Here is a 230,686-nt window from a genome sequence, read left to right as displayed (position 1 = left end):
ACTATATACTTTTTACTAGACATTTTACACTGAATACTGAATACTGTACACTATTTCGCAATATTTACAGCGCGTGTTTCTCTAATTACTGTAACTTTCACCTGACCAGGATAGGTCATATCGGTTTGAATTTTCTGAGAGATCTCGAAAGATAGACTCGCTGCTTTATCGTCCGAAACCTTTTCACTTTCAACGATCACTCGTAATTCTCTACCCGCTTGTATGGCATAGGCCTTTTTCACACCGTTGAATCCGAAGGCAACATCTTCAAGATCTTTTAGACGCTGAATATAAGAATCTAATACCTGACGTCTTGCACCTGGTCTTGCACCAGAAATCGCATCACAAACTTGAATGATCGGTGATAAAAGCGTAGTCATTTCAATCTCATCATGGTGTGCTCCGATGGCATTGCAAACTTCTGGTTTTTCACCATGTTTTTCAGCCCATTGCATACCAAGAATTGCGTGAGGAGTTTCTACATCCGATTCCGAAGATGGTACTTTTCCAATATCGTGTAATAAACCAGCGCGCTTTGCCAATTTCGGATTTAACCCGAGTTCTGCTGCCATAACGCCGCAAAGTTTGGCCACTTCACGAGAGTGCTGTAATAGGTTTTGTCCGTACGATGAGCGGTATTTCATTCTACCAACCATCTTAATTAACTCTGGGTGTAACCCATGAATACCAAGATCTATTACTGTGCGTTTTCCAACTTCAATAATCTCCTGCTCTATTTGTTTGGTTGTTTTTCTAACCACTTCTTCAATACGTGCAGGATGAATTCTACCATCAGTAACCAAACGGTGTAACGATAAGCGTGCTATTTCACGTCTAACAGAATCGAAACAAGATAAGATGATTGCTTCAGGTGTATCATCTACAATAATTTCAACGCCAGTTGCAGATTCGATGGCTCTAATATTTCGACCTTCACGACCAATGATTCTACCTTTAACATCATCAGATTCAATATTAAAAACAGAAACACAATTATCTATAGCCTCCTCTGTTCCTATTCTTTGGATGGTATTTATGATGATCTTTTTAGCTTCTTGCTGCGCTGTTAATTTTGCCTCTTCTAATCGGTCTTGAACAAAAGCCATGGCATCTGTTTTAGCCTCCTCTTTAAGAGATTCTACCAATTGTTCTTTAGCCTCTTCGGCTGATAATTGCGAGATGACCTCTAACTGCTGAATCTGACTTTTATGTGCTTTTTCTACTTCAACTTTTTTCTTCTCAAGGAATTCTAGTCTGAAGTTGTAGTCCTTAATTTTATCGTCGAGTGACTGATTAGATTTCTTCGCTTTCGCTAATTCGTTAGAAACTTGAGATTCTTTATCTCTGATTCGCTTTTCGGCTTCAGCCATTTTCTTATCGCGAGATAAAATGACCTTTTCGTGCTCGGCTTTAAGTTCAATAAATTTTTCCTTCGCTTGAAGTATTTTATCTTTTTTTAGTGATTCTGCGTCTACTTTAGCCTGCTTTAGTATTGATTTAGATTCACTTTCGGCGTTTGCTATGAGTTTCGATGCTTTACCTTTTTCGAGGGCCTTAGCGATAACATAGCCTAGTATTAATCCAAATACCACTGCGCCAACAATATATAAAATTGTGTTAGTGTCCATTTTAGTTATTAGATAGTTAGTATATAAAAAAAGCCTACATCAGTTTTGATTCTGTATAAACTCCTTAAAAACAAGTTTAGGGCTAACAAACTGATCAAGGATCCATTCTGAGATGGCTTGCTTTTACAATTTCAACTCACCCTTTTTAAAGAATTAACGTTGAGTTTATCAAAAAATATAACTAATGTAGGCAGTAACCTTTGTTTATTTTAAAGAACGTACGAGTTAAATATGTTTTCCTAAAAGATCATTCAGCGCTTCTAACTTCTGCTGAACTTCTTCATTAACATATTCTTTATCTATTGACTTTTGCTCTACTTGAGCCGCAAATTGTAAGGCACACATGGCCAAAACATCTTGCTTATCTCTTACAGAGTAATTCTGCTCAAATTGTCCTATCATGGCCTCGATTTTCTTGGTGGCCTTCCGTAAACCTTCTTCTTGCTTGGGATTAATCGTCAATGGATATACCCTATTGGCAATTGAAAGCTTGATTTTTAATTGATCGGACATTTAGTCTAATTTACAACTTTATTCTGAGAGTTGACCAATACAATGGTCTATTTCTCTAATAAGTGCATTTATTTTGAGCTTCGTTTCTCGTTTATTTTCGTCACTACCAAGCATTGAATTCGCAATTTTGAGCGTTTGGTATTTGTCAGCCCAAGAAGCAATCTCTTCTTGCTGCTCTAAAATTTTTTGTTGTTGTTGCTCCAATTGTTCAGAGAGCTTAGCGTTAGTTTGCTTTAAGACCTCCTGCTTATGTAAAACCTTACTGATCTTATTTTCAAGAGCATCAACAATATCTTCAATTTTACTCATTAAAGTAATTCAATACTAATGAAACAAAGTTAACATACCATTCGAAAAAATACAATTCTTTTACAATTATTTTTACTCCATAAAACATTTCAAGAAATAAAACGTTCAGAAAAATATTACAAATTTAGATTTGATAATTTTAATCAAATTAATATTTTAGCTAAATATCAATACTGATGAAAAAGACCCTAATTCTCTTATTATTCACATGTTCTATTTATTCTCAGAATGAATATCCGCAAGACTATTTCCAAAATCCGCTGGATATTACTCTTGTGCTTTCTGGAACTTTTGGCGAATTACGGAGTTCTCATTTTCATGCGGGATTAGATATTAAAACACAACAAAGACAAGGTTTAAAAGTTTATGCTTCTGCTGAAGGCTACGTGAGTAGAATTAAAGTTTCTCATTACGGCTACGGAAAGGCATTATATATTACTCATCCTAATGGTTACACCACCGTTTATGGGCATCTACAAAAATTTTCAGATAAAATCGAAAAGTTTATCAAGGAATGTCAATACGAAAAAGAGAGCTTTGAAGTTGAAGTTTTCCCTAGTACCAAAGAACTCCTGGTAACTGCTCAAGAAGTCGTTGCCTATTCTGGTAATACTGGTGGCTCAGGAGGTCCGCACCTACATTTTGAAATACGCGACAATCAAGAGCGCCCAATAAATCCTATGTTATTCGGAATAGACGTGAAGGACACAAAGCAGCCTTTTGTATCTGCCGCTTATGCCTATCCGAAAGATGAAAATGCGGTTATCAACGGTAAAAATCAACGCGTACCTCTTCGATTAATTCCCCAGAAAAATGGTAGCTATGAAGCTGAAGAAATTACGGCATATGGTAATATTGGCTTCGGAATTACTTCTTACGATAAACAAGATCTTGCACCTAATAATAATGGCGTAAGTAATATTCAAACATTTTTTAACGGTAATAAAAGTCTCGAAATAGATTTTAAACGCTTTAGTTTCGACGAATCGAAGCATATAAAACGCCTTATCGATTATGGTTACTTCAAGGAAAAGAAGTCGAGAATTCAGAAATTGTTCATTGAAAAGAACAATCCGCTAAGCTTATACAAAGATGCCTACGACAACGGATATGTTAGCATCGAAGATAGTACCTCGTCAGTCTATAAGGTCAGAATACGAGATTATAAAAACAACGAAACTTGGGTAAATATCCCTATTACAGGCCGATATAAAAAAATCGATGCCGATTTAGAGGACAAGTCTAACAAAACACTTATCAACAGCAATCAATACACAGAACTCAAATCTGGTCATATCAGTGCGAATTTCAGTGAAAACACGGTTTACGATGACGTATATATCGACTTTAATGTTAAGAGCGATACTATTCAACTACATACAGATAATATTCCTCTTCAGAAGAATTTCTATATAAACTACGATCTAAGTAATTACAAATCAGAGCACCTCGATAAAATCTTTATTGCACGCTTATATGGTTACTACAAAAAACCTAGTTATGTGACTACCAGACGAAAAGGCAATGTTTTAAGTGCTGGAAGTAAAACCTTTGGTACTTATGCTCTTGCCATAGATACTATTGCCCCTACTATTAAACCTACTAACTTTCAGGATAAGAAGTGGTTAAGTAAGTATCGTTATTTGAAAGTAAAAATCGACGATGACCTTTCAGGTATTAGTAAATACCGAGCAACTGTAAATGGAAAGTGGATTTTAATGGAGTACGATTATAAAACAAAAATGCTAGTACACGATTTTAACGATAACGTCGTTAATGACACAAAGAACGATTTAAAGATAATTGTTACCGATAATGTTGGAAATAATTCTACATTTGAAGCAACATTCTTTAGAAAATAAAACTAGACTTTTTGAAACGCTTACATTTTGTTGTTTTACTCGGCTTGCTTTTTTTCGGGCTCTCCTTCTCACAATCTGCAAAGATTAGGGGTGTTATTCTAGACGAACTCAACAATCCAATAGAAAATGTAAATATTAAAGCCAGTACTGGAGAAGGTACTGCCAGTAATGAAAACGGTTTTTTTGAAATCAGAATTCCTTCAGATACTGAAGTCACCATTGAATTTACACACATCGGCCATGCGCGTGTTGTGCTGAAATTCAACTTAAAAAATGGTCAAGAGTTAGAGTTCAACCCTGTAATGAAAATTGATGTTGAACAAATTCCACCGGTAGTTATCAATTCTAATACGAAACAATCGGTTGAAGGCGTCGTATCCATTTCGCCACAAATGATTAGAACAATCAAAGGTGCACAACCTGGTGTTGAAAATATTCTGAAAACGCTTCCTGGCGTCAACATTTCGAATGAATTGTCCACACAGTATTCTGTGCGTGGTGGTAACTTTGATGAAAATCTGGTTTATGTGAATGAGATAGAAGTTTATCGGCCATTTTTAATCCGTTCAGGAAACCAAGAAGGCTTGAGTTTTGTAAACACAGACCTGGTTCAAAATGTTGATTTCTCTGCTGGAGGATTCCAGGCGAAATACGGCGATAAGCTGTCCTCAGTATTAGATATCACCTACAGAAACCCTGTTAACTTCGGAATAAGAACAGACCTTAGTCTCTTAGGCGGAAGTTTAGCCGCTGAAACCGTTTCAAAAAATGGTAAGTTTTCAGGTATCGCTGGTGTGCGTTACCGAGACAATAGTTTAATTCTGAATAATCTCGAGACTGAAGGTAATGTAGAGCCCGTTTTCGCAGATGCCCAAACGTATTTAACGTATCGCTTTTCAGACAAGTTTCACCTGAATTTCCTTGGAAATATTTCACTCAATCAATATAAATTTCAACCAGAAAACCGCCAAACTAACTTTGGTACGCTTCAAGAACCTGTTGCCTTATTGGTGTTTTATGAAGGTCAGGAAGAAGATCAATATTTTACCTCGTTTGGTGCATTTAAAGCCAATTATTTCGTGAATGATGATCTTACGCTTAAACTTATTGGTTCGGCTTATCATACCACAGAGCAAGAGTATTTCGACATCTTTGCTCAATACCGTTTGGGAGAGGTTAATACCAATATTGGAGACGAAGATTTGGGTGAGGTTGAGTTTAGTGAAGGAATTGGTTCACAGTTAACACATGCTCGTAATAAACTCGATGCTTTCATTGTAAATGTTGAACATCGCGGTGATTATAAAATTGATGAAGAATCTACTGTTGAGTGGTCTGTAAAATATACGCACGAAGACATTAGAGACCGTTTAGTAGAATACGAGATCATTGATTCGGCTGGATTTTCTATTCGACCTCCAAATTTTAGTATACCTAATGAACAGCCATACGAGCCATTTTCTGGTCCGTTAACTGCCTTTGAAAATATTAGAAACACCAACGATATTCAGATAGATCGTTTGCAAGCTTTTGCACAATATAGCAAGCGGACAGAATGGGGTGAAAATGAAGTATTTTATAATGCCGGTATTAGAATTCATAACTGGACAGTTAATGTCTCTGAGACAGATATCTTAAATGACGACGGTGTAACCTCATCAACGCAGACCGTGTTTAGTCCAAGGGCACAATTTGCCCTAAAGCCTAATTGGGAGAAGGATATGCTATTTAGAGTAGCTGGTGGATTATATTATCAACCACCTTTCTATCGAGAATTACGTGATTCTTCAGGTGTAGTTCAGCCTAATGTAAAAGCACAAAAATCTTTTCATATTGTCGTTGGAAACGAATACAGTTTTGAAATATGGGATAGACCGTTCAAACTTGTAACCGAAGCCTACTACAAAGGGCTTTCAGACGTCAACCCTTATACGGTTGAAAATGTTAGGATCCGATATCGTGCCCGAAATAATGCAGACGCCTATGCCTATGGTTTAGACATGCGCCTTAATGGAGAATTTGTCCCAGGAACTGAATCATGGTTTAGTTTTGGATATCTCAAAACAGAAGAAAATATCGATAACCGAGGCTATATTTCGAGACCAACGGATCAACGTTTGAAATTTGGTGCTTTATTTCAGGATTATGTACCGAATATGCCCGATCTTAAGATGTATCTAAATCTCGTCTATAATACTGGTGTTCCGGGAGGTTCACCGAGTTACGCTGATCCGTATGATTTTCAAATTAGATTAAGAGATTACAGACGTGCAGATCTTGGTATTTCATTAGAACTTGTAAATCCAAATAAAACCTACAACTCTCAGTGGAAAAAAGCCTTTAAGGAACTATCGATTGGATTTGAGATTTACAACATGTTCAACAATCAAAATACCATAACTAATACATGGGTTAGAGATGTGTACACACAACGTCAATTTGCGATTCCTAATTTCTTAACCCCAAGAGTATTTAACCTTAGGTTATCAGCGAAATTTTAAAGGATTTCAGCAAACACCTTCTATTTTTTAGCGAAACGACCTAAATCCTCGTTGTAATACAATTCTGGATTCAGCAAAATTTATAAATTTGTAATTGTCTAATTCACTTTAGGTTACCCTACTAAGCTATAGTTAAAAATTATAAAGCATGAAAATTTCCCTCATCGCATGCCTAATGCTATGTTTTAGTTCGGCTTCTGCACAACTCAGTGTAAGAAACAATGCCTATGTCTTCGTTAATGATCAGATCTTATTTGTTGAAGATGATGTTAATTTAGAAGAATCTACTGCAAAAATTTATTTGCGAAGCGAAGCACAACTCATACAAGGTACTGGGACAACTGGTAATTCTGGTATTGGTGAACTAAGCGTCTATCAGCAAGGAAATACGAACCAATGGGAATATAATTATTGGTGTTCTCCGGTTGGTGGTATTCTTTCAGACACCAATGTCAATAATGCTTTTAGAATCAATCAACTTGATGATCCTTTGCTTGGTACTGCGGATCTAATTGATAGTAACGATAGTTTTTTTACAACTAATTATAACGGTAATGACAGTCCGTTGACCATTTCAGATCGATGGTTATGGTCATTTGTGTCCTCAAGTCAGTATAGCCAATGGTTATATCTTGGTGATTCTGGCGATATAGCTCCTGGCTTAGGTTTCACAATGAAAGGGTCTGGTACAACGGCAAATTTCGGAGATACCAATTACGATTTTAGAGGTAAGCCAAATTCAGGAAATATTACTAGTCCGGTTGCTGCTGGTCAGTTCACACTTGTTGGTAATCCTTATCCAAGTGCTTTAGATGCACGCGATTTTTTATACGACACTGATAATTTAGCCGCGATAACGGGTACTTTATTTTATTGGGATCATGACACGAGTACACCACAAAGACAAACACATGTATTACAAGAGTATGTAGGTGGATATCATGAATTCACCATAAATTCAGATGGCTCTTTGCCTACTCTGGCTCCTGCTGTGTTTATGACCTACACTGAAGACGATCAGGAGTTTCCACTGCCTGGCCCAGGAGAAAGTGGTACAAGAACTGCTAGACGTTATATTCCAATCGGTCAAGGATTTATGGTTGAAGGTAGAGTTGGTACCACAGGAACTGTTACTGCTAAGAATTCGCATCGCGATTATGTAAAACTTGGAGCGAGTAGTTCGTTTTTCAGAAATAGTGAAGGTCAGAATGATAATTATGATGGATTTGTATATCAGGATAACGGTTTAGTTGTTGTTCCTTCAGACTATAAGCGTTTCAGAATAAATGTAGACTTTACCGTTTCTGAAAATCAGTATACACGACAAATGATACTTAATTTTCATGATACAGCAACCATGGGCTTTGATTATGGTCTTGAATTATCGCGCTCTAGTAATTACGAATCTGACGCCTATTTTACCATTGATGACAAAGCTTATTCAGCGCAAGCTTATCCATTTAGTGACACATTAATTATTCCTTTGGTTTTAGATATTGAAGAGCAGCAGCCATTACGTTTCAGAATTTTCGATATTCAAAATTTTGAAGACAGTCAGAATATATACATACATGATATTCAAGACAATATCTATGTGAATTTGCGAGATCAGGACTACGAATTGAATATTGATGCTGGTCATTACCCAGATCGATTCGAAATTGTATTTACCGCTGATAATGTTTTAGATATTGAGGATATTGAGTTTAGTGACCTCACCATTCGTCAGAACAACAATGATCAACAATTGAATGTCATTAATCCTAATGGTCTTGATATTAAATCTATTGAGGTATATGACGTTGCTGGTAAAAGAATGCTGAACGGTCTTTATGATACAGTGCAAAATCGTTACGAATTGTCAACTTCGAATTTAAGTGAAGGGGTTTACATTGTAAACGTGAAATCAAACTCTAACGCTGTTACTTCTGAAAAGATCATCGTTAAACACTAACGAAATCTTTTAATACTTCAACCACATAATCGATATCTTCTGTAGTATTAAAAATACTGAATGAAAAGCGCACGGACGGTTGTTTTAATCTTTCGTAGTCTAAAATAGCAGATAAGACGTGTGATTGTTGTGAACTTCCACTCTGACAAGCACTACCTTTAGAACAAGCTATACCTTTAAGGTCGAGTTGAAATTGCAATAGTGGTGCTTTCTCAGGAGCGATAGGCAAACCAACATTTACTAGTGTATACGTACTATTTACAGTGTCTTCACAACCACCATTGAAGCATACATCAGAGATATTCTCTTTTAACTTTTCTATGAAATAGCTTTTGATTTCAGAAACATGTTGACGCTCTTCATCTAAATTATCATAAGCCATTTTTAGAGCTTCATCCATTCCAACGATATTGTGAATAGCTTCCGTACCGGCTCTGAAGCCACGCTCCTGCTCTCCTCCAAAAATTAAAGGTTTAAGTCCTGATTCCTTCCGAACATAACAAAAACCAACACCCTTTGGACCATGAAATTTATGCGCACTTGCTGCTAAAAAGTCAATAGGTGTTTCCTGAAGATCAATTTCGAAATGCCCAACAGATTGTACGCAATCTGAATGAAATAAAGCGTTATAATTTTGACAAAGTGTTGCCACTCTTTTGATATCTAGAATATTCCCTATCTCATTATTGATATGCATTAAACTAACGATCGGCTTTTCCGATGCATTTAATAAGACTTCCAAATGGTCGTAATCGATCATACCACATCCGTCGAGATTTACAAAACTCAACTTAATGTTATATTCGGTCTGTAATTGCTCAGCTGTATGTAAAACAGCATGATGCTCAATTTGAGAGGTAATGATCTCTGTACATCCCAAATCTCTAACGGCACTTCTTAATGCTAAATTATCGGCCTCAGTGCCACCTGAAGTAAATACAATTTCGGAAGCAGAAACATTAAAATATCCAGCAATATTCTTTCTACATTGTTCGAGCAAGGCCTTAGATGCACGACCAAAACTGTGGGTCGAAGAGGCATTGCCAAAATTATTGGCCAAGATTTCAGTCATACGTTGAATGACCTCTGGTCGCAGAGCCGTTGTTGCCGCATTATCTAAATATACTTGCTTCATGCTGCAAAAATATTGTAAATAAAATTATTTGGATAATGCAGCGTTATAATTTTACAAATCATTTATTTTTGCTGAAAAAGAAAGTCCATGCTTCAACGATTTTGCGCTTTATTCTTACTGGTGTTATTAACAACTTGTGATGATGGTGATATCATTAATATTACTTTAGAATTTGATCAGGAGTTGCAACGTTGCGACAATTTTGAAAACTTCTACCTGATTTACGACACCCGAGAAGATCCTAACGAGGCTTTGATTCTGACTTTACCAAAACCAGAGTACGATTATTTATTCGACGAGTTGGCAGAGGACGCTGTAACCACACTTTCTATTAGTTCGGCCACTGGAATTCGTTTTAACTACAGAACCTATAATAGTGTAATAACAGAAGGTGCTTTGTGTAATGAGCTATCTGATCCAAATCTTATCTTAGACAATGACTACGAAACCAACACAGGTGAGGTCATCGTAGACGTTATTATTGTAGATGACGATAATGATGGGATTCCTAGCTTTGAAGAAGATATTAATGGTAATGGCAATTTAGATGATGACGATACCGATCTAGATGGAATAGCTAATTATTTAGACCGCGATGACGATAATGATAATGTTTTAACCATTGAGGAATTGGATGAAGAAAATGCTGATGGGGATGACGACCCTTTAACAAACCCATTAGATACAGACAATGACGGAACACCAAACTATTTAGACAATGACGACGATGGTGACGATATACTTACAAGATTAGAAGATATTGATGAAGAAAAAAATCCTCGCGGTATAAATAATTTAGTTCCTGATGAAAACGGTGTAGATGTCTATAGATATCTTTACAACCATCCGACGGCTATGGAAGCCTTTGCTGATGTAGGATTTAATGACAATGAATATACGAGGTCAATTACAACCAACTTCACTTTGATCAATATTGGATTAGAAATTATCGATGCAACAGTCATTGAACTTGGTTCGTTTGCAAGTCCAAATCAAACTTTCACAACGGTCATTGAAGATTAAGGCTGTAGATTCTGAAAAATTCTAACCTCGGTAGCGCCAAGACCGTAGGTTTTATAATCAGCATCATAAAATTGAACATTGTTATACCTGCCTAAAAGGGTTTCAAGTTCTTGTCTAAGAACACCTTCTCCAACACCGTGAATGAATACCATTTTCGGAATCCGTTTTTTTATAGCAAATTCAAGTTGTCGTCTTGCAGTATCGAGCTGTAGATTAAGCATATCAAAATTTGTCATCCCTTTTGTTGAATCGGTAAGATGATGAATATGGAGATCAACTTCAAACTTAGGTGTATGACGTTCCTTAGGTTTGACTGCAGGTGCAGACTTTCGCTTTTTGATTTCTTTTTCTTGTTTCACAGATTCAATATCTGCATCATAAACTGCAATTTCTAAGGTGTTTTTTTTCGAACTTAGCATTAGTTCAGATGCATCAAATTCGAACTCAAAACCATCTTCAGCCTCTATGGTTACCGAACGTCCAGAAATTCGCGTCACGACACCTGTTATGGCATCATCAATAGTTTCAACGCTATCACCGATATTAATCTTCATCTTCTGGTTCGCTTTTAATAAAAGTCTCATCCTCTTGTCTATCGTACTTGCTAGGGATATTTCTAGAAGTACGGTAGACCCCGAACATAAGCAATACGATACCACTTATTAATAAAAAGGTGTTTTGTTCCGCTCCGGCTTGAGCATAAAAAGCAATAATACTACCAACTGCGATACAAACTATATTTATGGCCCTAGAAATGTTCATTGAATACAATATTTATACAAAAATAAGATTTACAAATATTTTGAATGTAATTGTATTCAACTAATCCGTACATTAGCATCATGCAGCTCCTAATAAAAGGAATAGAAGACTACATGATACCTTGTTTAAACAAGAAACTATTCGGTTTTGAATGTTTGGGCTGTGGTTTTCAACGATCTGTGGCGTTGCTTATTAAGGGTGAATTTGTAGAATCCTTTTTAATGTACCCTGCACTTTATAGCCTTATCGCTCTATTTGGATTTATTGTAGTAAATACCTTCAAAAGTTTTAAAAACGGAAATAAAATTATTAGTATATTGGCAATACTGAATATCGCAGTGATCGTGCTCAGTTATTTAATCAAACTTTACTTTAAATAGATATTATGGAACAACAAAAACTTAATCCAGCACTTGTATATGTATTATCATTTATTGGTTTACTCTGTTGTTGTTTTGGTGGTTTGGGTGTTTTCTTGGCAGGACCAGCATACATCGTAGCTAATAACAACTTAAAAAAAGTAAGTGACGATCCGGAAGCCTATGAGCCTACTAGTGTCTCTGCGATGAAAACTGCTAAAACTGTAGCATTGGTGATCACAATTATTTGTGCTTTAACACTGATCTACAATATCTATGATCTCGCCACAGGAGGTTATGAGGAAAGAAAAGCCATTATGGAAGAATTTATGAGAGGATTTCAAGAAGGAGCGAATAATGCGCAATAGTACTTTTGTTCTATTATTTTTGAAATTCAAATAAATTATATAACTAAATCGTTTAACTAACCATTAAAAATTATGGAAGCAAAACCAACTAGACCACCAAATTATTTAGCATTAGCCATTATTTCAACAATTTTATGCTGTTTACCAGCAGGTATTGTGAGTATTGTGTATTCAACACAAGTAAACAGTGCCTATGACATGGGAGATTACGACAAGGCCATGCGTGCATCAAAAAACGCTAAGACTTGGGGTATTGTTTCTGTCGTTGCAGCTGCAGTAGTATGGATAATTTATGTTGCATTTTTTGGTTTAGCTTTTTTAGGAGCGGCATCTAGTGGTGGGTTCTAAAGCTAAATTCTTATTAATAATAACTATAGTGATAGTATTAATTTTAATGCTATCACTATATTTTTTCTACGATCCTACAAAACACGGATCACCATTTCCAAAATGTCCTTTTCACCAATTAACAGGTTTTCATTGCCCTGGATGTGGCAGTCAGCGTGCCTTGAATAAAATTCTTAATGGCGACATTATTGGAGGAATAAGACACAATTACCTTATCCCTTTTGCTGTATTTGTAATACTATATCAGTTGATCTATTACTTAATTACCAAATACACAACCAAGACCATGAAAAACATTTTTCATAACGCGAAGGTTACAAATGTTATATTAATATTGGTTATACTTTTTTGGGTATTGCGAAATGTTCCGTATTTCCCATTCACAGAAATTGCTCCTTAAACTTCAAACTCTGTTAAGGTCTTAGTAATTATAGACACGCACTCTAACAATTGATCTTCCGTCATAACTAACGGTGGTGCAAATCGAATAATATTACCATGTGTTGGCTTGGCCAAAAGACCGTTATCACGAAGTTTCAAACATATATTCCAGGCCGTATCGCTGTCTTCATCATCATTAATCACAATCGCATTCAGCAAACCTTTACCTCTAACCGAACTTACAATCGAACTGTTTTTGATGTATTTGTTCATTTCTGCTCTAAAGACTTTCCCTAAGTAATCAGCATTCTCTGCAAGCTTTTCATCTTTTACAACTTCGAGCGCAGCAATAGCAACAGCCGCTGCTATTGGATTACCACCAAAGGTACTACCGTGATTACCTGGCTGAATTACATTCATAATTTCATTGCTTGCCATAACTGCCGATACAGGATAAAGTCCACCACTTAATGCTTTCCCTAGAACTAAAATGTCAGGTTTTACATCTGGTGTGTCTGAGCAATCTTTGTTTGGACAACTACAGTTACCACATGTTGCTAATAATCTTCCTGTTCTTGCAATCCCCGTTTGAACTTCATCTGCAATGAATAAAACATTATATTTCTCGCAAAGTGCTTTTGCTTCAATGAGGTAATTTTCACTAGGCACGTAAACACCGGCTTCACCTTGAATTGGTTCAACCATAAACCCTGCAATATTAGGATTCGTGCTTAAAACAGCTTCTAACTCTTTTAGATTATCATATTCAACCTTGATAAATCCGTCTGTGTATGGTCCGAAGTTTTTACGTGCTATCGGATCGTTCGAAAACGAAATTATAGTTGTTGTTCTTCCGTGGAAATTATTCTTGCAAACAACGATCTCTGCTTTGTTTAGATCAATTCCTTTTACTTCATAAGCCCACTTTCTACAAAGCTTCAAAGCTGTTTCTACAGCTTCCGCTCCTGAATTCATAGGTAACATCTTATCGAACTTAAAATACTGAGTGGCGTATTTCTCATAGCGCCCTAGCATATCGTTATAAAACGCTCTCGATGTCAATGTTAATCGCTGTGCCTGCTCGGTCATAGCATTAACGATCTTAGGGTGACAATGTCCTTGATTTAAAGAAGAATAAGCCGATAAAAAATCGTAGTATTTTTTACCTTCTACGTCCCATACATAAACACCTTCACCTTTACTTAATACAACTGGTAAGGGATGATAATTTTGTGCTCCATACTTGTTTTCTAGTGCCATCGCCTCTTGCGATGAAATGTGGTCTAAAACAGCCATTTTAATAAAATTTTAATGATAATAAAAACAACCATTCCTGCTCTACCTTTATTCCTTCGAAGGCTTAGCGCATCCATTTTGAAGTCATGGTGAAGCCTTGAAAAAGCAGCGTGGGAGAGAAATCATCCCTAGATGTGGGCAAGTTACTAAATATTCTGTATGAAATAAAATCCTATTCTGAGATTTTTCCAGAGAGCGAAGACACCTGTAACTCTAATCGTTTTATTTCTCTGATAATTGCCTTTTTATCCATTTGCATCCAGGAGAACAGTTTAAGCATACTCGAAGCCATCAAACTGATGGTTCCAAAAACACCCCATTTTATCAATTCGTTAGTCGCTTCTACCTTAAAAAACTGAATGGCGCAATAAATAAAAAATCCGAAGAAAATAACTTGAACAATGCTCATTAGGTATACGATCCAGCTGTTCTTTCCTCTGAATATACCGAAGATCATATGCCATAGATTTTGTTCATCTAACTCATCGTAAAACTTCGCTTCCTCCTCTGTTAAGGTCTCCTTGATCAACTGATCGATATCTTCCATTTTAGTTTTCATAATTCTTATGTTTTAATGTTGTTTTTAATTTTTCTCTCGCGTGAAACAGCCTTGATTTAGTTGTTCCTATCGAAATATTTAGCAAGTCGCTAATTTGCTTTAAACTGTAGGATTTTAGATAAAAGAGCCTCACGACCATCTTTTGGTTTTGCGGTAAATTATTGATAGCATCTAGTAAAAGTTTTTTCAAGTGTTCATCTGCTGAATGATCCTTTTTTGTCGGATTTGCTTGAAGGTTATATCCTTCGGAAAACCGAACGTTCTTCGACTGTAATCGCAGCCAATCCGTAGATTTGTTACATACAATTCTATAAGCCCAATATTTAAATTTCTTCGGTTCATCGAGTGATTCAATCTTCTGAATAATGGTGCTCCAACTATCTTGCGCTATATCCTTTGCAGCACTTTTATCGCGCGTTATCCAATAGGCTTTATTGCAAAATGGCCGATGCCAACGTTTTACCAGAATGGCAAGGGCTTCCTTGTTACCGGCTTTGAATTTTAAGATCAAAGCTTCATCCGTATCTCGATCATCTTTCAATTAGACCTATTATTTATCGCATTATTTATAAGAGGCTCTCAGCAGTTTTACCCAAAAGCCATGCGCTGTTTGTTTTTCATCCGTACTGAAATAGTTTTCAACAGTGTCAAAAGCATCCTCAATTAAAGCATCATGAAGCCAGCGAATTGTAAAAAGCCACAAAAGACTAGCTCTTAAAGATGTTTTCATCTTTATTTCGTGAATGATTTCTGTTGTTGAATCATCTATGGATTTCAATCTTAATTCGTGTGTTCCGTTAAAACCTTTTGGTTCTGAAAACTTAAACTTGATAAGTTCGCCTTCAATATATTCTACAATTGAATATTTAATTGGACCATGTCTTCCTTTATTCCCAACCTGTAAGCCATTTTCAATCTTCATAGCAGGCCATTTATGTTTGGGCCAGAACTTGTCATTTTTTGAACCTAAAGTCTTCAATAATTCAGACAGCTCATCTTTGTGTTGGGTAATTGTTCTTTTATGAATATTTACAACCTTCATAACCTAATGACGGTGAATTAATGAAAAGGTTCAATTTTATTTTAAACTATTTAAAGATACTCTAAAATGCCACTATATTTGCAGTCAAATTTTATCATCAATGCCAAGACGAGAGCGAAATAAATTTGTGAAACGTGGGGAGATCATCGAAATCCTTATAGAAGACTATGCCTTTGGTGGCAAAGGAATTGGGCGGATTAGAAATGAGCATGGAGAATTTGTGGTTTTCGTTCCTAACACACTTCCTGGACAATTGGTAAAAGCTCAAGTAAAAAAATCGAGTAAAAAATACGCTGAATGTAAACTACTCGATATCCTTAAGGCGTCTGATAATGAAATTGAAATGCCTTATCAAGATATTCCTGGAGCACCTTATATAAATCTTCCTGTCGATTTACAGCACAGCTATAAAAAAAGTAGTACGTTCGAATTGTTTAAACGTATTGGAAAAGTAAAAGATATCGAGTCAAAATTTGATGAGTTTGTAGCATCGCCGAATACATTCCACTATCGCAATAAAATGGAATATGGATTTTCTGCCATTGGTTATGATAGGGATTTGAAAACTGATGTGGATGAATTCACACTAGGTTTTAAACGTCGTGGTCTATGGTGGTGTGGTGATAATCTTGAAAAAGACTCTGGAATATTTGATGCCGAATTAGAAAACAACATACGACATATAAGAACCTATTGCGAAAACTCTACATTGGCGCCTTGGCATGCACCAAAAAAAGAGGGGTTTTTTAGGTATTTAGTAGTTCGTAAATCTTATAAAACTAATCAGCTTCTATTCAATTTAGTAACCACGTCTTACGAATTATCAGAATTCGATCTTGATGAATTTTCGAAATACCTGGTATCACTTTTTGGAGATCGCATTGCTGGGGTTTTGCATACCATCAATGACGAAATTGGTGATAGAACTATTGCCACAACCGGTAGTATTCGTCTGGTTTATGGCGAAGACAAAATTGTAGAAGAACTCCTAGGTCTCGACTTTGAAATTAGCATGAAAAGCTTTTTTCAAACCAATCCGAAATGTGCAGAAAAATTGTATTCTAAGGTTGTAGATTACGCCTTAGAAAACAAGGAAGCCGTTGATAACTCAGTTGTATTAGATCTTTTTTGTGGCACAGGTACCATTGGGCAAATTATTGCGAGTAAAGCTAATAATACAAAAATCATTGGTGTCGACATTGTAGCTTCTGCTATAGAAGATGCCAAAGAAAATGCTAAACGCAATGCTATTGAAGGTTTAGAATTTTATGCGGCAGATGTTGGTAAGTTTTTGAATGAACACCCAGAATATATCAATAAAATAAGAACATTGGTGTTAGACCCAGCACGAGCAGGAATTGCGCCAAAAACGCTAAAAAAAATAATAAACCTAAACGCAGACCGTTTGGTTTATGTATCTTGTAATCCTGCTACACAAGCAAGAGATACCGAACAATTAATGCTTGCCGGTTATCAAATAAAAAAGTTTAGCTTAGTTGATCAATTTCCACATACAGCTCATATTGAAACTGTGGTATTGTTTGAAAAAAATAAATGAAAAGAATAAAGTTTTTACTAGTCTTATTTCTAGTGGTCTTAGTAAGCTGCGAGCGCGACGATATCTGCGCGGAGACTACACCAACTACACCCCGTTTACTTATAGAATTTTACGATGCTGGAAGCCCAGAAGACCTAAAAAGTGTTCCGCGTTTAACCTTATATGGTGAAGGATTAGCCACAGATCCGGTAGAACCTTCAAGTTCAACCTTAATCTTTAATTCTAATTCAAATTCAATTGAATTACCACTAATTGTTGGTCCAGAAAATGAAACGACCACAACACGATTCATATTAGAACAGAATAGCAATTTAAGAATTGATGAAACTGGGACTTCTAACATCGACATCATAGAAATTACGTATACATCAGAATTTCAATATGTTTCTAGAGCCTGTGGATTTAAAAGCATTTTTACAAATTTAAACCTGACGGTCGATGACGACACAGACAACTGGATCAGTTCAATAGATATAATAGAACCAACCGTAGAAAATGAAAATACAGTACATGTTCACATCTTTCATTAAAAGTACAGTTATACTGCTATTGTTTTCTACATTGGCCTTTGCTCAAGGTGAAAAGAAAACAGTCCAAGACACTCTGGTATACAAGCAAAAGTACGGTTTGCGTTTAGGTGCTGACATGAGTAAAATAGCACGTACCTTAATTGATGATAATTATACGGGCTTTGAACTCATGGGAGATTACCGTTTAACTAAACGCATTTATTTGGCTGGCGAAATCGGAAACGAAGAACGCACTATTGATAACGAAGTTTTAACCAATACCACAAAGGGTAGTTATTTCAAAGGTGGGATAGATCTCAATTTTTATAAGAACTGGCTAGACATGGAAAATATGATCTATGTAGGATTCAGAGGTGGTGCCAGTACTTTTACACAAACCCTAGATAATTATAATATTTATAACGTAAATAATCAATACTGGAACCAACAGTTTACGATTCAGGAGGGCACAGAATTTGACGGTCTTACAGCAGTTTGGGCAGAGATCATTTTAGGAATTAAAGCTGAATTGTTTAATAATTTCTTTGCCGGGATCAATGCACAACTTAAGGGATTGATCACGGAAACAGTTCCGGATAATTACGAAAACCTATATATTCCTGGATTTAATCGCACTTATGATAGTGGGCGATTTGGTGTAGGCTTCGGTTTTAATTTGTCGTACTTAATTCCTATATTTAAGAAGGATAAAGTGGTGATTCAAGAGAAAGATGCTGAGGAATAATATCCCTTGTATCTATTAAACTATTTTGAAGTTTATGGACAAAGAAGCTATAGCCGAGTTGATCGACGAAAAACACACGCAACTTATCGATTGGTTGCGGCAACAATCAGAGGAGTCCTGGACAGAAGGCCCAGTAGGAAAATGGACCACCGGGCAACATGCACTTCATTTGTTACAAAGTATAAAGCCTTTGAATTTTGCTTTAAGTATGCCTAAATTTTTTCTAAAGTATAAATTCGGAAAAGCGAATCGTCCAGTAAGAGCATACGATGCTATTGTTAAACGCTATGAAGAACGCCTAGAACAGGCTCAGGGCGCTACTTTCAGAGGTTCACAAAACATGAAGATTCCACCCGTCAGTGAAAAAAACTATATTCTGAATAGATTACAAACAGAAAGCAAAAAACTGCAGTTCAAAACAAAAAAGATGAGTGATAAACATTTAGACAACCTCATCTTGCCGCACCCATTAATGGGTAAAATGCCGATTCGTGAGATTATTATGTGGACAGCACATCACGTAGAACATCATAGCGAGACGCTGAAAACCAAATACTAATTAGCGATTCAAATACGTTAAAACATTAGCTTCTATCCTACTCTGGATATCGCTTACATCAGCCTTCACAAAGGTTTCGCCAGTAATATTTTCGTAAAGCTCAATATAACGATCACTGACGGTTTCAATATATTCATCGCTCATAAAAGGCACCGATTGTCCTTCTAAACCTTGAAATCCGTTACTAATTAACCATTGGCGTACAAACTCTTTAGACAATTGCTTCTGTGCTTCACCTTTATCTTGGCGTTCCTGATAACCATCAGCATAGAAATAACGCGATGAATCTGGTGTATGAATTTCATCGATTAAAACAATCTTTCCGTCTTTAGTCTTACCAAATTCGTACTTAGTATCCACCAAGATCAACCCACGTTCAGCGGCAATCTCGGTACCCCTTTGGAAGAGTTTCCTCGTGTAATCCTCTAGTATTAAATAGTCTTCCTCAGATACGATTTCACGTTTTAGGATATCTTCACGAGAAATATCTTCATCATGATTGCCCTGTTCAGCTTTGGTTGCAGGTGTAATAATGGGTTCAGGAAACTTGTCATTTTCTTTCATGCCTTCAGGCATTGAAACCCCACAAAGCATGCGTTTTCCAGCTTTGTACTCTCGTGCAGCATGACCAGACATGTAACCTCTAATAACCATTTCAACCTTAAATGGTTCACAAAGATGACCTACAGCCACATTCGGGTCTGGTGTTGCCACCAACCAATTAGGTACTAAGTCTTCAGTGTCCTTCATCATTTTCGTAGCAATCTGGTTTAATATCTGACCTTTATACGGAATACCTTTTGGCATTACTACATCGAATGCACTAAGTCGATCGGTTGCAATCATTACTAATTGCTCGTCGTTGATGTTATAAACTTCCCTAACCTTTCCTTTATAGACACTTTTCTGCCTTGGAAAGTTAAAATTGGTATCAATAATCGTGTTACTCATGCTTCTTAGTCTCTATTCTCAATGCTCTTATAAGCTGCAATTACTTTCTTCACTAACTTATGTCGTATCACGTCTTTATCATCGAGGTAAACCATGCCAATACCTTCAACATTCTTCAGCACTAATAAGGCTTCTTTTAATCCTGAAATGGTTCTTCTTGGCAAATCTACCTGACCCGGATCTCCTGTTAGAAGGAACTTGGCATTCATACCCATCCGCGTTAAGAACATTTTCATTTGTGCATGCGTCGTATTTTGTCCTTCGTCTAAGATCACGAAGGCATTGTCTAATGTACGTCCACGCATGAAGGCCAAAGGTGCAATTTGAATGACGCCTTTTTCGATATAACTCTCTAGCTTTTCACTCGGAATCATATCTCGCAATGCATCGTATAATGGTTGCATATAAGGATCGAGCTTCTCTTTCAGGTCACCCGGCAAGAAACCAAGATTTTCTCCTGCTTCTACGGCTGGTCTTGTTAATATGATACGCTTAACTTCTTTGTTTTTTAAAGCCTGAACTGCCAAGGCAACGCCCGTATAAGTCTTACCAGTTCCGGCAGGTCCAATTGCAAAGACCATATCATTTTTGCGAATGCTTTCAACAAGTTTGCGCTGATTAACCGTTTGTGCTTTTATAAGCTTGCCTCCTACACCATGAACAATGACCTCACCGCTTTTCGCAGAAGTAGAATAATCCTCACTGCTATTACTGGTTAAAATACGTTCAATTACATTTTCGTCGAGTTTATTGTACTTCCCAAAATGCTTCATTAGCATCATCATTCTGGTATCGAACTCTTCAAGAAGGTCTTCATCACCGTAGGCCTTTATTTTATTACCGCGAGCAACAATCTTAAGTTTAGGATAGTATTTTTTCAGGAGTTCAATATTGGCATTTTGAGCACCGAAGAATTCTTTAGGTGTAATTTCTTCAAGTTCTAGAATAAGTTCATTCAAAAGGCTACTAAATTTAGTGTTAATCTGTTTTCTTTTCTTAGTTTTGCGTAACGTTTGTGTACGAACAAATCTAACAATTTTACAACCTCAATTCGAAAAAAAATATCAACAATTAATTCATGGCAATCATCACTCTGACCACCGATTTTGGAGAAAAAGATCACTTTGCTGGTGCGATTAAAGGTGCGATCTACAGTGAATTAGCTGATATAAATATTGTTGATGTTTCACATTCGGTGTCCCCTTTTAATATTTCTGAAGCGGCCTACATTATCTTAAATGCTTATAGTAGTTTTCCGAAAGGGACCATTCATATCATAGGAATTGATTCTGAGTTAAACCCTGAAAATAAGCACATTGCGGTTAAGTTAGACGACCATTACTTTATATGTGCCAACAACGGAATTATGAGTATGATCTGTGCTGAAATTGCACCAGAGAAAATTGTGGAGATCAATATTCATGATAAAATTGAAACTAATTTTCCGGTTTTAGATGTGTTTGTTAAAGTTGCTTGCCATATTGCCAGAGGTGGAACTTTAGAAGTGATCGGAAAAGTTATTAACACTATTAAGCCAATTAAAAATTTGATTCCGTTCGTCAACGATGAAAAAAATCAGATTATTGGTTCGGTCATCTATATTGACAATTATGGCAATGTTGTAACCAATATTAAAAAGAAGTTTTTTGAAGACATCCAGAAAACACGCAATTATGAGATTTCGGCGCGGAATCATAAATTCAAAAAGATCTATAACCGTTACAGCGATATAGTAAATTTTGAGATCGACGAAGCCAAGCGAAATGACGAAGGCAAAGGTCTCGTAGTATTTAACTCATCGGGCTATTTAGAAATTGCGGTTTACAAAAGCAATTGCAGCACTGTTGGTAGTGCCTCTACCCTAATGGGTTTAAAAACTATGGATACGGTAACTGTTAACTTTATAAAATCTTAGCATTGTTAGTAAGAATTGTAAAAATGAGTTTTGAACCGTCAAAAATAGATGAATTCTTGTCTAATTTTGAAGCCAATAAATTTAAGATTCGCAGTTTTGAAGGTTGTAATTTTCTAGAATTGTATCGCGATCAGAACAATACTAATATCTTTTTTACGTATAGTTATTGGGATTCTGAAACGCATTTAGAAAATTATAGGCATTCAGAATTATTTAAGGCGGTATGGGCAAAGACCAAACCCTTATTTAATGCAAAACCTGAAGCTTGGAGTGTGGATAAAATTGCAAGCTTAAATTGACGATATATGAAAAAGATATTAATGACTTTGTTATTATGTTCTATACTATCGTGCACTAATAATACTGGTAATATTTCTGGGATGGATTATGTTATTTTTCAATCTGTTGAATCAAACAGATTTAGTGATCATACTCCTACCAAACTAAATCATTCAGAAGTAGAACTTATCGAAACCATTATTAAAACTGAATTAAAAGAAATAATTGAATTTCATAAAATTCAAACAGAAAGGATTTACTCTAATTCAAATAAAAGTGATTTAGAAAATCATATTAAATTTGTTCGACAATATCTACCATTCAGAAACAATCGCAATGAGAAGATCGTATTTATTCAATTTATTTGTAATCCAGATGACAAATATGAAAGGTATAAAAATGAGTGGGAAACAAAGCCTGTTGGAAATATAATTGATGGTGGAAGTTGTTACTTTAATTTTATTGTAGACTTGACAAACAATAGTTTAATTGATGTATCTATCAACAGTGTAGGTTAAAAAAACAAGTGAAATATTTATAAAAAATTAAATGCTAGCAATACTTAAAAAAGAAATAAACACCTTCTTCGCCTCACCAATTGGCTACCTCGTTATTGGTGTCTTTTTGTTATTGAACGGTTTGTTTCTTTGGGTTTTCAAAAGTGAATTCAACATTTTTGATAACGGTGTTGCAAGTCTTTCATCCTTTTTTCTTTTAGCACCTTGGATACTGATCTTTCTTGTCCCAGCCGTAACCATGCGCAGTTTTAGTGATGAAAAGAAACAAGGCACTCTTGAACTGCTAGTAACAAAACCAATTTCTCATTTTCAAATTGTATTAGGTAAATATTTTGGTGCTTTTATTCTCATTCTTTTGGCTTTAATACCAACTGTATTATATGTCTATACGGTTTCACAATTAGGGAATACTAGTGGTCAACTCGATGTTGGCAGTACCTTAGGGTCGTACTTTGGCTTGCTCTTTTTAATTGCGTCTTATACTGCCATAGGGGTTTTCGCCTCTACGCTTTCAGATAATCAAATTGTGACATTTATAGTAGCCGTATTTATTTGCTTCTTTATGTATTTTGGATTTGAAGGACTTTCAAATTACAATGTCTTTGGTAATCTTGTATACATGGAAAGCCTAGGAATGTCTTCGCATTATAAAAGTATGAGCAGAGGTGTTATTGATACCCGAGACCTGATCTATTTTATAAGTGTTGCCGTGGCATTTTTAATTTTCACAAAACTTAGAATTCAAAAACGATGATAATTACCCCATTTTTAGTAATCTCTATGATCATAGTCTTTGTGCTACTATTCTTGTTTTTGAATACTGTAGATAAACGCAAATGGTTAACGGCCATAATAAGTTTGGTACTGACACCTTTTGTGTACTTCTATATGTTTTATCCATTCATAAATATCGTAAGCAATTATCATCACCAGAAGTATTTTGATAGTGAGGCTTGGATTGAAAAGCCAGCACTACGCTACGAAATGATAGATGAAACTATTGCCTCAGACACTTTAGTCGGACTCTCAAAACAAAAGGTGAATGAGTTATTGGGCAATTACGAGTGGTTGTCGTGGGACGATGCAAAAAAAGCCCATGATGACAACAAATGGAATTATGGTTTAGGTATTGAACCCGGTGCTTTCAATGACGATAAGGAATGTGTTGAAATAACTTTTGAAAACGACAAGGTGGTATCCTTAAAATCATATCAGGAGAAAATTACATACGAGACGAAAGATGAAGAAGAATAAGACTTTAATTCAAATACTCGTTGTCATAGTAGGGCTGATCGTGATTAATGCCCTCTCTAGTCAGTTTTACGGCAGATATGATCTTACTCAAGATCAACGTTACACGCTTTCGGATGCAACCAAAAGTTTAGTTGAGGATATTGATTCGCCTCTCATTATTGATGTATTTCTTGAAGGCGATTTTCCTTCAGAATTTAGATTACTTCGAACTGAAGTAAGACAGATCATTGAAGAATTTCAATTACAAACTAACAAGATCAAGGTTAATTACATCGATCCAATTGCTGATGAAACCACACGGCAGCGTAATATAGAAGAGTTAACCAAATCTGGATTAGAACCCTATATCAACACGGATAACAGTTCGGGGAAAGTTACTCAAGAATTAATTTTTCCATGGGCCTTTGCCAGTTATAACAACCAGACTGTTAAGATCCCTCTACTAAAACGAAGTATTACGGAAGGACTACAAGAGCAGATTAACAATTCTGTTCAAGGATTAGAATATGCCTTTGCTGATGGCTTTAGCAAACTGATAAAAGGTAAAACCAAAACCATCGCTTTTTTGAAAGGAAATGGCCAACTCGATGATTTAGATTCTGAAGGACGAATAAACACCAAAAATCTCAATGATTTTTTAACTACACTTCAGCCCTATTATAATATAGGTTTTTTCACTTTAGATAGTGTTGCTAAAACACCTGAAAGAGCATTGAATCAACTGCGCCAGTTTGACCTGATTGTTTCTGCAAAACCAACAGAAGCCTTTACTGAAAGCGAAAAACTAGTTTTGGATCAGTATACCATGCATGGTGGAAAAAGTTTATGGTTAACGGAGTCTGTAGTTATGGATACAGACAGTCTTTATAACGAAAGTGGCAGTGCAGTAACTACGATAAGGGATTTAAATCTTACAAATTTCTTTTTTAGGTATGGCGTTAGAATAAATCCTAGTTTGGTTAAAGATCTATTCTCTGCACCAATTATGTTGTCTCTAGGTGAAGGCAACCCGCTTCAGCCATTGCAATGGCAATACTCGCCGTTAGCAAAAGCGAATTCTGATCATCCAATCACAAAGAATCTCGATATCATTAAGTATGATTTTGCAAGTCCGATCGATACTTTAAAAAATGACATTTCAAAAACGATATTGCTTCAGAGTTCGCCAAAATCTAAAATTGAAGGCACACCGGCAATTATTTCCTTATCTGATGTGACAACAGCACCAGATGAAGACAGTTTTACTTCAGGGCCTCAAAATTTAGCTGTGCTTTTGGAAGGAGAATTTACATCGGTTTATGACCAATTGGTTTTGCCTTTCAAAATGAAAGAATTTAAATCTAAAAGCGCTCCAACGAAGATGGTAATTATTTCGGATGGTGATGTGATCAAAAATAAGGTCCGAAGAAATCGTCCGATAAAACTTGGTTTAGACGAGTTTTCTGGTCGTGTTTATAGCAACACCGAATTCTTGCTGAATACCGTAAATTATCTCTTAGATGATACCGGACTTATAAACATCAGAGCTAAAGAAATAAATATCGCATATTTAGATTCAGACAAGCTTAAAGATAGTAAAGGGCAATGGCAATTAATTAACATTGCACTTCCTCTAATTTTTTTGGGTATTTTTGGGTTTGCCTTCAACTACTTTAGAAAGAAAAAATATACCTAGACTTTGTTAATAAGTTTGTTTTATAAAACCCTTCTATTAGGATATATTTGTAGGATAAACTCAGAAGTTAAAAATTACAAATTCAGCACATGAAATTTATTGTTTCAAGCACATATTTATTAAAGCAACTCCAAGTCCTAGGTGGTGTCATTAACAATAGCAATACACTTCCTATTTTAGATAACTTTTTATTCGAGCTTAGCCAATCAAAATTAACCGTTTCAGCAAGTGATCTAGAAACTACGATGTCATCAACCATTGATGTTGAAAGTGATTCTGAAGGAAGCATAGCTTTACCTGCACGTTTGTTGTTAGACACCTTAAAGACGTTTCCTGAGCAACCATTAACATTTGTTGCTGAGGATAATAACACTGTAGAAATTAGCTCAAATCATGGTAAATATGCATTAGCATACGCAGATGGCGCTGAATTTCCAAACGCGGTTGCCGTAGAAGACGCCAGTAAAACTACCATCATGGGAGATATTTTGGCGACAGCTATAAGCAAAACAATATTTGCTGCTGGGAATGACGATCTCAGACCAGTAATGAGTGGTGTGTTCTTTCAGTTTTCGCAAGACAATTTAACCTTTGTTGCTACTGACGCACATAAACTTGTAAAATATACCAGAAACGATGTTAGCGCAACTGAATCTGCAGAATTCATTATGCCTAAAAAGCCATTGAATTTGTTAAAGGGTATTTTGGCTGGAAATGACGATGATGTACTTGTAGAATACAACGAGTCTAATGCGAGGTTTACTTTTGACAATTCTGTTTTAATTTGCCGTTTAATTGATGGTAAGTATCCAAATTATGAAGCGGTTATTCCGAAGGAAAATCCAAATAAATTAGTGATCGGCAGAACACAATTTTTAAATTCGGTGCGTCGTGTGAGCATATTCTCGAATAAAACTACTCACCAAATTCGATTAAAGATCGCAGGTGCTGAACTAAATATTTCAGCAGAAGATATTGATTATAGCAACAAAGCCGAAGAACGCCTTAGTTGCGATTATCAAGGTGATGATATGCAAATTGGATTTAACTCACGTTTCTTAACAGAAATGATCAATAACTTAAACTCTGACGATGTACAGTTGGAAATGAGTTTACCAAATAGAGCTGGAATTTTAACTCCAATTGACGGGTTAGACGAAGGTGAGCACATTACGATGCTTGTTATGCCAGTTATGCTGAACAACTAATTAACTATACATAAATACTATAAAAAAATGCTCATCAGAATTGATGAGCATTTTTATTACCTCTTGTGAACAACTGAAATCATTCAGTACAAATAACTAACTAACAAAATTAAGAGATAATGGATAGCTAGGTAATTCACCATTACTAGCCTTTATTGCATTTACAATTGGCATGACAAACGCCAGGATACCAATTAATATAAACGTCAGGATTCCCAATCCGAAAACAAATATTAACGGAATGCTTAGAATACAATACACAATAACACTTAATTGAAAGTTCAAAATAGCTTTACCGTGTTCATCCAAACCTTCTACACGATCCTTTTGCGATGCCCAGATCACTAGCGGAACTATAAGTCCACCAAAACCAGTGATATAAGTCAACAATTGGGTTAAATGTGTAATCACCAATAATTGATTGTCGGTTCTTTTAAGCGTATGATAATTTGATTCCATGATTATTTTAAGTTAACACTTATGTGACGCATTTTTTCAAATTATGTTACAAAAAAAGAGCACAATTTTTTGTGCTCTTAAAAAACGAATGAATAAATAATGCTAATTATCCTGAATATCTTTATTGTTTTTCTTACCTGTCATTAAACTGACAAGCACACCTATTAAAATAATACAGACTAATGCGAATACAGCGATCATAACCACGCCATTATTCCAGTCATAAATAAGCAAATTATGTTTCATTGATTGACTATTTAAATTTACACTTGCTAAATTATGAACACCTTTTCGCAATTAAAATGACATTTGTCATTGAATGTTTATACTTACGAGATGTAATAAGTTGCCCATACCTGACAATGGTTATCTGTATTTCAAAATTCCACCTTTGAGATCATATATTTCATCAAAGCCAAGTGCTTCTAATCTTTTGGCAGCTTGCCTACTCCGACTTCCACTTCTACAATACACATAAATAGCTTTTTGCTTATTGAAATTATTAAAACTCATTTTGAACTTTCCTGAGAAAAAATCTATGTTTATTGCACCTTTTAGATGACCCGATTTATACTCTGCTGGAGTTCTAACATCTACGAGCTGTACGTTTCTGTGTTCGATTTTTGACTTAAACTCTTCTGGTGTGAGAACTTTAATGACTGTATTCTTTGAAGTTGTTGAACCAAATAATGAAGCAAAAAAAGACATCGTTAAAATATTATTCGTTAAAAATTAATTGAAATTAAATTTCATTAAAATTATGCCATAAAACGAAGCTAAGTTGTAACATTAGTTACATTGAAAGTTCTTTATAAATAATGTACACACCCATTATCAAAACGAACCATCCAAAGCCTTTTTTAAGCTTCTTCCCTTCTATAAAATTTGAAAGATAAATTCCCAGAAAAATACCAACCGTTGAAATTGATGTGAAAATTAACAGAAACGTCCAATCAATTTCTAAATTTTCGACGTCACCAATAAAACCAATCAAGGATTTAATAGCAATAATTAGTAATGAAGTAGCTACTGCTTTTTTCATTGGTAGCTTGGCCAATAATACCAAGGCCGGTATTATTAGAAAACCTCCTCCTGCACCGACAATACCTGTAATGACTCCCACCAGAATTCCTTCAATAATAATGAGTGGATAGTTATATGAAATTTTAGTTTCTTCGCTCGAATCTTCGCGCTTATTTCTAATCATAGATAAGGATGCCACCAGCATAACTATTGCAAAAAACAACATAATGGCAATGTCTTTGGTTAAGATAAAATCGCCAATAGAAAAGACTTCTTCTGGTATTGCAGGGACTAGATACTTTCGGGTTACATAAACAGCAATAAAAGCGGGAATGGCAAAAACAATGGCTGTTCTAAAATCAACCAATCCCTTCTGAATATTTCTAATTGCGCCAACTAACGAAGAAACGCCTACAACAAAAAGCGAATAAGCAGTTGCCGTAACAGGATTAACGAAAAGTAAATACACCAATATAGGAACTGTTAAGATAGATCCGCCGCCGCCTATAAGACCTAACACGACTCCTATAAATAAAGCACCAACATAACCAAAAACTTGATTGATTTCCATGTATTCGTATTAAATGGTTGTCAAAACTAAGGGCGACACCAATATTTTGCAGTAACAATTGTTACAATTCTCATTACTCGGTTCTATCGCATCTGAAAAAATGAATTGAAGATAGCTAATTAATTCGGTTTCTAACTAGTTTATGAATAGAATGCTTTAAAGATTGATTTTTTATTCGATTTCAACTGCTCCTTCCCTATCATATGTACTATTTCTTTTCCAGACAATGTTCGTCGAGTAGATTCAAATTCTTTAAACCCTGTAAACCTTAAGCAAAATGTTTACCAGTAAAAGTAAAAATTTACTAACACTTTGTTATCTTGAAAGCATGCTTTCAAGGATTTATTAATAACCTAAAAAAGTAACCAACTAAAATTTTTAATACTGATAACTTTTACCCAAGAATACTACTCAATTTAAACATTGGGAGATACATTGCGATCAGAATAAAACCTACAAACAATCCAATAAATAAGATAATGACTGGTTCCATTATTGTCGAAAGCATTTTAGATCGTTGTTGTACTCTGGCATTATATTGATCGTTGAGTCGCTCGAACATCAATTGTGTTTGATTTGTTTCTTCCGCAACTTTCACTAGGGCAATCATTTTTTCATCGAAGAGTTTATTTTCACTCAAACCTTGACTAAACGTCTCGCCTTTCAATAGTTGCTGTTCAACTTTTTGAAGCGCTTTAGTCAACGGATAGTAATTAATCATCTTCTTTACGAGACCAATACTATTTACAATTGGTACTTTAGATGCGGTTAACAGCGAAATAGCCTGTGTAAACTGCGACAGGTAAACCATTTTTACAAAATTCCCAACGAATGGGATTCTATCTATTACAGAATCTTTAATCTGCTGATACCAACGCTTTTTGTTCAAAATAAATCTCGACAAAAAGAGTATTATTAGCACGAGCAATAGAAGTAGTCCATAAGATTTAATAAATTCAGAAATAGAAATCACAAAAACAGTAACCCCTGGCATTTCAACGTTTTGTTGTCTAAAAATATCTTCAAACATGGGTACTACAAACTGAAGCATAAAAATCACTACTAAAATTGCCGTTGTGAGTATAATACAGGGATATGTAAGTGCATTGATTAGTTGTTTTTGCTGTTCATTTTTTCGGCTATAAAAATTGCCAAGCTGAGCTGAAATTTTAAATAATGTACCCGTTTCCTCGCCTATTTTGATGGAATGGTATTCATAGTCCGTAAATTCTTTATGGGTTCTTATGGCATCTGAAAAGCTCATACCAGAAATCACATCGTCTAGTACATGCTGCAATATGGCAGCTGTACGCTTTCGCTTTTGGGTATTTTTTATAAGTTCTAAAGCTTCTTTTAAATTGATTCCTGCTTTTAATAATACCCCAAGTTCCGTGTAAAAGTCCTCTTTTATTTTATTAGAAAACGCCTTTTTTAAAACAATAACCTCCTTCTCTAAAAGCGTGGTGATTTTAGAATGCTCTTCAGACTTTACAGATGATTTCGATATATTATCTAATTGAAACGCCATTTAGTCTATTAAGTGTTTTGAATCATTGGGTTTAAACATAAAAATTGCACGGTCTTTATAGGTTTCTGCTAATTCTAATTTGATGGCATCGAGTTTACCTTTGGTAATTTCAAGCCCTTTAAAGTAGAACGTAGATTTTGCAATTGGCAAATAAAAAGTATCTAAATCTTTAAGCACATAATCCTTTTCAAATCGATATACGGTCGAATCTAATACAGTTTTAAATTTAATAGTGTGTTGAAGTGCATTAAAGTCGATAGTATTATATCGATGAATATCTACCCATAAGACTTCGTGAAGTCGATTATACTCTGTATTTAAGTTGAAATTTTTCTGAATAGACCACATGTGCCGTTGCACAAGTGTAAGTACGGTAAAAGCTAAGCCAATCACAATGGATGTAATAATCATTACAATTACCATTTCATTAAGTGTTAATGCGTTAACTTTAGTTTTCATCGACGATAAAAGGTTTTTTCGATAGTCTTTGGAGCTGTTAACCGAGTCGCCTTTAGACTCACTTTGGCCTCGTTTTTAATTGGTATAAATTCAATATCCCAACCATCATATTCATCATAATAGGGCAAACTAAGCATGTCATTAATGTATAGATATTCGATCTCAAAAAGCTTGCTTGAAATGGCTCTAGTATTACCTTTCATACTGCTTGTAAAGAGGTTGTTTAATATTAAACTCGAAACAACAAAGATCAACATAATGAGCACGGTAGCTATTAAGGTCTCCATCAATGTTGCTCCTTTTATTTTTTTTAATATAACCATTTTGCAATTCCTTTAGGTGAATTTTCAAATCCTAGTCCTACAAATTTCTCATGTAATACGGTGACATCAATCAGTGCATTAAAGAGGTGATTTTGATAGGTCGATCCTGCTTCCTTAATTATGAAATTATTGGTATACACCGAACCGTAAACCGTACCTCTCAACTCTAAATTCTGCTGGCAATAGATTGTACCTTCAACTATGGCATTGGCACTTATTTTGAGTTGAGCATCATAATTATCTACTTGGGTCTCTCCTAGTATTAAAATTTGTCCAGAAACGACGGAACCGTCAGCTATAGCAATCCCTGATGACTCTCCGATTTTATTTTTTTCGTAGTCTTTTTGAAGAATTAAGGCGGAAGGATAAGCCAAAGTAACGCCCTTTTTCACATCAATTTGTTCTGTTGCTATTGCTTGAAAAGATCCTGAAACCTCCGTTCCAATTTCAATAATTGGTGCTATCAGCAAAATATCTTGTAGTTCTGCTGTTGAATCAACTGTTATTTTAGTCTCCGATTGAATGATAAGGTGTCCTAATACTGTAATATCTGCTAATAGGATTTCTGAAGTATCATAGATCACTTGTATCGAATCTTCAAAGGAGTTCTTTAGAATTTTTTGTCCTCGAATGTGTTTGTATTCCATCGTTGAACCCGCGTACTTACTGCGAGATATATCTTCTAAATAACCCAAAAATTCAGTACTCAAATGTGGTAAGTTATTACTTAATAATGATTTGCCATTGATATATTTTCCACCAGAAAAAGATTGTCCCGCAATATTACCTGATTTCACGCCACGATAAGGCAGATGGGACTTCCCAGTAATTCTGGTCTGCCCTACGAGTACCAAAGGTTTATTATTATCTTGAAGATAAAGGGCGGGTGTATTAGTATCTTTCAACTGACCGACGAGTGCTACTTTGCTTAGCTTAGTAGTTTTACGTTTTGCTTCGACATAGATCCTTTCAAACCCTCCCCAATAACTGCCATATATGGAAATAGATTTAAAGTCCTTATTGGGTGAATCAATGGCTATGGTATCATTAAGAGTCATTTCTGAATAAAGAAATGAATCAATGCCATAGTTTACCAGGTTCACCATCTCAATAGTATGGTTAGTTTTAATACGAAATTGCTTATGTAAATGCATAAGTAATATAAACGATGAAAGCAGTAGTGCAATAACCACAACTACAAAAGTTACTAATTGTAAAGCACCTGCCCTTAGTTTCATAACTATTGTTTTATAGGGAAAGCCTTTGTTTGCATTTTAAAGCGCAAGGCGAGCGACTTTGCATTGCCATGAATCAGTTTAATATTGTCTTTGACCTGTCCTTTTTTTAGTAAATGCTGTTTGCCATTGATGGATAAGATGTACATGACATTTGATCCACTTTTTATAATCCCCTGATATGTTATTTGAGGCCAAACCACTCTTTTCTTTTTAGATTTAGTTTTAGATCTTTCTTTTTTAACATAGGTGCCTAAAAAAGGATCTCTATTGACTTTAGCGACTGAGAATGTGTCAACATGGTTTTCAATTTTGAAGTTGGTAATTGAAACCTTGTCTTCCTTTTGAAATTCTGGCACTTCTGGATTTAGAGCAACAATAATTTTATAGGCAATAGTACCCCAAACGGCGATTACTAATACTAATAATACATATGTTTTTTTCTTAGTCTTCAATAGTTAGATTTTGGGTTGAATATGGCGTTTCGTAAGCAAAATTGATGGCTTTTATACGCCATTGATAATTGCCGTTTTCTAAAGTTCTAGAAAAGTTGGTTGTTGTAATTGTAGAATCCTCAACAATTAGAATGGCATTCTCAAAACTTGGTTGCGCCACCTGAAGCTGATAAGAGTCTGCATATTCTAAAGGTTGCCAAGAGAAATTAATGGTTGATTCAGATACGACGCTATTATCTACCGGTGCTAAAACATTTACTGACTCATTAGAAATATCCTCTACTTCGATAAGATCTTCACAACTAAATATTACACAACAAAAGAAAAGTATTAAAATCATTCTGCCCATAGCTTAGAATTGAAGAATTAAGTGGTAAATTAGAACAATTCTTGCTCATTTAACTATGGTTTTAGCTTAGAAAAGCTAAGCAAAACTACTATCAATTTAGTTTCACTAATATCTTTTTAAAAGTAAAAACCACAGTCAATGGCTGTGATTTTTAAATATACTTACGACGAATACGATTCAGCGGTGATAACAACGAAATTATTATGAAACCTATATCTCCAGCTTATTCTCTAAAATTACAAAAAGCTCCTACATGTCTGTAAGAGCTTTTATTTTTGTTTTATCTGTACCGTCACTCGTCGCAGACGCGCTAGCGGAAGAATGCCAAATCTAGTGGGTAAAGTTTCTTAAAAAAATATCCAAATTAACCTCAATATTAGTTAGAAAATCCTTGTTAAAAACAAAAAATTCTGAATGTTCTGGAAAACGAAATTCAATATAATCTTTTGATAATTCTAAAAAACTAAAAAACTCATCACCCTTGTTTTTGATTGATAGATAATGATGACTATTTGTTATTGAGTAATTTTCAATTTCAACGGATTCATTAAAATTTTGATAATAATTATATAAACACCTTAGTACACTTAGATAATTCCCACTTTTTTCTGAATTTAAAGAATCTATAATTGAACCTATATCATCTAATAATTTTTTCTTGTTTCTCATAATTATAACTTTATTCTAGGTTTTTTAAATGGATTAAAAAAATAATGAAGTTTCCCTTCTAATCCATAGTTTAAATGGGTAGTAAAAATAGGTTTTCCATAATTCGTATTGAAACTATGTCTTTCTAATGAAAAATGATATTTTGTTTTAGTATTTATTAAGCGAAATCTAAACATTAAGTCATCTGTCACACTTCGTGATGAACTCATAACAAATTTAGATTCTGAAATAAATATTGTTGCCTTAATTGATGCGCTTATCGGTACTACATTCATCATTCCGAAAATACCATGATCTAATTTCTCATTTCCCGTCACACCATATCCATTAAGATGTGTTATTCTCATATCAAAAGGGTTCATAGATTGAAGGAAAATTGAAGTATCATTAGCAAATCCATAACTCATCTGAGCAAAAATATTAGATGACTGAGACCAATCATCAACCCATGTATTCTCTCTCGCGGTTACCTCGCCCGTCCATGGAGTTCGATTTTTTCCAAATTGGGGTTCAGTAAACATGGATGCAAATACCGCACCAATTGGCGTATATTTACCAACTAATCTTCTATTAAAATCTGTTTTAACATCTGCAATCGATTTTCCAACATAAGCAAAACCTTCAGGAGTATTTTCTCTTGATGTTACATTACCGTCCCAAACATATAATTCGGTTTTTACATTAAGTATCCAATCTTTGATTTCATCTAAGGAATCAGAAAAATATTTTTTATATTTCGCACTACTCTTTTTCTTTTTATGGCTTACGACGTCTACAAAATTGTACCTTGTGGCTGCAGCACTATGTAAATCTCTACCATAGCCTCCATCTAAATGTGATCCAGAATCGGCTCCAGAAGGATCCGCCCAAAACACTGGGTTATTATCAAAGGCATGGTATGGTGAATATTCATAATGTAGTACGGGATCTAGAGCCGTCCATCTAGCTAGAGCCGGGTCGTACTGTCTAACATCCATCTCATACCAATCAATACCAAGAGACTCTTCTAGTTCCATACCGTTGTACTTAAACTTACTCGCCATAGCATTACTATTAGAAGAAACATTTCCATTATAACCTTTATGTTTTAACCCAAAAGGATAGTAATTATTTTCTTCAATAATATCTAAACTTACATTACTGGCATTATTTTGATTAATATCCATATAAGTAAGGCGAATATTTCCTAGATGATCAACATACTGATAGGCATAATTAAAGTTTGTGCCATCTGGTTCCACATAGCCTTCAGGGGTTGAAAACATCTGCAATTCTGCTGGATTACTACCAGACTGTTGGTAAATAAAACTCCCCGCATATTCTGTTGTAGTTCCTGTACTCACTATTTTTTTTAGTTTTACACCTGTTGCATCATAAATGTACTGAATATTCCCCGAAGCAAAGGTCACTTGCGTTGGTAAATTGAGGTAGTTGTATGTAATATTCGATGAAATACCTTTATTTAGATCGGTAAGCATATTTCCACTATCATCATAGGTATATTCTGTAGTTACATCAGCACCATCTACGAATCCATAATCAGGGTTAGCACTATCATCAACTTTTATGAGTTTATTACTATCGGTTTGGTAAGTATAGTCCAGATCGTCCATATCACCAAAATCACCAGAAATCGCACGGTCAGGTTGCGGAACAACATGCCCTTTTCGTTTTAAACTAAGAATATTCCCATTTTTATCATAGGTAATATTTTCAACATTATATCTAGACCAATAACCTCCACCAGCAAACTTTGCCACTTTTAAACGGTTTAAGGCATCGTATTGGTAATAATATGAAAAGGGCGTATTATCATTTGCAGTAGTCCATCTGGTATAGAATATATTACCATTATATAAGTGTAGAGCATGTGTCGTATTCGGTGAATTGTTATAATGTATATCAAATCCGAACAGATCATTACCTAAGGAACCAGCATCATTTATATTTGTTAGCCAACCTCTTATATTATAACTGTAATCAATGTCTTGTAATCGGCTACTTCCTTCTTCGCCACCAACACCTTTAGTTTCTAATTGACCACGATCGTCATAAAAATGTTCTGCAATAACTTCATCTAATGTAGCACTATTGATATTCTGTTTATGCAGTACTAAGCGATCCATATGGTCATATTCGAATCTATCAATAATGTTAATTGTCGTGGAATTCTTTGTGTGATCTGTATCCGTTTTAACAATATTACCAACAAAATCTAAAGTGCTTTCAACAGAATCTGTAGCACCTAAATACTGATTTTTGCTTTTGGTAACTATAGCTCGTCCTTTAACATCGTAGCCCATAATAGTAGTTATCCATTTCGCAGGTGTAACATCTAGTACTTTAACCTTCGTACCAGTAGATAGTCCTTTAGTTAATTTTTGGGTCGATGTATTGTTATTATAATTAATAACAGACTGCCCATCCACAGAGGATGGTAAGGTCAACCCATCTAAATCAAATGAATAATCGTCATAGTAATTCACAGTTAATATCTCATCAATATTGAAGGGGTAGGCGTTGTTGGTGTAATAGGTACCTAGATAACCTGTGCCTGTTGACACCTTTTCCTCATATTGCGTTGCTGTGGTATGCGTGTTAACCAAATTTTGAAAATAAGCTCTAGACGCAATAGAATTTTCTAAACCAGTATAAGCCACGCGACCAAATTTATCATATTTAGTAACTAACCATTTCCCTTGTGCCCATAAGGTGCGATTACGAGTCATGACTGGCTGGTCTAATTTATTGTAAACAATGTGTTCCCATCCTGAGGTACCAGGTATTCTTTTTTCCACCAACCGGTTCCGGTCATCATAACGATATTGGTAGCAAAGACCATCAAGCGTAACATTATTGACATCATCCACTTTAGGTGGAATAACATATGTTAGATTTCCGTAAATGTCATATACATAGTAGGTATCGTGTTTAGCATCGGTTTGTGAACTACCGTTAACTACTGAATTACCATAGGTTCGTTTTAAGATCACCCTTCCTTCAGCATCCTTATACTCTTCTATTGTATGCGCCTTAGTACTAGAACTATCATCGTAGTTTTCATCTTGAACAACACTTTTGTAGAGTTCGTTGGCATTATAGGTGCCATTATCTTGAAGACTTGGGATATATGTGATTACACCACCAGTATTATCATAAGTCAATTGAACACTGAAATTTCTAACGTTATCAGACGCACTATTGCTTAAATAGCTCATACCAATCTCGTGATTGTGTCCTATTTTCCAGGCTTCTCCTGTTGCTCCCTGTTGAAGTACCCTATTTAGTGGAGCACTTTCAAACAATTGTTCAGAATATGGATTAATATCTAAGGTGGTCATCCCTGGAAAGTCATCATCAAAAGCTGTATCGTCATAATAACTATTGGTTTCACTGAGTCCTCCTGTGCGATAAGGACCTGCCGCTAAGTCAGAAGTATATGGTAAATATTCTTTGGCAGTTCTTCCATACTGATCAAATTCAATATGGGTGATGATATCTTCAGAATTACCTCCAGCCCGAATTCCAACCGCTTGCATAGGCCTGCCAAGTCCGTCAAAATAGGTTACGGATTCTATTTTCTCATTATTATTTAGACCACTAACACTAGTGGTTGCCGTTTGTGGTATTAAGGTGTGTACGAAGTTTTCATCACTAAGTACTGTATTTTGAGATCCGCCACCACTAGTGATTGTTACATTTAAAGTTTCAACTGGTCCACCAAAGTCATTAATAGTTACTGACCCACTACCCACAGCACCCCAGACTACTGTGGCGTGATAGGTAGTATTTCCTTTAGTACCAGTGGTCCATGTGAAGGCCACAGTTCCACCAACTGAAGACCATGAAGCTGACAATATGAATGGATTACTGTAGGAGTAATTGTGAGAACTACCAGATAAAACGGTTGTTGGTCCTATTATACTCTGTGCTGTAACAAATGCTGATAGGCTCATAAATAGAGCTACCATTACTATAATTCGATTTGAAATATTTATACTTTTCTTCATGGTAGTTTCTAATTAAGAGTTAAGGTTTCAATACTATAATTGATGATTTGCGGATCGGCTTCAGAAGTTGGGTTAGTAATTTGAATTTCAGCTGAAATACCTTCTGAAGTTCCAACGATTTTCAGATTTAATACATAATCATTTAATGATCCTGTCAGTGTAATACTTCCTGTTTGGGTGTTTTGATCCCAATAATCCCCTATAGTACTTAATGATATGCTAACTTCTTTTTCACTCGTATAGTTATTCTGCTTCCATAGAAGTGTATTTCCTTGCTTGGTAAAGGTTGTAAAAACATAATTATTGTCTTCACCAGACTCATCAATTGCAGTAAAATCCGTCAGGGTTTGTTGTGCGTAAAGTGAAGTGCTGCAAATTACCAACACCACCGTAACTACTAGTTTATATAATGTTTTCATCTTTAATTCAAATTTTTAGGTTAGTACTGGTTTTTGTAATTATAGCTGTTCTCACTTAAGATATGACCGCTGGTATCTTTAACCCTCAATAATCGGTTTAGCTCATCATACTCATAGGTCATTTCATATTCCTTGTCGTCCTCGCTACTGATAAGTCCTTTTATAGGGTCATAGCGATAGAAGGACACAAATGTGTTGGTAATACCTCTTAGTGTTGTTTCATCTGATGCGCTCAAATTTCCACTAGGAGGCGTGAAAGTTCCTCCAAATGCTGATTCAATGGACGCATAATCAATATTAGTAAGTTTTGCTACAGGAAGCGTTCCATTAAAACCGTAGATGTAGCAAATTTTTATACCGTCCTCTTGACTCACCTCTTTTGGGTTTTCGTAATCATCGTAATCATGAAAATTGATGCGTGTCGTTGGTGTTAATGTATTTTTACCAACCCTTACTTCTAGAGGAAGTACAATCCCAGTATCAAATTCGTTATAAACGTTGTAGGTAGTACTTAATTTGGTGCCATTTCTAAAGGATTCAACCTCAAGTACTTCCTCAATCTTATTTATGCTAATAAGATCGTTCTTTACGGCTATACTATTACTGCCCAAGTCTGGACCTACTGGATAATAATATTTAGTTTGTAAATGTTCTTGTGTGCCTGATTTAAAATAATAGGCATCTTCCTGACTTATAAGATTGTTATCAGCATTGTATTGAAATTGTTGCTCTGTACTTTTAATATTCGGCGTACCGTTTTCGTAGAAATATTCGTTGGTATTCGTTTCAGTAAGTTGAGCCAACGTACTGTTAATAACGGTCACCTTTTGTAAGGCTGCGACACCACCGCAATTATAATAAGTATCTTTTGGTCCAGAAGAATAGGTGCATCCATTAGTATTGTCTGGTATACCACTAAGTAAGCTAGAATATTTATCATACCAATGAGCCTCAGCACAATCAGGATTTTTATAGGCAAATCTTGCTGAGTACAATGCACTTTCTGTAAAGGTGTAATTAGGCACTTCATCATTCCCCACGACAGTCACATTGCTCACCTCTTTTAAAATATCATTGTTGGCATTATAAATACGCTCCTTTAATAATAGACCACGTTTGAAGTCAATATTAGGTGCAGGTGTTGGATTTGGTAAATTGAAAACTGTAGAAGGTGATGGATAATCGTAAGCAGATGTATAGTTATAAGTCGTGTATCCGTTTCCAGTTTCAAATACTTTTACATGTCGGTATCCAACATAACCGCCCTGTGTAGCCTGAACTCTCGTACCTTTCTCAGTGACCTCATATTCAGATTTAACAGGATTTCCACTAGAACCAAAACTCTCAGGACAACTATCGCTAAAAGATTTGAGTTTATAACTTCTAAATAGTCGATAATATTCAGAATCTAAAACTCCTGATGACATATCACTGTCATTTTCGTCATCATAATTGACTATAATCCGGCGTTCAACTTCGGCTGATAACGGATCATTTTTAAAAATTACTTGTTCTACTCTAAAACCACCAGCAAAAACAAATTTATCAATGGGTGTGTTGAAGTTTTTATATCCAATACACATTGCTACATTATAATTGGTTCCTGTTGTTAACGTACCAAAACGGATTTCATAGGTGCCAGAATCAACGGTGAACTTAACTTCTTCAGCATCCAGAGCGAATCGCTGAAGATAATTATTAGGTCCTGTAATTTCAATGAATGCATTTTGCTGTTCGGCTACTGTTGCTGTTGTAGCACCACGCTGATAAACAACTTCTTGAGTTTGTGAAACCATAAAACTTGTAAAGAATGATGAACCGGCATAAGCATTTTGTGTAGCACTATTAAAGGTTTGTGAAACTGATGTTGCATTGAAATTGTCAGGGTTCTGATCACGATACTCATCATCTGTAAGTTGTGTATTTCCGAAATATGAGGCTGTATGTTTGCCAAATACAAATTCTTTTGCGCCACCTGTTGGATAAATAATTCGTTTGAGCAGTCCTTTTTTAAGAGAGCCACTATTGGGTTCATATATTCCACAGTCGGTCGTACCTGTACCAACATAGTATCCCCAATCATCAGTTAGATTGATATTGTCAAAGCCAGGAAGAGAAGCTTTGTCATCATATTCTAGAATGTAATCTAGATTAATTGATCCAGCCGTTTCGGTAATTTTAGTGAGCCATAATCTTGATTGAGAAGGTATAATGGACGTATCCGTTGTGGTTTCATATGTCATGCTATAGGTCTTATTGGTGGAAGCACCATTCTTTATAGCGATACTCTGTAATTGAGCTCCGTTAGTCTCTGGGTGATTATTTATGGAGTTAAATTCTACACTGGTTCCATCTCTAAAATTAATTGTAGATAATTTTTGAGTCTGCGCACTAATTTGGTAATAGGACAATGATTGTTTTGGTTCAAGCCTAGCTTCATTGTCTTGTACATCCTGATTATTAAAATTTGGATTTCCTTGTAGACTTGTTAATCTGTTGTAAGTGCGTGAGACAGAAACAATATAAGTCTCATTATAAGTGGAGTCATAACCAAAGGTTACCAAATTTTCACCATGAGCATTTTTAACAGACGTTAGATGCCAAGCTGTATTTAAATTGATATATTCTTGACTTCCAGATACTGGAACGACACCTTCAGGATCTCCTTGAGGTATGGTACCACTAAATGTTGTCGGTAAGGACGTTTCTATTTGATCGAAAGTATAAAGGTATCCATTAGTATCTGTGATTCTAATCTCGTCAATTGTATTTGCCCCAAAACCAACCTGACTTCCATTATTATATAATACAATATCTAAGTTACTGCCCTGGTTGAGCTGTTTGGCTTTAAGGTCATTTCCATCTTTAACTACTACAAAACGCCCTGAATAACCCATAAAATCGAATTGATATAAGTCAAGTTCAGTGTCATATTTATCCAGACTTGTTCCATTAGCCTTCCAATTGTATTCCTCTTTTTGAGGGAATGTTAGACTTTCATAATCCCAATATTCGGTTAAATGATGCGCACCAGTTTTAATCCCGATATAACCATTAGTGTTCTTCTTTATTTCATCGGGTACATCTCTCACGGTGCGAGATATTGCACCTCCAGCAGCTAATGTCCAGCCAGTTCCAGTCCAACCGGATCTACTATTTATTTTAACCCCCTGAGTATTATAACTCAAGCCAATATTCATGCTCAATTTATTGGTGATTGGTTTGGAATAAATTGGTATTGAAATATTAGGTTGACCGGTATAATAACTTATTGGCACTTCTTCAAACTGCATAAGGTTGGCCACTGTTGGAGAGGGAGGGATTACTTCGGGAAGTTCTTGTGCCATTAGAAATGGCGACAAAGCCATGATAAAAATCAGGCTAATAGTAAGTTTACGTTTCATCTTCGGAAATATTAAGATTAATAATGAAGGTCATTAAACAATTCAATTGATTGTTAACCTTTAGATAACTTTAGTTTTATGGATTTTGATGTAAATTTATAGTTCCCATTTTCATAAAAATTAGGGTTTTCACACAGTTTTTCTATGTAAAAACCCTAATAGGAATTTCTGTTGACCATATAATTTAGTGTTGAACTTTATCGAACTCTTCCCTTAGGGGTTCGGCATTATTATTCTATGGATAAATTTTTTGAATACGCTTATCGTTGAAGAAGAACCTTTGATGGTAGAACCTATGAAATTAGCGCTAGAGCAAATTGGGGATAATAACGGACTATTAGATTTTAAAATCAAAATTGTTACAAGTTGCGATTCGGCTATTAATGAAATTAAACGAGCAGTGCATTCAGATCCTATTGATCTCGTTTTATTAGATATCCATCTCTTACCTTCTTCTAATGGCTCTTATGTTTCTGGGGAAGATATTGGTGTCGACATACGCAAGTATTTCCCTAATGCGAAGATTATTGTCTTAACATCCTATAATAACAATTTTAGACTCAATAATATCCTTAAGAATCTAAATCCTGAAGGGTTTCTTATTAAAAGAGAACTCAATTTTGAAAAACTTAATAACGCCATAGTTTCGGTAATTGAAGACTGTCCGTATTACAGCAAATTGATCTTGCAACTAATGCGACGTCATATCACAAATGACTTTACCCTCGATAGGATAGATCGGCAGCTCTTGTATCAATTATCTAAGGGTGCGAAGATGAAACATCTTTCTGAGATTATACCACTTTCAAAAAGTGCTATAGAATTACGAAAACGAAATCTAAAGGAGGTATTTGGTGTCGAAGAAGGTGACGACAGACACCTTATCCTTAAAGCTGAAGCCTGCGGATTTATTTAATATCAACAGCCTATGAAATTAAAAATATCAAATAAAAAGCTTAAAGCTTTTAGTCTTCAAGAGGTGCTCATAGTGCTATTAATAATAGGTGTTTTTATGCTTATTGCACTTCCAAATCTTATGCCATTGGTTGTTAAAGCAAAGAGTATTGAAGCTCAAATGCAGCTGAAGTATATATACAATAATCAAACTTCACATCGCTACCTATATTCTAAATACAGTGCTGATCTTTATGAATTAGATTTTGAGGCGCCTAAAACCGTAAAGGAAAATGGTACAAGTAATTATACTTATGAAATTTTAAGTGCCGACAACACCACCTTTGTGGCCAGAGCAACAGCAATAACAGATTTTGACGGCGATGGGATTTTCAACGTTTGGGAAATCAACGAAACAGGCGCACCAAGGCAAATTATAAAGGACTAATGATAGTAATAAAACTCATATTAATAAGCTGTATTGGTCTTATATCTTATCAGGATATTAAAGATCGACAGGTCTATTGGTTTCTCTATCCAATACTTGGCATAAGTAGTGCTATTTTATTTTATAACAGCACCCTACCAGAATTATTTTTTGTTTCTATTGGTATGAATCTATTGTTTGTTTTGACACTTATAATAATTCTAATAGTCTACGCAAAAATGAAACTTAAAATGAAAATAAATGAAGCCATTGGTTTAGGAGATATACTGCTATTCTTTGGTCTTGTATTCTCATTTTCAACATTATCGTTTTTAGTTCTTTTTGTATTCTCACTGCTGTTTTCGTTAATTCTTCATCTCATTGTAAAAAAATATTCTAAATGGCCTTCGGTTCCTTTGGCAGGCTACATTAGTTTATTTTACGGCATTGCATATGCATTGCATTGGTCTGGGTTTACAAATTCATTATATGCTTACTAAATAATGGTGAAGGATGATTTTAAAATACCAGTCCATCTAACTCAACTTATTAGTAGTGAGCAAGCTCATGCCTATCAAATTATTCCTATCGATGACAATGCCAATGGATATACGTTTAAGTCTCATAACACCACTGAAAAATTCAAGCAGGAATTAGAAATTATTTTAGGCAAGGACGTTTCTTTGGTAAATGAATCAAAAGATAATATCCAGCAATATCTGGCTGTAAATTTCAGAAAACGAGAGCAGTCAAGTTCTGAAGCCTTTAGCTATTCCACAGACTTTTTGGAAAAACTTCTTTCAACAGCCAAGCACATAGGTAGTAGCGATGTTCATTTTGAAATTTACGAGGAACGCTGCCGTGTAAGACTGCGTCTCGATGGTAAACTAAAAGAGTATTTTATCATAGAACCTGATCAATATCCTATTATTGTCAACAAACTAAAAATAAAAGCAGGATTAGATATCTCCGAAAAACGCCTACCTCAAGATGGCCGAATATCAATTAATACCGAATACGAAGAATTTGATATTAGAGTATCCTCCTTACCCACTTTACACGGTGAAAAAGTAGTTTTAAGAATATTAAGTAAAGATTCTGATCAATTAGAATTAGAGGATCTTGGATTTACTAAAAAAGAACTAAGATCGTATTTAGAGACCATTAAAAAACCAAACGGTATAGTTTTAATTTCTGGTCCGACAGGATCTGGTAAAACAACAACACTCTATGCGACCTTAAAACTTTTAAATGACGAAAAAACAAATATTCTCACCATCGAAGACCCCATTGAATACACCCTTGAAGGTATAAATCAGGTACAGTTAAAAGAGAGTATTGGATTAGATTTTTCGAGTACCCTTCGTACGTTTTTGAGACAGGATCCTGATGTAATTATGGTTGGTGAAATCAGAGATGCAAAAACAGCCAATATGGCAATTAGAGCCGCATTAACAGGTCACTTGGTCTTATCTACCATCCATACAAATTCGGCTTGGGCCACCATTTCTAGGCTCATTGATATGGATATACCTGCCTTTTTAATTGCAAATACATTAAATATAAGTATAGCCCAACGTCTGGTTAGAAAACTTTGCTCGACTTGTAAAATAGAGAAGCCAGTGAGTGCTTCAGACTTTCCAGAACAATTTGAGATGCCTAAAGACTTAGTAAATCATTACGTCGCTGTGGGATGCCACGACTGCTATTTTACTGGATATTATGGTCGAAAGGCGATTTACGAAATTATCCCTATTTCCAAAGTGTTGGTGGAGCATATTAAATCTAATCAATTAGAGATCGATGATTATTTGATTGAAGAAGGTATTGCAACGCTTAAAACCAACGCTATTGAACTTATAAAGAATGGTGAAACTTCTATCGAAGAAGTATATCCCTTATTAATTGAATAGTAATTAGTAATAACCTAATTACTTCAAGATAAAACAGAATTGATGAAATTATTTCTAAAAATAGTACTAACCCTTTTCATAGTTAGTCTGGGTCATTCACAGAACAGTCCAAGACTGATGCAAATAGATGCACAATTAGAACAGCTTTCTATTGAAAACCCAGGGTTTGCGGACACTCTTGATGCTAACATAGCATTAAATGATGTGACTCTACCAAATTTTCTTTTGGCGGTTTCTAACATTCATAAAATAAATATTAATGTCTCTGCTGATCTTAATAACATCAATATTAAAAACAATTTTTCGAATGTCACCGTTTCAGATATGCTGTTATTTTTATGTAAGGAATATAGTCTAACCATAGAATTCACTAAAAATATTCTATCCATAAAACGATATGAAGAAACTCCGGTAGAACAGGTTTACCCCTTTTCAATTCGGTACGATCCCATTGAAAATAAAATTGATTTAGACGCTAACAATAATCAACTCCATGAAGTTTTTAAGGAGATAATGGATCAAAGTGCTAAAAATTTGCTCTTTGCTCCTGGTATGGAGACCATGAAATTATCCGTCTATATCAAATCAACAGATTTTGATACTGCAATGGACAAACTGGCCTTGAGTAATAATCTAAAGCTTACCAAAACACGGGATAATTTTTATGTGTTTGATAAAGTTCTTAATTCAGGTGAAAATGCCTCGAATAATAGGCTTAGCCAACGAATTAATCCCAACTTAAATTTCAAAATCATAGATACCACTTTACAGTTATTGGAGGTTGATTTTAAAAATGCCCCCTTACAAAATATTATAGAAACCATTGGTGAGGCCCTAGATATAAATATGTTTATGGCTTCTCCCTTAGACGATGCTGGAAATGCGACCGTCAAAGCAAAGTCCATCAGTTTCGACAATCTATTAATCAAGCTTTTTGAACCACAATCCACAAGTTTAGTAGACCCAACAGCTAATAATAACCAAAATCGCAAAACCGCCACTGTAGCCTCCTTAAATCGTTATACCTTTAAAAAGGAAGACAACATTTATTTCTTTGGTACCGAAAAGCAGCTTAGTGTTAGGAAAGTTGAAATCATAAGATTAAAACATAGGTCGGTTAATATGATGGCTGACCCTCAAAATCTGAGAAGTGGAAATACCATTAGAGATAATTATCAGGCAGCCGAACAAGGGTTTAGAAATCAACTTAACTTTGGGTTTAATAACAACAATCTAAATGCCGTTAATAACAGACCACAAAACAGAAACTTTAATACCAACTCAAGTATTTCTCCTGCAAATGAAAATGCTAGTACTATTCTCGATTTAATTCCAGAGGAGGTTAAAGAAGGATTAGAATGTAAAATTGATATTGAGCTTAATAGTATTTATGTTACTGGTACTGGCGCAAAAATTGAATTTTTTAAAAAATTTATTCAAAGTATAGATAAGGCTATTCCTGTTATTCTGATTGAGGTAATGATAGTTGAAGCCCAGGTATCTAGTACTGTTGAGGCTGGTGTAAGTTGGGGAATTGGCAATGAACCAACAACGACACAAGGTTCGTTATTTCCAACCACAGATATCAATGTTGGTGCCGAAACAATAAACAGGATCATAGGCGGATTTAGCAGCACTTCTGTATTTAATTTTGGTAGAGTTGTACCAAACTTTTTTGCCACTGTAAAAGCCATGGAGACTAATGGCGATCTAAAAATTAAATCGACGCCAAAATTAGCCACTCTAAACGGGCATAAAGCATCGTTCTCAAATGGTCAAACCTCCTATTATGCCGTGGTACAAAGAAACATTATTGGAACAGATAACCCTCAGACTTCAGAAATTCGGAACTACTTCCCTATTGATGCTAAACTGGGTTTAGAAATTAAACCTTATGTCACAGGTGATAAAGAAGTGCTACTAAATATTAATGTCATACAGTCGAGTTTTGGACAACGCATTGCTGATGATGCACCACCAGACATAAGCTCTAGAAATTTTTCCTCTGTTGTTAGAATGAAAGATCAAGATATTGCCGTATTAGGTGGTCTTGAAGAAAACTTCTCTAATAATTCGGGTTCTGGTGTACCCTTTTTAGCTCGGATTCCCATAATAAAATGGCTATTTAGCAAACGCGTTAGAGAAGGTAGAAAATCAAAGTTAACCGTATTTATTAAGCCAACTGTTATTCAATAATAATGGATCACATAATCACATATTTGAAATATGGTAATCGCTTTGTAAGTATTGAGCACACGCAACAGCATGGCAAAGATATTATTCATGGATTAGTATTAAAGAAAAAGAAAAATGAACTTTATATTGAAAAGAGTTTTTCTGAAAATACGATTACTGAGTTAAAGCGAATTATTTCAAAAAACAAGTCCGTGAACTTGGTTATCAATACTAATGCAGTATTAACCAAAATGGCGAGAACCAAATCCACTGATTTATTAAAGTTAGCACATTTAAGCTTCCCTAATATAAAAATTAATGATTTCTATGTTGAAATTCTAAATCAGGGTGATATTCATTTTGTTTCAATATGTAGAAAATCTTATATAGAAAATTTAATCAAAGATTACAGTTCAAACGGCATTACAATTGTAGATTTTTCCCTCGGAAATTTAATTGCTTCAGAGCTAACTCCTTTTATTGAATTCGAATCTTTTTTTTCTTCAAACGCAGAGTTACATATTGAATCGAATAAAATAACAGAAATAACAACTCTTGATGCAGACAAGGAATATGAATACAACATTAATGGTCTGTCGATCATAAGCACCCAACTATTAAGTTTTGCGGCTGTACTTCGAAAACTCTCCAAAAACAAGACTACAATTACTAGTTTTAGTAATAGATCGTCTGAGTTGTTGTCATCCTTTAATCAAAAATTATTTGCAACTCAATTTCTTAAAATTGGACTTAGCATTTTATTTATTTTACTCCTTATAAATTTCTTGTTCTTTAACCACTATTACAATGAGCTTAGCGCGCTAAAAGGAACTTCTCAGATATTGGAGACCTCAAAAGAGAAAATGTTGAGCCTCAACCAAAGCGTACAACAAAAAGAAAAAATGGTTAGCGATATTCTTAAACACAGTTCGTCAAAAAGTTCTTACTACATCAATGCCATAATAAATCAACTACCCGAATCCATATTACTAACTGAATGTAATTACCAGCCTGTATTTAAACGTATTAAAGATGGTAAGCCTATTGAATATGAAAAGAATACAATTATTATATCTGGGAGAATAAGTGATAGGAATTATTTTTCGCATTGGATATCGCAATTAGAAAATTATGATTGGGTTAGATCGGTCAATATAACAGTTTTCGAAGATCTGGATAAGTCAACCTCAAAATTTACAATTAGAATAGACATTCATGAAAAACCAAAGGACTAAAAATATTGTTTTAGTAGGTAGTTTTATTCTAGTCGTTTTTATAGCCTACAAATGCGCCTTTTCAAATACTTATATTATTAAACAAGAACTACAAATGTTACAAAAAGAGGCATCTGTGTTTGATAACATTCCATTGGAAATTTCACGTTTAAAACAAAAGGAACACTATTTTGATTCTATTTTATCTGAATATAAACTAACTGATAGTTCAATTCAGAATAATATGCTGGGTACCATCAATGAATTTGCGTCTAGCCATAACCTGAGTGTTATTGAATTTATAAAACTTCATAAAATTGAACAAAATGAACTAGAGATCAACACCTATAAATTTACAATTCAAGGTAGCTATAACGAGATTATAACTTTGGTGCATCAATTAGAACAACGCACAAAATTTGGGGAGATTTTTAATTTAAAATTCGTAAGGAAAAAGAATTACAAAACAGGTAGGTATTACTTGCAAGCCCATATTCTTATTAGTTGTTATGCTTAAAACAAAGTATCTAAAATTGCGAGAACTAAAGTCTAGAAAATGTGAAATTCGCATTTCATCCCAATTGTAAATATTTTAAAGACTATCTATTAAAAGGTCTTTCGAATAAATTGATTTTGATTCGTACAATGCTTTAGCTATTTCCCAATACAAAAATTTGCAAAAATATTGCCTAATAAATCATCATTGGTTATTTCACCTGTGATCTCTCCGAAGTGGTAAAGTGCCTGACGAATATCTATAGCCAAAAGGTCGCCTGATAATCCGGTTTCTAGCCCGTGTTGAACCTTATTGATTTCTTCAAAGGCCTTTAATAAAGCATCGTAGTGCCGGGTGTTGGTAACAATAGTTTCGTTATTTCTTAATGCACCAGTATTTATGAGTTTCAATAATGAATTTGTTAATTGCTCAACGCCAAATCCAGTTTTAGCCGATAATAGCAGCACATCTGGAATTGTAGTATTAATATTAGCCAACTGACCATCTTCCAATTGATCAATTTTATTTGCAATCACCAATAGTGGTTTCTGTGAGTATTTATTGCGAATCTTTTCGATTTCAATTCTAACACTTTCAAGATTATTAATTTGAGTCAAGGCATCAAATAAATATATCGTCACCTGAGACTGCTCGATCTTTTCAAAAGTCTTTTTGATACCTATACTTTCTACGATATCTTGAGTATCTCTAATCCCCGCAGTATCAATAAATCTGAAGCCAATTCCGCCGATTGATATTTCATCTTCAATAGTATCTCTAGTTGTACCCGCAATCTCTGAAACAATGGCTCTATCTTCATTCAAAAGCGCATTTAATAACGTCGATTTACCAACATTTGGCTCGCCAACTATAGCAACAGGGATTCCATTTTTAATCACATTACCCACTGCAAACGAGTCAATCAAGCGCTTCAAAACGAAAATAATTCGACTTATAAGCTCTTTGAATTGTGTTCTATCAGCAAACTCAACATCCTCTTCAGCAAAATCTAACTCGAGTTCAATCAAAGAAGCAAAATTTAATAGTTCTTCTCTCAACTTGGCAATTTCAGATGAAAATCCACCACGCATTTGCTGCATTGCAATCTGATGAGAAGCTGCATTATCACTAGAAATAAGATCGGCAACCGCTTCAGCCTGACTCAAATCTAATTTGCCGTTTAAAAATGCACGCAATGTAAATTCACCAGCAGTGGCCATTCTACAACCCAGTCTTAAAAACAACTGTATTATTTCTTGCTGAATATAAGCCGAACCATGGCACGATACCTCAACCACATCCTCACCAGTATATGAATTTGGATTCTTGAAAACCGACACTAAAACCTCATCAAGTGTTTTTTCACCATCAATAATATGACCCAAGTGGATGGTATGTGTAGCCTGCTCATTTAGATTTTTATTGGAAACCGATCGAAATGCTTTTGAAGCAATTTCAATAGCCAATTTGCCTGATAATCTAATAACGGCAATGGCACCGCTACCCGAAGGTGTTGCTAAGGCTACAATAGTATCGTTGTGCATAATTAATAATTTAATGCAAAAGTATTGCAAAATATGAGATTCAGGCTGTAAGTAATAAGTATTTTAAGATTTAATTCACATCCCCTTTTTAGGTGTTTTAAGCTTTGTTTTTATATTTGTGAAGCTAAATTTTTACTTATGAAATCAATATATGTTTTATTCATCGCAGTTTTGTTTTTTTCGTGCAAAACTGAATCTAATCCAATAGACGGTTATTTAGTTGAAGGTGAAGCGCCTGGTGTTTACAATGGAATACGAACTTACATTACTTTACCAGATGCCAGAGGTATTCAAAAACCTATAGACACCGCAATTGTGATGAATGAAAAGTTTGTTTTTGAAGGGAATATCGAAAATCCGGGGCAATATTATCTAAAGGTTGATAATGTTCAGCAGCCGATCCCTTTTATTCTATCAAATGAAAAGATTACCGTAAAAATCAATAAAGAAGATGCTAATGCTTCTGAAATTATTTCAACCAACAACGATGAGTATAAAAAGTTCAATGACGGGTTACAATCTGTTGTTGCTGAATTACAAGAATTAAGTAAAGAAAGGCGTTTAGCGGTATATAATAAAGATACAGCAAAGGCTGAAGAGCTGTTAGAAAAACTTCAAAATGAGCAAAGTAGAGTTGTAGATTATGGCTTCGACTTCATAAATAATAATCCTAACAGTGTGGTTTCTTTAGTATTACTAGACCAGCAAACACGAGTTCGTGGAATCGATGGTGAAAAAGTGCAAAAAGCTTACGATAATCTAAGTGATGAGCTAAAAGCAACTACCAAAGGGAAAAGCCTGAATTCAATTGTAAAAACTCTTGTTGAACAAAGTAGAAAAGAAGCTGCTTTAGCCATTGGTAAAATTGCACCTAACTTTGAAGCTCCTAACCCAGACGGTGAAATGATCAGTCTTGATGATATTAAAGGAAAAGTAACTATTATCGATTTCTGGGCGGCTTGGTGTGGGCCTTGTCGACAAGAAAATCCGAATGTGGTTAGAATCTACGAAAAATATCATGATCAAGGTTTAGAGATTATTGGTGTTTCTTTAGATGGGCAAGCCAGACAACCTAATGCCAGACAAGCTTGGTTGAGTGCTATTGAGAAAGATGGCTTAACTTGGAATCATGTATCTAACCTCAAATATTTTAACGATCCGGTTGCGAAATTATACAATATACAAGCAATACCAGCCACATTCATTTTAGATAAAGATGGTAAGATTGTAGACAGAAATCTTAGAGGAATACGTCTCGAAAACAGAATCAAAGAACTCATTGAGGCTCAATAATCTGTTAGCCTAACTTTCCGGTTTTATAAAGAATAAATAGAATTAGTATTGGGATAGCCAATAACCCAATATGACCCAGGTCGGTTTCAAATAGACTAGGTAGAAAAATAAGGGTTACCACATAGCCACCTACCGCACCACCAAAATGGGCGTCATGACCAATATTACCTATTCTGTTTTTCATACCATAAATTGAATATAAAAGATACCCAATACCAAATACATAACCCGGTATTGGAATAGGCACAAAGAACATATATAGATTCATTTCAGGCCTTAGTAGTATAGCTGCATACAAAATTCCTGTTACAGCCCCGCTAGCTCCAACAGCACTATACCAGTATTCTTCTTTATGAAAATATAAGGAGAGAAGATTTCCAAAGATCAAACTAGCCAAATAGATAATAACGAATTTAACTTGTCCTAACTCAACCAATACTGCATTTGCAAAGAAATACAGTGTTAGCATATTAAATAATAAATGTGTGGTATCTACATGAAGAAAGCCAGAACTGAACATTCTGATTTGCTCTCCTCGCCTAATGCCGCCAACATTAAATTTATATTTTTCAAAAAAAGAGCGATCATCAAAGCCCTTTAATGACACCATAACGTTTGCTGCAATTATAGCGATGGTAACAGGATCTAATTCGTACATAGGATATCTATTAAGCCAAATATAATATATTTGCGCTTCAGAAAGAACACGCATTTATGCAACTTATTGCCTACATAATAGTTTATCCTATACTTTGGTTAATTTCCCTATTACCCTTCAGGCTATTATATGTGCTATCTGATATTGTTTGTTTTATTGTTTATAGACTACTAGGCTACAGAAAATCTACAGTAAAAGGTAATATAAAACTCGTTTTTCCTGATAAGTCACCACAAGAAATTAATGCCATTACCAAAAAATTCTACACACATCTTTGTGATCTTTTTCTTGAAATGATAAAAACGCTAAGTATCTCTAGGGCGCAATTAAATAAACGCTTCGTTCTTAAGGATCCAGAGCAAATCAAAAGTTTAGAAAATTCACAGAGTAGCTCTATTTTAATGTTCGGACACTATGCAAGTTATGAATGGTCTATTATGTTGCAATCTCACATTGATATCCCAGGACTTGTGATATACAAACCAATCGCCAATACCTATTTTGATAATTTGGTAAGACGCATTAGATCAAAATATAATACCGAACTCATTAGCTCCCGAAAAGCAATTGGTCGCATCAAAGCCTTGGATCGAAAAGGAGAAAAACGCATGATTGCCTTCCTAAGCGATCAGTCACCAAAATTAAAGGTTAACAATGTATGGCTCGAATTTATGGGAATTAACGTACCCTGTTTTATAGGTGCCGAATCTGTTGCTAAGAAATACAACTATCCTATCGGATTTCTGAAAATTGACAAAGTAAAACGCGGACATTATGAAGCCGAAATTGTACCGCTTTCTGAAAATCCAAACGAGGAGTCTGAATTCAAAATAACGCAAAAATTCAATCGTCTTTTAGAAGAACAAATAAGAACGAAGCCTGAATATTATTTGTGGACGCATAAACGCTGGAAGCATAAAGATAATGCGCCTAGTCAAGATTAAACCATTGATCAACATTAGTGGCGTTACAAGGCTTATTGATCAGTGATTTGTGAACAAATTCATTATTACATCGCGAGTATTCATAGTCCTTTTCCCATGACTTGTGATTTTTTGCTAATGCAATAATACTGTCGCACACAAACTCAATTTCTTCATTTGTAGTTGTTGGATGGATAGACATACGTATCCAACCCGGTTTACGAACTAGATCTCCAATAGAAATTTCATCTGTTAGTTCTTTAGACGTCTGCTGGTCTACATGCAATAAGAAATGCCCATAAGTCCCTGCACAACTGCATCCACCGCGTGTTTGAATGCCAAACCTATCATTTAACAACTTAACACCAAGGTTATAATGAAGATCATCTATGTAGAATGAAATTACTCCTAGCCTATCCTTATGTTGACCTGCAAGGATATTTATATTCTTAATCGGATCTAATTTCTTAAAAATGATATCTATGAGCTGGTGTTCGCGTTCAAGGATATTTGAAACACCCATTTGCTCTTTCAATTTAATTGAAAGTGCTGTTTTTATAGTTTGTAAGAATCCTGGAGTACCACCATCTTCACGATCCTCAATATCATCTATATATTTGTGCTCGCCCCAAGGGTTAGTCCAACTTACGGTACCTCCACCAGGACAGTCGGGCACCATATTATTGTATAATTCTTTATTGAAAACTAATACCCCAGATGTACCAGGCCCACCCAAAAACTTATGAGGAGAAAAGAAAATTGCATCGAGTTGTGCGTCTTTTTCTTCAGGATGCATATTGATCTCTACATAGGGTGCTGAGCATGCAAAATCAACAAAGCAAACGCCACCGTGTTTATGCATTAATTTTGCAACCTCATGATAAGGTGTTTGAATTCCTGTAACATTAGAACCTCCAACAATAGAGCATATTTTTAAGGTTCTGTTTTTATGTTTTTGAAGAAGCTTTTCTAAATTATTTAGGCTGAAAAGACCGTCATTATCTGGTGGAACGACTTCAACCTTTGCCATTGTTTCTAACCATGAGGTCTGGTTAGAATGATGCTCCATGTGTGAAACAAATACTACTGGTCGAATTTCATCAGGAATGTCAGCATAAGGTCGTAAATTTTCAGGGACTTTCAATCCAAGAATACGCTGAAATTTATTAACCACACCCGTCATCCCATTTCCGCAAACAATGAGAACATCATCTTCATTAGCATTAACGTGGTCCTTGATAATATGCTTTGCCTTATGGTAAGCTTTTGTCATTGCCGTACCAGAAACGGTCGTCTCTGTATGCGTATTGGCAACAAATGGACCGAAGTCATTTAACAGCTTTTCTTCTATAGGTCTATATAAGCGACCAGAAGCCGTCCAGTCTGTATAGATAATTCTTTGCTCTCCGAAAGGTGACATGAAGGTCTGATCCTGACCGATAATATGCGATCTGAATTGGCTAAAATAAGCCTCCAAATTATTGATATCACTTTTCTTAATGTCAGTAATCAGGGCCATAAATGAGTGTTAGGTTCGTTTCAAAGATACTAATTATTGGCAACAGCCTCAATTTCTGCTATAAAGCGATCGGCTAATGCATCGGCAGCCTCTTGTGAAGGCGCTTCTGTATAAATTCTTATAATTGGTTCTGTGTTACTTTTTCTTAAGTGTACCCAACTGTCAGCAAAATCAATCTTTACGCCATCTATCGTAGTCAACTTTTCGTGACTGTAGTTAGACTCCATAGTACTCAAAATAGCATCTACATCTAATTCGGGCGTTAATTGAATCTTCTTTTTACTCATAAAATAGTTCGGATAACTAGCTCTTAATTCACTAACCGTCATTTTACTTTCAGCCAATAAACTTAAAAATAGAGCCACACCAACAAGTGCATCCCTTCCGTAGTGTAGTTCAGGGTAAATAATACCACCATTACCTTCTCCTCCAATAACTACTTTGTTTTTCTTCATTAGCTCCACAACATTCACCTCACCTACCGCACTAGCTTCGTACATACCTCCATGTTTTTCGGTAACGTCTCTTAAGGCTCGCGTGGAGCTCATATTACTCACCGTATTTCCGGGAGTTTTGCTCAATACATAATCGGCACAAGCAACTAGTGTATATTCTTCACCAAACATATCGCCTTTCTCATCCATAAATGCTAATCGGTCAACATCAGGATCTACAACGATACCAAAATCAGCATGATGCTTTACAACAGCTTCTGCCAAATCTCCCAAATGCTCTTTTAATGGTTCTGGATTATGTGGGAAATGACCAGTAGGATCACAGTATAATTTCACTGGGTGTACACCTAATCGATCTAATAATAATGGAATAGCTATTCCTCCCGTTGAATTAACTCCATCAACGACTACCTTAAACTTAGCGGCTTTAATGGCCTTCGTATTTACAAGAGGTAATTTTAGAACCTCATCAATATGCATATCGATGTAAGCGTCATTTCTGGTAATCTTCCCGAGGTGGTCTACCTCAGCAAAGATCATATTATCAGACTCTGCAATCTCTAAGATCTTCTGTCCTTCAGCACCATTCAAAAACTCGCCTTTGTGATTCAATAGTTTTAAGGCGTTCCACTGCTTTGGATTATGACTCGCCGTGAGAATAATTCCACCATCAGCATGTTCCATTGGAACCGCCATTTCAACGGTCGGCGTTGTTGACAGTCCGACATCTATAACATGAATCCCTAACCCTACTAAAGTATTCATTACCAAACTCTGAATCATTTCTCCCGAAAGCCGCGCATCTCTTCCAACTACTACTCTGTAATTTTCTTTATTGCGTTGTTGTTTGATCCAAGTACCATAGGCAGCAGCAAATTTTACTGCATCAATTGGAGTTAAATTATCCTCAACAGCACCACCGATTGTACCGCGAATTCCTGATATAGATTTTATTAATGTCATAGATTTTCCATTTTCAGCAAATATAATATCTAAAACCTATTTTGTTATTATGAATTTGTAAATTCGACGAATGAATTTTCTTGCCCATATATACCTATCTAATAATGATGAATTGATCACAATTGGTAATTTTATGGCTGATGGTGTAAGAGGGAATAAATTCAAAATATATTCAGACGAAGTGCAAGTTGGTATTCGATTGCACAGAGCTATCGATACCTTTACTGATGCGCATCCAACTTTCAGAAAAAGTACGAAGCGATTGCACAAAAACTACGGCCATTACAGCGGTGTTATTGTAGATATATTTTATGATCATTTTTTAGCTAAAAACTGGAATACCTATTCAGACGTACCCTTAGCAGAATTTGTTAATGATTTTTATCAAAGTTTGAATAAACACTTCGATATTCTACCGTTACGATATAAAAACATGACGCCTTACATGATTGAAGGTAATTGGCTTTTAAGTTATGCCAGTATCGATGGTATTCAGTCCGTTCTCAATGGCATGAATAGAAGAACAAAGGGACAGTCCAAGATGAACGAAGCCACCAAGGAGCTTAGATTATTTTACAAAGAATTTGAAGAAGACTTCACCTCATTTTTTGAAGAACTCATAAAATTCAGCACTAATAAACGTTTAGAACTTATACAACTTTACAACCTATGATGCGTACAGCCCTTTTCTTATTGATCCTTCTCACCTTTTCAAATTGTAAAAACGAACCTACTGCTGTTATATCGCAAACCAAAAATAGAGGTCTAATTACTGAAAGTGCAATGGTCGTAAGTGCCCGAAAGGAAGCCTCTGAAATTGGTGCTGCCATTTTAAAACAGGGTGGTAATGCATTCGATGCCATGATGGCCACAGAGCTCGCGCTTGCGGTATGCTATCCTTATGCAGGAAATTTAGGAGGTGGCGGTTTCCTTGTTTACCGTATGGCAGATGGCACTAAAGGTGCATTAGATTACAGGGAAAAAGCTCCAATTGCTGCCTCTAAACACATGTATTTAGATGAAAATGGTGATGTTATCAAAGATCTCAGTACTGTTGGAAGTATGGCTATTGGTGTGCCAGGAACCATCGCCGGTATTTTCAAAGCACAAGAAAGATTTGGTAACTTAGACGTACAAACGATTATAAAACCTGTTATTGAACTAGCCCGAAATGGTTATAGGGTAACAGATAAGCAAGAAAAAAGAATTGCCAATTACGACAGTATTCTTAAAGCTGTAAATGGGAAAACCATTATTTACAATGATAGTCTTAATGCTGGTGAAATTGTTGTTAATCCTGAATTAGCAAAAACCTTAGAGCGACTTGCTATCAACGGTGCCGATGAATTCTACAAGGGAGAAACGGCACAAAAATTAGTTGATTTCCTAAATTCTAAAGGCAGTATCATAACCATCGAGGATCTGAACAAATACGAAGCAAAATGGCGCGATCCAATTACCTTTGAATATGATGATCTTACAATTACATCAATGTCACCACCTTCCTCAGGTGGTATATGTTTAGGACAAATCATGAAGATGATTGAACCCTACGACCTTGAAGATTATGGACATAATTCCTTTAAAACAATTCAGGTATTAGTAGAAGCTGAAAAACGTGCTTACGCCGACCGAAGCCACTATCTGGGAGATCCTGATTTCGTAGACATACCCGTTCAAGCTTTATTAAGTGATATTTATCTCGAAGACCGCATGCAAAAGTTTTCTTTTGGAAATCCTACGCCGGTAGATTCCATCAGTCATGGTCATATAGTAGGGTATGAAAGTGAGGAAACAACCCACTACTCTATTGTTGATCAGTTTGGAAATGCCATCGCAGTTACCACAACTTTAAATGGTGGCTATGGATCAAAACTATTTGCAGATGAACTTGGGTTTTTCTTGAATAATGAAATGGATGATTTTAGCAGCAAACCTGGTGAACCCAATTATTATGGACTTATCGGCGCTGAGGCCAATAGTATTGCTCCAGAAAAACGAATGCTAAGTTCCATGACTCCAACAATAATTGAGAAAGATGGTGATTTTTATATGACGCTAGGAACGCCTGGCGGATCTACAATAATAACTTCTGTTTTACAAACCATTTTAAACGTTCATGAATTTGGATTAACCATGCAAGAAGCTGTGGATGCACCGCGCTTTCACAACCAATGGTTACCCGATGAAATTAGAATGGAACCAGATTCGTTCAACAATGAACTCAAGAAACAGCTAGAAGAACTCGGCTACTTTATCAACGAAACTAAAACTCCAGTTATTGGCAAAGTAGACGGGATTTTAAAACTAGATACAGGTCAGTTTGAAGGTGGTGCAGACCACAGAGGTGATGATACAGCCGTTGGGTTTTAACATTGTTTTAGAAGATTAGAACGGTCTAAATTGTATATTTATAGACACTAACAATTCTTTTTGTATTACCACTAAAACCAACCAAAATGCGACATCTTTTTGTACTTTCAGCATTCTGCTATTCATTATTTAGTTTTTCCCAAGGCACACAATTATTAAGACAACCTACATTACACGGCGATGACGTTGTTTTCGTTTATGCTAACGATCTATGGAAAGCCTCTACAAACGGTGGAACAGCCATAAGGCTGACTAGCGATGATGGCTATGAATCAAATCCGCACTTTTCAAATGATGGGAAAATGATTGCCTTTACGGCCCAATATGATGGTAATGTCGATGTTTTCGTTATTCCTTCTGAAGGTGGTGAACCAAAGCGATTAACTTATCATCCTAGCGGTGATATTGTTCAAGGCTGGACTCCAGATGGAAAAGTACTATTTCGCTCTGGTCGCGAGGCACAACCAACCATGACTAACAAATTCTTTACTGTTTCGACTAATGGTGGTTTACCTGAGGCATTAGATATTCCGAGAGCAGCTTATGGGGAAATTTCCTCTGATGGCAAACATATTGCCTACACGCCCATCACAGGTTGGGATGCCGAATGGCGAAATTATCGTGGTGGACAAGCCATGCCAATTTGGGTTGTAGATATGAAGACTAAAGATCTCATACGAACGTCACAACCTACCAAGGAACGTCACTTAGATCCTGTATGGTTAGATGGAATAGTTTATTTTATGTCCGAACGTGATTACACAATGAATATTTGGTCCTTTGATCCTTCAACGAAGGAAGAAAAGCAAATTACCTTTCACAAGAAATTTGATGTAAAAAGTTTAGATGCCAGTTCCGATAAGATCATTTATGAACAAGGTGGGTATTTACATATGTATGACCCCAATTCAGGAAATACGAAACAATTAAATATTGATGTTAAGGCAGATCTTAACTTTTACAGAACTAAGTGGGATAATGTATCAGGTTTTCAATTATCAAATCCGAACATTTCCCCAAAAGGAAAACGTGCCATTTTTGAGCATCGTGGTGAAATTTTCACAGTTCCAAAAGATAAAGGAACATGGATGAATCTCACGAATTCTCCAGGTGTCGCAGACCGTACTCCTATTTGGTCACCAAAAGGTGATAAAGTCGCATGGTTCTCAGATAAAAGTGGCGAGTATCAATTGATGTTAGCGGACCAGGATGGGCAAAATGCTGAAGCCATAAAATTGCCGAAACCTACGTTCTATTTTCAGCCAGATTGGTCACCAGATGGCAAATACATTGCTTACACCGATACACATTTTAATATCTGGATCATCGATCTAGAAACGAAAAAAACGAAGCAAATAGACACCGATCGCTATGCACATCCTGTGCGTTCTATGAATCCTAAGTGGTCGCCAGATAGTAAATGGATTGCTTATGCCAAGCAACAAGACAGTCATTTCAAAGCCATTTTTGTATACAATATAGACACCAAAAAAACAATTCAGATCACAGACCCAATTGCAGATGCTATTACACCAGTCTGGGATGCTTCGGGTAAATATATTTACACTTTAGCTAGCACTAATTATGGCCTACTAACGGGTTGGTTAGACATGAGTAACTATGATCCTGGCGCAAATCTTAGACGAAGTCTTTATGCCATTGTATTAAGTGCTGATGACGACGCACCGAATCTTCCTAAAAATGATATGGCGGAAGTTGAAAAGAAAAAAGACGATAAAAATGAGGATGATAAAAGTGAAAAGAATGGTGATAAATCATCAAATGGTGTTACGGTTAAAATTGACGAGAATGGTATTTTCGATCGTGCTGTGGCCTTAGACCTTCCTGCAAGGAATTATGTAGCCCTTCTAAAAGGACCTAAACACACCGTTTTTATTGCTGAGTCAATTCCGAATACAAATGGTTTAAAAGTACATTCTTACGATGTAGAAAAGGAAAAGGCTACTGATTTTGCAGATGGTGTATCTCAAATGGTAGCTTCTGATGATCGCGGATCAATCTTGCTTAATAAGCGTGGAAGCTGGGTTTTAACCAAAACATCTGCACCACCAAAGCCCGGTAAAGACAATTTAAAGATTAATATTAAAATCAAACTAGATCCAAAAGCCGAAGCGCATCAAATATTTAAGGAAGGTTGGCGCTATATGAGAGACTTCTTGTATGTAGATAATGTGCACGGTGCACCTTGGGATGAAGTGTATAAATGGTATGCTCCATGGATTGATCATGTGCGTCACAGAACAGACTTAAATTACGTAGTAGATATTATGAGTGGTGAAGTTGCTGTAGGACATTCTTATGTTTCAGGTGGTGATTTCCCAGAAGTGGATAATGTTTCGGTTGGCTTATTAGGTTGCGATTTTGAAGTTGAAAACGGCAACTATAAAATTTCAAAAATTTATACTGGTGAACGTTGGAATCCTAATTTTGAAGCACCACTTGCTAAGCCAGGTATTAACGTAAATGAAGGTGATTACCTTATTGCAATTAATGGTAAGTCACTCAATGCCAATACTAATCCTTATGAACTCTTAGAGCAAACGGCCGGAAGGGAAATTAATATCACCGTAAATTCTACGCCATCTGCTACAAATGCCAGAACAGTTCTGGTTAAGCCTGTTTGGAATGAAAGGAGTTTAAGAAGCATCGATTGGATTGAAGGTAACCGAAGAAAAGTGGATGAATTATCAAATGGTAAATTGGCCTATGTTTACGTCCCGAACACAGGTGGCGGCGGATTTACTTCGTTTAACCGCTACTACTTCTCACAACAAGACAAAAAAGGTGTTATCATTGATGAACGCAATAACGGTGGTGGTTCCGCTGCTGATTATATGATCGATGTTATGTCTCGCGAACTCTTTGGCTATTTCAATAGCAAGGCTGGAGATAATCGACCTTGGACGACTCCAATGGCAGGTATTTGGGGACCTAAAGTAATGCTCATCAACGAGCGTGCTGGTTCAGGTGGTGACCTCTTACCTTATATGTTTAAGATGAAAAACATCGGGCCATTAATTGGAACAAGAACATGGGGTGGATTAGTAGGAACATGGGATACACCTCGTTTTATCGATGGTGGTCGCATGGTGGCACCGCGTGGTGGTTTTTATGATATCGACGGTAAATGGGCTGTTGAAGGCGAAGGTGTAGCTCCAGATATTGAAGTTATTCAAGAGCCGAAACAAACATCAATCGGAAACGATCCGCAATTAGAGCGCGCTGTTCAGGAAGCAATGAAGTTATTAAAGAACAATGAGTTTGAATTAAAACCAGAACCAGCAGCTCCGATTCGTTGGAAACGCCCTTCAGGTTACAAATCAGACAATTAATGATGTTTCAAAATTAATGGCATTCATTGAACAACTAAAATCGCAGTTCGAAGCACATAAAAATCCTTCACACGCACTGCAAATGCAGGCTTACATGAAACATCTGTTTCCTTTTTATGGGATTAGATCTCCACAACGGAAAGCTATTCTTAGGGAGGTTTTTAAGGCGGAAAAAGAGGATGTCAACGCTAACTGCAGAAGCATTGTCAATTCGTTGTTTCAAATGAATGAACGCGAACTCCAATATTGTGCTATGGAAATCGCGTCTAAAGTTCTTCGAAGAAAATATGTAGTCTCAGATTTTGAGTTTATCACAAATCTGATTACCACAAAATCGCATTGGGATACCGTCGATTATATCGCGAAGCATTTGCTTGGCCAATATATCTTGATGTTTTGGGATGATCGACATCGGCTAATTAGTACGCTCTCAGAAGCAGACCATATGTGGCTTAATCGATCGGCGATTCTATTTCAATTAGGATATAAAGCGCAAACAGATGAAGCCATATTGTTTGATATGTGCAAAGCTCATGCGCATTCAAATGAATTCTTTATCAAAAAAGCAATTGGTTGGGCATTGCGCGAGTATGCTAAGACCAATCCACATTCAGTTAGGGAGTTCACTTCAAAAGTACAATTAAAACCATTAAGTATGCGTGAAGCATTGAAACATATAAAATAAGTGTATGTCATACGATATTGTTGTCTTAACCGATCATAAACACGCCTATCCGGAGAAAATTGACGACTACACAAAAAATGTAATTGCAGAAGATGCTTTGGTTGTCAATGCACTTTCAAGTTTTGGTCTCAAAGTTATACGTCTTGCTTGGAGCGACCCTCATTTCGATTGGTCTTCAACTAAAGCGGTTTTATTCAGAACAACATGGGATTATTTTGATGATTTCGAAAAGTTTTCTGATTGGTTAAATCAAATTTCAAAAGTAACAATGCTGATTAATTCTGAAGCTTTGATCCGCTGGAATATCGACAAGCATTATTTGGCTGATCTTCAAAAAAATGGTGTCCATATCGCTGAGACTTTGTTCATTGAAAAAGGAACGACTAGGAGTTTGAATGATTTGCATGAAGAAACTGGGTGGACTAACACCGTCTTGAAGCCATGCATATCTGGTGCTGCCAGACACACCTATAAATTAACAGCTGAAAATAGAGCTGCTCACGAAGACCTATTCAGAACCTTGATTGCAAAGGAATCGATGATGTTACAGCCTTTTCAGGAACGTATTGTTTCAGAAGGTGAAATTTCAATGATGGTATTTAATGGTCAGTTTACTCATGCTATTTTGAAGACAGCTCAGGCTGGAGATTTTAGAGTTCAAGATGATTTTGGTGGCTCTGTTCATAATTATACACCTTCGAAGGCAGAAATTAAATTCGCTGAAAATACAGTAATGGCATGTGATGAAGCACCCTTATATGCCAGAGTTGATATTTTTAATGACAACAATGGGAAAATTGCCTTGGCAGAATTAGAACTTATTGAACCCGAACTTTGGTTCAGAAATTATCCTAAAGCTGCAATAATCTTGGCTGAAGCCATTAAAGAAAAACTATCTTTGTTTTAAACATTTCAAACATTGAAAAAAACATCTAAGACTAAGCGCATACTAAAAATCATTGCAGGAATAATTATCTTCTTTACATTGCCTTCACTCCTATTTTTTGGATTTCTATATCTAAAATACAATGAGGATTTGCCCACAGGAACTAAAGGTCAGGAAGCCGATATCTTAGCGTCGAAAATGTTGGAGGCTTTAAATGAAGAAGCCTATTTGAATACAGACTATTTGGAATGGACGTTTAAAGGAAGACATTACTACAAATGGTACAAAACTGACAAAACATGTGAGGTTTCATGGAATGAAATTACCGTGATACTCGATTTACAAAATCGCAAAAAATCTAAGGTGTTTGCCGGCCAACAAGAGTATAATGGTGTTGAAAAACAAGATTACATTCTAAAGGCTGAAGGATTTTTTAATAATGACTCTTTCTGGCTTGTAGCACCATACAAAGTTTTCGACCCTGGCACCGAACGACGCCTAGTCATTTCTGAAGAGGGCGAGAATTCCTTACTTGTAACTTATACATCTGGCGGAACAACACCAGGCGATTCTTATCTATGGCATTTTGATGACACTGGTAAACCTAAGAGTTATCAGATGTGGGTAGATATCTTACCTATAGACGGCCTTGAAGCAACTTGGGATCAATGGACCACTACCGAAAGCGGTGCCCTCTTACCAACATCTCACAAACTGCTGGTATTAGACCTAGATATGGGAGAAGTTAAGGGATTGTCCTTCTAACCATTAATTACATCTATTTCGAACGCTGACCAACAAATTGTTGGGTTTTTAGTTTGAAAAGCACGTTAAAACTGGTCAAACTTCCATAAATACGTGTAATATACTGCTGAAGATCTATTTTTTCTTGCTCCTCCAGATTGCTAGCGTTGATTTTTTGTTCCATTACACGAAGACGATCGCGAACCATTGTAATTTTATGAAAGAATTTATCAATAGGTAATTCACTTGCCTTTAAATTTTCATCGCCAGGTTGCATGATCAATTTGCCACCTTTCCATTTATCTCCGATGGAAACAACTTCAGAAACATCAGACCATTTCTTAAGTATATCACGTAAACTTTTTTCAACTTCGTAAAAACTCACTGTATCCACGTCATCTTCGGCAGCTTCGATAATTTCAAATTCATCATCGAGTTCTAAAGTTTCAAGGCCGTTTTCGATAAATGTCACCCAATAGTGTTTTGAAGTTACGTTGGTTACTACACCTTTACCATATTCAGCGTGATTTATCCTTGAGCCAATTCCTAATAATTTCATATCCTTTGTTATTCCTACAAGTGCAGGATTCTCGTTTTTCGTTAAACTTTATTCAAGGTCTAAAATAAATATTATCAATCAATATGAGGTATTATAGTTTTGTTAATTATCAAGTGAAATTTTCAATTTTTATGTAATTTAATGCAACATTAATCAACCGAACTATGACGCCCCAAAATAAAAATTTCACGGCAGTTGTGCGGCACTAAAAACTCAACTCGAATGGGATTAAACTAGAATTAATCACTGTAGCTAATCCGGTCTCTTATTCCACCACTTTCGCGATGAATAATAACATCAGCCTTATACCGCTTTGCTAAAGTTTTCGCCTTTCTAATTGCTGTACTTTGCTTGCGATGTTTAGAGGTGATACGCTTATTTCCTTCTCTACGAACGGCCCAACCTTCTTCATAAGGCACGACATGCTGATGCCCAGTGCGTTTTTTTGGATTGTGATGACCCAATGCATGAAGTATGGCTTCGATTAGATTTTGAATGGCATTCACCAAAGAATTTCGTTGAGACATTGGTCTTAGTAACTGTGTTGATTTCGGTAAAAATAACAATTAAACTCAATCTATGAACGCTTTAAAGAAACACATTATCCAGCTACATTAATTTTCACAAAAAGAATCAAAATTTCAAAAACATTAGCCCCTTGTTTTGAAGGCCTAAACAACACTTTAAAATTTCATAAACAAAAAGCTCTAAAAGGTTGAAAGTCTTGGAAATTCTCAATATTTTTGCAATATTCTTAATTTAGATGCCTTTTATTATGAAAAAACTATTTTTAACCCTGTTATTTTTAGGATTTTATTTTATCACTTTTGCGCAATCTGAACCAAAAGTGGGAGATATCCTTGTTATTGAAAGCCCGTCATCACATGTCTATAATCATGTGAAGTTTCCAAAATTGAATACGTTAATTAAGCGTGGTAAAGTTGGAAATTACAAAAGTGTGAAAGGAAATGTCGTTGTTGTAGAAGAAGTTGTAGAAGGTAAAGATGGATCAACACACGTTGTTTTAAAAAGAAAAGATGGATCAAAGTTTTTTGGTTATTTGTCAACAGTTAAAGCCAATTATGACAAATCAATTGCTTCAGGAGAAATTTCAGTTAAAAGCTAAGAATTGGCTTAACTTATATCAATACAAGTGCTCTGCAATATGCAGAGCACTTTTTGTTTTTAACTACGATCAATATCAGAATGTTGTATTTACCTTCACTTAAATTTAACAACTAAAATCGTACCTTTGCAACTTCGCTATAAATCATAGAAAACACTGTCCATTAAATGAGTCAATTTGAAGAGTCTATCGAAGTTAAAGGTGCACGAGTTCACAATCTGAAGAATATCGATGTTACTATTCCTAGAGAGAAGCTCGTTGTTATTACCGGACTCTCAGGCAGTGGTAAATCTTCACTAGCCTTCGATACTATTTATGCTGAAGGACAACGCCGTTATATTGAAACTTTCTCGGCCTATGCCAGACAGTTTTTGGGAAGTCTTGAACGACCAGACGTCGATAAAATTGACGGACTTTCACCTGTTATCGCCATTGAGCAAAAGACAACCAGTAAATCACCAAGATCTACCGTTGGTACAATTACAGAAATCTACGATTTTCTACGCCTATTATTCGCAAGGGCTGCCGATGCCTACAGTTATGAAACTGGAGAGAAGATGGTTAGCTACAATGATGAACAAATCAAAGATCTCATCCTAGATTCTTTCAACGGTAAACGCATAAACATTTTGTCGCCTATAATACGTTCAAGAAAAGGGCACTATCGCGAATTATTTGAACAAATTGCCAAGCAAGGTTTTGTGAAGGTGAGAACAGACGGTGAAATTGTTGACCTAGAGAAGGGAATGAAACTCGATCGTTACAAAACACACGATATTGAAATTGTGATCGACCGCCTGAAAATTGACAATTCACAAGACAATGAAAAGCGGTTAATGGAATCCATAAATACCGCCATGTATCATGGCGATGACGTGCTCTTAGTTATTGATCAAGATACCAACGAGGCGCGCTATTTTAGTAGAAACTTAATGTGTCCGTCTTCCGGAATCTCATATCCAAACCCAGAGCCCAACAACTTTTCATTTAATTCACCCAAAGGCGCTTGTCCTAATTGTAATGGTATTGGCGAATTGTATGTTGTGAATGAAAGGAAATTGGTTCCAGACGAATCACTTTCAATAAAAAACGGCGCCTTAGCACCACATGGCCCTGAAAAGAAAAGCTGGATTTTCAAACAGTTTCATACTATCGCTCAACGCTTCGACTTTTCATTAAATGACGCCTGGAAAGACATTCCGGAGGAAGCTAAGCAAATGATTTTATACGGTGGAAAAGACAAGTTCACTGTTGAAAGCAAATTATTGGGTGTGGCCAGAGATTACAACATTGATTTTGAAGGTGTGGCTAATTTCATCGAAAGTCAATATAAGTCAAACTCAACATCATTAGTGCGCTGGGCGAAGGAGTACATGGACAAAGTTGAATGTTCGGTTTGTGAAGGTTCAAGGTTGAAAAAGGAATCGCTCTATTTTAAAGTGGATGGCAAAAACATTGCTGATCTCGTAAAAATGGATGTGGTTGAATTAGGCGAATGGCTTGAAGGTTTAGAAGATCGCCTGTCGGAAAAACAACGGAAAATATCGGCTGAAATTATCAAAGAAATTAAAAACCGTGTACGATTTTTATTGGATGTTGGACTTACCTATTTATCCTTAAACCGCAGTTCTAAATCACTTTCTGGTGGTGAAGCACAACGTATAAGATTGGCAACTCAGATTGGGTCTCAATTGGTTGGAGTCCTTTATATTCTCGATGAACCAAGTATTGGTTTACATCAAAGAGATAACGAAAAACTCATCAATTCCTTGTCGTCATTGAGAGATGTAGGAAACTCTGTAATCGTTGTAGAACACGATAAAGATATGATAGAACGTGCCGATCATGTCATTGATATTGGCCCATTCGCTGGTAAACACGGCGGTGAAATTATTAGTGAAGGCACACCAGAAGAACTGCTGTCGCACGAGACTTTAACGGCTGAATATTTAAACGGGAAAAAAGAAATTGAAGTACCGAAGAAACGACGAAAAGGTAGTGGCAAAAAGATAGTACTTAAAGGCTGTACTGGAAATAACCTTAAAAATGTCGATGTCGAATTTCCTTTAGGAAAAATGATAGGTGTTACTGGAGTTTCCGGAAGTGGTAAATCTACTTTGATTAACGAAACCCTCTATCCTATTCTGAATGCCCATTATTTTAATGGGGTTAAAAAACCAATGCCCTATAAAAGTATAAAGGGCTTAGAGCATATTGATAAGGTTATTGATATCAACCAGTCTCCTATCGGAAGAACACCGCGAAGCAACCCTGCAACCTATACTAAAACCTTTGATGAAATTCGGAAATTATTTGCTCAAATCCCCGAAGCTATGATCCGAGGTTATAAACCTGGTAGATTCAGTTTTAATGTTGCTGGTGGTCGCTGTGAAACGTGTCAGGGTGGCGGATTACGCGTCATTGAAATGAATTTTCTACCAGATGTTTATGTGGAGTGTGAAACATGTCAGGGGAAACGATTCAACAGAGAAACGCTAGAAATTCGCTACAAAGGAAAATCTATCAGTGATGTTCTTAATATGACCATTAATGAAGCAGTAAGCTTCTTTGAACATATTCCAAAAATTTACAGGAAGCTTAAAACCATCCAAGATGTTGGTTTAGGTTATATAACACTCGGACAACAAAGTACAACACTTTCTGGTGGCGAGGCCCAGCGTATTAAGTTGGCTAGTGAATTGAGTAAACGCGATACGGGAAATACCTTTTACATTCTTGATGAACCTACAACTGGGCTTCATTTTGAAGACATTAGAGTATTAATGAAAGTTCTAAATAAACTTGTGGACAAAGGCAATACGGTGCTGATTATAGAACATAACCTAGATGTTATTAAAACGGTTGATTACATAATCGATATTGGCTACGAAGGTGGTAAAGGTGGCGGACAGGTCGTTGCTAAAGGAACTCCTGAAGAAATTATTAAGGATAAAAAAAGCTATACAGCTAAATTTTTATCGAAGGAATTGAAATAATAGTATCTTGTCAGAACGCATTTAAGAAAGTAACCATTTTTGGTTGTGATTTAAGAAACATAAATTATGAGAAAAGAGAGTAAACATAAAGGTTGGAATGAAATAAAAACAAACGACTCCTGGGCGATCTTTAAGATCATGGGCGAGTTTGTAAATGGTTATGAAAAACTGAGTAAAATTGGACCTTGCGTTTCTGTTTTTGGTTCAGCAAGAACCAAACCGAATGATAAATTCTACCAACTTGCAGTAGATGTAGCAAAAAAAATTGTTGAACACGGATATGGTGTAATTACTGGTGGTGGCCCAGGAATCATGGAGGCTGGTAATAAAGGTGCGCATATTGCAGGAGGTACTTCTGTTGGCCTTAATATTGAATTGCCTTTCGAGCAACATGATAATCCCTATATCGATAAAGATAAAAGTCTAGACTTTGATTATTTCTTTGTGAGAAAAGTAATGTTCGTTAAATACTCTCAAGGATTTGTTGTGATGCCAGGAGGATTCGGAACCTTAGATGAACTCTTCGAAGCAATGACACTCATTCAAACCCATAAAATTGAAACCTTCCCCATTATATTAGTTGGAAAAGAATTTTGGGGAGGATTATTTGAATGGATAAAAAATACATTGTTGGAGGCCGGAAATATTAGCCCTAAAGATCTAGATCTATTTCATTTGGTCGACACTGCAGATGAAGTCATCGAAATTCTGAATAATTTCTATAAAGAATATAGACTCAGTCCAAATTTCTAGACAAATTAAACGTTGTATTTAAAGCTATGAAAAAGAAAATACTAAGTTTTTTAACGGTCATTGTATTATTTAATTTTAACGTATCAGGACAAGAAACCTTTAAGGTAATGTTCTATAACTTACTAAATTATCCTGATGAGACGACAATACCAAATCGTGAAGATGACCTCGAATTCATTTTATCAGACACCCAGCCAGATTTATTTTTGGTATGTGAGCTTAACAATGAAACTGGGGCTAATTCAGTTTTGAATATCACCAGAAGTGCCATAAGTTCAAATTTTGAAATGGCGACCTATGCGTCTAACACATCTGATGATTTTTCGGGTGACTCAAATAGCCTTCAAAATTTATTATATTACGACAGTACTAAGTTTATTCTTGAAGATCAAATAATTGTGCCTACAGACCTCAGAGATTTTAATATTTATAAACTCCTACTTAACACGGTTGATCAGGTAACTAACCCGGTAGAACTTTATGTAGTGGTTTGCCATTTAAAAGCCTCTAGTGGTCCTCTCAATGAACAACGACGGTTCGACATGGTCGTGGCATTAGACAATTACTTAAGTACATTACCATCAGATACTAACGTGTTATTAGGTGGTGATCTCAATCTTTATGCAGGGACAGAACCTGCTTTCCAATTACTGCTTCAAGACACCAATAATATAACGTTTACAGATCCCATAAATCGCGTAGGAAATTGGAGCAACAATCCAAATTTTGTTGATGTATTTACGCAATCAACACGTACGCAATCAGGATTGGGTGGCTCATCAGGAGGATTTGATGATCGTTTCGATTTTATTTTAACTTCGGAAAATATGATTTCTACATCGAACATTACATATGTTGATGACTCCTACGAAGTTTATGGTAATAACGGTTTATCAGCTTGTTATAATAGTGCTATAAATTCTTCAAACTGTGCCATTCCGGGATCGCCATATTCATTTGCAGTTAGAGATGCGCTTCATGATTTTAGCGACCACTTACCCGTAATCGTTTCTTTAGAGGCTAACGTTACCTTGTCAGTTTCAGACGCACCGAATATTGCAGATGATTTCAAACTTGAAAGCACCGTGATAAATTCAGAAATAGCCATTCAAATTAATGCTTCAGAATACTATAATCAAACTTTGAATGTATATAATACGCTTGGTCAGGTGGTTAAAAACTTTCAAACAAATTCTAATCAAAAGCAAAACTTTAATGCCAGCGATTTAAGCAATGGAATTTACTTTATTGGATTTTCGCAGTCTAATACTAAACCTTTAAAATTTGTAGTTGCTAATTGATTAGACGATTGCTCATATCGTATACCTTACTCCTGTTTTGTGTATTTATCAATGCGCAAAACAAAATTGATATTGTGGCCGATGTTGATGTCGAAACTAAAACAATTGCGATTAGTCAGACCATAGTTTATAAGAATGACACAAATGATACTTTAAAGGACATCTATTTACACGATTGGAATAACAGCTATTCTGATAAATCAACACCTTTAGCAAAGCGTTTCGAAGAAGAATTTAGTACAAAATTTCATTTAGCCAGCGACGACCAGCGAGGATACACAACCATTTCAGAGATAAAAGATAATTCAACGTCTTCTCCACTCACTTACGTATATCCTAAGGGACATCCAGATGTTATTAAAGTGACTCTCAATAATCCCTTGCAACCGGGAGAATCTTACCATTTAGATCTGATCTATGACTTGGTGCTGCCAGATGCCACCTTCACGGATTATGGCTATACAAAAAACAAGGAGTTTGAATTAAAATATTGGTATATCACCCCTGCAGTCTATGATGGTAAATGGCATTATTATAGCAATAAGAACTTAGATGATTTGTTTATTCCAAAGTCTGATATTAGCATTACGGTAAAACATCCTCTTAACTACAGAGCAACTTCAGAATTAGATAATATCTCTATAGATGCTAATAGACAAACAAAGATTCAGACATCGGTTTTTTACGGGCGAAATCGTGTAGACACATATCTCTCTTTAAAGAAGTTTCCACGCTATAGTTTTGTCCAAACAGATGATTTTATTCTCATCTCTAATATCAATGAAAAAGGCTTACCTAGTGGCGAAAAAGCCATATTAACAGATAAGATCACCAGATATCTCACAAAGCATCTGGGTGTATATCCGCACCGTCAATTATTAGTTTCAAATATTGAATACAACAAGAATCCACTTTATGGCCTGAATCAATTGCCTGATTTTTTGAGACCTTTTCCCGATCAGTTTCAATATGAATTAAAATTATTAAAGATCGCTTTAAAGAAGTATCTCGAAAATACACTTCTGCTGAATCCAAGGAAAGAACATTGGCTAAGTGATGGTCTTCAGATTTATTTCATGATAAAGTATGTTGAAGAGTATTATCCGGATATGAAATTACTCGGAACTTTAGCAAATGTTTGGGGCATTAGGGCCTTTCATGCTGCTGATCTAGATTTTAATTTTCAGTACTTTTTATATTCAATGGAGTTGGCCAGAAAAAACAGGGACCAACCATTAAGCATGTCGAAAGATTCGCTGCTTAAGTTTAATGCCAACATCGCAAATAAATACAAGGCAGGTGTTGGTCTTAATTATCTTGACAATTTTACGGATGATATAAGCTTAACGAACACTATTACAGAATTTCTGAAAACATATAAACTGAAAGACGTAAATACTTCAGATTTTGAATCTTTCCTTAATACAAAAACCCAAAAGAATGTAGACTGGTTCTTTACAGATTATGTTGGGACTCGAAAGAAGATAGATTTCAAAATAAAAAAGGTTGTAACAACCGAGGATTCCATTTTAGTTACCATAAAGAATAAGCGCAAGAATTCTATGCCTATTTCTTTGTTTCAATTAAGTAATGACTCCATTATTGGCAAACAATGGGTTGAAAACATACGTGGTACAAAAACTATTAGCTTACCAAAAGACAGCACTGACAAGTTTGTCTTAGATTACTATAACGTGATTCCGGAGTTTAATCAACGTGATAATTATAAGTCAGTCAATGGGTCATTCTTGAACAATAAACCCTTACAATTTAGACTTTTCAAAGACATCGAAGATCCCTATTACAATCAGGTGTTTTTTATGCCATTGGTTGAATTCAAAAACATCTATGATGGCTTAACTCTTGGTGCAAAAATTTATAATAAGACCATACTCAGAAAACGCCTGAACTACAGGTTTTCACCACAGTATGCCACACGTTCGAAAGCATTAACAGGATCTACATCTATATTTTACACCCATAATATTGAAAACCAAAATCTCTTTGATATCACTTATGGTATTTCAGCAGGTTACCAATCCTTCGCAGAAGACGCATTCTTTACACGAATAAGACCATCGATCACCTTTAGCTTTAGAAATGACGATGATTTTAGAGCTGACCGCATAGATAATATTACAGCGCGCTACCTAAGTATTAATCGCGATGTTGGTGAAGATGCAACCGTTGTTATTGACGAGCCTGATTATGGTGTTTTTAATTTAAGATATACCCATTTTAAACCAGGGCGAATAAACTTTTCAAGATTTAGCACGGACTTTCAGGTGTCAAGTAATTTCAGCAAATTGTCATTTAATTATGAATTTAGAAAGCTAACACGCGGTAATCGAAATATTAATCTGAGAATCTTTGCCGGTATGTTCTTAAAGAATAATACTGACCCTAATTCAGATTTCTTCAGTTTTGCCCTAGACCGGCCAACAGATTACCTCTTTGATCTGAATTATTTAGGTCGTTCTGAAGCATCTGGCTTATTTAGTCAGCAAATTATTATTGCTGAAGGTGGATTTAAATCTATGCTCGAAACACCTTTCGCTAACCAATGGATGACTACGGCAAACTTTAGCACTTCAATTTGGAGGTATATTCAAGCCTATGGTGACATCGGACTAGTGAAAAATAGACTAGATAGCGCACGATTTGTTTACGATTCTGGTGTTAGACTTAACCTTGTTGAAGATTTCTTCGAACTTTATTTTCCTGTATATTCTAATCTGGGTTGGGAAATAGCTCAGCCTAATTATGAAGAGCGTATCCGATTCATTATTACTGTTGATCCGCAGGTTTTATTAGGTCTATTCAGACGTAAATGGTATTAACATATTCTCACTTAAATGTTAATTATTTAAATATTTTTAATTATTATTTTAATTATTTAACTTTTAATTGCGAATAATTCAATTTTATAACAGTTTTAGCTATTGCATAAAACCGCATGATTTAGTACCTTTGTGGCTTCACAACTTTGTACCCTAATGAAGACGAATCCAGATACAAAAACAGAAATTACATTTGAAGATTTTAAAGCTGAAGTAATCAATGATTACAAATTAGCCGTCACAAGTCGTGAATGTAGTCTGTTGGGACGTCGGGAAGTTTTGACAGGCAAGGCTAAATTTGGAATTTTTGGTGATGGAAAGGAAGTACCACAAATTGCATGGGCAAAGGCTTTTGAAAACGGAGACTTTAGATCTGGATATTACCGCGACCAAACCTTCATGATGGCTATTGGTGAGTTAACTATTGAGCAGTTTTTTGCTGGTCTTTACGCTAATACAGATCTCGAAGAAGAACCGATGTCAGCTGGTCGTCAGATGGGTGGGCATTTTGCAACGCACAGTTTAGACGCCGACGGTCATTGGAAAGATCTTACGCAACAAAAAAATTCTAGTTCAGATATTTCACCGACTGCCGGACAAATGCCAAGATTACTTGGACTAGCCCAAGCATCGAAAATCTACCGTAATGTATATGGCATAGATACTACCAAATTCTCAAAAAATGGTAATGAAATTGCCTGGGGAACGATCGGAAATGCAAGTACCAGCGAAGGTCTATTCTTTGAAACGATCAATGCGGCCGGAGTATTACAGGTACCAATGGTAATCAGTATATGGGATGATGAATACGGAATTTCAGTTCATGCTAAGCATCAAACTACAAAAGAAAATATATCTGAAATTTTAAAAGGATTCCAGCGTGATGAACATAACGACGGATATGAAATATTTAGAGTTAATGGTTGGAATTATGCCGAATTGATAGATACGTATCAAAGAGCTGCCCAAGTGTCTCGTAAGGAACATGTACCTGTGATGATCCACGTGCAGCAGTTAACACAACCACAGGGACATTCCACTTCAGGATCTCATGAGCGTTATAAAGATCAAGATCGATTGGCTTGGGAAACCGAGTACGATTGTAATGCGCAAATGCGTAAATGGATGATTGCTAATAATATCGCTTCAGACGAGGAATTAACTACTCTCGAAAAAGAGATCAAAAAAGCAGTTAGAGATGGAAAGAAAAATGCATGGGCAAAGTTCATTAAGCCGATTTTAGCAGAAAAGCAAAATGTGATTACCCTCTTGAATAACGCGGCATCGTCAAGTTCAAATGGTGCATTTATCAATAAGTTGAAAAATGACCTCGATCATATCGACGAACCTTTACGAAAAGATATTTTATCTACAGCACGTAAAGCTTTGCGTTATTTGATTTCTGAAAATACTCCTGAAAAACAAGCATTGCAGAATTGGATTAATCATTATATCGAAATAATTCAACCAAAATACAGTTCGCATTTATATAGCCAATCTGATCTGAAGGCTATAAACCAATCTGAAATTTCACCAACATACGATTCAAATCCTGAAGAAGTAGATGGAAGAATCGTACTTAGAGATAATTTCGAAGCCATTTTCAATAAATATCCAGAAGCCTTAGTATTTGGTGAAGACGCAGGGTATATTGGCGATGTAAATCAAGGTCTTGAAGGACTTCAAGAAAAATTTGGTGAATTAAGAGTGTCAGATACCGGAATTAGAGAAGCTACCATCATTGGTCAAGGTATCGGTATGGCCATGCGTGGGTTAAGACCTATTGCTGAAATTCAATATTTAGATTACCTTCTTTATGCACTCCAAATTATGAGTGATGATCTGGCCACAGTTCAGTATAGAACCCTCGGTCGCCAAAAGGCACCATTAATTGTAAGAACCCGTGGGCACCGCCTTGAAGGCATATGGCATTCTGGTTCTCAAATGGGTGGTATTTTAAATCTTATTAGAGGAATAAATATTCTGGTACCTCGGAATATGACTAAGGCTGCAGGTTTTTATAATACCCTTCTGGAAAGCGACGAACCTGCATTGATCGTAGAATGCCTGAATGGTTATCGCCTTAAGGAAAAAATGCCTAGTAATATAGGTGAATTCAAAACACCTATCGGCGTTGTTGAAACGATTAAGGAAGGTGACGATATAACACTGGTGTCTTACGGTTCTACCCTAAGATTAGTAGAACAAGCTGCTCAGGAATTGTTAGAAGTTGGTATTGACGTAGAAATTATTGATGTACAGTCCTTATTGCCGTTCGACCTTAATCACGATATCGTTAAAAGTATAGCCAAAACCAATCGTGTTATGGTTATAGATGAAGATGTTAAGGGTGGCGCATCAGCTTACATTTTAGATCAAATCTTGAATGAGCAAAACGCATTTATACATTTAGATAGCCAGCCTAAAACATTAGCAGCTAAGCCTCATCGCCCTGCCTATGGTTCAGATGGTGATTATTTCTCAAAACCATCAGTGGAGGATATTTTTGAAGCCGTTTACGACGTGATGCACGAATTGAGCCCTATTGATTTTCCAAAATTGAGATAATTCCTATACATTTAGGTTTTAAACCTAGATGTCTTTATGTTTCCAGATTTTAACAGGCACAGTCTTCCGTTGTTAATCCTTGTGTTACAAGGGATGATTTTTGTGATATTACTATTTGTTAGATATTACAAAAAAAGACATCTGTCTGATCTCTTTCTTGGATTAATTCTGCTATTATCATGCTACTCGCAAATATGCTACACCGTAGGATTTATGGGTTGGTATAATGAATTTAGAACCACAAAAATCAACTACTTCCTCATCAATATTGCCGTCGGAATTGCACCGTTGATATATTTATACGTGAAGTCTATAACCACCTCTAACTTTACCTTTAAGAAAAAATATTGGTGGCATTTTTCGTTGGCCTTTCTATATATAATTTACAGATTTAGCATTTATACCTACGATGCCTTGCAACCCGGATTCCATGAAACACAAAATGGGATTCTAAAAATAGAACTGGATGAAGAATATGTTCAGGCGATAATGGGTTATGTGGAAACGCCATTTATGCTGATGTATTTGGCCTTTACCTTTCAGTTGTTTTACAGTTATAGAAAAAAGATCATTCAATATTTTTCGAATACCTACAAGCTAGAATTGAATTGGATTTTGAGCTTTCTTATCCTTTTCAGTTTACTCTTTTTATATGGAACCATTCAAGATATTATAGGATCTCGGTTTATGGATCTAGGTTACGAACAACGCTGGTGGCTTAATCTCACTATGGCCATTGTTACACTTTATGTTGGTGTGAAAGGTTATTTTACGGATACCACAAAGCTTAACAAACTAGATTTTACCTTCTCACCAAAGTCGATTGGTATTCCTGAGGATGCTAATATCATGGAAGAAGACAAATCTATTTCAGATGAAGATATTGCAACCGTTAAGCAATTGATGGAAAACGAAAAGGTTTATCTAAATCCTGAACTCAATCTGTCGGATCTTGCCAAAATGGCAAAAATGTCACGCGGTCAACTTTCAGAGATCATCAATACAGCATTTGAAAAGAATTTTAATGACTTCGTGAATGGATATCGAGTCGAAGCATTCAAACAAATGCTAAAAGAAGACAAGCACAAACAGCTCTCATTACTCGGTATTGCTCAAGAATGTGGGTTTAACAGCAAGGCTACTTTCAACCGTGTATTCAAAAAATTAACCGACCTCTCACCTACCGAATATTTAAAAACTCAAGTAAATTAAGACGTCTCAAATCGTATTTAGGACGCTCTAGGACGTTATAAGTCGCCCACCGAAGATTCTTACTCGAAATTTGTGTCATCAAACATTTAAACCCTTTTGTTATGACACGAATAAAACCAATTTTAAAATTCATTATTACACCAGTGACACAAAAACACTGGTTTATGGATGCTGTTTTTGCCATCCCTAGAATTCTGTGTGGACTTTGGTTAACTACCATGTTCGGAGCCGATAAATTTGGAATGCCTTGGACGGCTGATAGCCAAAACCTAAACTTGTTTGAAGTATCTGCCTGGTTCCCTGAAGATGTAGCTAGTTACGGAGGAATATTCGCCATGGCACCAGTCTTCTTTGCATGGATGGGTGCATTCAGTGAAGCTGTAGGCGGCTTATTTCTTATGTTAGGATTAAAAACCAGAATAGCGTCTTTCCTCATTATGTGTACCATGCTAACGGCCATTTTCATGCAAAAATGGAATCAAGGACTTTGGGGAATGCTTCCTGCTATGGGCTTCCTTTGGGTAGCCATCTATAATCTCTTTTTAGGTTCGGGACGTTTCGGACTTGATTATCTCATCAGTAAAAAATTAAAATAAATATTATGAAAACATTATTTACCATCGTATTACTATGCATTGGATCAATGATCTCTGCGCAAGACACCATTAAAATTTCAGATTTTGAAAGTATCAACAATACCAGCTGGAAAGGCACTTTAACCTACACCGATTATCAAACAGGAAAACTAACCGATGTTGAAGCTACGATGCAATTCAAAATTGAAAATGACAAAATTATCACGCAAGTACAATACACTTATGAGCCTAGTAAAAATTACAAGGGCACTGTTAAGATCAGAAAGAACGGGACTTACTTTGGAAATGAGAAAGTGGTAAGTTTTACGGAAGACAACGGAATGAAAACTTTAGTGACCACTTACACTGGCAAGGACGACAATAGAAAAGCCGATATGATTTTAACACATAAGCTTACAGATAGCACATATTCGGTTACCAAAGAAGTGGTTTATCTCGATACTAAAGAGCGATTAATTAGAAACACCTATAACTATAAAAAAATTAAATAATCATGAAATATTTTAAAGCAGTACTCCTTTGTTTATTCATAATCTCACAAAGCTGTGTCCAGGAGACACATACAAAAACCGTGACGTTCAAAATAGATATGAGAGGCGTTGAAAATCCTGAAAATGTAGGGATACGCGGAAACTTTACCGATAACCCATGGAATGACACAGCGCCGTTAACCGACGACAACAACGATGGTATTTATGAAGGTACTTTTTCTCAGAAGACCGCAGTTAATGGCATTCAGTTCAAGTTTGTGAATAACGGCGAATTTGAATTAGAAGGACAAGATAACAGAAGTATTCAGTTTGAATACCAACCAGAAACCATCATTTATGAAGGGATATTTAATAATCCTGAAGGACAACAAAAAACAATAAACAATTAAAATTATTAATCATGAAACGAATTAGCTTATTAGTAATACTACTCACAAATTTGGCCTTTGGCCAGGTAAAAGGAAACAAAACGATCGTAACTAAATCTTACGATGTTAGTACCATAGAATCCATTAAAATTAATCTATATGCCAAGATCACAATCGACCAATCTGCTGAAGAAAACCTAACAATTACGGCAGACGAAAACCTATTAGACTTAATTGATAGAGAGGTCGTTGATGGACAACTCCATCTTGATCAAAAAGAGTGGATATCGCCTTCAAAATCGATAGTAATTACCATAGGAGCACCAAATCTAAGACGTGTTGAAACTGGTACACACGATATCACCAAGATCGTGAATTTAGATAATGATTATTTACAAATTATGGCGCCTATCGGAAATATCACTGTGGAAGGTAAAACCAAAGAACTTAGAATTGGTGCTGAGCTTGCTAAAGTTAATGCCCTCAACACAGAAGCTGAAAATGTTTATGTAAATCTTTGGAGTTGGGGACAAGTGCAGGTCAACCCAATCAATACATTATGGGCAGAAGTTTCAAATGATGGAAAGTTGATATATCAATCGAAACCCGAATCTTTCAAAGTAACCAAGAAAAAAGGAGGTCAAGTTCTAAGTCTTTCAGAAAAAGATGAAGTTAAAAACCCAGATGCTGTTTTTATTAACTTCAAGATTAAGAATAATTCCTCTAATCGAAATAATTTCTATGTTGTGGGTCCGAAACCAGATGGGTCGAAATTCAGTTATGGCTTCCCAATGATGCCCAATACCAAACGCAAAGAAAACTGGTCGGTTGGTACCAAGGTTTATAAGGTAAATAGTTTGGGCTTCAGGAAATTGCTAATTACCATCAAAAAGGAAGACGAAGGCAAGGTTGTAGATCTCTTCGATTGATCTAAATATGAATTAAGAGACCATCATTTTATGATGGTTTTTTTATATTTAAAATCTAAACTTAAAAGTCGATTCTGTGTCAGACACCTCTAAAAATCAAGATAAGAACCTTATCACGCGCGATTGGCTCGCTATAGAGCGCACAAAGCTCGCCAATGAACGTACCTTTCTGGCCTACTTCAGAACCTTTCTGGTGATTCTTGGCACGGGAGTTACCATTCTTAAGCTAGAATTTTTTTCAGACTTAAAATCATTTGGGATTATTCTCATCATTGTGTCTTCAATAATACTCGCCATTGGCATCTATCGTCTATTCAGAGTTAGAAAGACCATTAGAAGGCATTATTAAGCTACAAATCAATTCAAAATATAAGACCATAAGTGTTCGGCATGAGTTGGTCAGTGTTTGTCGAAATAAATTGTAATACTTTAGGTATATGTAGAGTTTAGCATAAACTTTAAAAGAAAACTCATTATGAAACTTAAGACCTCATTTATTTTAATCGGAATAGCATTACTACTAAGTTCGTGTATTGTAAAGTCAATCCAGCCATTTTATACGGCAGAATCCCAATTTTTTGATGACCGTCTTGAAGGTGAATACATTACCAAGAGTAAAAAAACCTGGAAGTTTGTATCCTTCAAAACAGAGTGGGAAAAAGAAAACCAAGATCAAACAAAACTCATGAAAGAAGACATAGAGGCCTACGAACGCTATAAAGATTCTTATGTTGTTGAGTATGTTACCAAAGACGACGACGCTGTTTTTATAGCAATGCCATTTAAAGTAGATGATCATCTGTTTTTAGACTTCACACCATTCTACTATGAAGATAGTGGCTTAAATAGTATGGTGGCTCAACACCTTCTTAAAACACATTCTGCGGCAAAGGTAGATTTTAATGACGACGGTAGTATTAAACTATCTTGGATCTCTGAGTCTGTTATTAAGCGTTTATTTAATGAACAGAAAATACGTTTAAAGCATGAAAAAGTTGGTATCGATGAAGATCTAGTACTTACATCGAACAGCGAAGAACTTCATAGCTTTCTACGAAAGTTTATGAAAGCTGATTTTGAAAACAAATGGGATAATGACGATATCATGACCTTAAATCCACATGATGCAAAACCTTAATATCAATCTTTTTGAAAGAAAAGCCAATTACCACAGACCACTTGTATTCAATGGTGTTCTGTGGTCTTTGGCCTTTGTGATTTTATTGTTTGTTTTCTCTAAAGGAAATAAGCCAATAACCATAGATTATATATACACCGTTACGTTTTTGATTGCTTTAGCCATACCCGCTTCAATTAATTTTTACGTCTTAATGCCAAAGCTGTTGAAAAAGGAACGCTATATCGCCTATATTTTAGCCTTTATATTCAATTTGGTGGTCTTCGCATATTTGAGCACTTGGTTATTAGAGCCTATTTTAGATCTGCTTTTTACAAGTTTCTTCTTTATCTCTTATTTGACTAAGGAGAACATATTTTTTGTATTCACGATCTTTTTAGTGGTTTCAACCTTAATTAAATTAGCTGAAGATTGGTTCTACTTCAATAAAAGCGAAAACAAAATTCTACGTCTCAAAAATCAACAGATCGAAACGCAACTTTCGGCACTTAGAGCTCAGATCAACCCGCATTTCTTATTCAATTCGCTGAATGTCATTTATGCACTAGCCTTAGAACAGAAAGAAGGCATTACCAATGCCATTGTACAATTATCAGATATTCTGCGCTATGTGATTTACGATTCAGACAACGAGCAAGTTTCATTGAAGGATGAGATCAAGCTACTGAAAAATTATATTGCATTTCAAGATCATCGCGTAAATACACCAAACACGACAAAGTTAGAATTGGAAATAGAAAATGAAGATTTCAAGATCTATCCAATGCTATTACTTCCTTTGTTAGAAAACAGTTACAAGCACGGAATAGACACCAGTAAAACTGAGCAACCTATTACAATTACAATGTCTCAAGCTAATTCTAAATTCGAATTTATTATCACTAATAAGAATTTAGACACCAATAATCAACTTAGGGATAAACATTCGGGTGTTGGACTAGAAAATATCAAGAATAACCTTAATTTGGTATATCCTAACAACCATCAGTTCGAAGTAAGTGAAACCAGCGATCAATTTAAAGTAAGACTAAGCATCAACAATGACAACGCATAAATCGATTTCATGTTTAATTATTGATGATGAACCATCATCGCAGCACGTTTTGCAACACTTCATTGCAAAAACACCTGTGCTCGACTTAAAATTGATATGTTCTAACACAGAAGAGGCTTTTAAGTATTTGCAGCTCAACGGTAAGATCGATCTGCTATTTTTAGACATCAATATGCCTAAGCAATCTGGTTTAGATTTCTATAAATCCTTGCAAAACCCGCCACAGGTTATATTTACGACGGCCTATCCACAATACGCTGTTGATGGTTTCGAGGTCAATGCCGTCGATTATCTATTAAAACCTATTGCTTATGAACGCTTTCTAACAGCCATAAATAAGGTGCTCAATAAGAACGAAAACAGCTTAAATGATACCGATTTTATAGTTCTTAAAGAAAACAAAGCCCTTCATAAGGTACGATTTGAGGATATTCAATATGTTGAAGCCTATGGCGATTATGTGAAGGTTCATACTCAGCAAAAAACCATTACCACGCATAGTACATTTTCAAAATTCATAGAAAGTTTACCCAATTACTTTCTAAGAACGCATAAATCATTCAGTATCAATCTCAACAGACTCAATCATCTCTCAGGAAACCAGATCAGTATAGACGATCATAAAATACCTATCGGTCAGACCTATAAACAGACTGTTCTAAAAGCCTTAAATTTGTAGTGCATGAAAATTGAATCGATCGTTACTATAAAAAAGGAGCTTCAGCATCTACCAAAAGAAGACTTGTTAGAATTATGCCTGAGGCTCGGTAAGTTTAAAAAAGAAAATAAGGCACTCCTCACCTATTTATTATTCGAAGCGCATAATGAAGATGGCTATATCGCGAGCGTGAAAAGCACTTTAGATGACTTATTTGAAGGCATGAATACGGATAGTTATTTCTATATGAAAAAAACGATTCGTAAAATTCTGCGACAGATAAGAGTTTACAGTCGCTATTCGCTTAAAAAATCTACAGAAGTTGAATTACTGATTTATTTCTGTGAACGTTTAAACGAATTGAAACCGTCCATCCACAGAAATCGGACACTTAGCAATTTATACGAACGCCAGATTATCGCCCTGCGAAAAAAAATCAGTCTACTGCATGAAGATCTGCAGTACGACTATAATTTACAATTAGAAGACCTACGCAAGTAATACATTGTCTTATATTTGCGACAAGCTAAAGCCATAGAATTCATTTCAACCATTGAATAAAGCAAAACTATCCCACTTTTTGAGGCAACTCAATTTAATATACCTCACCGACTTGGTAAGGTTTCGCATTCAAAAGTTCAAGAATAAAGACGCAAATAAGGTATTTAAACAAGAGCATCCGAATGTTAATCTTCCTCCAGATTATTTGATGTATGAATCCTTCGGAATCAATTACGACAATTACTATAATGGTGGTTTAAAAATGGCGCAATGGTTGGTAGATCATTTCAAAAAACATATCGATCTAAAAGATAAAACCATTTTAGATTGGGGTTGTGGACCCGGACGAATAATCCGCCACATGCCAGATGTTATTGGCAACAATTGTCAATTCTTTGGCACAGATTATAATGCAGAATCCATTAAGTGGTGTTCGGAACATCTACCGGGAATAGCTTTCAATAAGAACAATCTCAAAGCAGAATTACCTTATTCTGACCATAGCATGGATGTGATCTATGGAATTTCAATTTTTACCCATTTGTCTGAAGAAATGCACTATGCCTGGTTTAAGGAACTGTATCGCGTTTTAAAACCGCAGGGAATTATGTTGCTGAGTCTTCAAGGGGATAATTACAAACCAAAACTTACAGCTTCAGAATTAGCCCGCTACAATGAAGGCCAATTAGTAGTGCGCGGTAAAGTTAAAGAAGGCCATCGCACCTATTCTGCCTTTCATCCTAAATCATTTGTTGAAGACCTATTCAAAGATGCGGATATCCTAGAACACATCGTTCAAACTTCCACAAATAAGCACTGGGTACCTCAGGATATCTGGATCGTTAGGAAACCTGAGTAACATTTCTTTCAAACTTGACAATTGTCATAGTATTTCTTCCTCGTAATTCGGAACTTTAAGAACATTCAAAATTTCTGTGTTATGAGAATTAATTCAATTTTATGCAGTTTATTTCTGGTTTTATTACTTGGATGTGCTGCTTCGAGTGAGGTGGTCTATGATTACAACTTAGATGTTGATTTTAATCAGTACGACACCTATGTTTTGTGTATTGAAGACTTTACTGTTGAGCATACTAATTATCCGAATTTAGATAATGATTATGTAAGGCAAACTATTGGCGACGCTGTTGCCGTTGAGATGGAAAATAAGGCGCATAAGACCAATGTTTTAGAGCCACAGTTACAAGCAGGGTTTAGAATAATGATCACTGAAGAGAAAGCGAATTTCAAAAGCTGTGAACATTCAGGCGACCTTGAATTTTGGGAAAGTTGTAAAATTCATGAAGAAACCTATGAACAAGAAACGCTTATCGTTTATGTTGCCGATTTCGAAACCAATAAAGTGCTTTGGCATGCTTCTATTATTTGTGAATTAAACAAATCGAAAAAGAAGCTAAAACCCTATATCAGTGAATTGGTAAAAGAATTGTTTAATACCTATCCTAAAACCGAAATTGGACAAAACCCAGACGAGTTTAAGGAAGATATTCAATGATGTTGTTTCTTGGCTTTGCGGCTGCCTTCGTACATTTCGTATTTAACCAAACGCGATTCCAGTTTGGCATTAAAGACTTTTATCTTTCTTGAAGGTCGGAGTCCAATAAATTTCAACGCTTCGAGGTTTGAAGTGATAAGCCATGCATCGGTATTTGGATAGCCGTGTTTAAGCGTAGTTCCTATATTTCCGTAGAATTCTTCAACATTCAAATTTTCTAGGCGTTCGCCATAAGGAGGGTTAAATACCATGTGCAGTTTTTCAGTTCCTGCCTTTTGAGTTTTGAAGAAATCTTCATGCTGAATATGCACAAATTCGTCTAAATGTGCATTTTTAATATTCTCCTTTGCTTTTCTCACCGCCGAAGGTGATTTATCATATCCTATGAGCTTATGATGAAAGTCTCTGGTTTTTTTCAGAAGTGATTCTTCAATAGTTTCAAACAGATCAACATCCCAATCTTCCCAACGTTCAAAAGCAAACTCCTTTCGCATTAAATTAGGAGGAATATTACAAGCAATCATTGCCGCTTCGGCCAAAATAGTACCACTACCGCACATCGGATCCATAAAATCTGATTGTCCATCCCAGCCGCTCATCATAATTAATCCGGCTGCCAATACTTCACTAATCGGTGCAATATTGGTGGCGGTTTTGTACCCACGACGGTGCAAAGATTCGCCCGACGAATCTAGAGAAATGGTACAGCGCTGACGGTCTATATGAACATTAATTTTCAGATCAGGAAACCGTAGATCTACATTTGGACGCGTACCACCTTGTTCGCGGTAGCGATCAACAATGGCATCTTTGGTCTTAAGAGCTGTGTACTTTGAATGGGTGAAAACACTGTGATGAACCGTAGCGTCAACGGCTAATGAGCCTTCAGGTTTTAGGTAGTTTTCCCACTTAATAGTCTTAACATTATTGTAGAGATCCTCTTCTCTTGCCACTCTAAAAGACTTGATGGGCTTAAGAATTTTAATCGCAGTTCTGAGTGCCATATTAGCTTTGTACATAAAGCCTTTGTCGCCAACAAAACTAACTTTGCGCACGCCTTTTTCAACTTGCATTGCACCAAGCTGCGTTAATTCTTTTGCCAGAAGATCTTCAAAGCCAAATAAGGTTTTGGCTACCATTTTGAAATTATTGTCCATGCACTACGTCATAAAGAAGACAAATTTAAACTATTTTTGCAGCACGCATTACACTTATGACAAAATCAACTGAACAGTGGTACGCTTCGTGGTTCGACACACCTTACTACCACATTTTATATAAAGACCGAGATTATTCTGAAGCGCAAATCTTTATGGATAATCTTACCAACTACCTCAATATTCCTGAAGGTGGTAAAATTTTGGACTTGGCTTGCGGAAAGGGAAGACATTCTATCTATCTGAATACTTTAGGCTATAACGTCACCGGCATTGATCTTTCTGAGCAGAGTATTAATCATGCCAAGCAGTTTGAAAATAATACTCTAAAGTTCGAAGTGCACGACATGACGAAGCCTTACCCTGAAACTTTTGATGCGGTTTTCAATCTATTTACAAGCTTTGGTTATTTTGATAATGAAATTTGCAATCTTAAAACCATAGAATCTATAAAACAGGAATTGAATGCTACTGGTTTTGGCGTTATCGATTTTATGAATGTGGATTACGTTGTTGAAAATCTGGTGAGCGAAGATGTAAAAACAGTTGATGGCATTAATTTTCATCAAAAAAGAAGCGTGAAGAACGGCTACATTGTGAAGGATATTAGTTTTAAGATCGATGACCAGCAGTTTGAATACCAAGAACGTGTAAAAGCTTTAACGCTCAATGATTTTAAAGACTTGTTTGAGAAAGCCGGTGTTTATTTACTCGATATTTTTGGCGATTACAATTTGCAAAAATATCACTCCAAAACTTCCGAACGCCTCATCATGGTTTTTAAGTAATTTTGCCAGCATGAATAAGTATCTGTTTCCAATTTATGCCATCATTATTGGTGTTGTTATTGCCTTTTTAACCAAAAGACAAAAATCTATTTACACCAAATTATTGTTGTCCTTCAGTGGTGCATTTTTACTGGCTTTAACCTTATTCGATCTGCTCCCCGAAGTTTATGAACACTTGGATGCCAAGCGCACAGGCCTGTTTATTATGTGCGGTATACTGCTACAGATCATTTTAGAATTTTTGTCTAAAGGTGCTGAGCACGGCCATGTTCATATCAGTGAAAATGATAAAAAATTTCCGTGGTTACTCTTTGTAAGTTTATGTATTCATAGTTTTTTAGAAGGCTTTCCTATTCATCAGCACAACGATATGGTTTATGGGGTGTTTATTCATAAGATACCTATTGCAGCGCTCCTCACCTCCTATTTGTTGCAATCCAAATTCATGAAAGAGCAAACCCTAAGTTTTCTATTGATCTTTACCGCGATGACGCCTTTAGGTACTCTGGTTTCTAATACCACATCTATTGCACCGATGTATCTTACCAGTATCAATGCGGTGGTTATAGGTATCTTTTTACATATTTCTACGACTATTTTGTTTGAATCTGGTGAGGGTCATAAATTCAACTTGTCTAAGCTCTTAGCCATTTGTTTAGGTGTATTAATTGCATACGTACTATAGATGTTTAGCAAGGAAGAAAGTCGATTATTGCGCCAAGAATTCTGGACGAGCTTCGGAAAATCATTTCCTCGCAAATGGCTGTTGTACAATACCAAAATAAAGGGATTGTCTTTTAAATTTCACTTCGATACTAAAAAAGCGCTTATTGCACTAGATCTAGAGGACGATCTCGAAAACCGGATCAACTGCTGGGAAAAGCTGGTCGCTTTAAAATCTATTCTGAAAGACGATTATCTCCCAGATGCGATCTACGAAGAAGAATTCTTTTTAGATAATGGTAAAGAGATATCCCGTATTTATTTGCCCTTAGACCGCAAGGTCTCTATCCATAAAAAAAATACCTGGCAAGAGGTCATGGAATTCTTCAATGTGAATATGCTCTTGTTTGAAACTTTTTTTGAGGAGTATAAAGAGATTATAAAGGGTTAAGAAAATAGTTGTCACTATTTTTTAATTGAAAGTATTTTCCTACATTTGAATTATCTATCCGTATTTACCTCCCATTATATATAGATACACTATTTAACTTGGTTTGTGCCGTTCGGGTTTTTTACTTGGCATGTCCATAAAGAGACTAGCTGTAAACCATGCAACTACTCATAGCCGAGACCGTTACCCAATATTTGGAATAACGACAAAACTGAATAAATAAATCTTTATGAAATACTTAATCACACTTTTACTAATTACAAACCTTTCGTTTAGTCAAGAATGGTCAAAGACCGAATTGACTGATTTTGTTTCAATTGAATTTCCAATTTCACCTGAAAAAACAAATCAGAATGGAAGCATTTATTATTCCACTTCAGATGATATTGGAGCATATATGGTAACGATTAAAGATTTAGGAAACCAAAAAATAACTGTATCTGGCTTACCAGAATTTTATCAAGGAGTTATATCTGGAGCATTAAAAGCTGTAAACGGTGAGCTATTAGAAAAGAAAGTATTTCAATTAAATGGAATTAAAGGTATAGAAATAGCTTATTTAGCAAATTCTAATCCACAACTGCCGAATTTAAGATACAAACGAATCCTTGTAGTGAATAATAATTTTGTCAGCTATGAATTTTGGACTTTTAAAGAAAATGAACAATTAGCTACAATCAATAAAGACAAGTTTTTTAATTCAATTTCTATATCAGCCGACAAAGTAATTGAGCCAAAAGAAAAAGAAACTAATTTTGCGTATGAAATCGGATTTATGTTAGGGAAAATAATTTCTTATTTACTGATAATTGGTTTAATTATTGGTGGAATTCTTTTAATCCGGAAGCTGACAGGAAAAAAGAATAAAAACGTTGGGTAACAATTTGTATAATTAATTGCATGTTCTAGCCTAAAGCCAATTTATCATGACTTTAAGTTTGAATAAATTCAAAAATTACTTCGGTTTTAGAGTCAGATATATATTTCGGCAAATTAATTATGATTTTGATAGTATTTTAGTTTATGCGATAATTTGGACTACCATTGCATTAACCAATTTTCAGAGCCCATGGATTCACCTGACCCTATCAATAATACCATCTATTTATTTTCATTTAAATCGAGGTGACCTCTCTTTTTTGCGAAAAGTGTTCTATAAGAATATTTATTTCTTAATTCTCTGTGAGTACTTTATACTTTGCAGCATTTCTCAAATAATAATATTATTCAAATTTGAATTCTGTTCGATTTACCTGATTAATATCACAGTTTGCATTTTATTACCCCTGATTAACATTAAAAAGTTTAAACTCACCAATTCCATAGATTTAAAGTGGATTTCAATGGACGTTTATGAGTGGAAATCATATATGCGTCGCAAACCGTTAAACTTTACTATAACATATTCTTTGTTCATTCTATCTGCTATTCATCCATTTACATTTGGCATAATGACATTTTTGTTTTGTGGTTTGATCAATTCAATTTATTCATATAAAGAGTCTAAGGAGATATATAGTATGTATTTTCAAGAGAATAGTCTTGAAAATAAGATTCAAAACTCGTTATCTTTTTTCTTCAAGATCACGGTTCCGCCTCTTCTGATATCCGTTTTTATCAATCCTCTTTTAATTTCTATTGCTTTATGTATTTACTGCATTTTAATAATGTTTTTCATTAAAATAATATTGTATAAGTATGCACACTATAGCTGCGATTATAATAAGATAAAACCTATTGGGACTACTGGGATTATCGAAATCTTTTGTTCAATATTATTAGTCCTTCCATGGATTCATAATTATTTTAAAATGAAAGAAATAGGTACTTCAAAAATTAATGAATATGTTAAAAATTAATAGTTTAAACATTTCCTATGGTAATAATTTAATTATTGAAGATTTATCATTCAAGGTCAAAAAAGGTGAAGCTATTGGAATCTTTGGTTTAAATGGTTCGGGTAAAACATCATTCTTCAATGCCATCTTTGGCCAGATTCCATTTAATGGAGAAATTACTTTTGAAGACAAAATTCTTAAACCTAATAAAGTTTCTTTTGTAGAAACTGACAACTACTTCTATCCATATATAAAGTCCCAAGAATATTTAGATTTTTTTCATTCAAAAAATGTTTTAGCACTACAATTAGCAAATTTATTTGATATTCCTCTCAATGAGTTTGTACAAAATTTATCGACTGGTATGAAGAAAAAACTTACCATTATAGCAAATGTGATATTGGATAAACCAATACTTCTATTAGACGAACCTTTTAATGGTTTAGATTGGGATAGTTTGGCAAAAATGTATTTACTAATTGAAAAGATTAAAAAAGCCAATAAAATTGTCTTGATTAGTTCTCACATTCATAATACTTTAATTAGTAGTTGTGATAAAATAATACAAATAGATCGAGGAAGCATCAGTAACATATTTGAAAAATCTGAATTTGAATTAATACGGAATTCCTTGAACGATAGATTAGATGAAAATCTTGATATTAACAATATTTCACTAAAGGTTTAAGGATGCAATTAAAGTGAGATTTGAAATTATTTCTATCTTGGACAATAGAAGCGCATTGTATATAGAGTTGCGTGTTTTGGCATATATAGGATGAATATTATTAAACGAAACAAGGAACTAAATTTTACCGAAGAAAATATTAGGTCGCTGACCAAAAGCGTGACTGAATTAAAAGATATTTTGACTAAGATTGGAACAAGTCTTGGACAACAAGAATTGACGAATGTCTTAGCATCTGCAATTAAAAAGGATTCTAAACTTTTTAAAAAACACGTCCTAGTCAATGAGCTTTTTGGTGGTTCTGGAGCATTATGGGAATTAAATTGTGGAAACGATAATCTGCAGTCTGAATTTAAAAATAAATTGGATAATTTTTGCAGAGATATAATCAAAATTGGGATTAAAAACCACAGAATTAGACAAGTAATGTTGTAATGAAAAAAATTATACTGAAAACAGAATCATATTTAATTAGTGGAAAAGAAAATGAACGCTTTTTCCCTTTCTTGGAATTAGAATTCAATGAAAATGTTATTTATGAAAATGATATTCCAAAATACTATTTAAGATTTTCAGACGACTTAAAAAACGCTCATGGATTAGGAAATTGGATATTGACAGATTTGAAGAATAACGGATACAACTTAAGAAGTTTAGTTGTCGAGTTAGGTAATAAAATGAATTTGAAATGGGACATTTTCTCAAAGAATGTTGGAAATCATGTTGAGAATAGTTTTCAAACAGAAGAAGTTGAATTAGAAATACTGACTGACATAATAATTGATAAGATCATAACGAAGTCAAAAAAAAGGCATTAAACAATTACTTGTTCTAACCTAATTCCGAAAAATTATACTTCCAAACATTAGCTGTTTCTTTTTACTATCTTAGTGCAAAAGCAACTAGCCATACATATAACCACTAGCAAACATTTAAAAGGCCTTATGAATAAAAGAAAAGCTATTTCATTATTACTTTTACTTATTGGTACTGCGTTAAGTATTGCCTTTTTATTGAACATAGATTTTCCCCAAGGAATTGAGCCGTACTTTAAAAGAGCATATTATAATCAATTTGGTCCTTTAGCCATAAGTATTGAACTAGTAATTGCAAGTTATTACCTTTTCAAAGGTGATAAAAAGACGAATTTCGCTCTAGCCCTTTTTGGATTTACCGCTTTACTAGACCCATTTTTTGATCAAATCGGCCTTTTTGATAGTCTTGTCCCTTTGTACGGAACCATAATTTTAGTGATTTGTGGTCTTATAGGACTGTGGCTAGCTTTTTCAAACACATTTAAATTAAAACGATTATCTCGTTTGGCAGCTTTTTTTAGTGTTATACTTGGAATCTTTATTGAGCTATTCTTTAATTATCTATAATAAATATTGAAGAAGAACCGCAAATGGAAATTAAAGATTACAGCGAAAAAGAGAGAAAAGAGGAACTTGATTATCTAAAAGCAAATGTGTTTAACGGACTTGAAAATCTGAATGATGGATTCGACGCTGAATCTATTTACTATTTCTCTGAATCTGACTTTAAAATTGTTCTCGACCGAGTAGAAGAAAACAGAATTTCTATTTTCGGCATTGAACCTTGGCTGAATGAAAATTTTTATGATGTTCTGACCTATGAAGATTTTGAAACTCGTGCGAATGACCCAAAATGGTATAGAAAAGCTTTTGCCGAATTTAATAGTCGTGGGAAAGATTTAATGTACTCAGCTAGTTATCAAGTTCCGAAAAAGTTATTTGCGGAATAAAAAAGGTTACACAACAACGATAACTGTTACAGAGTAGCCAATGAAATTGATAGAAATAATTAGTGCAAAAAGTTCGCTTTAATTTTAAATATTCGAATTAATGGATTGGATAGATATACTGCTTGGATTTTGCCTTTTGATCCTTGGATTTGTTTGGCTGAACTATCAAATAAAGGAAACCAAAAAATTTAAAAAAGAGGAATCCTACGGGTTATTATCTACGCAACCAAGTCAATATGTCGGAATTCTACTTTTAATATTAGGCGGAATTTTAATGATATATAGAGCAATTTGAAAAAGCGATTTAAAATACCTGGGGTAGTCAATGCTATAAATTCCTTACCAGAATTTCTTCTGCTTCTGAACCTTGGGTTCACGCCCATTCTACTAACTTAGTGATCAAACCACGAAATGAAATCACACACTTGAGCGTTGTAGCCAATTGAAAATCAAGACTTAAAAAGCATATTCTACATTTGTAGAAATAAATTTAAATCTCTACGTTTGTAGAATTAAATATCATTATAAATGAAAAAAGTCTTACTTCTACTTATTATTCTGCTCGGATTAACGTCTTGTAAAGACAATACAGAAAAACAAACCACATCTGATGAAACGTCAATTACTATTGAAAATTCTGTAGAAATGACAGAAGAGCAAAAGGATTTGAAAAAGAACGCCATACCTATTAAGAGCTTAACAAAGTTGGGCAACAAGATCTATGATGAAATTGCAAATTTTGAAGTATTGATGATTGGGGAAATGCACGGAACAAATGAACCTGCCGAATTTGCTTATGGTTTATGTGAACTAATTACTGAACACGAAGACCAAGTGATCATGGCTATGGAAATTCGTGCTTCACTTATGAATAACTTGTCAGACGATATGTCAATTTCCCAGTTAAAAGAATTGAATTTTTTTCGCGGAAAAAATTTTGATGGTAGAAATGGTGTAGCATGGCTTGATTTAGTGCATAAGAGTACTAAAAATAAAAGAATCATTTTAAAATTTATTGATAATTCTTATGCGTCTTCAACCAGAGATTCGTCTATGTACAGGGAAATACGCAACATCCATATTAAATATCCAAACACCAAAATAGTTACTCTAACAGGAAATGTACATAATTCTTTTACACCTCTTTTTGACAAAGAAAGAATTGGAGGTTACTTATTAAAAGATACTGTGAATTTTGATCCTGAAAAAATCATGTCTATTAATCATGTATTCAGTGAAGGCAGCATGTTAAATAATGACGGTACAGGGTTAAAAATTAACACTGTTGAACGAGAGGATAATATCTATAACACTACCCTATCCCATGAAATGTTTTTATATAAGAAATTGCCTGAAGAACAAAATCGATGTACACATATTCTATATACTGATAAAGTAACGGCGTCAGAAATAATTCAAAAAGATGATAGGTAATTATAGCATATCACTCTTTTACAGAAAAATGGACTTCGTAAAACGAACTCAAGGACATTGAATTACGAACCGCACATCCAATAAATCGTAAAAAATAAACGGCTATAGTTCATTACGGTTGAAATTACTAATCGGAATTCATTGCAATTCGCTATATTTAAGCTACGGTGGAATGATAGTCGAGACCGTTGGCTACAATTTGAATGAAAACCAAAATAATTGACATAAACCAAAAGCATTTCAAGGCATCTTTTAGATATAATAAAAGTAACCCAAAGGATTTTGGACTTAAAGAAGTTAGCGGAAAAGACCATTATGTTGACAAAAACGGAGACTTATGGAAGAATGAAATATTGTGGGATTCAGGCTGGGGAAATGAATACGGATTTGTACGACTTCCTGTACCGAATTTTGAACAATTATGGATATTATTGACTGAATCTAATATTGAGAATAACTTGTTAGGTTCGGCTGAATTACTCACTCATTATCCGAATGAACTTAAAGAAAAGTTGCAAACTCTATTCAATCGGAATGAAAGACTGAATCGAAAATTGACGAAAAGACTTTCTCATTTGGAATTACTTAATAATGTTACTAATCATTCGGCAGTTAGAGGAAAAAGACCTGAGCAAGTTGATGCGGAATATCAAGAATGGAAAAAACTAAAAGACGATTTCGTCAGATTAAAAACCGAAAATCTTTGGAAACGAATAAAAAACTATTGCCAACAACGGCTATAGTTCATTACGGCTGATTTCCAAATAATAATTTCTCCAGAATTAATTAACTTTAGACTGTAACGGAAAAGGGCTCGTAGCTCATCTCGCATCTCATCTCAAAAAAACTTTGCCTCATTATCAAATGAACCAAACAAAAAGCTTTATCACTTTAGTTCTAGCCTTTTTTGCAACATGTCTTCATGCTCAGATAACAGCGGATAATACAGGCAAAGTTACCGACTATTCGTATGCAGAAGATAGTCTGTACATTTCAAACTTAAGCAACGTGAGTTTAGACTTTCTAAGTCCAAAATTAGCTGAGCTCAACGACACGAGTATCCTTAAGATCACCGATTTAAAATCAGTGCAATTACTAGAGCATTATTATTCAAGAAGAAAGGCGTTCTATACCTCATATCCTGCCGATAAATTAGATGATATAGAAAATTATCCTTCATACGCAGAAAAATATGCTTCGGGCGATCAACGTATAATCGATGAGGTGAATAGCATCATCAATTCAGGTGATAAAGACTCTATTAAAAAGCTACTTAAAAAAATTACAGATAGTTACGCTTCAAAGGGTAATCCAATAACCGATACCGAACTCATAAATTTTATACTGTCGACCTTAAAAGATCCGTTTTACGAAGAAGTTGTCATTCCTTTGATAGCATCATTACAAGGAACAGACGGGTTAAAGCTTTTAGAAGATCATTTGACTTCTGTTCAACCAGAAAATGAGTACAAACTGTTGTACCATCTGGTTAAAAACAATAGCCAAATCGGTGTCGAACTGTTTATGGAAAAAATCGTTCAAGAAAAGGATAGTGTGCTTTTTAAAAGTCATTTAAGTCGAATTTTGATTTTAATGAATCCTACGTCATTCGGTAAAAAAATCGATAAGCAAACAAAAGCAGAAATTTCCACCTTGGCTATAAATAATGTATATGCTTCAATTCTTTCGAAAGCCGAAAAAAAGTATGATCCCTACAGTAGCAGAATTAAAATTTTAAATGTAAATAGAAAAGGCCTTCTTAATGGCAGAAATAATTTTACCCACTTAATAGAAAACGCCGACGAACGCATCATCCCATTTCTGCTTAACCTCAGAACAAATCAGGAAAAATTCACTGATCTGAACATCAATTACATAAATTTTCATCTCCTGAAGTTGGGTTATGATTTAGAGCCCGAGGCCCTTCAAAATCTTCAAAATGACAAAAGGATACTACGGTATATGTGTAGAAATAAAATTGTTATCGATACGCTCCGCAAATCTGAGAATTTCTACGAAATGATATTCAAGGATTATATCACCTCAAGAGATATCAATGATCTCAGATTCAATAATGAAATTATTTCGACCGTTCTACCCTATTTTAAATCTGTAGATCACGATCTTTTCAAAGTTCAACTAATCAGTCTTATTGAAGACAATGAATCGTTATGGCAACTAGAAACTCAAAACGAAAGAGCAAAACGACTGATCAGTCTTCATCAAATACTGAATGAAGATGATAAAGAGGTATTAAGTTTTCTTGAAAGTGTCGGTTTTTTGTCGAACGAGGAAGTAAATCGCATACGATCTGTTTTATCCACAACCGATCAAAAATCAGATAAAATAACGTCAAACCTGTTCAGAGTCCTTAACGAAAGTGGCAAAGTATTGAGATTTATCAATGGCACTAAGTCATCTTTACATGCCATTGAAAGCAGTGAAAATATGTATTTGAAAGATTTCAAAATACTTAAATGGTACGATTCAAAAGATAAAGTTGAAACCATCTGTATCCTATACAATCAGAAGGCTTATGCTGTAAACCTCAATAAATACTATCCGTACGATTGTAATTATGATAAATTCATTGAGATCGTCAATTTTATATTAAATGATAACGGTATAAACGACAAAATCGTAATGTATAGCAATTTGTTCTGCGATGTTTATTTTTCTTTTATTGGTGATCAAAGTGCTATAGATGCTGTAAGAGAAAAATATATAGACTACTAAATCAGCATTATTACTTTCAGGAAATTCAAATGACATTGCTGATACAGCAGGCATTCCAACTGTAACAACCTAGAGAAGAAAATTGTTTTGATTTAATTATACAATATCCATTGGTAGGCATAACTTTCCTATCTTTTTCAAATTGAATTCTTTTCTAATTGCTATATTAGGTGATGTCATTAGCCAAATACTAAAACTGCATTGACCATCTCAAATATGAAAGCAAATTCCTGGATAAAAGTTCTCAATTTTCAAAATCAGAATCTCAACAAAGACCATAGCAACTTTTTTGGCTACACCTATATTGATCATGAAGCAGGTTTAACTGTCGACGCCCTAAAATTCTTTAAAATTGAAAATGATTCCATTCAAATAACGGAAGATGCTATTGCAACAAACCAAAGAACTATATTAAGATCAGAAGCTTTAAATAAGGCCTCTGAAGTGTCCTATGCTACCGAAGATGAAATTAAAGAGTTCAACCTCAATGTGCCTGATTATCTGAAGATTTACAGCAAACCAAAACTCGAACTATTTAGAGAAGAAAAGTTATTTGATGAATTTAGAGCTCAGGGCTATCCAGATGATGTTATGGTCTTATTACCACCACACAAAGACATAAGGCCAGAGCAAGTTTGGTTGCGGGTTGAAGAATACAGTCCGGAAAATAAGATTATTGGTGGCACGCTCCTCAATCAACCTCATCAAAATTTTGGGGTTAATAAAAATGATGTACTTATTGCAGTGTACACAGAAATTAAGGGCGATGCTTATCTTATTGCCAGCATCGACTTTGAAAAAATTCCTAAAAAGAAGAAGTGGAAATTTTGGTAAGCGACATTTTAATTTATTGGGGCCATCGACTGCAACATAATGTTGATTTCTTATGGCGATTTCATAAAGTACATCACAGCGCCGAACATCTCGATTGGTTGGCCGCTCATCGTGAACATCCTATTGACTCTTTATACACCATCGGGTTGATCAATTTACCCGCATTTATCATGGGTTTCCCCTTAGAATCTATAGCTGGAGTTATCGCTTTTAGAGGCATTTGGGCCATTTACATTCATTCAAATGTAAGATTACCAATCGGACCTCTTAGAATTTTAATTGGTGCTCCCGAGCTTCATCATTGGCATCATGATCTCGACAGAAGAGCAGGCAACTACGCCAATATCTCTCCGATAATGGATGTCATTTTCGGCACCTATAAATGCCTAGATAAAGAACCTGAAAAGTTCGGCATTAAAGAAGAATCACCTAAAACATATCTTGGTCAATTGGTAGAACCAATGTTACCGAAACAAGTTTGGAATAAATTAAAAACATTAACCCTGAAACCCACTGCGCATGACTGATGATTTCTTTAAATTCATACTAGAAACCAACAAGGAAAATTTTACAAATTCTCAGAAGGAGATCTTTTCAGATAAAGATTATAATCCATATTCGAATGATCTTGAAGTTCTCGAAGAATTTTTATCGACCCAGCAGTTTGATAAAGCAGTAGCCTTCAATAATATCAACCTCTTGCTTTCACCACGAGCACATTTCTATAAAAACTATGCGCTAGAAAAATTAGGTAAGGAAAAAGATGCACAATCCGAATTGGTATTTGCGCACAAAATTATGGAAGGCATTTGTACTACGGGAGACGGAACTGAAGAAAATCCATATTTAGTAACCCGAATTTCAGACGAACGAGACATACTCTCCTACCTTTCGGAGGAAAAGGAAAGTCAAATGCTTGTTCAAAAAGATGGTAAGTACTTTGATTTATTAAACTGTAAATCTGGAAAGGCAATTTACTTCGATATCACCACACCATATACGAAGATGCAAGAGCTTATGGATAGTGGGAAAATAAGTTTATTTGGTTCGGAAGAAGCGGAAGAAGACGCGTCTGCTTCAAATAAAAAATGGTGGCAATTCTGGAAATAAGCCTTATTTGAAATTTAGACCGATGACACCTCAATAAACTGAATGAACATGTTTCGAAAATTTTTCAAAAAAAATAAGTCTACCCAACAAACTGGTAAGTCTCATGCCGAGCACAGAAATCTATTTGAAGAATACTTACCTCTTACTCCTGAGATTGAAAATAAATTTGAGGCTGCTTTTGATTCTATTTTCACACTGATGTATGAAAAGGATCAATACGAGAAATTAAAAAATTACGCCCGAAATTATGGTTCTAAGAACATTCAGCTGGGTAGTCTCACATACGATAATTTGAATTGGAATCTACTCGACTCCACTGATAAGGAGCAACAATACCGCAGTAATGAAGGCGAAGTGATGATTGTTGACAGTATCGATTTTGACAATAAGATCGAAAAAGGACAGATTGAAAATGACATGTTAATGTATAGAAATTGGGTTAGAGATCACGCCGCCAAAAAAAGTGGTGGCTTAATTATGTGTCAAACAATTTCTGATGATATAGGAATTGATGGTTACGAATGCATTATTAAACTTCCAAAGGATGAAACTCCCGGAATGGATTATGTTTATTTCTTGAATCTCAATAACTATCAGGAGCAAAAAATGTATAAATTTCAGGTCATGGTGGCTGAAATGAACCCCACCGGAATGAGAGATAATATTAGCATGCATCCTATTTGTGAAATAGCAGGGATAGAATTATTCGATCTTATGAATTGTTATCGTCAAGACCCTTACGACAAATCATACAATCAGGGTAATTTGATGAATTTTTCAGAGATAGAAGCCTTTGATAAATATTTCCCTTATCATCCGCTTAGTATCATTCGCAGAGAGATAAGGCCCAAAATTTTAGGTAGTATTAAATTCCAGTAATTCATTTAAAATGGGGTTAATAATGAAAAAGGTAAAAGGTGATCTTTTCGATATAATTAAGAATGAAGACTAACAAATCTACGCATGACGACCATTGAAAATATAATAACTCTGTTCAAAAATTGGTATGAACAAGAACTTAAAAATACTCAAGTTCAAATACCAACAGCCGTGTGTTTATCTACCGTTGGGATTGATAATTTCCCAAATGCGCGTTTTGTTTCTCTCAAAGAAATAATTAATAATGAATTCGTAATTACTGGCCCCTTAAATTCGCGAAAAGGTCTTGAGTTTAAGCATAACAACAATGTGGCACTCACCTTCTGGTGGACCGCAACTGAGCGCCAAGTAAGAATTCAGGGTATTGCCTCTCAACTCTCTGAAACACTAGCAGAAAAATATTTTGAAGAGCGCTCTGCGAATTCTAAGGCCGTTTCTCTTATTTGTGAACAAGGTCAAGAAGTTCAGGATCTAGAGCTTCTCGAAAAAAAAGTGCAAGAAGTAGTTTCTGAAAATAAGAAAATCGATAAACCCAAGGACTGGAGCGGCTTATCGATTAAGCCTATAAGGATTGAGTTTATGGAGTTTAAAAAAACAAGATTCCACAACCGAAAACTCTACGAACTTGAAAATGAACAGTGGCATATGAAACAGATTCAACCGTAGAATAAATGTAAATTAGTGATTAATGCGTTCTAATTCGTTTAATAATGCCATAAAAATTAGGAGTTACTAACTCACAATCAACCAAAATTTCAACCCATGGAAAAAATTCAGGATCAAAAACATAACTTAGAAACACTTTTTTATTGCATTTCGAGAATGCTCGAACGCAGTGCTTATTACGGTTTACGCGCCCTATTGGTGATATATATGATAGGTGAAGTGATCAATATGGACAGTGTTGTAGCTATTCAAATTTTTGGGGTGTTTGCAACTGCAATCGTCTTTACACAGGTTTTAGGAGCGCTTCTTGGAGACTTGCTAATTGGAAACAAGCGCGCAATAATTATAGGCTGCATTATTGAAGCCCTAGGTGCATTTGTATTATGCATTGGGACGACCTATTCGGTTTATGCTGGTTTATTTCTTGTCGGCTTAGGAAGTGGTCTTTTTACGCCAAATATCATTTCAAATTATGGTAAATCTTATCTAAATAAAACAAAACTTTTAGACGCTGGCTTTACCCTATTTTATCTTGCTATAAATATTGGCTCATTCCTAGGAATAGCACTTCTGGGATATATCGGTGAAGAATTCGGATACCCTGCTGCCTTTATACTTTGTGGTGTAATATCTCTATGTGCAATGGTGCCTATTTTATTAACTTCTGAAAGCGAACTACCACAAAATGAGAATTATTCCACAGGCAGACGAATAATTACCGTGCTCATCGTCTTTATTATTGTTGGGCTGTTTTGGGGCGTCTATGAAATCGGCAATTACAGAATTTTTGACCTTCAACTCGAACTTAGCAGTATTGCTTCATTCGATATTCCTGAGTATATCTGGCAAGTGTTCGGCTCCGTTTTCTTGTTACCAATAAGCATCATTGCCATTATTATTTGGTCGTTATACTACAATTCGCAGTTCTTCAAATTACTTATCGGATTTAGTTTCGGAATTATTGCATTTGCGATTTTGCTATTCATTCCAGACGTTCCAGAAGAGAAACATATGCTCTTTTACTTTGCTTCGTTGCTATTTTTTGCAATTTCAGAAATACATATTGCACCCATCATACATTCAATTCTAACTAAGTTTGCTAATCCTAAATATTTGGCAATCTTGGTGAGTTTAGCTTATGTACCAACGCGCGTTATAGGATATGTTTTTAGTCTGTTTAGCGATGAACTCTATGATAAACCAAATTTGGGTGTCACCATTGGATTGGTGATTATGATTCTTGTAACTCTTGGTATTGTTGGTTTTATACTGTTAGATAAAATGACTCAAAAAAGTACAACATGAAAAGAGTCAACTAAAATTTGTTGTCGTTCCATTTTGCTATCTTAGTTCAACCTTAGGAAATCCTAATCGAACCTTTAAGACCTAACGCAATCAATGATAAAATTTTTCAGAAAAATTAGACGGAATCTCATACGTGAAGGAAAACTGGTTCTGAATTAGTAGAATTCTGATACCACAAACTTAAAACAATTCAAATGGAAAAAAGACTTACCATAATTACTTTGGGTGTTTCAGATCTCATTTCGGCTACTGATTTTTATGAATCTAAATTTGGGTGGACTAAGTCTGAAGCTATTAATGACAACATTTCATTTTTTTTACTCAACGGAATCTATCTTTCCTTATATCCCAAAGACGAATTGGCTGAGGACGCTACTATTAATGCTGATGGTAATGGATTTAAGGGTTTTACATTAGCTTACAATACAAAATCTAAAGCTGAAGTTGATCATTTCATTAATACCCTAAGAGCCAAGCATGTTAATATCGTTAAAGAACCTCAGGAAACGAATTGGGGTGGCTACAGTAGTTATGTTTCAGACTTGGATGATAATTTATGGGAAATTGCCTTTAATCCCTTTCTCGAACTCGATAAAGAAGGTAATATTGTTAATTAAAACTGAGCCTTCAAAATGGTCTAACTAATTTTACCATTGACAATTCAAAACGTAAACCGAATTGTGATGGGTCACATAAATTTTTAGACAAACCCAACTAAACTACTGCCCTATTTTCCAGTAATTTATTTGTAATTTTAAGTACTAGATCAATCGTTACCTTGGTTATAGAATGAAATCTAATATTCTGAATTTTCTCCTAATTTTATCCTCTTTCTTTGGCTACCTAGAATGGGGAATAGATAATTCATCTTTCTTATTTGAAGTAGAATATCAGGTGATTTCAGGACTTTTTACAGACTTCAATTCTGTAAGTCATCCATTTACATTATTGCCATTGTTAGGTCAAATATTGCTTGTAATTACCTTGTTTCAAAAGCAACCAAGTAAAAAACTTACCTATTTAGGGATTGTTCTATTGGGACTTTTGTTCGGACTTATGCTATTTATTAGTATTATCAATTTGAATTTCAAAATACTACTCTCAGTCATCCCCTTTTTCATAATAACATTTCTTATTATTAGAAACCAACGCAAAAAATAGATACAACCTATATGAATTCCATAGAAACTATTATTAAAAAATTAGATTTAAAACCGCACCCGGAAGGTGGCTATTTTAAGGAAACCTATCGAAGCAAAGGTATTATTCAAGCCGAAAGCCTTGATACTAACTATAAGGGCAATCGGCATTATTCAACATGCATTTATTTCTTGTTGACTTCAGAACGGTTCTCTGCTTTGCATCGCATTAAACAAGATGAAATTTGGCATTTTTACAAAGGATCTCCTATTCGACTTCATATCATTTCTGAAGAGGGAGACCATTCAGAATATATCATAGGTGATAATCTTAGTAAAGGACAAGTTCCACAATTGGTTGTGCCTGGCGGAAATTGGTTTGCTGCTGAGATCATTGAACCAGATGCTATTGCCCTAGTTGGTTGTACCGTTTCCCCTGGATTTGACTTTGAGGACTTCGAACTAAGGTCTGGCGCAGAACTCACCAAGATGTTTCCTCACTTAGAATCTACTATCAAAAAACTGACTTATCATTAACTAAACTATCCGAAAATTTCTTCAAGAATGAAATTCACACAACATATTGCCAACAATTTACAGAAAGTTTATTTCGGTGGAAATTGGACAGCCTCTAATCTAAAAGATCAACTTAAAGATGTTGACTTTCAGATGGCGACATATACTATTGCCGGACTGAATACCATTCTTTCCTTGACCTTTCATATTCATTATTATCTGAAGGGTACCATGGACGTTCTCAAAGGTGGTGACCTAACCATTAGAGATCAATACAGTTTTGATCATCCTCAACTTCAAAATGAAGAAGAATGGCAAGCTTTTCTTAGTAATATCTGGACGGAAGCCAAAGAATTCATTGTACATATAGAAGCACTAGAAGATGAAATCCTTGAAACCTATTTAGCTGAAGAAAAGTATGGTACCTATTTTAGAAATTTAGTCGGAATTATTGAGCACACGCATTATCATCTTGGGCAAATTGCAATAATTAAAAAGATGATTAAATCACGTGATAAAAGATCATGAAAAAATGACAAATGGCACCACCTAAAACAAACATGTGCCAAATCACATGATTAAAAGGAATACGCTGTATGGCGTAGAAAATAATTCCGACGGTATAAGAAAGTCCACCTGCAAATAACCACAATACGCCATTAGGACCTATAGCCTCTGACAGGTTTGAAAAATCAAAAACGATCAACCAACCCATAACCAAGTAAAGTAATGTTGAAAAGAGTTCAAACTTACCAGTAAAAAATAGTTTTAGGATCACGCCAAAAGCGGCAATTCCCCAAACGACCCAAAACAGATGCCATCCTAAACTATCTCTAAGCAGAATCAGTAAAACAGGTGTATAAGTACCAGCAATAAGCAAATAAATACTAATATGATCTACAATTCGGAAATAGTGTTTACGGCGCTCCCCTTTTACTGCATGATAAAAGGTAGAGGCTAAAAACAGTACAATGATTGAAATACCATAGATAATCACACTAAACAGACTCCAAGGCTTTGAATTATCATCAGAAAAAACAATGAGTAAAACTAAAGCGACAATTCCTAGAGCAGCCCCAATACCATGAGACCAAGCGTTTAATTGTTCTTCGAGTTTAGTTTGCTTGCGCATTTAATTTTTAGGGTTATCGCGTTCGGTTTTAGGTTTAGACCATTTATCAACACAAGCATAAAAATCTATATCAAATGCAGGCTTTTGGCGCTCTAGTATTTCACTTCTGAATGCGCGTTGCAAAATATCCTCAATTAAATAGTCTTCTTCAACTTCTATGGGATTAAATTCTCTTTTTAAAGAAATATCGAATAAACTCGCCGTATTATTAAACCAGAAGGCTCGCCAGCCATTCCGAAGTTCTTTAATGAGTTGAAACGCCGTTTTACCAGTTTGTCGATGAATCAGTTTAATTAATATTTGCCCTTCGGTCTTAGTGAGCTTTTTAAGTTCTGCTGAGAATTCATTCTCAATATATTTTTGAATCACCTTAGCGTACTTTTTTCGGTCTCGTTTTCGTTCTAAGGTGGCCAATCGTTTCTGTAATGTTTCAAGACGCTCAGCAGCCAATTTGGCATATTTGTAGACTTTCAGTGTTTTTCTGCGTAAAACGATATAACGGATACGGTCATCTCTGTTTTTAAAATTAAGATCTGGAAGTACAAGGACTTCATCGAGTTCAACCTCAGTAACCATAATAGAATCGCCCTCAATGATCATATAATGCACCTGAGTGGTATCCTTCTTTACAGGGTCTTCTTGTGCATAGGACAAGGACGAAATTAGCAATATGATTAACGCAATATATCTCATATATTTTGTGGCTTCCAAAATTGTTCCAAAGTCGATTTTTGGCAGATTCAAAATTAATAATTATTACAGGCTATAACCATAAATTCCTATTAATATTATTATTTTTAAAGAAAAATTTTTCAAATGGCAAAAAAGCAATTACTTACTAAAAAATCGATGAATTTTTTAGAGAAATATCTCAATAATGCATCACCTACAGGCTACGAATGGGATGGGCAAAAAATTTGGATGGATTACCTGAAACCTTATGTAGATGAATTTATCACAGACACCTATGGTACGGCGGTAGCTGTTATTAATCCAAAGGCTAAATATAAGGTGGTTATTGAAGGTCATGCCGATGAAATTTCATGGTATGTTAATTATATTTCTGAAAAAGGGTTGTTATATGTTATTCGTAATGGTGGTAGCGATCATCAGATTGCACCAAGTAAAGTGGTTAACATTCATACTAAAAAAGGTATTGTAAAGGGTGTTTTTGGCTGGCCAGCGATCCATACCAGAAATAGAGCTAAAGAAGAACCACCAAAGCCTGATAATATTTGTATAGATATAGGAGCTAAAGATAAAGCAGAGGTCGAAAAAATGGGCGTTCATGTAGGATGCGTTATTACTTATCCTGATGAATTTCATATTCTGAATAAAGACAAATTTGTTTGTCGTGCTCTTGATAACCGAATGGGTGGTTTTATGATAGCCGAGGTCGCTAGACTTCTTCATGAAAATAAAAAGTCTTTACCTTTTGGGTTATATATTACAAACTCAGTTCAGGAAGAAATTGGCCTGCGTGGAGCAGAGATGATCACTCAGACTATCAAACCTAATGTCGCAATTGTAACCGACGTAACGCACGATACAACAACACCTATGATCGATCAGAAGAAACAAGGTTATGCAGAGATCGGTAAGGGGCCAGTAGTAGCCTATGCACCTGCAGTTCAGCAGAAACTTCGTGATCTCATTACTGATACTGCAGAAGAAAAGAAAATACCGTTTCAGCGTGCTGCGCTTTCTCGTGCAACCGGAACAGATACTGATGCCTTTGCTTATAGTAATGGAGGTGTTGCATCTGCATTGATTTCTTTGCCTCTACGTTACATGCATACCACTGTTGAAATGGTGCATAAGGATGATGTTGAAAATGTGATTCGTCTCATCTATGAAACACTCCTTAAAATCGAAGACGGCGAAACTTTTAGTTATTTTAAGTAAGTAAACTTGAAGAACTTTGGCATCATTAGCCGGTCTGTTTGCTGCATCAACTTTTAATAATGAGATTTAAACGTATTCATTACATATTATTATTGATCACGGTCATTTCTTATGGTCAAAATCCTATACCATTAGATATTTACGACTATGATTATACCATAAACGATTCCATACAGATTTACGCTTCGAACAATAAGTTGCTCGATGGAACCTATAAAATTGGTTATAAAGATAATAGCACTACCTGGAATAAAGATTATACCATTACAACCTTTAAAAAAGGAATTAAAAATGGTATTGAAACTCAATACTATAATGGTAAAATTGAAAGGCGTACTATGTATGACAACGGTTTGGAGCTATACAGATACGAACTCAGTCGTAATTATGCGGATATGCCAAATAAGAGGTCTGATAGCACATATTTCGACAAGAACAAAGAAGATAGATTTTATTATGATTTCGATGGTAACCTGGCGCTTCGTATGCTTGAGGACAGACTTAATGATCAGTCTATAAGAACAACCTACTACGATACTGGTGAAATTGCAATTATTGATTATTCGACCTTAAGTACTTATAGTCAAGATAGTATCTATCATTTTCACAAAAACAAACAGGTTTTAAAAAAGGCTTATTTCAACCAATCTAAGAAGACAGGTGTTGAAAATTGGTATACCGAAAATGGTGATAACTGGCTGAAACTAGTGCATTCAGAAGATAAACTGAAACATGGACAACTCATTAGAAATGGCAAGGTTTATACCTTTCAAATTGAATCTGACTGGCCTGAAAATATAATGTATAACACAAGTGTTGAAATTAAAGAAGGGTTATATATTAATCCAGTTACAGGATATTTTAGCGATTTGGATGAATTTGATATCGTTAGAAGTGGTTTTGCAGTAGATGAGTTTGAAGTATTTCTGAGGTTTACCAATTACGCTAAAAATCGCTTAGATGGAGAAAAGTTTTTTATGAATGTAAAGGGCGAATTGGTAAGTTCAGCATTTTTTAAAGATGATATCGCAAACGGTCCGTTCGAACTTTACAAAAATGGAAGGTTAATTTTCAAGGCTGCCTATAAGAATGGTTCCCTCGCTGAAGAAGGTTGCTTTACTTCTGATGACAATGATGAGACCTGTAAATACAAATACCTTGAAGAAAATAACATTAAGGTCGATAACCATCAATACACCTTTCAGAATGAAAAACTAGACGGTCGCTACATTGTTAATATAGCCTTTGGCTCGTTTTTCGACGATGAAGATATTCTAAACCTATACAAGCTTATGTATCCTGAATTCGGAATATTAAGCGAGTATACAACTACCGTTAGCGATGTTTACAATCAGAGTATGCACCTCGATGTAAACTTCAAAAATGGTCAAAAAACCGACAAGCAACGAATTTACCGAACCCATGCCCTGCTGGGTTTCTCGCCGCATGAAACAATAAGTGAAAGTTTGTTCAAAAATGGTAAGAAAGAAGGACTTTCTTACGTGCTTTTTGATGATACAAGAATTGAGATTCCTTATGTCGATGGTAAAAAAGAAGGAATTGTAAAGTTTTACGAAGTTGTACGCGGCTTCAATGAAAATGATGAAGATGACTTCTCAGATAGGCTTGAAGTTATTTGCGAATTTCCATTTACTAACAATATGCTCAATGGTGTTGCCAAGTATTATAACAATGACCATTTAGAAAAAACAGAAACTTATAAGAACAATCAATTAGATGGTCTAACAACCATTCATAAAAAGTACTATACGGACTCGTCTCTCGAATTAATAAACTACAAAAATGGTAAAAAGCACGGTCCTTATGAATATTCTGAAAATGACCAATTAGTTAAAAAGTGTAGCTATAGCAACGGCTTACTAGATGGTAAATATCAAGAATTTGAAAATGGAAAAGTGATTTATGAAATAACCTATAAAGAAGGTGTAATTATTGATTGAATTAAATTGGACGAATACATCGACATAGTAACCAAAGATGGCAAGCCAACAGGTAAAAGTGCCTTAAAGTCTGAAGCACATAAAAACGGATGGTATCACAATACCATTCATCTGTGGTTATATACTAAAGAAGGTGAAATTTTATTGCAGCAACGTTCACATAAAAAAGCCATTCACCCACTCCTCTGGGATGTTTCTGCTGCAGGCCATATTGACGCAGGTGAATCCTTTATTGAAGCAGCATTAAGAGAAACGAGAGAAGAAATAGGCTTACAGTTGAAAGCTGATGATCTCACTAAAATTGGCGTTAAACTTTATGAATCTTCCTATGACGATGGGGCCATTCAGGATAATGAATTTCATCAAGTTTATATAGCTGAATTGAAAGTTGATATGAATGAGCTCGTTCTTCAAGAAAACGAAGTCGAAGCACTTAAACTAGTCACTTTTAGCGACTTTTTGTTATTATTAGAAAACAGCAAAACTAACTTGCACTTCATTCCAACGAACAAATCATATTACCTTTTCGTTTTGAATGCCATTAAAAAACAGCTCAAACTATGAACACCTATCTATTGCTTTGTGCTGTGGCACCTGTACTTACTATAATTATTTACATCTATATTCAGGATAAATATGAAAAAGAACCTGTCGGCTTATTAATCGCGAGTTTTTTTCTAGGTGGAATTATAAGCGTTCTAATTGTTACAGGCTTATATATATTCACAGGAAACTTTATACCCATCACCGATGAATATAGCATCTGGCAACAGTTTATCAATGCCTTTATTGTTGTTGCGCTTTCGGAAGAATTCAGTAAGTATGTCATTGTAAAATACTTTGCACAACCTAAAAAAGCCTTTAACGAACCTTATGACGGCATCATTTACGCCGTAATGGTATCTATGGGTTTTGCTTGCACAGAAAACATACTGTATGTGCTACAAGGGGGTTTCGAAACTGCAGTTTTACGCGCATTTACGGCTGTACCAGCTCATGCAACATTCGGAATACTAATGGGTTATTATATGGGAAAGGCTAAATTCTCTAATAATAGATTTAAGCTCAATATGGCGGGTTTATTTTTAGCAGTATTATTCCATGGAGCTTATGATTTCTTTTTATTCATAAGGTTTATTCCAGGCATTTCAACTGGTGCATTTGTTTCTCTTTTTATAGCTATCGTTCTTTCTAGAAAAGCCATAAAACGCCATCAGAACAATTCAAATTTTAAAACTTAGTAAGGGCTTTTCTAAACATGATTTATTTCATATTTTAGAAGCACTTTATAATCTAATTTAGCCAAAGTTTAATAATCACAATATATGTATAAAGCTAAAGTTAATGCGTCCTATGAGTTTGAAATAAACACGGATGCAGTAGAACAACTTGATGCTGTTGAAACCTCAAAAAATCAGTATCATATACTTCACGACAATGCTTCTATTAAAGCGAAAATACTAGACACTGACTTCAATGATAAACGCTATCGTATTAAAGTCAATAATAATATTTATGAAGTAAAAATCAGCGACGCCCTCGATCAGCAGATCACTGCAATGGGTTTTGCCATCGGTACAGCGAAAAAAGTCAACAATATCAAAGCTCCAATGCCTGGCTTGATCTTAGAAATCAACATCTCGGTAGGACAAGACGTTAAGGAAGACGATCCGCTACTGATATTAGAAGCTATGAAAATGGAAAACGTCATCAACTCTCCTAGAGAAGGCGTTATTAAATCCATCGAAGTAAAACAGGGAGATACTGTAGAAAAAAATTCACTTTTAATAGAATTCGAATAACATGAAAAAAATACTAGTTGCTAATCGTGGTGAGATCGCCATCCGTGTGATGCGCACTGCAAAACAAATGGGTATAAAAACGGTCGCTGTCTTTTCTGAAGTAGACAGACATGCGCCTCATGTAAAGTATGCTGGCGAAGCTGTATGCATTGGACCAGCTCCTTCTAGTGAATCTTATCTAAGAGGTGATAAAATAATTGAAGTTGCCAAAGCCATGAACGTAGACGGTATACATCCCGGTTATGGATTCTTAAGTGAAAACGCCGAGTTTGCCGAGTTATGCGAAGCAAATGGTATAACCTTTATTGGCCCTCGTTCTAAAGCCATTAAAATGATGGGCGATAAATTAGCGGCCAAAGAAGCGGTTAAGGATTATAACATTCCAATGGTTCCTGGTGTAGATCATGCAATTACAGATCCGAAAGAAGCAGTTGAAATTGCTAAAAGCATAGGTTTCCCGATTCTTATAAAGGCTGCTGCTGGTGGTGGTGGAAAGGGAATGCGAATCGTAGAAAACGAAAAAGATGTTGAGAGTCAAATGAAACGCGCCATAAGTGAAGCTACATCAGCATTTGGAGATGGTTCAGTTTTCGTTGAAAAATATGTGACTTCACCTCGACATATTGAAATACAAGTGATGGCAGATACGCATGGTAATTACTTGCATTTCTTTGAGCGCGAATGTTCCATCCAAAGGCGTCACCAAAAAGTTGTAGAAGAAGCACCATCTGCAATACTTACACCTCAATTAAGAGATAAAATGGGTCAGGCAGCTATAAATGTTGCTAGATCTTGTGATTATATCGGTGCCGGTACAGTAGAGTTTCTCATGGACGCTGACCACAACTTTTACTTCCTCGAAATGAACACACGACTTCAGGTTGAACATCCAGTTACCGAATGGATTTCAGGGGTAGACTTAGTAGAGCTTCAAATAAAGGTGGCCCGCGGCGAAGAATTAAACATTAAGCAAGAAGACTTAAAAATTAATGGACATGCCCTCGAGCTTCGTGTTTATGCGGAAGATCCAATGAACGATTTCTTACCAAGCGTCGGTAAGCTAGAAGAATATAAATTACCAAAAGGAGAACATGTTCGTGTTGATAATGGCTTTGAAGAAGGCATGGAAATTCCTATTTATTACGATCCAATGCTTTCAAAATTAATTACCTACGGTAAAACCAGAAGCGAGGCCATTGAATGGATGATTTATGCCATCGATAATTACAAGGTAAAAGGCGTTCAGACCACATTACCATTCGGACGATTTGTATGCAAACATGAAGCATTCCGAAGTGGTAATTTCGACACGCATTTTGTAAAGAATTATTATTCACCAAGCATTGTAGAAGAAGCGAGTGAAATTGAAGCCGAACTGGCTGCTACCCTAGCTCTCAAGCAATATTTGAAAGATCAAAAATTATTAAGACTACCTAATTAAGATATTATGGACACTAAAATAAAAACACTTCAGGATAAAATTGCGCTGTCAAAATTAGGTGGTGGACAATCTAGAATTGATAAGCAACACCAAAAGAAAAAATTAACGGCCAGAGAACGAATCCTCTATCTCTTAGACGAAGGGTCTTTTGAAGAAATTGGAGCGCTAGTAACGCACAGAACCAAAGACTTCGGAATGGAAAACCAAAAGTTTTACGGTGATGGTGTAGTTACAGGATACGGTACAGTTGACGGCCGACTGGTGTATGTATTTGCCCAAGATTTTACAGTTTTTGGGGGGTCTCTTTCTGAAACACATGCTGAAAAGATTTGCAAAATAATGGATATGGCAGTCAATGTAGGCGCGCCAATCATTGGCTTGAATGATTCTGGAGGTGCTCGTATACAAGAAGGAGTACGTTCCTTAGGTGGATATGCTGATATTTTCTACCGAAATGTTCAAGCCTCTGGAGTTATTCCTCAGATTTCAGCTATTATGGGACCCTGTGCCGGTGGTGCTGTATATTCACCTGCAATGACCGATTTTACTATTATGGTTCAAGATACAAGTTACATGTTTGTTACTGGACCTAATGTTGTAAAAACGGTGACTAATGAGGAAGTTACTAGCGAAGAATTGGGCGGAGCAAGTGTACATTCTACCAAGTCTGGTGTTGCTCATAAAACGTCGGCAAATGATGTTGAATGCCTTGAGGATGTTAAGAAGTTATTGAGTTATCTACCACAAAGCAATCGCGAAAAACCTGAATCCTTAGAGTTTGAACTTAAGGATGAAGTTAGAGAAAGTTTATCTGATATTGTTCCTGATAACCCAAATAAACCCTACGATATGCATAGTGTCATTGAGGGGATTATAGATGAAGACTCATTTTACGAAATTCATAAGGATTATGCCGAAAATATTATCGTCGGTTTTGCACGTTTAGGTGGACGATCTATAGGTATTGTGGCCAATCAACCTATGTTCTTAGCAGGTGTGCTTGGTGTGAAAAGTTCAAAGAAAGCTGCTCGTTTTGTACGCTTCTGTGATGCTTTTAATATCCCGTTGTTAGTACTCGAAGATGTACCAGGATTTTTACCAGGTACTGATCAGGAGTGGAATGGTATTATTGTTCACGGCGCTAAATTATTGTATGCATTTAGTGAGGCAACTGTACCACGAGTTACCGTAATTACAAGAAAAGCCTATGGAGGTGCGTATGATGTAATGAACTCTAAACATATTGGCGCAGATATGAACTTTGCATGGCCGAATGCAGAAATTGCCGTAATGGGCGCAAAAGGTGCTGCAGAGATTATTTTCAAAAAGGAGATCACAAGTGCTGACGATCCTGAAGCCAAGTGGAAGGAAAAAGAAGCGGAGTATGCCGAATTATTTGCCAATCCATATAGCGCTGCCGAACGTGGTTATATTGATGAAGTGATTCTGCCTAAAAACACCAGACGAAAGTTGATCAAGGCGTTTAGTATGCTAGAAAATAAAGAAGTAAGTGAGCCTAAGCGAAAGCACGGGAATATTCCTTTGTAAATTGAAGCACAATTAGTTTTCTAACCACTGTAGTGCATCTTGAATAATGCTTGCGGTAGAAGATTCTTGGTCAGGTTGAATAGCCTGACCATATATTTCCAAATTTCTATCCGCCATGTTTGATGTCGTTAAAAATAAGGTAGCACTATCGCTTAAGTTAAATCCTTCGTTAGCAGTAGATAACCCGCAAGTAGCCGACCCAAAAGTCTTTGCATTAGGTCGTCCTAAAAAACTTACCGCAATAGCTTCACCAGAACTAGCTACAGCGTTATCTAAGAGTACAGCCACCTTTGGATTAGGCATTTGTAGTTGATAAGAATTTTCAACCTGTAATACCGAGTTATTATTAAGCATTGCAGCGCCATTGTTAAAACTCCATGGCACAAAAGTATTATCGGGATAACTAAAGTTACCGGCAATACCCTCTCCTAAAACAGGTCCGACACCAGCGAGCATCGGCCACATATTGCCACCCAAATTGCCTCTCAAATCAACGATCCAACCCGTAATTTCTGGACTGTCATAGGCTCTAATCTGATCTTGAATTTCTAAGGCAAATGCCTGTCCCTCGTCGGTTTGTGTCGCTCCATAATAATTATTAACCTTTACATATCCAATGGTTGATGGTAAATCTGGTGTTGAAAAACCAGTACCATCGCAACTCATAGAGTTTGGATTAAGGTAGGTTCCTGTGGCAGCCCTATAAAAACTATGATTATCACCAAGCAATTCGAGAGCCTTTAGAATACCAGGATAAGTTTCGCTTATGGTCTGTGCACCATTAGCTTCTGCATAGACCGCTAACCTGAAATCTTCCCAAGCAATGGAATTTCTATGCAATGCATTGTCCTCCATAATACCGATGAGTTCATCAAGATAATTCTGAGCTACAATAGAGATTTCAATTAAGGTGGTATCGGAAGTACTTGAAGAAGCATTTCTGATTTCGTTTCCGCTACAACCAAATAGTAGCACAAAAATGATAAGACGAATTCTAAATTTCATATTACGGGTCACTTTCATACGGACTATAAAATTATCAAAAAAGTAGAAAACAACTTTAGAATTCTGTATTCAACTCACAAAACAGAATTAAGTAAGGCCTAAGACATGCAATCAGCGCACTGCCCTTTAAGAATAACATCTGCCGACTGAATGTTACGGTTGGATATTTCAGGAATTGAAATATTTATTTCAAGGCATTCAACTTTTCCGCATTCTTTGCATTCAAAATGAGGATGAGTGTCATAGTGTTGATGTGAAGAACATTGGTGGCATTTAGCGTACCATTTTAAACCCGTGGTACCTGTAAACGAATGTATGGTGCCTTCATTCTCTAATCGTTCAAGTATACGATAAACCGTCGTCTTATTCATGTCTTCTTTGAGCTCTTCAACGAGATCAACTACCGACAATGCCTCTTGCCTATTTTCGAAAATAGACAAAATTGTATTTACCGATTTGGTTTTTCTTCTAACAGTCATAAAACAAATTTAACGCAACTATGTGGCATTATCAAATTTTATATTATTTTTGCAACTAAGTTGCATTAGTATATTATGATATTACGTTCAATTAAATCAAAAAATTCAGACCTCATTGGTGCTTTTGCTAGTGGCTTATGTTTATTACACTGCATTGCAACACCATTTATATTCATCGCTCAAACAAGGGCAGCAACATACAATAATCCTCCTGTATGGTGGGGATTAATTGATGTTTTATTTATCGGCATATCATTTTTCGCAGTGTATTGGTCTGCTATAAACACTTCAAAGACTTGGATGAAGTATGCCCTCTGGATAAGCTGGGCTATGCTTTGCCTTATTATTTCGAATGAAAAAATAGGGCTTGTTTTTATACCTGAATTTAGTATATACATTCCGTCCATTACTTTAATTGGTTTACACCTTTACAATAAAAGGTACTGTAAATGCAAAGATGACAATTGTTGTGCGTCAGGAATTAAATAGAATAAATGCTGTTCTTTTCGGAACATCATTTCAAAGCAAATTGATTTGTTGAGGAATCAATTTAAAGTGTTTAATTAGTTAATTAGACAATGATTTGTTTGAAAAAAGCTCACTTTGATCGGTGAGCTTTTTATTTGTTTTAATTTGATACTATTCTTCTGATGCGTCATTATGATCTGCCATAATAGAATTATGATCATTTTTCATAGCATCATGATCTTCTTCCATTTGTTTATGGTCTGCAATCATTTCACCATGTTCTTTTTTAATTGCTTCATGTTCAGACTTTACATCCTCAATAGACATTTCGCCCATCTCGTGTTTGGTCTCTAAATTAGCATGTTTTTCAACCAATTCCTCATGCTTTTGAATTAAAGCATCATGCTTCTCAATAAGCAAGTTGTGCTTCTGTTCGATCTCTAAATGAACAGAATCAGTTTCTGGTAAAGATTCGTGTGCTTCAACCCAACTTGCATGCTCGGCCTTTAGTTTAAAATGGGATTTTTCTAGATCAGAATGTTCATTTTCCATTTTTAAATGTTCAGCAGCAATTTCTTTGTGTAATTCTGCATCAAAATTGGATTTACAAGACCACGCAGTCAATAAAATAGCAACAGCTAAGAATTTAATAAGATTGTTTTTCATTAGTATCGGGTTAGTTAATAGTTGATTTTGATTAAAGTTATTAAAATAAAATTAAGTAGGCTATTTGTCTAATAAACGTCTGTGATAATTAATCTGACCTAAATGATAGGCCAAGTGCGTTGTTAAATGCACCAGAAAATATTCAGTGGTCATAAAGTCTTCAAACGGATTTCGGCGATATTCTTTTTGCAAATCAGAAGCCGTTATTTTACTCAGTACCGTTTCTATCATAACAATTGTATCATCAATTTGTTTGATCATTTCAATTTTTGAAACGTCCTTCAGAGAAAACTCTAGGTCGCGTTTTCTCACATATCCTGTTTCACCTAAAGTTGCACCAATAAAGTGGTTTAAATTTCCAACGAGATGTAAACAAAGATTTCCTGCGGAATTTGAAATCCCTTCAGGCACCAACCATAAATGCTTTTCAGTATTGTAGGCATTTATTTCAAGTTTCAATTTATTAAGATCTCTTTTGAATATTTTAATTAAAGTCTCGGTCAACATGCTAATTAGGTATTAAATGACGGTATTGGAATTATGTATCACAACTAATCAAAAATAGCTAATAATTGACTTACTTTTGCGCCATGCAAAAACAAAACCGATCGCAGTTTGAATTTGTAGTCTTAATGGCTGCTTTAATGTCTATTGTGGCACTATCTATTGATGCGGTATTACCCGCGCTACCTATGATTGGTGACTACCTCAGCGTAAGCAATCCATTAGATAATCCTAAACTAATTACCTCTATTTTCCTCGGGCTCGGGATTGGGCAATTAATATTCGGACCCTTATCAGATAGTTTTGGTCGTAAACCAATAGTTTATGCTGGTTTTATTTTGTTTTTTATTGCATCTATAATTTGCGTTACTACAAAAAGTTTCGAAATGATGATTTTAGGGCGCGTACTCCAAGGTGTGGGACTCGCTTGCCCTAGAACAATGTGTATTGCCATGATTAGAGATACCTATGAAGGCGATTATATGGCTAAAATAATTTCGATTGTAGTAATGGTGTTTATTCTTGTCCCTGTAATTGCACCCACCCTAGGGCAATATCTGATGAATCACTATAATTGGCAATTCATCTTCACGTTCAATTTAATTTTTGGACTTATTGTAATGCTTTGGTTTTGGTTAAGACAACCCGAAACCTTGAATGATAAATATCGTATTCCCTATAGATTAAAGATCTTTAAAACGGGAACAGTGCAGTTCTTCAAGATAAGATCTGCCGTAATCTACACACTTTTGTCTGGGTTTATTACAGGGTCATTTATGGTCTACCTCAGCACGTCTCAACAAATTTTTGAAAAGCAATATGATCTTGCAGAAGAATTCCCCCTAATATTTGCAAGCTTGGCTATTTCAGTAGGATTAGCAACATTTTTGAATAGTCAGTTGGTCATTAAATATGGTATGAAACGAATTGTACATACGGCTATGATTAGTTTCATTATTATTTCGCTTTTATTCATCATACTTTACAATTCGGGTACGAATCCAAGTATTGGAATTTTGATTGCTTTTTTTGCCTTACAATTCTTTACAATCGGTTTCCTTTTTGGCAACCTACGTGCATTGGCGATGGAACCTATGGGACATATCGCCGGAATTGGATCTGCGTTAAACGGCTTTATTTCTACTGTTATGGCCGTACCAATAGCAGATTATATCGGAACGTATGTCGTTAACACTGTAACACCGCTATTCATTGGTTTTTTGGTTTGTGGATTAATCTCATTGGCCCTATTTTATCTGAATAGCAACAAGGGCGCTAAAGTTCTGAGTAAAATCTAAAAGATTTCTAAGCTACCTTTTCCTTCTCTTATAATTTCAGGTGGATCTACAGACAGGTCGATAACGGTTGAAGCTTCATTTCCGCCATAACCTCCATCAATGACCACATCTACGAGATTACTCCATTTTTCATAAATAAGTTCAGGGTCAGTGGTATATTCAATAATATCATCTTCATCTCTAATTGACGTAGAGACAATAGGATTTCCTAAACCATTCACTAAGGCCAAAGCAATTGAATGATCTGGTACTCTTATACCAACCGTTTTACGCTTTTTAAAAGGGTTTGGCAGGCTCTTAGAACCAGGTAGAATAAATGTATAAGCACCAGGAAGTGCACGCTTTAAAATCTTAAATGTTGATGTGTTAATCTGCTTCACATAATCGCTAAGATTACTTAAATCCTCACACACAAAAGAGAAACTAGACTTTTCTAATTTCACACCTTTAATTTGTGCTATGCGCTCTAATGCCTTAATATTAGTAATATCACAGCCCAAACCATAAACAGTATCAGTAGGGTAAATAACTAAACCTCCGTCTTTTAGAACATCTACAACCTTTTGAATGGCCTTAGGATTTGGATTTTCTGGATAAATTTTAATGAATTCTGCCATAATTTAAAGATACGACAAATGCTAAAAAAAGCATAATCTTTTATGCCTGCTGTAACACTCTCCATAGACCAGCCGTCTATATAATATGCATCAATCAATTAAAATCATCATCGTACTATTAATTTCGTCTCGCTTATTCGCAAACGAAATTATTCCCATCAAGGACATCCCTCCCATTTATTTTACTAAAGCTGAAATGGTTAACGCCTCCACTACGCGTATTCCATTTAAAGTTATAGATCAACTCATCGTTGTTGAAGTTGAATTATTAAACAAAGAGGGTAACTTCATTATCGACACAGGGTCTGAGTCTCTAATTTTGAATAGCGCTCATTTCAAACCTTCAAGAAAATATGGTGATCAGGGTAAGAAAAAAAGCGGCATTCATAATGATATTGAAGGCGTGAAAGAAAAACACCTCAATTTACTGAGTATAAATAATATTGATTTGAAAAAACTCAGTGCAGACGTTATTGATTTGTCACATATTGAAAAAACTAAAAAACTTAAACTTCTAGGTATTATTGGTTATAGCATTCTAAAAGATTTTGAAATCTTTATCGATATGCACTTAAATCAGCTCACCTTGTCCAAAGTAGATAAGAATGGTGATAAACTTTCCGACAAGGTCTATGCCGAAACCATAAAGGATAGTGTGGATTTTGAATTAAAAAAGCACACCATCATCATCGATGCCTATATCGGTGAGAAAAAGGTAAAGTTTGGTTTAGACACGGCTGCCGAATACAATCAACTAAATAAAAACTTGCGAAAGGAAATTTTAGATTACTTTTATCCTAATCAAGAATTGAAGCTCACTGGAGCCAGTGGAAAGAAAAAAAGGGTTCTGGCAGGGAAATTGTATAGAGTTAAATTGAATGACTCTATTTACTTTGGACCCATGAAAACAGTACTTACGAATCTTAGAAAAATGAATATAGCATTTGGTACTAAGCTCGACGGTATTCTTGGCTACGAATTTTTCGCACAGAAAAGAACGATAATTAATTACCGAAAAAAGAAACTTTACTTTATTGAAAATCCAATCGTTACGCATTGAAAATTAATTTCAAAATATCAGTAGTTCTTAGCATTCTATTTATATCCTTCTACACATTTGCACAAGAGATTAAAGGATATAAAATTGAAGGAGAAGAGGTGATTTTTATATTCGATGTCAACGATTATCCAAATATCAAAAATAACGGTGACACCATAGACTTTGTTTGCGTTTCGGGCGAATTTAACGACTGGGCTAAAGATCAATGGAAAATGACTAAAGTGAGTGACGAGATCTACGAATTAAGAAAAGAGCTCTCCTTTTTCACCTCTGATTTTGATTGGGAATTTAAATTTATCGTTAATGCCGAGCATTGGGCAGAACCTTCGGCAGATTTCGAAAACATCGTCGATGCCATCGATTACAAAGGTCATAATTTAATGGTCTACAACTTAAAATTATACAGTGCTTTTGCTACAGATTACGGCAATGTCACCTTCAAACTGAAGGGCTATAAAGATGCTGAAAGTGTTATTCTAAGCGGAACTTTCAATCGCTGGGATGAATCAGGATTTGTAATGAAACCTACGGATAGTGGCTGGGAAATAACCCTTCAGTTAAAACCAGACATTTATCAATATAAATTTATAATTGATAAGCAGCATTGGATTGAAGATCCACAAAACCCTTCTGTCGTAGAAAACGAATTTGGCGGTTATAACTCTGTTATCGACGTTCAGAAAATAATAGAATTTCAACTGTGTGACTACGCCGATGCTGAGTCCGTAATACTAAGTGGTGATTTTAATGATTGGTCTGAAGAGGACTTTGAAATGACCCGTGTTAATAATTGCTGGACGTACAAAGTGAAACTCTCTGGTGGAAAGTATCAGTACAAATTTATTGTTGATGGCAATTGGATTACCGATCCTGAAAATTCAGTAAAGGAATACGATAATAAAGGAAATATCAACTCTGTATGTATGGTGAAGTGATTAGCTAATGACTTCAAGCTTTGCAAATCGCAGTAGCAACTTCTTGGTATCGCCATTTTCAAATTTAATCTCAGCTTTGAGATCGCCACCTGTACCTTCGATCTTTAGCACTTCTCCTCTACCAAATCGCTGGTGATTCACAATATTTCCAACGGTTAATTTTGTGTCAAATAAGTTTGAATTGCCTTTAGATTGACCAACCGGCTTTAATTTCTTAGGTGTGCTTATCCTAAAAGGCTCAGCTTTTTTAGTTTCCTTTCGTTTGAAATTTGAAGTCTTAGGCTTTGAAAATCTAACTTTATTCGGTTCAATATCACCAAATATTGAAGCGTCGAGCATCGGATTGAAACGCTGTTCTTTCAATGGCGTAGTATTGTTGATATATTCGTCTTCAATTTCTTCGATGAAACGGCTAGGCTCGGCATCGATGAGTTTACCCCAACGGTAGCGAGACAAGGTATAAGTGAGATATGCCTGTTTTTCGGCACGTGTCAAAGCCACATAAAATAATCGACGTTCTTCTTCGAGCTCACTTCTGGTATTCATGCTCATCGCGCTTGGAAACAGATCTTCCTCCATGCCAACAATAAATACATGTGGAAATTCTAATCCCTTCGCTAAGTGAATCGTCATCAATGCCACATGATTAGGATCACCCTTATCACCATCGAGATCCGTAGCCAAAGCCACATCTTCTAAAAATTCTGCTAAAGAACCTGTACTATCTGCAACTTCAATCTGACCTTCCACAAAATCTCTGATACCGTTTAATAATTCTTGAACATTATCTAACCTTGTTACACCTTCTGGTGTACCATCTTTGTTCAATTCGCGAATTAAACCGCTGGTTTTAGTGACGTGCTCTGCCAATTCAAAGGCATTGGCGTTGGTATTCATCACCTTGTAACTTTCAATGAGTGTTACAAAGTCTTTAAGCTTGTTTTTAGTGCCATTATTGATATTGATCGACACATTATCAATATCCTTCATGATCTCATAAATGGTTCTTCCTGAAGCATTCGCCGCAACGACCAAGCGATCCACAGTTGTTTGACCAATTCCTCTCGCCGGATAGTTAATGACACGCTTTAAAGCTTCTTCATCAGAAGAATTCAAAATAAGACGCAAATACGAAGTAACATCTTTTATTTCCTTACGCTGATAGAAGGACAAACCACCATAAATACGATAAGGAATATCGCGTTTTCTCAAGGCATCTTCAATAGCACGCGATTGTGCATTAGTTCTATACAAAACAGCAAAATCACTGTTCGCTAATTGCTTATTCATTTTGGTTTCCCAAATGGTACTGGCCACATAGCGCCCTTCGTCACCGTCAGTAATAGAACGATGTACAATGACCTTTTCTCCAATTTCATTGGCCGTCCAAACGATCTTATCGAGTTTGGTTTTATTATGCTCTATGACCGAGTTTGCCGCACCAACGATCATTTTTGTTGAACGATAATTCTGTTCCAATCTATAGACCTTAACATCATCATAATCTTTTTGAAAATTTAGAATATTGTTGATGTTTGCACCTCTAAAGGCATAAATACTCTGCGCATCGTCACCAACCACACAAATATTTTGAAAGCGATCTGCCAAAGCTCTCACAATAAGGTATTGCGAATGGTTCGTATCCTGATACTCATCAACCAAAATATATCTAAAACGACTCTGATACTGCGCAAGCACACTCGGAAATCTCGTAAGCAACTCATTGGTGCGAAGGAGCAGATCATCAAAATCCATGGCTCCTGCTTTGAAACAACGATCTACATACTCTTTATAAATTTCACCCATTTGTGGTCGACGTGCCATGGCATCGGCCTCCATCAACTCAGGATTATTAAAATAAGCCTTAACTGTGATTAGACTGTTTTTATAAGAAGAAATACGACTGTAAACCTGTTTGGCTTTATAGATATCCTTATCAAGGTTCATTTCCTTAATAATTGAAGCTAACAGTTTTTGCGCATCCTGCGTATCGTAAATTGTGAAATTACTCGGGAAACCCAAATGATGCCCTTCAAACCTTAATATCTTAGCAAACACAGAGTGAAACGTACCCATCCATAAATTCTTAGCTTCACTATCACCAACAATGCTTGCAATTCTCCCCTTCATTTCACGAGCAGCTTTGTTCGTAAATGTCAATGCCAAAATATTAAAGGCATCTACACCCTGACTCATCAAATAGGCTATACGATAAGTCAATACTCGTGTCTTTCCAGATCCGGCGCCAGCAATGACGATCATCGGGCCGTCCTTCTGCAAAGTAGGTGCTAATTGTGCTTCGTTAAGTTGACTGAGATACTGTTCCAAAGTTTAATTTTTTCGAACTGTGAAATTACATATAGTATAAGGTTTTTCAATGCATAAAAACCAATAATTATAAACAATCTATCAAGAGATGAGTTTTAGCAATTTTCAATATCTTAGTGCAAATTTGAAATCCTATGAAAGCACTAATTGCATTATTCCTTTTTACATCAACCTTTAGCTTTGCTCAAAATTCTCTCGAACAAGATATTATTGATATTGAAGATAAACTCATTGAATGGCGACACTACTTCCATCAGAATCCTGAATTATCAAATCAAGAATTTAAGACAGCCGAAAAGATCGCAGATCATTTAAGATCCTTGGGTATGGAAGTTGAAACAGGAGTTGCTATTACTGGTGTTGTAGGGCTATTGAAAGGTGATCTTCCTGGCAAGGTTGTAGCCTTAAGAGCTGATATTGACGCCTTACCTGTTACCGAGCGTAATGACCTTCCGTTTAAATCAAATGTGAAAACAACATTCTTGGGCACGGAAACTGGGGTGATGCATGCTTGCGGACATGATACTCATATTGCTATTTTAATGGCAACAGCAGAAGTGCTTTCAAAGCATAAAGATAAAATTCGAGGAACGATCAAGTTTATATTTCAGCCTGCTGAAGAAGGTCCACCTCCAGGTGAAGAAGGTGGTGCAAAATTAATGATCAAAGAAGGAGTTCTCGATAATCCAAAGGTAGATGCCATCTTTGGGCTTCATATCAATTCTGAAACACCAGTTGGCACCATTAAATATAAAGCTGGAGGAATTATGGCTTCTGTAGAGCGTTTCGTTATTAATGTAAAAGGAAAACAAACCCATGGCTCTCAACCATGGTCTGGTGTTGATCCTGTGATGATTTCAGCTAAGATCATTGATGGACTTCAAACCATTATCAGTAGAGAATCTAAACTCACTAATGAAGCTGCAGTGATTACCGTTGGAAAAATTACAGCAGGAACCCGATTTAATATCATTCCAGAGTCAGCCGAGCTAATTGGAACCGTTCGAACTCTAGATCCAGAAATGCGTGAAATGATTATTAAGCGAATGACTGAGATGTCTGAAACCATAGCCAAAGCTTATGGTGGTGAGGCTACGATATCATTCAGAAATCAAACATCGATTACTTACAACGACCCTGACCTTATGGCTCAGGTACTGCCTTCTTTGCAAAAAGCAGCGGGCGAAGAGAATGTTGTACTTCGGAAAGCCACCACAGGTGGTGAGGATTTTTCCTATTTTCAGGAATTGGTACCAGGTGTTTATTTCTTTTTAGGAGGAATGACTCCAGGAACTACAGAAGCTTTCCCACATCATACTCCTGATTTCAAAATTGATGATAGCGGTATGCTTCTCGGGGTGAAAGCTTTTACGCAGTTAACCTTAGATTACTTAAATCAATAACTATGGATTCTGTTTTAGAATTCCTAGGTAGTATTTCTTGGTGGCTTTGGATCATCATTGCATTGGTCTTGATCGCCATTAGAGATGTATTTCTTCAACGTCGTCATACCATTAGTCACAATTTTCCAATTGTAGGTCATTTGCGTTATTTACTTGAAAGTATTGGTCCAGAAATGCGGCAGTATTTTGTGGCTAACAACAGAGAAGAACTACCATTCAACCGTATTGAGCGCGGTTGGATCTATGCGTCTGCAAAAAAGGAAAATAATTACGAGGGCTTCGGAACAGATAGAGATATTTATGCGCATCAGCATATTTTTATAAATAATGCCATGATGCCTTATAAGGTTGAAGACAACCACCCTTCTGCCGAAGACAAGAGTTTTGTACCCTGTGCCAAGGTGATGGGTGCTTTTAATAAGCGTAAACGACCATATCGACCTGCGTCTATAATTAACGTCTCTGCAATGAGCTTCGGTTCACTGTCAGCAAAAGCTATAGATTCCTTAAACAGAGGTGTTAAAATTGCTGATGCATATCACAACACTGGTGAAGGTGGATTGTCGCCTTATCATAGCAATGGTGGTGATGTTATTTTTCACTTCGGAACGGGCTACTTTGGTGTTAGAGCTGAAGATGGTGGTTTTTCAATGGAGAAAATGATCAAACTTGTTGAAGACAATCCTTTCATTAAGGCCATTGAGGTGAAGCTTTCTCAAGGTGCCAAACCCGGTAAAGGTGGGGTTCTACCTGGAAAAAAGATCACTAAAGAAATTGCAGAAATCAGAGGTGTTGAAGTTGGTAAAACAGTTTTATCACCTCCGAATCACAAGGCTTTTTCAAATGTACCTGAGCTTGTAGATTTTATTGAAAGTATTGCAGAAGCCACCGGATTGCCAGTAGGTATAAAGGCGGCCATTGGAAAACTCGACCAATGGGAAGAGCTTGCAGACATTATGAAAAACGAAAATCGTGGTCCAGATTTTATTGCTGTTGATGGTGGCGAAGGCGGCACTGGGGCTGCACCTCCTAGTTTTGCAGATCATGTGTCCTTACCTTGGATCTACGGATTTAGTGATATTTACAAATTATTTCAAAGTCGAGGCCTTACTGATCGCATTGTGTTTATTGGAAGTGGTAAGCTAGGATTTCCTGCAAAAGCGGCCATGGCCTTTGCTATGGGTGTAGATTGCATCAATGTAGCGAGAGAAGCCATGATGAGTATTGGTTGTATACAGGCTCAGATATGTCATACCAACCGTTGCCCTGCAGGTGTAGCAACTCAAAGTAAGTGGTTGCAAAATGGCATAAATGTGCCATTAAAGTCTGAACGATTAGCGCAATATTTTAAGACCTTCAGAAAGGAACTTATAGAAATAACCCACGCTGCTGGTTATGAACATCCGTGCCAATTTAATATGAATGACATTGAAATGAATGTCGATGATCACAACCTTACCAAAGATTTCGACCAAACCTTTAAATACGAAAAAACACCCGTGCCATTTCAAGGTATGCAACATTTAAAAGAATGTGTTTATCTTGGTGGCTTAAAGAAGAACTAAATTACTTATGGAACAACAACTCATCGATCTATTAATGTATACCATTCCAGCTTTAGTTACTGGAGCCATCGCCTATTTATTTTTCAGAGAACACGTCGATAATGAAAGTAAAAGACGTAATTTTTTAATCGCAAAAGACTTACAAAAAGAAGCCTTCCCTATACGTCTTCAAGCCTACGAACGCATGTCGCTTTTTTTAGAACGAATTGCTCCAGCAAAATTATTAACCAGAATACACCCAACTTCCTCAAATAAAGAAGATTATGAAAATTTACTTGTAGCAACAATTGAACAAGAATTCGAGCATAATTTATCCCAGCAAATTTATGTGAGCGACCAATGTTGGAACATTATAATTGCCGCAAAAAATGCCACAATCCAATTGATTAGAAAGGCTAACATGAATGAAAAAACAGACACTGCAAATAAGCTACGTGAAGTCGTTTTAACGGAACTCATCGACAAGCCCGCACCAAGTAATGCTGCTTTATCTTTTATCAAACAAGAAGTTGGTGAATTGTGGTAATTTGAATGTCACAAATTTTTCATTAAACACAAATTATAAAATACGGCGACTGATAACTAGAAACTATTTATCGTGTTTCTCTTGGGCATAATCATAACCTTGTTGCCACCATTTTTCCATGAGTCGTTTACTAAAGATCAAAGAGTTTTCTGTGAGGCTAACTGGCGTATAGTATAAATTCAATTTTACGTTGTTATTCTTTGCCGCCAACTTACCGATAACTATATCGTTGCGCTCTACCTGATCGAGTAGATGCCCGAATAAATTCATCATTAGCGAAAAAGGATTTTTTCCTAAGACACGCTGTTTTCCCATATTTTCGGCTTCGAGCACTATGGCGTCTACTTCAGTAGCACCACGTAGTATGGCTTCTCTTATAGGAATCACACAGCCTAAGCCGCCATCAGCGTATTCATAACCATCCACCTTAGCTAAAGACATAAAAGGAATGTAGTTACAGGAAATCCAGATCCAATCACAAAATTCCTCATAGGTACAATCCTTTATCGACTTGTACTCTACCCGATTCATCGACAGGTTAGACACGGTAACAACCACATCGTGTTTGGTGGCTTTGATCTTCTGAAATTCTTCTCGCGTAAAGTTCTTTCTAATATTTCGCTTAAGCGCTTTGCTTTCTCCAAAGGTGCGCTTCATTTTAATAAACTGCCAAAGAGAATTCACAAAATCAATCGACACATACTCACGATCACCCTTTTTGCGCTGCACAAAGGGACTTACGCTAAAAATATCCTTCTGCTGTACATTAGTGAAGATATCATAGAGCTTCGGAATATCATTAGCTGCCAGATGAGGCACCAATAGACTACCGGTAGAGGTTCCTAAAAACATGTCGTATTCTCTACCTTCGCGCTCAATCAAATATTGAGCAACACCTCCTGCAAATGAGCCTTTACTTCCACCACCAGATATGACTAATGCACGCATTATCGTTTGTTTTCGAGTTTTTCAGATAGTTGTTTAGCGAACTTCACCAACCTCCAATTATGATGCGATTTGGCATTTTGGAGATTAGCCTTACACGTTTGGTTGCATGATTTCATAAGATCTAAATACTGAAACGCTCTCATTCTGAGTTCGGCGTTATGATATTCGAACGTATAACCAACCAGTTCATTAAATAATTCTTGTTTATTATCCGCCTGATAGAAAGGCGTGCTTAGATTAAGCACAATCCATAATATGCGCACATTTTTATCGTGAAAACCGACGATATTTCTGGTTTTAGACAAGTATTTAGCACGTTCCTCTGGAAAGCTAGACCATAGATTATATAAAGCATTTTCAACTGTGATATAAGACTTATCATCAAGTAAGGTTTCGTAGTCTGCCTTCAAGTTTGAAGGGATTTGCGTGACGTACTGCGAAATAGCTTGCCTCACTTTTAGCCCATGCTTAAAAGTATCAGATGTGACTAATTCAGGCGCATGTGAGATTACTTTTATTTTGGCTTCATCAGAAACATAATACTTTAGGTATTCATTGCATTTAGACGATTTCACCTGGCAATCCACCATTAAATATTCATTAATAAAGGTAGATTGTTCTTTTAGGAGTCCGAAAGCTGCATCTACCGGAAAGTCTTTGTTCTTTATCCATACATCAACAAAAAGTGAAAGTGATTTGTCATGAAGTTTTTCAACTTCACTTATAAAATCGGACGTTTCCACGTTTCCAAATTGGTGCTTCTCAAGGTAGTTTTTAACCGCCTCTTTAAATACGTCATCACCAACCAAAGTGCGCAAAGCATGAAGCACCCACGCGCCACGCTCATAGAATGTGAGACTACTAGATTTCGGATTTAAAAGTGATGTGCCAGCTCCATCAATATCTTGCCTACCTAGATTCACAGCTGACTCATAAAGCTTATAATAGTAGTGGTTTTCACCAAAAATATCACGCTCAGCCAAATACGAATAGTAAGTTGCAAATCCTTCTTGCAACCAATGGTGCTCTCCTGAAGTTGCTGTAACTAAATTTCCAAACCATTGATGTGCTAACTCATGAGCATTAATATTAATATAGTTTTTATCGTTAAATCCAATGTCATCAACCATAAAAGCATCAGAGAAGATCGTACAACTCGTATTCTCCATACCTGCATAGAGAAAATCATGTACCGGAACTTGTTTATAGTTTTGCCATGGGTAAGCGAATCCTATTTCTTCCTCAAGAAAATCGAACATTTGTTTCGAGTAGCGATAGGTAGGTTCAACCTTTAAAGAATCTTCCGGATAGTAATAATATTCAAGAGGAATGCCACTTTTGGACGTCTCAGTTTTTTTATTGTATTTACCAATAGCAAGTGCAACGAGGTAGCTAGGCATGGGCTTATTCATATCGAATTGAACCAATTTCATATCCTGATCATTAACCGGCAATTGAGATGTTTTAATTCCGTTAGAGACAACCTCATATCCATGTTTGGCGCTAATCGTTAAATCAAATTCAATTTTGTCATTTACATCATCGATACTAGGCAACCAATTACTTGTGTACTTTCCTTGACCTTGGGTCCAGATATTCCACTCGTCATTCTTTGTCAAAATATATAATGCTTTTTTTGGTATACAATTATATCTAAAAGAAACTCTGTGATTCTTACCAGCTCTAAAGCGACTTAACAACCATAATTTCTGACCATCATAACTATAACTAATACTATCATGATCAAAAACTTCAAACTTAAAATTCATGTTTTTAGCATCGATAAAAATTGAATCTACATCTTTCAAAATGTTGAATTCAATTTCAACCAAACCTTCTACTTTTGACGAATCTGGTTGAATCTTTATTACGGCCTCAATTCTTTCAAAATCCACATATTCAGTCTGCTGACCATGTGCAATACACAGCTGAATAAAACATAATAAGGTTAAAAGTTTCTTCATGATTCAATTCTGAGCAAGAATAACGCCAAAATAGCATTTTTATGTCATTCCTGCATAGGCATGAATCCAAAAAGAATTGAAATTCTTCGCTGTGACTATATGAAGCTCAGTCTGACAGCTCAAAATGACAAAATGTAGAAGACCTCTTTTTCAAAGGAATTAGTAAATTCGCTTTATGAGTGCAAACTTACAGACTCCTATAGATTATTTGAAAGGCGTTGGTCCCAACCGTGCAGATCTGCTGCGTTCAGAGTTGGGCATCCACACTTATCAAGACCTCATCAATCTATTTCCTAACCGCTATATAGATCGCACAAAATATTACAAGATCAGTCAATTAGAGCGTAATAACGCGGAGGTTCAAGTTATTGGTACCATAACCAATATTCGTGAGGTTGCGCAAAAACGTGGTAAGCGGCTTGTTGCTGATTTTAGAGATGATACTGGCGTTATGGAACTTGTGTGGTTTAGGGGTCAGAAATGGATCAGAGAGAGCTTAAAAATCGACCAGCCTTATGTGATCTTCGGAAAAACCAATTGGTTTAATGGTAAGTTTAGTATGCCACATCCAGAGATGGAATTGCAATCTGAGCACGAAAAACAACTTCGTACAGCGATGCAAGCCATCTATCCTTCAACTGAAAAATTATCAAATAAAGGAATTACCAATCGGGTGATTGCTAAAATCATGCAACAATTGTTTCTAGAAACCAAGGGACAATTTGTTGAAACCCTATCGGAATCAATCCGAGGAGAATTGAAGTTAATTTCAAAGTCCGATGCGCTTTTTAATATTCATTTTCCAAAGAATCAAAGTTTTCTTTCAAGAGCTCAATTTCGACTGAAATTTGAAGAATTATTTTACATACAATTGCAATTAATTCTGAAAAATTTAATTCATAAATCAAAAATTAAAGGGTTTACATTCGACAATGTCGGAGACTATTTCAACACGTTTTACAAAGACCATTTACCCTTTGAATTAACGAATGCTCAGAAACGTGTTTTGAAAGAAATTAGAGCCGATCTTGGCAGCAACGCACAGATGAATCGACTTTTACAAGGCGATGTAGGTTCTGGAAAGACCATAGTAGCCTTCATGTCAATGCTCATAGGACTTGACAACGGTTTTCAATGTTGCTTAATGGCCCCAACTGAAATTTTGTCAGTCCAACACTATAATGGCTTACTTGAATTATGTAATAAATTGAATATCAGTATTTCTATATTAACTGGTTCAAGTAAAACTTCAGAACGAAAAAAAATTCATGAAAATCTCGAAAATGGCAATTTACAGATCCTCATTGGTACTCATGCCCTACTCGAGGACAAGGTGAAATTCAAGAATTTAGGGCTCGCCATAATTGATGAACAACATCGTTTTGGAGTTGCTCAAAGATCGAAACTTTGGAAGAAAGGAAGCCCCCTTCAGTTCCCCCAAAAGGGGAATGTAAAGTCAATACTTCAAAAGTATAAAACAGCTCGCCCTTCGACTTATAAATTAATGAAAGAGCTTCAACAAGAAAACAAAAAGAACAGTACCGAAGCCGAAGGTATTTTATGGGAATCCCTGCGTGCAAAAAAAATTGGGTTTAAGTTTAGGCGACAACACATCATCGATGAGTTTATTGTTGATTTTGTGAATCTAGAAAAGAATTTGGTCATTGAGGTTGATGGAGGCTATCACAATTCAAAGGAGCAAAAAGAAGTTGATGAAATTAGAACTTTAATTCTTTCTGAACTTGGCTTTAATGTTATTCGGTTTACAAATGAAGAAGTAATTGGAAATATTGACGCTGTATTGAATACTATTGAAAATAAATTAAAAAGCCTCCCTTCTGGGGAGGTTGGAGGGGCTTATATCCCCCCTCACATCTTGGTTATGACTGCAACACCTATTCCAAGAACCTTGGCAATGTCTGTTTATGGTGACCTAGATATTTCAGTAATTGATGAATTACCAGCCGGACGTAAACCTATCAAAACGGTTCATCGCTATGACAATAATCGCTTAAAGGTTTTCCGATTTATGAGAGATGAAATTGCAAAAGGTCGACAGATCTATGTCGTATATCCTTTAATTCAGGAAAGCGAAAAAATGGATTATAAAGATCTTATGGATGGTTATGAAAGTATTGCACGAGAATTTCCTGCTCCGGAATATCAAATTTCCATAGTTCATGGTAAAATGAAAGCAGCGGATAAAGATTATGAAATGCAACGTTTCGCAGAGGGCAAAACAAACATCATGGTGGCCACCACTGTAATCGAGGTAGGTGTAAATGTACCTAATGCATCTGTGATGGTAATTGAAAGTGCAGAACGTTTCGGCTTATCTCAATTACACCAATTACGCGGACGTGTTGGTCGTGGTGCTGAACAGAGTTATTGCATTTTAATGACCAGCCATAAACTGAGTAACGATAGCAAAACCAGACTAGAAACCATGGTATGCTCTAGTGACGGCTTTGAAATTGCGGAAGTCGACTTAAGACTTCGTGGTCCTGGAGATGTAATGGGTACTCAACAAAGTGGCGTGCTCAACCTAAGAATTGCCGATATTGTAAAGGACAAAGATATTTTAGAGCAGGCGCGTTATTATGCGAAATCCGTATTAAAACTAGATCCGAGTTTAGGATTACCTGAACACAAAGTCATATTAAATACCTATCGACAGATGAGCAAGTATCGAAATATCTGGAATTATATTAGTTAATTTGCTCTTTGCTATCAAAAAAAAGGTCTGGCACCAACAACAACCAGACCTCCAAAACATAACCAAACGTGTTTTGCTGATGAATACTTTACAAAGCACCCAACTCTTTCAAGTTCTTTTCTGAGGTTGCTTTGTCATTATCCGAAGGATTGGAAGCAAGTGCCTTTTTATAATGCTTAATGGCTTTTTTATCATCACCTTTAGCCTTATAAGCTCCTGCTATGCTGTTATGCCATGTGGCATTATCTGGATCACTTTTTAAATTCATGTTGTAATATTTCAAAGCGCGGTCATAGTCCTTAATGCTTACCATATAATTGCCCATACGATTTAATTGCCCTGGATTTGCCAATGTTGAAGCTTCATCCATGGCGCTTCCAAAGCCTTCCATATCGCCTTTCTTCTGAAGTATCTGAGCTTTAGTTGCTAAACCATTTACTGTTTTCTCACTGAAGAAATTACCTTCTAGCGCAGCATTTATCCATTCTAAAGCTTCATCGAGATCACCGCCATTATTTAAAGCGAAATTCGCGGCCTGTTCCCAATTTTGTCGCGTAAAGCCTTTCTGGCCTTTGAACTGAGCTCTGATGTCTTCCATTACTATGGAAGTGACATCCACTTCAATTTTAAAAGGAATTGCTTTTTTCTCCCACTTTAAGGAAGCGGTTGTTGAATTCTTACCGACTTCTTCAAAATCATAAGTCAATAATTCAATATGGTCAATGTCTTTTAATTTTACATCTGCTTTCAAAGCATCATTTGCTGGATCATAGAAATAACTGCCCCAGGCATCTTTGTCTGTGGAAAGTATGATAGTCGCATTTTCAGCATCTTTCACATTGATATGCAAACCATAAGTTCCTGCTGCAATAGCTTTACCTTCTACCTTTGCATCATGAGTAAATGTAATAGTGGTATTCTCGTTAGCACCAGCACGCCAAGGTGCAGCTTCAGACGTTCCGAAGCCAAGATTATTTAAACCATATGGTACAAGTTTTCCCCAAATTTCGCGACCATTAACACTTGGTCTAGAATAAGTAATGGTAATGTCTGTGGTTCCTACACGTTGCATAACGGAAGCCATCTGGCTACCACGTGGAGTATTGAGCTGGGCGTTTGCGGTAAATGAAACGCATAGTAATAAGCCTATTACTAGAGACGTAATTGTTGCTCTCATTTTCATAAGTTTTGATTAGTAGTACCACCAAATTAGACGGATTTTAAAAGCAATGCTGTTAGGGACTTGTTAAAGAAATAGTACCGACTGTTAATTAACGTATTCTTAAGAGTACGTATTAGCGATTATGAATTGAAGTAAAACATTTATATTCGTGATACCAACCAAGCTTCTATGATTACAAAACTCGGTCAGAAATTTACGGACGGTTTTACTAAATACATGCCCAGTGCATATGTCTTCGCACTACTGTTAACACTGTTCACTGGTATTTTAGCAATAACAATTACTGACAGCCAGCCGATAGTGATACTTGAAGGATGGTACAATGGCTTTTGGAATCTTTTATCTTTCGGAATGCAGATCGTTTTGATCATTATTACAGCGTATTGTATTGCTCAATCCTCGCCTGTAAAGAAAGGTATTGATCATATTGCAAAATGGATAAAAACACCTGTTCAGGTTTATGTGATCATTATTGCTTTGGGTGCATTATTATCTTTGGTAAGTTTCGGAATGGTCGTCATTACTGCTATTTTGGGTCGGGAACTAGCGCTGCGCATCAAAGGAATCCACTACCCTTTTTTAGTTGCTTGTGTTTATTTTTCATTTAATGGATGGGTTTGTGGGCTTTCAAGTTCTATCGCTTTACTTCTGAATACTGAAAACAACTTCTTAATTGAAAATGGGATATTGAATGACACCATTTCTACAAGTTATAGCCTTGGTTCAACCTTAAATTTGGCTATGATCATTTTATTTGTAGTGATCTCACCCATTTTGATCTGGGCATTAATTCCGAAATCATTTGCCGGAAAAGAATTAAAAGACCTACAATCTTCACTCGATGATGAAGAAGGTTCAGTAAAAGATGAAGCCATGTCCTATAAGCTTCCATTTAAAGCATTATCTGACGCTTTGAATAACGCAGGTTGGCTTCAGATAACAGTTGCACTTTTAGGATTGATATACATTATCTATCATTTTACTACCAAAGGATTTGATCTCAATTTTAACATCATGATCTTCATTTTCCAGATCGTTGGAATGCTTTTACACATAACGCCTATGCGCTACAGCATTGCCATGAAACGTGCCAGTAGCAATATATCAGGTATATTGTTTCAATATCCATTTTATGCAGGTATAATGGGTATTATGATGGCCTCTGGTTTGGGCGAAAAGATTAGCGACTTACTCGTATCTATTGCCACACCTGAATCTTATGCTTTTATTTCCTACCTCACTGGCGGTGTGATCAACTTTGCGATTCCATCTGCTGGCGGTGAATTTGCTGTGATTGGCCCAAGCATTATTAATATGGTTCAGGATATAGGTGCTAACCTTCCGTCGAGTGAGGTTACTGCAATGACTGCACGAGCTTCTATGTCTGTGGCATACGGTGAAAGCTTAAGCAATTTATTACAACCCTTTTTCTTATTGATCGTCTTTCCGGTAATGGGTAAAGGCATTAAAATACAAGCGAGAGATGTAGTGGGTTATTTGTTTATTCCATTCATTGTTTTGTTTGTAATACAGGCTTTGATGGTTACTTATATACCCATGTGAAAACTGACTGTTAAAATTCAATTGTAATGATTATAAGTGAAGAAATTTCATTCAAAATCATTAACTTTCAACAACTAAGATTCGAAAGAATTTTCATAAACCTTCAAAATCAAGCTATTAATCAAAAACGCAATTATTACATGAGCTTTTTCAAAAAATTATTTGGGTCAAAAGACCCTAAAAAACCTCAACAGGCAGCACAACAAACACCTCAGAAGCCACAAACAAAAGAAGAGGTTTTAGAACTTTTCAAGAAGGTGCCATGGATGACTGATCTTAGACTCGAAAATGTAAAACTATGTCTCGATGCAGGATTTAGACCAACCAATTCCTTACCCACTGAATTTGATCGTAAGCTAAGACCATCAGTTGAAATCGCCCAACGGTTAAACGCTATTAAGGCAATGGTGCTTTGGTTAATGATGCCTGAGGACAAACTAGAAAGTGAAAAGCTACTAAACTTTGTCGAGAACAACGACCTAAAGCGTTTTATGGAGCCTAGTGAACAAGAGATATTCAATACAGCAAGAGACGACGAAGAGGCCAGAAATGCCATTGGTTGGAAATTTGAAAATGCATGGCCATTGGCTTGGTATTTTGGATACAAAGAACCTGATATGATGGGTCAAATGATGACAGGTGAGCAAATGCAAGAGATTTTGGTAGACTTTACTTGTCCGATGGATGGCAAGATCGAAGATTGGGTAAATGGCAAAGATACCTTATCGGAAGACACGTTGAAACAAAAGGAAGATTTATTCTATTGTTTGCACAATGCCGTTCGAAGTGCACAATTTGGAAGAGAGACCGTTCCCGCAGGATTTGACCCAATGGGAAATGGTGGTGTTATTCACGAACGGAGACATTCTTTAACTTGGATGCTATCGGATGGCACCAAATGGGAAGATACTGACTTAAGTACATAAACTAGAGGTTGATAACCTCAATTGACTAAACTTTATTTTGATGGATTTCAAATGAGACTGAATTCTACGTAGACCCTGAAGATGAGAACAACAACTATTTAGATTTGAGCTTCTTAGAGGGTTAGCATCAATAACTCTTTAGGGTAAATCCAAAAGTCAAAAATTGGTCTTCGCGCTTTTGACCTTCAATAACAATGCTCTCAAAAGTGCGTAAATAATTGATCTTGAAATTAAGAAACTTCCAAATCGGTAATTCAAGTCCGAAATCGGCTTGCCAGCGGTAATTATCGCTTTCTTCTAATGAAGGCTGGATATAGCTTTCATGTGTAATTATTACCTTCTCCTTAAAGAGATAATATTTACCATTGACCCAAATCGTACCGCGAAAGGTATTGATCTCATCGCTACTATCGTAGGCGTCTACATTAAAATCGGTATTGTCAAAATTGGTTTGTTCGTATTCACTGGTTAATGAGAACTTCAGCCAATTCTTATCTTTCTTATACGCTTGCCATGTAAAGCCGGCCCCTATCAAAGATCGCGAACTAATTTCACGTCTAAAATTTGTGCTTAAAAAACCCAAGATTTGTGGATAGATTTTTTTCTCAGGATTGAAATATAAAAAGTTAAGACTCAAAAAATCAGCATCCGCCTTCTCCTTACCAAACTCCTGGTATACATAAGAGTTTTGAGTTTTAACCACCCATTTTTTCCAGGGTTGATAGGTAATTCCAGATTTTGCCCTAAAAATTAAGGTTTCTACATTTCCACCCTGCCAAAAACCAGTTAATGAAAGATCGGCCTTTACTTTTAAGGAGTCACTTTCATTGATCTGCGCGTTCAATAATATTGGAACCAGTATCAATATCCATAATATCTTTTTCATCTTAAAGCGACTAGAAATTAAACTTCCTAATGATATGCGAAGATATTTAAATGCTTAAAATTACTCCACAATCACTATAAAAAGTTACGATAACGTTTTCATGATTTCACTTGGGAAAGCAAAATTATAAGAACGGATGTAACATTTTAAAATTTCTGCATCTAAAGGGAAATCAAAATTTAAAATCATGAAAAAATTAATCGTTTTAATACTAAGTACATTTCTTTCTCTTAGCACAACCGATGAACCCGAAACCTCACCTATTCATGTTACAGTAACGGGACAAGGTGATCCTATTATTTTAATTCCAGGATTTACAGTCCCAGGAGAAATTTGGAATCCACTGGTTGAAGAACTAGAAAAAAATTACGAATGTCATGTTGTTACCTTAGCAGGTTTTGGTGGGAAGTCTCCTATTGAATTTCCTTGGTTACCTAAGGTAAATGAATCTTTACAAAACTATATCGCAAAGCAAAACCTTGAAAATGTTACCATCATAGGTCATAGCTTAGGTGGAACAATTGCTACTTGGTTGGCGAGTAGAGAAAATTCTATGGTTGGCAATATTATTTTAGTGGATGCATTACCAGCGGCAGGTGCCTTGATGATACCAAATTTCGATCCAGACCAATTGGCTTACGACAGTCCATATAATAATCAACAATTAGCTATGGATGACGCCCAATTCGCTCAGATGGCCACAGCCATGTCTCAAGGCATGTGCCTTGATTCTTCAGCGCGTGAAGACATTAAAAACTGGATTCTAGAAGCCGACCGAAAGACCTATGTCTATGGATATACGGATTATCTTAAATTGGACTTGCGCAAAGATCTTAGGAATATATTAACACCAACCACTATTATTGCTGCGACACAACCGTACGGCAAAGATATGGTGACCAAAACTTATGGTGATCAATATGCAAATTTGAATAATTATGACCTTATTTTGGCCGAAGATGCTGCGCATTTTATTATGTTAGACCAGCCTGAATGGTTCAATAACGAGATAAAAACAATTTTGGCTAAACACTGATGAATATAGAATCGGAATTCAGTACTATATACAATATGCATTCACCCAAGGTATACAGGTTATGCCTTGGCTATGCCTCTGGTGATAGTGAATTAGCAAAAGAATGGCTCCAGGAGACCTTTATTAAAGTTTGGAATCACAGACAATCATTCAAAGGTAATTCTGCTGTAGAAACATGGATCTACAGGATTGCAGTAAATATATGTTTAAGCGATCTGCGAAGAGCCAAGCGAAATATTCCGATTAATGAATCTATTCTTGAAGATCATGAGTATAGTGAGCAAAACTCAACGTCAACGGAGCAAAACATCAGAAAGATGTATCACTGTATAGATCAATTAACAGAACAAAACAAAGCCCTGATTCTATTAGAACTCGAAGACATTCCTCAATCTGCAATTGCTGAGACTGTTGGATTAGCACATGGCACACTGAGGACACGTTTAAGTCGAATTAGAAAAGCCCTTTTAAAATGTATTAAAAATGGAAAATGATATCTTAAATACACTTTGGAATAATCAAAACGAATTAGATCCTATGGACCCTAATCGTCTTATTTCAAAAGCAAAAAATCAGAGAAGGCGACAAATAGCAGCCATCATCATAATGAGTGTTACGGTTGTAATATTGGTAGCTTACACACTCTATATATCTCCAAATCGTTGGAATAATTTCACCTTGGGTCTATTGTTAATGATTACTAGTTTAGGCTTTAGAGTCTTCCTCGAGATCCGATCAATTTATCAAAAACAAAACCGTCTAGTCGCATTAGATCACAATAGTTATAAATCGTACCTAAAAAAATACTACAAGTTGCGATTGCTTATCAACTACCTCATAACGCCGGTATGTGTTGTAGCTTATCTCATTGGGTTTTTTCTACTCCTTCCCTATTTTAAGGTTGAGTTTTCAGAAGGATTCTACACCTATATTTTGATTTCAGGGTTCGTTTCTTTAGCCTTTATTATCATCATAATCATTCATAGTATCATTAAAGAGTCTCGCTTTCTTAAACTCTTGAAACAACCATGATGGATCAATCTTACTCTGCTAATAGTTGAGTGACGAAACCTTCAAATTCGGCTTTAAACTCAGTGTATTTTTCACCTGTAGCCGGACCGTTAAATCCGGTGTGAATTTTACGCACTTTACCTGATTTATCAATAAATATCGAAGTCGGATAAGACAATACATGATTAAGCATAGGAAGTTTTTCCTGTGCTTTTGTTTTACTCGAAGTACCGAATTGTGCTAATAGGATCGGATACTCAATCCCAATCTTAGTTTTAAGTCGTTCTATACGACTGAAGGCCGTTTCTTTATCCTTTACATATTCAAAGGCCAATGCTATAAATTCAATGTCTTTATCCTTATTCTTTTGATAAAAATCAGCGTAGTATTTACTTTCATCCAAACAGTTTGGGCACCAGGTTCCCATGACCTGAACGATTACCACCTTATCTTTGAATTGTTCATCTTTCAGACTGATCATTTCATCTGAAGTATTAGGAAACTCGAAGTCAATGCTCTCATAACCCTCTTTCAAGAACGTAAGCTCGTTCGGACTTGGTAATTCGTAATCAGCATTACGTTTGGCTACAAAAGGCTCTTTCCAGTGGTTACCAGAATAAAAGGTGCCTTCCATCGTTGAGTCGCTCACTTTAGCAGTAAATAAAAATGCATGTGCGCCATCGAATGTAGAAAGTTTCATAGTGTTACCATCAACAACGCCTTCAAGATAGCGGTAATCTCCAGTGGTAGTTCTAAACGTCCCTGTTACCGTTTGTCCTTTCTGCTCAAAAATCCCTTTTGCAATATATTCATCGCCTTCAACGCCTTCACTAAATATGGTTTCCCAAACGCCGCTAACACTTAATAATGGTTTTACGGAAGTTGAAAATCTATTAGGATTATTAAACTCAGCTTTAAATGGCACAATGCGATCCAAACTTTCTTTAATAAAACTACCGCTCAGATTATCACCTTCAAAAGTTGCAGCTATATAGCCTTCAAAAACTGGTGTGGTAATAAATATCGAATCGTTGCGGTATTCAATTTCATCCACTTCAATAACTTCTTCTGCATTATAAATTTTGAGCGAGGTTGGCGATACTACCTCAAAAATAAACGGCAATTCCTTATTATCCTGAACTTCGAGTGTCGCCCTGTAAGTGCCTACTTTAAGTTCATTATTTATTCCTTTTTGATCTTTAGTTTCATTTTTACATGAAAGCATGACCAGTGCTAAAAATCCAATTGCAAAATACTTCATCCTGATTTTTTTTATAGATAGTTCGAAATAACAACATTTCCCTTACATAAAAAAGCAAAGCTACATTTCATTTAGCGGCAAGTATTTTTATCTTTGTGGCTTGATTAATTGAACCGCATGAAAATTTCATACAACTGGTTAAAACAGTTTATAAAGATAGATTGGGACGCTGAGAAAACCGGAGAACTACTCACAGACCTTGGCTTAGAAATAGAAGGAATTGAACAGTACGAATCCGTTAAAGGTGGACTAAAAGGCGTTATTGTTGGCGAGGTTTTAACCTGTGAACAACATCCTAATGCTGACCGCTTAAAGGTCACTACTGTTAATATTGGAGAAGATGAACCTGTTCAAATTGTATGCGGTGCACCAAACGTTGCCAAGGGACAAAAAGTACCGGTAGCAACTATCGGAACTACACTTTACACACCTGAAGGAGAAGCTTGGAAAATCAAAAAAGGTAAAATCCGTGGTGAAGAAAGTCATGGTATGATCTGTGCCGAAGACGAACTTGGCCTTGGCGAATCGCACGATGGCATCATGGTATTGGATAAGGATCTCAAAGTCGGTACGCCGGCTGCTGATATTTTTGAAATCGAAAATGATCAGGTGTTTGAGATAGGTCTTACACCAAACCGTGCAGATGCTATGAGCCATTTTGGAGTGGCGCGTGATCTTAAAGCCGGACTCCTACAAAAAGAAGTTGCCTTAGAGCTTATCACACCATCGGTAATGGCCTATCACGTAGACGCAAGGTCACTTAAGATTGACGTTGAAGTAAAGGATAAAGATAAATGTCCTCGCTACTGTGGTGTTACTATTTCTGGTGTAAAAGTAGAATCGTCTCCAAGTTGGTTGCAACACCGACTAAAGGCCATTGGTCTCTCACCTATTAATAATATAGTAGATATTACAAATTATGTTTTACATGAGTTGGGCCAACCATTACACGCTTTCGATGCGAACAAAATTGCTGGAAATAAAGTAGAGGTTAAAACCTGTAAAGCTGGAACGAAATTCACAACCCTCGATGAAACCGTAAGAGAATTACACGAAGATGATCTTATGATTTGTGATGGCGAAAAACCAATGTGTATTGCTGGTGTTTTCGGTGGAATAGATTCAGGTGTAACAGAACAAACGACTAACATATTCTTAGAAAGTGCTTATTTCAATCCGGTGAGCATCCGCAAAACAGCGAAGCGTCATGGCTTAAATACCGATGCCTCTTTTAGGTTTGAACGCGGAATCGATCCAAATATCACAGAATATGCTTTAAAGCGTGCGGCTTTATTAATTGTTGAAATTGCTGGTGGTGAGATTACAAGTGATATTTCTGATGCCTATCCAAATAAAATTGAAGACTTTCAAGTTCGACTAAGCTTTGATAATGCAAAGAAGCTCATAGGTGAAGAAATTCCAAGAGAAACCATTAAAAGCATTTTAACCTCACTTGAAATTAAAGTGAATAACGTTACCGAAACAGGTTTAGGTCTTACCGTTCCTGCTTACAGAAATGACGTTCAGCGCGAAGCCGATATTATTGAAGAAATACTCCGAGTTTACGGGTACAACAATATTGGCACCACTGAGAAATTAAATGCTTCAATTTCAAATTCTAATCGTTTTGAGGATTATAAACTTCAGAATGTTATTGGCAATCAGCTCGCGTCACAGGGCTTTTTTGAGATTATGGCAAACTCCTTAACATCTCCAAAATATATTGAGTTGGCTGACGATCTTAATCCAGAGCACAATGTGGTTATGCTGAATCCTTTAAGTAATGACCTCGAAGTGATGCGCCAATCATTGCTGTTTTCGGGACTGGAGGCGGTTTCGCACAATATCAATAGAAAGCGTAATGATTTAAAATTATTCGAGTTTGGTAAAACTTATCATCAATTCTCTGATCATCGCGAAGAACATAAACATTTATCTCTTTTTGTTTCCGGAAATAAAACAGAAGAGCGTTGGAATTCCGTTTCAAATCCGAGTGATTTCTTCTATATAAAAGGTATTGTTGAAACAATTTTACAGCGTTTAGGCTTAAATAGGTTACGAACAGCACCAACTAAATCGAGCGTTTTGAGTGAAGGTGTTAGCCTTTCGCTTGGTAAGAAAACATTAGTAAACTTCGGGTTGGTTAAAAAATCTGTACTTAAACATTTTGGTATTTCTCAAAATGTCCTTTTTGCAGATTTTAATTGGGATAATGTTTTGGAAATGGCGAAGCACAATAAAATTAAGTTTAGTGAAATCCCGAAATATCCAGAAGTTAGAAGAGATTTTGCCTTATTATTAGATGACCAAGTGACTTTCGAGGATATTCATACCATTGCAAAGCAAACCGAAAAGCAATTACTTAAAAACATCAATTTATTTGATGTGTATGAAGGTAAGAATTTGCCTAAAGGCAAAAAGAGTTATGCGGTGAGCTTTACCTTACAGGATGAAAATAAAACCCTGACCGATAAGCAAATCGATAAAATAATGTCGAAGCTTCAAGGTAATTTTGAATCTAAGCTCGGTGCAGAATTGCGCTAAACATTATCATTTTATTTACACTTTTGACAAACCCTTTTTTTATTTTTAACAAAAATTAAAACATTAGAAAAATGGCAAACGTAACACTTGGAGGTACTCCAGTAGAAACTATAGGAAATTTACCAGAAGTTGGTAGTAAAGCACCAGACTTTAAATTAACAGGAACAGATCTAACAGACAAAACCCTTGCTGATTATTCAGACACAAGATTAGTTTTAAATATTTTTCCAAGTGTGGATACAGGTACATGTGCGCAATCTGTAAGGACTTTTAACGAAAAAGCAAGTCAATTAGACAACACCAAAGTATTGTGCATTTCTAAAGATCTACCATTTGCACTGGCACGTTTTTGTGGTGCTGAAGGCATTGAAAATGTAGAGAATCTTTCAGATTATAAATCCGGAAATTTCGGAAATGATTACGGATTGACCTTTACCACAGGCGCTTTTGAAACCTTATTATCTAGATGCATCGTAGTAATTGATACAGACGGAACAGTTTTACATACTGAGCAAGTCGCTGAAATTGCTGACGAACCTAATTATGAGGCTGCCATCGCGAGTTTAGCATAAATTCTTATGCAACAAAAAGAACCGTTCATTATTAATAGGCTGAAAAGTGTTGGATACGCTTTTAAGGGAATGCTCATTCTCATTAAAACCGAATCGAGTATAAAACTTCAGGTTTTTATAGCCATAATTGTGACGATAGCTGGATTCTATTTTGAAATTTCCACCATCGAATGGATCATTCAAATTGCAATGATCGGATTGGTAATGAGCGTTGAAGGTGTTAATACGGCAATCGAATATATAGCGGATTTTATTCATCCGGATCATCATCCTAAAATTGGTCTTATCAAAGACATTTCGGCCGGAGCAGTTTTTATTGCCGCTGTAGTTGCTAGTATTATTGGGCTTATAATTTACATTCCCAAAATTTTTTAATACCAAAAACTAGTTGTAAGCGTTTACAAAGTGCGGTCTTTAATGATGCTAACCTTAGCATTTTCAAAATGAAACAATTAGTACATTTTCTTTTTTTTGCTAGTATTTTATTTAGCTGTAAATCTGAAACGGAACAAATACCTCTGGGTCAGATGACACCACAAATAAAGGATACCATTGTTTCAAAACCTAAAGACACACTAAATTTAAATAAGGACAAGGTTTTAGGACGAATTAACTACCGAAACGATTCGACCTTTTCAAAAGTTAGACGAGAATATTCAAATAAAACTATATACCTTCAAAAAGAGGTATATGGGGCTTTTCTAAACATGGTAGAAGCAGCTGAAAAGGACAATGTTAACCTCAAAATTATTTCTGGAACGCGAAATTTTTACGAACAGAAAGCGATTTGGGAGCGTAAATGGGAGAAATATAAAGACCTAGATTCTATAACCCGTACTCTAAATATCTTAGAATATAGCTCAATGCCAGGTTCATCACGCCATCATTGGGGAACAGAAATTGATTTGAATAGTTTAAATAATTTGTATTTTAACAGCGGAAAAGGTCTTAAGGAATACAACTGGCTACAAAGCCACGCCAATACCTTCGGATTTTATCAAGTATATACTGATAAATCAAGAGGCAGATCGGGATATCAACTCGAAAAATGGCACTGGTCGTATTTACCTTTGGCAAGCAAATATTTGGCATATTACAATGCAAATATTAGCTATAAGGATTTAACCGGATTTAATGGCTCAGAAATGGCTTCACAACTTCAAATAATTGAAGATTATGTAAATGGGATTTCAAAGAAAGCTATAAACTATAATTAAACTTCCAGATGTTATGGAAGACATATATGGCAAAAAGAACAACTAAAAAGAAAACAACCACAAAAGCTAAGGCGAAACCAAAGACAAAATTTAAAAAGCCTTCGTTTAAATTATCTAGTCAGCAGAAACTTATCTTCGGAAGTTTGCTGATCATTCTTGGTGTTTTATTATTCATTTCATTTTTGTCATTCATCTTCACAGGTAAAGAAGACCAAAGTGCATTAAGCACATTTCCTGAGCGTTCTGATTCATATAAAAACTGGGCAAGCCAACTTGGAGCATGGGTAAGTGAACTATTCATTAGTAAAGGATTTGGCGTGTCATCCTTCATATTTTCTGGACTGATCTTTCTTTCAGGGGTCTATGTTACCTTAAATCTAAAAAAGACAAAACTTAGAAAGCATTGGATTTGGGGAACACTTATCGTCATTTGGCTGTCTATTTTCTTCGGATTTTTTACCCACAAATACGATATACTTGGCGGAACAATAGGATTTGAAATGAATCACTTCTTTCAAGACTATATTGGTAAAATAGGAACCGTTTTACTATTGCTTTTCGGTCTTATCGCCTATCTAGCCATCAGATTCAAAGTATCAGGCGATACTTTCGTTAAATTGTTTAGCAGGGCGAAAAAGGATTTAAAGGAAGATTTAGCCACAGATTCTGAAATTGAAACGCGAACCGTGGCCGTTGATAATAGCTTAACTGAGGAAGCAGAAGCCATCAAATCAGCTTTTGAAATTGAACTCGATCAGCCAGAGCCTACAATTAGTAATCATTCTAAACCTAAAGATAAGACACCAAATATTGATATAAAGGTAGATTCTAAGCCTGCAGAAAAAACTATTGACACACCAGAACTAAAAGTCGAAGTTGAAACTGTTGCCGAAGAGAAATCTGAAAAGGACAACCTTGCGGATAAATTAGTTGAAGATTTCGGGCAATTTGATCCTACCTTAGAATTAAGTAATTATCAGTTTCCGCATCTCGACTTGTTGAAAAAATATGATAACGAAGGAATTTCTATAGATCAGGAAGAACTTGAAGAAAATAAAAATCGAATTGTTGAAACCTTAAGCAATTACAAAATTGGAATAACAAGTATCAAGGCAACGATTGGTCCGACGGTAACACTATATGAGATCGTTCCGGATGCTGGTATACGAATTTCAAAAATTAAAAATCTTGAAGACGATATTGCCTTGTCACTTTCTGCCTTAGGTATTAGGATCATCGCTCCTATTCCTGGCAAAGGTACCATCGGTATCGAAGTTCCTAATAAGAAATCGACTATCGTTTCTATGCGTTCTGTGATTGCCTCTCAAAAATTTCAGCAATCAAAAATGCAATTACCAATTGCTTTTGGTAAAACCATTAGTAATGAGACCTTCGTAGTTGATCTAGCAAAAATGCCTCACCTATTAATGGCAGGTGCTACGGGTCAGGGTAAATCCGTTGGTTTAAATGCAGTATTGACTTCACTACTATACAAGAAGCATCCTGCTGAAGTAAAGTTTGTTTTGGTCGATCCTAAGAAGGTTGAACTGACATTATTTAACAAAATTGAACGTCATTACCTAGCGAAGCTTCCTGATAGTGAAGATGCAATAATTACCGACAATACCAAGGTTATAAACACATTGAATTCATTATGTATTGAAATGGACAATCGCTACGATATGCTTAAAAATGCATTTTGTAGAAATATTGCTGAATATAATGCAAAATTCAAAGCACGAAAACTCAACCCGAATGATGGTCATAAGTTTTTACCCTACATTGTTTTGGTGGTAGACGAATTTGCCGATCTAATAATGACAGCAGGTAAAGAAGTAGAAACTCCAATTGCACGTTTAGCTCAACTCGCGAGGGCTATTGGTATTCATCTTATCATTGCAACACAGCGTCCTTCTGTGAACGTTATCACAGGTATAATAAAGGCGAATTTCCCAGCTCGAATTGCATTTAGAGTTACCAGTAAAATTGACTCTCGAACTATTTTAGATGGATCTGGAGCAGACCAGCTCATTGGTCGTGGTGATATGCTTTACACTCAGGGTAACGATCTTATAAGGCTACAATGTGCCTTTGTTGACACACCTGAAGTTGAAAAAATCACAGAGTTTATCGGTAGTCAAAAAGCCTATCCAGATGCCCATTTACTGCCAGAATATGTCGGCGAAGAAGGTGGCACAAATCTTGATATAGATATTGCAGACAGAGATAAGTTGTTTAGAGAAGCAGCAGAGATCATAGTAACAGCTCAGCAAGGTTCTGCCTCCTTACTACAACGAAAACTGAAATTAGGCTACAACAGAGCCGGTAGGTTGATCGATCAATTAGAAGCTGCCGGTATTGTGGGACCTTTTGAAGGTAGTAAAGCTCGACAAGTTTTAGTGCCAGATTTAGTAGCACTAGATCAATTATTAGAAAATGAAAAATCATAACAATACAACATACATAGACAAAATGAAATCGAAGATTGAAATACTCAATAAGTCCAAAAACCAACTTGTGAGTAAAGGGGTATTCGTTCTGTTGTTCTTAGCTATAGGAATGACAGGATTTGCGCAGAACGACGCTAAAGCTAAATCCTTACTAAATGAAGTAAGTGCTAAGATTAAAGCATATAAAAATATTAGCTTAGACTTTAAGTACGAGCTTAATAATGTAAGTGAGAATATAAATCAGGAGACCAGAGGTGATGTTGTTATTGAAGGTGAAAAATACAAGCTAAATGTATTAGGCGTAACGCGTATTTTTGACGGAGATACCTTGTATACTATTAGTCCGGAGGACGAAGAAGTGACTATATCTTCAGACAACTCTGATGAAGAAGGTACAATAACGCCTAGTAAAATGTTGTCTTTTTATGAAGAAGGCTACACCTTTAAAATGGATATTATTCAAAACGTAAAAGGGAGGAAAATACAATATGTTAAGTTAAATCCGATGGATACCAATTCTGAAATAAAACATGTTTTATTAGGTATCGATGCCACGACTAAACATATCTATAATCTTATTGAAGTTGGAAAAAACGGAACGAAAACAACATTAACTGTTAATTCTTTTCAAACCGATCAGCCTATCTCAAAAACCTTATTTACATTTGACGAAAGTAAATACGAAGATTACTTTATCAACAGAATCGATTAAGGTTTTAAACGCTAACATGTGAAAATACTTGATAGGTACATACTTATCACATTTCTGAGAACGTTTTTCAGCGTCTTTATCATATTCATGTTCATCTTTGTTCTGCAAGGGGTATGGCTCTATATTTCTGAACTTGCCGGCAAGGACTTGGATATTTCAGTAACTGCTAAATTTATCCTTTACTACATTCCGAAGTTAATTCCATTAGTCGTTCCATTGACCATTTTATTATCGTCAATTATGGTCTTCGGAAACTTTGCAGAAAACTATGAGTTTGCGGCAATGAAATCTACCGGTATTTCCTTGCAACGCGCTATGAGAAGTCTTAGTGTTTTTATTGTTGCCCTCGGAATTGCTTGTTTCTTCTTCGCCAATAATGTCATTCCTTGGGGAGAATACAACTTTTATAACCTTCGAAGAAACATTGCAAAGGTAAAACCAGCCCTAGCTATCGCTGAAGGTCAATTCAATGAAATCGGAAATATTAACATCAAGGTTGATAAGAAGTCAGGAGATAGAGGCCAATATCTTGAAGGTGTAGTAATGCATCAAAAGAGCTCTACAAGACCTGGTAATTATAAAGTCATTGTGTCTGAAAAGGGTGAATTGGTTAGCACAACCGATTCAAATATTCTTCAACTTAAGCTCATCAATGGTAATTATTACGAGGAAATTGTAAATAGAGATGCTCGAAAAAATGAAAACAAGCCGCATGCGCGTAGTTATTTTGATACCTATAATATAAATATCGATCTTGAAATTCTGAATTCTGAAGACTTCGATGAACGCAATTATACGAATCGCCATAACATGTTTAACATTAGTCAGTTAAACCAAACCATCGATTCGCTTCAAACGGCTCGTACAAAGGATCAAAAGTCCTTATCCACAACGCTTTATAGCAGAACAACCTACGGTGCATTGAACGTAAATATTGATACCACTAAAACCGATTCTATATACAAGGGTGATATTTTAGATCTGTTCCGAGCAAATAATAAAGTTCAAATCGTCAACCTAGCGATTAATTCAGCAAGTAGTACCATTCAAATATTAGATTCAAACAAGAAAAATTTTGAAGCAAAAGAGATTTGGTTAAATAAGCATATCATCTCTTTACACGATAAATTTGTTCTTGCCTTTGCTTGTGTTATTCTATTTTTTGTTGGCGCGCCTCTTGGTGCACTGATTCGTAAAGGCGGCATTGGATTACCTATGGTAATTGCAATAGTATTGTTTTTAACTTATCATTTCTTCGGGATTTTCGCAAAAAATAGTGCTGAGAAAGGAAGTTTCAGCCCAGTAGTAGGTGCTTGGCTATCAACCGCTGTTATGCTACCCTTAAGTATTTATTTAACAACAAGAGCAACCAATGATAAAGGCGTCTTTCAGTTTGATGCCATACTCGTACCATTAAAACGAGCATTTACACCTAAGAATAAATTAGAACTTTCAGAAAGTGAAACTAAATCCTATAACTATTACAAGAGATATTCAGTTGAAGAATTGGTGAATGTAATTAAGCAACAAGGTGAATTCGACCTCGACAAAAAACCAAAAGAAATTGCCTTACATAACTTACTAAATCGAAATATTTCGCTAGAAAGCCTCGAGGACGAGGGATTAGACGTAGATCCAAGGCTTATTAAAGGTAAACGTCTTTTAAAGGACTATAAGGATTATTCAAAGACGAGTTTAGTGAGCTTTATCGTTGGTGGTGCTTTAATCGGACTTCATTTTATTTTCAAGAATAATAAATTACCAAGTCTTGCTGATGCTTCGATTAATCTAAGTATTATAGCTTTTATATTTTTTGCGATCTATGTCGTTGTCGATGCCTATGTCTATTCAAATTTTTACAAGTCCATTGGTCAAAAGGATAAGCGTATTAATCCTATTTTATTAATTCTTTCACTACCACTCTATCCTTTAAAATACATCATCCTCAGAAATAAGATTGCGCACGACTTCTACCAAAGTTGTATTCAGAATATAAAATAAGCGTATCTTTGCTTAGTATAAATCCGTTGTGATGACTGTTGAATCTATGAATACACAGACCAAACTTAATACTATTGAAGAAGCCATCGAAGACATTCGTCAGGGCAAAGTAATTATTGTTGTTGATGATGAAAATCGAGAAAATGAAGGCGACTTTTTAGCAGCCGCTGAGAAAGTAACTCCAGAGATGATCAATTTTATGGCAACCCATGGTAGAGGATTGATTTGTGCACCACTTACCGAACACCGCTGTGAGGAACTAGATCTAAACATGATGGTGAGGAATAATACGGATCCTATGGAAACGGCCTTCACGGTTTCTGTTGATTTAAGAGGAAACGGCGTCAGTACAGGTATTTCGGCTAGCGATAGAGCTAAAACCGTAAGAGCATTAGTTCATAAAGAAACGAAAGCTTTTGAACTTGCAAGACCAGGTCACATTTTTCCATTAATTGCTAAAGAAGGTGGTGTATTGAGACGAACTGGTCATACAGAAGCTGCAATTGATTTCGCACGTTTAGCAGGATTTGAGCCTGCTGGAGTTATCGTTGAAATAATGAACGAAGACGGCACAATGGCACGCTTACCGCAGCTGATGGAAGTGGCAAAGAAATTCAATCTAAAAATTGTATCTATTGAAGACCTTGTTGCCTATCGAATGGAATATGATTCATTGATTGAAAAGAAGGAAGACTTCGATATTGAAACGCGCTTCGGGAAATTTAGACTCAGAGCCTATTTACAAACTACAAATCAACAGGTACATATTGCCTTGACGAAAGGAAATTGGTCTTCAGATGAACCTATTCTCACACGAGTTAATGCTACTTTGGTGAACAATGATATTCTCGGTACGCTTACCAACAATGCAGATCAGAAACTTGATGACATGTTCAATGCTATCAGTTCTGAAGGAAAAGGTGCTATTATCTTTATAAATCAGCAGGCACAATCCATGAATTTATTGTCGAGATTGTCAATTTTGAAAGAAAATCAGGTTGATGGTAAGCTTGTTAAAGCTCCAAGAATTCCTATGGATAGTAAAGACTTCGGAATTGGTGCTCAGATATTACACGACTTAAAAATTAGTAAGCTAAAACTACTTTCAAATAGTCTTCAGACCAAACGTGTTGGAATGATCGGTTACGGTTTAGAAATTGTTGATTACATTAACTATTAATCGACCAAAATTCTTTCACTCAGAGATCGATCTCCTGAATAGATCTTCAAAATATAAACACCTGAAGTAAAACTACTCACATCTATTGCTTTTGTGTTACCAAAGCTTTGGCTAATGCGTTGTCCGATAGTATTGTAAACCTCCACTCGGTCAATAAGCTCTTCAGTTTTAATATGAATAATATTTGAACTTGGGTTCGGATAAATTCTGAATTTATTTTTGAAAACCTCATCAATACTTAATCCAGTATTTTGATACACCCTAACATAATCGATTACCATTGCACTTTCAGTAAAAGTTGGGTCAATTCCACCTGAAATTCCTCCCATGGCCACATTCAACAATAAATACTGTTCTAAATCGAAAGGCCAAGTATTGGCATCCTTAACCGCTGGGTTATACGTGTAAAATCCTACATCATCAATTAAGAAAGTAATCTGATTCGGTGACCAATTCATAGAATAAACATGAAAATCATTGGCCACATCACTTAACATAAATGCCTGATAATTAACCGTATTCCCAAAACTTGAAGGAGTGTGAATGGCACTACTCACCTGATTAGTGGCACCTAAACCGTGCTCCATGATATCTAATTCACCACAGGCGGGCCAGGTCGTTGTACCAAATCCTTGTGTTTGCCAGTAGGCACCTGTTTCATTAATGTTTTTACCGAGAGTCCAAATTGCAGGCCAAGTACCATCTCCTGCAGGTAATTTTGCTCTTACATCTACTCTACCATAGGTAAAGGCAAATTTTGAATTCAGTCGTGCAGAAGTATAATTCAATGTTACACCATCTTGGGAAAACACTTCACTCTTTGCAACAATATTTAAAAAGCCATTTTCAACGAATGAGTTATCTAATCGATCTGTGTAATGCTGTTCTTCACCATTAAACCATTGTCCGCTATTAGGCCCAAATGTTTGATGATACCATTTCGTATTATCCACAGCTTCTGGTGTGGTACTATCAAACTCATCAGACCAAACCAGATCCGTATAGATAACATCTAACTCATGTGGATCACCCGGAGTAGATCCATCATTTATATCATCAATTCTAAAGGCACCAGGAATTAAACTTCCATCGTCAATTCTAATAGTAAGACGACTATAAGCTCCGCTTCCTCCTACTGTTGAAAAATCAAAAGTAAGGTCAGACCAATTATTTTGATTAGGAGATACAGCAACATTCATCTCAATATCTGGATTGGTGCCATTTTCTAATTTTACAACAACATTATGCGCATTTGGATCGAAAGCATAAAATCGCATTGTAATTTCATCTTCAGTATCTAAATCAATGGGTTGTGCCAAATCTATATAATGTCCTTGCTCTGAAGCTGAACTAGACCGAAAGAATTCTCCGGTAGGATTACTAGCATCAATTGGTGAGGGTACTATGGTAAAAGTACTTCCTCCCCAAACATTAAAATTATGCGAACTCTCTGAAAAATCAATTGGCAATTGTTGCGAATGTAACACACAAAATGAAAAAGAGAAAAACAATAGTAACGCGTAGATTTTCTTCATAGCTCTTATTTTGAACTAAAATTATAAATACTTCAAAACAAAAACTAAAAAGAGACCTATACAATAACTGTACAGCTAGTCTTGGGAAATTACGCTACAAGCCTCGCTAACTATGTTTGCCATTGCATTTGCCCGATCTCTAACCTCATCTTCACTCCATGATAGTTTAATTAGACAAGAAAGATTTCGAGCGATATAGGCATCAGACTGTGAGTAGGTTTTGGTTTTAAGATACTTTAAACCTTCTCTAACTTCTGATGAAATTGGGAATAAGGACTTAAGATCTTTTAAATGATCCCATTTTCTTATGTAATGCCAATTGTTATCGTAATAATGAAAGCAAGCATCTATTCCGTTTGCCTTAAATGCTTCAGAAACTTTTCTTGCTATTCCAAGATTAGGTAAGAAAAAATTCAGAAATGCATAGCTCTCTTCTCCACCTTCCGGAACTCTTCTGAATTCAACTTCAGGAATCTGAGATAATGCTTCTCTAATAATTGTGTAGTTTTTCTTTTGAATTTGAATAAACTCAGGCAGTCGTCGCACTTGTGCCAAACCAACAGCAGCATTTAATTCCGAAATTCTAAAGTTATATCCTAAGAATGGATGTGTTTCTGCACCACGATCGTTACCAACATGGTCGTGCCCATGGTCTGAATAATGATCAGCGTTCAAATAGTAATCCTTATTATTGGTCACCACTGCTCCACCTTCACCACAGGTGATCGTTTTTACAAAATCGAACGAGAAACAACCAATATCTGCAATACTACCTAAAGGTTGACCTTTGTAGGTTCCACCTATCGCCTGACAAGCATCCTCAATAAAAATAAGATCATGACTATCACATACTGCTCTCAATGCGTCCATGTCACCCATACTACCGCACATCTGCACAACCATAATAGCCTTAGTTTTAGACGTAATCGCCGCTTCAACCGCCTTAGGATCTAATGTTAAGGTATCATCAATATCTACTAAAACTGGTATGGCGCCAAGCATCATTATGGCTTCAAAACTAGCAACAAAAGTGAATGTGGGCATAATGACCTCATCTCCTGCACCAACGCCCGCCGATGCCAGTGCAACAGTCACTGCGGCTGTGCCACTCGACACCAACTGAACATATTCAGAATTGAATGTTTTACAGAGTTCTGACTCTAGTTCTTTTGCTTTCCAATGGCCTTTGCGCATGCCATCAAAACCATAGCGCATTAACACGCCATTATCTAAAACATCGTTTACTTCTTTTCGTTCTGAATCACCAAATAATTCAAATCCTGGCATAAATATGAGTCGTTTTAGGTTCTTAACAAATATAACCTTTTGAATACTTTTTAGAAATGTCTTTTTACAATTCTATGATGGTATCGCTAATTGATTTTCTTACCTTTTCCAGCGTAGCAAACATATCGTCTTCTGCTCTAAAACCTACCGGAAACATTAACACCGAACTTAATCCTAAATCATCTAGCTTTAATGCTTTATCGATTTCTGAAGGCACAAAGCCTTCCATTGGACAACCATCAATACCTTCAACAGCACACACTGTCATTAAATTTCCTAAGGCAATGTAGGCTTGCCTTGTAGCCCAATTAGTCTTAGCCTCTTTTGGCATATTATTAATAGTAGACGTCAATCCATTTTTGAAAGGCTCCAAGACACTATCTGGTGTTTGGCGAATCTTTTTCACATTATCGAAATGCTGTTCTACATCCGAATCATTGATATCCTTTTGAATACACAATATCAGCAAATGAGAAGCATCCGCAACCTGTCGTTGCCCGTATGAATGCTGAACCAAATCTTCGCGACGGTTTCTATCTGCTACAATGACCATTTTTAGAGTCTGTAATCCGTAAGACAAGGCGGTGAGATTGAAAGCCTCTTTTAAGGTTTGAATTTGATCGTCTGACAAGACCTTTGAATTGTCAAATTTTTTGGTGGCATAGCGCCATTTTAGATTATCTATGATCGACATGTTTTCTTTTTCTGCAAAAGTAAGGAATAATGCTAAGTTATAGTCCTAATTATTGCTGCTCTTAACTATTGATCACTTTTCATTGATAAATAAAATTGTACTTTTATAAATCTTACGATTCTCATTAATTGAATACGAAATGACGCACGAATTCAAAAACATAATTACCCAGGCTATCGCTGATAAACAAAAAGGTATTAAGAGCGTTTTAGCTACTGTTGTTGATCTTGAAGGTTCATCTTATAGAAAACCTGGAGTGAGGATGCTAATTTCTGAGGATATGACGATGACAGGTGCAGTGAGTGGTGGTTGTGTAGAGGCTGAAGTAAGACGACGCGCGCAGTCTGTATTTCAGGATGGTAAATCTAAAATGATGACTTATGATGGGCGGTTTCGTTTAGGTTGTGAAGGCACCCTTTATATTTTACTTGAATTGATCGATCTAGATAATAGCTTTATTGATGCCTTTTATAAAATGCTAGATTCTAGAAAATCCTTTCAAATTGAATCTTATTATCTAAAGGAAGATGACGTTACTGGCGATTTTGGAAGTCAAGTTACATTTGATAACGACCATATTTTTCAATTTAATACTTCAATTAATACTGAAGCCAATCAGAAGTTTTCTCAAACACTTAATCCAAGTCCAAGACTAGTAATTATTGGTGCTGAACACGATGCGGTTAAACTCTGCAGAATGGCTTCATTATTAGGATGGGAAATTGACGTAATAACCTCAATTAATGACCCAAAACAACTTTCAGATTTTCCAGGTGCAAAGTCCGTTACAGATAGTACCCCAGAATTATTTGATCTGAAAATTGATAAAGAAACTATAGTGGTTTTAATGACACATAACTACGCCTTAGATTTGAAATATCTCATTAAACTGACCGAAGTTGAACCCAAATATATTGGGATTTTAGGCTCAGTAAAGCGTAGAGAACGCTTGCAAAATGACCTCTTTAGTTATAAAGAAGATCTTGATGGATCATTTTTAGATGCTGTTTATAGCCCAGCTGGATTACACATTGGAGCCATCACACCCGAAGAAATTGCCTTGTCTATTCTTTCAGAAATATTATCGGTTCTTCGTAAAACTAAACCAACATCATTAAGAACACTTTCAGGTAAATCCTATGCCTAAAATTAGAATTGCAGCACTAATACTCGCCGCGGGAAGCTCATCTAGAATGGGTACTCTTAAACAATTGCTTCCCTTCAAAAAGACTACAATCCTAGAAGAGACAATTGAAAATGTTAAACAAGCCGATATAGATAAAATATATTGCGTCCTTGGAGCTGAGGCTAGTTCCATTAAGCCTTATCTTCAAAAGCATTCTATAGATTTAGTAATAAACTCAGACTATAAAGAAGGATTAAGTTCAAGCATTAAATGTGGTATTGAAGGTATTCAAAACGAAGGATTTGATGCTGTTCTCATTGCATTAGGCGATCAACCGCTAATTCAAACCAAATTTTTTAATACCCTCATTAAAGAATTCAAAAGTGATCAAAAAAAAATTGTAGCAGCTGATTACAATAACAGTTTTGGTGTTCCAGTCGTCATATCTAATAATTACTTTTCTGACCTATTAAAACTTAAAGGCGATAAAGGCGCTAAAGAATTTCTAAATTCACAAAATCATACTATTATTGGTCTGAAAACAGAAAATTTATTCGATATAGATACACAGAAGGACTATCAGAAATTGATTAAAAGAATCGAAAAAACATAATATGCTCGCATTTAATCCGACGCCAAAATTACTGCACACCAAACTAATTGCCATTTGGGCAATTAGCGAAAGTGGTTTGGGAGGTTTATTACATGCGGCTAAAATCCCATTTAGTGGTATTCTTTTAGGTAGTTTTGCCGTGATCATTATTACCTTCATTGCCAAGTCGAGTGAAGAGCGCTTCAATTCTATTATTAAGGCAACAATGCTTGTTGTATTAATCAAAGCTATGGTAAGTCCACACTCGCCACCAATGGCTTATGTTGCAGTACTTTTTCAAGGCATTCTCGGGGCAAGTCTTTATGGTATTTTTGGAGTCAATAAAATGACTTCAGCCAGTCTTGGAGCTATTGCTCTTCTAGAATCTGCTTTTCAAAAAATACTCACACTTACCATTATTTTTGGTATGAATTTATGGGTATCCATTCAGCAATTTTTTGATGGACTTCAGGAAAAATTGAATGCAGAATGGATCACAGAATTGCCTTGGCTATTTCTAACAATATATGGCTTATTATATTTTATTGTTGGAATTCTGGCGGGCGGTTTTGCATTCAGACTCCCTGAAAAAGTATTTCAAAATGCAATGGAATTACAACATAGAAGTTTTGAATTTACCGCTAATAAAACACCATTAAAGAAACGCAAAAGAAAACGGTTTTGGTTAATTGTTGCTTTGTTGCTGTTTTCAACAATCGTATTTATCTTTTCAGGAATGCCAAAACAAGCGCTATCCATTATTCTGCGTACACTCGCTGCAATCGTGTTCTTTATGTTTCTATTCAATCCAATCTTTAAATATTTTATGCAAAAATGGGCACGTAAAGAGAAAAGAAAAAACCAGAAAACCCTGAATCATATTATGAACTTAATGCCAGACATTAAAAATAATGTAGGTTTAGCCCAACAGCTTTCAAAGCAACAAACAAAGGTTGTAAATCGCCTAAAATGGTTTGTAATTAATTGGTTAAGTCTTTCGTTGTATTATTCTGAAGATGAGCAATAATAAGGTTTACATATTGTCTGAAGCCATTAGAACTGGTAAAACAACAGCTTTACAAGATTGGATAAAAAAGAGGTCAAATGTTACTGGGTTTTTAACTCCTGATATTAACGGAAAACGCATGTTTTTTGATATTGAAACTGGTCAGCTATTAGACATGGAAAAACCTAACGGTGAATTATCCGTTGGTAAATTCAATTTTGATAAAAAAAGTTTTGAATATATAGAAAAAAGCGTCAGAAATTCGTGGGATTTATGCCATGCTGAATTTATGGTGATCGATGAAATTGGCCCTTTAGAAATAAGGAAAGATTCAGGTTTTCATCAGTTAGTACTTCATTTGCTCAGTACAATCAACGAGGCAACTCCTGATCTACTTTTCGTAGTGAGAGATAATTGTCTAGAAGAATTCGTTTCGAAATATAATTTCAAAGAAGTAAAAATTTTAAGGATAGTCGATATAAAAAATAATTCATTTTAATTACTCAGAATACTCTTCTTTATGAAATGTTAATTTGAATCTTTTCCCTTAATACTGCTCATAATTTCTTAAATTTAAGGAATTAACCGATTATTATTATGTCAAGTTTTAACTTAAAAGTCAATGGCAACAAAGTTTCTGTTACTGCTGACGATGATACACCACTATTATGGGTGCTAAGAGATGAACTCAATTTAGTGGGTACTAAATATGGCTGTGGAATTGGACAATGTGGCGCTTGCACAGTTCACGTTGATGGTGTTGCCATGCGAAGCTGTTCTATACCAGCATCGCGATTAACCGATTCAGACATTACAACTATTGAAGGATTAGCAAGCGATAAACTCTCACCTGTTCAAGAGGCCTGGAAAGAACTCGACGTGCCACAATGTGGATATTGCCAAGCTGGTCAGATCATGACAGCAACCTCATTTTTGAAGCAAAATCCGAGTCCGGATAACGAGGAAATAAGAAGTGCGATGCATGGTAATTTATGCCGCTGTGCTAGTTACAATAGAATTGAAAAAGCGGTAGCGCTAGCTGCTAAGAAAATGTCTTAAGCCCAAGAATTATGAAAGATCAAAATAAAGTAACATTTAGCAGACGAAGTTTTATAAGAACTTCGGCACTTGCGAGTGGTGGATTATTAATTGGGTTTAACTTCTTAACGGCATGTGAAGAAACAGCCAAACCGCCAGTAGATATTTCGAAACTAAATTTCAATGAGTTTAATGCATTTATTGAAATTGCTGATAATGGCTATGTCACCATATATTCTCCTAACCCTGAAATTGGTCAAGGTGTGAAAACATCCATGCCAATGATCATTGCTGAAGAATTAGATGTGCCTTGGGAGCATGTATCGGTTAAGCAAGGAGATTTAGACACCAAAAATTTCCAGAGACAAGTTGCTGGAGGTAGTCAATCAATACGATTTGGTTGGGACGCCTTAAGGCAAACTGGGGCAACCGCTAAGCAAATGCTAATTAATGCAGCAGCAGCAAAATGGGCCGTTGATGCCTCAACTTGTAAAGCCGCAGACGGAATAATCACTAACGCCAATGGTGATACTTTAGGATACGGCGATGTGGTAAATGAAGCCGCAGGATTGGAAGTTCCGGAGGACGTTTCCTTAAAATCTCCTCAAGACTATAAGATCATTGGTAAAGACGCCATTAATGTAGATATGGAAAAAATCATTACTGGTCAACCTCTATTTGGATTAGATTATACAAGTGAGGGTATGTTTTATGTGTCAGTAGCCCGCCCACCTGCTTTTGGTCAGAAGATAAGTTCGTTCGATGCGACGGCTACAAAAGCTGTAAATGGTGTTTCTGAAGTGGTTCAATTTGGTGATAAGATTGCTGTATTAGCCTCGAGTACCTGGGCGGCTATGAAAGGAAAAAAAGTACTTCAAATTGAATGGACCAGTGATGGCAATTTAGAAAATACCTCAGATCACAATGACGAGTTGAATAAAATTCTAGATCGCAAAAATTTAGATGTTCGAAGAGAAGACGGCAATGTTGAAAAAGCTTTCGCCGAGGCAGATAAAATTATAGAACGCACTTATGAATCACCTTTCCTTCCACATAATTGCATGGAGCCAATGAATTTCTATGCAAATATTACGGAAGAAAAAGTGCATTTAGTTGGTCCGATTCAAACACCAGCAGGTACTGCCAGAAGAATCGCTAATTTGATTAACAGAAATGAAGAGGATATTCATTTAGAAATGACGCGAATGGGTGGCGGCTTCGGAAGAAGACTATATGGCGATTTCGCCTTAGAAGCGGCCGAAATTTCTAACCTGACGAAAAAACCTGTTAAGGTCGTATTTTCGCGTGAAGATGATATGGCTGCAGGTATATATAGACCGGCAATAAAGTACAGAATTAAGGCGTCACTAAAAGATGGAAAAGTTACAGCGTATCACCTGAAAGAAGCGGCTATTAATTCAAATATGTACGGACTGATTCCACATTTCTTTCCTGCAGGTGCTATTGAAAACTACAAAGTTGAATCAGGAAATTACAGAAGTAATATCACTACAGGTGCGTGGAGAGCACCGTACACTAACTTCTTAGCATTTGCAGAACAAAGCTTTTTTGATGAATTGGCCAACGAATTAAATGTTGATGCCGTTCAGTTACGATTAGATTTATTGAGTAATGTTGAAGACGGAAAAGACCCTAACATACAGTACTCGGCCAAACGTATGATTGACACCATCAAATTGGCAGCAGAAAAAGGCAAATGGGGAAAAACGAATGCTAACACCTATCAGGGCTTCGCGGCCTATTATAGTCACAACACTCATGTTGCCGAAGTTGTAGATATAACTTTAAATAATGGGCAACCTAAAATTGAAAAAGTAACTGTAGCTGTTGATTGTGGAATAGTAGTGAATCCTACGGGAGCAAAAAACCAGATCGAAGGTGGAGTCATTGATGGCATAGGCCATGCGATGTATGGAGACTTTTCTTTTGAAGAAGGGAAGCCAAACGACGTGAATTTCAATACTTACCGTTTAATTAGAATGAGGGAAACACCGATCGTAGAAACTCATTTTGTTGAAAATGAATTATCCCCTACTGGTCTTGGAGAACCTGGCTTACCCCCTGCTGGAGGTGCTTTGGCTAATGCAATTCGAAATGCAACGGGTCAGATTCTCACAAAGCAACCTTTCATTAAGGAGTTAAATACGCGTAAAACGGATTTAACCATATGATCACGTTAAATAATGATTACAGATAAAAAAAGCCCGCATTGAGAATGTGGGCTTTTTATTTATTATACTTTTTCTACCTTATTTTGAAACCGATAGGCGGGAAAAAAGCTTACCTCATTTAAGTTATAATCATCGCCTAACCTATTTAAGGATAATTCTCGATAAACTTGTTCATTAACAATGTACTTCCATGTTTTGAACTCTTCAAAAGTCTTAGAAAAACCACTTTTAAATCTGAACAAGGAGTCTTCGTTACTACCCAAGCCACCGCCTAAATTAAATATCTCGTATCCTTCATTGGTTGATTTTATACGCATTTCATCTAAAATCAATTTGATAGGATTGAGTTCGAAGTGATCTTCACTTAAACCTGATAAATGATATTGAACAATATTACCTTTTTTCATAAACATAGACGCTGCGATAACTTCTTGAGTTTCGTTATGAATACATATCGATAATTCAGATTTGTAATCGCTACTAGTTAACACTTTTCGGTAATATTCATTAGTGAAGAAGTAATTATCTCCCGCACCTACTCGCCTCATATTCTGGTGATACAAGCGAATAAAATCATCGAGATGCTGATCGAGATCACCCTCAATCACCGTGCAGGTTCTTCTGCATTTATTTATATAAGTTTTTAATCGTCTATTGTATTTTGCTCTTTGGATTTCAAGAGGATCTTTCAAATCGATATACACCACCCTTCCTAAGGTAGAAACTTCACCTAATCCGCTTAGGATTATTTCCTGATTTGGAATAAAAGGATGTAATCGAGAGAAAATAGAAACAATTTTGTGATCATGTAGAAACGCATTAAACTCGTTTCTAAAGTCTTCAAAATTGAAGGATTCTCCGATATTTTGTACTAGTGGTCCGGCGTAACCGTAAACAGAAGTGGCATCCTTATAGTCTGTATCTTCAATATTTCTAAATAGCAAAGGAATCAACAAAGATGTAGATCCATCTACATAATGAATAAGCACAGGGTCTTCACCATCATTTTTCGAAAGCTGATGATAATCGTAGGTATGGTAAAAATCCGAATTCGGTACCATATCAACCTGTTCCTTCCAGGTGTTTTTATCTTTTATTATTTCGATCATAGGTTTGCTTAAAATTTGAGAACTAATTCTTTTTGGATACTAAATTCTGAACATTGCACCTGTAGGCTTTAATCCTACATAAGCCATTCCAGCCTGCTTCATCCAAAGCGGTTGTACAATTCCATGCTGATTTACAGCATATACATCTCTGTGCGCACGCTCAATGATGTTTTTTGTGTAAAGTGCTACGGTTCCGGCAGCTGCATAGATTTCAGAAACCATTGATCTCGCTGTTACAGCGGCCTGGTGCGAGGCTGTCCAAACATCAGCTAATTGTATATCTGTATATTCATTTCCTGCTTGGGCTTCTTCCCAGATAACAGACACAGAATTATGAAGCTGACATCTTGAAGCAGCTAACAAAGTTTTACTTTTCGCAATGACATCCTGCACACGATCTCTGTCTCGTAAATCAGGATTTTTACCTGGAGTTATCTTTTCGAAACAAATCTTCACAAAATCATCTAATGCTGCGCTAAAAATACCAAGTGCGATTGCTGCATTTCCAGCCGCATTCATACATCCAATCGGTAAACGACTATAAGGACTATCAATGGCTACCGGACTCTCAAAATCAACAGCATAAGCTTCAGGCACAAAATGATCTTTAACTTCAATATCGTGGCTACCAGTACCTCTTAATCCACCAACATGCCATGTGTCGATAACATTAATGGCCTCCTTAGGTATAAAAAACAACTTAAGTTTTGCGCCAGGGCCAAGTGTGTTAGGTAATCCTTCACCTGTAACAAGGCAACGCAAGGCAAACCAATCTGAAATTTCACATCCAGATACTAAGGTCCAACGTCCGTTTACTTTATATCCACCGGATACAATTTCCGCCACACCTTCTGGGCGAGCAGAATTCGCATAAACATGTGAGCCATCTTTATAAATTTCTCTCATACTCTCTTCATCGAGAAAACGACCAAAAGTACAAGCCAAGTGGTTATTCCAGGCACTCCAACCAGCAGCAGCTTCTCCACTACTGAGAATTTCATAAGCTTTTAATACTTCAATTGGATCATCTGACCAACCTCCCAGAAATTTTGGTAGGCCTAATCTAAATAAACCTGTTTCCTTTAAGTGGTCTACCAGCGCTGGTGCTAATCTTCTTGATTCTTCAGTTTCATGGCGACGTGCTCTAGCTGTTTCAAAAACCGCTTTAGCAGCATCTGACGGTAACATTGTAGAGATTTCTAATGTCGATTTGTGCATAATAATTGTTTATTGTAATGATATTTCTATCACTAAATTCATAATAATTAATTATGTGCTTCATACCATAAGTTGTAATTCTGACACTGAAGCACAGGGCTTTAATTCGAATATATTGCTAATAACCTGAAGGGATGAAATTAATTGATTAAATACCAAAAAATTGGTCGAATAATAGCATTACATTAATCTTGACGGTAATATGTTAAAAATCTATCGGAAAAAAATAAACTTAAATCAAATCTAATTTTAAGGTCATTTATGGCTCTGTCAACGGCATAATGAAATAATGAAACCCAATAAATATAATACTTATTAGAGTTGAGGCTTTCGCTATATGGAGGAAAAAGGAATACTTATTAATCTAAATAACTGCCCTAGCGTAGTATAAAACCCTATTTGAGCTTCGCTCAATATGATTTTGTTCTTTTAAACTTATATACGTGAACGTTCACCATTCAAAAAAATAAAACCCACAACGCGTGTTGTGGGTTTATTTTGCGGAGAAAGAGGGATTCGAACCCCCGGAGGTGTGACCCTCGCTGGTTTTCAAGACCAGTGCATTCGACCACTCTGCCATTTCTCCGATAGCGGATGCAAATATAAAACCCTTTTTGATGTTGCCAAAGGGTTTTTTTAGTTTTTTCAAATTTAAATAGACGAATTGATTACCAAATAAAATTAGCATCATTAAAAATTGGATTGTATTTTCGGCACAATATATGTTAGTGTTAACGTTATAATCTCAAACCAATTTTATGAAAGCTTACTTACTCTTATTCTTTATATCCTTCGCCACATTGTGTATCGGGCAAAATAAAACCGTTGCTGTAGGCGAAAAATTAGTGTATTCGGCATCTTATAATATGTCTGGCTTATTAACTGACATTGCTCAGATAAAAATGGAAACAAGTGAAGTTAAAACTTCAAAAAGTACTTTAATGCGACTCAAATGTACAGCCACAACTTACGAGAAATGGGACAACTTTTTCAAGATTAGAGATTTGTATGAGAGTTATGTCAATCCAAAAACCTTAACGCCATATTTGTACAAAAGGGATATCAGTGAAGGCGGCTATTACAAGTTTATGCAATACAAATACAATCATAAAGCCAATTTGGTTAAGAGCCTCAAACGAAAAAAAAGAAAGGATGGCAAAACTTGGGATGAAAATAAAAACGTAACCATTAAACCATCAACAAAGGATATTGTTGCTACACTTTATTATATAAGGAATCTTGATATTCATAAAGCAAATCCGGGAGATCAACAAGACTTCACCGTACTTTTTGATAATGAAGAAAATGTAATAACCCTAAAGTATATAGGGAAAGAAACCATTTCAACAAAGATTGGAACAAAAGAATGTTACAAACTGGCGATTTCGCTTAAAGGGAGTGATGTTCTGAGAGGGAAAAACGCCAACTTATTGTGGCTAACTGCAGACGCAAATAAGATTCCTGTATATGCAAAATTCAAAATTCCAGTTGGTAATGGAGAATTGAAAATTCAATCTGCAACAGGACTCAAAAATTAATCTTAAAACCAAAATAAGTTATGCTTAAAAAACTTTTAATCGCTTTAGGATTCATTGCTGCTATTTTAGCTGTAGTTTTGGCTGTAACTCCCCTATCAAACTTGTCGGTAATACCAATCATTGTAGCCTTCGTTTGTGGTTTATTAATACTATTAATTTCGAAAAAAGAAAAATCCAAAACCAAAACCATTCAATATATTTTTATAATGGTCATAATAGCTTTGTCTCTAACCATTTATAAAAGCATTTTTAGCACTTCAGAAATAGGTAACACAGATCAATTAGAACAGCGAGATGAAGAGAATCTCGAAGATTCTAAAGAATTACTAGAGGATATTGAAATTGATGAAGATTTTTAATATTTCACAAAGGTGTAAAGCTATTTATGTGCTTTTAACTTATTTTTGCGCAAACCAAACCATTAAATGAAATTTTTAGTCGCCTCCGCCCTCGTTCTTGTAGGTTCATGTTCTACAGTTAGACATAGTGAAAAAATTGAGAATTTAAAGGAAAGTATTTCTTACGAAGATAAAAGCACTGTAGAAAATTATCTCAAAACGATCAACGCAGAAGAACTCAAAACTTTTGTAGAAGAAGTGTCCTCGGATAAATACGAAGGCCGAATGACAGGCGAAGATGGTCATAATATGGTATGTGATTATATCAGGAATTATTATAAAGACTTAGATATTGCTGCACCAGAATCACATCCGGATTATTTTCAAAAAGTTCCCAAAGAAGCCCTGCCAGATGACCTTAATGCATCTCAAAATGTAATAGCGTTTATCGAAGGTTCTGAATTTCCGGATGAGTACATTTATATCGCTGCCCATTCTGATCATGAAGGAATTGTAGATGGACAAATATATTCTGGAGCTGACGATAATGGCTCTGGAACAGCGGCTGTTTTTGAAATGGCCGAAGCGTTCAAAGTGGCTGCTGAAGACGGAAATGGTCCTAAGCGCAGTATTGTCTTTTTGCATGTAACGGCAGAAGAAGTGGGCCTACATGGATCGCGTTATTACACCAATAACCCTATCTTTCCCATGGAAAATACTATTAGCACCCTAAATATAGACATGATAGGACGCGTTGATGAAAGGCATGAGGATAATGAGGATTATATTTATGTAATTGGTGCTGATCGTATTAGTACCGAACTTCATTTTGTAATTCAAGAGGCAAATTCGAACTTTACAAACTTAGATTTAGATTACAAATACAATGAGGATAGCGACCCAAATCGCTATTTCTATAGATCTGATCATTACAACTTCGCGCTAAAAGATATTCCTGTTGTATTTTTCTTTAACGGAGAACATGAAGACTACACACAGCCAACAGATACCGCGGACAAAATTAATTACCAGCTTTTAGAAAAACGCACAAAGCTAATCTTTGCAACAGCGTGGTATTTGGCTAATTCACCTTTCCCTATTAAGGCTGAAATTATCTAGTGTTAAAGTTTGTTAAATGCCGAAGGGCCTAAACTTCAAGACATTTCGAATTTTGTATTTTTAGCAAATTTTGCAATAAATCCGTTCTTAAAACCTCTATTGTTATGAAAAAAAATCTTATGCTTTTGGGTATATCAGTATTATTTGGCTGTGGTACCTCATCAAAAAGCAACCAATCTTCATCACAACTTAACGAAGAAAAAATAGTCGATCCGGTTGAATATGCTAATACCATTACCTCAGATGAACTTAAAGAAATGCTTTATGTATATGCTTCAGATGAATTTGAAGGAAGAAATACTGGTGAAAACGGTCAGAAATTAGCCGTAGAATATCTCAAAAAGCAATATAAAGCTATAGATGTTGCTACGCCATTAGGAAATGACGATTACTTTCAAGAAGTCCCGTTAGAAAAACAAGGAGTTGCAGAAGCGAAGATATCTGTTAACGGAACTCCGTTTTCAAGCTTTGAAGATCATATCGTTCTCAGATCTTCCGGAAAAACCAACCTGTCAGTCGATGATATTGTATATGTCGGCTATGGCATTCATGCCGATAATTATTCAGATTATAATGGAATAGATGTTAAAGGAAAAATTGTTTTAGCCAAAGCTGGTGAACCTAAGGATGAGGCAGGAAATTATGTTACCTCTGGAAGTCAAGAAAACACCAAATGGTCTTATGGACGTCAATCTTTATCGAGTAAGAGAGATGCGGCAAGAGATCAAGGCGCTAAGGGTCTCATTTTTATGGACAACAATTTATTTCAAAGATATGCACCTTATTACCAAAGACAAGCAGCTGCCGGCGTTTCTGGGCGTTTATCATTAAAAAGCAATGAGCCAGAAATGATGATGTTAATGATTAATGCCAATATGGGGAAAGCTATCTACAGTAAGATTGAAGAAGATTCTAAACCCACTGTTTTAAATACAAAAATGGACATATCTGTAGAGAATACAGCTGAACAAGTTATGTCTGAAAATGTAGTTGCTTTTATTGAAGGATCAGAACACCCAAATGAGATTATTGTAATTTCCGCTCATCTGGATCATGAAGGTGTGAAGAACGGCGAAATTTACAACGGAGCGGACGATGATGGTTCAGGCACAGTAGCTATCGTAGAAATTGCTGAAGCGTTCAAAATGGCTGAAAAGGCTGGTAATGGCCCAAAGCGTTCAATTTTGTTCTTACATGTTACTGGTGAAGAGAAAGGTCTTTTAGGTTCTAGACATTATACGGATAATGACCCTGTTTTTCCGTTGGAAAACACTGTTGCTAACTTAAACATCGACATGATTGGTAGAACTGATCCGAAGCGAAAAGAAGGAGAAAGAAATTATGTTTATTTAATAGGTAGTGATAAACTAAGTACTGAGTTACATGAAATTTCTGAAGAGGTAAATAGTAAATATTGTAATGTTGAATTAGATTATACCTATAATGACAAAAATGACCCAAATCGTTTTTATTACAGGTCAGATCATTACAATTTTGCAAAAAACAACGTTCCAGTAATATTCTATTTTAATGGAACGCACGATGATTACCATAGACCTAGTGATACAGCAGACAAAATTGAGTACGACCTGCTTGAAAATCGAGCGCGATTGGTATTTCATACCGCATGGGAATTAGCAAATAGAAGCGACCGTATTACCGTAGACAAAACGTTTGAATAACGGTTATATCAGAGATTAAAGAAATAAATAACTAAAAAAAGGTTTTGCAGAAAAACGTAAATCGTTTACATTTGCAATCCTAATTAAAATGGTGGTTGTAGCTCAGTTGGTTAGAGCGCCTGATTGTGGTTCAGGAGGTCGTCGGTTCGAGACCGATCTTCCACCCAAAAAGACCAAGCCTTTCAGAAATGAAGGGCTTTTTTTGTACCCTATTCTAAATTAAATCAAACAGAGAATCAACTGCAGGGTAACGTTCTACAGTGAATCCTTCGCCAAATTCAGTTCCGATAAGACGGCCCATGTTCCTGGCCCTATACGTTATACTATCTGTGAAGTTCTTGCTTGAAATCGGAGTTTCAGGTTCTTTACTATCTGGATCAAAGAATTGAGTTTTATAAGCCAATACAGCTTCCATTTTTTTGTCCATATATCCTGAAACGTCAACTACAATATCGGGTTGTAAGTCTTTCCACTGTACATAATGATAAACTGCTTTTGGTCGCCATGGTAGTTGCCAATCATCCTCATCCTCATGTTTTGTGTCAATTTTACGTAATCCACTTAAAAAACAAGCATCACTAACCAATTGACTTCCCTTACCGTGATCTATATGTCTATCTTCAATAGCATTGCATAATACTATTTCAGGTTGGTACTTTCGGATTTCTTTAATGAGCTCTAATTGATGGGCTTTATCATTAATGAAAAATCCATCTGCAAATTCCATATTTGTTCGCATAACCACATTTAAAATTTCCGCAGCATTGCTAGACTCTTCATCACGAGTTTCAGCAGTTCCACGAGTACCTAATTCGCCTCTCGTTAGATCAATAATGCCAACTTTTTTACCATTTGCAACCTCTTTTGCGATAGTTGCTCCACAGCCTAATTCAACGTCATCTGGATGTGCTCCAATAGCTAAAATGTCTAATTTCATGTGTTATGTGATTTTCTGTAATGCCAAAAATATTAAAAAGGTTATAGATTCTCGATTTCTTTTTAATTCGCAAACGGTTTCGTTTCAATTCTCGACATATTTTTTCTTAATTACCCCTATAAAATTGAATAATTCACAATTCAGTAAAAGCATGACATTCGTCATAATAATTACACAGCATTGCCTGTAACTTTACGGTAGTATTTCTAACTTTATAGAGTAACATAAAACTCTTCAGAAATGACTTTAATGCTAATAATATTAACCTGTACAATACTACTTTTCATTTGGGGAAAATTCACACCAGATATCATTGCCCTACTATCTATGCTAAGTTTATTTGTCTTTGGGATATTAGATCTAACCGAAACGTTAAGCGGCTTCAGTAATCCAACAGTAATTATGATCGCCGCTTTATTTATTATAGGAGAGGGATTATCACAAACAGGTTGGACAGCATTAGCAGGACAACAATTTATTAAAATGGCTCGTAAAAGCACAACTAAGCTATTACTCATTACCACCTTAGGTTCAGGCCTTCTATCTGGTGTTGTTAGTAATACGGGTACTGTTGCTACATTAATGCCTGTTACTATTTCTTCGGCTTGGAGTATAGGAACCTTACCTTCAAAATTATTAATGCCAGTGGCCTTTGGTTCTAATACTGGTGGCTTGCTAACATTAACAGGTACACCGCCAAATATTATTGTTAATAATACCATGCTAGAAAGCGGCATGGAAGGTTTCTCCTTCTTTGAATTCGCTCTAATAGGATTACCCTTATTAATACTAACATTGATCTATTTCAAATTTATTGGATACCGATTACTACCAAGTAATAAAACGAACAATAAACCAGTTGATATAAGTTCTACACTTCATAAATGGATTGAAGCATACAAAGTAAATGATGATTATTATCGATTGAGAGTACGTTCTGTTTCACCTTTATTAGGAACTGAGATCGGTAAATGGAATTTTGAAGAAGAACATCAAGTATCGATCTTGAGAATTAAACGCCGTCACCCAAATGTTTTAAAAGGAAACGATCCATTTATTGAATTCCCTTCCGATGATACCGAATTCAAATATCACGATATCATTACTGTAAAAGGAGATACCGAAGCCATAAATGCCCTGATGATTAAATTCAGACTTGGTCTTCTACCGCTAGAACCAATCGCAGATGAATTGCGTAACAACCTCATAAATCAGGAGGTCGGAATGACTGAAATTATTGTAACTCCTAAATCAACCCTTGTGGGAAGACGTGTTAGAATTGGAAGATTTTTTAAACGTTTCGGAGTACAACTAATGGCTGCCTCAAGAAACAATAAGCCTCTTACAGATCGTGAAATTGTAGTGAAAGCCGGAGATGCATTTTTAATTCGCGGAATATGGAATGACATTGAGCAATTAAAAGTTCATCATGAGAACCTTGTTATTATTGGTAGCCCAGAAGGAATGTCTAAAACCGTAACAAACATTACTTATAAATCATACATTGCTCTATTTGCATTAGTGCTGATGATTGGTTTATTGGTACTTAAAATCGTGCCAGGTGCCATCGCAGCCCTAATTTCCGCAGGAATAATATTAATAACAGGTTGTGTCCCTATAACTAAAGCCTATAAAGGAATAAGTTGGATAAGCGTAGTAATGATTGCTGCGATGATTCCAATGGGATTAGCATTACAAAAAACAGGCGTAGCACAGCTCATCGCGAATGGTTTAGTTGAAACCCTCGGGAGTTTGCATCCAATTGTATTATTAGGTGGAATATTTCTTTTAACAACAACCTTCAGTCAGGTTATAAACAACTCTGCCACCGCTGTTTTAATGGCGCCTATTGTGATTTTAGCCGCAAGTAGTTTAAACCTTTCTGCTGCACCATTTATGATAGCTGTAGCCATAAGTGCGTCAACGGCATTTTTAACTCCTGTAGGAACTACTACCAATGCTATGGTAATGACTGGTGGTGGATATAAATTCAAAGATTACGTTACCGTAGGAGCCCCTTTACTCCTATTGTTCTTAATAACAACATTAATATTAGTGCCAATTATTTGGCCATTTTAAAATTTTTAACTCATGGAAACACTATTAAAAGATCCGATTATGAAAACTAGAGACCTTACCAAGTACGGTATAATAGATTCTAAAGTTCATTGGAATCTATCACCGGAAGAATTACAAGCCATTACCGTTGAAAAAGGAATGGGGAAAGAAACTGCAAATGGTACATTAGCCATTAATACAGGGAAATTTACTGGACGTTCACCACAAGACCGATTCCTAGTAAAAGATGATTATACCAAAGATAGAGTATGGTGGGGAAAAACAAATAAGGGAATTTCTCCTGAGAATTTTGATTTCTTACAATCTGAAATAGAAAAGTACCTCAGCGGCAAAGAGATCTTTGCAAGAGATGGTTTTGTATGTTCTGATCCAAAATACAGAATGGGCGTAAGAACCATTACTGAATACCCTTGGTCTAATATGTTTATTTACAACATGTTCTTGAGACCCACAGCCGAAGAATTAGTAGATTTTGAAGAAGAATGGTTAGTGCTTTGTGCACCTGGTTACGAATGTCCAGAGCCAGCTAAATACGGCCTAAGACAAGGTAACTTCTCTATACTAAACTTTACCAAAAAGATCGCTCTTGTTGGTGGTTCAGCCTATACGGGTGAAATGAAAAAAGGTATCTTCTCTGCGCTTAACATGATTTTACCAGTAGACAAAAACGTATTACCGATGCACTGTTCAGCTAACGTAGGTGAAGATGGTGAAACTGCCATTTTCTTTGGACTTTCAGGTACGGGTAAAACAACGTTATCTGCCGATCCTAATCGTAAATTAATTGGTGATGACGAGCATGGTTGGACTGCCGAAAACAGAATTTTCAATTTTGAAGGTGGATGTTATGCAAAATGTATCGACCTTACTGAAGAGAAAGAACCAGAAATTTATAGAGCTATTAAACCTGGAGCTATTCTTGAAAATGTCATTTTTAAAGACAACAATGAAGTAGACTATTTTGACAGTAGTATAACTCAAAATACAAGAGTAAGTTACCCGATTTATCATATTGACGATATTCAAATACCATCTTATGCAGACAATCCAAAGAATATTTTCTTCTTAACCTGTGATGCGTTTGGTGTATTACCTCCAGTATCTAAATTAACTCCTGGCCAAGCTGCATACCACTTTATTTCTGGTTATACAGCTAAAGTTGCTGGTACGGAAGCAGGAATTACGGAACCAGTACCTTCATTCTCTGCTTGTTTCGGTGAGCCATTTATGCCATTACACCCTACAAAATATGCAGAAATGCTTAGTTCAAAAATGCAAGAAGCTGGTGTTAATGTGTGGTTAGTGAATACAGGATGGAGCGGTGGCCCATACGGTGTAGGTTCTCGTATCAAACTGAAATATACAAGAGCAATGATTACGGCCATTCTTAATGGTGAATTAGATAACGTTGATTATGAACAACATCCAATATTTGGATTATTTATGCCAAAATATTGTCCGAACGTTCCAACAGAAATGTTAGATCCAATGAATACTTGGTTACAAAAAGGAGCTTATATAAGTAAGGCTATTCAATTAGCACATTCTTTCCACTTGAATTTTGAAAAATTCGCAAGTGAAGCTTCTAATCAGATTATAGAAGGAGGTCCATTAATTGATGAACACCATCATTTAACCGACCACGTTTAATAATTCCATGACAGAGAGGAGCTCATCTGGGCTCCTCTTTTTTAATTAATCTACTATGAGAATTTTACTTTCTCTACTTTTCCTTTTATCTACATTTCAATTAGCTGCTCAAAACCCCTCTGAAGACTACTTAGGGTCTTGGTATACCTATGGAAGTCACCACAGATTAAGCGAAAAATTCAGTCTTAATCCATATGCGGAGTTGCGGTTTTACGAACCATCTTCAAATTATAATTTGGCATTCGTTTCTATGCGAGGTAATTTTCACTTCAACCCCGAGGAAACCGTCGGTGTGGGATATGCTTACTTAGATATTGATACGGTTTTCGAATTTGATAACGAGCCAAACGTCCACGAGCATCGTCTGTTTGAGCAATATACTTTAGTGCATAACAACTCAAAAATAAAAGTTAGTCACCGTGCACGACTAGAACATCGTTTTTTGGATTTTACCGAGCGAAATGAAATTCAAAATCGATTTCGTTATCGCATTAGTTTGAAATACGATATTAATACAACATTTCATTTTTTAATGTTTGAAGAACCCTTTGTGAATTTTCAAGATCAGGTATTTCATGAAAACCGATTTTATACCGGAATTGGCATCAATATCATGAAGCAATTACAATTACAGATTGGCTATTTAAAACAACATATTAGAAAAAATAACCTAAACAGGATTCAAATTGGAATAACCATAAGAACCGATTCGAGACCTGCAAAACCTACCCTAGCGCAGCTATAGCGAGATCTATATCTTTCTTGAGATCTTTGAAATCTTCGATTCCCACCGAAAACCGAATCAATTGATCACTGATGCCTACTGCTTGGCGTTCTTCTGGTGTTAATAAGGCATGAGATGTTAAATGCGGAGAAATGACCGTACTTTCAACACCGGCCAAACTCATTGATGATTTAATCAGTTCTAATGCTTTCTGAAATGCATAAGCATCTAATCCTTCGACTAATTCAAAGGAAAGCATCGCACCAAATCCTTTCATTTGAGATTTTGCAAGTTTATGCTCTGGGTGAGATTTCAAACCCGGATAGTACACCTTTGCGATCTTTGGGTGTTTATGTAACCACTTTGCTAGTTTCAACGCATTTTTAGTTTGTGCTTTAACTCGTAAGCCTAAAGTTTTCATGCTTCTTTCTAACATCCAAACGGTCATATCACTAAGACTTCCTCCTAAATTCTTGCTTACATTCCATATTTTTTCAATATGAACAGCGCTACTTGCCACAGCACCAGCACAGATATCACTATGACCTCCAAAATATTTTGTTGCGGAATGCATTACCATATCAATACCCAAGTCGATTGGGTTTTGATTAACAGGTGAAGCGAATGTGTTATCAATTGAGGTTAATATCTTTTTCGATTTGGCCATTTTGGCCACAGCCCTAATGTCTGTAATGGTGAGTAATGGATTTGAAGGTGTTTCAATATGTATGAGTTTGGTATTTTCCTGAATTGCGGACTCAAAATCTTCGACCTTATATCCATTAGTAAATGTGAACTCAAGTCCATATTTAGGAAATTCTTCCTTGATAAAATTTACCGTTCCGCCATATAAAGTGTTTTGTACTACCAAATGATCACCTTTATTTAAAAACGCTAAAAACATGTGACTGATGGCTGCCATCCCAGAACCAAAGATCATTGCCGCTTCAGTGTGCTCAAGCGCTGCGATCTTTTTAGCCAAATATTCTTGATTGGGTGTATTAAAATATCTTGGATAGCGTTTAATATCAACATCTAAAAACTCATAAGACGAGCTTAAATATATTGGCGAAACAGCTCCTTTAAACTGTTCATCCTTAACTTCACCAACGTGTGTACATATAGTATTAAGTCCTAATTTTTTCATGACATAAAAATAAGAATTAGAACTTTTAAAAAGGACTCAATGACGATTTAAAAAATACATTACAATAACATGCGGAACAGTTATAGCAGCCAAGAATGCGAAGAATACTGTAATAAAATCAATATTGAAGTAAGTGGTCGCGTAATAAAGTACAACCAAGCCAGCAATTGAGATTAGCCAATAAACAAATGAAGATCTAACAAATTGCAACAAATTCACCTTATTAGCCTCACCATAAAGTGCTTTAATTTGATCAATAAGGCTTGGCACTGAGTGCCATACAATAAAGTAAATGGCGAAAGCCCATAATAGAGCAGCCAATTTGAAGAGTAATGCAAATAACAAGATGAGAAACAACTCCTGAAAATGATTGTATCCAGGCTTAAAGTTTTTAAAATTAACAGCATAAAAGCTGAGAGTCGAAACAATTCCAACAATTAAAAACCAAAAAAACAGCTGTTCTGGTAATTTGAAACCAATAAGTTCATTAATAATTATTATGGTTTTTTCAGAATTGAAATAGAACAGCAACCCAAATATTAAGATGCCATAGCTTAAAAAGAGAAGTCTGGCGTAAACATTAATTTCTTCAATATGATTATGAAAGTGTTGTTCGCCAAAATGATAGCAACTTACAAACACAAAAAATACTAATGCAATGGTCGGCGAAATGAGAAATGCTGAAATATTTACAAGGATTAAAACAACATATAATACTAAATACCGAACTGAAACCTGATTTTGCCCCTTAAGAACATTTATTAACGAAATGTCATTTGATCCATGAATAATGCCAACAGTGAGTATAAAAAAATACGAGAGATACTCCTCATATGACGCACCGATCTGAGTGGTAAGCCAAAACAGGAAAACTGTTAAGATTAAGTTAAAAACTGGCAATTTCATAATGTAAAAGTACAAATATTCTGTTTTGTTTAATTTTTTTATGAAAACTTTAAACATTTATTGTTTAACTTTATTTAAATTTGCTTGAACAAAAAAATCATTTTTATGAAACTTCTAACTATACTCATTGACGGCGCTCAAAAAATCGCTACCGATGATTACGTTGGCTTTACATTCTTCGTAGGGTGTATGGCTATGATGGCCGCATCGGCTTTTTTCTTTTTATCAATGAACAGCTTTGATAGAAAGTGGAGAACTTCAATCCTTGTTTCAGGATTAATTACATTTATTGCCGCAGTACACTACTGGTACATGAGAGATTACTGGGCTAATTTCGCAGAATCACCAACATTCTTTAGATATGTTGATTGGGTTCTAACAGTACCACTAATGTGCGTTGAGTTCTATCTTATCTTAAAGGTAGCAGGCGCTAAAAAATCTTTAATGTGGCAGATGATCTTCTTATCTGTAGTGATGCTTGTAACCGGATACTTCGGTGAGGCAGTACACACAGCTGCTCCTGGTCCTGCTATTTGGGGATTCATTTCTGGTGTAGCGTACTTTGCTATTGTTTACATCATTTGGTTTGGTGCCGCGAAGAAATTGGCAGAACAAGCTGGTGGTGCAGTATTAACAGCACACAAAACGCTTTGTTGGTTTGTATTAGTTGGATGGGCAATCTATCCATTAGGATACATGGCCGGTACAGAAGGTTGGTATGACGGTTTAGCTGGATTAGGCTTAAACATGGACGTTATTTACAACATTGGTGATGCCGTGAACAAAATAGGTTTCGGACTTGTAGTATATAGCTTAGCTGTTGCTTCAACAAAAACTTCTGAAGCTTAATCTTAGTTTAATTAGGTCAAAAAGCCTTTCCTTCTCGGAAAGGCTTTTTTATTTTATTAGACTTTAACAGCTTTCCAAAGTCCTTTTTTAAACCAAGTGAGACCAATTATGGTTATTAAAACCTCAGCTAAAGTAATAGCAATAAACACCCCAAGAGGGCCTAAATCTAAAGTCAAGGCTGAAATATACGCAAACGGCAACTGAAATAACCAAAAACAGATAAAGTTAATCCAAGTTGGTGTTTTGGTATCACCGGCGCCATTAAATGCGTTAATAATAACCATACCATAACCGTAAAATACGTAACCGGCAGCAATGATTCTAAGACATAGAGCTCCATTACTTATAACGTCTGGTTCAGAAGTAAACCATGAAATAATTTCAGGTGCAAAAATCAAATAAATAATGGATACAAACCCCATAAAGATGGCGCTGTATTTACCAGTTTTCCAAACTGAAGCTTCCGCCCTATCAGGCTTCTGGGCTCCTAAATTCTGGCCAACTAGCGTCGCAGCAGCATTACTCATTCCCCACGCAGGCATTAATGTAAACATCATTACTCTAATAGCAATTGTATAACCCGCTAACACTTCACTACCAAATTCGCTCATAATTCGCATTAAGAATACCCATGATGACGTACCGATTAAAAATTGCCCTATGCCACCTAGTGAAACTTTAATAAGATTCACCATAACTGCAACTCTAAGTACAATATCTTTAAATGCGATCTTTATCTTACTCCAGCCATAAAACAGCACCATTAATTGAAAGATAACAGCAGTCCCGCGACCGATAGTGGTTGCGATAGCCGCACCCATTACACCATACTCAGGGATTGGACCAAATCCAAAAATGAACATTGGATCTAAAATAATATTAAGCCCGTTAGATAATACCAAAGCCCACATAGCAACAGATGCATCACCCGCACCTCTAAATACCGCATTTATTAAAAATAGAAGCATTATGGTTACATTTCCACCTAATAACACTTGCGTGTAACCAAATCCTTCGGCAATAAGGTCGGGTTCACCACCCATTAATTGAAGAATTTCCTTTGGAAAAAATATTCCGATTACACTGATTATCGCAGCCACAAAAACACCCAGACCAATTACCTGAACTGTTGCTTGAGATGCACCTTCTCTATCTTGTTCACCGATTCTTCTCGCCACTATAGCGGTTGCTGCCATACTTAAACCAATAGCCACAGCATATACTAAGGTGATTACGGATTCAGTGAGACCAATGGTTGCAACGGCGTTAACACTAACTTGAGATACATAGAATATGTCTACAATGGCAAAAATCGATTCCATTAACATCTCTAAGATCATAGGGATAGATAACATAAATACTGCCCTACGAATACTGCCAGACGTAAATTCTTGTTCCTTACCAGAAACTGCGATTCTTAAATACTTGAAAAATTGTTTTATTGAAATTTTATTGGATTGCATAACTTTTTTTAAACTATTGAACATTGCTAAACAACTGTAATTTGTTTAACACAACTGCATCACAAGAAGTGGTGATGACTTTTCCGAAAATGTAAGTTAGGCTATCATAATGGCACAAATATGCACATTATTTTTTAATTCTGAAGAAAATTGACCAAGCTTATTAAAAATAAAAGCGTCCATAAAACTGTTCTCAACCAATTTTTTCTTATCAATTTCTGACAAACATTAGGCACAGGATTGTTATTATCAATACTAAAATGAAGTGGTACAAAAACTCTGAAAGTCAACACCCAAAGTATGAATATTAGTATGAGACTTAAAATTGTATACCAGTTTCTTATCTGAAAGATGTGTAGCACACCCAAAATTAACTGGCTGAACATTAAAGGAAGAACAATGTATGTCACACGTTTAGTATAACTACGATGCCATTTCAGTAAGTTTGCTTCGGAATAATGGGCAAAACTTGGATAAATCACAAGTTGAACACACCAAATTAGTACTACAAAACCAAAGTCGATAAGCAATCTTATTAGTTCAAGTGTCATTTTAATTTGTTTTTCTTACTGCCCAAGACCAATACATGAGGATGGGATGAATTACCAATAATCTTACCCATGCAATCCAAGGTGACACACAAAAGGCACTTTCAACACAAGAGCCTTTTATTATAAAATCGACATGGGATGGAATGAATAAAATCAAAAGAATAATAAGCCCTTTCACAGCAAGTAATCTTGTTTTTGGAAAGGCAACACCTAATCCCAGTACAATTTCAAGAGCACCGCTTAAATAGTTTATAGCCAATGGATATGGCAAATAATCCGGAATTAAGTCAGAATAAAATTCAGGATTAATAAAATGGTAAGCCCCTGCAAACACATAAAAGCCAACTAATATAATTCTTAGAATTTTAATCATGAAAGCTTCCATTTGTGATCCGTATGGACTTTCTTCAGAATTAGAAAAAATGGAATCCACCATACAAAATCGTTGGTTATTAAAGTATAAATAAACTCGAAAGGCACATCCCCATTGAGATAATTAAACATAAATCCTAAGGGTCCAAATATCTTTCCTAAAAAGCCAACAGCCACTATAGGCCAATGCCTCATTGGATTGTAAGATGCCCACCAATAGCCCAAACCATAGACACCAATTACCATACCCATTCCTTGCCAAACCATGGGGTGATTTAGCGGTTCCATACCAACAAGTCTAAAAAAATGATTGGGAAATAATACAACCCAAGCTCCCCAGAGAATATTATAGATGGCTGCAAGACGAAGTGTTAAACGCATTTTATTTTTTACGCAAAGATAAGGAACGTAAAATAGCCTAGTAACAAGGTTTAGTCGTTTCTACTTGCTTTATTATAGGCTCTGATCATTAGAATTGCCCACAAAGCAACAAGCCCGATGACAACAACAGAGAACCAAAATACGATGTCATTTGCTACCATGATCTACAAGCTTAAGGTAGATCATAACACCTAGTAATGTGGGCGCCCAAAGGCCAACAAAAATACCATGCATTTGATCTCCTGTTAAAAATAAATATTCTGCGACAATAATTATAACTGCGCACAAGATCAACATAAGCAAATTTGCAGTTCCTAATTTTTTGAAGTAATCCATCTTTGAGGGTTAGTTTGAATGTTCAAGTTAACAAAAATTACAACGCATTAATAATTTACCACTGTAATTATTGCCTATTTATAATAAATCTTATTCTTTCGGTAAGCTAAAAATGCAATAATGGCGATTATAACAAGTGTTATAGCAATAAACTGGAAGCTTAATATTTGATCACCACTTGCGTAAGCATGAAGACCAGATAAGTAGAAATTCACACCAAAATAAGTCATTAGAATACTTCCGAACGTTACGACAGACATCAGGTTGTACAACCAGCGTCCACGTAACCCAGGTATTAATCGCATATGAATTACAAAGGCATACAGCATAATACTAATTAGTGCCCAGGTCTCCTTTGGATCCCAGCCCCAATAACGTCCCCAACTTTCATTAGCCCACATACCACCTAAGAAGTTTCCGATGGTAAGCATTACAAGACCGACTGTTAATGCAAGTTCGTTTATTATGGTTAGCTCTTTTATATTGATTAGCATTCGTTCTTTATTCTCCTTGTTGGTTAGAATCATTAGTAGTAATGCTACCAAACCAAGAATCATTCCTATGGCGAAAGGTCCATAACTTGCAACAATCACGGATACATGAATCATTAACCAATAACCTTGAAGTACAGGTTGAAGGTTAGCAATTGCTGGATCCATCCAATTCCAATGAGCTACCATTAAGATCATGGAGCACACAAATGCTGATGACGCTATGGTTAGATTACTTTTTCTTCCAAACAGAAGACCAAATAGCATTACCGACCAAGCCACGTAAATCATGGACTCATAAGCATCACTCCATGGTGCATGACCAGATAAATACCATCGCCAGATTAAACTCAATGTGTGTGCTACGAATAATAAAATAACAACACCAATCATAGTGTTAATGGCCAATTTTAATCTCTTGTCCCTGAACTTAAATATTTGAACAATTATTAGGACAAATAAAACGGTGGCAGCATACATATACCAGCTAAACAATCGTTTGAAAATATCGTACTTGTTATACAATATCTCCGATTCGATCTTATCATCCGACAGCATGATCTCACTACCAAATTTAATTTGGGTTTTCTTTATAGCTTCTAAAATAGATTCAGCTTTTTCAAAATCACCGGTCTGTTTGGCACTATTCAGTCTCACCAAATAGGTCGTAAAACCATTATTTATAAAACTGTGATATAAGGTATCCTTGATCTTTTCGCGATACCCTTCTTCTCTGAATTCTAATGCAGATATCCAGGTATTATTTTCATCGTCTGGAACAGGAAATATCTTCACCGATCGTCCTTCAATAGCATTATACAGTAAGTTTACACGAGAGTCTGCTTCTTTTACTTCCTTTTGAAATCCATTAGGCACCTGGGCTTTATAGGCTTCTTCGAGATAAGGTCCTAATTTGTAACTTCCATCTGGATTGAAAAAATCGACAAGACTCGCATACTTCACACCGTAGTCGATTCCGATGATTGTTCGGATAGAATCAGCCTTTCTTTTCTTTAAGTATATTACAGGAACATTATACCACAACAAAGGACTCTCTTGAATAGAAAGAAATACTTGTGTTGCATTAAACTCCTCATAAACATCACTTTTGCTCAGCTTGCGTAGCGTTTCAGAAGCATAAGTGTGCATGGGCATCATTCGACCACTATAATCCTGAATGACCATTTTTGCGAACTTATCCGCGTGCTCTTTCGGAGTTATATTAGCTCTTAATATCGAATCTATTACCTCTTTATCAGGTTTCTGAGAATGTTCATGCCCATCATTTTCTGAATGATCTTGTGCAAACCCCGATAAACTGAAGAGTAAAACGATCATAGTCATGATCTTCGCCTTTTTCGTTTTTAACTTCTTTAGGCGTTGTCTTAGGTCATCAAATCTGGTATGCTTTGCAAAAATGATGGCCATTAATCCTAAATAAAGCAGTAAATACCCAGCATAGGTGATGTAGGTTCCCCATCGGTCGTGGTTAACTGAAAGCACGGTTCCTAATTCATCTGGATCAAAACTTGCTTGAAAAAAGCGATACCCTTTATGATCGAGAATATTATTCATGTAAATGTGATAGTCGAAATCGCCGTCCTTATCCAAAACGGTAACCTTACTTTCATAAGACGAGTAAGCACTTTCAGTACCTGGATACTTTTCAGCAATAAAATCATTAAGCTTAACTTGGAAAGGTAATTGTTCTAGTCGCGAACCAAAGCGCAAGTCTATATCCAATCCACCTACATTAGTTTCCTCAATTCTATTATATGTTCCGGGTCCACCGAGAAGATTAACACTTTTCGTTTCGCCATTTGCTGTAACATCGAGCACAATACCGCTTTCATCTCCTTTTAGAATACTAGGTTTTTGCACAATATCAAAGACACCTTTTACCACAGGTTTTGGGAAAACCATAACCATATTTCCAATGGTATAAGTAGATCTCAATGCTAAGCGCTGTAAGGAATCTATTTCAATCTTACCGCGTTGCCCTGTTGCCATTGTAAAGTACTCACCCTCATATGGTGATTTTATATATAAGCTTCCATCAATTTCTTTGATATTTATGGCGCCTTCCTGTTCTTTATTAAGCGAAATTAATACGTTATGCAGGTTCGCTATTTGACCATCTTCTAGAAAGTGATTGTGTGATCTGCCTTCAGAAGCCTCAACGATTTTCAAATAACGCTTTCCGCTGGCATCAGGTCTAATATCTTTTTCTGCGCCTTTAATGAATTTCTTAAGTTCGAATTTTACCTTGGTACCACCGTAATCATAGACACGTTCAAAATCATTATTGAGTCGATGCGAAAAATCCACTTCCTCCATGACATTTCGTTGTTGACGCTGACCATTAACTTCATAATCACCAACTATTCGACCGCTGATATAGGTTTTTAAGGATCTAAATTGACTTTCAGTTTCGCCTTCTCTAATATTCATCATGCCCTCGTAACCAATGTAACGCGTTACGCCAGCTCCGACAATAATGAATATCCATGCTAAATGCAATATAAGTGTTGCCCATTTTTCCTTTTTATGAAGTCTGTATCTGAAAATATTACCAACAAAATTGATCACAAAAATGACCATAATGGTTTCAAACCACCATGCATTATATATCAGTGTTCTGGTGTAAGGTGTTGGTGAAGTTTCCATGTTTCTATCCATGATTGTTCCGGTGGCCATAGCCACAGCGAAAACAATAAATAGAACAGCAGTAAGTCTTGTAGAAAATAAGAAGTTCAGGATTTTCTTTTGCATAGCTATGAAGGCTTTTTTAAGCTCGTGCAAAGATAGTGTATTTTGATGATTTTTGTTTCGCTTTTCAGTCACCAAAATGCTTTAAAAAATCTTAAAGTTTTTTCAATTAATTTGAAACTTTCGCTTTGAGTAGTTGGTTCTGCTCTTCCATTAGTTGCTTAAGGTCTGACAGCAACTCAATATCTTTTGGTGTTACCACAGTTGTATCCTCAGTATCTTGTGCTTTGCTACGTAAACGGTTCATGGCTTTTACCACCATAAAAATGGTAAATCCGATAATTAGAAAATCGAGAAAAACTTCAAAAAGTGCACCATAAGCAACCGCTACTTCTCCTGTGGTTACTGTTCCAGTAGCATCGGTAACTGCCTCGCGTAATATCATCTTTTTATCTTGAAAATTCACCCCGTCAGACAATAGGGATAACGGAGGTAACAATACTTGTTTGGCCAATACATCAATGACTTTATTAAAGGCTGCTCCAATAATAATACCAATGGCCATATCCATCATGTTACCTTTAACGGCAAATTCTTTAAATTCTTTAAGTAGTTTCATAGTTAATTATTTATTTAGTTCTAGCTTCAAATATTTTCAAATATAAAAATGTGCTCATTTTTCTGGCACGACGTTTTGCATTTTCAGCATAATCACCTTTAAAAAGCTCATCGATAGTTTCGTACCAGAGATTTAGCCATAGCCCGAAATGCAATTCAGAAATCGAATGGTCAAAGGCCTGATCAACCTTAATATGTGCATCTAAAGGATTTCCGTAGTATTTTGTTTTTAGAAATAAACTAGATTCCCAAAATGTGGTTAAATGCTCAAAGTGTGCGTCCCAATCCTCGATAGTTCCGTTAAAAAAAGGGCCTAATACCTCATCCTTTCTTAGTTTGGTATAGAATTGAGAGACTAATTGGTAGATGTCTGCTCTGGTTTTGATATCTGATTTAGTCATAATTCAAAGTTATTCTTTTAATCTAAATCTTACTATTTTTACGGCATGATATCAGTTGTAATTCTTGGCGCTGGTAATGTGGCCACCCATCTGTTTAAAGCATTTAGTGCATCTAACCACACTGAAGTTATTCAATGGTATAACCGCAGCTACAGCGCAATTTCTTCTTTTGCTAACGCGGTCGATACCACGGATAACATTTCAAAATTGAAAATGGCCGATATCTATATTATGGCTGTGAGTGATGATAGTATTGCACAATTATCGAAGACTTTACCTTTTGAAAATCGATTAGTTGCACATACTTCCGGAAGTGTTTCGATTCACGACCTCGACAAGAAAAATCAACGCGCCGTTTTTTATCCATTACAGACATTTTCAAAAGAGGCTAAAGTTAATTTTAGTGAAGTCCCTATTTGCATTGAGGTTACAGAAAAAAAGAATCTTCAATTCATGAAGGAATTAGCGGAGGCCTTAGGCTGCACGCCCTATCGTATTACAACCGAACAGCGTCAGACCTTACACTTGTCGGCAGTGTTTGTGAATAATTTCACAAATCAACTATACCGAATTGCTCATGAAATTAGTGATGCCAAAAGTATAAATTTTGATATCTTGAAACCGCTAATACTAGAGACCGCTAAGAAGGTACAACATATGTCGCCTTATACGGCGCAAACTGGTCCGGCAAAACGCAATGATAAAAAAACCATTAAACGCCATTTAAAACAGCTTGAGAACGAAGAACATAAAATGATTTACGAGCTGCTAACCGCTTCAATTAAGAAAACGCATGGACAACGATAAAAGTTATAAAGAATTACTAATCGACATTAATACATTCATATTTGACGTAGATGGTGTACTGACTGATGGTACCATCACCGTAACTACAGAAGGTGAAATGCTAAGAAGTATGAGTATTAAAGATGGGTTTGCACTTAAAACTGCCGTTGATGCCGGTTTTAATGTTTGCGTCATCTCTGGCGGAACAAACGAAGGCGTTCGTAAACGACTTAGAGGCCTAGGAATAACTGATATTTATCTCGGCGCACATCATAAAACCGAGCAGCTAGATGAATATTTGGACATTTACAATATAAAATCAGAATCCGTGTTGTATATGGGAGACGACATCCCTGATTATCCAGTAATGCAATTGGTTGGGCTCCCTTGCTGTCCGCAGGATGCAGCACCTGAGATCAAAGCAATTTCTAAATATATTTCTCATAAGAATGGTGGTAAAGGTGCCGTAAGAGATGTTATTGAACAGGTGCTAAAAGTACATGGAAAATGGAATGGTAATTTCGATGCAAAATACGACTAACTAAATGGGCAGACGAGGCAGACGACATAGTACAGGTTTTGGTTATATTGGATTTGGAAACAACCAATCTACATTTAACCAAAAAACCAATGTCCCCTTTTCCGTCTACAAAGAAAAACTAGATCTTGAAGCACACCTCCATTACGAAATGGAATTCCTTCACAAGGATCTGAGCAAAGCAGATAAACAAAAAATAAAAGATAAAATTAGAAGGCAAGAACGCATTCTATTTATCAGAACGACTATTATTAGTCTAGTTGTTTTTGCAATTGTTGCCTATATCGCTTACTATTTAATCAATCAAATTATTACGCGCTAATCCCTACTATGATTCACTTTCTTAATCTCATTCGTTGGAAAAACTTATTGATGATTGCACTAGTGCAAGTCCTTATTAAATATGCATTGCTCCTGCCTTTTTATGAAAGTTATGGCGTTATCACAACACTAGGACCGTTACAATTTGCTTTATTAGTATTTGCTACTGTTTGTATTGCCGCAGGAGGCTATGTGATAAATGATATTTACGATATTGAATCTGACGAAGTAAATAAACCAGAACGCGTCATAGTAGGCAAGCACATTTCTGAAAAAATAGCCCTGAGATCTTTTATTATACTCAATGTTATTGGCGTAGGGATCGGATTTTACCTTTCTAATGTTATTGGTAAATCAGGATTTTTTGTGCTCTTTTTTATGGCTTCAGCACTACTCTATTTATATGCATCCTATTTAAAACAAATACTATTAGTTGGCAATATTGTAGTATCACTAGTCGTGGCATTAAGTTTATTACTCGTAGGTTTTTTTGAATTATTACCCGTCATAAATTCTGAAAATAGAGAAGTTCAGATTTTCTTTTTCAAACTTATTCTAGATTATGCCATTTTCGCATTTATGATTAATCTCATTCGCGAACTCGTGAAGGACATCGAAGATATAGATGGCGATTATAAAGCCGGAATACAAACGCTTCCCATCGTCGTGGGAAGAGATCGTGCCAATAAAATTGTATTTATTCTGTCTCTTATCCCATTATTTTTTATCATCTATTATGTGATCACCTATCTTTTTAAGCAACAATTATTCGTGTGGTATTTTCTCATCCTAATCATCGCACCTTTAATATATGTTACCATTAAATTATTTAGTGCTGAGCAAAAATCGCATTATAAACACATTAGTTTAATTCTCAAATTGGTAATGTTAACCGGAATGCTCTCCATGGCAATTTATCCCTACGTCTTATAATAAATGCTCAACGATAAACTTAAAAATTACAATATCATATTAGCATCGGCTTCGCCGAGGCGTCATGCGTTTTTAAAATCGATGGATATTGATTTTGAAGTGCGCTTACACCCTATTGATGAAGTCTATCCTGATCATTTAAAAGGAACTGAGATCACCGATTACTTAGCAAAATTGAAGGCTGAAGCCTTTCATAATGACCTACAGGATAATGATATTTTAATAACTAGTGATACTATTGTTTGGTTAAATAACAGTGCTATAGAAAAACCGAAAGACAAAGAAGATGCCTTCAGAATGATTAAATCCTTGAGTAATACCACTCACGAGGTAATGACTTCGATCTGTTTCACACAAACCACCAATCAAAACATTGTAAATACTGTAACCAAGGTAACTTTTAAAGCACTTTCAGATGAGGAGATTTGGTACTACGTCAATAACTACGATTCGTTAGATAAAGCCGGCGCATATGGTATTCAAGATTGGATTGGCGCAGTTGCAATCACAAATATTGAAGGATCTTATAATAATGTGGTCGGTTTACCCACACATTTACTATACGAAACGTTAATTAACATGGTGAAGCCTTAATATCTTCATATTTTTGTAAAAAATTTGAAAATGAACAAGTCTATTAAAGCGCTCATCGTTTTTTTATGCTTTATATGTGTGCTGATCGTAGTGATGTCATGTAAAGAGAATGCTGCTGAAACAACCGAAACACTCGCCATTTCTGAAATTGAGGAAATCCCTGAAAAACCAAAAACAAAGCTTTCGCAGGAATTCAAAGGCTATTGGTATGCTGGCGAGGCTGAAATTACATCTTATAAACTAGAACAAGCGCGCTATGGCGAAATGCGAGACGGTGAAGCTGTTTTGGTATTTGTTACTGAAGACTTTTTGCCTAATGTTCAGGTGAAAGCAGATAACTATAGTGACACCAATATTCCTGTTTTAAAGTTAAATGCTACCAAGAAATTCAATACGGGTATTTATCCATATTCTATTATGCAAAGTACCTTTTATCCTGTAGCAAATAATGCACATGCTATAAAAGTATCGGCTTCAATTCAAGAATGGTGTGGACAAGTTTATACTCAGATTAACAACCGAGATCAATTTGAAATTATGTCACATTCATACTTTCAAGGTGAAGCGGACCAAAATTTCAAAATTGAAAAAACATGGACCGAAAACGAGTTATGGACAAAACTTCGCATCGACCCTAAAAGTCTTCCCGAAGGCGACCTATCTATTATTCCTTCTTTAGAATTTACCCGACTGAGGCATAAAGACATTAAGGCTTATGACGCCTATGCGAAATTAGATGAAACTCACTACACTATTACATATCCTGAATTAGGCAGAACGTTGAAGATCAATTTTAACGCTCAATTTCCATACGAAATCTCCGGATGGGAAGAAACAACTACTAATGGATATGGTGCATCAGCCAGAACCTTAACTACAAAAGCCACAAAGTTAGAATCTATAAAATCGGCTTACTGGGGTAAAAATAGCAATGCCGACGAAGGTTTGAGAAAAACTTTAAAATTGCAATAAAATAAATCTATATTTGTTACAGACCAACTTTGCTGTAACATGACCAATTTCCTCGAAAACTATCAGACAGAATTGATATATTCGGCTATTCTGCTGGTTATCCTTTTTATAGTTCGAACCATTATTGTAATCAGTGTTAAGCGTATTGGTAAACGCAGTGGTACTACTGAAGCTAGGGCAAATTTAATAGGGCGCTATGTAACGGTGGTTTTTATTTTAATTGCACTTTTAATTGAGGCCTTTATTCTCGGTTTCGAAACCCATGATATTACACTAGTCTTTTCATCTGTATTTGCCGTAATTGGTATTGGTTTATTTGCTATTTGGTCTATCTTAAGTAATGTAACCTCGGGTGTTATCATGTTCTTCTCCTTCCCGTATAAAGTAGGCGATAAAATTAAAATACATGACAAAGATTACCCTGTAGAGGCCATTATTGAAGATATTAGAGCCTTTCAGCTTATATTGCGGGAAGACAATGGTGATCTGGTAACCTACCCAAACAACCTTATACTTCAAAAGGCCGTGACACTAATACAGAAGGACGCCTTAAACGATATAAACACTAACTAAATCAATAATATGACAAGACAAGAACACCTCAAATTCTGTAAAACATGTGTTAACAGAAAAATGGACTTAAAAGCCGGACTCTTATGCCAACTAACAGGCAGGATCGCTGATTTTGAAGACGAATGTCCTTCCTACCAAAAAGATGAAAAAGCAATTGTGGCCATGGATGACGAAGTCGAAATGGTTCGAGATGAAATTACTTCAAGAGTTTCTGACGCTACTTTAGAAAAACTGAAATCAGAACAAAACCTACCAGCCGCCATATTTGCCGGAATTTTTATAGGTGTCCTAGCAGGTTTTGGCTGGGCTGCAATAACCGTAGCTACCGGTTGGCAGATCGGAATTGTTGCAATTGCTATAGGCGCCGCTGTTGGATTTGGAATGCGATTCTTCGGAAAGGGAATCGACCAGATATTTGGAATTAGTGGAGCTATTATTGCATTAGTCAGCTGTATCTTTGGAAATCTATTGAGTATTATCGGCTTTGTTGCGATTGAGTTCGATCAAGGGTTTTTTGAAACCTTTATTAATTTTGACTTTTCATACACGTTTGAAATTTTAAAAGAAACGGCGCGCCCTATGGATCTGTTTTTCTATGCCATAGCTGCTTATGAAGGATATAAGTTCTCATTCAGAAAATTTACTCAGAAAGAACTACACGAATTAGAGCGTCCAAACGGTTCTGAATCATAGAATTTAAACCGTTAAACAAAACCTAAAAGCAAAGTCATGAGCTAGTTACTTTTATATATTTGACAAGCAACTAACTAATAAGCACATGCGCCATTTTAAACTATACCTATGTATTGTTTTAGGTAGCTTGGTTACTCTTCAAGCTCAAGAGCCTAAAAAATTTAGTTCATCAGAAATATACGAAGCGGTTCAAAAACTTAATGTTTTAGGTTCGGTTTTATATGTCGCTGCTCATCCAGATGATGAGAATACCAGACTAATTGCGTACATGTCTAATCAGGTTAAAGCACGTACCGCATATCTGTCTTTAACCCGAGGTGATGGTGGACAAAACCTCATCGGACCTGAAATCCGAGAATTACTCGGTGTAATACGAACTCAAGAACTTCTCGCGGCAAGAGGTGTCGATGGTGGCGAACAAAGATTTACCAGAGCCAATGACTTCGGATATTCAAAACACCCAGATGAGACCTTGGAAATTTGGAATAAAGATGATGTTCTCGCAGACGTTGTATGGGCCATAAGAGAATTCAAACCAGATGTTATAATCAATCGATTCGATCATAGATCTCCAGGAACGACACATGGTCATCATACCGCATCTGCTATGCTGAGCATGGAAGCTTTTGATTTAGCTAATGATCCTTCAAAATACGCATCACAACTCAACCTTACGGAAACATGGCAACCTAAACGCCTGTTTTTTAACACCTCGTGGTGGTTTTATGGGAGTCGTGAAAATTTTGAAAAAGCGGATAAAAGCAATATGATCAATTTTGATATAGGGGTTTATTATCCTTCAAAAGGCATGTCTAATAACGAAGTAGCTTCTCTGGCGAGCAGTCAACATCTTTGTCAAGGTTTTGGTCGTCTTTCTACACGTGGCTCTCAAGAGGAGTATATAGAATTTCTAAAAGGTGAACCCCTTGATGGCAGCAATGACGTCTTTGCAGGAATTGATACCTCTTGGAATAGAATTAAAGGCGGTAGTGCCATTGGCGCTATATTAACTGAAGTTGAAAAGAACTTCAATTTTGTAAGTCCATCATCTCATTTACCGCAGTTACTAGAAGCCTATAAACTTCTTCAGAATGTTGAGAATGAGCACTGGAAAGCATTAAAAACAAAGGAATTAAAAGCAATTATTGAAGCTTGTGCAGGTTTATATCTAGAAGTCTCGGCGAGCACACCTCATACATCGCCAAACTCAACCATTAGTTTGAGAATAGAAGCATTGAACCGAAGCAACACCAATATAAATTTGGTATCCTACAAGCTTTCATCTTTATCGAATGGCATTACAAAAAACATGGATATGCCAGAAAACCAAAGACTAAATTTTGAAGAAGGCATCACCATTCCAAAGGATATTGCATATACCGCTCCTTATTGGCTAAATAAAAAGAGTACCTTGGGCATGTATCATGTTGAAGAACAGGAACTAATAGGCTTACCTGAAACGCCAAGGGCTGTTCATGTAGATTTCAATTTGAATATTAACGGCACGCCGATAACCATCACAAAACCTGTTGTATATCGCTACTCGCAACCTGACAAAGGAGAGTTATACAGACCATTTGAAATAATTCCGGAAGTTTCAGCAAGCATCAGTGATAAGGTTTTTATTTTTGAAACTGATCAGCAAAAAGAAATTGAAATTACGGTAAAGGCTGGTCGCGATGCAATTGAAGGCTATGTGAAAATGGCCTATCCGAATGACTGGAATATATATCCAGCAAAACAAAAAATTGAAATCGCCAATAAAGGCGACATCCAGAAAGTTGTTTTTACGGTTATCCCGCCAAAAGGTCAGAGTGAAGGCTTAATAACACCCATTGTGAATATCAATGATGAGTATTATACCGATGAACTTATCGAAATTGACTATGCGCATATCCCATATCAAACCGTTCTAATGCCAAGTGTGAGTAAAGTCGTTCGATTAGATATTAAAAAGCGGGGCAATAATATTGGTTATATTGAAGGAGCGGGAGATGTTGTACCTGAGAGTTTACGCCAGATCGGTTATAACGTTACTATTATAAAACCTGAACAGATCTCAGCTGAAAACCTAGTGAATTTCGATGCCATAGTTGTAGGAATTAGAGCTTACAATATTTTGGATGAATTAAAATTCAAACAGAAATTCTTACTTGATTATGTAAATGAAGGCGGGAATCTTATCGTTCAATATAATACCAGTAGACGCGTAAAGACTGATAATATTGCTCCTTACCCATTACAATTATCAAGAGATCGTGTAACTGATGAAAATGCTGAAGTACGCATTATAAATAATGATCATCCACTCTTGAACTTCCCCAATAAGATCACGGCAAGTGATTTTGAAGGCTGGGTTCAGGAACGTGGTCTATACTTTCCAAATCAATGGTCGGATGAATTTACACCTTTATTAGCAATGAATGATAAAGGCGAAAGCTCGAAACAAGGAAGCTTATTAGTGGCCAAATACGGCAAAGGAAATTACATTTACACGGGCTTAAGCTTTTTTAGAGAATTTCCAGCAGGTGTTTCAGGTGCTTACCGCCTATTTGCTAATCTTCTTTCCGCTGGAAAGGAAGAGCCAACAACCCTTAAAAACTAACAACTGATTAATATGCACAACCAAGATCAACCTCAACAAAAACAAAAATGGGACAAGATGTACACCGTAGTTCTAATTGCAAACGCACTATATATCGTTCTATTTTACTTTATAACTGCATCATTCGCTTAAGCCTATGCCACAAACTTTAGATTGGATAGACTGGGCGGTCTTAATTGCCACTTTAGCCACTATCGTTGGATATGGCACCTGGAAAACAAGAGGCAGTAAAAACGTTCAGGAGTACGTACGCGGTGGGAATTCCACAAAATGGTGGACCATTGGCTTGTCTGTTATGGCAACGCAAGCCAGTGCCATTACATTTTTATCTACCACCGGACAAGCCTTTTCGGACGGAATGGGATTTGTTCAGTTTTACTTCGGACTTCCAATCGCTATGGTGATTATTTGCATGGTATTTATTCCATTATATCATCGCTTGAAAGTATACACAGCATATGAATTTTTAGAAAATCGATTCGACTTAAAAACAAGAACGCTTACAGCAATTTTATTTTTAATTCAACGCGGATTAGCGGCCGGAATAACAATTTTTGCGCCTGCGATTATTCTGTCTGTCGTACTCGGTTGGAATATTATAACTCTAAATATCATTATTGGAGTATTGGTGATTATATACACGGTTTCAGGCGGTACAAAAGCGGTTACGGTTACTCAAAAACAGCAGATGTTTGTCATTTTTGCTGGAATGATCGCTGCTTTAGTGATTATAATTGGACTCATCCCAGACGAAGTTTCATTTACTGATGCCATTGATATTGCTGGCGCTACCGGTAAAATGGAGGTGCTAGATTTCTCATTCGACCTTGAAAATAGATATACCGTTTGGACAGGGCTCATAGGTGGAACCTTCTTAATGCTATCGTATTTCGGAACGGACCAAAGTCAAGTACAACGTTATCTCTCTGGGAAATCGATGAAAGAAATGCAAATGGGATTGCTATTCAACGGTTTACTTAAAGTCCCGATGCAATTTTTCATACTCCTAGTTGGCGTTATGGTTTTTGTTTTTTATCAATTCAATCCAGCTCCTCTAAACTTCATCGATGCGTCAACTCAGACTGTTTTAGCATCAGAATATGGCAATGAGTATAAAATACTTCAAACTAAACAAGCCGAACTATTTGATATAAAGCAACGTTTAAGTTTGGCTTACGCGAAAAATAAAAGTGATGATTTAAGAGCTGAACTGGCCACTATTGATAGTCTAGAAAAAACTTACCGCTCCGAATCTAAATTTCTAATTAAAAATGCGATCGATCCTGAATATCGAGAGGCTTATAATAAACTGCAAACTGAAGTTGATGAATTAAAATCTAATTCTGAGAGCGCAACCTACAAGGAAAAATCAAACGCTTTAAAAACGCTCTATAATGATGCAGCTAAGGATACTCAAACAAACGACAGAGATTACATGTTTATTCGTTTTATCCTGAATCATCTTCCTAAAGGATTGATTGGTCTGCTCTTGGCCGTAATATTATCTGCTGCTATGTCTTCAACAGCCTCAGAAATTAATGCCTTGGCAACTATCACCTCCATTGATCTTTATGGTAGAAACCTAAAAGAAGATAAAGGTGATATGCACATGGTTAACGTTACCAAATGGTTTACCTTAGGATGGGGAGTTATAGCCATTATTATCGCCTGCTTTGCAAATCTTGCCGAGAACTTAATACAATTGGTAAATATTATTGGTTCTATATTTTATGGTAATGTTTTAGGCATATTCTTGCTTGCTTTTTTCTTTAAGTACATAAGAGGAAATGCCGTTTTTATAGGGGCGTTAATTACTCAGGTATGTATCATAGGGTTATATTTCCTAGATAATGCCGATCTTATTAACCTACCTTATTTATGGCTAAATCTAATTGGCTGTGTTATTGTAATTGTTATTGCACATATAATACAAGCAACTACGCCAAAAACGGCTAAGTCATGAGTTTAAGAACGATCCGATGGGGAATTATCGGAGCTGGAAAAATTGCCAAAAAATTTGCCGAAGACCTAAAAACAGTGAGTAACACTGAACTTTATGGTGTGGCTTCTCGTAGTTTATCTAAGGCAGAAAAATTCGCTTCAGAAAACAATGCAACGGTAGCATATGGTAGTTATAAAGAATTAGCTAACGACTCACGTGTTGATGCTATATACATTGCTACACCACACAGTTATCATCATCCACACACATTACTTTGTTTGAAACAAAATATTCCTGTTCTCTGCGAAAAACCTTTTGCACTAAATCTTCAGGAGGTCAATGAGATGATTCAAACGGCAAAAGATCATAATACTTTGTTGATGGAAGCCATGTGGACAGCTTTTTTACCACATTTCAATTATGTTGAAAAACTTTTGAAATCGAATCATTTTGGAACCATTTTGAAACTTGAAGCTGATTTTGGTTTCAATCCAGTTTATGATGAAACCTCAAGGGTTTTTGACAAGTCAGTTGGCGGCGGAAGCCTTATGGACATTGGCATCTACCCTATTTTTGCTGCGCTTTCTACTTTAGGCTTACCAGATACCATCGAGGCCAAGGCAAAATATTTTCCTAATGGAGCTGATGCTGATTGCGAAATGATCTTTAGTTATAACAATTCAGAAGCATACCTCAAAAGTACTTTACTAGAAGAGACCAAAACCGAGGCCATATTTTATTGTGAAAAGGGAATAATTAAAATTAATGGTCGTTTTCATGAGCCAACAACAGTAGTGCTTATCGATCAATACGGTAATAAGGAGCTAAAAACATTCGATTATAAATCTATCGGCTACAGTTACGAAATTGCCCATTTCAACCAACTAATTCGTCAACAGAAAAAGGAAAGTGAGATCATGTCATTCGAGAGAAGTAGAGCGCTCATCGCGACTTTAGATAGAATAAGAGGCATTATCGGATTAGATTATCACAAAAAAAGCGCAACCGAGTAAGTTGCGCTTCAATTTTATTAGTTGAGAACTTTTACATCGCTCCCCATTCTTTTAGAGAATCTGTATTCATTTTGACATAGTCTTCATTTTTAGCTGCTTTAGCACCTTCGAGAGACTTTTTTGCTGCAGCAATAGCTCCTTTTTTATCACCATTAGCAGCATGAATTAATGATTGCTGTCTTAAATACCAAAAACGAGGTTGATCGCTAGTCATATCAACAGCTTTATCAATCCATTCCATTGCCATTTTAAGATCTTTTCCTTCGGAAAGCTTGTAAACTGCTGCTGCGTAATAGTCGTTTGCAGATGGCCCAGACATCACTTGGTCTATAGACGCAGTTACCTTAGTATCCGTCGGAACTTCAAAGGTTACAGCAGCATAGGTGTTTTCCCAAATAAACCCAATACTCGCTGATTTATTAGTAAGATCATCAATACCGATCGTCCATGTTTCCACATTCATAGGCATTTTATAAGTCTCTGCTGTTACTTTAGCTGCCACTTTGTTATCATCCCATTCTGCTGGTGTACCCCAGTTTTCTGTATCTGTATAGAAATAAACATTCCATGACGATTCATTAGGCACGATAAAAATGGAATAAGAACCAGCTTTTAACTTATTATCACCAATCATAACATCGTCACTAAATGTAACCATGGTATTCTTGTTAGCACCGGCTCTCCACATTTTACCGTAAGGCACGAGATCACCAAATATCTTTCTTCCTTTCATACTAGGGCGTGAGTATTCTAAGGTAACATCAGTTAATCCAACTTTCTGTTCAATTTTTGTAAAAGGACTAGGTTGTGGGGTTTCGATTTGCGCTTCAATTGAGAACATTAATGTTAATGCAAATGCGAAGCATACTAATTTCTTCATTTTTGTTTAGTGTTAAGTTTTGTTAAACTGCCATAAAATTACAACATAAGTAAAGGATGTATGTTAAGGAATACTTAAAAGACAATTGAAAAAATTAACTAAAAAGGAAGAATTAATCATTTATTAATCGTAATATTGCAATATATAAATAAAAGAAGAAATGGGACTTACTAAAACCGAAATTTTCACTGATGCTCAAAATGAGATTGCCAGACTAGCGAAGGCCTTCGCACACCCAGCTAGAGTGGCGATCTTACACCATCTTTTCAAGTCTAATACTTGTATTTGTGGCGACCTTGTTGATGAAATTGGTTTAGCGCAAGCCACCATATCGCAACATCTAAAAGAACTTAAAAATTTAGGCTTAATAAAGGGAAATATAGAAGGAACCAGCGTTTGCTATTGTATTGATCAAACTAAGTGGAAAGAAATGAAATTATTGTTAACTACCTTTTTTGATCAAGATATTAACTCTAACAACTGTTGTTAATTAGAAAACTATTTAAACATGAAATTATCTGAAATAAAAGAAAAACTCAAATCGTTGGAAACCATTGCATTCCAACTACCAAACGGAAATTTAGTACCTCGACATTTTCACGTTACTGAAGTTGGTAAGGTGACGAAAGATTTTATTGACTGTGGCGGAACTGTTAGACATGAAGAAGTAGTAAATTTCCAGCTATGGGAAGCGAATGATTATGACCACAGACTACATCCAGAAAAATTGATTAAGATCATTGCGCTTTCTGAAGAAGTTTTAAATATTGAAGACTTGGAGATTGAAGTCGAATATCAAGGAGATACTATTGGTAAATATAACCTCGATTTTGACGGCTCTAACTTCCTACTCACAAGCAAACAAACCGATTGTCTTGCTAAGGATAATTGCGGTATTCCAAAAGAGAAACCTAGAGTAAAATTATCAGACTTGCAAAAAATATCAGCCTGCTGCGAACCAAATTCAGGATGTTGTTAATATACTTAAATCTTTACTTATGATATATGATTCTATTAATCATGAAATCAATAATTTAAATATTAATTCAATAGATGAAAATCGAAAAATTATTCTTCAAGATCTTATTGATTACATACAACAAAAGATCACTAAAAATGACATAATCAATCTCAATTTTATTTGCACCCATAACTCACGCCGAAGTCATTTGTCGCAAGTTTGGGCACAATGCTTAGCGCATTATTTTGGTATCAAAAATGTCTTCACATATTCGGGAGGAACAGAAGCTACTGCCCTATTCCCTTCTGCAGCGGAAGCCTTAAATTCTTCAGGTTTTGAAATTGAAAAACTTTCAAATGAAGACAATCCTATATATAGTATTAAATATTCGGATGTATTTCATCCTATTATCGGATTCTCCAAAACCTTCGACGCATCATTTAATCCTTCTTCAGAATTTGCAGCGATCATGACCTGCAATTCGGCCAATGAAGCTTGCCCGTATGTTCCTGGAGCTGATGCACGTATTCCAATAACATTCGAAGACCCAAAGGCCTATGACGGAACGCCTCAACAAGCTGAAAAATATAAAGAACGAAGCCTTCAAATCGCCACTGAATTAAAGTACGTCTTTTCAAACTTAAAAACGTCGTGAAAAAACTTATTGCAGAATTAGTCGGAACTTTTTCAATGGTCTTTTGTGGTTGTGGCGCAATGACCGTTAATGAAATTACAGGAGGAGCAGTCACTCATGTTGGAATTGCCATAACCTGGGGCTTAATTGTGATGGCCATGATCTATGCCTTTGGAGAGATTTCAGGAGCGCATTTCAATCCGGCTGTGACCATTGGATTTGCTTTCGCGAAACGCTTTAGTTGGAAAGATGTCCCGATGTACATAATATTTCAAATACTTGGTGCTTTTTTAGCTATAACCATTCTGTGGGTACTTTTTCCTGAAAGTCAGAGTTTTGGGCATACCTATCCGGCAGATGGTTTCGAGCCTTATAAAGCATTCATACTTGAATTATTACTCACATTCTTCTTAATGGTTGTGATTATTAACGTCTCTACAGGAAGCAAGGAAATCGGTACTATGGCGGCCATTGCCGTTGGTGCTGTAATCTTATTAGAAGCCATGTTTGCTGGTCCAATGACTAAGGCCTCAATGAACCCTGCACGATCGCTAGCGCCAGCTGTAATTTCAGGCAATCTTCAGCATTTATGGCTATATCTTTCAGCTCCTGTTATTGGGGCAATACTAGCAGTTATCAGCTGTAAATTGGTGAAAGATGACCAATGCTGTAATGAGGACTGTTAAGTCTTAATCAGCCTGAATTTTTATGTTCTTGTTAAATTTTGTTTAACCTTTATTCTCATTCGTTAAACAATTCGTATCTTAGCACTGTAAAACTAGTAACATGGCTAAGAAAAAATCGATCACACAAGAAGACATCATTGGATATTACATGGAATATGTTTTATCTCATAATGAAAATCCGAAATCTGTATACGCCTTCGCAAAGGATAATAATTTTGAAGAACAACGTTTTTACGAATTCTTTGCTTCGTTTGATTCACTCGAACAGTCAATCTTCAAAATATTTTTTGACAATGCCCATGAGGTCCTAGAGAAGAGTGAAGATTACATCAATTTCGACCCAAAGAATAAGCTTCTGAGCTTTTATTTCACCTTCTTTGAAATTTTAACTGCAAATCGTAGTTACGTGATTTATGCATTAGAAAGTCATAAATCGTCTTTAAAGTCCATGAGAACATTAGTGCATCTAAAGAAGAGGTTTGTTAATTACATAGAGCACCTCAATATAAAAACGATAGATCTTAAGCAGGAACAACTGGTACGAATTCAAAAAAGAAGCCTGAAAGAGACCGCTTGGTTGCAATTACTTACCACAATTAGATTCTGGATAGATGACACCTCACCTTCCTTCGAAAAAACTGATTTGTTTATAGAAAAATCGGTGAAGGCTAGTTTCGATCTTATTGATGTTACACCACTTAAAAGTATAATTGACCTCGGAAAATTCTTGTATAAAGAAAAAATTCAAATGAATTAAATGAAGACCATAGACAGCATACCAATAACCAAAATATCACGTGCCTCAAAACTGGTTACAACTGGAGCTAAAGTTGGTGTTAACTATTTGAAGTACTATGGCGATAAAATGGTCAATTCAAAAGAAGAAGCCAAAGAACGCCTCAATCAAAATAACGCAGAAGATATATACGATAGCCTAAAAAAGCTTAAGGGCAGTGCCCTAAAGGTTGCGCAAATGCTGAGTATGGAAAAAAGCATTTTACCGAAAGCTTATGTTGAAAAATTTTCGTTGTCACAATTTTCAGTACCTCCCTTATCACCACCTTTGGTGATTAAAACATTTAAAAAATATTTTGGGAAACATCCCAATGAACTGTTTGATACTTTCAACGCAACTTCAGTCAATGCTGCGAGCATTGGACAAGTCCATATCGCAGATAAGAATGGGAAAAAATTTGCTGTGAAAATCCAATATCCTGGAGTTGCGGAGAGTATCGCTTCTGATTTAGCGCTGGTAAAGCCAGTAGCTGTAAAAATGTTTAATATCAAGGGAAAAGACTCTGATAAATACTTTAAAGAAGTTGAAGATAAGCTGGTTGAAGAAACCAATTATCTCTTGGAAATAGAACAAAGTAAAGCGGTTGTTGAAGCTTGTGAGCACATTCCGAATTTGAAGTTTCCAAACTATTACGAGGAGTATTCTTCGGAACGTATAATTACAATGGACTACATGAAAGGTGAACATCTTTCAGAATTTGTTGCGCATAATACGGACCAAGAATTATCGAATAAATTAGGTCAAGCTTTATGGGATTTTTACATGTATCAAATTCACAAATTGAAAAAGGTCCATGCAGATCCGCACCCAGGGAATTTCTTGATTTCTGAAGATGGAAATTTGATTGCCTTAGATTTTGGTTGTATGAAATCAATTCCAGACGAATTTTATACGCCCTACTTCGAGCTTGCCAAAAAGGAAAGTATTGAAAATCCTGAAATTTTTGAGGCGAAGATGTATGAATTGGAAATTCTTAGGCAAGATGATTCAAAAGAAGAGATTGAGTTCTTTAGTGCTATGTTTTATGAGCTACTAAGCCTCTTCACGCAGCCGTTCCACAATGAAGTATTTAATTTTTCTGATCCTGAATTTTTCAATCAGGTAGCAGAAATGGGACAAAAGTATTCAAAGAGTACAGAACTCAGAAACATGAATGGTAATCGCGGCTCTAAACATTTTATTTATATAAACCGAACATTTTTTGGATTATACAACCTTATGTTCGATTTGAAAGCAGAAAATATTAAGATCAATAATTTTATAAACCTGTAATGGCACAGTTCACTTTAGATGATATTAAGAAGATGCACCATTTGTATCGCATCAACTTGATTAACAGTTGCTCTGGGTATAAATCGGCAAACCTCATTGGTACTAAAGATGAAGCAGGCGTCAGCAATGTGGCCGTTTTCAGTTCGGTTACGCATTTAGGATCCAATCCAGGGTTATTAGGTTTTTTTTTAAGACCGACTACGGTGATTAGAAATACCTACGACAACATTAAAAAAACAGGTAAGTATACTTTAAATCATATTCACCAAGATATTTTAGAAGACGCTCACCATACCTCAGCGAAGTATGATCCTTCAATCTCAGAATTCGATGTTACGCAACTAGAAGAAGAATATAAAGACGGTTTTGTGGCTCCTTTCGTGAAAGGATGCCCAATTCAAATGGCTATGGAATATGTTGAGGAATATCCAATAAAAGCTAACAACACTATTTTATTGATCGGAAGAATCACTAATTTGTATGTGCCAGATGAATTGTTAGAAAAAGATGGCTTTATTAATTTATCTAAGGGTAAAGTTGCCACTATCAATGGTTTGGATGGTTATGCAGTGCCCGAGTTAAAAATCCGATTAGAATACCAAAGACCAAAAGCTATAGCTGAAAAAACAGATGACTAATGCGTATTCTAATAACAGGCACAACAGGCTACATTGCCAAACGACTGGCGCTTCAGCTTCTAGAAGCTAAGCACGAGCTTATTTGTTGCGTCCGTGATATGAATCGTATTCCCGATGAGATCGAGGAACATCCACTTTGCACATTTATCAAAATTGATTTTTTAAAACCTGAAGAAAATCAAATTCCGAAGGACATTGATGCTGCCTATTATCTCATTCACTCTATGGCTACGCAATCTGAAGATTTTGAGGAACTAGAACTCAAATGTGCTTCAAATTTTAAATCTCTGGTTTCTAAGACGAACTGCAAACAGGTGATCTATTTAAGTGGTATCGTTAATGATGATTCCTTATCTAAACACTTGAAATCGAGACTTCAGGTAGAAAAAACGTTGATATCTGATCATTATGCGCTTACGACATTTAGAGCAGGAATAATTGTAGGTAGTGGCAGTGCATCTTTCGAAATTATAAGGGATATCGTTGAGAAACTTCCAGTTATGATCACGCCAAAATGGTTGAACACCAAATCGCAACCTATCGGCATTAGAGATGTACTCACCTATTTGGCGGGAGCCATTGGCAGGGAAGAACTTTATAATAAATCTTTCGACATCTTTGGTCCAGAGGTTCTGACGTATAAAGATATGCTATTACAATTTGCGGAAGTACGAGGTCTTCGTAGGTACATTTATACTTTACCAGTACTAACCCCAAAGTTGTCTTCATACTGGTTATATTTTGTGACGTCGACTTCCTTTCAGCTCGCACAGGCTTTGGTAGATAGCATGAAAGTTGAAGTTATCGGTAAACCTAGTAATATCAATTCAATCATTGATATTCAACCTATGGCTTACAAAACAGCCGTTGATCTTGCGTTTCAGAAGATACAACAGAATTCCGTGATTTCAAGTTGGAAAGATGCGGTAAGCAGTGGTGTTTTTAAAGATCAATTGTCAAAACATATCGAATTACCACAATTTGGTTGTTTCAAGGACGTGCGATCTAGAAAAGTTCAAGACGAGCAGTTCACCATGGATAAGATTTGGAGTATTGGAGGACGCAATGGTTGGTACAGTTTTAATGGATTATGGAAACTTCGAGGCTATGTAGACAAATTGTTTGGTGGTGTAGGTCTGCGCAGAGGAAGAACACACGATACTTATTTAGAACCTGGCGATCCATTAGACTTTTGGCGCGTATTGTTCGCCGATAAAAAGGAAAAGCGCCTTCTACTTTTTGCGGAGATGAAATTGCCAGGAGAAGCTTGGTTAGAGTTCAAAATTGTAAAAGACAAACTCTACCAACGCGCCGTTTTTAGACCCAAAGGCGTTTGGGGTCGCCTGTATTGGTATATGGTTTTGCCTTTCCATGCCTTTGTTTTTAAAGGGATGATAAATGCCTTAGTAGAACCCAAATGAGAGGTGTTAAAAAACAGCATTTACCAGAAAAAATTTGTCTGGTATGTGGACGTCCATTCACGTGGCGTAAGAAATGGGCAAAAGATTGGGAGAATGTAAAATATTGTAGTGAAAAATGCAGAAGACAGAAAAAATAAATTTAGTTTGGTTTAGAAATGATCTAAGAACCGTCGATAATGCGGTCTTAGCGGCCGCAGTAAACAATAGCGATAAGGTTATTGCTGCGTATTGCTTTGATCCAAGACAGTTTGAGACCAATAAATATGGGTTTAAGAAAACCGAGAAATACAGAGCCAAGTTCTTGATAGAGACCATTCATGATTTAAAAGATCAATTAGAGAAATTGAATATTGATCTATTGGTTTATCATGATTTACCGGAACAGGTTATTCCTCAAATATGTAAGAAGTTCAAAGTATCTGATATATATCTTCAAAAAGAATGGACACAAGAAGAACTTGAAATTGAAAATGCCGTTAGATCTGGTTGCGAGCTTATAGAATGGCATTCAATCTATAGCCAATTTCTATTTCATCCTGAAGACATCAACTTCGAGATAGCGCAAACGCCGCAAGTCTTCACTGTTTTTAGAAAGAAGCTTGAAAAATATGTCGCTATTCGTGAAGAAATTCAGACAGAGACTCAACCCATCGAAAATAGAATTGAGAACAACACGGTGATCCCAACACTTTCTGATTTAGGTTTCGAAGACTTTGAAGTTTTACCGCATACCGCTTTTCCGTTCAAAGGTGGTGAAACAGAAGCCTTAAAGCGTCTTGATGATTATTTTTTCAATACTAAAAAATTAGGTTTTTATAAAAAAACAAGAAATGGTTTAGTCGGAGTAGATTACAGTTCGAAATTCTCACCATGGTTGGCCAATGGTAGTATTTCAGCTCGAACTATATATTGGAAGGTAAAACAGTTTGAACGTGAACATTTCAAAAATCAATCGACCTATTGGCTCATTTTTGAATTGATCTGGCGTGATTACTTCAAGTATATTTCTTTAAAACACGGGAATCAAATTTTTCAACTACCAGGTATACTGAATAAAGATTATGAGTGGTCCACCAATGCTATTCAAATTGAAAAATGGATCAATGGCGAAACACATTCCGATTTTGTGAATGCCAATATGATAGAGCTCAAAGAAACTGGCTGGATGAGCAATCGCGGTCGCCAAAATGTGGCCTCTTATTTTGCAAAAGAATTAGAGCTCGATTGGCGAATAGGCGCTTCCTATTTTGAATCGCTTTTACTCGATTACGATGTACATAGCAACTATGGCAATTGGATGTATGTAGCAGGTGTGGGTAATGATCCGAGGGATCGGAAGTTTAATGTAGAATTGCAGGCGGAACGTTACGATACCCAAGGCAAGTTTAGAAGGTTGTGGTTGCAAACAAGCTTATTTTAAAAGGATGACAGAAGCAGCACTTATATTTCCGCATCAGTTGTTTAAGAATTCCCCAATTCTTGAATTGAATTGTGATATCTATTTAGTTGAAGAATTTCTATTCTTTAAGCATTATAAATTTCATCAACAGAAGATCGCTTTTCATCGTGCGACCATGAAAGCCTATGCGGATTATTTAAAATCGCAAGGCAAAACAGTCGAGTATATTGAAGCAACCTCAGATAAATGCGATGTTAGAACCTTAATTCCTCACCTCATTTCAGAAGGTGTAGGTCACTTACATATTATTGACCCTACGGATAATTGGCTTCAAAAACATATCAACTCGGTTTCAAAACAAATTGAAATTACATGGTATGAGAATGCCTTGTTTATCAATTCAAAAGACGAATTAAAGTCGTTTTTTAAACCGACAAAAAAGAAATTTTTTCAAACGTCATTTTATAAACAGCAGCGTAAAGACCGAAACATATTAATGACTTCTGATGAACCTGAAGGTGGTAAATGGACTTACGACTCTGACAATAGAAAAAAATATCCTAAAGATAAAACACCGCCGAGTATTCAATTCCCAGATAAGACGAACTATCACAATGAAGCTGAAGACTATGTTAATGAAAATTTCAGCAAGCATTACGGGGAGCTTACAGATTTCACACTATACCCAATAGATTTTGAAGCTTCAGAAAACTGGCTTCAACAATTCTTTGAGGTAAGATTTCATGAATTCGGTGCTTACGAAGATGCCATCGTCAAAGAAGAGCATTTTTTAAACCACAGTATACTTTCACCTCTTATTAATGTGGGCTTGCTGCATCCCATGGATGTAATTGATAAAGCTATCGACTATGCCAATAGTAATGATGTGCCCTTGAACTCTACTGAAGGTTTTGTTCGACAGATATTAGGCTGGCGCGAATTTATAAGAGGTGTTTATGAAGCAAAAGGCACAGAAGAACGCACAAAGAACTTCTGGAATTTCAATCGAAAAATCCCATCATCCTTCTATGACGGTACTACGGGAATTCAACCTATAGATGACGTCATCAAAAAGGTAAACAAAACGGCATACGCCCATCATATCGAACGTCTCATGATCTTAGGGAATTTTATGGTGCTCTGCGAATTCGATCCCGATGAGGTATACAAGTGGTTCATGGAACTATTTATTGACGCCTATGATTGGGTTATGGTACCCAACGTTTATGGCATGAGTCTTTACGCAGACGGTGGTTTAATGTCAACCAAACCATATATCAGCAGTAGTAATTACATTATGAAAATGAGTAATTATTCGAAAGGTGAATGGCAAGCGACCTGGGACGGATTATTCTGGACCTTCATGGACAAGCATCGCGAATTCTTTCTGAGTAATCCACGATTAGGTATGCTAATACGCACCTTCGACAAAATGAAACAAGACACCAAAGAAACGCATTTCAAAAATGCCCAAATCTTTTTAGAATCCTTATAATGTCAGATAGAGAACCTATAAATGTTGTTTGGTTAAAGCGCGATTTAAGACTTCAGGATAATGAAGCCATTGCGAATGCCCTAAAATCGAAAAGACGCACACTCCTACTCTATGTTTTTGAGTTTATACTTCTCAATGACAACCACTATAGTGAACGCCATTTTAATTTCATTAAAGAATCCCTTCGAGATATTAATGAGCAATTGAAAGCTTATAACTCGAAGGTACTAACGGTTACGAGTGATATTCAGACGGCATTCAATTTAATTCAGGAGTTTTACAAGGTTGAAACCATCTTTTCTCATGTTGAAACAGGTTTACTTGTAACTTATAATCGCGATAAAGAATTTACCCGCTATTGTAGAAATAATTTAATTCAGTGGTCTGAAAGTAAAAACAATGGTGTTGAACGAGGCTTGGTAAACCGTGAAAATTGGTTCGAAAACTGGGAAGACTACATGAATCAAGACCTTGAAGTCTTTCAACCTAATGATTTACAGTTACTTCAACTTGAAGATATTGAAGACCTGGAAAACGTATTGACCGTAACGGATTTAGAAACACCTTCAGAAAGTAAGTTTCAAAAAGGCGGTAGTACTACGGGATGGAAATACGCCAATTCATTTTTAGAAAGTCGGCACGAAGTTTATATGTTCAACATTTCTAAGCCTGAAGAATCACGTTCAAGCTGTAGCCGAATCTCACCCTATATTGCTTGGGGAAACTTATCTATTCGTCAGGTTTTTCAGAAGGCACAAGAGGTGAAGTCAAACACCAACGATAAACGCCATATTAGTGCTTTTATTTCAAGATTACGTTGGCAAGCACACTTTATTCAAAAGTTTGAAATGGAACATACCATGGAAAATGCTAGTGTGAATAAAGGGTACCATAAGTTAAAAAAGAGCATTTCAGAAGATTATCAAAAGGCTTGGCGCGAAGGCCAGACCGGATTTCCATTGGTCGACGCCAGTATGCGCTGTTTGATCGAAACGGGTTATGTCAACTTTAGAATGCGAGCAATGCTAGCTTCATTTTTCACACATATCCTATGGCAGCCATGGCAAGCTGCAACTGCACATTTGTCACAACAGTTTCTCGATTTTGAACCTGGAATACATTTTCCACAACTTCAAATGCAAGCTGGTGAAACAGGTATTAATAATCTTAGAATCTACAATCCTACCACTAACAGTCTTAAACACGATCCTGGAGCTATATTTATCAAAAAATGGGTACCAGAATTAGCGCATTTAGACACGCCCTTTATACATGAACCTTACCTCATGACCGAAATGGAACAGGCTTTTTATAACTTCAAACTTGGTGTTGACTATCCACATCCTATTGTCGACATTAAAGAGAATCGAAAACGAGCAAGCGATATTCTTTGGAATATGAAAAAAGATCCTGAGGTTATTGAAGAAAGTTTTCGCATTCTTAAACGACATACTTTAAGAGACAGGAACCGTATGTTGAGAAATGAATAAACCCGCGAACAAAGTACTTTTCTTACATTCTTAATTCTGTGTTAAACTTTGTTTAACTATATTTAAAAAAGGTTAAACATTTTGTATCTTTACTTCGTAATGATATTAAACACAACACATAACAATCCTGAGCACAAGCAAATTATTGCTGACCTTATTGGCAGTCCTTTCAGTTTGGTACAGAAATTGAAAATGAATGGAGTGGGTTCAAAGCGCATGATTGTTGATGAAGTTAGCCCTAATATGCAAAGCATGATGAACAAAGTGTCGGATATTAATTATGCCAATATTGAGCTTCGACCAAAAGGTATATTAGTAATGATCAATCAAGGTTTGAAAAACTTTACATGGATTATTCCTTACTACCAACTGGTAATTTATAAAGTAAATGGATCGAGTATCCATGCACAAGGTAAGTTTATTCATTTCAGAAACAGTAAGACTTTCAAAGAGAACAAAAAGTTTTTTGATAAACTACTCGATGAAAAAGTGAAATATGATATGCAATACAGCATGCCCCAGAGTATATGACACTAACTACGGAAGAAATTGACAGAGTAATTGAGATGGCTTGGGAAGACCGCACACCATTCGAAGCCATTACCTTTCAATTTGGATTGAAAGAGCAAGAAGTGATTGAACTTATGCGAAGAGAAATGAAACCGAGCAGTTTCAGAATGTGGAGAAAACGTGTGCAAGGACGCTCAACAAAACACAGTAAAAAAAGAACGTTTGACAAAGGCAGATTTAAATGCTCGCGTCAAAGAACGATAACAAATAACTCTATTTCAAAACGTTAACACGTGCTTTGATTTAAGCCTGGAGTACTTAAAGACAGCACATTAAAAAGATTCTATGAATACAGAAACAATTTCCGCTAAAAACGGTCAGCACATCAACGGATTCAGTGTAGAAGAGATCGGTGATGACCATCTATTTACTTCGCTAGACACGCCAATGAAGGCAAATGCATTCGATATGTCTAATGAAGAAAAAAAAGAGCGTATATCTATTTTATTTTCAGAAATAATGGATGTACTAGGTTTAGATTTAACAGACGACTCACTTAAAGGAACACCCGATCGTGTTGCTAAGATGTACGTTGAAGAGATATTTTCAGGATTAGATCCAGAGAACAAGCCAAAGGTTGCTTTATTCGACAATAAGTATCAATACAATCAGATGTTAGTAGAGAAGAATATTACTTTCTATTCTAATTGCGAGCATCACTTTGTACCTATTATTGGAAAAGCGCATATTGCTTACAAATCGTCTGGGAAAGTCATTGGCTTATCAAAACTGAACCGCATTGTACAGTATTATGCGAAACGCCCTCAAGTACAAGAGCGTTTAACAAATCAAATTGCAAACGAACTAAAAACAGTACTCGAAACTGAAGACGTTGCTGTTATTATTGACGCGAAACATTTATGTGTATCATCGAGAGGTGTTAAAGACGACACTTCAGCGACTGTGACAACATACTATGGTGGAGAATTTAATACCCCTGAGAAAATTGCAGAATTACAAAACTATTTAAATAATTAAGCTATGGATATTTTAGAAAGAGCAGTTGAGTTTGAAAACAGAAAGCACACGTTCAAGACCACAAGCGATAGAATTTTAGCAGCTAGAGAAGCTAAAGAAATAATTCTTGGTGTAAACGAAGTCTATAAGCAAAAGAAAGATGCCAAATTAATGGATTTAATGAAGCGTCTTACAGTAATTAAACAGAAAATTGAAAAACGCCTAAAAGGCAGACCGTTAACAGCGGCATAAGAACATAATGAAAACTATACTAGTAGTTGGAGGAAGCAAAGGCATAGGCAATGCAATCGTCTCTTCTTTGCTTTCTTCACATAAAATAATCAACATCAGCAGAACCGCTCCTGAGCAGGCGCATGAAAATCTTACCCATTTTGATTGCGATGTTCTCACTGATGAACTTCCAGTTGTTGAAGAATTAGACGGACTTGTTTATTGTCCGGGAAGCATTAATTTAAAACCAATTAATCGCTTAAGTATTGATGATTTTAAGTCCGATTTCAATATCAATGTCATTGGAGCCGTGAAAACTATTCAGAAGTATTTACCGCTTTTAAAAAACGGAAATGCACCATCAATTGTATTATTTAGCACCGTTGCGGCAAAACTAGGAATGCCGTTTCACGCAAGTGTAGCTGCAGCCAAATCGGCTGTTGAAGGCCTAACAAAATCGCTTGGTGCAGAATTAGCACCGACTGTTAGAGTAAATGCCATTGCACCAACAGTAACTGATACTGATTTGGCGTCTAAATTATTACGCAATGAACGCATGATCGAAAATATGAACGAGCGTCATCCATTAAAAAAATACCTTCAACCTCAAGAGGTTGCTGATATGGCTACATTTTTATTGTCTGAAAAGGCAGCTTCATTATCAGGGCAAATATTTGAAATGGACTGCGGTATAGTAAGCTTCAAAATTTAAAACCTATGAACCCAATTAAAACCTTTATAAGCACACTTTCAGCTACTGATAATGATGTAATCAATAAACCTTCAAAATCTATATACGATATAGAAATTAATAGTTTACAAGGGCGAGCTATTGATCTGGCTGAATTTAAAGGAAAGAAAATATTGTTTGTAAATGTCGCCTCAAAATGCGGCTTTACTCCACAATACAAAGAACTTCAGAAGTTACACGAAACATTTAAGAATGATCTCGTTGTTATAGGCGTTCCCTGTAATCAATTTGGAAAACAAGAACCCGGAAACTCTGAAGAAATCCAGGAGTTTTGTGAGATCAATTACGGTGTTTCATTTTTAATCACTGAGAAGATCGATGTAAAAGGACCAAATCAACATCCTTTGTACGAATGGTTAACAACTAAGGCCATTAATGGTAGACAAAATTCTTCAGTAAAGTGGAATTTTCAGAAATATTTGGTAGATGAAAATGGGGAATTTTTAGACTTCTATTATTCTATCACAAAGCCTTTCAATTCAAGAATTACAAAACATTTAGACTAAAATTATGTTTGGGTTATTTAAAAAAACATCGGAGTTAGAAAAACTTCAGAAACAATACGAAAAACTAATGGCCGATTGGCACAAATTATCAACTACCAATAGAGCCGAAAGCGATAAAAAGTATTCTGAAGCTCAAAAGGTATTAGATAAAATCGAGGCCTTAAAAAACTAGTCCCGTGAGCAAAGCGGCTTACTTTGTAGTATTTCTAATTATCAATTTCGGGGGATTAGGCCTTGGAATGTTATTAATGAATAACGGTCCAGAGTCTGACTGGTATTCCAACTTAAACAAAGCGCCATGGACACCACCAGGCCCTGTTTTTGGAATCGCATGGACCACCATAATGCTCTTTTTTTCTTGGTATTTAGCAGAGTTATTTTATGATCGCTCATCTAAATATCTATGGCTGGTTTATGGTTTTCAAGTACTGTTGAATGTAGGATGGAATTGGGTGTTTTTTAATCAGCACCAAATCACATTAGGACTAGTAGTAATTAGTTTACTACTTCTGGTGGTTTTCTATTTCTTTATTACCTTTAGAAACGACCGCCTGAAATATGCCAAATATTTGCTCCTTCCCTATTTAATATGGTTATGCATTGCCACATCCTTAAATGGCTACATTGTATTTAACAATTAGACATTAGATTTTAATTGAAAATGAAAATATACACGCTACATAAAAAGCAACATTTACCAATTTCTGTTGACGAAGCCTGGGAGTTTTTGTCTAACCCAAGAAACCTGAAAGTCATCACGCCAGACTATATGAGTTTTGATATACTTTCTGGTGCAGACAGACCGCTCTACGCCGGACAAGTGATTCAGTATAAAGTAACGCCTTTATTGGGAATTAAAACGAAATGGGTAAGTGAGATTACCCATGTTGAGCCCAAAAAGTATTTTGTTGATGTTCAGCTCTACGGACCCTATGCTTTATGGCACCACAAGCACTTTATTAATGAAATTGAAGGTGGTGTAGAAATGGAAGATATCATTGACTATAAGGTCCCTCTAGGTATATTAGGTCAAATGGTTCACCCATTTTTGGTAAAACCTAAACTTGAGGAAATCTTTAATTACAGAACTAAAAAATTGGAAGAATTGTTTGGCACCCTTAAAAATGAGTAAGAAAGTAAATTTATTTTGGTTTAGAAGAGATCTAAGATTAAATGACAACGTAGGATTATTTCATGCGCTTAATGATGAACATCCTGTATTGCCTATTTTTATTTTTGATTCTGAAATTCTAGACAAACTGCCTAAAGATGATGCACGCCTCAACTTTATTTTTGAAACACTGCAGGACATGCGTGGCGAACTTCAAAAAAACCATGATAGTAGTATTGCAATGTTTCACGGTAAGCCCATCGATGTTTATAAATCCTTGATTAAAGACTACGACATTGATACCGTATTTACCAATCACGATTACGAACCATATGCTACAGAAAGGGACACTGAAATTAGGTCATTATTAGAATCTGAAGGCATCGGCTTTCAAACATATAAAGACCAAGTCATTTTTGAAAAAGACGAGGTTGTGAAAAACGATGGCGACCCTTACGTCGTTTATACGCCATATATGAGAAAGTGGAAGGAAGCTTTTAAATCTAGTGATCTCAATTTTTTTCCTTCTGAAAAGCATTTAAGCAACTTAATAGCCGACAGTGACTTACCAAATCTTAGTTTAGCCGACATAGGATTTGAACCTTCGTCGCAAAAAGTCACGCCATATACAGTGAACCCAGAGTTGATACAAGAGTACGAAGCCACACGTAATTTCCCTGCAAAAGATGCTACGTCACGCTTAGGACCACATCTCAGATTCGGGACTGTAAGTATTCGTAGAATGGTTGAAAAAGCCATTGCTGAAGAAAATGAAATTTTCTGGCAGGAGTTGATCTGGCGCGAATTCTTTATGCAGATTTTATGGCATTTCCCACACACAAAGGATAAAGCCTTTAAATCAAAATACGACCGTATTGAATGGCGCAATAACGAGGATGAATTTAAGTTATGGTGTGAAGGAAAAACAGGTTATCCTCTCGTTGATGCAGGAATGCGTCAATTAAATGAAACAGGATTTATGCATAATCGTGTGCGCATGTTAGTAGGAAGTTTTCTGTGTAAGCATCTATTAATTGATTGGCGCTGGGGCGAGGCCTATTTTGCAGAGAAATTACACGACTATGAAATGGCAAGTAATGTTGGCAATTGGCAATGGGTTGCTGGTTCTGGGGTTGATGCTGCACCTTACTTTAGAATATTTAATCCTACCTCTCAAATTCAGAAATTCGACAAAGACTTAAAGTATATTAAAAAATGGGTTCCAGATTTTCAGGAATTGACCTATCCAGAAAAAATGGTTGATCATAAAATGGCCAGAGAACGTTGTCTTGAAACTTATAAATCTGCATTAAATTAACATTTTTATTCAATTTATTTAAATTTTTTAACGACTATACAATAAAGTATAAAAAGCAACGTTACTTAAATATAAGACATGAAATGTCTTATCCTGAATAACCATTTCACGAAACAATTTAAAAGACTCTGACCATCGTCGGAGTTTTTTTTAGTACAATTATTAATTATAATTGTAATCTTATTCTTACTTTATTGTATTAATAGAAATGTGTAAGCTATTTTCTTATTAAGCTGAATATATGTAAGTTATCATAATTTATAATTTTAATTTATGAGAATATTCTTTATTTTTGTATTGTTATTCTTACAAATCATGTAATAGTTGTTTAGAATAATAAATTCATAAACAATTGAAAAGCCCTGATATTTTCGGGGCTTTTCTGAATTAACATTTCAAACTGTTTTAGTAATTTTTTAAGTTTTAAAATTGATTAATGACTTTACTAATTACAGGAAAGCCCAAATTTAGTTTTGGGCTTTTTTTGATTTATGGATGACCTAATGGGGAAATTTTATCTATTCACACCTCTATTATCTTTTCAAAGTGAAATGACCCGTATGCGATTTACCATTCTGTCGTTCTACGAGAAACCAATAATCGCTAGTAGGCATTCTTCTGCCATTATAGGTGCCGTCCCAACCTTTTTGATCACCATTAAAAACGTTAAGTAACTTTCCGTACCTATCAAAAACATATACCAGTAAATTGGGTTCTAATTTAGAACCACATATTTGCCAATAATCATTTTCACCATCACCATTAGGTGTAAAAAATCTTTTATAGTCGAGTAAGGACAGTGTTTGTGTAACAACACCACACCCATTCTTATCTCTTATAAACACGGTATAATCGCCAGAATCTAAATTTGTAAAAAGGCTTTCTTGTTGATAAACGAGTCCATCTAAAGAATACTCATAGTCTCCTAATCCCGACACATCAATATTTATCGCGTTATTATTGGCTGTAAAATCTTCAGTTGTAATTGCATTAATTATTGCAGCCCCAGAAACGTCAACATTGTATGTTTTGGTGGCACTACATAAAAAGTCATCATAATCATTCGAAACAGTAACAGTATAGACACCGGCTGAATCAACTATAATATCTCTTGTCGTTTCTCCTGTAGACCACAGATAACTTGAATAACCTGAATCTGCAGAAAGTAAAAACGAGTCGTCCTCACAAATGATTAAAAACTCATCTGAACCTAAATCTGGTGTAAGTCCGACAACGAGCTGAAATGAAGCCGTTTCATAACAAACGTCCAAAGAATTATTTACAATTCTGGTAAAAATAGTCTGGGGATTGATTATGTTTTCATAGGATTCTGGTATTGGATTATTGCCAGAATCAGCGTCTAATTGACTGAGATGATATGTAATGGTAAATCGTTCAGGGTCTTGATTTCCGAGTAATTGTTCATTTTGTTGAGACAAATCAAATAGCACTTGATTTGTCCCTTCATCGCTACAGATTACTAAATCTGACGGCGTTCCGATATCCACTACAGGTGGTAAATCTTGTAAATTAATCGTAATGGCCTCGATACTTCCGCAGACATCTTCAACCCTTATTTCGTAAACACCTGGATCTAATCCTGTAAAAATATTATCCTCGCCATTATCAATAACTACTGGTGATATTATAGAGAAATTATACGGTGGAACACCTAAAACGTCTACAATAATATCTGAAGGACCAGAACCGCCTTCGCAATTAAGACTAAAAACATCATTGATTATTAAATCTGAACCAACATCGAATTCGGCAAAGAAATCAAAACAATAGTCATCGGAACCTGGATTATTTAATGATTGAAAAGTTTTTATCAATCTAAAGGTTCCAGTAAAAAAATTGTTGAGAATGGTCTCTCCATTTTGAATAGGAATGGAGTTTGAATTCGTAGGTAGCTGTCCTTCTGAGTACAAAACACCAGTTTCTGGGTGTCCCCAACTATCACTTTCTGAATAATACTTTTGAAACCAATACGATATATTCGTCACCGAATTATCCGTATCAAAAATACTAAGATCGAATGAGCCACAGTTCCTTTGCAAATTATAAATTGAAGGGTTGCTCGTATAGCCCAGAATATCTTGATTAACTGCAAACAGATTACCACAACTATCTGTAAATTCAACAGAATAATTTCCTATTGGCAAATTTTCCACATAAAAAAATCCACTATCAGTTATAGCATCACTATAATCAAAAGGAAGCGTTGATGCGAATGTTGCAGGTGCATCAATAATAACAACTGATTCAATAATACCGTAAGAACCAGCAATTCTTAGACTACCAGTTTCTGAGGTACAATTCGGTGATGTGGTAACATTGAGTGGTAAATCTTCCAAATCTGGGATAACAATTTCTTCGATATAGACATCCCCACAATTATCAACAACTTCCACGATATAGGTCCCTATTACGAGGTCGCTGACCACGAGAACATTACCTGATAAAATAAAATTACTAATGTCGTCTGGTAATTCATTTTCATATTCTTCTGGTGCATCAGTAAATACTGCCGATACAAGATCTCGATCTGGTACGCTGAAAGTCAATTCGCCCGTCAGTGGGTCGCAACCACCATTACTTGTTGTTATCATGGGTTCAATGGGCTCTTCCACCAATTCAATGGTAGCTGTATCGCTTTTATCGCAAGCATCTACTAAAAGAACAGTGTATACGCCGTAGGGCAAACCAATGTCTTGTTCAAAAAAAATGGTAGATTCTGTGTAAACACCATTATTGTCGTTGTAATCTGAAGGATCAAAATCAGCAGGAGCTTCAACAAATTCTATGGTGTATGGCGGTAAAAAATTAGCTACATCAATGATTAAGTTCTTTCCACATTCACTTGGAACGTCAATCAAGGTTACTTCAGGATTTGTAGTAATAAAATCAGTAACAATTACCGTATTACCACAATTATCTTCAACCACAATTTCCAAGGCAAATGTCGAATCATTCAAATTTGGTAGGGACTCGATGATTTCAATTTCATTTTGAGATCCGTTGTCGAAAACCGCTGTAAAACTAACTGTTTCTTCGCCATCTAATGAACTAGAATTGTAGGTTATGGTTATGGGATAAGACAGTATTGTTCCGTTATCTGCAATTATTGAAAAACTAATTTCGGTATTGTCGCAGGTCTCTACAATTTCTGCTTGCTGAATGCCAGAAATTGAAAATGGCTGTTGGTTAGATATTAAGGTGTAAGTCTTAGTTAAAGCATTCCCACATTCGTCAAAAACACGAATAACATAGGTACCGTCTGGAAGGTTATTAAAAATATTGTCTTCTTGCAATGGTACAATCACAGGTCCTGATATAATCTCGAAAAACTGTGAGTTACCAGACAATGTACTTACTATAAGATTAGAGCCATTACATTCATCAGATAAACCCTGGCTAATTTCAAAATCTAAAACTGAGAATACATTGTTAATTGTAGCATCAGCACTTTCAGAATTTTGCTGATCACCTAAGGTTTGAATAGCTTCTACCCTATATTCTCCACTTTCCAAATTATTAAAGCTACTCGTCGTAGTCTGAGCTATAGGTGTCGCCGTCTCTGGAAGAAGAAAAAGATTGTAAGTGATTGTAGCCCCATTGGTAGTCCCTGAGACGGACATGGAGATTGAGCCATTGCCTGCACAAGATTCATCAATTACTGATAACGACAAATTGAAATCATCTAATTGAGCAAACGCAAGTTGACTCAACAGTACAAAACAAAATACAATACGATACTTTTGAGGGAAAACAGAATCCATCGTACTCATAAACAATTTTGTTTAAGGTACGATAATTTAACATTTGAACCCGAAACTCTTAGATATAATTAACACAAAACTCTGTTAATTACACATTTAGAATATGAAGAAATGCTGCCACATAATTAATTCAAAGGGGTTGAATCCAACATTAGGTGCTCATTCCGAAGTATTTCAAAAGATGTTTTAGTTACCTGGAAGACGTTCTATCTTGGCACCTATAGCTCTAAGGCGCTCGTCGATATATTCATAACCACGATCAATTTGTTCTATATTATGAATAATAGACGTGCCTTTTGCAGAAAGCGCTGCAATTAGCAACGAAATACCAGCTCTAATATCTGGCGAAGTCATTGTTGTGGCCTTTAATTGAGACTTGAAGTCGTGCCCAATCACTGTTGCACGATGCGGGTCACATAGTATGATCTTTGCGCCCATATCTATGAGTTTATCAACGAAGAACAAACGACTTTCAAACATTTTCTGGTGGATGAGGACTTCTCCCCTAGCTTGAGTGGCAATCACCAAAACAATACTTAAAAGATCTGGTGTAAACCCTGGCCATGGCGCATCTGCAATAGTAAGAATAGAGCCATCAATATAATTCTGAATTTGATAACCATTTTTATGTGCAGGAATGTGAATATCATCGCCTTGCTGCTCTACTGTTATACCGAGTTTGCGAAAAACACTAGGTATTTGTCCGAGATCGTTCCAGCTAACATCCTTAATTGTCAATTCGCTCTTAGTCATTGCTGCTAAACCAATCCAACTACCAATTTCAATCATATCTGGTAGCATCTTGTGGTCTGTTCCACCCAAACGTTCAACACCTTCAATGATCAACATGTTAGAACCAATACCAGAAATCTTGGCACCCATTCTATTGAGCATTTTACATAACTGTTGAAGATAGGGCTCACATGCCGCGTTATAAATCGTAGTGGTTCCTTCAGCTAAAACTGCCGCCATCACAATATTGGCCGTACCGGTAACAGAGGCTTCATCTAAGAGCATGTAAGTTCCGGTTAACTTATCAGCTTCAACACCGTAGAAATAATCTTCCCGGTTATATCTAAATCTCGCTCCTAGCTTTATGAATCCTTCAAAATGGGTATCTAAACGTCTTCGACCTATTTTATCTCCACCTGGCTTCGGAATATATCCTTTGCCAAATCGAGCTAATAGCGGACCTACAATCATTATGGAACCACGTAGTCCGCGTCCTTCAACCTTGAATTGATCCGACTCTAAATATTTTAGATTAATATTTTCAGCTTTAAACGAATAACTTCCAGGAGCTGATTTTTCTACCTCAACACCAAGGTTAGCTAATAGCTTAATCAGCTTATTAACATCTACAATATCAGGTATGTTATTAATTATTACTTTCTCTGGAGTAAGCAAAACAGCGCATAAAATCTGTAAAGCTTCATTCTTTGCACCCTGAGGTTTTATTGAACCTTTTAATTGGTGACCACCTTCAATTTTAAATGTACTCATACGTTGTTAGTAACGTTTTCTGTTGCCTGAATATTTCTTTTTGGATTTCTTTGAACCACCTTTATTGCCGTATTTAGCTTTGGTTCTCATTAAGCTAGAAGAGTCTGTGAGGTCTTCTTCACTATTTTTAAGATTGATTTTACCATCTGAAAGTTCGTATAGATGATCGAAAATCACAACGTCCTCAACGGTGTCTTTATTCCAATTAAGGTAGCATTTTTTCATGTGGTTCGCTATGGTATAAACCAGCGCTTCCTTCATTTCTCCATCTTCCCAAGTGCACGCCACATCAATCATCGTTTTAATATTGTTTCCGTAAAAACGATACTTAGGATGATTTTGAGGATATTTTAAAGGCTCTGGTCCTGCCGTTAATTCTTCTTTTGATGGCATTGGAAAAGGCGAATCGGCATCTAATTCAAAATCAGACATAATAAAGAGCTGATCCCATAGTTTGTGCTGAAAATCAGGCACATCTCTTAAATGAGGTTGAAGATTTCCCATCACCGAGATAATGGCCTTAGCCAACTTATTTCTTTCTTCTTTGGTTTCACGAGATTTCGCATAATTGATCATTTTTTGCAAATGACGACCGTATTCAGGTATAATTAAATGCTCGCGTTCTGTGTTGTATTCTAAATTATCTATCAAAATGTAATATGTGTAGTAAATATTCTGAAAAACCGAAGTCTAGGTTTTGCTGCAAAGTACAAAAAATAAAGGAGCCAAAAAGAAATTTAAAGAGAAATTACACCTTCAACATTTTCTGCCACTTCTTTGTATTTAGCGATGACAGCTTCAGGGTTTTTCATTCTTACATTTATGGATACACTTGTATACTTCCCGTTTTTAGATGCATTGGTATTAATTACCGCTCCCAAATCATTAAATAAATTCTCAATATCCTTAATCCCAGTACCTTTAGATAAAACGATAAACTTGTACAAATACTCCGAAGGCCATAAGGCTGTATCGTATAATTGGGATTTTAATTTTTCGTAAAACTCGTCACTTTTGTTAGAACTATCCATATCCGAAATTTTCAGTTGCAAAGATACACTTAACTTTGCATTATTATCAGTATTTTTAACCACTTATTTCATAGCAAAAACATTGCCAATTTGAATCCGAAAAAAGTTGTCATAGCTGGTGGACCAGGAACAGGAAAAACGTCCGTCATCAATCATTTGAAAGACCGTGGTTTTATCTGTTACGATGAAATTTCAAGGCAGGTTACCTTGCAAGCAAGGAAAGACGGCATTGAACAGCTATTTCTAACAAAACCTTTACTTTTTAGCGAAAAACTGCTTGAAGGGAGAATTCAACAATATAAGAGTGCTTCTAAAGAAGAACAATCTGTGGTATTTTTAGATAGAGGAATTCCTGATGTTTTAGCCTATATGGACTATATTGGTGATCAATACCCTGATCATTTTATCGAAGCCTCTAAAACCAACACCTACGACTACGTATTTATCTTATCGCCTTGGGAAGCTATTTTCACAAGCGACAATGAACGCTATGAGAACTTTGAACAGGCTATAGAAATTCATCACCACCTTATGCGTACCTACATGCGTTTTGGCTACCAACTTATTGATGTACCATTCGCAACGGTTGAACAACGATCAGATTTTATATTAGAGGAACTAAACATCTTATAATGCATCCTATTGAAGTTTTAGAACGGTATTGGAATTATACGTCTTTTAGACCTCTTCAGGAAGAAATCATCAATGTCGTATTAGAAAATGAAGATACGTTTGCTTTATTACCCACTGGCGGAGGTAAATCAATCTGCTTTCAAATTCCTGCTCTAATAAAAGACGGGATTTGTATTGTGGTGTCGCCCTTAATTGCATTAATGAAGGACCAGGTCAATACTTTAAAACAAAAAGGAATCAAAGCCATTGCGCTGACTTCGGGTATGTCTTATGCGGAATTAGACACGCAATTAGATAACTGCATTTACGGTAATTATAAATTCCTCTATTTATCGCCAGAACGCCTTCAGCAGCCTTTGGTTCAAGAACGTATTCAACAAATGAAGGTTAATCTCATTGCTGTAGATGAGGCGCATTGTATTAGCCAATGGGGAAATGACTTCAGACCGGCTTACCATAATATTTCGATTTTAAGAACTATTCATCCGCATGTAAATTGTATTGCCCTCACAGCAACAGCCAAGCACGATATCGTTGAAGACATTATCAATAATCTCGATTTTGTAGCACCAAAGATATTTAAGGCTTCATTTGCAAGACCTAACATTTCATATCACGTTGTTCATACGGACGACAAATTTTATCAGATTGAACATCTACTTAATAGGCATTTAGGTTCATTCATTATATACGTAAGAAATCGAAAGGCATCACAAGACATTCATAACTATTTAGAATCGAAAGGATTCGCATCGGCGTTTTATCATGGCGGCATAACTAATAAAGAAAAACAAGAACGACTGCAACAATGGAGCAATGGTCAAAAACAAGTTATGGTGGCGACCACGGCTTTTGGCATGGGAATTGACAAAGCCAATGTAAAAACAGTTATTCATTACAACTTACCCGAAAGTTTAGAAAGTTATTATCAGGAGGCTGGTAGAGCCGGAAGAGATGGTGACTATGCACATGCAGTGATCCTAAAACAGCATATTGATGAAGATCACCTTCGCCAACAATTCCTAAATAGTTTGCCTTCTATAGAATATATAAAGCGAGTTTATAAGAAACTTAGCAACTACTTTCAAATTGCCTATGGTGAAGGGCAAAACACAACCTATCAATTCGATTTCAAATCCTTTTGTTCAACGTACGAATTACATCCTAGCATAACTTACAATACCCTAAATCTGTTAGATCGAAATTCAGTAATAGCATTAACGCAACATTTCAATTTTAGAACCAAAGTTCAGTTTTTAGTTTCAAATAACGCCTTGTTTGAATATTTAGAACGCCATCTCAACCTTAATACTTTGGTCAAGGTACTTTTAAGAACCTACGGTGGCATTTTTGATTATGAAACCAAGATCAATTTGAATCTTGTTATCAAGAAATCAGAGCTCCCTGAAAAGCAAGTGATTGCTCAACTGAAGCACCTCGAGAAAGATGGAATCATAAGTCTTGAAATGGCTAATACCGATTCAGAAATCACCTTTTTGAAACCTCGCGAAGATGATGCTACGATTAATCCGATTGCTAAAACTATAAAGCTGCAACACGAGCTAAAGCACCGTCAGGTTGAAGCTGTACTTCGTTATATTAATAATGATTCGATTTGTAAAAGTCAGCAATTATTGAGCTACTTCGGGGAAAAGTCTTCAAAACCTTGCGGCATTTGTTCTGTATGTGCTTCAAAAAAAGTGGTCGAGAACCAAAATGAAATAAATATTTCTGAATCTATTCTGAAGGCATTAGAAACTGAAGAATTATCTTCGCGTCAATTATTATCTGTGGTCGCTTGTAGTGAAAAACTATTAATTCAAAATCTAAAAAATCTGATTGAATTAAATAAAGTAAAGATCACAGATGCAAATACTTATAAATTAATATGACAGAGAAACGCGATTTACGAATTGTTTTTATGGGAACACCAGATTTTGCGGTGGCCAGTTTGAAGGCATTAATCGATAATAATTACAATGTAGTGGGTGTTATTACAGCACCAGATCGAAAAGCTGGTCGTGGACAAAAACTAAGAGCCTCTGCAGTGAAGGAATTCGCACTCGAACATAATTTAAATGTACTTCAGCCCACCAACCTGAAAGCAGAAGCATTTATTGAAGAATTAAAGGCTTTAAATGCAAATTTACAGATCATAGTGGCGTTTAGAATGCTGCCGAAGGTAGTTTGGCAAATGCCAGAATATGGAACCTTTAATCTGCATGCGTCTTTATTACCACAATATAGAGGAGCCGCTCCAATTCATTGGGCCATTGTTAATGGCGAAACCAAAACTGGTGTGACTACATTTTTTATTGATGAAAAAATAGACACTGGCGCCATCATTCTAAGTGATGAAACGCCTATTGGTAGAGAAACCACAGTTGGCGAACTTCATGATGAATTAATGGAAATAGGTAGCGCTCTAGTTATTAAAACTGTAGAATTGATAGAACATGACACAGTTGAAACAACTATTCAACCGCAATCTGAAGATCTTAAAACAGCCCACAAGCTCAATCGTGATAATTGTAAAATTGACTGGACGAGAGATTTAGATACCATATATAATAAGATTCGTGGTCTGAATCCATTTCCAACGGCATGGTGCTATTTAGATAATGGTGAAGAAGACCATTTGACTATAAAGATTTATGGAATAGATAAGCAATTTGAGGAACACGATATCGAATCTGGTGTTATTAGCGTGTCTAAGGATACCATAAAAGTAGCATGCGCGGGAGGTTACATCATAATTAAAGAAATTCAGCTTCCTGGAAAGCGAAAAATGGATCCAAAATCACTTTTAAATGGATTTCAATTCTCAAAATCAGCCAAACTGCTGTAAACCCTTATTGGCATTGGGATGATAAAAAATCCGACAAAATACATTCCTTTATTAACAAATGCCATGACTTATTAACAAAAACGCTCATTTCCCTTGCTATTACTTGCATAGCTTAATATTACTAATAAATTTGTGTACGGATTTTTAAAGACTATAATTAAAAACCGAATTTTTAACAATTTAAATTTAACATTTATGAACAAAACAGATTTAATCAATGGTATGGCAGAGAATGCTGGAATCACTAAAGCAGCTGCTAAAAAAGCATTAGATTCTATGTTAATTGACATCGAAGGCGCTTTACAAAAAGGAAATAGAGTTTCTTTAGTAGGTTTTGGTTCTTGGTCAGTTTCTAGAAGAGCTGCAAGAGACGGAAGAAACCCACAGACTGGTAAAACTATCAAGATTAAAGCTAAAAATGTCGTAAAATTTAAGGCAGGTTCTGACTTAAGTAATGCTGTAAACTAAGATATTTTTTCTTAACAATACTGAGCCTGCTATTTTAGCAGGCTTTTTTTTGCTCTAACTTTTAGGAAGTTAAAGTTGTTTAAGTGCCAAAAATACCCTAGATTTAGTTGACGTAAATTTTTCAGTTAGATGATTAAGCCCGAAAAAGGCAATTTACTTATTGCTGAACCATCCATAATTGGAGATATCTCCTTTAATCGTGCAGTGATCCTCTTGGCAGATCATAATGCACTGGGATCGGTTGGGTTTATTCTTAACAAACCACTCGACTATAATCTTAAAGATCTAATTGACGGCACTGAATCTGAATTTACAGTTTACAATGGTGGGCCGGTAGAACAAGACAACCTTTATTTTATCCATAAATCACCGGAGTTAATACCTAATAGTATTGAAATTTCAAATGGTATTTTTTGGGGAGGTGATTTTAATGTGGTTTTAGAACTTATAAATACAGATCGAATTTCTAAAGATGATATTAGGTTCTTCCTAGGCTACTCGGGCTGGGCAGAACAACAACTCGATAATGAATTAGAATCTAATGCTTGGCTAGTTTCAGAAAACATTTATAATAATGGAATAATTGCTAAATCTTGCAATTCCTTTTGGCGTGAAAAAATGCTAGAACTAGGTGGTGAATACAGCATCTGGTCTAATGCTCCTGAAAATCCGAGTTATAACTAAACGCCTAACCTCAATTTCGTATTTAACTTTGTAATTAATCCTTCGGAAAAACTAGTTCCGTAGGTCTTTTTACGATATTTTCTTATAGGTATAATCCCTTTAATGACATTCGTTATGAACAATTCATCTGCTTTTTGAAGTTCAAACGGACTAATTGAAGATTCTTCCACATAAAGATTGACATCTTTGGAAATGATTTCGAGAATTTGTTTGCGCATTACACCTCTTAAACAACCATCTTCTAAAGGTGGTGTTTTGATCTTATCGCCTTTCACAAGAAATAAATTTCCGTTCAATGCTTCAATAACTGACTTATTGGTATTAAGCACCAAACAATTATCATAATCATTTTCCTTGGCGTAAATACTTCCAAGAACCTGAATGGCTTTATTATTAGATTTTAATCCTGAGAGTATTCCTGGTGCCATCATGAAATCTTTGTAAAGATCAACGGTGTAATTGGTTTCAGAATTAATTGCGTAAAAAGGATTTTCGAGTGGTTCAGCAATAATATTGAAGGCTACTTTAGCATTGTCATTTGGTAGATACTTACCGCCTTCACCTCTATCAACATTTAGCCTTACCCTTGCCGCAGCATTTGTTAGACCATTAGCTTCAACAGTTTTAAGGACCTCTGCCTCAAGGAATTCCATAGTAAAATGCATCGGAATATCCATACGCATTATGCGCATAGAAGCCATTAGTCTGAAATAATGATCTTCCCAAAAGAAGATTTTACCATTAACTACTTTTAGCGTTTCAAAAAGCGCGTCTCCGTACTTATAACCTCTGTTTTCTGAGGTGATTTCAGAGTTAATATCTTGGGTGAGATTTCCGTCAAAATTCAACATAAAAAAAGTCTCGATTTAATTTTAAAATAAACCGAGACAAAGATATAATAGTTGAGTTAGTTAAAAGTTAACGAGAGCCTAAAACTTGCTTTAGACTAGAGATTTGATTATCCCATAGCATCTTGCCTTCTTCAATTTCATCGTCTTCTGCAAAATCGGTAATCATTAATGAGACATCTTTGGTAATTTCATCGACTTGAATACGAATTTCAAAATAATAACTAGCACCATCCTCCTCATCGCTCAACCAGCGAAATTTAACGCGTTCACCGCTTTTCTTAGTTAATAATTTGGCTTGTTCTTCTGAACCGTCCCAGATAAAAGTAAAAAGTTCGCCTCTAGAATTTACATTGTCGGCAAACCATTCTGATAAGCCTGAAGGTGTAGATATGTATTGGTAAATAAGTGATGGAGATGCTTGAATCACAAACTCCATTTCATATTTTTCTTTGTCGTCCATATAAGCATTGTTTATTTGCTCAATATATACAATTATGATACAATTCAAAACTTTAGACTAAAATTATTTTTTTGGAATGTTATGTTTGTTGTAGCAGAATTTGTTTTTATATTTGCAGCCGCATTAATGGCGAGGTAGCTCAGTTGGTTAGAGCGTCGGATTCATAACCCGGAGGTCTCGAGTTCAAATCTCGATCTCGCTACAAATTATAAAAATCTGTGCGCAAGCGGTTTAGGTTTTCCTAAACCGTTTTTTTATGCTTACATTTAATCAAATTCTGACTTTTGCATACGAAAGTGCATACGATTTGAAACTAAAACAAAATTTTTCACTTCCTAAAATTTATACTGCTAATGGCAATATAAACAAACGTTGGTATGTCTATTTCTCATTTCGAAATCCTGAAACAGGAAAAATGAAACGTATGACGCCATTCTATGGGATCGCAAATAAATTCAAGACTAAGGAAGAGCGTATGGAAGTTCTAACTGTGTATAGAAAATCACTAATCAAACTTCTTAAATTAGGGTTTAACCCTTTTGAGGATAATACTAAACTTTTTGAAAAGCTCAATAACCCCAAAAAGAATTTTAACGATCAATCCAAAAAAAAATCAGAAAAAAATCTTGAAGTGTCTAAACCAGAACCTTTTGATGTGGCTGATAAAGTACTAATAAAGGATGTGCTCTTCATGGGATTAAAACTAAAAGAAAAAGTTGTTAAAGAACGTACCTACAGGGACTATAAAATTAATATTAATGCATTCTCAAAATGGTTAAGTGTAAATCATCCAAATGTTCAAACCATTGATCATTTAAAAAAGGCACACTTTACAGGTTTCTTGAACTCTATTTTAGAAAAATCATCAGCAAGAAATAGAAATAATTATCGGACAAATATTAGCAGTATTTTACAAGTTTTAGTAGATAATGACATCATTGAACGAAACTTCTTAAAAAGTATTCCCAAATTAAAGACTAAACCAGAGAGGCATAAAAGATTCTCATCAGAAACTGAATTAAAAATCTTTGAACATTTAAAGAAGGTAGATCCAATACTATTGTTATTCATCAAATTTTATTCTTATGCATTTATGAGACCTCAAGAAGTTTGCAGAATAAGAATTAATGATATTAATATAAAAGAAAAAACCGTAAGTTTTATTGCAAAAAACGGCAAGCTAAAAACTAAAATTATCCCATCAATATTATATGACGAACTACCAGATCTATCGGATTATCACCCTGAAAATTTACTATTTACGCCGAATAAAATTGGTGGAAATTGGAATGCAAAGGAATTGAGTAGAAGAGATCATTTCTCAAAACGATTTAGAAAAACTGTGAAAGAGCATTTCAATTTAGGTATTGATTATGGCTTATACAGTTTTAGACATACATATATTACCAAATTATATAGAGCCTTAAATAGTCAATATTCCTCTTTTGAAGCTAAAAGTAGACTTATGTCGATAACAGGACATGAATCTATGGCTGCCTTGGAGAAATATTTGCGAGATATTGATGCTGACTTACCTGATGATTATTCAGATATGCTAAAAAATAAATGAGATGAACGACAAGTCTTTATATCAGTTCCATTTAGATCTTATTCCTAATTTATTTAATGAATTATACTTCTATATACCCAAAACTGAATATACCATAGATATAATTGACAAGATTGATATTCTTAAAGATTCAAAGGTTTTCAACAAGGTTTTTGTAATTGATTATCACAAGGGGCCAATTTTTTATACTGAAGAAAGAAGTCTGAAATGGATGCTTATTATGGAAAGTAGGATTGAAAAGAACATATTTGAATTGGTAGAGAAAAAAAGTAAAATATCAGAACTCGAATTTCAATATATCTTAGATAAGTATTTTGAATATGTGGATATATTACTTTACTATTCTGATTGGATGTACGTAAATCGACTAAGGTATTTAAAGACTGATGAAAAATTAGACAGTATTTTTAATATTCAGTTTAAACGATTTGAGAAGCACTTTAAATCTTTAATTGAAGTTTTTTATAAAAACAGGATTCCCCCTAAGGTTAATTATAATCTTCAAAAAATAATAGACAACTTCTACCCAAAAATTGATTTCGATTTTCTGAATGAAAATTCATTGGATCGTTTAGTTCTGAAACCAGATATTAATATTATTAATAAGGAGAATAATCCTATTCTATTATCTTCAAACTGGGAAAACGACAAAGATAAATCTAGAAAACCACTAATAACAGAAGCAGAAGCTGAAAAAGTATTATTAGAAAAATTTTTTGGTATAAGTAATAATGATTAATTTAAGCGTAAATTAAACGTTTAATTTACGCTTATTTATGAAATTTACCGAAGTATGTATTCAATGTGGCAATGAATTTATCCCAAAACGTAGAGGTGTACAAAAGTTTTGCAGCAATTCCTGTAGAAGCAGGAATTGGCAATTAAAAAATGTAAAAAAGCAAAAACTTCCAACTAATAACGAAGTACTACCTCCACCAAACATTACGAATAAAACGAACGAAGGAATTTCTTGGAGTGGATTTGGTAATGCTGCTCTAGGAACAGCCACTGTTGACCTAGCAAAGCATTATTTAACTCCCGAACCAAAAAGAAATGCCACTAAGGAGGATATTCGCAAACTATATTCATTAATTAAAGGACAACGTTATTTACCTGTTAAAAACATTCCAGATGATCCTTTCGGCAGAAAACCATATTATGATATTGAGACTGGGAATATTGAGTTCTTTATTCCAGAATTTGTTAATGATATAATGAAAAACAACCATTAGAATTTTAACAAAATAATCTTCGGGTTATGAGTTCGATGGTAAAACTGTTTACAGCCTGTTTATAGGGCTTCCCAGCGTTATATTTTACAAAATCGTATGCATTTCCGTATGCACTTTCGTATGCAGTTTGATGTTGTGGTTAAACAATAAAATAAAATTAGTTCATTAATTGACAAAATCAAACTCCCTTAATAAATAATTGATAAGTCATGTTTGTGCATGAACAAATAAATAAAGTTTTTTCTATTTTTAAAGTGTTGAGATGAGTTAGGGGTCTCAACAAAATTATCCTTTTAGCCTCATTAGGTTAATCCTTAATTTAATAGCTTCTAAAAGCACTCCATAAAGGGGTGCTTTTTATTTATTATCATGAATTGGTAGTCTATAAGTTCACTCAGTAGAAGTTATTAGATGTAACAGAACCAAACAAAACAAACAATTATATTTTTAATTTATAACAAATTCAAACTTAATAATATCTCTAATTTATTCTCAAATTTAATATAGAAAAAGGGATTGCCATTAAAGACAATCCCTTTTTAATTTCAATATTTGAAAATTGAGAACTAATAAATAACCTCAACATTTATGGCGTTTAAACCCTTTTTGCCTTGTTCAGTCATGAATTGAACTTTGTCATTTTCTTTGATGTTATCAATTAAACCTGTAGAATGTACAAAAATGTCTTCTTCTGATTCATTTGATTTAATAAACCCAAAACCTTTTGAGTCGTTAAAAAATTTTACTGTGCCTTCTTGCATCATATTTAATTTTAAGTTAAAATAAATTGTGTTCAATTAGACTGATTATTAGCGTTTCGCTTTGATTTATACTAAAATCTATACGATTAGCATTAATTCTTAAAAAAATAAAGTGATGATGAAATAAAAAAGGAAAGAAGAGTATACTCTTAAACTAAATACTAAATAATACCTTACTATTAAAAGGTGTTCTATCTTGAACAGGGCAAACATACGTCATTAATTATTAGCAAAAAGCTTAAAAGTGAAAATAATTCAATTTTCGTAGTAATTATGCTTTTAAAAACTTTCGTACGCGCGACTCAGCAATGATTTTTGTTCTTCTACACTAGAGTATTATACTACGAAAACATCTATTGATCAAAGCTATTATATTCGAGTCTAGTTTTGTAAAATATCAGAGATTAAAAATTATCATAGGGGAGCTATCTAAAGAAAAACTTTCCATGTTGTCACTTCTATCCCAGATATTTTATGAGTATATCTGCTCTGTATGAGCGTCTAAGTCCTCGAATTGCTGATTCCCTTATTTGACGTACCCTTTCTCTAGACACGTCATATAATTGTCCTATTTCACTAAGCGTCATTGGGGCTTCATCCCCTATTCCGTAATGTAGCCTTACAACCTCTGCCTCTCTCTCAGAAAGTGTGCTTAGTACCGCATCCAAATCTATTTTTAGAGAATCTGTTATCATAGAAGTATCGGGGTCAGGAAATGTATTAGATTCTATGGTTTCGTGCCTACTGTAATTACTATCGACGAAGATAGGTTGATCCATAGAAACATGATTACTCGAACTTTTTATGCAGAGCTCAACCTCGGAAGCAGAAACTCCTATGAGGTCGGCAATTTCATTGTATGAAGGAGGACGATTGTTTCTTTGTTCAAAAAAGGCGTTAGCCTTCTTAACTTTGTTTAGTATACCAATTTTATTCAGAGGTAACCTAACCATCCTTGAATCTTGGGCTATGGCCTGAACAATAGACTGTCTTATCCACCAAACAGCATATGAGATAAATTTAAAACCTCTTGTTTCATCAAACCTTAATGCAGCCTTGAACAGACCAATATTACCTTCACATATTAAATCTGAAAGTGTAAGTCCCTGTTGCTGATATTGTTTGGCAACAGATATCACAAATCTTAAATTTGCTTTTGTTAGCTTGTCTAATGCGAATTGGTCTCCATCCCTGATCTTGGTTGCCAACTCAACCTCCTCCTCAGCAGATATCATATCAATCTTACTGATTTCGTTTAGATATCGGTCCAATGATTTGTCAACTCTATTGGTAATCCGTTTATTGATTCGAAGCTGTCTCATGGCAATTGAATGTTTAAGTAAAAAATCTTTTATAAATCAATAATTGAATTCCCTTCAGATAATTTAAGTTTTTATTCATCAAACTTATCAATGGAATTTCACTTACATTTTAACTTTTACTATTTAATTTCCTTTTCTCCAACCAGTCTATCGTAACAAAATGATCGATTTAGGTTAAATAAAACCTCTCCAATCCAGAGGATATTTGTACTTTGTTAAGTTTTGCTTCAACACTTATTGCTCTAAATCCCTTATTACCATGTTGGATAATAATACTTAATTTGTCAAGATTTATTGAATATCCTCACAATATCTTCCGTGTGATATAAAAAATAAAAGGGTATGCTTAAAATGCGCTTTGATCAATCTAGATTGACCTAAGAAATAAGTAATGATCTGCTGACCTGTACAACAAATTGTTAGTGATAAAATATAGGAAGGAGACTTAACTGAAAAAGAATAAATATCTTTACTAAAAATGATGTAACTAACAATCGTAAAGTAATGCCTTTATTTTGGTATTAACTAATTTTTTATTCTTTATTTATTGAAAATACTTAAACAGTATCCTCAATATTTTCTTTTTATTTACTTCCAACAAAGAAATCTACAATCTCTATGACATAAAAATAAGCGCCATTAAATTAGATTAATCAAATTTAAAAGTGTTTCTTTGGTAGAGTTAGTGGAATTATTTTTCAGCAAAGTCTTTACATCCCCATTTAATTCCTTCCTAGATTATTATTTATCACTAACACATCTATAAGAAATCAAGAAGATCTATCGTATTAATTTACAAACTCGATCGAGGATTGATATATATTTCCTATAGTTAATCAATTTTCAATTTTAAAAGCATATACAATGAAAGAAGGAACCGTTAAATTTTTTAATAAGGCTAAAGGGTTTGGTTTTATTACCGCAGCAGATAGCCAAGAGGAAATCTTTGTCCACATATCTGGCCTGTTCGATCAGATAAATCAAGACGACAAAGTTAGATTCAATGTCGAACAAGGAAAAAAAGGATTGAACGCTATTGATGTTCAACTTATAAGCTAGGCCTTTGAATACTGTATTGAGCTGCCTTAGCTATTCGGTCTTTTTACTAGTAATCTATAGAGGAGTATTATGCTAAAATTTAACAAAATAACCGATTATAGGATTGTGTTTAACGTTAAAGCGATATAGGGGAATGAAACGGACTAAACAATTGGACATTATCAATAAGAACAGGTGTTATTTAAAAACAAATATTAAAGGTAATTGGTAAGTCCGTTAAATTCAGCTTGAATAAATGATCCAAAATAAGGTTGTAAATCACTAAAACAAATGGCAGATAGTTATAATAAAAAAGAAAGAGAGAAAAAAAGGAAGAAAAAAAAAGAAGATAAGGCAGAGAAAAAAAGGCTCAGACAATTAGAGGAAAAAACTTCTGATTTTATTTATGTAGACGAAAGAGGAAATTTAACTAGTACACCTCAAGACCCCAATCAGAAGAAAGAAGTTCCATTGGAAGAAATAAGTATAAGTATTCCAAAATTAACAGAGTCGGAATTGGATCAAGAAGAAAAAGAAAAAAAAGGTATTGTTAAGTTCTACAATGTTGAAAAAGGATTTGGATTTATAAAAGAAGTAGATCAAAAGATAGATTATTTTGTTCATGCGGACAATCTAATTGATAATATTAAGGAAAACGACAATGTTTTGTTTGAAAATGAAAATGGACCGAAAGGTCCCGTAGCGATAAAAGTAAAACTAATTAGGTAAATAATAAAAGAGATGTCAATTGGGGAATCATCCTAAAATTTAGATTTTCAAATGAGCCTCGAGATAAATCTTTTTCTTTTTCGTTTTACTTCTTTAAAATCGAATAAAATTGATTTTTTATGTGAGTTTTTATTAATCTTTAAACTAAGAATACTATGCTAATAATTACCAAAAACCAAGAAGAAAACATCGACCGTGTTTTGAAACGATATAGAAGAAAGGTTAAACGAACAAAACAATTAAACCTCTTAAAGAAGAATAAGTATTTTAAAAAAAAGTCAGCAATGCGGAGAGAGCAAATTGCTAAGGCAAGGTATAAAGAGGCGTATGAACGTTCACAAGAAGTATAGAATATTATGGCAGATGAAATTCAATTGGCTGTCTTAATTGACGGTGATAATATTCCTTCAGGCCATGTTAAGGAACTATTGGAAGAAATTGCCAAATATGGTAATCCCAGTTTGAAACGTATCTATGGTGATTGGACAAAACCTAGGTTGACAAAGTGGAAATTGGTACTTCTGGAAAATGCAATAACCCCTATACAGCAATACAGTTACACTAAAGGAAAAAATGCAACAGATTCTGCAATGATTATTGATGCTATGGATATATTGTATTCACAAAAAGTAAAAGGGTTTTGCCTTGTATCCAGTGACAGTGATTTTACTCGGCTTGCAATCAGATTGAGGGAAGCGGGTATGGTTGTTTATGGAATTGGAGAAAAGAAAACTCCGAATCCATTCATTGCAGCTTGTGACAAATTCATTTATCTTGAAATTCTAAAAAAGGATTTAGAACTAGACAAGTCAGGTACAAATAAGACAAAATCTCACAAAACCAAAATAGATAAAATAACTCCAAAAGTAATAAATCTTATCCGGTCTACTGTATCAGATCTTGCAGATGAAGAGGGTTGGGCTTTCCTCGGGGAAGTGGGTGCACTACTTCAGAAAAAACAACCAAATTTTGATCCTAGAAACTATGGCTTTCAGAAATTGACACCTTTCATTAACTCTATAGATATTTTTGAAATAGAACCAAGAAAGAGCACAAGAAATAATCAAAAACTGATTTATGTAAGGACAATTTCATAATATCAATTACAATATGAAATCTTCACGATTCTGTAGCATCTATTTAACTTTATGCGATTTTTAATGGCATATCCAACCATTTGTTCTTAATCTTAAATATATATTTTAAGTGAACACAAAATTATCTGTACATTTAATGGTATAAACATAATGGGAATAAACGTAATACGTTTATTCCGTTGTTAGGCAACATTTGGAAATAAAATTTTTAATTAGAAGAACTTAACATTACAAATCTTACCTTTGAGGTTTATACAACTCGATTTCTCTTTCAAAGTAAACTTTTTCGTTTTCATCTGGCATATTTAACACATCACAATAATAAACTTTACGAGCAAAAACTCTAACCTTTAATGGCGTTGTTGGATTAACTTTCGCGCAGACTATGTCACCAGATTTAAATTTATTTTCCATAATAATTTTTAAACTTAATTTTTTGCGTATTTTCTAATCGTACTTAATTGTAGTACAAATCATTTTAAACT

Annotated in this window: 231 protein-coding genes, 3 tRNA genes and 1 other RNA gene; 163 read left to right on the top strand and 72 right to left on the bottom strand. The window is 35.7% G+C overall.

All coding sequences use genetic code 11. The annotated features are described in order from the left end of the window. Nucleotides 1-50: 50 nt before the first annotated feature. From rny to DDY94_RS11445, 4 genes are all read right to left on the bottom strand, one after another. Nucleotides 51-1,628, bottom strand: coding sequence for a ribonuclease Y (gene rny, locus DDY94_RS11460; protein WP_111684251.1), 1,578 nt, complete (start codon nucleotides 1,626-1,628; stop codon nucleotides 51-53). Between the two features lie 57 nt (nucleotides 1,629-1,685). Continuing rightward, nucleotides 1,686-1,793: non-coding RNA, 6S RNA (ssrS, locus tag DDY94_RS11455), on the bottom strand. A 60-nt stretch (nucleotides 1,794-1,853) separates the two neighbouring features. Then, entirely contained in the window at nucleotides 1,854-2,141 is a 288-nt protein-coding gene (locus DDY94_RS11450; protein ID WP_111684250.1) for a cell division protein ZapA, read from the bottom strand. 18 nt (nucleotides 2,142-2,159) lie between these two features. Beyond that, nucleotides 2,160-2,450, bottom strand: coding sequence for a hypothetical protein (locus tag DDY94_RS11445; RefSeq protein ID WP_111684249.1), 291 nt, complete (start codon nucleotides 2,448-2,450; stop codon nucleotides 2,160-2,162). A 176-nt stretch (nucleotides 2,451-2,626) separates the two neighbouring features. Between DDY94_RS11445 and DDY94_RS11440 the strand changes: the two genes are divergently transcribed. The 3 genes from DDY94_RS11440 to DDY94_RS11430 all read left to right on the top strand — a co-directional run bounded on the left by DDY94_RS11440 (nucleotide 2,627) and on the right by DDY94_RS11430 (nucleotide 8,767). Then, entirely contained in the window at nucleotides 2,627-4,312 is a 1,686-nt protein-coding gene (locus DDY94_RS11440; RefSeq protein WP_111684248.1) for a M23 family metallopeptidase, read from the top strand. Nucleotides 4,313-4,323: 11 nt separating this feature from the next. After that, nucleotides 4,324-6,813, top strand: a complete 2,490-nt coding sequence (locus DDY94_RS11435) for a carboxypeptidase-like regulatory domain-containing protein (protein WP_111684247.1) — start codon at nucleotides 4,324-4,326, stop codon at nucleotides 6,811-6,813. Between the two features lie 148 nt (nucleotides 6,814-6,961). After that, nucleotides 6,962-8,767, top strand: coding sequence for a T9SS type A sorting domain-containing protein (locus DDY94_RS11430; RefSeq protein WP_111684246.1), 1,806 nt, complete (start codon nucleotides 6,962-6,964; stop codon nucleotides 8,765-8,767). Here the strand turns inward: DDY94_RS11430 and DDY94_RS11425 are convergent. After that, a complete protein-coding gene (locus DDY94_RS11425) occupies nucleotides 8,757-9,902 on the bottom strand; it encodes a cysteine desulfurase family protein (protein WP_111684245.1) in 1,146 nt (381 codons plus the stop codon). The genes DDY94_RS11430 and DDY94_RS11425 overlap by 11 nt on opposite strands. 87 nt (nucleotides 9,903-9,989) lie before the next feature. Here DDY94_RS11425 and DDY94_RS11420 point away from each other — a divergent pair, with 87 nt between their 5' ends. Further along, nucleotides 9,990-10,925: a hypothetical protein gene (locus DDY94_RS11420; RefSeq protein WP_111684244.1), complete on the top strand. Its 936-nt coding sequence runs from the start codon at nucleotides 9,990-9,992 to the stop codon at nucleotides 10,923-10,925. Here the strand turns inward: DDY94_RS11420 and DDY94_RS11415 are convergent. Then, the gene (locus DDY94_RS11415) at nucleotides 10,922-11,479 is read right to left on the bottom strand and encodes a Smr/MutS family protein (protein WP_111684243.1); all 558 of its coding nucleotides are present in this window, start codon (nucleotides 11,477-11,479) and stop codon (nucleotides 10,922-10,924) included. The two genes, DDY94_RS11420 and DDY94_RS11415, sit on opposite strands and share 4 nt — an antisense overlap. Then, a complete protein-coding gene (locus DDY94_RS11410; protein WP_111684242.1) occupies nucleotides 11,469-11,687 on the bottom strand; it encodes a hypothetical protein in 219 nt (72 codons plus the stop codon). Before DDY94_RS11410 ends, DDY94_RS11415 begins: the two co-directional genes overlap by 11 nt. Before the next feature lie 80 nt (nucleotides 11,688-11,767). On the opposite strand from DDY94_RS11410, the gene DDY94_RS11405 reads away from it, so the two are divergent. The 4 genes from DDY94_RS11405 (at nucleotide 11,768) to DDY94_RS11390 (ending at nucleotide 13,162) form a co-directional block, all read left to right on the top strand. Beyond that, entirely contained in the window at nucleotides 11,768-12,067 is a 300-nt protein-coding gene (locus DDY94_RS11405; RefSeq protein ID WP_111684241.1) for a DUF2752 domain-containing protein, read from the top strand. Nucleotides 12,068-12,072: 5 nt separating this feature from the next. After that, nucleotides 12,073-12,414 carry a CCC motif membrane protein gene (locus tag DDY94_RS11400; RefSeq protein ID WP_111684240.1) on the top strand — a complete coding sequence of 114 codons (342 nt, stop codon included), beginning with the start codon at nucleotides 12,073-12,075 and terminating at the stop codon, nucleotides 12,412-12,414. 72 nt (nucleotides 12,415-12,486) lie between these two features. Continuing rightward, nucleotides 12,487-12,762 (top strand): CD225/dispanin family protein, encoded by a 276-nt coding sequence (locus DDY94_RS11395; RefSeq protein WP_111684239.1) that lies wholly within the window; start codon nucleotides 12,487-12,489, stop codon nucleotides 12,760-12,762. Nucleotides 12,763-12,808: 46 nt separating this feature from the next. Next, on the top strand, nucleotides 12,809-13,162 hold the full coding sequence (locus DDY94_RS11390; RefSeq protein ID WP_157957307.1) for a DUF2752 domain-containing protein: 354 nt from the start codon (nucleotides 12,809-12,811) through the stop codon (nucleotides 13,160-13,162). On the opposite strand, the gene rocD is transcribed toward DDY94_RS11390, so the two are convergent. From rocD to DDY94_RS11370, 4 genes are all read right to left on the bottom strand, one after another. Next, nucleotides 13,159-14,439 carry an ornithine--oxo-acid transaminase gene (gene rocD / locus DDY94_RS11385; protein ID WP_111684237.1) on the bottom strand — a complete coding sequence of 427 codons (1,281 nt, stop codon included), beginning with the start codon at nucleotides 14,437-14,439 and terminating at the stop codon, nucleotides 13,159-13,161. The two genes, DDY94_RS11390 and rocD, sit on opposite strands and share 4 nt — an antisense overlap. Before the next feature lie 172 nt (nucleotides 14,440-14,611). Then, on the bottom strand, nucleotides 14,612-14,998 hold the full coding sequence (locus DDY94_RS11380; protein WP_111684236.1) for a DUF6768 family protein: 387 nt from the start codon (nucleotides 14,996-14,998) through the stop codon (nucleotides 14,612-14,614). Next, entirely contained in the window at nucleotides 14,988-15,539 is a 552-nt protein-coding gene (locus DDY94_RS11375; RefSeq protein ID WP_111684235.1) for an RNA polymerase sigma factor, read from the bottom strand. The genes DDY94_RS11380 and DDY94_RS11375 overlap by 11 nt, the downstream gene beginning before the upstream one ends. Nucleotides 15,540-15,560: 21 nt before the next feature. Then, complete coding sequence (locus DDY94_RS11370; protein WP_111684234.1) at nucleotides 15,561-16,040, bottom strand: hypothetical protein; 480 nt, start codon at nucleotides 16,038-16,040, stop codon at nucleotides 15,561-15,563. 100 nt (nucleotides 16,041-16,140) lie between these two features. Between DDY94_RS11370 and rlmD the strand changes: the two genes are divergently transcribed. The 4 genes from rlmD to DDY94_RS11350 are packed head-to-tail and all read left to right on the top strand — an operon-like array spanning nucleotide 16,141 to nucleotide 19,411. Then, on the top strand, nucleotides 16,141-17,598 hold the full coding sequence (gene rlmD / locus DDY94_RS11365) for a 23S rRNA (uracil(1939)-C(5))-methyltransferase RlmD (RefSeq protein ID WP_111684233.1): 1,458 nt from the start codon (nucleotides 16,141-16,143) through the stop codon (nucleotides 17,596-17,598). Further along, nucleotides 17,595-18,128: a DUF6452 family protein gene (locus tag DDY94_RS11360; RefSeq protein WP_111684232.1), complete on the top strand. Its 534-nt coding sequence runs from the start codon at nucleotides 17,595-17,597 to the stop codon at nucleotides 18,126-18,128. The genes rlmD and DDY94_RS11360 overlap by 4 nt, the downstream gene beginning before the upstream one ends. Further along, nucleotides 18,094-18,852, top strand: a complete 759-nt coding sequence (locus DDY94_RS11355) for a DUF6048 family protein (RefSeq protein ID WP_232817865.1) — start codon at nucleotides 18,094-18,096, stop codon at nucleotides 18,850-18,852. The genes DDY94_RS11360 and DDY94_RS11355 overlap by 35 nt, the downstream gene beginning before the upstream one ends. A gap of 34 nt (nucleotides 18,853-18,886) precedes the next feature. Continuing rightward, nucleotides 18,887-19,411, top strand: coding sequence for a DinB family protein (locus DDY94_RS11350; protein ID WP_111684230.1), 525 nt, complete (start codon nucleotides 18,887-18,889; stop codon nucleotides 19,409-19,411). Here the strand turns inward: DDY94_RS11350 and DDY94_RS11345 are convergent, their stop codons facing one another. Continuing rightward, nucleotides 19,412-20,362 (bottom strand): phosphoribosylaminoimidazolesuccinocarboxamide synthase, encoded by a 951-nt coding sequence (locus tag DDY94_RS11345; protein ID WP_111684229.1) that lies wholly within the window; start codon nucleotides 20,360-20,362, stop codon nucleotides 19,412-19,414. A gap of 5 nt (nucleotides 20,363-20,367) precedes the next feature. Beyond that, nucleotides 20,368-21,321, bottom strand: a complete 954-nt coding sequence (locus tag DDY94_RS11340) for a PhoH family protein (protein ID WP_111684228.1) — start codon at nucleotides 21,319-21,321, stop codon at nucleotides 20,368-20,370. A 119-nt stretch (nucleotides 21,322-21,440) separates the two neighbouring features. Here DDY94_RS11340 and DDY94_RS11335 point away from each other — a divergent pair, with 119 nt between their 5' ends. The 7 genes from DDY94_RS11335 (at nucleotide 21,441) to dnaN (ending at nucleotide 27,211) form a co-directional block, all read left to right on the top strand. Beyond that, complete coding sequence (locus DDY94_RS11335) at nucleotides 21,441-22,277, top strand: SAM hydrolase/SAM-dependent halogenase family protein (RefSeq protein ID WP_111684227.1); 837 nt, start codon at nucleotides 21,441-21,443, stop codon at nucleotides 22,275-22,277. Nucleotides 22,278-22,279: 2 nt separating this feature from the next. Beyond that, on the top strand, nucleotides 22,280-22,576 hold the full coding sequence (locus DDY94_RS11330; RefSeq protein ID WP_111684226.1) for a putative quinol monooxygenase: 297 nt from the start codon (nucleotides 22,280-22,282) through the stop codon (nucleotides 22,574-22,576). Between the two features lie 21 nt (nucleotides 22,577-22,597). Beyond that, nucleotides 22,598-23,074, top strand: a complete 477-nt coding sequence (locus tag DDY94_RS11325; protein WP_157957306.1) for a hypothetical protein — start codon at nucleotides 22,598-22,600, stop codon at nucleotides 23,072-23,074. A 31-nt stretch (nucleotides 23,075-23,105) separates the two neighbouring features. Next, entirely contained in the window at nucleotides 23,106-23,828 is a 723-nt protein-coding gene (gldF, locus tag DDY94_RS11320) for a gliding motility-associated ABC transporter permease subunit GldF (protein ID WP_111684224.1), read from the top strand. A gap of 26 nt (nucleotides 23,829-23,854) precedes the next feature. After that, nucleotides 23,855-24,328 carry a hypothetical protein gene (locus DDY94_RS11315; RefSeq protein WP_232817864.1) on the top strand — a complete coding sequence of 158 codons (474 nt, stop codon included), beginning with the start codon at nucleotides 23,855-23,857 and terminating at the stop codon, nucleotides 24,326-24,328. Then, nucleotides 24,315-26,003 (top strand): gliding motility-associated ABC transporter substrate-binding protein GldG, encoded by a 1,689-nt coding sequence (gldG, locus tag DDY94_RS11310; RefSeq protein ID WP_111684222.1) that lies wholly within the window; start codon nucleotides 24,315-24,317, stop codon nucleotides 26,001-26,003. Before DDY94_RS11315 ends, gldG begins: the two co-directional genes overlap by 14 nt. Nucleotides 26,004-26,092: 89 nt before the next feature. Continuing rightward, nucleotides 26,093-27,211, top strand: a complete 1,119-nt coding sequence (gene dnaN, locus DDY94_RS11305; protein WP_111684221.1) for a DNA polymerase III subunit beta — start codon at nucleotides 26,093-26,095, stop codon at nucleotides 27,209-27,211. Nucleotides 27,212-27,307: 96 nt separating this feature from the next. Here dnaN and DDY94_RS11300 read toward each other — a convergent pair whose 3' ends face one another. The 14 genes from DDY94_RS11300 to DDY94_RS11240 form a co-directional block, all read right to left on the bottom strand. Then, entirely contained in the window at nucleotides 27,308-27,670 is a 363-nt protein-coding gene (locus DDY94_RS11300) for a DUF4870 domain-containing protein (protein WP_111684220.1), read from the bottom strand. Between the two features lie 102 nt (nucleotides 27,671-27,772). Beyond that, nucleotides 27,773-27,916 (bottom strand): hypothetical protein, encoded by a 144-nt coding sequence (locus DDY94_RS16245; protein ID WP_198658950.1) that lies wholly within the window; start codon nucleotides 27,914-27,916, stop codon nucleotides 27,773-27,775. A gap of 120 nt (nucleotides 27,917-28,036) precedes the next feature. Next, on the bottom strand, nucleotides 28,037-28,378 hold the full coding sequence (locus DDY94_RS11295; RefSeq protein WP_111684219.1) for a rhodanese-like domain-containing protein: 342 nt from the start codon (nucleotides 28,376-28,378) through the stop codon (nucleotides 28,037-28,039). Between the two features lie 85 nt (nucleotides 28,379-28,463). Beyond that, entirely contained in the window at nucleotides 28,464-29,264 is an 801-nt protein-coding gene (locus tag DDY94_RS11290; protein WP_111684218.1) for a sulfite exporter TauE/SafE family protein, read from the bottom strand. 394 nt (nucleotides 29,265-29,658) lie between these two features. Beyond that, the gene (locus DDY94_RS11285; RefSeq protein WP_111684217.1) at nucleotides 29,659-30,792 is read right to left on the bottom strand and encodes a type II secretion system F family protein; all 1,134 of its coding nucleotides are present in this window, start codon (nucleotides 30,790-30,792) and stop codon (nucleotides 29,659-29,661) included. Beyond that, on the bottom strand, nucleotides 30,793-31,251 hold the full coding sequence (locus DDY94_RS11280; protein WP_111684216.1) for a PulJ/GspJ family protein: 459 nt from the start codon (nucleotides 31,249-31,251) through the stop codon (nucleotides 30,793-30,795). Continuing rightward, nucleotides 31,248-31,574: a type IV pilus modification PilV family protein gene (locus tag DDY94_RS11275; protein WP_111684215.1), complete on the bottom strand. Its 327-nt coding sequence runs from the start codon at nucleotides 31,572-31,574 to the stop codon at nucleotides 31,248-31,250. Before DDY94_RS11275 ends, DDY94_RS11280 begins: the two co-directional genes overlap by 4 nt. Beyond that, nucleotides 31,562-32,812, bottom strand: coding sequence for a hypothetical protein (locus DDY94_RS11270; RefSeq protein ID WP_111684214.1), 1,251 nt, complete (start codon nucleotides 32,810-32,812; stop codon nucleotides 31,562-31,564). Before DDY94_RS11270 ends, DDY94_RS11275 begins: the two co-directional genes overlap by 13 nt. 2 nt (nucleotides 32,813-32,814) lie before the next feature. Then, nucleotides 32,815-33,264, bottom strand: a complete 450-nt coding sequence (locus DDY94_RS11265) for a hypothetical protein (protein WP_111684213.1) — start codon at nucleotides 33,262-33,264, stop codon at nucleotides 32,815-32,817. After that, on the bottom strand, nucleotides 33,254-33,604 hold the full coding sequence (locus DDY94_RS11260) for a hypothetical protein (RefSeq protein ID WP_157957305.1): 351 nt from the start codon (nucleotides 33,602-33,604) through the stop codon (nucleotides 33,254-33,256). Before DDY94_RS11260 ends, DDY94_RS11265 begins: the two co-directional genes overlap by 11 nt. Before the next feature lie 339 nt (nucleotides 33,605-33,943). Continuing rightward, nucleotides 33,944-34,282: a hypothetical protein gene (locus DDY94_RS11255; protein ID WP_111684211.1), complete on the bottom strand. Its 339-nt coding sequence runs from the start codon at nucleotides 34,280-34,282 to the stop codon at nucleotides 33,944-33,946. Nucleotides 34,283-34,284: 2 nt separating this feature from the next. Next, on the bottom strand, nucleotides 34,285-38,292 hold the full coding sequence (locus DDY94_RS16275) for a DUF6443 domain-containing protein (protein ID WP_111684210.1): 4,008 nt from the start codon (nucleotides 38,290-38,292) through the stop codon (nucleotides 34,285-34,287). A gap of 8 nt (nucleotides 38,293-38,300) precedes the next feature. Then, nucleotides 38,301-38,711 carry a hypothetical protein gene (locus tag DDY94_RS11245; protein ID WP_111684209.1) on the bottom strand — a complete coding sequence of 137 codons (411 nt, stop codon included), beginning with the start codon at nucleotides 38,709-38,711 and terminating at the stop codon, nucleotides 38,301-38,303. 20 nt (nucleotides 38,712-38,731) lie between these two features. Then, entirely contained in the window at nucleotides 38,732-42,115 is a 3,384-nt protein-coding gene (locus tag DDY94_RS11240; protein WP_157957304.1) for an RHS repeat domain-containing protein, read from the bottom strand. A 250-nt stretch (nucleotides 42,116-42,365) separates the two neighbouring features. On the opposite strand from DDY94_RS11240, the gene DDY94_RS11235 reads away from it, so the two are divergent. Genes DDY94_RS11235 through DDY94_RS11205 form a run of 7 tightly spaced genes read left to right on the top strand, consistent with a single transcriptional unit; the run spans nucleotide 42,366 to nucleotide 49,255 of the window. Beyond that, the gene (locus DDY94_RS11235; RefSeq protein WP_157957303.1) at nucleotides 42,366-43,031 is read left to right on the top strand and encodes a response regulator; all 666 of its coding nucleotides are present in this window, start codon (nucleotides 42,366-42,368) and stop codon (nucleotides 43,029-43,031) included. Between the two features lie 12 nt (nucleotides 43,032-43,043). After that, nucleotides 43,044-43,457, top strand: a complete 414-nt coding sequence (locus tag DDY94_RS11230; RefSeq protein WP_111684206.1) for a type IV pilin protein — start codon at nucleotides 43,044-43,046, stop codon at nucleotides 43,455-43,457. Then, complete coding sequence (locus tag DDY94_RS16235) at nucleotides 43,457-43,936, top strand: hypothetical protein (RefSeq protein ID WP_111684205.1); 480 nt, start codon at nucleotides 43,457-43,459, stop codon at nucleotides 43,934-43,936. The genes DDY94_RS11230 and DDY94_RS16235 overlap by 1 nt, the downstream gene beginning before the upstream one ends. A gap of 3 nt (nucleotides 43,937-43,939) precedes the next feature. Further along, nucleotides 43,940-45,349 carry a GspE/PulE family protein gene (locus DDY94_RS11220; protein ID WP_111684204.1) on the top strand — a complete coding sequence of 470 codons (1,410 nt, stop codon included), beginning with the start codon at nucleotides 43,940-43,942 and terminating at the stop codon, nucleotides 45,347-45,349. A gap of 42 nt (nucleotides 45,350-45,391) precedes the next feature. After that, on the top strand, nucleotides 45,392-47,545 hold the full coding sequence (locus tag DDY94_RS11215) for a type II secretion system protein GspD (protein WP_111684203.1): 2,154 nt from the start codon (nucleotides 45,392-45,394) through the stop codon (nucleotides 47,543-47,545). Nucleotides 47,546-47,547: 2 nt separating this feature from the next. Beyond that, complete coding sequence (locus tag DDY94_RS11210; protein WP_111684202.1) at nucleotides 47,548-48,759, top strand: hypothetical protein; 1,212 nt, start codon at nucleotides 47,548-47,550, stop codon at nucleotides 48,757-48,759. Further along, the gene (locus DDY94_RS11205) at nucleotides 48,740-49,255 is read left to right on the top strand and encodes a hypothetical protein (RefSeq protein ID WP_111684201.1); all 516 of its coding nucleotides are present in this window, start codon (nucleotides 48,740-48,742) and stop codon (nucleotides 49,253-49,255) included. Before DDY94_RS11210 ends, DDY94_RS11205 begins: the two co-directional genes overlap by 20 nt. 137 nt (nucleotides 49,256-49,392) lie before the next feature. Here DDY94_RS11205 and mnmE read toward each other — a convergent pair whose 3' ends face one another. Further along, nucleotides 49,393-50,781, bottom strand: a complete 1,389-nt coding sequence (gene mnmE / locus DDY94_RS11200) for a tRNA uridine-5-carboxymethylaminomethyl(34) synthesis GTPase MnmE (RefSeq protein ID WP_111684302.1) — start codon at nucleotides 50,779-50,781, stop codon at nucleotides 49,393-49,395. A 135-nt stretch (nucleotides 50,782-50,916) separates the two neighbouring features. Here mnmE and DDY94_RS11195 point away from each other — a divergent pair, with 135 nt between their 5' ends. Then, nucleotides 50,917-52,071 (top strand): redoxin domain-containing protein, encoded by a 1,155-nt coding sequence (locus DDY94_RS11195; RefSeq protein ID WP_111684200.1) that lies wholly within the window; start codon nucleotides 50,917-50,919, stop codon nucleotides 52,069-52,071. A gap of 4 nt (nucleotides 52,072-52,075) precedes the next feature. On the opposite strand, the gene DDY94_RS11190 is transcribed toward DDY94_RS11195, so the two are convergent. Further along, the gene (locus tag DDY94_RS11190; protein ID WP_111684301.1) at nucleotides 52,076-52,729 is read right to left on the bottom strand and encodes a rhomboid family intramembrane serine protease; all 654 of its coding nucleotides are present in this window, start codon (nucleotides 52,727-52,729) and stop codon (nucleotides 52,076-52,078) included. 56 nt (nucleotides 52,730-52,785) lie between these two features. Between DDY94_RS11190 and DDY94_RS11185 the strand changes: the two genes are divergently transcribed. Beyond that, nucleotides 52,786-53,673 (top strand): lysophospholipid acyltransferase family protein, encoded by an 888-nt coding sequence (locus DDY94_RS11185; protein ID WP_111684199.1) that lies wholly within the window; start codon nucleotides 52,786-52,788, stop codon nucleotides 53,671-53,673. On the opposite strand, the gene DDY94_RS11180 is transcribed toward DDY94_RS11185, so the two are convergent. After that, nucleotides 53,660-55,171: an aminotransferase class V-fold PLP-dependent enzyme gene (locus tag DDY94_RS11180; protein WP_111684198.1), complete on the bottom strand. Its 1,512-nt coding sequence runs from the start codon at nucleotides 55,169-55,171 to the stop codon at nucleotides 53,660-53,662. The genes DDY94_RS11185 and DDY94_RS11180 overlap by 14 nt on opposite strands. A gap of 29 nt (nucleotides 55,172-55,200) precedes the next feature. Continuing rightward, the gene (gene glmM, locus DDY94_RS11175; protein ID WP_111684197.1) at nucleotides 55,201-56,589 is read right to left on the bottom strand and encodes a phosphoglucosamine mutase; all 1,389 of its coding nucleotides are present in this window, start codon (nucleotides 56,587-56,589) and stop codon (nucleotides 55,201-55,203) included. 70 nt (nucleotides 56,590-56,659) lie between these two features. Between glmM and DDY94_RS11170 the strand changes: the two genes are divergently transcribed. From DDY94_RS11170 to DDY94_RS11145, 6 genes are all read left to right on the top strand, one after another. Beyond that, nucleotides 56,660-57,262, top strand: coding sequence for an acyl carrier protein phosphodiesterase (locus DDY94_RS11170; protein ID WP_111684196.1), 603 nt, complete (start codon nucleotides 56,660-56,662; stop codon nucleotides 57,260-57,262). Next, entirely contained in the window at nucleotides 57,259-58,962 is a 1,704-nt protein-coding gene (ggt, locus tag DDY94_RS11165; RefSeq protein ID WP_111684195.1) for a gamma-glutamyltransferase, read from the top strand. Before DDY94_RS11170 ends, ggt begins: the two co-directional genes overlap by 4 nt. An 86-nt stretch (nucleotides 58,963-59,048) precedes the next feature. Next, nucleotides 59,049-62,315 (top strand): S41 family peptidase, encoded by a 3,267-nt coding sequence (locus DDY94_RS11160; protein ID WP_111684194.1) that lies wholly within the window; start codon nucleotides 59,049-59,051, stop codon nucleotides 62,313-62,315. A 16-nt stretch (nucleotides 62,316-62,331) separates the two neighbouring features. Next, nucleotides 62,332-63,000 (top strand): DNA alkylation repair protein, encoded by a 669-nt coding sequence (locus DDY94_RS11155; RefSeq protein WP_111684193.1) that lies wholly within the window; start codon nucleotides 62,332-62,334, stop codon nucleotides 62,998-63,000. 4 nt (nucleotides 63,001-63,004) lie between these two features. Continuing rightward, entirely contained in the window at nucleotides 63,005-63,907 is a 903-nt protein-coding gene (locus DDY94_RS11150; protein WP_111684192.1) for an ATP-grasp domain-containing protein, read from the top strand. A 12-nt stretch (nucleotides 63,908-63,919) separates the two neighbouring features. Then, entirely contained in the window at nucleotides 63,920-64,651 is a 732-nt protein-coding gene (locus DDY94_RS11145) for a hypothetical protein (RefSeq protein WP_111684191.1), read from the top strand. Nucleotides 64,652-64,664: 13 nt separating this feature from the next. Here the strand turns inward: DDY94_RS11145 and DDY94_RS11140 are convergent, their stop codons facing one another. Both DDY94_RS11140 and DDY94_RS11135 read right to left on the bottom strand, forming a co-directional pair. Continuing rightward, the gene (locus DDY94_RS11140; protein WP_111684190.1) at nucleotides 64,665-65,189 is read right to left on the bottom strand and encodes a hypothetical protein; all 525 of its coding nucleotides are present in this window, start codon (nucleotides 65,187-65,189) and stop codon (nucleotides 64,665-64,667) included. A 239-nt stretch (nucleotides 65,190-65,428) separates the two neighbouring features. Beyond that, entirely contained in the window at nucleotides 65,429-65,716 is a 288-nt protein-coding gene (locus DDY94_RS11135; RefSeq protein ID WP_111684189.1) for a DUF2188 domain-containing protein, read from the bottom strand. Nucleotides 65,717-65,964: 248 nt separating this feature from the next. Between DDY94_RS11135 and DDY94_RS11130 the strand changes: the two genes are divergently transcribed. The 18 genes from DDY94_RS11130 to DDY94_RS11045 all read left to right on the top strand — a co-directional run bounded on the left by DDY94_RS11130 (nucleotide 65,965) and on the right by DDY94_RS11045 (nucleotide 85,236). Further along, the gene (locus tag DDY94_RS11130; protein ID WP_157957301.1) at nucleotides 65,965-66,315 is read left to right on the top strand and encodes a hypothetical protein; all 351 of its coding nucleotides are present in this window, start codon (nucleotides 65,965-65,967) and stop codon (nucleotides 66,313-66,315) included. A gap of 167 nt (nucleotides 66,316-66,482) precedes the next feature. Further along, the gene (uvrA, locus tag DDY94_RS11125) at nucleotides 66,483-69,311 is read left to right on the top strand and encodes an excinuclease ABC subunit UvrA (RefSeq protein WP_111684187.1); all 2,829 of its coding nucleotides are present in this window, start codon (nucleotides 66,483-66,485) and stop codon (nucleotides 69,309-69,311) included. A 66-nt stretch (nucleotides 69,312-69,377) separates the two neighbouring features. Continuing rightward, nucleotides 69,378-70,064, top strand: a complete 687-nt coding sequence (locus DDY94_RS11120; protein WP_111684186.1) for an LOG family protein — start codon at nucleotides 69,378-69,380, stop codon at nucleotides 70,062-70,064. 26 nt (nucleotides 70,065-70,090) lie between these two features. Next, the gene (locus DDY94_RS11115) at nucleotides 70,091-71,365 is read left to right on the top strand and encodes a T9SS type A sorting domain-containing protein (RefSeq protein WP_111684185.1); all 1,275 of its coding nucleotides are present in this window, start codon (nucleotides 70,091-70,093) and stop codon (nucleotides 71,363-71,365) included. Nucleotides 71,366-71,373: 8 nt separating this feature from the next. Beyond that, nucleotides 71,374-74,205, top strand: a complete 2,832-nt coding sequence (locus DDY94_RS11110; RefSeq protein WP_232817863.1) for a gluzincin family metallopeptidase — start codon at nucleotides 71,374-71,376, stop codon at nucleotides 74,203-74,205. 156 nt (nucleotides 74,206-74,361) lie between these two features. Then, on the top strand, nucleotides 74,362-76,773 hold the full coding sequence (locus DDY94_RS11105) for an alpha-ketoacid dehydrogenase subunit alpha/beta (RefSeq protein ID WP_111684183.1): 2,412 nt from the start codon (nucleotides 74,362-74,364) through the stop codon (nucleotides 76,771-76,773). Nucleotides 76,774-76,809: 36 nt separating this feature from the next. Further along, the gene (locus DDY94_RS11100) at nucleotides 76,810-77,985 is read left to right on the top strand and encodes a helix-turn-helix domain-containing protein (RefSeq protein WP_232817862.1); all 1,176 of its coding nucleotides are present in this window, start codon (nucleotides 76,810-76,812) and stop codon (nucleotides 77,983-77,985) included. 101 nt (nucleotides 77,986-78,086) lie between these two features. Next, nucleotides 78,087-78,581 carry a DoxX family protein gene (locus tag DDY94_RS11095; RefSeq protein WP_111684181.1) on the top strand — a complete coding sequence of 165 codons (495 nt, stop codon included), beginning with the start codon at nucleotides 78,087-78,089 and terminating at the stop codon, nucleotides 78,579-78,581. Nucleotides 78,582-78,586: 5 nt separating this feature from the next. Continuing rightward, nucleotides 78,587-79,072, top strand: a complete 486-nt coding sequence (locus DDY94_RS11090; protein ID WP_157957300.1) for a hypothetical protein — start codon at nucleotides 78,587-78,589, stop codon at nucleotides 79,070-79,072. Nucleotides 79,073-79,074: 2 nt separating this feature from the next. Beyond that, a complete protein-coding gene (locus tag DDY94_RS11085; RefSeq protein ID WP_157957299.1) occupies nucleotides 79,075-79,461 on the top strand; it encodes a hypothetical protein in 387 nt (128 codons plus the stop codon). An 11-nt stretch (nucleotides 79,462-79,472) separates the two neighbouring features. Further along, on the top strand, nucleotides 79,473-80,369 hold the full coding sequence (locus DDY94_RS11080; protein ID WP_111684178.1) for a GIN domain-containing protein: 897 nt from the start codon (nucleotides 79,473-79,475) through the stop codon (nucleotides 80,367-80,369). A 76-nt stretch (nucleotides 80,370-80,445) separates the two neighbouring features. Continuing rightward, nucleotides 80,446-80,718: a DUF202 domain-containing protein gene (locus tag DDY94_RS11075; RefSeq protein ID WP_111684177.1), complete on the top strand. Its 273-nt coding sequence runs from the start codon at nucleotides 80,446-80,448 to the stop codon at nucleotides 80,716-80,718. A 126-nt stretch (nucleotides 80,719-80,844) separates the two neighbouring features. After that, nucleotides 80,845-81,507: a hypothetical protein gene (locus DDY94_RS11070; protein ID WP_111684176.1), complete on the top strand. Its 663-nt coding sequence runs from the start codon at nucleotides 80,845-80,847 to the stop codon at nucleotides 81,505-81,507. Then, on the top strand, nucleotides 81,491-82,561 hold the full coding sequence (locus tag DDY94_RS11065) for a sensor histidine kinase (protein ID WP_111684175.1): 1,071 nt from the start codon (nucleotides 81,491-81,493) through the stop codon (nucleotides 82,559-82,561). The genes DDY94_RS11070 and DDY94_RS11065 overlap by 17 nt, the downstream gene beginning before the upstream one ends. Then, nucleotides 82,548-83,240, top strand: coding sequence for a LytR/AlgR family response regulator transcription factor (locus tag DDY94_RS11060; RefSeq protein ID WP_111684174.1), 693 nt, complete (start codon nucleotides 82,548-82,550; stop codon nucleotides 83,238-83,240). The genes DDY94_RS11065 and DDY94_RS11060 overlap by 14 nt, the downstream gene beginning before the upstream one ends. 3 nt (nucleotides 83,241-83,243) lie before the next feature. Next, the gene (locus DDY94_RS11055; protein WP_111684173.1) at nucleotides 83,244-83,720 is read left to right on the top strand and encodes a hypothetical protein; all 477 of its coding nucleotides are present in this window, start codon (nucleotides 83,244-83,246) and stop codon (nucleotides 83,718-83,720) included. A gap of 79 nt (nucleotides 83,721-83,799) precedes the next feature. Next, nucleotides 83,800-84,579, top strand: coding sequence for a class I SAM-dependent methyltransferase (locus tag DDY94_RS11050; RefSeq protein WP_232817861.1), 780 nt, complete (start codon nucleotides 83,800-83,802; stop codon nucleotides 84,577-84,579). 81 nt (nucleotides 84,580-84,660) lie between these two features. After that, nucleotides 84,661-85,236, top strand: a complete 576-nt coding sequence (locus DDY94_RS11045; RefSeq protein WP_111684171.1) for a DUF4136 domain-containing protein — start codon at nucleotides 84,661-84,663, stop codon at nucleotides 85,234-85,236. Here DDY94_RS11045 and DDY94_RS11040 read toward each other — a convergent pair. Then, on the bottom strand, nucleotides 85,230-86,393 hold the full coding sequence (locus DDY94_RS11040) for a THUMP domain-containing class I SAM-dependent RNA methyltransferase (protein ID WP_111684170.1): 1,164 nt from the start codon (nucleotides 86,391-86,393) through the stop codon (nucleotides 85,230-85,232). The two genes, DDY94_RS11045 and DDY94_RS11040, sit on opposite strands and share 7 nt — an antisense overlap. 56 nt (nucleotides 86,394-86,449) lie before the next feature. Here DDY94_RS11040 and DDY94_RS11035 point away from each other — a divergent pair, with 56 nt between their 5' ends. From DDY94_RS11035 to DDY94_RS10920, 22 genes are all read left to right on the top strand, one after another. Beyond that, complete coding sequence (locus tag DDY94_RS11035) at nucleotides 86,450-87,181, top strand: class I SAM-dependent methyltransferase (protein ID WP_111684169.1); 732 nt, start codon at nucleotides 86,450-86,452, stop codon at nucleotides 87,179-87,181. 10 nt (nucleotides 87,182-87,191) lie between these two features. Continuing rightward, a complete protein-coding gene (locus DDY94_RS11030) occupies nucleotides 87,192-87,866 on the top strand; it encodes a ZIP family metal transporter (RefSeq protein ID WP_111684168.1) in 675 nt (224 codons plus the stop codon). Continuing rightward, nucleotides 87,867-88,295 (top strand): DUF4268 domain-containing protein, encoded by a 429-nt coding sequence (locus tag DDY94_RS11025; RefSeq protein ID WP_111684167.1) that lies wholly within the window; start codon nucleotides 87,867-87,869, stop codon nucleotides 88,293-88,295. A 229-nt stretch (nucleotides 88,296-88,524) separates the two neighbouring features. Beyond that, nucleotides 88,525-89,175, top strand: a complete 651-nt coding sequence (locus DDY94_RS11020; RefSeq protein WP_111684166.1) for a hypothetical protein — start codon at nucleotides 88,525-88,527, stop codon at nucleotides 89,173-89,175. Nucleotides 89,176-90,140: 965 nt separating this feature from the next. After that, nucleotides 90,141-90,821 (top strand): ATP-binding cassette domain-containing protein, encoded by a 681-nt coding sequence (locus tag DDY94_RS11010; RefSeq protein WP_157957298.1) that lies wholly within the window; start codon nucleotides 90,141-90,143, stop codon nucleotides 90,819-90,821. Between the two features lie 90 nt (nucleotides 90,822-90,911). Then, nucleotides 90,912-91,256: a hypothetical protein gene (locus DDY94_RS11005; RefSeq protein ID WP_111684163.1), complete on the top strand. Its 345-nt coding sequence runs from the start codon at nucleotides 90,912-90,914 to the stop codon at nucleotides 91,254-91,256. Further along, complete coding sequence (locus DDY94_RS11000) at nucleotides 91,256-91,639, top strand: hypothetical protein (protein ID WP_111684162.1); 384 nt, start codon at nucleotides 91,256-91,258, stop codon at nucleotides 91,637-91,639. Before DDY94_RS11005 ends, DDY94_RS11000 begins: the two co-directional genes overlap by 1 nt. Before the next feature lie 126 nt (nucleotides 91,640-91,765). After that, nucleotides 91,766-92,203, top strand: coding sequence for a hypothetical protein (locus DDY94_RS10995; protein WP_111684161.1), 438 nt, complete (start codon nucleotides 91,766-91,768; stop codon nucleotides 92,201-92,203). A 23-nt stretch (nucleotides 92,204-92,226) separates the two neighbouring features. Further along, complete coding sequence (locus DDY94_RS10990) at nucleotides 92,227-92,586, top strand: hypothetical protein (RefSeq protein ID WP_111684160.1); 360 nt, start codon at nucleotides 92,227-92,229, stop codon at nucleotides 92,584-92,586. 528 nt (nucleotides 92,587-93,114) lie between these two features. After that, nucleotides 93,115-94,020 (top strand): hypothetical protein, encoded by a 906-nt coding sequence (locus tag DDY94_RS10980; protein ID WP_111684158.1) that lies wholly within the window; start codon nucleotides 93,115-93,117, stop codon nucleotides 94,018-94,020. Nucleotides 94,021-94,223: 203 nt separating this feature from the next. Next, entirely contained in the window at nucleotides 94,224-94,763 is a 540-nt protein-coding gene (locus tag DDY94_RS10975; RefSeq protein WP_111684157.1) for a hypothetical protein, read from the top strand. Nucleotides 94,764-94,884: 121 nt separating this feature from the next. After that, on the top strand, nucleotides 94,885-96,756 hold the full coding sequence (locus DDY94_RS10970) for a hypothetical protein (protein ID WP_111684156.1): 1,872 nt from the start codon (nucleotides 94,885-94,887) through the stop codon (nucleotides 96,754-96,756). 216 nt (nucleotides 96,757-96,972) lie between these two features. Then, nucleotides 96,973-97,590, top strand: a complete 618-nt coding sequence (locus tag DDY94_RS10965; RefSeq protein WP_111684155.1) for a hypothetical protein — start codon at nucleotides 96,973-96,975, stop codon at nucleotides 97,588-97,590. After that, nucleotides 97,575-98,117: a sterol desaturase family protein gene (locus DDY94_RS10960; RefSeq protein ID WP_198658949.1), complete on the top strand. Its 543-nt coding sequence runs from the start codon at nucleotides 97,575-97,577 to the stop codon at nucleotides 98,115-98,117. The genes DDY94_RS10965 and DDY94_RS10960 overlap by 16 nt, the downstream gene beginning before the upstream one ends. Next, complete coding sequence (locus DDY94_RS10955) at nucleotides 98,110-98,700, top strand: DUF4919 domain-containing protein (protein ID WP_111684154.1); 591 nt, start codon at nucleotides 98,110-98,112, stop codon at nucleotides 98,698-98,700. The genes DDY94_RS10960 and DDY94_RS10955 overlap by 8 nt, the downstream gene beginning before the upstream one ends. 48 nt (nucleotides 98,701-98,748) lie before the next feature. Then, complete coding sequence (locus DDY94_RS10950) at nucleotides 98,749-99,579, top strand: hypothetical protein (RefSeq protein ID WP_157957297.1); 831 nt, start codon at nucleotides 98,749-98,751, stop codon at nucleotides 99,577-99,579. Nucleotides 99,580-99,663: 84 nt separating this feature from the next. Continuing rightward, the gene (locus DDY94_RS10945) at nucleotides 99,664-100,245 is read left to right on the top strand and encodes a pyridoxine/pyridoxamine 5'-phosphate oxidase (protein WP_111684152.1); all 582 of its coding nucleotides are present in this window, start codon (nucleotides 99,664-99,666) and stop codon (nucleotides 100,243-100,245) included. 96 nt (nucleotides 100,246-100,341) lie between these two features. After that, nucleotides 100,342-101,550 (top strand): MFS transporter, encoded by a 1,209-nt coding sequence (locus tag DDY94_RS10940; RefSeq protein ID WP_111684151.1) that lies wholly within the window; start codon nucleotides 100,342-100,344, stop codon nucleotides 101,548-101,550. A gap of 194 nt (nucleotides 101,551-101,744) precedes the next feature. Continuing rightward, complete coding sequence (locus DDY94_RS10935) at nucleotides 101,745-102,167, top strand: VOC family protein (protein WP_111684150.1); 423 nt, start codon at nucleotides 101,745-101,747, stop codon at nucleotides 102,165-102,167. Between the two features lie 172 nt (nucleotides 102,168-102,339). After that, nucleotides 102,340-102,711 carry a hypothetical protein gene (locus DDY94_RS10930; protein WP_111684149.1) on the top strand — a complete coding sequence of 124 codons (372 nt, stop codon included), beginning with the start codon at nucleotides 102,340-102,342 and terminating at the stop codon, nucleotides 102,709-102,711. Nucleotides 102,712-102,722: 11 nt separating this feature from the next. Next, a complete protein-coding gene (locus DDY94_RS10925) occupies nucleotides 102,723-103,226 on the top strand; it encodes a cupin domain-containing protein (RefSeq protein WP_111684148.1) in 504 nt (167 codons plus the stop codon). 27 nt (nucleotides 103,227-103,253) lie between these two features. Next, entirely contained in the window at nucleotides 103,254-103,733 is a 480-nt protein-coding gene (locus DDY94_RS10920) for a DUF1572 domain-containing protein (protein ID WP_111684147.1), read from the top strand. Here the strand turns inward: DDY94_RS10920 and trhA are convergent. Together trhA and DDY94_RS10910 are read right to left on the bottom strand one after the other, a co-directional pair. Then, nucleotides 103,708-104,337: a PAQR family membrane homeostasis protein TrhA gene (trhA, locus tag DDY94_RS10915; protein ID WP_111684146.1), complete on the bottom strand. Its 630-nt coding sequence runs from the start codon at nucleotides 104,335-104,337 to the stop codon at nucleotides 103,708-103,710. The genes DDY94_RS10920 and trhA overlap by 26 nt on opposite strands. Then, on the bottom strand, nucleotides 104,338-105,030 hold the full coding sequence (locus DDY94_RS10910; protein WP_111684300.1) for a DUF4294 domain-containing protein: 693 nt from the start codon (nucleotides 105,028-105,030) through the stop codon (nucleotides 104,338-104,340). It abuts the gene before it with no gap. A 123-nt stretch (nucleotides 105,031-105,153) separates the two neighbouring features. Here DDY94_RS10910 and DDY94_RS10905 point away from each other — a divergent pair, with 123 nt between their 5' ends. The 7 genes from DDY94_RS10905 to DDY94_RS10875 all read left to right on the top strand — a co-directional run bounded on the left by DDY94_RS10905 (nucleotide 105,154) and on the right by DDY94_RS10875 (nucleotide 112,994). Then, nucleotides 105,154-106,242, top strand: coding sequence for a M42 family metallopeptidase (locus DDY94_RS10905; protein ID WP_111684145.1), 1,089 nt, complete (start codon nucleotides 105,154-105,156; stop codon nucleotides 106,240-106,242). A 59-nt stretch (nucleotides 106,243-106,301) separates the two neighbouring features. Further along, nucleotides 106,302-108,203 (top strand): toxin-antitoxin system YwqK family antitoxin, encoded by a 1,902-nt coding sequence (locus DDY94_RS10900; protein ID WP_111684144.1) that lies wholly within the window; start codon nucleotides 106,302-106,304, stop codon nucleotides 108,201-108,203. Nucleotides 108,204-108,209: 6 nt separating this feature from the next. Further along, nucleotides 108,210-108,767: an NUDIX hydrolase gene (locus DDY94_RS10895; protein ID WP_111684143.1), complete on the top strand. Its 558-nt coding sequence runs from the start codon at nucleotides 108,210-108,212 to the stop codon at nucleotides 108,765-108,767. Then, complete coding sequence (locus DDY94_RS10890) at nucleotides 108,764-109,444, top strand: PrsW family intramembrane metalloprotease (RefSeq protein ID WP_111684142.1); 681 nt, start codon at nucleotides 108,764-108,766, stop codon at nucleotides 109,442-109,444. Before DDY94_RS10895 ends, DDY94_RS10890 begins: the two co-directional genes overlap by 4 nt. An 84-nt stretch (nucleotides 109,445-109,528) precedes the next feature. Next, entirely contained in the window at nucleotides 109,529-110,005 is a 477-nt protein-coding gene (locus tag DDY94_RS10885; RefSeq protein WP_111684141.1) for an acetyl-CoA carboxylase biotin carboxyl carrier protein subunit, read from the top strand. A 1-nt stretch (nucleotide 110,006) separates the two neighbouring features. Next, complete coding sequence (gene accC / locus DDY94_RS10880; protein ID WP_111684140.1) at nucleotides 110,007-111,446, top strand: acetyl-CoA carboxylase biotin carboxylase subunit; 1,440 nt, start codon at nucleotides 110,007-110,009, stop codon at nucleotides 111,444-111,446. A 6-nt stretch (nucleotides 111,447-111,452) separates the two neighbouring features. Then, nucleotides 111,453-112,994 (top strand): acyl-CoA carboxylase subunit beta, encoded by a 1,542-nt coding sequence (locus DDY94_RS10875; protein WP_111684139.1) that lies wholly within the window; start codon nucleotides 111,453-111,455, stop codon nucleotides 112,992-112,994. Nucleotides 112,995-113,006: 12 nt separating this feature from the next. Here DDY94_RS10875 and DDY94_RS10870 read toward each other — a convergent pair whose 3' ends face one another. Together DDY94_RS10870 and DDY94_RS10865 are read right to left on the bottom strand one after the other, a co-directional pair. Next, nucleotides 113,007-113,999 carry a S41 family peptidase gene (locus DDY94_RS10870; protein WP_232817860.1) on the bottom strand — a complete coding sequence of 331 codons (993 nt, stop codon included), beginning with the start codon at nucleotides 113,997-113,999 and terminating at the stop codon, nucleotides 113,007-113,009. Nucleotides 114,000-114,097: 98 nt separating this feature from the next. Then, complete coding sequence (locus DDY94_RS10865) at nucleotides 114,098-114,478, bottom strand: Fur family transcriptional regulator (RefSeq protein WP_111684138.1); 381 nt, start codon at nucleotides 114,476-114,478, stop codon at nucleotides 114,098-114,100. Nucleotides 114,479-114,553: 75 nt separating this feature from the next. On the opposite strand from DDY94_RS10865, the gene DDY94_RS10860 reads away from it, so the two are divergent. Further along, complete coding sequence (locus tag DDY94_RS10860) at nucleotides 114,554-114,967, top strand: MerC domain-containing protein (protein WP_111684137.1); 414 nt, start codon at nucleotides 114,554-114,556, stop codon at nucleotides 114,965-114,967. A gap of 150 nt (nucleotides 114,968-115,117) precedes the next feature. Here the strand turns inward: DDY94_RS10860 and DDY94_RS10855 are convergent, their stop codons facing one another. Together DDY94_RS10855 and DDY94_RS10850 are read right to left on the bottom strand one after the other, a co-directional pair. Continuing rightward, entirely contained in the window at nucleotides 115,118-115,612 is a 495-nt protein-coding gene (locus DDY94_RS10855; protein ID WP_111684136.1) for a hypothetical protein, read from the bottom strand. A 60-nt stretch (nucleotides 115,613-115,672) separates the two neighbouring features. Then, entirely contained in the window at nucleotides 115,673-116,119 is a 447-nt protein-coding gene (locus DDY94_RS10850; protein WP_111684135.1) for a DinB family protein, read from the bottom strand. Between the two features lie 83 nt (nucleotides 116,120-116,202). Between DDY94_RS10850 and DDY94_RS10845 the strand changes: the two genes are divergently transcribed. Further along, entirely contained in the window at nucleotides 116,203-117,414 is a 1,212-nt protein-coding gene (locus tag DDY94_RS10845; protein ID WP_111684134.1) for a multidrug effflux MFS transporter, read from the top strand. Here the strand turns inward: DDY94_RS10845 and DDY94_RS10840 are convergent. After that, complete coding sequence (locus DDY94_RS10840) at nucleotides 117,411-118,031, bottom strand: L-threonylcarbamoyladenylate synthase (protein ID WP_111684133.1); 621 nt, start codon at nucleotides 118,029-118,031, stop codon at nucleotides 117,411-117,413. The genes DDY94_RS10845 and DDY94_RS10840 overlap by 4 nt on opposite strands. An 85-nt stretch (nucleotides 118,032-118,116) precedes the next feature. On the opposite strand from DDY94_RS10840, the gene DDY94_RS10835 reads away from it, so the two are divergent. Together DDY94_RS10835 and DDY94_RS10830 are read left to right on the top strand one after the other, a co-directional pair. Next, the gene (locus DDY94_RS10835) at nucleotides 118,117-119,091 is read left to right on the top strand and encodes a pepsin/retropepsin-like aspartic protease family protein (RefSeq protein WP_111684132.1); all 975 of its coding nucleotides are present in this window, start codon (nucleotides 118,117-118,119) and stop codon (nucleotides 119,089-119,091) included. Beyond that, entirely contained in the window at nucleotides 119,088-120,026 is a 939-nt protein-coding gene (locus DDY94_RS10830) for a hypothetical protein (RefSeq protein ID WP_111684131.1), read from the top strand. The genes DDY94_RS10835 and DDY94_RS10830 overlap by 4 nt, the downstream gene beginning before the upstream one ends. On the opposite strand, the gene DDY94_RS10825 is transcribed toward DDY94_RS10830, so the two are convergent. Beyond that, nucleotides 120,027-122,354 carry an ATP-dependent helicase gene (locus tag DDY94_RS10825; RefSeq protein WP_111684130.1) on the bottom strand — a complete coding sequence of 776 codons (2,328 nt, stop codon included), beginning with the start codon at nucleotides 122,352-122,354 and terminating at the stop codon, nucleotides 120,027-120,029. Between the two features lie 134 nt (nucleotides 122,355-122,488). On the opposite strand from DDY94_RS10825, the gene DDY94_RS10820 reads away from it, so the two are divergent. Genes DDY94_RS10820 through DDY94_RS10810 form a run of 3 tightly spaced genes read left to right on the top strand, consistent with a single transcriptional unit; the run spans nucleotide 122,489 to nucleotide 125,848 of the window. Continuing rightward, a complete protein-coding gene (locus tag DDY94_RS10820) occupies nucleotides 122,489-123,757 on the top strand; it encodes an amidohydrolase (RefSeq protein ID WP_111684129.1) in 1,269 nt (422 codons plus the stop codon). A gap of 2 nt (nucleotides 123,758-123,759) precedes the next feature. Next, nucleotides 123,760-125,322: an FMN-binding glutamate synthase family protein gene (locus DDY94_RS10815; RefSeq protein WP_111684128.1), complete on the top strand. Its 1,563-nt coding sequence runs from the start codon at nucleotides 123,760-123,762 to the stop codon at nucleotides 125,320-125,322. A 7-nt stretch (nucleotides 125,323-125,329) separates the two neighbouring features. Beyond that, nucleotides 125,330-125,848 (top strand): DUF7935 family protein, encoded by a 519-nt coding sequence (locus DDY94_RS10810; protein ID WP_198658948.1) that lies wholly within the window; start codon nucleotides 125,330-125,332, stop codon nucleotides 125,846-125,848. A gap of 63 nt (nucleotides 125,849-125,911) precedes the next feature. Here DDY94_RS10810 and DDY94_RS10805 read toward each other — a convergent pair whose 3' ends face one another. Both DDY94_RS10805 and DDY94_RS10800 read right to left on the bottom strand, forming a co-directional pair. After that, nucleotides 125,912-126,796 carry a patatin-like phospholipase family protein gene (locus DDY94_RS10805; protein WP_111684127.1) on the bottom strand — a complete coding sequence of 295 codons (885 nt, stop codon included), beginning with the start codon at nucleotides 126,794-126,796 and terminating at the stop codon, nucleotides 125,912-125,914. Further along, nucleotides 126,796-128,760: a M1 family metallopeptidase gene (locus DDY94_RS10800; protein WP_111684126.1), complete on the bottom strand. Its 1,965-nt coding sequence runs from the start codon at nucleotides 128,758-128,760 to the stop codon at nucleotides 126,796-126,798. The genes DDY94_RS10805 and DDY94_RS10800 overlap by 1 nt, the downstream gene beginning before the upstream one ends. A gap of 175 nt (nucleotides 128,761-128,935) precedes the next feature. Here DDY94_RS10800 and DDY94_RS10795 point away from each other — a divergent pair, with 175 nt between their 5' ends. Further along, the gene (locus tag DDY94_RS10795; RefSeq protein WP_111684125.1) at nucleotides 128,936-131,476 is read left to right on the top strand and encodes a DUF559 domain-containing protein; all 2,541 of its coding nucleotides are present in this window, start codon (nucleotides 128,936-128,938) and stop codon (nucleotides 131,474-131,476) included. A gap of 88 nt (nucleotides 131,477-131,564) precedes the next feature. Here the strand turns inward: DDY94_RS10795 and DDY94_RS10790 are convergent, their stop codons facing one another. Next, entirely contained in the window at nucleotides 131,565-132,653 is a 1,089-nt protein-coding gene (locus DDY94_RS10790; RefSeq protein WP_111684124.1) for a DUF2911 domain-containing protein, read from the bottom strand. A gap of 174 nt (nucleotides 132,654-132,827) precedes the next feature. On the opposite strand from DDY94_RS10790, the gene DDY94_RS10785 reads away from it, so the two are divergent. Both DDY94_RS10785 and DDY94_RS10780 read left to right on the top strand, forming a co-directional pair. After that, nucleotides 132,828-134,222, top strand: a complete 1,395-nt coding sequence (locus tag DDY94_RS10785) for a short-chain fatty acid transporter (protein WP_111684123.1) — start codon at nucleotides 132,828-132,830, stop codon at nucleotides 134,220-134,222. 140 nt (nucleotides 134,223-134,362) lie between these two features. Further along, complete coding sequence (locus DDY94_RS10780; RefSeq protein WP_157957296.1) at nucleotides 134,363-135,148, top strand: DUF4272 domain-containing protein; 786 nt, start codon at nucleotides 134,363-134,365, stop codon at nucleotides 135,146-135,148. 127 nt (nucleotides 135,149-135,275) lie between these two features. Here DDY94_RS10780 and DDY94_RS10775 read toward each other — a convergent pair whose 3' ends face one another. Continuing rightward, a complete protein-coding gene (locus tag DDY94_RS10775) occupies nucleotides 135,276-136,034 on the bottom strand; it encodes a DUF481 domain-containing protein (RefSeq protein WP_111684121.1) in 759 nt (252 codons plus the stop codon). A 187-nt stretch (nucleotides 136,035-136,221) separates the two neighbouring features. Here DDY94_RS10775 and DDY94_RS10770 point away from each other — a divergent pair, with 187 nt between their 5' ends. The 3 genes from DDY94_RS10770 to DDY94_RS10760 are packed head-to-tail and all read left to right on the top strand — an operon-like array spanning nucleotide 136,222 to nucleotide 138,102. Next, nucleotides 136,222-137,070: an alpha/beta fold hydrolase gene (locus DDY94_RS10770; RefSeq protein WP_111684120.1), complete on the top strand. Its 849-nt coding sequence runs from the start codon at nucleotides 136,222-136,224 to the stop codon at nucleotides 137,068-137,070. After that, nucleotides 137,070-137,564, top strand: coding sequence for an RNA polymerase sigma factor (locus tag DDY94_RS10765; protein ID WP_111684119.1), 495 nt, complete (start codon nucleotides 137,070-137,072; stop codon nucleotides 137,562-137,564). The genes DDY94_RS10770 and DDY94_RS10765 overlap by 1 nt, the downstream gene beginning before the upstream one ends. Beyond that, nucleotides 137,554-138,102 carry a hypothetical protein gene (locus DDY94_RS10760; RefSeq protein WP_111684118.1) on the top strand — a complete coding sequence of 183 codons (549 nt, stop codon included), beginning with the start codon at nucleotides 137,554-137,556 and terminating at the stop codon, nucleotides 138,100-138,102. The genes DDY94_RS10765 and DDY94_RS10760 overlap by 11 nt, the downstream gene beginning before the upstream one ends. A 10-nt stretch (nucleotides 138,103-138,112) precedes the next feature. On the opposite strand, the gene DDY94_RS10755 is transcribed toward DDY94_RS10760, so the two are convergent. Then, nucleotides 138,113-139,342 carry a peroxiredoxin family protein gene (locus DDY94_RS10755; protein ID WP_111684117.1) on the bottom strand — a complete coding sequence of 410 codons (1,230 nt, stop codon included), beginning with the start codon at nucleotides 139,340-139,342 and terminating at the stop codon, nucleotides 138,113-138,115. Nucleotides 139,343-139,459: 117 nt separating this feature from the next. On the opposite strand from DDY94_RS10755, the gene pheT reads away from it, so the two are divergent. The 8 genes from pheT (at nucleotide 139,460) to ribB (ending at nucleotide 150,018) form a co-directional block, all read left to right on the top strand. After that, a complete protein-coding gene (gene pheT / locus DDY94_RS10750; protein ID WP_111684116.1) occupies nucleotides 139,460-141,886 on the top strand; it encodes a phenylalanine--tRNA ligase subunit beta in 2,427 nt (808 codons plus the stop codon). Between the two features lie 71 nt (nucleotides 141,887-141,957). Then, the gene (gene tpx / locus DDY94_RS10745) at nucleotides 141,958-142,458 is read left to right on the top strand and encodes a thiol peroxidase (protein ID WP_111684115.1); all 501 of its coding nucleotides are present in this window, start codon (nucleotides 141,958-141,960) and stop codon (nucleotides 142,456-142,458) included. Between the two features lie 6 nt (nucleotides 142,459-142,464). Beyond that, entirely contained in the window at nucleotides 142,465-142,833 is a 369-nt protein-coding gene (locus DDY94_RS10740; protein ID WP_111684114.1) for a diacylglycerol kinase, read from the top strand. Nucleotides 142,834-142,901: 68 nt separating this feature from the next. Further along, the gene (locus DDY94_RS10735; RefSeq protein WP_111684113.1) at nucleotides 142,902-143,675 is read left to right on the top strand and encodes a M15 family metallopeptidase; all 774 of its coding nucleotides are present in this window, start codon (nucleotides 142,902-142,904) and stop codon (nucleotides 143,673-143,675) included. 26 nt (nucleotides 143,676-143,701) lie between these two features. Continuing rightward, nucleotides 143,702-146,125 (top strand): DNA translocase FtsK, encoded by a 2,424-nt coding sequence (locus tag DDY94_RS10730; RefSeq protein ID WP_111684297.1) that lies wholly within the window; start codon nucleotides 143,702-143,704, stop codon nucleotides 146,123-146,125. Between the two features lie 109 nt (nucleotides 146,126-146,234). Continuing rightward, complete coding sequence (locus DDY94_RS10725) at nucleotides 146,235-146,837, top strand: LolA family protein (RefSeq protein WP_232817866.1); 603 nt, start codon at nucleotides 146,235-146,237, stop codon at nucleotides 146,835-146,837. Between the two features lie 18 nt (nucleotides 146,838-146,855). Then, entirely contained in the window at nucleotides 146,856-148,838 is a 1,983-nt protein-coding gene (locus tag DDY94_RS10720; RefSeq protein WP_111684112.1) for an LptF/LptG family permease, read from the top strand. A 31-nt stretch (nucleotides 148,839-148,869) separates the two neighbouring features. Beyond that, complete coding sequence (gene ribB, locus DDY94_RS10715) at nucleotides 148,870-150,018, top strand: 3,4-dihydroxy-2-butanone-4-phosphate synthase (RefSeq protein WP_111684111.1); 1,149 nt, start codon at nucleotides 148,870-148,872, stop codon at nucleotides 150,016-150,018. On the opposite strand, the gene DDY94_RS10710 is transcribed toward ribB, so the two are convergent. The 3 genes from DDY94_RS10710 to DDY94_RS10700 form a co-directional block, all read right to left on the bottom strand. Continuing rightward, nucleotides 150,015-151,553 (bottom strand): family 16 glycosylhydrolase, encoded by a 1,539-nt coding sequence (locus DDY94_RS10710; protein ID WP_111684110.1) that lies wholly within the window; start codon nucleotides 151,551-151,553, stop codon nucleotides 150,015-150,017. The two genes, ribB and DDY94_RS10710, sit on opposite strands and share 4 nt — an antisense overlap. A gap of 75 nt (nucleotides 151,554-151,628) precedes the next feature. Then, nucleotides 151,629-152,840, bottom strand: coding sequence for a DegT/DnrJ/EryC1/StrS family aminotransferase (locus DDY94_RS10705; RefSeq protein WP_111684109.1), 1,212 nt, complete (start codon nucleotides 152,838-152,840; stop codon nucleotides 151,629-151,631). A 64-nt stretch (nucleotides 152,841-152,904) separates the two neighbouring features. Next, the gene (locus DDY94_RS10700; protein ID WP_111684108.1) at nucleotides 152,905-153,534 is read right to left on the bottom strand and encodes an NAD(P)H-dependent oxidoreductase; all 630 of its coding nucleotides are present in this window, start codon (nucleotides 153,532-153,534) and stop codon (nucleotides 152,905-152,907) included. Between the two features lie 139 nt (nucleotides 153,535-153,673). On the opposite strand from DDY94_RS10700, the gene DDY94_RS10695 reads away from it, so the two are divergent. The 6 genes from DDY94_RS10695 to DDY94_RS10670 all read left to right on the top strand — a co-directional run bounded on the left by DDY94_RS10695 (nucleotide 153,674) and on the right by DDY94_RS10670 (nucleotide 159,488). Further along, a complete protein-coding gene (locus DDY94_RS10695) occupies nucleotides 153,674-154,681 on the top strand; it encodes an XdhC family protein (RefSeq protein ID WP_111684107.1) in 1,008 nt (335 codons plus the stop codon). Next, a complete protein-coding gene (locus DDY94_RS10690; RefSeq protein ID WP_111684106.1) occupies nucleotides 154,674-155,273 on the top strand; it encodes a nucleotidyltransferase family protein in 600 nt (199 codons plus the stop codon). Before DDY94_RS10695 ends, DDY94_RS10690 begins: the two co-directional genes overlap by 8 nt. A 1-nt stretch (nucleotide 155,274) precedes the next feature. Then, nucleotides 155,275-156,279 (top strand): hypothetical protein, encoded by a 1,005-nt coding sequence (locus tag DDY94_RS10685; protein ID WP_111684105.1) that lies wholly within the window; start codon nucleotides 155,275-155,277, stop codon nucleotides 156,277-156,279. After that, nucleotides 156,269-156,757 carry a nucleoside-triphosphatase gene (locus DDY94_RS10680; protein ID WP_111684104.1) on the top strand — a complete coding sequence of 163 codons (489 nt, stop codon included), beginning with the start codon at nucleotides 156,269-156,271 and terminating at the stop codon, nucleotides 156,755-156,757. The genes DDY94_RS10685 and DDY94_RS10680 overlap by 11 nt, the downstream gene beginning before the upstream one ends. A 98-nt stretch (nucleotides 156,758-156,855) precedes the next feature. After that, nucleotides 156,856-157,317, top strand: coding sequence for a (2Fe-2S)-binding protein (locus tag DDY94_RS10675; RefSeq protein ID WP_111684103.1), 462 nt, complete (start codon nucleotides 156,856-156,858; stop codon nucleotides 157,315-157,317). Between the two features lie 11 nt (nucleotides 157,318-157,328). Beyond that, the gene (locus DDY94_RS10670) at nucleotides 157,329-159,488 is read left to right on the top strand and encodes a xanthine dehydrogenase family protein molybdopterin-binding subunit (protein WP_111684102.1); all 2,160 of its coding nucleotides are present in this window, start codon (nucleotides 157,329-157,331) and stop codon (nucleotides 159,486-159,488) included. A 62-nt stretch (nucleotides 159,489-159,550) separates the two neighbouring features. Here DDY94_RS10670 and DDY94_RS10665 read toward each other — a convergent pair whose 3' ends face one another. The 3 genes from DDY94_RS10665 to DDY94_RS10655 form a co-directional block, all read right to left on the bottom strand. Beyond that, nucleotides 159,551-160,597, bottom strand: coding sequence for a peptidoglycan bridge formation glycyltransferase FemA/FemB family protein (locus DDY94_RS10665; protein ID WP_111684101.1), 1,047 nt, complete (start codon nucleotides 160,595-160,597; stop codon nucleotides 159,551-159,553). A gap of 39 nt (nucleotides 160,598-160,636) precedes the next feature. After that, on the bottom strand, nucleotides 160,637-161,815 hold the full coding sequence (locus DDY94_RS10660; RefSeq protein WP_111684100.1) for an acyl-CoA dehydrogenase family protein: 1,179 nt from the start codon (nucleotides 161,813-161,815) through the stop codon (nucleotides 160,637-160,639). Nucleotides 161,816-162,316: 501 nt separating this feature from the next. Then, a tRNA-Ser gene (locus DDY94_RS10655) sits at nucleotides 162,317-162,401 on the bottom strand. A 172-nt stretch (nucleotides 162,402-162,573) separates the two neighbouring features. Here DDY94_RS10655 and DDY94_RS10650 point away from each other — a divergent pair. The 5 genes from DDY94_RS10650 (at nucleotide 162,574) to DDY94_RS10630 (ending at nucleotide 166,658) form a co-directional block, all read left to right on the top strand. Continuing rightward, nucleotides 162,574-163,353 carry a DUF3108 domain-containing protein gene (locus DDY94_RS10650; RefSeq protein WP_111684099.1) on the top strand — a complete coding sequence of 260 codons (780 nt, stop codon included), beginning with the start codon at nucleotides 162,574-162,576 and terminating at the stop codon, nucleotides 163,351-163,353. A gap of 20 nt (nucleotides 163,354-163,373) precedes the next feature. Then, nucleotides 163,374-163,712 carry a DUF2232 domain-containing protein gene (locus DDY94_RS10645; RefSeq protein ID WP_111684098.1) on the top strand — a complete coding sequence of 113 codons (339 nt, stop codon included), beginning with the start codon at nucleotides 163,374-163,376 and terminating at the stop codon, nucleotides 163,710-163,712. 66 nt (nucleotides 163,713-163,778) lie between these two features. Continuing rightward, the gene (locus DDY94_RS10640; protein ID WP_111684097.1) at nucleotides 163,779-164,810 is read left to right on the top strand and encodes a M28 family metallopeptidase; all 1,032 of its coding nucleotides are present in this window, start codon (nucleotides 163,779-163,781) and stop codon (nucleotides 164,808-164,810) included. A 104-nt stretch (nucleotides 164,811-164,914) separates the two neighbouring features. Then, on the top strand, nucleotides 164,915-166,492 hold the full coding sequence (locus DDY94_RS10635) for a M28 family peptidase (RefSeq protein ID WP_111684096.1): 1,578 nt from the start codon (nucleotides 164,915-164,917) through the stop codon (nucleotides 166,490-166,492). A gap of 90 nt (nucleotides 166,493-166,582) precedes the next feature. Continuing rightward, a tRNA-His gene (locus DDY94_RS10630) sits at nucleotides 166,583-166,658 on the top strand. 48 nt (nucleotides 166,659-166,706) lie between these two features. Here the strand turns inward: DDY94_RS10630 and bshB1 are convergent. Continuing rightward, nucleotides 166,707-167,429, bottom strand: coding sequence for a bacillithiol biosynthesis deacetylase BshB1 (gene bshB1, locus DDY94_RS10625; RefSeq protein WP_111684095.1), 723 nt, complete (start codon nucleotides 167,427-167,429; stop codon nucleotides 166,707-166,709). Between the two features lie 249 nt (nucleotides 167,430-167,678). Between bshB1 and DDY94_RS10620 the strand changes: the two genes are divergently transcribed. The 3 genes from DDY94_RS10620 to DDY94_RS10610 are packed head-to-tail and all read left to right on the top strand — an operon-like array spanning nucleotide 167,679 to nucleotide 171,903. After that, nucleotides 167,679-169,508 (top strand): SLC13 family permease, encoded by a 1,830-nt coding sequence (locus DDY94_RS10620; RefSeq protein ID WP_232817858.1) that lies wholly within the window; start codon nucleotides 167,679-167,681, stop codon nucleotides 169,506-169,508. 12 nt (nucleotides 169,509-169,520) lie between these two features. Further along, nucleotides 169,521-171,158 (top strand): phosphoenolpyruvate carboxykinase (ATP), encoded by a 1,638-nt coding sequence (gene pckA, locus DDY94_RS10615; RefSeq protein WP_111684093.1) that lies wholly within the window; start codon nucleotides 169,521-169,523, stop codon nucleotides 171,156-171,158. 55 nt (nucleotides 171,159-171,213) lie between these two features. Further along, nucleotides 171,214-171,903: a DUF2490 domain-containing protein gene (locus tag DDY94_RS10610; RefSeq protein ID WP_111684092.1), complete on the top strand. Its 690-nt coding sequence runs from the start codon at nucleotides 171,214-171,216 to the stop codon at nucleotides 171,901-171,903. On the opposite strand, the gene DDY94_RS10605 is transcribed toward DDY94_RS10610, so the two are convergent. Further along, nucleotides 171,884-173,029 carry a trans-sulfuration enzyme family protein gene (locus DDY94_RS10605; RefSeq protein ID WP_111684091.1) on the bottom strand — a complete coding sequence of 382 codons (1,146 nt, stop codon included), beginning with the start codon at nucleotides 173,027-173,029 and terminating at the stop codon, nucleotides 171,884-171,886. The genes DDY94_RS10610 and DDY94_RS10605 overlap by 20 nt on opposite strands. A gap of 36 nt (nucleotides 173,030-173,065) precedes the next feature. Continuing rightward, nucleotides 173,066-173,935 carry a Brp/Blh family beta-carotene 15,15'-dioxygenase gene (locus tag DDY94_RS10600; RefSeq protein WP_157957295.1) on the bottom strand — a complete coding sequence of 290 codons (870 nt, stop codon included), beginning with the start codon at nucleotides 173,933-173,935 and terminating at the stop codon, nucleotides 173,066-173,068. A gap of 105 nt (nucleotides 173,936-174,040) precedes the next feature. Between DDY94_RS10600 and DDY94_RS10595 the strand changes: the two genes are divergently transcribed. Beyond that, nucleotides 174,041-174,784: a bacteriorhodopsin-like gene (locus DDY94_RS10595; RefSeq protein WP_111684089.1), complete on the top strand. Its 744-nt coding sequence runs from the start codon at nucleotides 174,041-174,043 to the stop codon at nucleotides 174,782-174,784. A gap of 56 nt (nucleotides 174,785-174,840) precedes the next feature. Here DDY94_RS10595 and DDY94_RS10590 read toward each other — a convergent pair whose 3' ends face one another. From DDY94_RS10590 to DDY94_RS10555, 7 genes are all read right to left on the bottom strand, one after another. Then, nucleotides 174,841-176,247, bottom strand: a complete 1,407-nt coding sequence (locus DDY94_RS10590; RefSeq protein WP_111684295.1) for an MATE family efflux transporter — start codon at nucleotides 176,245-176,247, stop codon at nucleotides 174,841-174,843. Between the two features lie 552 nt (nucleotides 176,248-176,799). Next, the gene (locus tag DDY94_RS10580) at nucleotides 176,800-177,171 is read right to left on the bottom strand and encodes a DoxX family protein (RefSeq protein ID WP_111684294.1); all 372 of its coding nucleotides are present in this window, start codon (nucleotides 177,169-177,171) and stop codon (nucleotides 176,800-176,802) included. Further along, nucleotides 177,168-177,551, bottom strand: a complete 384-nt coding sequence (locus DDY94_RS10575; RefSeq protein WP_111684087.1) for an alkyl hydroperoxide reductase — start codon at nucleotides 177,549-177,551, stop codon at nucleotides 177,168-177,170. The genes DDY94_RS10580 and DDY94_RS10575 overlap by 4 nt, the downstream gene beginning before the upstream one ends. Nucleotides 177,552-177,698: 147 nt before the next feature. Further along, nucleotides 177,699-177,887, bottom strand: a complete 189-nt coding sequence (locus tag DDY94_RS10570; RefSeq protein ID WP_111684086.1) for a hypothetical protein — start codon at nucleotides 177,885-177,887, stop codon at nucleotides 177,699-177,701. Between the two features lie 74 nt (nucleotides 177,888-177,961). Next, complete coding sequence (gene ccsA, locus DDY94_RS10565) at nucleotides 177,962-181,150, bottom strand: cytochrome c biogenesis protein CcsA (protein ID WP_111684293.1); 3,189 nt, start codon at nucleotides 181,148-181,150, stop codon at nucleotides 177,962-177,964. A 106-nt stretch (nucleotides 181,151-181,256) separates the two neighbouring features. After that, nucleotides 181,257-181,706: a large conductance mechanosensitive channel protein MscL gene (gene mscL, locus DDY94_RS10560; protein ID WP_111684085.1), complete on the bottom strand. Its 450-nt coding sequence runs from the start codon at nucleotides 181,704-181,706 to the stop codon at nucleotides 181,257-181,259. 10 nt (nucleotides 181,707-181,716) lie between these two features. Continuing rightward, nucleotides 181,717-182,106 carry a group III truncated hemoglobin gene (locus tag DDY94_RS10555; RefSeq protein ID WP_111684084.1) on the bottom strand — a complete coding sequence of 130 codons (390 nt, stop codon included), beginning with the start codon at nucleotides 182,104-182,106 and terminating at the stop codon, nucleotides 181,717-181,719. A gap of 45 nt (nucleotides 182,107-182,151) precedes the next feature. Between DDY94_RS10555 and DDY94_RS10550 the strand changes: the two genes are divergently transcribed. The 11 genes from DDY94_RS10550 (at nucleotide 182,152) to DDY94_RS10500 (ending at nucleotide 193,076) form a co-directional block, all read left to right on the top strand. Beyond that, entirely contained in the window at nucleotides 182,152-182,913 is a 762-nt protein-coding gene (locus DDY94_RS10550; protein WP_111684083.1) for a Rossmann-like and DUF2520 domain-containing protein, read from the top strand. After that, a complete protein-coding gene (locus DDY94_RS10545; protein ID WP_111684082.1) occupies nucleotides 182,900-183,433 on the top strand; it encodes a KdsC family phosphatase in 534 nt (177 codons plus the stop codon). The genes DDY94_RS10550 and DDY94_RS10545 overlap by 14 nt, the downstream gene beginning before the upstream one ends. Before the next feature lie 4 nt (nucleotides 183,434-183,437). Beyond that, nucleotides 183,438-183,752 carry a hypothetical protein gene (locus DDY94_RS10540; protein ID WP_111684081.1) on the top strand — a complete coding sequence of 105 codons (315 nt, stop codon included), beginning with the start codon at nucleotides 183,438-183,440 and terminating at the stop codon, nucleotides 183,750-183,752. Nucleotides 183,753-183,760: 8 nt separating this feature from the next. After that, nucleotides 183,761-184,684, top strand: coding sequence for a geranylgeranylglycerol-phosphate geranylgeranyltransferase (locus tag DDY94_RS10535; protein WP_111684080.1), 924 nt, complete (start codon nucleotides 183,761-183,763; stop codon nucleotides 184,682-184,684). A gap of 3 nt (nucleotides 184,685-184,687) precedes the next feature. Next, nucleotides 184,688-185,278, top strand: a complete 591-nt coding sequence (locus tag DDY94_RS10530) for a Maf-like protein (protein ID WP_111684079.1) — start codon at nucleotides 184,688-184,690, stop codon at nucleotides 185,276-185,278. Between the two features lie 30 nt (nucleotides 185,279-185,308). Further along, nucleotides 185,309-186,250 (top strand): septum formation inhibitor Maf, encoded by a 942-nt coding sequence (locus DDY94_RS10525; RefSeq protein ID WP_111684078.1) that lies wholly within the window; start codon nucleotides 185,309-185,311, stop codon nucleotides 186,248-186,250. Nucleotides 186,251-186,289: 39 nt separating this feature from the next. Then, nucleotides 186,290-186,823 (top strand): mechanosensitive ion channel domain-containing protein, encoded by a 534-nt coding sequence (locus DDY94_RS10520; protein WP_111684077.1) that lies wholly within the window; start codon nucleotides 186,290-186,292, stop codon nucleotides 186,821-186,823. A gap of 9 nt (nucleotides 186,824-186,832) precedes the next feature. Further along, entirely contained in the window at nucleotides 186,833-187,516 is a 684-nt protein-coding gene (locus DDY94_RS10515; RefSeq protein WP_232817857.1) for a hypothetical protein, read from the top strand. Between the two features lie 85 nt (nucleotides 187,517-187,601). After that, a complete protein-coding gene (locus DDY94_RS10510; RefSeq protein WP_111684075.1) occupies nucleotides 187,602-190,121 on the top strand; it encodes a PIG-L family deacetylase in 2,520 nt (839 codons plus the stop codon). Between the two features lie 136 nt (nucleotides 190,122-190,257). After that, the gene (locus tag DDY94_RS10505; protein ID WP_111684074.1) at nucleotides 190,258-192,084 is read left to right on the top strand and encodes a sodium:solute symporter; all 1,827 of its coding nucleotides are present in this window, start codon (nucleotides 190,258-190,260) and stop codon (nucleotides 192,082-192,084) included. Continuing rightward, nucleotides 192,081-193,076, top strand: coding sequence for a Gfo/Idh/MocA family protein (locus tag DDY94_RS10500; RefSeq protein ID WP_111684073.1), 996 nt, complete (start codon nucleotides 192,081-192,083; stop codon nucleotides 193,074-193,076). The genes DDY94_RS10505 and DDY94_RS10500 overlap by 4 nt, the downstream gene beginning before the upstream one ends. Before the next feature lie 31 nt (nucleotides 193,077-193,107). Here DDY94_RS10500 and DDY94_RS10495 read toward each other — a convergent pair whose 3' ends face one another. Continuing rightward, entirely contained in the window at nucleotides 193,108-193,956 is an 849-nt protein-coding gene (locus tag DDY94_RS10495; protein ID WP_111684072.1) for a DUF2911 domain-containing protein, read from the bottom strand. Nucleotides 193,957-194,116: 160 nt separating this feature from the next. Between DDY94_RS10495 and DDY94_RS10490 the strand changes: the two genes are divergently transcribed. The 22 genes from DDY94_RS10490 (at nucleotide 194,117) to DDY94_RS10385 (ending at nucleotide 210,192) form a co-directional block, all read left to right on the top strand. Then, nucleotides 194,117-194,446: an ArsR/SmtB family transcription factor gene (locus tag DDY94_RS10490; RefSeq protein ID WP_111684071.1), complete on the top strand. Its 330-nt coding sequence runs from the start codon at nucleotides 194,117-194,119 to the stop codon at nucleotides 194,444-194,446. 18 nt (nucleotides 194,447-194,464) lie between these two features. Beyond that, nucleotides 194,465-194,935 (top strand): DUF6428 family protein, encoded by a 471-nt coding sequence (locus DDY94_RS10485; protein ID WP_111684070.1) that lies wholly within the window; start codon nucleotides 194,465-194,467, stop codon nucleotides 194,933-194,935. Between the two features lie 19 nt (nucleotides 194,936-194,954). Next, nucleotides 194,955-195,572 carry an arsenate-mycothiol transferase ArsC gene (locus tag DDY94_RS10480; protein WP_111684069.1) on the top strand — a complete coding sequence of 206 codons (618 nt, stop codon included), beginning with the start codon at nucleotides 194,955-194,957 and terminating at the stop codon, nucleotides 195,570-195,572. Then, on the top strand, nucleotides 195,569-196,237 hold the full coding sequence (locus DDY94_RS10475) for an MIP/aquaporin family protein (protein WP_198658947.1): 669 nt from the start codon (nucleotides 195,569-195,571) through the stop codon (nucleotides 196,235-196,237). Before DDY94_RS10480 ends, DDY94_RS10475 begins: the two co-directional genes overlap by 4 nt. 100 nt (nucleotides 196,238-196,337) lie before the next feature. After that, complete coding sequence (locus DDY94_RS10470; protein ID WP_111684068.1) at nucleotides 196,338-196,994, top strand: TetR family transcriptional regulator C-terminal domain-containing protein; 657 nt, start codon at nucleotides 196,338-196,340, stop codon at nucleotides 196,992-196,994. Next, a complete protein-coding gene (locus DDY94_RS10465; RefSeq protein ID WP_111684067.1) occupies nucleotides 196,995-198,305 on the top strand; it encodes an ABC1 kinase family protein in 1,311 nt (436 codons plus the stop codon). Continuing rightward, complete coding sequence (locus DDY94_RS10460) at nucleotides 198,305-198,943, top strand: flavin reductase family protein (RefSeq protein WP_111684066.1); 639 nt, start codon at nucleotides 198,305-198,307, stop codon at nucleotides 198,941-198,943. Before DDY94_RS10465 ends, DDY94_RS10460 begins: the two co-directional genes overlap by 1 nt. Further along, the gene (locus DDY94_RS10455) at nucleotides 198,943-200,364 is read left to right on the top strand and encodes an SDR family oxidoreductase (protein WP_111684065.1); all 1,422 of its coding nucleotides are present in this window, start codon (nucleotides 198,943-198,945) and stop codon (nucleotides 200,362-200,364) included. Before DDY94_RS10460 ends, DDY94_RS10455 begins: the two co-directional genes overlap by 1 nt. Then, entirely contained in the window at nucleotides 200,361-200,501 is a 141-nt protein-coding gene (locus DDY94_RS10450; RefSeq protein WP_111684064.1) for a DUF2256 domain-containing protein, read from the top strand. Before DDY94_RS10455 ends, DDY94_RS10450 begins: the two co-directional genes overlap by 4 nt. Then, nucleotides 200,480-201,784, top strand: a complete 1,305-nt coding sequence (locus DDY94_RS10445) for a DASH family cryptochrome (RefSeq protein ID WP_111684063.1) — start codon at nucleotides 200,480-200,482, stop codon at nucleotides 201,782-201,784. Before DDY94_RS10450 ends, DDY94_RS10445 begins: the two co-directional genes overlap by 22 nt. A gap of 4 nt (nucleotides 201,785-201,788) precedes the next feature. Then, entirely contained in the window at nucleotides 201,789-203,258 is a 1,470-nt protein-coding gene (locus DDY94_RS10440; protein WP_111684062.1) for a cryptochrome/photolyase family protein, read from the top strand. After that, entirely contained in the window at nucleotides 203,258-204,748 is a 1,491-nt protein-coding gene (locus DDY94_RS10435; protein ID WP_198658946.1) for a cryptochrome/deoxyribodipyrimidine photo-lyase family protein, read from the top strand. The genes DDY94_RS10440 and DDY94_RS10435 overlap by 1 nt, the downstream gene beginning before the upstream one ends. A gap of 99 nt (nucleotides 204,749-204,847) precedes the next feature. After that, nucleotides 204,848-205,279: a hypothetical protein gene (locus DDY94_RS10430; protein ID WP_111684060.1), complete on the top strand. Its 432-nt coding sequence runs from the start codon at nucleotides 204,848-204,850 to the stop codon at nucleotides 205,277-205,279. Then, the gene (locus tag DDY94_RS10425) at nucleotides 205,276-205,548 is read left to right on the top strand and encodes a TIGR03643 family protein (RefSeq protein WP_111684059.1); all 273 of its coding nucleotides are present in this window, start codon (nucleotides 205,276-205,278) and stop codon (nucleotides 205,546-205,548) included. Before DDY94_RS10430 ends, DDY94_RS10425 begins: the two co-directional genes overlap by 4 nt. Before the next feature lie 55 nt (nucleotides 205,549-205,603). Beyond that, nucleotides 205,604-206,296 (top strand): GTP cyclohydrolase I FolE, encoded by a 693-nt coding sequence (gene folE, locus DDY94_RS10420; RefSeq protein ID WP_111684058.1) that lies wholly within the window; start codon nucleotides 205,604-205,606, stop codon nucleotides 206,294-206,296. A 3-nt stretch (nucleotides 206,297-206,299) separates the two neighbouring features. Further along, a complete protein-coding gene (locus DDY94_RS10415) occupies nucleotides 206,300-206,527 on the top strand; it encodes a hypothetical protein (RefSeq protein ID WP_111684057.1) in 228 nt (75 codons plus the stop codon). Nucleotides 206,528-206,534: 7 nt separating this feature from the next. Next, nucleotides 206,535-207,218: an SDR family NAD(P)-dependent oxidoreductase gene (locus DDY94_RS10410; RefSeq protein ID WP_111684056.1), complete on the top strand. Its 684-nt coding sequence runs from the start codon at nucleotides 206,535-206,537 to the stop codon at nucleotides 207,216-207,218. Between the two features lie 5 nt (nucleotides 207,219-207,223). Then, entirely contained in the window at nucleotides 207,224-207,763 is a 540-nt protein-coding gene (locus tag DDY94_RS10405; RefSeq protein WP_111684055.1) for a glutathione peroxidase, read from the top strand. 4 nt (nucleotides 207,764-207,767) lie between these two features. Continuing rightward, complete coding sequence (locus DDY94_RS10400; protein ID WP_111684054.1) at nucleotides 207,768-207,935, top strand: Lacal_2735 family protein; 168 nt, start codon at nucleotides 207,768-207,770, stop codon at nucleotides 207,933-207,935. Nucleotides 207,936-207,939: 4 nt separating this feature from the next. Further along, entirely contained in the window at nucleotides 207,940-208,404 is a 465-nt protein-coding gene (locus tag DDY94_RS10395) for a TspO/MBR family protein (RefSeq protein WP_232817856.1), read from the top strand. A 20-nt stretch (nucleotides 208,405-208,424) separates the two neighbouring features. Then, nucleotides 208,425-208,895 (top strand): SRPBCC family protein, encoded by a 471-nt coding sequence (locus DDY94_RS10390; protein ID WP_111684052.1) that lies wholly within the window; start codon nucleotides 208,425-208,427, stop codon nucleotides 208,893-208,895. After that, nucleotides 208,888-210,192, top strand: coding sequence for a cryptochrome/photolyase family protein (locus DDY94_RS10385; RefSeq protein WP_111684051.1), 1,305 nt, complete (start codon nucleotides 208,888-208,890; stop codon nucleotides 210,190-210,192). The genes DDY94_RS10390 and DDY94_RS10385 overlap by 8 nt, the downstream gene beginning before the upstream one ends. 533 nt (nucleotides 210,193-210,725) lie before the next feature. Here the strand turns inward: DDY94_RS10385 and DDY94_RS10380 are convergent. The 4 genes from DDY94_RS10380 to DDY94_RS10365 form a co-directional block, all read right to left on the bottom strand. Further along, the gene (locus DDY94_RS10380; RefSeq protein ID WP_111684050.1) at nucleotides 210,726-213,983 is read right to left on the bottom strand and encodes a T9SS type B sorting domain-containing protein; all 3,258 of its coding nucleotides are present in this window, start codon (nucleotides 213,981-213,983) and stop codon (nucleotides 210,726-210,728) included. Nucleotides 213,984-214,160: 177 nt separating this feature from the next. Further along, nucleotides 214,161-215,477 (bottom strand): UDP-N-acetylglucosamine 1-carboxyvinyltransferase, encoded by a 1,317-nt coding sequence (murA, locus tag DDY94_RS10375; RefSeq protein ID WP_111684049.1) that lies wholly within the window; start codon nucleotides 215,475-215,477, stop codon nucleotides 214,161-214,163. A 6-nt stretch (nucleotides 215,478-215,483) separates the two neighbouring features. Continuing rightward, a complete protein-coding gene (locus tag DDY94_RS10370; RefSeq protein WP_111684048.1) occupies nucleotides 215,484-216,128 on the bottom strand; it encodes a DUF4290 domain-containing protein in 645 nt (214 codons plus the stop codon). A gap of 86 nt (nucleotides 216,129-216,214) precedes the next feature. Continuing rightward, a complete protein-coding gene (locus DDY94_RS10365; RefSeq protein WP_111684291.1) occupies nucleotides 216,215-216,508 on the bottom strand; it encodes a DUF493 family protein in 294 nt (97 codons plus the stop codon). Nucleotides 216,509-216,598: 90 nt separating this feature from the next. Here DDY94_RS10365 and DDY94_RS10360 point away from each other — a divergent pair, with 90 nt between their 5' ends. The 5 genes from DDY94_RS10360 to DDY94_RS10340 all read left to right on the top strand — a co-directional run bounded on the left by DDY94_RS10360 (nucleotide 216,599) and on the right by DDY94_RS10340 (nucleotide 221,141). Further along, complete coding sequence (locus DDY94_RS10360; protein ID WP_111684047.1) at nucleotides 216,599-217,141, top strand: AAA family ATPase; 543 nt, start codon at nucleotides 216,599-216,601, stop codon at nucleotides 217,139-217,141. Then, on the top strand, nucleotides 217,141-219,033 hold the full coding sequence (locus DDY94_RS10355; RefSeq protein ID WP_111684046.1) for a RecQ family ATP-dependent DNA helicase: 1,893 nt from the start codon (nucleotides 217,141-217,143) through the stop codon (nucleotides 219,031-219,033). Before DDY94_RS10360 ends, DDY94_RS10355 begins: the two co-directional genes overlap by 1 nt. Beyond that, the gene (fmt, locus tag DDY94_RS10350) at nucleotides 219,030-219,989 is read left to right on the top strand and encodes a methionyl-tRNA formyltransferase (protein ID WP_111684045.1); all 960 of its coding nucleotides are present in this window, start codon (nucleotides 219,030-219,032) and stop codon (nucleotides 219,987-219,989) included. Before DDY94_RS10355 ends, fmt begins: the two co-directional genes overlap by 4 nt. 195 nt (nucleotides 219,990-220,184) lie before the next feature. Continuing rightward, nucleotides 220,185-220,457, top strand: coding sequence for an HU family DNA-binding protein (locus DDY94_RS10345; protein ID WP_076620986.1), 273 nt, complete (start codon nucleotides 220,185-220,187; stop codon nucleotides 220,455-220,457). 129 nt (nucleotides 220,458-220,586) lie between these two features. After that, the gene (locus DDY94_RS10340; RefSeq protein WP_111684044.1) at nucleotides 220,587-221,141 is read left to right on the top strand and encodes a YqgE/AlgH family protein; all 555 of its coding nucleotides are present in this window, start codon (nucleotides 220,587-220,589) and stop codon (nucleotides 221,139-221,141) included. On the opposite strand, the gene DDY94_RS10335 is transcribed toward DDY94_RS10340, so the two are convergent. Further along, complete coding sequence (locus tag DDY94_RS10335; protein ID WP_111684043.1) at nucleotides 221,138-221,992, bottom strand: aminotransferase class IV; 855 nt, start codon at nucleotides 221,990-221,992, stop codon at nucleotides 221,138-221,140. The two genes, DDY94_RS10340 and DDY94_RS10335, sit on opposite strands and share 4 nt — an antisense overlap. 67 nt (nucleotides 221,993-222,059) lie before the next feature. Further along, nucleotides 222,060-222,452, bottom strand: a complete 393-nt coding sequence (locus tag DDY94_RS10330) for an START-like domain-containing protein (RefSeq protein WP_111684042.1) — start codon at nucleotides 222,450-222,452, stop codon at nucleotides 222,060-222,062. A 128-nt stretch (nucleotides 222,453-222,580) separates the two neighbouring features. On the opposite strand from DDY94_RS10330, the gene DDY94_RS10325 reads away from it, so the two are divergent. From DDY94_RS10325 to DDY94_RS10310, 4 genes are all read left to right on the top strand, one after another. After that, a tRNA-Met gene (locus DDY94_RS10325) sits at nucleotides 222,581-222,654 on the top strand. Between the two features lie 105 nt (nucleotides 222,655-222,759). Then, a complete protein-coding gene (locus tag DDY94_RS10320) occupies nucleotides 222,760-224,022 on the top strand; it encodes a tyrosine-type recombinase/integrase (protein ID WP_198658945.1) in 1,263 nt (420 codons plus the stop codon). 1 nt (nucleotide 224,023) lies between these two features. Continuing rightward, nucleotides 224,024-224,761 carry a hypothetical protein gene (locus tag DDY94_RS10315; protein ID WP_111684040.1) on the top strand — a complete coding sequence of 246 codons (738 nt, stop codon included), beginning with the start codon at nucleotides 224,024-224,026 and terminating at the stop codon, nucleotides 224,759-224,761. A 37-nt stretch (nucleotides 224,762-224,798) separates the two neighbouring features. Further along, entirely contained in the window at nucleotides 224,799-225,254 is a 456-nt protein-coding gene (locus tag DDY94_RS10310) for a hypothetical protein (protein ID WP_111684039.1), read from the top strand. 566 nt (nucleotides 225,255-225,820) lie between these two features. Here the strand turns inward: DDY94_RS10310 and DDY94_RS10305 are convergent. Further along, nucleotides 225,821-226,015 carry a cold-shock protein gene (locus DDY94_RS10305; RefSeq protein WP_111684038.1) on the bottom strand — a complete coding sequence of 65 codons (195 nt, stop codon included), beginning with the start codon at nucleotides 226,013-226,015 and terminating at the stop codon, nucleotides 225,821-225,823. 458 nt (nucleotides 226,016-226,473) lie between these two features. Continuing rightward, nucleotides 226,474-227,337 carry a sigma-70 family RNA polymerase sigma factor gene (locus DDY94_RS10300; RefSeq protein ID WP_111684037.1) on the bottom strand — a complete coding sequence of 288 codons (864 nt, stop codon included), beginning with the start codon at nucleotides 227,335-227,337 and terminating at the stop codon, nucleotides 226,474-226,476. Nucleotides 227,338-228,201: 864 nt separating this feature from the next. On the opposite strand from DDY94_RS10300, the gene DDY94_RS10295 reads away from it, so the two are divergent. The 4 genes from DDY94_RS10295 to DDY94_RS10280 all read left to right on the top strand — a co-directional run bounded on the left by DDY94_RS10295 (nucleotide 228,202) and on the right by DDY94_RS10280 (nucleotide 230,201). Then, complete coding sequence (locus DDY94_RS10295; RefSeq protein ID WP_111684036.1) at nucleotides 228,202-228,396, top strand: cold-shock protein; 195 nt, start codon at nucleotides 228,202-228,204, stop codon at nucleotides 228,394-228,396. A 270-nt stretch (nucleotides 228,397-228,666) separates the two neighbouring features. Further along, nucleotides 228,667-229,104, top strand: a complete 438-nt coding sequence (locus tag DDY94_RS10290; RefSeq protein WP_111684035.1) for a cold-shock protein — start codon at nucleotides 228,667-228,669, stop codon at nucleotides 229,102-229,104. Between the two features lie 155 nt (nucleotides 229,105-229,259). Beyond that, nucleotides 229,260-229,454, top strand: a complete 195-nt coding sequence (locus DDY94_RS10285) for a 30S ribosomal protein S21 (protein WP_111684034.1) — start codon at nucleotides 229,260-229,262, stop codon at nucleotides 229,452-229,454. 6 nt (nucleotides 229,455-229,460) lie between these two features. Further along, nucleotides 229,461-230,201, top strand: coding sequence for an NYN domain-containing protein (locus DDY94_RS10280; RefSeq protein ID WP_111684033.1), 741 nt, complete (start codon nucleotides 229,461-229,463; stop codon nucleotides 230,199-230,201). Nucleotides 230,202-230,686: the final 485 nt, after the last annotated feature.

The organism is Winogradskyella tangerina, assembly GCF_003260205.1.
Lineage (GTDB): Bacteria > Bacteroidota > Bacteroidia > Flavobacteriales > Flavobacteriaceae > Winogradskyella > Winogradskyella tangerina.
The sequence above is the reverse complement of the archived record's forward strand: the minus strand, read 5'-3'. Positions and strand labels throughout refer to the sequence as shown.

Coding starts and splice junctions, on each gene's coding strand:
- folE (WP_111684058.1), top strand. CDS start 205,604: ATGAATACAGAAACAATTTCCGCTAAAAACGGTCAGCACATCAACGGA.
- DDY94_RS11355 (WP_232817865.1), top strand. CDS start 18,094: ATGAAAATACAGTACATGTTCACATCTTTCATTAAAAGTACAGTTATA.
- DDY94_RS11190 (WP_111684301.1), bottom strand. CDS start 52,729: ATGTACGAATTAGATCCTGTTACCATCGCTATAATTGCAGCAAACGTT.
- DDY94_RS10365 (WP_111684291.1), bottom strand. CDS start 216,508: ATGGATAGTTCTAACAAAAGTGACGAGTTTTACGAAAAATTAAAATCC.
- DDY94_RS10575 (WP_111684087.1), bottom strand. CDS start 177,551: ATGCGTTTAACACTTCGTCTTGCAGCCATCTATAATATTCTCTGGGGA.
- DDY94_RS10840 (WP_111684133.1), bottom strand. CDS start 118,031: ATGGCAGAATTCATTAAAATTTATCCAGAAAATCCAAATCCTAAGGCC.
- DDY94_RS10345 (WP_076620986.1), top strand. CDS start 220,185: ATGAACAAAACAGATTTAATCAATGGTATGGCAGAGAATGCTGGAATC.
- DDY94_RS10755 (WP_111684117.1), bottom strand. CDS start 139,342: ATGAAGTATTTTGCAATTGGATTTTTAGCACTGGTCATGCTTTCATGT.
- DDY94_RS10740 (WP_111684114.1), top strand. CDS start 142,465: ATGCAACAAAAAGAACCGTTCATTATTAATAGGCTGAAAAGTGTTGGA.
- DDY94_RS10995 (WP_111684161.1), top strand. CDS start 91,766: ATGAATAAAAGAAAAGCTATTTCATTATTACTTTTACTTATTGGTACT.
- DDY94_RS10940 (WP_111684151.1), top strand. CDS start 100,342: ATGGAAAAAATTCAGGATCAAAAACATAACTTAGAAACACTTTTTTAT.
- DDY94_RS10460 (WP_111684066.1), top strand. CDS start 198,305: ATGGCACAGTTCACTTTAGATGATATTAAGAAGATGCACCATTTGTAT.
- DDY94_RS10935 (WP_111684150.1), top strand. CDS start 101,745: ATGGAAAAAAGACTTACCATAATTACTTTGGGTGTTTCAGATCTCATT.
- DDY94_RS10920 (WP_111684147.1), top strand. CDS start 103,254: ATGAAATTCACACAACATATTGCCAACAATTTACAGAAAGTTTATTTC.
- murA (WP_111684049.1), bottom strand. CDS start 215,477: ATGAGTACATTTAAAATTGAAGGTGGTCACCAATTAAAAGGTTCAATA.
- DDY94_RS10515 (WP_232817857.1), top strand. CDS start 186,833: ATGACAAGACAAGAACACCTCAAATTCTGTAAAACATGTGTTAACAGA.
- DDY94_RS10545 (WP_111684082.1), top strand. CDS start 182,900: ATGGACAACGATAAAAGTTATAAAGAATTACTAATCGACATTAATACA.
- DDY94_RS11345 (WP_111684229.1), bottom strand. CDS start 20,362: ATGAGTAACACGATTATTGATACCAATTTTAACTTTCCAAGGCAGAAA.
- DDY94_RS11230 (WP_111684206.1), top strand. CDS start 43,044: ATGAAATTAAAAATATCAAATAAAAAGCTTAAAGCTTTTAGTCTTCAA.
- rlmD (WP_111684233.1), top strand. CDS start 16,141: ATGCCAAGACGAGAGCGAAATAAATTTGTGAAACGTGGGGAGATCATC.
- DDY94_RS11120 (WP_111684186.1), top strand. CDS start 69,378: ATGAGAAAAGAGAGTAAACATAAAGGTTGGAATGAAATAAAAACAAAC.
- pheT (WP_111684116.1), top strand. CDS start 139,460: ATGAAAATTTCATACAACTGGTTAAAACAGTTTATAAAGATAGATTGG.
- DDY94_RS10485 (WP_111684070.1), top strand. CDS start 194,465: ATGAAATTATCTGAAATAAAAGAAAAACTCAAATCGTTGGAAACCATT.
- DDY94_RS10480 (WP_111684069.1), top strand. CDS start 194,955: ATGATATATGATTCTATTAATCATGAAATCAATAATTTAAATATTAAT.
- DDY94_RS10555 (WP_111684084.1), bottom strand. CDS start 182,106: ATGACTAAATCAGATATCAAAACCAGAGCAGACATCTACCAATTAGTC.
- DDY94_RS10425 (WP_111684059.1), top strand. CDS start 205,276: ATGACACTAACTACGGAAGAAATTGACAGAGTAATTGAGATGGCTTGG.
- DDY94_RS10620 (WP_232817858.1), top strand. CDS start 167,679: ATGCTAATAATATTAACCTGTACAATACTACTTTTCATTTGGGGAAAA.
- DDY94_RS10670 (WP_111684102.1), top strand. CDS start 157,329: ATGAAAGATCAAAATAAAGTAACATTTAGCAGACGAAGTTTTATAAGA.
- DDY94_RS10600 (WP_157957295.1), bottom strand. CDS start 173,935: ATGAAATTGCCAGTTTTTAACTTAATCTTAACAGTTTTCCTGTTTTGG.
- DDY94_RS11370 (WP_111684234.1), bottom strand. CDS start 16,040: ATGAAGGTTGTAAATATTCATAAAAGAACAATTACCCAACACAAAGAT.
- DDY94_RS10800 (WP_111684126.1), bottom strand. CDS start 128,760: ATGAAGAAACTTTTAACCTTATTATGTTTTATTCAGCTGTGTATTGCA.
- DDY94_RS10640 (WP_111684097.1), top strand. CDS start 163,779: ATGAAATTTTTAGTCGCCTCCGCCCTCGTTCTTGTAGGTTCATGTTCT.
- DDY94_RS10610 (WP_111684092.1), top strand. CDS start 171,214: ATGAGAATTTTACTTTCTCTACTTTTCCTTTTATCTACATTTCAATTA.
- dnaN (WP_111684221.1), top strand. CDS start 26,093: ATGAAATTTATTGTTTCAAGCACATATTTATTAAAGCAACTCCAAGTC.
- DDY94_RS10725 (WP_232817866.1), top strand. CDS start 146,235: ATGACAGGATTTGCGCAGAACGACGCTAAAGCTAAATCCTTACTAAAT.
- DDY94_RS11060 (WP_111684174.1), top strand. CDS start 82,548: ATGACAACGCATAAATCGATTTCATGTTTAATTATTGATGATGAACCA.
- DDY94_RS10695 (WP_111684107.1), top strand. CDS start 153,674: ATGACGCACGAATTCAAAAACATAATTACCCAGGCTATCGCTGATAAA.
- DDY94_RS11415 (WP_111684243.1), bottom strand. CDS start 11,479: ATGAAGATTAATATCGGTGATAGCGTTGAAACTATTGATGATGCCATA.
- DDY94_RS11300 (WP_111684220.1), bottom strand. CDS start 27,670: ATGGAATCAAATTATCATACGCTTAAAAGAACCGACAATCAATTATTG.
- DDY94_RS10465 (WP_111684067.1), top strand. CDS start 196,995: ATGAAGACCATAGACAGCATACCAATAACCAAAATATCACGTGCCTCA.
- DDY94_RS10535 (WP_111684080.1), top strand. CDS start 183,761: ATGATTCACTTTCTTAATCTCATTCGTTGGAAAAACTTATTGATGATT.
- DDY94_RS11095 (WP_111684181.1), top strand. CDS start 78,087: ATGACACGAATAAAACCAATTTTAAAATTCATTATTACACCAGTGACA.
- DDY94_RS11020 (WP_111684166.1), top strand. CDS start 88,525: ATGAAATACTTAATCACACTTTTACTAATTACAAACCTTTCGTTTAGT.
- DDY94_RS11215 (WP_111684203.1), top strand. CDS start 45,392: ATGAAATTATTTCTAAAAATAGTACTAACCCTTTTCATAGTTAGTCTG.
- fmt (WP_111684045.1), top strand. CDS start 219,030: ATGACAGAGAAACGCGATTTACGAATTGTTTTTATGGGAACACCAGAT.
- DDY94_RS11275 (WP_111684215.1), bottom strand. CDS start 31,574: ATGGTTATATTAAAAAAAATAAAAGGAGCAACATTGATGGAGACCTTA.
- DDY94_RS10875 (WP_111684139.1), top strand. CDS start 111,453: ATGGACACTAAAATAAAAACACTTCAGGATAAAATTGCGCTGTCAAAA.
- bshB1 (WP_111684095.1), bottom strand. CDS start 167,429: ATGAAATTAGACATTTTAGCTATTGGAGCACATCCAGATGACGTTGAA.
- DDY94_RS10690 (WP_111684106.1), top strand. CDS start 154,674: ATGCCTAAAATTAGAATTGCAGCACTAATACTCGCCGCGGGAAGCTCA.
- DDY94_RS11010 (WP_157957298.1), top strand. CDS start 90,141: ATGTTAAAAATTAATAGTTTAAACATTTCCTATGGTAATAATTTAATT.
- DDY94_RS10505 (WP_111684074.1), top strand. CDS start 190,258: ATGCCACAAACTTTAGATTGGATAGACTGGGCGGTCTTAATTGCCACT.
- accC (WP_111684140.1), top strand. CDS start 110,007: ATGAAAAAAATACTAGTTGCTAATCGTGGTGAGATCGCCATCCGTGTG.
- DDY94_RS10330 (WP_111684042.1), bottom strand. CDS start 222,452: ATGGACGACAAAGAAAAATATGAAATGGAGTTTGTGATTCAAGCATCT.
- DDY94_RS10530 (WP_111684079.1), top strand. CDS start 184,688: ATGCTCAACGATAAACTTAAAAATTACAATATCATATTAGCATCGGCT.
- DDY94_RS11390 (WP_157957307.1), top strand. CDS start 12,809: ATGCTATCACTATATTTTTTCTACGATCCTACAAAACACGGATCACCA.
- DDY94_RS10700 (WP_111684108.1), bottom strand. CDS start 153,534: ATGTCGATCATAGATAATCTAAAATGGCGCTATGCCACCAAAAAATTT.
- ribB (WP_111684111.1), top strand. CDS start 148,870: ATGACTGTTGAATCTATGAATACACAGACCAAACTTAATACTATTGAA.
- DDY94_RS10765 (WP_111684119.1), top strand. CDS start 137,070: ATGAATATAGAATCGGAATTCAGTACTATATACAATATGCATTCACCC.
- gldF (WP_111684224.1), top strand. CDS start 23,106: ATGCTAGCAATACTTAAAAAAGAAATAAACACCTTCTTCGCCTCACCA.
- pckA (WP_111684093.1), top strand. CDS start 169,521: ATGGAAACACTATTAAAAGATCCGATTATGAAAACTAGAGACCTTACC.
- DDY94_RS11100 (WP_232817862.1), top strand. CDS start 76,810: ATGTTTCCAGATTTTAACAGGCACAGTCTTCCGTTGTTAATCCTTGTG.
- DDY94_RS10945 (WP_111684152.1), top strand. CDS start 99,664: ATGACGACCATTGAAAATATAATAACTCTGTTCAAAAATTGGTATGAA.
- DDY94_RS16245 (WP_198658950.1), bottom strand. CDS start 27,916: ATGAAACATAATTTGCTTATTTATGACTGGAATAATGGCGTGGTTATG.
- DDY94_RS10910 (WP_111684300.1), bottom strand. CDS start 105,030: ATGAGATATATTGCGTTAATCATATTGCTAATTTCGTCCTTGTCCTAT.
- DDY94_RS10685 (WP_111684105.1), top strand. CDS start 155,275: ATGCTCGCATTTAATCCGACGCCAAAATTACTGCACACCAAACTAATT.
- DDY94_RS10635 (WP_111684096.1), top strand. CDS start 164,915: ATGAAAAAAAATCTTATGCTTTTGGGTATATCAGTATTATTTGGCTGT.
- DDY94_RS10815 (WP_111684128.1), top strand. CDS start 123,760: ATGGATTCTGTTTTAGAATTCCTAGGTAGTATTTCTTGGTGGCTTTGG.
- mscL (WP_111684085.1), bottom strand. CDS start 181,706: ATGAAACTACTTAAAGAATTTAAAGAATTTGCCGTTAAAGGTAACATG.
- DDY94_RS10705 (WP_111684109.1), bottom strand. CDS start 152,840: ATGCCAGGATTTGAATTATTTGGTGATTCAGAACGAAAAGAAGTAAAC.
- DDY94_RS11315 (WP_232817864.1), top strand. CDS start 23,855: ATGATCATAGTCTTTGTGCTACTATTCTTGTTTTTGAATACTGTAGAT.
- DDY94_RS10780 (WP_157957296.1), top strand. CDS start 134,363: ATGAGCTTTTTCAAAAAATTATTTGGGTCAAAAGACCCTAAAAAACCT.
- DDY94_RS10595 (WP_111684089.1), top strand. CDS start 174,041: ATGAAACTTCTAACTATACTCATTGACGGCGCTCAAAAAATCGCTACC.
- DDY94_RS10430 (WP_111684060.1), top strand. CDS start 204,848: ATGATATTAAACACAACACATAACAATCCTGAGCACAAGCAAATTATT.
- DDY94_RS11025 (WP_111684167.1), top strand. CDS start 87,867: ATGTTTAGCAAGGAAGAAAGTCGATTATTGCGCCAAGAATTCTGGACG.
- DDY94_RS11105 (WP_111684183.1), top strand. CDS start 74,362: ATGAAGACGAATCCAGATACAAAAACAGAAATTACATTTGAAGATTTT.
- DDY94_RS10810 (WP_198658948.1), top strand. CDS start 125,330: ATGGAACAACAACTCATCGATCTATTAATGTATACCATTCCAGCTTTA.
- DDY94_RS11040 (WP_111684170.1), bottom strand. CDS start 86,393: ATGGACAATAATTTCAAAATGGTAGCCAAAACCTTATTTGGCTTTGAA.
- glmM (WP_111684197.1), bottom strand. CDS start 56,589: ATGACATTAATAAAATCTATATCAGGAATTCGCGGTACAATCGGTGGT.
- DDY94_RS10580 (WP_111684294.1), bottom strand. CDS start 177,171: ATGATTAAAATTCTAAGAATTATATTAGTTGGCTTTTATGTGTTTGCA.
- DDY94_RS10950 (WP_157957297.1), top strand. CDS start 98,749: ATGTTTCGAAAATTTTTCAAAAAAAATAAGTCTACCCAACAAACTGGT.
- DDY94_RS11030 (WP_111684168.1), top strand. CDS start 87,192: ATGAATAAGTATCTGTTTCCAATTTATGCCATCATTATTGGTGTTGTT.
- DDY94_RS10435 (WP_198658946.1), top strand. CDS start 203,258: ATGTCAGATAGAGAACCTATAAATGTTGTTTGGTTAAAGCGCGATTTA.
- DDY94_RS10335 (WP_111684043.1), bottom strand. CDS start 221,992: ATGTTGAATTTTGACGGAAATCTCACCCAAGATATTAACTCTGAAATC.
- DDY94_RS11405 (WP_111684241.1), top strand. CDS start 11,768: ATGCAGCTCCTAATAAAAGGAATAGAAGACTACATGATACCTTGTTTA.
- DDY94_RS10680 (WP_111684104.1), top strand. CDS start 156,269: ATGAGCAATAATAAGGTTTACATATTGTCTGAAGCCATTAGAACTGGT.
- DDY94_RS10925 (WP_111684148.1), top strand. CDS start 102,723: ATGAATTCCATAGAAACTATTATTAAAAAATTAGATTTAAAACCGCAC.
- DDY94_RS10385 (WP_111684051.1), top strand. CDS start 208,888: ATGAGTAAGAAAGTAAATTTATTTTGGTTTAGAAGAGATCTAAGATTA.
- uvrA (WP_111684187.1), top strand. CDS start 66,483: ATGAGTCAATTTGAAGAGTCTATCGAAGTTAAAGGTGCACGAGTTCAC.
- DDY94_RS10885 (WP_111684141.1), top strand. CDS start 109,529: ATGTATAAAGCTAAAGTTAATGCGTCCTATGAGTTTGAAATAAACACG.
- DDY94_RS10390 (WP_111684052.1), top strand. CDS start 208,425: ATGAAAATATACACGCTACATAAAAAGCAACATTTACCAATTTCTGTT.
- tpx (WP_111684115.1), top strand. CDS start 141,958: ATGGCAAACGTAACACTTGGAGGTACTCCAGTAGAAACTATAGGAAAT.
- DDY94_RS10380 (WP_111684050.1), bottom strand. CDS start 213,983: ATGAGTACGATGGATTCTGTTTTCCCTCAAAAGTATCGTATTGTATTT.
- DDY94_RS10650 (WP_111684099.1), top strand. CDS start 162,574: ATGAAAGCTTACTTACTCTTATTCTTTATATCCTTCGCCACATTGTGT.
- DDY94_RS10540 (WP_111684081.1), top strand. CDS start 183,438: ATGGGCAGACGAGGCAGACGACATAGTACAGGTTTTGGTTATATTGGA.
- DDY94_RS10355 (WP_111684046.1), top strand. CDS start 217,141: ATGCATCCTATTGAAGTTTTAGAACGGTATTGGAATTATACGTCTTTT.
- DDY94_RS10855 (WP_111684136.1), bottom strand. CDS start 115,612: ATGAAAAACAATCTTATTAAATTCTTAGCTGTTGCTATTTTATTGACT.
- DDY94_RS10590 (WP_111684295.1), bottom strand. CDS start 176,247: ATGCAATCCAATAAAATTTCAATAAAACAATTTTTCAAGTATTTAAGA.
- DDY94_RS10500 (WP_111684073.1), top strand. CDS start 192,081: ATGAGTTTAAGAACGATCCGATGGGGAATTATCGGAGCTGGAAAAATT.
- DDY94_RS11090 (WP_157957300.1), top strand. CDS start 78,587: ATGAAAACATTATTTACCATCGTATTACTATGCATTGGATCAATGATC.
- DDY94_RS11000 (WP_111684162.1), top strand. CDS start 91,256: ATGAAAAAAATTATACTGAAAACAGAATCATATTTAATTAGTGGAAAA.
- DDY94_RS10280 (WP_111684033.1), top strand. CDS start 229,461: ATGGCAGATGAAATTCAATTGGCTGTCTTAATTGACGGTGATAATATT.
- DDY94_RS11220 (WP_111684204.1), top strand. CDS start 43,940: ATGGTGAAGGATGATTTTAAAATACCAGTCCATCTAACTCAACTTATT.
- DDY94_RS11335 (WP_111684227.1), top strand. CDS start 21,441: ATGGCAATCATCACTCTGACCACCGATTTTGGAGAAAAAGATCACTTT.
- DDY94_RS10785 (WP_111684123.1), top strand. CDS start 132,828: ATGATTACAAAACTCGGTCAGAAATTTACGGACGGTTTTACTAAATAC.
- DDY94_RS10900 (WP_111684144.1), top strand. CDS start 106,302: ATGAGATTTAAACGTATTCATTACATATTATTATTGATCACGGTCATT.
- DDY94_RS10735 (WP_111684113.1), top strand. CDS start 142,902: ATGAAACAATTAGTACATTTTCTTTTTTTTGCTAGTATTTTATTTAGC.
- DDY94_RS10550 (WP_111684083.1), top strand. CDS start 182,152: ATGATATCAGTTGTAATTCTTGGCGCTGGTAATGTGGCCACCCATCTG.
- DDY94_RS10660 (WP_111684100.1), bottom strand. CDS start 161,815: ATGCACAAATCGACATTAGAAATCTCTACAATGTTACCGTCAGATGCT.
- DDY94_RS10860 (WP_111684137.1), top strand. CDS start 114,554: ATGATATTACGTTCAATTAAATCAAAAAATTCAGACCTCATTGGTGCT.
- DDY94_RS10285 (WP_111684034.1), top strand. CDS start 229,260: ATGCTAATAATTACCAAAAACCAAGAAGAAAACATCGACCGTGTTTTG.
- DDY94_RS11055 (WP_111684173.1), top strand. CDS start 83,244: ATGAAAATTGAATCGATCGTTACTATAAAAAAGGAGCTTCAGCATCTA.
- DDY94_RS10775 (WP_111684121.1), bottom strand. CDS start 136,034: ATGAAAAAGATATTATGGATATTGATACTGGTTCCAATATTATTGAAC.
- DDY94_RS10445 (WP_111684063.1), top strand. CDS start 200,480: ATGCAGAAGACAGAAAAAATAAATTTAGTTTGGTTTAGAAATGATCTA.
- DDY94_RS11350 (WP_111684230.1), top strand. CDS start 18,887: ATGGACAAAGAAGCTATAGCCGAGTTGATCGACGAAAAACACACGCAA.
- DDY94_RS10405 (WP_111684055.1), top strand. CDS start 207,224: ATGAACCCAATTAAAACCTTTATAAGCACACTTTCAGCTACTGATAAT.
- DDY94_RS11270 (WP_111684214.1), bottom strand. CDS start 32,812: ATGAAACTAAGGGCAGGTGCTTTACAATTAGTAACTTTTGTAGTTGTG.
- DDY94_RS11430 (WP_111684246.1), top strand. CDS start 6,962: ATGAAAATTTCCCTCATCGCATGCCTAATGCTATGTTTTAGTTCGGCT.
- DDY94_RS10820 (WP_111684129.1), top strand. CDS start 122,489: ATGAAAGCACTAATTGCATTATTCCTTTTTACATCAACCTTTAGCTTT.
- DDY94_RS11180 (WP_111684198.1), bottom strand. CDS start 55,171: ATGGCCCTGATTACTGACATTAAGAAAAGTGATATCAATAATTTGGAG.
- DDY94_RS11420 (WP_111684244.1), top strand. CDS start 9,990: ATGCTTCAACGATTTTGCGCTTTATTCTTACTGGTGTTATTAACAACT.
- DDY94_RS10440 (WP_111684062.1), top strand. CDS start 201,789: ATGACAGAAGCAGCACTTATATTTCCGCATCAGTTGTTTAAGAATTCC.
- DDY94_RS10520 (WP_111684077.1), top strand. CDS start 186,290: ATGACCAATTTCCTCGAAAACTATCAGACAGAATTGATATATTCGGCT.
- DDY94_RS11240 (WP_157957304.1), bottom strand. CDS start 42,115: ATGAAACGTAAACTTACTATTAGCCTGATTTTTATCATGGCTTTGTCG.
- DDY94_RS11295 (WP_111684219.1), bottom strand. CDS start 28,378: ATGTCTTTTTTTGCTTCATTATTTGGTTCAACAACTTCAAAGAATACA.
- DDY94_RS10450 (WP_111684064.1), top strand. CDS start 200,361: ATGAGAGGTGTTAAAAAACAGCATTTACCAGAAAAAATTTGTCTGGTA.
- DDY94_RS10305 (WP_111684038.1), bottom strand. CDS start 226,015: ATGCAAGAAGGCACAGTAAAATTTTTTAACGACTCAAAAGGTTTTGGG.
- DDY94_RS10835 (WP_111684132.1), top strand. CDS start 118,117: ATGCATCAATCAATTAAAATCATCATCGTACTATTAATTTCGTCTCGC.
- DDY94_RS10290 (WP_111684035.1), top strand. CDS start 228,667: ATGGCAGATAGTTATAATAAAAAAGAAAGAGAGAAAAAAAGGAAGAAA.
- DDY94_RS10510 (WP_111684075.1), top strand. CDS start 187,602: ATGCGCCATTTTAAACTATACCTATGTATTGTTTTAGGTAGCTTGGTT.
- DDY94_RS10965 (WP_111684155.1), top strand. CDS start 96,973: ATGAAAGCAAATTCCTGGATAAAAGTTCTCAATTTTCAAAATCAGAAT.
- DDY94_RS10490 (WP_111684071.1), top strand. CDS start 194,117: ATGGGACTTACTAAAACCGAAATTTTCACTGATGCTCAAAATGAGATT.
- DDY94_RS10455 (WP_111684065.1), top strand. CDS start 198,943: ATGCGTATTCTAATAACAGGCACAACAGGCTACATTGCCAAACGACTG.
- DDY94_RS16275 (WP_111684210.1), bottom strand. CDS start 38,292: ATGAAGAAAAGTATAAATATTTCAAATCGAATTATAGTAATGGTAGCT.
- ccsA (WP_111684293.1), bottom strand. CDS start 181,150: ATGCAAAAGAAAATCCTGAACTTCTTATTTTCTACAAGACTTACTGCT.
- DDY94_RS11425 (WP_111684245.1), bottom strand. CDS start 9,902: ATGAAGCAAGTATATTTAGATAATGCGGCAACAACGGCTCTGCGACCA.
- DDY94_RS10400 (WP_111684054.1), top strand. CDS start 207,768: ATGTTTGGGTTATTTAAAAAAACATCGGAGTTAGAAAAACTTCAGAAA.
- DDY94_RS11450 (WP_111684250.1), bottom strand. CDS start 2,141: ATGTCCGATCAATTAAAAATCAAGCTTTCAATTGCCAATAGGGTATAT.
- DDY94_RS10415 (WP_111684057.1), top strand. CDS start 206,300: ATGGATATTTTAGAAAGAGCAGTTGAGTTTGAAAACAGAAAGCACACG.
- trhA (WP_111684146.1), bottom strand. CDS start 104,337: ATGCGCAAGCAAACTAAACTCGAAGAACAATTAAACGCTTGGTCTCAT.
- DDY94_RS10955 (WP_111684154.1), top strand. CDS start 98,110: ATGACTGATGATTTCTTTAAATTCATACTAGAAACCAACAAGGAAAAT.
- DDY94_RS11155 (WP_111684193.1), top strand. CDS start 62,332: ATGGCATTCATTGAACAACTAAAATCGCAGTTCGAAGCACATAAAAAT.
- DDY94_RS10790 (WP_111684124.1), bottom strand. CDS start 132,653: ATGAGAGCAACAATTACGTCTCTAGTAATAGGCTTATTACTATGCGTT.
- DDY94_RS11170 (WP_111684196.1), top strand. CDS start 56,660: ATGAATTTTCTTGCCCATATATACCTATCTAATAATGATGAATTGATC.
- DDY94_RS11035 (WP_111684169.1), top strand. CDS start 86,450: ATGACAAAATCAACTGAACAGTGGTACGCTTCGTGGTTCGACACACCT.
- DDY94_RS11255 (WP_111684211.1), bottom strand. CDS start 34,282: ATGAGAAACAAGAAAAAATTATTAGATGATATAGGTTCAATTATAGAT.
- DDY94_RS11135 (WP_111684189.1), bottom strand. CDS start 65,716: ATGTCTCAACGAAATTCTTTGGTGAATGCCATTCAAAATCTAATCGAA.
- DDY94_RS10310 (WP_111684039.1), top strand. CDS start 224,799: ATGAAATTTACCGAAGTATGTATTCAATGTGGCAATGAATTTATCCCA.
- DDY94_RS10295 (WP_111684036.1), top strand. CDS start 228,202: ATGAAAGAAGGAACCGTTAAATTTTTTAATAAGGCTAAAGGGTTTGGT.
- DDY94_RS10845 (WP_111684134.1), top strand. CDS start 116,203: ATGCAAAAACAAAACCGATCGCAGTTTGAATTTGTAGTCTTAATGGCT.
- DDY94_RS11185 (WP_111684199.1), top strand. CDS start 52,786: ATGCAACTTATTGCCTACATAATAGTTTATCCTATACTTTGGTTAATT.
- DDY94_RS10605 (WP_111684091.1), bottom strand. CDS start 173,029: ATGAAAAAATTAGGACTTAATACTATATGTACACACGTTGGTGAAGTT.
- DDY94_RS10805 (WP_111684127.1), bottom strand. CDS start 126,796: ATGCGTGCATTAGTCATATCTGGTGGTGGAAGTAAAGGCTCATTTGCA.
- DDY94_RS11245 (WP_111684209.1), bottom strand. CDS start 38,711: ATGAAAACATTATATAAACTAGTAGTTACGGTGGTGTTGGTAATTTGC.
- DDY94_RS11150 (WP_111684192.1), top strand. CDS start 63,005: ATGTCATACGATATTGTTGTCTTAACCGATCATAAACACGCCTATCCG.
- DDY94_RS10990 (WP_111684160.1), top strand. CDS start 92,227: ATGGAAATTAAAGATTACAGCGAAAAAGAGAGAAAAGAGGAACTTGAT.
- DDY94_RS10795 (WP_111684125.1), top strand. CDS start 128,936: ATGAGTGCAAACTTACAGACTCCTATAGATTATTTGAAAGGCGTTGGT.
- DDY94_RS10730 (WP_111684297.1), top strand. CDS start 143,702: ATGGCAAAAAGAACAACTAAAAAGAAAACAACCACAAAAGCTAAGGCG.
- DDY94_RS11070 (WP_111684176.1), top strand. CDS start 80,845: ATGAAACTTAAGACCTCATTTATTTTAATCGGAATAGCATTACTACTA.
- DDY94_RS10410 (WP_111684056.1), top strand. CDS start 206,535: ATGAAAACTATACTAGTAGTTGGAGGAAGCAAAGGCATAGGCAATGCA.
- DDY94_RS10525 (WP_111684078.1), top strand. CDS start 185,309: ATGAACAAGTCTATTAAAGCGCTCATCGTTTTTTTATGCTTTATATGT.
- DDY94_RS10980 (WP_111684158.1), top strand. CDS start 93,115: ATGAAAAAAGTCTTACTTCTACTTATTATTCTGCTCGGATTAACGTCT.
- DDY94_RS10675 (WP_111684103.1), top strand. CDS start 156,856: ATGTCAAGTTTTAACTTAAAAGTCAATGGCAACAAAGTTTCTGTTACT.
- DDY94_RS11445 (WP_111684249.1), bottom strand. CDS start 2,450: ATGAGTAAAATTGAAGATATTGTTGATGCTCTTGAAAATAAGATCAGT.
- DDY94_RS11140 (WP_111684190.1), bottom strand. CDS start 65,189: ATGAAATTATTAGGAATTGGCTCAAGGATAAATCACGCTGAATATGGT.
- DDY94_RS10770 (WP_111684120.1), top strand. CDS start 136,222: ATGAAAAAATTAATCGTTTTAATACTAAGTACATTTCTTTCTCTTAGC.
- DDY94_RS11005 (WP_111684163.1), top strand. CDS start 90,912: ATGAATATTATTAAACGAAACAAGGAACTAAATTTTACCGAAGAAAAT.
- DDY94_RS11045 (WP_111684171.1), top strand. CDS start 84,661: ATGAGAATTAATTCAATTTTATGCAGTTTATTTCTGGTTTTATTACTT.
- DDY94_RS11115 (WP_111684185.1), top strand. CDS start 70,091: ATGAAAAAGAAAATACTAAGTTTTTTAACGGTCATTGTATTATTTAAT.
- DDY94_RS10760 (WP_111684118.1), top strand. CDS start 137,554: ATGGAAAATGATATCTTAAATACACTTTGGAATAATCAAAACGAATTA.
- DDY94_RS11325 (WP_157957306.1), top strand. CDS start 22,598: ATGACTTTGTTATTATGTTCTATACTATCGTGCACTAATAATACTGGT.
- DDY94_RS10975 (WP_111684157.1), top strand. CDS start 94,224: ATGAAAACCAAAATAATTGACATAAACCAAAAGCATTTCAAGGCATCT.
- DDY94_RS11085 (WP_157957299.1), top strand. CDS start 79,075: ATGAAATATTTTAAAGCAGTACTCCTTTGTTTATTCATAATCTCACAA.
- DDY94_RS10930 (WP_111684149.1), top strand. CDS start 102,340: ATGAAATCTAATATTCTGAATTTTCTCCTAATTTTATCCTCTTTCTTT.
- DDY94_RS10850 (WP_111684135.1), bottom strand. CDS start 116,119: ATGTTGACCGAGACTTTAATTAAAATATTCAAAAGAGATCTTAATAAA.
- gldG (WP_111684222.1), top strand. CDS start 24,315: ATGAAGAAGAATAAGACTTTAATTCAAATACTCGTTGTCATAGTAGGG.
- DDY94_RS11160 (WP_111684194.1), top strand. CDS start 59,049: ATGCGACATCTTTTTGTACTTTCAGCATTCTGCTATTCATTATTTAGT.
- rocD (WP_111684237.1), bottom strand. CDS start 14,439: ATGGCTGTTTTAGACCACATTTCATCGCAAGAGGCGATGGCACTAGAA.
- DDY94_RS10315 (WP_111684040.1), top strand. CDS start 224,024: ATGAACGACAAGTCTTTATATCAGTTCCATTTAGATCTTATTCCTAAT.
- DDY94_RS10665 (WP_111684101.1), bottom strand. CDS start 160,597: ATGATCGAAATAATAAAAGATAAAAACACCTGGAAGGAACAGGTTGAT.
- DDY94_RS11080 (WP_111684178.1), top strand. CDS start 79,473: ATGAAACGAATTAGCTTATTAGTAATACTACTCACAAATTTGGCCTTT.
- DDY94_RS10905 (WP_111684145.1), top strand. CDS start 105,154: ATGGCAAAAAAGCAATTACTTACTAAAAAATCGATGAATTTTTTAGAG.
- DDY94_RS10495 (WP_111684072.1), bottom strand. CDS start 193,956: ATGAAGAAATTAGTATGCTTCGCATTTGCATTAACATTAATGTTCTCA.
- DDY94_RS10870 (WP_232817860.1), bottom strand. CDS start 113,999: ATGAAATTTAGAATTCGTCTTATCATTTTTGTGCTACTATTTGGTTGT.
- DDY94_RS11285 (WP_111684217.1), bottom strand. CDS start 30,792: ATGGCGTTTCAATTAGATAATATATCGAAATCATCTGTAAAGTCTGAA.
- DDY94_RS11360 (WP_111684232.1), top strand. CDS start 17,595: ATGAAAAGAATAAAGTTTTTACTAGTCTTATTTCTAGTGGTCTTAGTA.
- DDY94_RS10970 (WP_111684156.1), top strand. CDS start 94,885: ATGAACCAAACAAAAAGCTTTATCACTTTAGTTCTAGCCTTTTTTGCA.
- DDY94_RS10890 (WP_111684142.1), top strand. CDS start 108,764: ATGAACACCTATCTATTGCTTTGTGCTGTGGCACCTGTACTTACTATA.
- DDY94_RS11130 (WP_157957301.1), top strand. CDS start 65,965: ATGAAAAAACTATTTTTAACCCTGTTATTTTTAGGATTTTATTTTATC.
- DDY94_RS11210 (WP_111684202.1), top strand. CDS start 47,548: ATGGATCACATAATCACATATTTGAAATATGGTAATCGCTTTGTAAGT.
- DDY94_RS11440 (WP_111684248.1), top strand. CDS start 2,627: ATGAAAAAGACCCTAATTCTCTTATTATTCACATGTTCTATTTATTCT.
- DDY94_RS11260 (WP_157957305.1), bottom strand. CDS start 33,604: ATGATTTTAATACTTTTCTTTTGTTGTGTAATATTTAGTTGTGAAGAT.
- DDY94_RS16235 (WP_111684205.1), top strand. CDS start 43,457: ATGATAGTAATAAAACTCATATTAATAAGCTGTATTGGTCTTATATCT.
- DDY94_RS10570 (WP_111684086.1), bottom strand. CDS start 177,887: ATGGATTACTTCAAAAAATTAGGAACTGCAAATTTGCTTATGTTGATC.
- DDY94_RS11400 (WP_111684240.1), top strand. CDS start 12,073: ATGGAACAACAAAAACTTAATCCAGCACTTGTATATGTATTATCATTT.
- DDY94_RS11280 (WP_111684216.1), bottom strand. CDS start 31,251: ATGAAAACTAAAGTTAACGCATTAACACTTAATGAAATGGTAATTGTA.
- DDY94_RS11195 (WP_111684200.1), top strand. CDS start 50,917: ATGAAATCAATATATGTTTTATTCATCGCAGTTTTGTTTTTTTCGTGC.
- DDY94_RS10340 (WP_111684044.1), top strand. CDS start 220,587: ATGATTAAGCCCGAAAAAGGCAATTTACTTATTGCTGAACCATCCATA.
- DDY94_RS10645 (WP_111684098.1), top strand. CDS start 163,374: ATGCTTAAAAAACTTTTAATCGCTTTAGGATTCATTGCTGCTATTTTA.
- DDY94_RS11290 (WP_111684218.1), bottom strand. CDS start 29,264: ATGGAAATCAATCAAGTTTTTGGTTATGTTGGTGCTTTATTTATAGGA.
- DDY94_RS11380 (WP_111684236.1), bottom strand. CDS start 14,998: ATGAAAACTAAAATGGAAGATATCGATCAGTTGATCAAGGAGACCTTA.
- DDY94_RS11395 (WP_111684239.1), top strand. CDS start 12,487: ATGGAAGCAAAACCAACTAGACCACCAAATTATTTAGCATTAGCCATT.
- rny (WP_111684251.1), bottom strand. CDS start 1,628: ATGGACACTAACACAATTTTATATATTGTTGGCGCAGTGGTATTTGGA.
- DDY94_RS10470 (WP_111684068.1), top strand. CDS start 196,338: ATGGCTAAGAAAAAATCGATCACACAAGAAGACATCATTGGATATTAC.
- DDY94_RS10300 (WP_111684037.1), bottom strand. CDS start 227,337: ATGAGACAGCTTCGAATCAATAAACGGATTACCAATAGAGTTGACAAA.
- DDY94_RS11410 (WP_111684242.1), bottom strand. CDS start 11,687: ATGAACATTTCTAGGGCCATAAATATAGTTTGTATCGCAGTTGGTAGT.
- DDY94_RS11065 (WP_111684175.1), top strand. CDS start 81,491: ATGATGCAAAACCTTAATATCAATCTTTTTGAAAGAAAAGCCAATTAC.
- DDY94_RS11205 (WP_111684201.1), top strand. CDS start 48,740: ATGAAAAACCAAAGGACTAAAAATATTGTTTTAGTAGGTAGTTTTATT.
- DDY94_RS10865 (WP_111684138.1), bottom strand. CDS start 114,478: ATGACTGTTAGAAGAAAAACCAAATCGGTAAATACAATTTTGTCTATT.
- ggt (WP_111684195.1), top strand. CDS start 57,259: ATGATGCGTACAGCCCTTTTCTTATTGATCCTTCTCACCTTTTCAAAT.
- DDY94_RS10710 (WP_111684110.1), bottom strand. CDS start 151,553: ATGAAGAAAATCTACGCGTTACTATTGTTTTTCTCTTTTTCATTTTGT.